The sequence below is a fragment of the Cryobacterium sp. Hh38 genome, from assembly GCF_004403235.1.
Taxonomy (GTDB): domain Bacteria; phylum Actinomycetota; class Actinomycetes; order Actinomycetales; family Microbacteriaceae; genus Cryobacterium; species Cryobacterium levicorallinum.
Genome location: NZ_SOHD01000027.1, coordinates 1 through 227,266 on the forward strand (window position 1 = coordinate 1; position 227,266 = coordinate 227,266).

Below are 227,266 nucleotides of genomic sequence, written 5' to 3' on the forward strand. Positions count from 1 at the left end.
GAAGACGGTCTCGAAGATCTTGGCCGTCACGGTGACCGTTGCTGGCCCGATCCGTGCGGCCCATTCCTCGATCCGGGTTCGGTCCCAGGCCTGGAAGCTGCGGCCCTCGGGCAAGTCCGCATCGTTGGTCCGATACTGGTTGGTCGTCGTGGCCGGCAGCAGCAAATGGCTGGCCAGGCGCTCGTCGCGCCGATAAACCTCCAGCATCGTCTCGGTGACACGAAGGTCCACCAGCGCGCCGATGTGGCTGAAGGGGACGGAGTAGAAATTCTTGGCCCAGACCACGTGGGCGTTGGCGTTGACCTTTCGTTTATAGGACCACGTGCTGATCTCGAACGGTGCCACCGGCAGCGCCTGCAACAGAGGCTTCTCCTCGGTGGTGAACACGCTGAGGCGGGACCCGACGCGTTTCTGGAAGGGCTCCTGGTTGTAGGCATCCATCTGTTCCCGGATTCGCAGGCGCAACTGCGCCAGCGAGGTGAACGTCTCCTTCCTCAAACCGGCGATGACCCAGGTCGCGACATGGGCCACCGTGTTCTCAGTGCTACTTTTGTCGCGCGGGTGCCGCACTCTGCCGGGGAGCACCGCGGCCGAGTAGTGCGCCGCCATCTCCCGGTAAGCATCGTTCAAAACGACCTCCCCTTCCTTCGGGTGGGAGATCACCCCTGTCTTCAGGTTGTCGGGCACTAGGCGTGGGACGCTGCCGCCGAAGAAGGCGAACATGGCAGTGTGGGCACGCAGCCACGACTCCTGCCGCATATCCAGGGTGGCTTCCACGAACGCGTAGCGGCTGAACGGCAGGCACGCGACGAACAAATACACCTTCGACATCTCGCCCGTCGTCGGGTCGAGTAGCTGCATCGTGGGCCCGGACCAATCGACCTCGATACTGCGACCGGCCTTATGGCCGACCCGGGACGTCGCACCCGAAACAGCGGCATGCTCGGCATAGAGGCGGCAGAACCGGTCGTAACTCATCGTCGCCTGCACCATCGCTGCCGCGTCGACATACTCCTGGTGCAACAGCTTCAGCGTCACCCCGACCCGCGCGAGCTCGGTATGGACCCGGCCCCAGTCCGGCTGCGCGAACACACTCTCGTGGACGCCGCGGCCGGGGAACAACGTCGAATACACCACGCCCTCCGACAATTCGGCGACGTCGTCCCAGTCGAGCCCGAGCCGCTCTGCGGCATCGAGCACAGCTCGAATACTGTGCCGGGACATCCCCTGGGCGGACTCGATCGCCCGTCGCGACAAGCCCTGATTACGCAGCTGCAGGATCTGCTTCGCTTTGATCTTCCGTACCATTACCGGTACTCCTTCCACCGTGTGGCGCTCACATGGTGGGAGGAGCTTTTCAGGTGGGGCTCAACCACGCCGGTCGTGGGGCTGAACGATACAAGTCACGCATCTGAACAGTGGGGCTCACTCGCACCACAGGCGGTGCCCACCGAAGCCAATATTCAGCTGCCTCGGAAGATTCCCTCACAATAGGGCAGGAAGGCCCTTCGCGACTGATTAGGCAAGAGTCGACCCGAACAACGGAATGGCGGATCGCGTCAGCTGGCGAGCCGGACGGTCAGCGCGACAGATCTGAGGCCGACCCGACCACGTGTTGAACTTGCCTCTGCTGTGTCACGTGGGAACCCTAACGGTCGCGAATCTCCGCAGCGAGCTGATGATGCACCCGCTGTGAACGCAGGCGAGAAAGTCGCAGGAGCATCCCTCACCCCGGGGTTCCGGCCCTAGTGGTCCGCAGCCCCCAAGCGCTTTACGGGCGACCAATCCGCGGCGGCAGATATTGCTGCTTCACCGATTTACGACCCTCGTCGTCAACGAGAAACGACACGGCAACAACCGTCTCGCGCCGCAAAGGTACTTCGAGGATGGGGTATTCACCCGGCAAAGTGCCGTGCCGAAGCCCCGGTATCGCCCTGACCTCTGCCTGGCGCCCGAGATCGTGGATCCGAAGCCACGCCAGCATCACAGGCGTAGTGTCGGTAGCCCGCACGGCCGGACCGTGCAGATTGAGTTCCATGAGAAGTGACTCAAGCACCCATTCCACCACCATCGCCGCTTGCACGAGAAGGTATTCGTCGATCGGTCGGTTTCCGAAAAGATGCATTCGCGTCTCATCGAGCTCGAGTGGGATGGTTGCAGCCGTGTGCGACCCCCACGTGTTGGCGGCAGTCGCAATGAATCGTCCCCAGGTGAACACCCTGGTACCTGAATCGTCTCGTTCGATCACCAGACAAACACGGTCTCGCCATTCGTGAAATGTGGCTACCTCTGGTGTTCCTTCGGGTAGTTCCCCAAATCCTTCCGGGATGGGAAGCGAGCCTACCGAAAACATTGTGGAAAGTTCGCCGTTGGCCGGTGGGGAGATCACCAGCTTCGGGGACGTGAGATGGAAAGCCTTTACGACGCGGCCAATAACGTCGTCGCCTTTTCCAGTGCAGACCACCGTGCGCAAAATCGCGGCAAGGTCATCACCTGCGCCGATATTGCCCGCAATGAAGTTACTGAGATGCCGGGAAAGTCGGTGGCTCGCTCTCACTAGCCGGTCTTTCAGCTCGTCCTGCGAGAGATTACGATTCGCGGGCGCTTTCATGGGCGGGTGATGGATCGGCTATGTGGCGATTCTTGAGTGCTCATCGAGAAGCTGCCACTGTCCGGCCGCGATCGATAGGCAGCGAGCAGGAGTAAAACGAAGTAGCCGGCGGAACGAGCGTACGTAGCACTCACCCGCCAAAGAGGTTCGAGTCGTGAAGGCGGCGGACAGCGATGGTGAAGCCGAGGATGACGTTGACGATCAGCGACGCGCCGGCAAAGAAAAGGAAGAACGCCGCGACCAGTGAACTGGGCGCGTCGGTCTGATGCCAGTTGCACAAATTGATGTTCGCGACTGGCCACGAGCCAACCGGCCCTAAAATCAGATTCGGTTGTCGTAGGATCCGCCCTGAGATCAGCGCACGAATGAGCAGCTTCGCAACGGCAAGCACGACGACGTTGAAGAGCGTCCACCAGCACAGGACTCGCCGCGGCCCGGGCCAGTCTCGGACACGGAAAGCACCGCTCACAAACAGACCCATAGACTGCCACAACGAAGCTCCCGGACCGGACCAGGTCTCCCAGGACGTGCCCCCAAGTGTCCGTCACAGGTCCATGCTAACGGACCGACTGCGGCTGTGCGGCCGAGGCTTTGTTGCCGTGCGACGTCACGATAGAGGGGCGTTGAACGAGCGTCAGACTGAAGAGGTCCGGCCTACCGCTCGTGAGCTCACGCTGAAGCGTGCCACAAGAGGAACCACCATGGGGCACGTCAACGAGTCAGCTACGCCAGGAGCAGCCCTCTATTCTGATAACCGACACATTGTAGAGAAATATTCATAGCTACGTGGGAGTCAGTTGCTCAGGTATCCCTTGTCGCGGCGGCCTGCGGCAGGGTTCCGGGTACGAAAGTCGCGTCTGACCAGCACAGCAGTGCTGTGCTGCGATACCTGAAGAGGGAGCAATAGATGAAACGATCGCCCATCACCACCGCACTTGAAGTGATCGCCGTCACCGCATTGGTCATCTCGGTAACTACGGACGTCGTCAAGGCCAGAGAGGAATGGCGACTTCGCCTGGGCTCCGCATGGGCAGACCACTGTCATCCACGCCGATTTCGGAGGCAACTTCAGCAACGGATGGATCAAAAGACGAGCCCTGAACTTGCCGACCTGATCTACCAAGGAAATATGGATCAGGCGATCGAACTCGCAAACCAGCTCAACCCGGATGAGATCTATAACCGTATTTTTCGTGACGACGAACGGCACCTTCATGACGAGGCGCCTTGTGATGTTTTCCTTCGCCGCTGGTACCAGACTCTGGAGAGCCCCTACCTACGCGCTGAAGCGGCGGACAATTTTGTGAGCGCCTATACGACGCAACTCGCGCCCGTAGCCAACGGCGAGTACATCGGTGCTTATATGCGTACCGACTCGTTGCGCGAACTCATCACAAAGATCGCCAGCGCGATCCTGGGCCCGGAATTGAAAGACCTGGAAGACACTCCTGAGCACCCGCTCGATGCCGCCTCGGCAGAAAAGTGGCGTGCCGTCGGCCGGATCCTTGCAGATATCGAGCTGCCTCCCGTCGTATCACCAGTCGCTCCTCCGGAGGAAGCAGAGACGAACTGACACAGGTGGCATCCGGTCATCCGACCGCGGGTACCACCCACCCCTGTTTTCCGCCCTTCCGCAGGGGGAACGCTAACCGAGGGCGAACCCGGAACCGGTGAGCGTCCATAAAGGCGCGACGACGGCAGCCACGACAAGCACGATCAAAAGGACTCGTAATGCTTTATCGCGGCGTCTGGGTTGAAGTACCGCGCCGGTGACCAACAGCGCCACAAACAGGGTAACGAGGAAGGCGCTGCCAAGAAGTGCCGGACCCGAGCGTGCATCAGGAGCGCAGCTTGGCGGCGCGGGGTAAATTGCGGGGCAGATGGTGGGTAGCGATTGGGCTACCCAGATCAACAAAGTAGAGACGACGGCGATCACGGCAGCCGGCACCGTCCAGCGCCATAAAGCTCGCGCTTTAGCCTGTTCATCCGGTTTGGTTGTCATGGGCTCAGACGCTGGCCTGTAGTTCGTGAAAGCTGGATAAAGTTCTGCCCGTAAGCCGGACGGCGACCGGGACACCCGAACAGTCGTTCCGCAAGGGGAACGTCTTGCGAGACACAGTGGGATCAGGCAGCAGCCTGTCTCTCCAGGATGCGCATGACGGTTGGTCCGGGATCAGTCGGCCCACGACCGAGGAGATCGCCGAGGTCGGTAGTCGTGCGCGAAAGAAAACCATGTGCCGCACTCGAATAGATTGAAAGCAGCATCGCTGGCTGAAAGGGCAGCAACCCGCTTTGTTCGAGAGCAGCGCGGTGGCTGCCGAGAGAAGCTGGGCGATAGAGCAAGCCAGCCCCCTCGGCGACTTGGCCGGCAGTGATCGCGTGCGACCCGACCAGGTCGTACACACGATTGATATGGCGGTGGGGTGCGACTGCCACGATGGCTGCTGCCTCGGCCAAATCTGCGCGAGTGACCACAGCCACAGAACCCGTTCCAAACGGCGCGGTAATGACGCCGTCACTTGGCGCGAGCAACGACCCAAAAAGCTCGGCATAGAGGCCATTGCGCAAAATAGTCCACCGCAAAGTACTTCCCTGTATTCGCTGCTCGGTCCAGCGATGCGCGAGGGCGAAGCCCAGGTGGTCCCCGTCTGTGGCGACGCTGGTGTAAACCAGGTGCTGCACTCCGTCGCGTTCCGCAGCCGCGACGACGCTTTCATGCCGAGCAATCACCACATCATCTTCGGCATATCCAGCGGAGACCATGACTACCGTGGCGAAACCGGTGAAGTCCAAAGAACCGGGTTCGTCGAAGTCAACGCGTCGTTGCTCGCTGCCCTCGACTGGTCGTCGTGTGCCCGCGACAGCAGGCTGGTTCCCGCCGGCCAGTCGTTCGACGATGGCACGGCCTAACTGGCCGGATGCTCCGGTAACCAAAATCATGTGTCAGTCCCCTCGGTGGTTCTGAACAGTAACTAGACTCATTTTCGGTAACTCACCGGCAGTCCACAAGGAGGCACTTTCATGTCAGACAGGCACATTCAGGTAACCGCATCCCTCGATCCCTGCGGTCTGGACGAGCACCCGGACTGCGGGATCCGCGACGTACTGACCCGGGTGGGCGACAAATGGTCCGTCCTCGTCATTGTCGAACTCGCCTCAGGCATCCGCCGCTTCCGCGAATTACAACGAGGCATCGACGGAATCTCACAACGGATGCTGACCCTGACCGTGCGCCGGCTGGAACGCGACGGCCTCGTCACCCGAACCGTGTACCCCACAGTCCCCGCCCAAGTCACGTACGAGCTGACAGCTCTGGGAAGCAGCCTGACCCACCTCGTCAAACAACTCGCCGAATGGTCACTCGACCACCGCGAAACCATTGGACGTTCCCGAGCCCACTACGACGCCCAACACCCCGACAACGAAATCCACTAAACACGAGCCGCCCGAAAGCCGAACGCTGAGTGGGACCGGCGGCACGACTTCCCGCATTGCCCGCAGCAGGGTGTGCGATGGGTGATGAGCTGCGGTAGCTTGCAGACATCTGTGAAGATCGGGCGTTCGGGTTGGTGTTCAGCAGTGCAACGATTCGCCGCCTGCCGGGAATGTAGTAGGTAATGACTCGCCCGGAAAGGAAAGACGATGAATGGTACCGAACTCGATGACCTGTTCTCGGCCTCGATTGCACCGCTACCAGCCTCCCTTACACGGGAGGCGATTTCACTTGCAGTGGAGACGAAGCCGCCCCGTCTTCGTCGCGGACGGATGCCGCGCCGTCGCTGGATGATTCCAGTGATCGTTGTCGGTTCGCTGACCGCTGGCATGACCGTCTCCACGTACCAGTTGTCCGTCTGGCCATGGGTGACGATGCCCGAAGGGAACACCCGAACGATCCCTATCCCAGTTGACTTTACGACGGAAAGCGGCCACTTCGAGAGCTGCCGTGCCTACGTTGAATTACGCAACTGGAGCGACTCGAACCTCGCCACGCTGAACGACGCAGTCAGAACAACCGACTGGACCGGATTCGGTCAGCAACTCTACGACGAGAGCGCCACCGTCGACGACGATCCCGACGGGGAAAGACGCGTGGGCCAAGCGTTGACGCCGGCACTCTTCGAGTTCACGAAAGCAGCTATCCCCGGCGTCGTGGTGTTCAACGAACCGGGAAAGGGCGTCGGCATCGATGCGGTCGGCATGTCGTGCCGGTTGGATAACCCGTGAGCGCTCGTACGGAGGACAAACGCTCCCGGATAAGCCGGGCCGTCCCCGAGCACGCGCCGGCGCTTCTGGCGTATTTCGCACGGCGAATCGACCCCCCTTACGATGCCGCGGATCTGCTCGCTGAGACCTTACTGATTCTATGGAAACGCGCGAATGGGCTCCCCACCGACGATGACGAGATTCGCCCTTGGATGTTCGGTATCGCCCGTCACGTCCTTCTTCATCATCAGCGCAGCACCGCCAGGCGTAAGGCACTTGCCGACCGACTCCGAAGCCAAATGTCGTTAGTGGAGAGACCAGGCTTCTCCGACTCCTCGACGTTCGACGATCTCCATGATGCGATACGAAAGCTTGACCAGACGGATCGAGACATCATCGGCCTGCACCACTGGGACGGACTATCACTTGTAGAGGTAAGTCGAGTACTTCGAATGAACGAGGGGACCGTGCGAAGCCGCTATCACCGGGCCCGTGAACGACTTCGACACGAACTTGCCGCGACGACAACGATTGTGACGCTCGCCAATCCCTGATTCATGAGCAGCCTCTCAACAGCGACGCTCAGCGGGACCAAATCGCATGAAGCCAATCATGTCGACGTCTGCGCTGAGATGCCCGTAAGCCGAACCCCCTGCGGGACGACAACAAGTAACGTAGTGCGTTGACTTCAGCTGTAGTCGGCGCTGACTGTGTGGGCCATGCCGTCGAGCCGGATCGTGTTGCCGTGCGGGACGATCCACTGCGGTCTGGTGTGTCCGAATGGCACTCCGACACAGATCACGGCTTCTGAGTTATATCGAGCGACTTGCTCGATGATGGTGTCGCGCTGAACTGCGCGCAGTCGCGCGCGCTCGATCGCTAACGGGACGGCTGAATTAAGTTCGCTGACGGGTGGCCGGGCGACGAGAACACCGGCGACGGTGGCCCTGCCCCCGTTGAGTGGACACCTCACAAGAGAGAATGTTCACATGGGAAAGACACGCCGGGAGTTCACTCCTGAGTACAAAGACGAGGCCGTGAAGCTGGTGATCNCGTGATCACCTACCGAGTGTTTTATTGGGATCGATGACTGTATGAGGCCTCCGTGACCCGGGTGAGTCTGGTTCACGATAATCGTGGTGTCGCGGGTTCAATTCCCGCTCCCGCTACACGGTATTCACTAAAATCGCCCCGGACTTCTGCGGAAGTCCGGGGTGTTTCTGACTGGGGGTGGTCGGTCAGTCTTCCCGGTTCCGGCGCCCTGCAGCATGACATGGGCGAGCGGATGTTCACCAGCCGCATTCCTATCGACAGCGCCGGTGTGCACGTGACTGACCGGCACGTGTTCGCCCCACGCCCGATGATCGGGTGCATCGGAACGGCGCCCGCTGAGGGAATGAACTCCACGATCATTCCCTCCTCTGCTCAGGGTGGAAACATGGACGTCACCGACTGCGGCCCCGGTTCGATCGTCTACCTGCACGTCATGGTCGAGGGTGTCTACCTGTCGATCGGCGACATTCACGCGTTCATGGCGGAGGGAGGATCTTCATTCATCGCGATTGAGGCTGAGGGCATCGCGGTTGTGAGTGTCGAACTGCGAAAGGGCATGAACCTGCGGGCGCCGCGGGTTCAAACCCTCATCGAGTGGGTGTTCGTCGGTCTCGGTGACCCCGTGCAAGAGCGCATCACGCGCGGCTACGAGGACGTGTTTTACTTTCTCGTGAGCGACCACGGGTGGGATGACGGCGACGCCGTCGCGGTCATGAGCGCCGTCGGGCACTCCCGGCTCGGCGGACCGACCGGCTCCGGCACAGTAGTGCATTACTCATTTGCCGCCCGGCGGTGGATACTGGGCGGCACGAGGCTCGCAGCGGCCGCATCGGCAAGTGAGGAGCCACCGAGGTGTTATCGATTCAAAAAGTGGAGCAGGGTTCGACGTTGCGGGACCGTATCGCGCAGTCGCTCGCGGCCGCGATCAACACCGGTGAACTCGCTCCCGGAACCCTGGTGACCGTGCCGACCCTGGCCATCCGCTTCGAGGTGTCGGCCACCCCAGTTCGGGAGGCAATGCTGGATCTGGAACAACGAGGATTCGTGACCTCGGTGCGCAACAAGGGTTTTCGGGTGACGCAGATGAGCGACAAAGACCTGCGCGACGTCATCGAGTTGCGCCAGCTGCTCGAGGCTCCCACGATGGGCGCCCTCGCAGGAACACTCGATGCTGAGACGCTCACGCGCTGGCGCGGCGTGGCTGAACAGATCTCTGAGTATGCGCGGCAGAAGGACCTGGCCGGATTTCTCGCCGCTGATCGGCAGTTTCATCTCGGGTTGTTGGCCTTGCACGGCAGCGCCCGGTTGGTCGAAATGGTCAGCGAACTGCGCGCGCAAACTCGAATGGTGAGCATCGCCGCGATGATGCAGAGCGACGAGTTGTGGGGCACGGCGCGCGAGCACCACGTCATGCTCGATCTGCTGGCAAGCGGAGAATCCGAGGCGCTGCGTGAGCTCACAGTCAGCCACCTCGGCACCGTGGCCGGGTGGAGCTCGGAACCTGACGGGCCGCACTGAGGCCGGAGTGTGGACGCCGGTGCAACGATCCGCGTGTGTAATATGTCATACAGCACTGGGGTGTTTGGGTGCTTGTTCCAAGCCGTCTTGCGATCAAGGCGTGTAGAACACTTGCTCGGCGCTCTCACAGGAGAGGCACACATGAGAATCTCAAAGAAGAGCACATTGCTGCTCGGCGTCGCCACAGCGATGCTTCTTGCGACATCGGGTTGCAGCGGCGGATTGCTCGCCGCCGACGAAGCCGGCAGCGAAGAGACCGGCACGGTCAAGCTGGCCATGGTCGTTCCCATCTCGGGCAGCAGCGCCCCGACCGGCGAATACATGGCCAATGCGGCGCAGCTCGCCGTGGACGAAATCAACGAGGCAGGCGGCGTCCTGGACGGTCGCCAACTCGAGCTGCTCGTCGAAGACGAAGCCTGCGACGCCCAGCAGGGCGTGGCGAGCGCCAACAAGGCCGTCTCGGCCGGCGCCGTCGTTTCGGTCGGCGGCTACTGCTCCGGCGCAACACTGCCGCAGCTGCCGATTTTCGAAGAGGCCAACGTGCCCATGATCATTCCGGCGGCCAACTCGCAGGACCTCGTCAACCAGGGCCTCAAAAACGTTTTCCTTGTCAACGGCACGGGCAATCAGCAGTCCACTGCCGCTCTCGAGTACATGTTGAAGACCGGCGTCGCCTCCGTCGCCCTCGTCGACGACAACGACAGCTACTCGGCGGACATCACCGCGGAGACCGCCCGCCTGATCGAGGAAGACGGCACAGTGACGCTCGCCCTGGGCACCTCGGTCACTCCCGGTGAGAGCGACTATTCCGCCGCCGTGCGCGACATCATGAATGCCGCCCCGGACCTCGTCTACTGGACCGGCTACTACCAGGAGGGCGGTCTCATTATCAACCAGCTGCGCAATTCTGGCTTCGAAGGCGACATAATGGTGGCCGACGGCAGCGTCGACGGCTCCATCTCGGAAATCGCTGGGGCCGGTGCCGAAGGCGTACTCGCCACAATGACCCAGACCCCCGACACCCTCGAGGGTGGCGGCGATTGGATCGCCAGCTACGAAGAGGCTTTCGGCAGCGCTCCCGGACCGTTCTCGCTGCAGTCCTATGACGCGGTTCGCGTTGCGGCGCATGCCATCGACGAGGCTGGCTCGACCGACGGCGACGCGATCATCGCGGCGCTCGAGGCCATCGACGGGTTTGAGATGTTCTCCGGCCCGCTCACCTTCACGGCCGATCACACCCTGTCGAACGGTGGATTCATCATCCTGTCCATTCAGGATGGCGCCTTCGCCCTCGAGGATGACCTGTCCTGATCCTGTAGTTCTGATCATTGGGTCCGGACTCTGGTCTTGAACGCAAGATCCTGACCCCTGAAGCGGATGCCGCGGCCCACGCCGCGACATCCGCTCCACTGCTTACAGAAAACGGACCAACATGATGCAAATTATCTGGGACGGGTTGTTTGTCGGCTCGTTCTACGCCTTGATCGCGCTGGGCTACAGCATGGTCTACGGCATCATTAAACTTCTCAACTTCGCCCACGGTGACATCTATATGCTCGGTGCCTTCATCGGCTTCGTCATGCTGGCCTCCGTCGGAGGCCTTCCCGGGGCGCTGAGCATCGGTGCCCTCCTCGTCGTGCTGCTGCTGAGCATGCTGCTCACCGGCGGTGCCGGCGTTCTGATCGAACGGTTCGCCTACCGCCCCCTGCGCAATGCCCCACGATTAGCCGTGCTGATCACGGCCGTCGGCGTTTCGTTCACCCTGCAGTACGGCGTGAGCGCCATCGCCGGGCCGAACCCGCGCAGCTACCCGGTGCGCCTCGAAGGCGACGTGTTCGACGTGCTCGGCGCTCGCGTCTCGCTGCCCCAGGTGCTGCTCATGGCCATCGCCGCGATCTTGATGATCGCGCTCAATACCTATATTCAGAAAACATCGACTGGTCGCGCCATGCGCTCGATCTCGCTCGATATGAAGGGTTCCCTGTTGATGGGAATCAACGTCAACTCGGTCATCACCCGTACGTTCTTTATCGGGTCGGCCCTGGCCGGGGCCGCTGGAGTCATGGCCGGTGCCTACTACGGAAAAATCGACTTCATGATGGGGTTCCTGATCGGCCTCAAGGCGTTCACCGCGGCCGTGATTGGCGGCATCGGCAATATTCAGGGGGCCATGCTCGGCGGCCTGGTATTGGGCCTGATCGAAGCCTTCGGCGCCTCGGTGTTCGGCGGCGAGTGGCGTGACGTTTTCGCCTTCGTGGTGCTGATCCTCTTCCTCACTTTGCGTCCGACCGGAATTCTCGGCGAACGGGTTACGGAGCGTGTCTAGCATGAGTGGAACAACTTTTAAGAGCCAGGCCCCCCGTCGCACCGGCCCTGTCGCCGCCTGGGTGTCCGGACTGTTCGAGAGCAAGTACCTGGGCTGGATCGCCCTGGCCGCTGCCCTGCTCGCCCCGCTGCTCACCGCATCGCCGTACTCGCTCAATGTGATGACGACGGCGGCGATCTTCGTGATGCTCGCAGCTGGCCTCAATATCGTCGTCGGCTACTGCGGCCTGCTCGACCTCGGCTATATCGCGTTCATGGCCGTCGGCGCCTACACGGCCGGCATCTTTGCCAAGGCCTTCGAACTGCCCCTGATCTTCACCATCCCAGCGGTGTTGGTCATGACCATTCTGGCCGGACTCATCATCGGAGCGCCGACACTGCGTCTGCGCAGCGACTACCTGGCCATTGTCACGCTCGGCTTTGGCGAAATCACCCGCATCACGGCCAACAATCTCACCATCACGGGCGGGCCATCCGGTATCTTCGGCATTCCCAAGCTGCTGGCCTTCGGTGATTTCAGCCTGCACAGTCCCGCCGTGTTCTACTACGTGACCATCCTGATTGTGGCGTTCTTCGTGCTGGCCTCGGCCCGGCTGGGCAAGTCCCGGCTTGGACGGGCCTGGCGGTTCGTGCGCGAAGACGAGGATGCCGCCGAAGCGATGGGCATTCACACCTACAAGGTGAAGCTCATGGCGTACATTTTCGGGGCCATCTGGGGCGGCTTCGCGGGCGTGCTGTTCGCCTCGCACCTCTCGGCGATCTCCCCGAAGAGCTTCGTTTTTTTGCAGTCGGCCCTCGTGCTGATGGCCGTCGTGCTGGGCGGCATGGGCAACATGCGCGGGGTCGTTGTCGGCGCCCTCGTCATCACCCTGTTGCCCGAACTGCTGCGCGACCTCTCGGAATACCGCTATCTGGCCTTTGGTCTGCTGCTCGTGGTCGCGATGGTGTTTCGACCCAAGGGCCTATGGCCGGCTCGCGGCCATGAAGAGGAACGCGGGAACAAGAACGAGCCGCCACAAACCGCGGTCGACGCCGCGGTCGCGAGAGGGGAAAGCCGATGAGCGTCGTACTCGGGGTCAACGACCTGCAGATCGCCTTCGGCGGCGTCAAGGCCGTCGACGGCCTCACCTTCGACGTGCACGAGAAGGAGATCATCGCGGTGATCGGTCCGAACGGGGCCGGCAAGACCAGCGCGTTCAACTGCATCACCGGCTTCTACAAGCCGACCGGCGGTTCCGTCGTGATGGACGGCACCGACATCACCGGAAAACGACCGGCCGACATCGCCGCGGTCGGTGTCGCGCGCACGTTCCAGAACCTGCGCCTGTTCAACGACTTGACCGTACTCGACAATGTGCGCGCCGGCATGCACCTGAACAGAGGCCAGAGCTGGGCGGATGCTATTTTCCACACTCCCCGGTTCAAACGCAGCGAGGCCGCCTACACGGAAGAAGCGCACTACTGGCTCGACTTCGTGAACTTCGAGGGCCCGCGCGGGGTGCCGATCGGCAACCTCTCCTATGGGCAACAGAAACAGGTCGAGATTTCCCGGGCCCTGGCCCGAAAATCCAAGCTGCTACTGCTCGACGAGCCGGCCGCCGGCCTCAACTACACGGAGAAGCAGAAGCTGCTCGAACTGTGCCGCCGCATCCGCGATCTCGGTACCTCGATCGTGCTGATCGAGCACGACATGGGACTGGTTATGGAGCTGTCGGAACGCATCGTGGTGATGAACTTTGGGCGCGAGATCGCCGAGGGAACACCGGCCGAGGTCAAAGCGAACCCCGCCGTGATCGAGGCCTACCTCGGCAAGGACGAGGAGGTGCAGATCGATGGCAATGCTTGAATTCGACACCGTCGAGGTCTATTACGGCAAGGTACAGGCGTTGCGCGGGCTGAGTCTGCACGTTGACGAGGGCGAGATCGTGGCCCTGCTTGGCAACAACGGCGCCGGCAAAACGACGACGCTCTCGACCGCGTCGGCTCTGGTGAAAGCCAGCTCGGGGCACCTGACCTTCAACGGCAGCGACATCAGCCGGGCCAATCCCTGGGATGTCGTGTCTGCCGGGCTCATCCACGTGCCCGAAGGGCGGCGCATCTTCAGCACACTCTCGGTGCTGGAGAACCTGCAGCTGGGCGGCTACCTGGTCAAGGACCGGAGCCTCGTCGCCGCGCGGATTGAGCACGTGTTCGAGCTGCTCCCGCTGCTGTTCGAACGCAGAACGCAGCAGGGTGGCACGCTCTCCGGCGGAGAGCAGCAGATGCTTGCCATCGGTCGCGGGCTCATTGCCGGCCCGAAGATGCTCATGCTGGACGAGCCCTCAATGGGTCTCGCGCCGCTGATCGTCAACCAGGTGATGGACGTCATCAAGGAGATTCGCGCCCAGGGCACGACCGTGCTCCTGGTCGAGCAGAACGCGCGCGCCGCGCTGCGGGTCACCGACCGCGCCTATGTCATCGAAAGCGGAGTCACCACGGTCGAGGGTCAGGCCGCCGACCTGCTTAACGATCCCCGCATCATCGACGCGTACCTCGGCGCGTAGTGACGGTGGGCTCGATCTGAGCACGACGAGCCAATGCGGCAAGGACGCGGATGCCGCGTGCGGTATCCGCGTCTGAGCCTCATTCGGGGGTACGATCGGGGCAATCGGGAATTACCCGCGCATGAAGGGAAAGGTCGGATCATGAATCCGCTTCTAATTATTGTGGCCATCGTTGCGGTCGTGCTGCTCATTACCGGTGGCTTGGTGCAGTCTCTGCAGTTTCTCCTCTGGGTCGGTATCGTGCTCGCGATCCTGGCGGTGATCATGTTCCTGATGCGGTCGATGTCGGGGCGCAAGGGTGCCTGACCAGCAGGATGGACGACAGCCGGCAGCAGGATACTGACTCCTTCTGTCGGCTGTTTTTGTGTGACGCCCCGGGGATTCAGACCAGTGGGGCCAGAAAGGTCAGGGTCGAGCCGTCGCCCTCGATGATCGGTCCGAGCGCGCGGTTGAACTCGGCGCCATAGGCGGCGGCGCGGTGGGCGTGGAACGCGGCGAGGTCGCGGTATTCCTCATAGACGAAGAACGCCGCCGGATTGGTTTCCAGCTGGTGCGGGTCGAAGCGGACGCAACCGGCTTCCCGGCGCACGTGCGCGGTGAGCTCGCGCAGCAAATGAGCGACTTCCGCTTCATGACCGGGCAGGGCTGTGAACTCGGCGTAGAGGGCGATCACGGCACCGCTCATGCCGCGCTCGCTTCGGTTACTGTCGTCGCGGCATCCGTTGTGAGAATCATGGGTGTAACTTTCCAGGGGGTTAGCGGTGTGAGCGGCCCGGACCTGCCTCGGCCGCCACTCAATCAATCAGGGCAGAACTTTTACTATAGAGTCAAGGCACGCAAAATCACGGTGGATTGCCCCTGACAATCGGTGCGACCACCTCCCTGCGCGCTCGCCGTCTGCGGCGTGCGACAAGATTGGACCTCGTGCCTGGACTGAACGCTCCCACCCGTGTCGTCGTCGTTGGCGACGCGCTGATCGACGTGCTGCGTGATTCGGAGGCGAGCCGCGAGTTTGCCGGGGGCGCCGCGCTCAATGTGGCGGTCGGGCTGGCCGTGCTCGGCGTGCCCACGACTCTGATCGCGATGGTCGGTGAGGATGCCGATGGCGCCGTGATCCGGGCGTTTTTGGAACAGCATGGGGTGCAACTGATCGCAACACCTGGCCCGCTCGGATCGTCCCGGGCGGTTTCGGACCGCACCGACGGCGAACCTCGTTACTTCTTCAACGACGCCGCGAAAGCGCGCCGCATCGAGTTCAGGGCTGCCGAGCGGGCCGCGCTCGACGCCGCCGAACTGGTCGTCGTGAGCTGTTTTCCGTTCGACGATACCGATCAGACCGAGGCGTTCGCGGCCTGTGTGAGCGACCCGGAGCAGCGCCTCGTGATCGACCCCAATCCCCGCGCCGGCATGCTGCGCGACGGGCCGCGGTTTGTACGCAACTTCGAGGCACTCGCTGCTCGCAGCCTGCTCGTGAAGGTGGGCGACGAAGACGCCGACCTGCTCTACGACAGCAGCCTCAAGGAGCTGCGGACCCGCCTGGTTGACGCCGGGGCGGGTACCGTGCTCGCGACGGCCGGGCGCCTCGGCGCGTCGGTGGGCGTCGGCCAACATGAGCTGGTCAGTGTGCCGATCGCTGAGCTTGACGGCCCGATCGTCGACACGATGGGTGCCGGGGACGCGACGCTCGCGGCATCCGTCTGCACCATCGTTCACAGCGGTGTGCCACAGGATGCCGCCGGCTGGCAGGCGCTGCTGACCGACGCCATGCTCACCGCCGCGGCGACCTGCCGGCAGGAGGGCGCCCTGCTCCGACGCCCGTGACCTCCGGCAGAGCGGATGCTGCGACGGGCTGCTCGTCGGGCGCCGAGCCGCGCTTACGCCTCGGTGCTTGTTTCAGGCGCGCTCGTCTCAGGCGCGCTCGTTTCGGTGCTCGTCTCAGGAACCGGATCAGTGAACTTCAGCCGGGTGCGAATCGCGTCGCGGGCCTGCTGGGCCGCGCGGCGCACCTCCTTGTCGGGGTCGCGCAGGCGCACCTCGATCGTGGCAATGTTGGCGGTGGTGCCCTGGTCGGCGAGGGCGTGCAGGGCGGCGGCGCGCACGCGGGGGTGCTCGTCGGTCGTGAGACGCACGAGCTTGGGCACGACCTGCAGTCCGCGCAGCAGCACGACTTTGGCGCACATTTCGCGCACCCGCCAGGCCTGGTTGTTGAGTCCGACGACGATGTACGGCGCCGCCTGCTCGCCCCAGACGTGCAGCAGAGCGCGGGCGCCCCACAGCTCGGGCCAGTACAGGGCCGGAGCACCTTCAAGGATGCCGAGGGCGTGGCGCCCGCCGGCGTAGAGCAGAAAGTCTTTTCCGGCGTTCTTGGCGCGCAGCAGGGCCACGGAGTTGTCGATGACGACGCTCTCGCCGTAATGCGCGACGGCGGCGCGAATGCGTTCCTCGGTCGGACTGTCGATCGGAAGGTCGGGGTGCGGAGTCAATTTGTTTTGCATAGCCCTCTAACGCTACCTCCCCGGCGCGCCCTGAGCCATCGAAACCGCTCCCTGACGGCGATCTACCGGCGAATCGTGCGGAACCGGCGTCGGTGGTGGGCGGTCCTCGTCGACAAGCACAGGATTCCGCGGGCGGACTTCTGTCGGCTCGCGGCGTTGTGCGCTACGACGCCGGTTCGGGGCAAAGGTCGAGCTCGAAGCCGGAAGCGTGCTCGTAGATGCCGTAGTTGCCGATCTCGGTGAAGCCGAGGCTGCGGTAGAGGGCGAGCGCTTCGGGCTGGGCGTAGCCGGTTTCCAGGCGCATCCGCTCATAGCCGAGACCGCGCGCCAGGATCGCGAGTTCGCGCAGAATTGTTTTCGCGTGGCCCTGGCGGCGAAAGGAGGGGTTGGTCCACATGCGCTTGACCTCGGCGGTCGTGGCGTTGAACCGGTGCAGGCCGCCGCCGGCGACGGTCGTGTCGCCGTCGACCAGCACAAGGAAGCCGCCGAAGGGGGGATCAAACTCGGTGCCGTCGACGTCGTGCACGGAATCGCCCGTGCCGTATCGGGTTTCATATTCACGGTGCAGGTCAAGCAGAAGGGGGGCAACCTCGGGATCACCGAGGCGCACGGATACGCATTTCACGGTTATAAGTGTGCGCCCTGGCGAGGCGTGCTCGTGACCGGCCGCGGGAGTGTACTTAGTAGACTCAACGGGTGTCAGTGAACCCAGAGTTGCAGGGGCGGGTCTTTCCGCCGGTCGCACCGTATCTTGTCGGCCGCGAAAAGGTGCGCGAATTCTCCCGCGCCGTGTTCGCGACCAACCCGATCAACCACGATCCCGAAGCGGCCCGCGCGGCCGGCCACGCCGACGTCGTCGCCCCGCCCACGTTCGCTGTGGTCCTGCAGGAGGCCACCCTGGCCCAGCTTTTGGCCGAACCGGATGGCGGCATCGACTTCACCCGGGTCGTGCACGGCGATCAGCGCTTCAGCTACACCCGACCGATCGTGGCCGGCGATGAGCTCACGGCGACCCTCGCGGTCACGAGCATCAAGTCGCTGGGCGGTCATTCGATGGTGACGGCCGAGTCCACCATCGTCGATGCGACCGGCGACCACGTTGTGACCGCCACCTCCACCCTCGTCGTCAGGGGAGACGAATGATCCCCGCCTCATCTATCAGGTCAGTGGCCGACCTCGAGGTCGGCAGCGTCGTCGCCGAGGCGAGTTTCTCGCTGACGCGCGATTCACTCGTGCATTACGCCGGGGCATCCGGCGATTTCAACCCCATTCATTACCGCGACGATGTGGCGCAATCGGTGGGTCTGGCGGGCGTGCTCGCCCACGGCATGCTCACCATGGGTCTGGCCGTGCAGCCCGTCGTCGACTGGGCTGGCGACCCGGCCCGCGTCGTCGATTATCAGGTGCGATTCACCCGTCCGGTCTTCGTTGACGCCACCGTCGGCGCCGTCGTGATGGTGGTCGCCAAGGTCGGCGCGCTCGATGTCGAGGCGAGTGTGGCCCGTATCGACCTGACCGTGACCTTTAACGGCGCGACCGTTCTCGGCAAGGCGCAGGCGCGCGTCAACCTGGCCTGAACCCATGATTGAACCCGTTGCCCTGAGCACGCTCACCACATTTCGTGTCGGCGGCCCGCCCGCAGCACGGGTGGCACCGGTCACCGAGCAGGACCTCATCAACGAAACCCTCGTTGTTTGGGGCATGGACGAAAACTGGCTGCTGCTCGGTGGCGGATCCAACACCGTCGTCGCCGACGACGGCTTCGACGGCATCGTCATTCACGTGGTGACCCGTGGCATCCAGGTGCTCGATGATTCCAGCGAAGCGGATGCCACTGGCGCCGGTCCCGCAGACCGCGTGCGGCTGCGCGTGCAGGCCGGCGAGCCCTGGGACGAGCTGGTCGCCTATGCCGTCCAGCACGGCTGGGCCGGTATTGAGGCGCTCTCCGGCATTCCTGGATCGTGTGGTGCCGCGCCGGTGCAGAACATCGGTGCCTACGGGCAGGAAATCTCGGACAGCCTCGTCGCGATTGACTTTCTCTCCTATGAAACCGGCGAGGTCGAACGCCTCGAACGGGCCGAGCTCGGCCTCGGCTACCGCACCTCGGTGCTCAAACAGGGCTTGCGCGGAGTCGTCCTGGCGATCGAACTGGAGTTGCACGATACCGCCGCCGAGGCATCCGTTTTGGGCAGTACGCTCGGTCAGCCGCTGAAATATGCCCAACTCGCCGGTGCGCTCGGGGTGCAGCTCGGCGATCGCGTGCCGCTGCAGACCGTGCGCGACACGGTGCTGGCCCTGCGGGCCGGCAAGGGTATGGTGCTCGACCCGAGCGACCCCGACACGTACAGCGCCGGATCCTTTTTCACTAACCCGATCGTGACCGAGGCGATTGCGCGTTCCCTGCCGGCATCGGCGCCCCAGTGGCCGATGACGACGGAGCTGCCGGATCGAGTTATTCCCATTGAGGAATATATGGGTGTCGGGCCGATTCCCGGCGCGGAACCGGTACGCCTGGTCAAGCTCAGTGCTGCCTGGCTGATCGAGCAGTCCGGCGTTTCCCGCGGGTTCCGGCTGCCCGGGTCGAAGGCGGCCGTGTCGAGCAAACACACCCTCGCCTTGACGAACACGGGCGGCGCGACCGCCGAAGAGGTGGCCCAACTGGCCCGCTACGTGCTCGGCCGGGTGCAGGCCGAATTCGGCGTGAATCTGCAGCCTGAACCGGTTCTGGTCGGCCTGACGCTCTAGCTTCGAGTCGACCAGGGGCGGCCGCCCCTTCTTCCACCGAGCCGTGAGTTTGAGCCCATTCTGCGCGAAAAACGGGCTCAAACTCACGGCTGGGTGACGTGAACTCACGGCTCGGTGAGGTGAGGGCGCCTTACGCGGCCGGTCAGTCGGCGCGACGCGCTGCGGCCGCGATGCCGGCCACGACGAGGCCCAGCCCGACCGCGATCACGCCGCCGAGGAGCCACAGCGTGGGATCCGGCGGCACCGGAAGCAGGGTGAACACGACCATGTAAGTCGCGAACGCCAGCAGCAGAATGCCCCAGAGGATCGTGCCGAAGCGGGGGCGCAAGCGGGGAGCGGATGGTGTCTCCTCGCCAGCCGGCGCGGCCTGGTTCGGGCTGAAGAAGCTCGGCGTCGGGTCGGACTCCGGTGCGGGGCTGGCCGCGGCGGCGATCGGCGCGGTCGGGTTTGCTTCGGTGGCGGGCGCGTCGGCTGCCGGCGAATTTGCGGCGAAGACCTCGGTCGGTGCGTCAGAGTGGTCGGATCCGGAGTTCGCGGGAGAAAGTGGAGTGGTCATTGTGAGGTCCTAGTTGTTGGAGGAATCGAGCGTGACGACGCCGGCGATGGTCCAGATGCGCAGCAGCGGGCCGTCGCTGCGGCTGCTCGCGTTGAAGGTGCGCTGATCGGAGGCGAATACTCCGGTGCGCTCGCCGTTCTCCGCGTTCACCGCCCGACCCGAGTACTCCACGCCGCCGACCAGTGCGTGCGTTTCGACGCGCACCGGGGCATCCGTGGGGAGTTGAATATTGGTGACGCCGGCCACGAGCCAAACGTCGAAGATGCGATCCTCGTCGTCGAGCCCCGGGTTGTCGAAATCACTCAGGTCGAGCGTGGACTCCCCTGCAACCATGACGTAGCTCGTCGACGGGTCAACGGCGGCGTCATTGGCGATGAGCGGCCAGACGGTGTCGCCGATGGCGGCGAATTGGGTGCCCTGCGGAAACACGCCGAGCACGACCAAGGTGGCCGCGGCCAGAAAGGCGAACCCGCCCATGGCGCCGTCGGTGCGACCGCGGATTCCGGCGGTCACGATGCCGAGCGCGAGCACTCCGAGGGTGAAGGCAACGCCGAGCAAAATTGCATCCTGCGACCAGACGCCGGTCGAGTACACACCGGCGGCAACCGCGCCCGTGGCCAGGGCCAGGCCCAGCACGATGGCGCTGTAGCCGGCGCCGGGACGGCGGGCACGCACCCGGGCACGGTGTGCAGCCTGGCGGGCGCGGTTCTGTTCCTGCCAGTCCCGATTCTGCTGCGAGCGGATGTTTCGGGCCGAGTCCGATGCGTACGGGTTGGCCGGCGGATAGGTTGCACCGACCGGGGCTGCGCCGGTGACGAACGGGTTCTGGGTCGAAGTCGGCGTGGCCGCGAAGGCGACGGTCGGGGCGGTTGCCGTTGCGGTGCTCGGGGCGCTGCTCTGGTCGGTTTCGGTGGACGTGCTGGTCGCTGTCGGCGGCGGGGCCGGGGCATCCGTTTGCGCGCTGTAGCCGGTGCCGGACGGCGGTTTCGGATCGTAGACACTGCCCGGGCCGAACGGGCCGGCCGGGGGAGCGAACGGGCCGAACCCGGGGCCAGTACTGCCGGGTTTCCTGGCGCGGCGCACCAGATACACGATCAGCCAGACGATGCCGGTCAGAACGGCCAGGCCCCAGCCGAAGGAGAAGATGCCGTTGAGCCAGTCGGGGACGGCCCAGAATCCGGTCGGGCCGTTCCACCACAAGCCGCGGAACAGCGGCACGACCGTGACCAGGAGCAGCGCTCCGATGGCGATCATGGCGGGCTGGAAGCGGCCGCGGAGGGCCTCTTCGGCGTAGATGCGGCCGGCGCCGCGCGGCATGAGCGCCCAGCCCACTGCGTAGGCGAAAACGACGGGGCCGCCGAGGATGGCGATCACGACGGCGATGCCGCGCACAATCAGTGGGTCGAGCCCGGTGCGGGCGGCGATGCCACCGCAGACGCCGGCGATCCAGCGGTCGCCGTCACGGTTGAGTCCACTTCCGCGAATCCAGTCGAAGAATCGGGTGATTTGGTCGGGGTGAGGTGTTTGGGCCCTCGGTGCGTCGGTCATGATTCGAGTCTGGCAGCGCGCCCAAACCGCGGCCATGGGGGATGACCCTGATTGAACCCTGATTGATTCTGCGCGGGTTCCGTCGTGTCGGTGGGGCGTGCTTGGATAAACACGTGAGAACAGAACGGATGACTCGGCCCCGGCTGCGCCTCGTGGGCGGCGTGTGCGCGGGGTTCGCCGAGCACACAGGTTTTCCGGTGGTCACCGTTCGTTTGCTGACCGTGCTGCTGAGCCTCTGCGGCGGTTTCGGCGTGCTGCTCTATGCGTGGCTCTGGGGCACGGTTCCGTCGGGCGGGGTGGCCGCCGACCCGCTGCCCAAGTCGAGCCTAGCCCGCTCAAGTCGCGTCTCGTCGACGTCACCCCGCGGCCTGGCGCCCCTGGCCAGCTCCGCCGCGGTTCCCGGTGTCGTGTCGCCCTATGTTGTGTCGCCCTATGCTATTTCACCCGGTGCCGTGTCACCCGGCGGCTCCCGGTTCGCCAGTCCCGTTGCGCCCGCCGTTAAAACGGATGCCGACTCCGCGCGCGCCGCGCCCGTCACCGAAATCCTGCTCGGGCTCGCCCTGCTGGCCGCCGGCGGTGCCCTCGTAGCGAGCCGCCTCGGCGCCGACATTCCGCTCGCCGTGGTGGTTCCCGCGATTGTCGTACTCGCCGGAACCGCGCTGGCCTGGCGCCAGTTCGCTGACATTCGCAGTGGTGCGGCGCAGCAATCCTCGGCGTTGCTCGTGCGCATTCTCGGGGCGCTCGTGCTGGTCGCCGTCGGCATTCTGCTATTTTTCGTGACCGGCACCAACCCGAACGCGTGGACGGTTATTTTGGCGGCGGCATCCGTTTTGCTGGGAGTGGCAGTGGTCACCGCTCCGTGGCTGCTGCGCCTGTGGAGCGACCTCGCCGACGAACGCGCCGCGCGGGCGCGAGAGGCCGAGCGGGCCGACATTGCCGCGCACCTGCACGACTCCGTGCTGCAGACTCTCGCGCTCATTCAGCAGAAGGCTGGCCCGCACAGTGACGTCGCGCGGCTCGCTCGGGCTCAGGAACGCGAACTGCGCGAGTGGCTGTTCACCGGAACTCGCGGCGGCAGCGGCGAACCGGCGACCGACCTTGCCACCGCGCTGCGCCGCATCGCGGGCGAGATCGAAGAGGACTTCGCAGTGCATTTCGAGGTGGTGACGGTCGGAGTGGGTATGGGCGTGGGGTCGGCCGGCAGCTCCGACTCGCCGTCTGACGACACCCGAGAAGCACTCGCCGCCGCCGCCCGTGAGGCCATGCTCAATGCGGCCCGGCATGCCGGCGGAGCGGTGTCGGTGTATCTCGAGACCGGCGCCCGGGGCGTTCAACTCAGCGTGACCGACCGCGGGCCAGGCTTTCGGGTTGACCAGATTTCCAAAGATCGGCTCGGCGTGCGCGAATCCATTCTCGGGCGGATGCGCCGGGCTGGTGGCAACGCCGCCGTGCGCCCGGGCCCCGGCGGCACCGGAGCCGAGATTCTGCTGACCCTGCCCGCTGCGGCCGCCACGCAGGCGAATGATGAGCAGCACACCGAAACGAGCGTGCGATGACCAACCATGACCCGAGCCAAAGCGGCCCTGCGGCCACAACGTCGGCCGCGGCATCCGCTGGCCTGCCCGTACTCATCGTCGACGATCACTCCATCTTCCGTTCGGGGCTGCGCGCCGAGCTCGACGCGAACATCGTCGTGCTTGGTGAGGCGGCGACGGTCGACGCCGCGATCGCGAGCGTGATCGAACTTCAGCCGCGAGTCGTGCTGCTCGACGTGCACCTGCCCGGCGGCCGCGGCGGGGGCGGCACCGAAGTCATTCGCGAGGCGGCGCCGCGCGCCCCGCACACCCTGTTTCTGGCGCTCAGCGTGTCGGATGCCGCCGACGACGTGGTGAGCGTCATTCGGGCCGGTGCCCGCGGCTACATCACCAAGAGCGCCTCCGGGGCCGAGGTCTCCGAGGCCGCCCGCCGCGTCGCCGAGGGTGATGCCGTGTTCTCGCCGCGCCTGGCCGGGTTCGTGCTCGACGCCTTCGGCGCCGTCGCCGGCGAGACCGCCGAAACCACGGAGGAACTCGACCGGCTCTCCGCCCGCGAGACCGAGGTGATGCGCCTCATCGCCCGCGGCTACAGCTACAAAGAAGTCGCGAGCACCCTCTTCATCGCCGCCAAGACCGTGGAAACCCACGTGTCGGCGGTACTGCGCAAATTGCAACTGTCCAGCCGCCACGAACTGACCGCCTGGGCGCTCGCGCGCAAACTGCTTTAGCGCCCGGGCCTCAGGCCAGGCTCACGCGTCGCGTCGAATCCAACGAAACGTCACCCGGCTCAGCACGAGCCCCAGCACCAGCCAGACGCCGAGGGCGCCGGCCACCCAGGGCAAATCCCAGGTGCCGCTCTGCTCGGCAGCAGCGAAGCTTTCCGGAAGGAAGACAGAACGCATGCCCTGCGCCATCCATTTGAGCGGAAAAATGCTCGCCAGGTTCTGCATCCACTCGGGCAGCGTCGTGAACTGCAGGTAGACGCCCGAGATGAACTGCAGCACGAGCACTACGGGAGCCACAACGGCCGTGGCGCTGCGCCCCGACCGAGGCACCGCCGACAGCGCGATGCCGAGAAACGCGCTCGTGATCACGCCGAACACAAACACCCAGGCGAAGGTTGCCCACTTCTCCGGTTCGCTCGGCAGCGCGATATCGAGCACCAGCCGCGCCACGAGAAGTAGGAGGCCGGCCTGAAGAATTGCGGTGACGAACACCTGTCCGATCTTGCCGAGGAAATAGCTCAGTGGGGACAGCGGGGTGCCGCCCAGGCGTTTGAGGGTGCCGTCGCTTTTCTCGCCGGCGATATCGACGGCGAGGTTCTGCACACCGGAGAGAAGCATGCCGGCGGCGAGCATTCCCGGCAGGTAGTAGGCGCCCACGCTGACGCCGCCGGTACCGTCGGGATTGGCACCGATATTTCCGGAGGAGCTGAACGCGGCGGTGAAAATGCCAAGCATGATGAAGGGGAAAAAGAACGTGAACAACAGGGTGTCGGGGGAGCGAAAGTACAGGCGTGTTTCATAGCCGATGCGGGACAGGCTGAGCGCGAGCGTGCTCGGAGCTGTGTGCTGCGGGCGGGTGCTCATTATCGTGGCGCTCATGCTCGCACGTCCTTGTCGGTGAGCCGGCTTGGATCGGGCCGAGCCTCAGGGGCGGACGTGGCAGCTTCGTTCCCGGCGGCCGTCGCTTCGTGACCGCGCACGAGGGACAGGTACACGTCTTCGAGGCTTGGTCGGATCACCTCAAGACCTTCGAGTTCGGCGCCCTTGCCGCTGGCGACTAGGTCCGCCACGACCTGCGCCGGGCGGCTCGTGCGCTCCTCGCGCACCAATCCGTTGCCGTCACGCCAGCGCACGACCGGAACGCGGGCATCCGCTCCGCCGATTGTGTCGAGCGGGCCGATGTCGATGAGCCGGCCACCGACGATGATTCCGGCACGGTCGCCGAGTTGCGCGGCCTCGTCGAGGTAGTGGGTTGTCAGCAGGATGGTGGTGCCTTCCGCCTTGAGTCCGCGAATCAGGTTCCAAAACTGATGCCGGGCCTCGGGGTCGAAGCCTGTGGTCGGTTCGTCGAGAAACAGCAGCTCGGGGCGTCCGATAATGCCGAGGGCAACATCCACTCGGCGGCGCTGCCCGCCGGAAAGCTTGCTGATGCGGGTTTTCGCCTTCTCGCGCAGACCCGCCGCGTCGATGACCTCGTCGACGTCGCGGGGATGGGGATAGAACCCGGCGAAGTGGCGCAGCTGCTCGGTCACGGTCGCATTGCCGCTCTCGTTGCTGGTCTGCAGCACAATGCCGATGCGGGCCTTCCAATCCAAGCCGCCGTGGTGCGGATCAATGCCAAGCACGCTCACCTCACCGCCGGAACGATCACGGTAGCCCTCGAGAATCTCGATCGTCGTGCTCTTGCCGGCGCCATTCGGGCCGAGCAGGGCGAAGGTTTCCCCGGCCTCGATCGAGAAGCTCACGCCGCGCACGGCCTCGACACTGCCATACGATTTCTGCAGGTCGCGCACCTGCACGACCGGGGGTGTGGCTGTCATGGATTCATGATCTCACTTCCGCGCCCCCGTACCTCCTCCGATGGTTGTCTCCCTCATCCATCAGTCGACGGATGCCGTACTAGGCGAACAGCCGCTGCAGGCGCTGGATTCCCTCGAGGAGGGCATCGTCGCCGAGCGCGTAGGACATGCGCAGGAACCCGCTCGGTCCGAAGGCCTCACCGGGAACGACCGCCACCTCGGCCTGATCGAGGATGAGGTCGGCCAGTTCGAGCGAGGACGTCGGTGTAGCTCCGCCCCACGAGCGGCCGAGCAGGCCGGTGACGTCGGGGTAGACGTAGAAGGCGCCCTGCGGGGTGGGGGTAACCACACCGGGGATCTTGTTCAGCTCGGCGACGATGAGCTTGCGGCGGCGATCGAAGGCAACGCGCATACCCTCAGCGGCCTCCTGGGGGCCGTTCAGCGCAGCGATGCCGGCGCGCTGCGAGATGTTCGACACGTTCGAGGAGAGATGCGACTGCAGGTTCGCCGCGGCCTTGATAGCGTCAGCGGGGCCAACCATCCAGCCCAGGCGCCAGCCGGTCATGGCGTAGGTCTTGGCGACCCCGTTAACCAGAATGGTGCGGTCGGCCAAGGCCGGAACAGCTTCGACGATCGAGACGGCACGCACGCCGTCATAGGTGAGGTTCTGGTAGATCTCGTCGGAGATGACCCAGAGCCCGTTGTCCTCGGCCCACTGACCGATGGCTCGGGTTTGCTCCGGGGAGTAGACCGCGCCGGTGGGGTTCGACGGTGAGACGAACAACAGCACTTTGCTGCGCGGGGTGCGCGCGGCCTCAAGCTGTTCGACGGTCACCAGGTAGCCCTGGTCGCTGCCGGCGAATACGTCGATCTGCACGCCACCGGCCAGGCGGATGGCCTCGGGGTAGGTGGTCCAGTACGGAGTCGGCACAATGACCTCGTCGCCCGGATCGAGCAGGGTGGCGAAGGCCTGATAGACGGCCTGCTTGCCTCCGTTGGTCACCACGACCTGGCTCGGCGATACCGCGAGTCCGCTGTCGCGCAGAGTTTTGGCGGCAATGGCCTCGCGCAAATCGGGAAGTCCGGCTGCCGGGGTGTAGCGGTAGTTCTTCGGGTCACGCACGGCGACCAAAGCGGCCTCGACGATGTGCTCGGGCGTCAGAAAGTCGGGTTCCCCCGCCGCGAAGCTGATCACCGGCCGTCCGGCCGCCTGTAACGCCTTGGCCTTGCCGTCGACCTTGAGGGTCGCCGACTCCGCGATCGAGCCGATGCGGGTAGAAATTCGCTTGAGTTCGTGAGCCACACGTTGAGTTTAGCTATCCCCTCCCGGGAGTCGGTCAGTGGGAGCACTCTTGGTCGGCCGATCCGCTCCTTCTGAGGTCCTGACGGGGCCGCGGTGCTGCTCGACCGTCGTTTCGGCGGGGCGGCGTGTGGCCTCGTAGCGAGATCTCTCGCCGAGCTAGCTAGAGTGAGAAAATGCTTACGCGCCTGGTTCAAATCTCCCGACCGGTGCTGTGGGTGAACACCATCGGCACGACCGTCATCGGAATGTGGCTCCTCGGCGATTTATGGCGCTGGGACGTGCTGCCCCTCCTACTCTGGGTGACCCTGCCGTTCAACCTGCTGATCTACGGCGTGAACGACATCTTCGACCAAGAAACGGATGCCCAGAACGCCCGCAAGGGTGGACACGAGGGTGCTCGAATCCTCGGCTCGGAGACCCGCCCGATCGTGCTCGGCGTCCTCCTGACCAACGTGCCCTTCCTAGTCTTTTTTCTGGTCACGCTGCCGCCTGCAGCGCTGGCCTGGATCGCGGCGTACTCGGTCATCTTTGTCTTCTACTCGATGCCCCCGCTGCGCTTCAAAGCTCGGCGCTACTTGGATTCGCTGAGTAACGCCGCGTATGCCTTTCCGCTGGTGTTCGTGCCGCTCGCCGTCGGTGAGCAGCCGATCTGGTCGGCGGCGATCGGGCTGATGGCCTGGAGCGTCGCCAAACACACCTACGACGCGGTGCAGGACATCGACGAGGACCGCGCTGCGCGTATTCACACCACTGCGGTGCATCTCGGCGCGCGCGGCGCCACGGTGTGGAGCGCCATCTGGTGGGCGCTGTCCACCGTCGGTTTCGCCCTCATCAACTGGCCGGTAGCGCTGGTGAACGCGCTCATCGCCGGCTGGCTGGTGTGGTCGTTGGGGCGTGACCCAACACCCGCCACGGCGCACAGACTTTATCGGTACTCAATCATCTTCCCCTACGTTGCTGGTTCCGTCGCCGGAGCCCAGGTCGTGGCCGCCATTCTGTTAGGAACGTATCCATGAAGCGATCCCGCATGCCATCGACTCCCCGGCGCATCGTCGTGCTCGGTGCCGGCATTGGTGGATTGACCGCCGCCGCTCTGCTGGCCCGCGCCGGGCACTCGGTGACCGTGCTGGAAGGATCCGACTGGATCGGAGGAAAGAGCCGACGCCTAGAGATCGACGGGCAGCGCGTGGATACCGGGCCGGCTCTGGTCGCCTTCCCCCCGGTGTGGGAGGAATTGCTTGCCCGTTACGACGCCATCGGCGCCCGGCGGTCCGCTCCCGCCGAGGCCGCGGCGGTCGCCGCGCTGACCCTGAAGAAACTGCCCGAAGTCGGTCGGTATTTCTATGCCGGTGACAGCGTCACCCTGCCGGTGCCGCCGGGGCATCCGTGGCATGCGGCCTGGACCCGGTTCGAACGCGAGCACGGTGGGTTGGGACCCGAAGTCACGAGCATGCTCACCGCCGACCCAGCCAGCCCGGCGTCGCTCCCGGCCGTGCGCCGGGTATTCCGCCTCTACGGCAGACGGCTGACCACACGGGGCTTTCTCGATGGCTTGACCTGGATGCCCGACGGACTGCGTGAGGTCATCGCCATCCACACCCTCAACGCGGGCGTCTCGCCCCGGCAGACCCTCGCGCTGTATGCGAGCATGCCGGCCATCATGGCCACCGATGGCGTCTGGGTCCCCGAAGGCGGAGTCAATGAACTTCCGCTGGCGCTGCATCGGCTGGCACTCCACGCGGGCGCACAGGTGCACACGGGCGAGCCCGTCACGGCTGTGCGCAACGGACTCGTGTCGACGACTTCGGCGACCTACCCGGCAGACGTGATCGTGAGCGGGCTTGACCGGGGCGTGCTCGACGAGCTCCTTGGACGGCCGAAAGCGCGACCGCGGTCGCTGTCCTGCTCCGGAGTGGCCGTCTACGCGTCACTCGCAGCGCCGCTGCCCGCAGGGACGGCCACCCATTCTGTGGTGCTGCCCGACGACCCGGCCGCGCTGCACCGCAGCCTGGACGCCGGCGTCGCTCCAGAGCAGACCATGGCGTTCCTGAACTATTACCGCCCGAACGAGATCTATCCCAACGATCGGCCGACGGTAGCCGTGCTCCTCACCGCGCCTGCCGACGGCCGACATTACGATCTCGACACTCCCTGGGTCGCCGACGAGATGGCCCGGGTCAGCTCCGCAGTGGGACTGGACCGGCCCATCACCGAGCTGTTCCGAGACCACGTCGTGCTCGACCCGCGCTACTTCGCCGGCTGGGGCTCCGCGGGGGGTGCGCTGTATGGCGCGACCAATCCACTTTGGCAGAGCGGCCCATTCCACCGACCCGGGTATACCAGCCGGGCGCACCCGTGGCTCTGGCGGGTGGGCGCCTCGGTACACCCCGGTGGCGGCATCCCGGCCGTGCTCGGGGGAGCCATGACCGCGATGCACAAGCTGATCGGCCGGCTGGACGGTCACTGACCCGTCGCCGGCCGCAATCCCGCCGACCGCGAGAGTGTGCCAAGCTAGCACTGAAACAAGGATCGTACTTCGGCGCGAACTCGTCTCAGCTTTACAGTGGCCGGTCCGTGACCTAGACTGGTTCAAGGTAGTGGAATTCTGCCATGCTTTTCTGCGCCTTTTTCTGAGTGGTAAATCGCCGGAGAACGTAGAACTGCAGGGTGAATTTACTTCCATAGGGTGGTGGCTCAATTGGTAGAGCAGCGGTCTCCAAAACCGCAGGTTGCAGGTTCGAGTCCTGTCCGCCCTGCACATCGGTGGTTAGTCCGCCGACCATGAGAGGTGTAAACAGGTGGCCCGAAAAGTTGTCGACGAACCCGGTGAGGAAATCGTCGCGAACGCACGAATGGCACGCGAGTCAAGTCGCGGACCTTTCGCTCGGCTGTCCCTGTTTATCAAGCAGGTCTTTGCAGAACTGCGCAAGGTGGTCACTCCGACTCGTAAAGAGCTGCTGAGCTACACCGGCGTCGTGCTCGTCTTCGTTGTCATCATGATGGGCATCGTGTCGCTCCTGGACTGGGTGTTCGGCCTCGCCGTTCTCTACGTCTTCGGAACGCCGGGATAACTCCCGCCACCGGCATCCGCTTTGATCGGACCGCCAAGCATTACTGGCACCCGTGCCCATACACACTTGAACACGTAGAACAAATAAGGATTGAGATTTAGTGACTGAGACGAAGCACGACGATGTCGACTGGGCCACTGCCGCTGAGCAGTCCTCCGAGGACGACGAAGCGCAAGAGGGCAACACCCTCGCGGCCGACGAAGACTCCGTAGAGGCCGCAGAGCAGGTTGCCCTGCACGTCATCGACGAGAACAACGACGTTGAGGTCAACCTCGACGCCGCTCTCGATGCCCTGGCCGAGTCCGCCGATCCCGAAGCTGACGCCATTGTCGACGGCGCCCTCGACATTGATTCCGCCGAAGAGGCCGACGCCTCCGTCGAAGCCGTCGAAGATGAAGGCAAGCTTGTCAACGCCGAAGATGCAGAAGACGACGCCGAGATCGACCCCTACGAAGCTTTCCGCAAGGAGCTGCGCTTTCTGCCGGGTAAGTGGTACGTCATTCACTCCTACGCCGGTTTCGAGCGTCGCGTGAAGTCGAACATTGAGAACCGCAAGCAGTCGATGGCGATGGAAGATTTCATCTACCAGTGCGAAGTTCCCATGGAAGATGTCGTCGAGATCAAGAATGGCCAGCGCAAGATGGTCACCCGTGTGCGCATCCCGGGCTACGTGCTCGTGCGCATGGACCTCGACGAAGACAGCTGGTCGGTTGTTCGCCACACCCCCGGTGTGACCGGCTTCGTCGGCAACGCCCACAACCCCACGCCGCTGCGCTTCGAAGAGGCCTTCGGCATGCTCAAGGGACTCGTCGAAATCGTCGAAGCCCCGACCAAAGCTGGGGGCGCCCCCGGAAAGTCGGCGCAGCGCGTCATCGCTGCTGAGGTCGACTACGAAATCGGCGAGACCATCACGATCAAGGAAGGCTCGTTCGCGGGCCTGCCAGGTTCGATCAGCGAGATCAAGCCGGAGAGCGGCAAGCTCATCGTGCTCGTTTCCCTGTTCGAGCGTGAGACGCCGGTCGAGCTCAGCTTCGACCAGGTCACCAAGCTCTAACCAGCACCTCTTACCGGCAGAACGGATGACCCGCGCGGGTCATCCACGCTAGGTTCCCAAACCACCGGGGCCCATCCGGGCCACCGGGAGAGCAGTCCTTCGGGGCAGCTCGCACATCAATACGAAGGACAACACAATGGCACCGAAGAAGAAGGTTACCGGTCTGATCAAGCTTCAGATCAAGGCCGGCGCAGCCAACCCCGCACCGCCCATCGGGCCGGCACTGGGTCAGCACGGCGTTAACATCATGGAGTTCTGCAAGGCCTACAACGCAGCGACCGAAGCCCAGCGCGGCAACGTCATCCCCGTTGAGATCACCGTCTATGACGACCGTTCGTTCACCTTCATCCTGAAGACCCCGCCCGCAGCGGAGCTCATCAAGAAGGCTGCCGGCGTCGCCAAGGGCAGCGGAACCCCGCACACCGTCAAGGTTGCCAACCTCACGCAGGCTCAGGTTCGCGAGATCGCTGAAGCGAAGATGGTTGACCTCAACGCCAACGACATCGACGCCGCCGCGAAGATCATCGCCGGAACCGCCCGTTCCATGGGCATCACGGTCAGCGCCTAGCACCAACAACTGCGCGAACACCCCCTCGCTTCTGCGCCACACGGCGCGTGAGCACCCTAAGCAATTAGTGGAAGAGCCTGCCAGGCTCGCACCACACTCTGAAGTACATACAGGAGATTTCACATGGCAACCAAGTCAAAGGCGTACCGCGCCTCCGCCGCGAAAATCGGCGAAGACAACTTCTACACGCCCGTCGAAGCCGTCACCCTCGCCAAGGAGACCGGCTCCGCGAAGTTCAACTCCACGGTTGAGGTCGCCCTCCGCCTCGGAGTCGACCCGCGCAAGGCCGACCAGATGGTTCGTGGAACCGTCATCCTCCCGCACGGCACCGGCCGCACCGCCCGCGTCATCGTCTTCGCAACCGGCCCCGCCGCCGAAGCCGCTATCGCAGCCGGCGCCGACGAGGTCGGTGGCGACGAGCTTATCGAGAAGGTAGCCGCTGGTTACACCTCGTTCGACTCCGCCGTCTCGACCCCCGAGCTCATGGGTAAGGTCGGTCGTCTCGGAAAGGTTCTCGGCCCGCGTGGCCTCATGCCGAACCCGAAGACCGGAACAGTGACGCCCGACGTCGCCAAGGCCGTGTCCGACATCAAGGGTGGAAAGATCGAATTCCGCGTCGACAAGCACTCCAACGTGCACTTCGTCGTTGGCAAGGCATCCTTCTCCGCCGAGCAGCTCAACGAGAACATCTCCGCAGCGCTCGAAGAGATTGTTCGCCTCAAGCCGAGCTCGTCCAAGGGCCGTTACATCACGAAGGGCGTCGTCTCGACCACCTTCGGTCCTGGCATCCAGCTCGATGTCAACAGCATCTAAGCATCCGCTTCACTGAAGCAGGGCCCGTCTTCGGACGGGCCCTGCTTCATTTAAACGGATGATGATGGCCGGGTTGGTTCTCCGTGGGTCGCGCTGGCAGGGAGCACTTGCTCCTCAGCTCCTCAGCTCCTCAGCTCCTCAGCTCCTCAGCTCAACACTCGACACCCCGCGAGCAACCCGCCGCCATCGCTTGTCTCGGCCGTGCCCAGTCGGGTACGCGCTCCGGTAGCTGTGGCGTAGCGCGCAGCCGTAGGGGGCGCGCGCATCCGCTGAGAAGCTGCCGCAGCGGACGGGTCAGCCGATGCGAATCATCTTTTTGTTGACGAATTCGTCGGCACCGAAACGGCCCAGTTCGCGCCCCGAGCCGGAACGTTTGACGCCACCGAAGGGCAGCTCGGCACCGTCGGCGCCGACCAAATTGATGAAGACCATGCCAGCCTCAATGCCGTCGGCCACGCGCAGTGCCTGCTCTGGGTCGGTCGTGAAGACGTAGGAACCCAGGCCAAACGGAGTGTTGTTGGCCAATGCTAGTGCTGCGGCCTCGTCGGGGACGCTGAAGATCTGTGCGACCGGGCCGAAGAATTCTTCGTGGAAGGCATCGGACCCGGGCAACACGTCGGTGAGCACGGTTGCGGCGAAGAAGTTGCCCTCAGCGGTTCCGCCCGTGACGAGGGTGGCACCCTGAGCCACCGCGCGCGCAACCTGCTCGGTCAGAGTCTCGGTGGCCTTTTTCGAGGAAAGCGGCCCGAGTCCGGTACCGTCTTTGGTCGGGTCGCCCAGCTCGACGGCATTGATTGCCGCCGTGAACTTTTCGAGGAAGGGCTGGTATAGCTCCTCGATGACGATGAAGCGCTTGGCAGCATTGCAGGCCTGGCCATTGTTGTCGATGCGAGCAGCCACGGCGGCACCGACGGTCTCATCCAGGTCGTCGGTGGACAGCAGGATGAACGGGTCGGAGCCGCCGAGCTCGAGCACGACCTTCTTCAAGTTGCGTCCGGCCAGCTCAGCAATCGCCGCTCCGGCGCGTTCCGAACCGGTGAGCGAGACACCCTGCAGGCGCTTGTCGGCGATGACCGTGGCGATCTGATCATGGGAAGCGTAGAGGTTGGTGTAAGCACCCTCGGGGAAACCGGCGTCGAGCATGATCTGCGCGATCGCGGCGGCCGATTCTGGGCACTGCTCGGCGTGCTTGAGCAGGATGGTGTTGCCGATGATCAGGTTTGGTCCGGCGAACCGGGCAACCTGGTAGTAAGGAAAGTTCCACGGCATGATTCCGAGCAGCACGCCGAGTGAGCTGCGACGCATAAGCGCCGAACCTTCGCCGGCGAGCAGGGTGATGGCTTCGTCTTTCAGCAGGTCCGTCGCGTTGTCGGCGTAATAGGCGTAAATATCGGCGCTGAAGTCGACCTCGCCGAGGGCCTGCTCCATGGGCTTACCCATTTCGCGCACGATGATCTCGGCAAGCTCCTGGCGGCGCTCGCGGTGCAGTTCGGCCACGCGGCGGATGAGCGCTGCGCGATCATCGACGCTGACGGAGCGCGACCAGGTGTGGGCGTCGTCTGCGGCGGTGATCGCGGTGGTGAGGTCGGCATCCGAGATTGTGTCGTAGGTCTTGACTGTCGCCCCGTTGGCCGGGTTGATGACTGCGTAGCTGGTCATAGGCTTATCCTTCACTGGTCAGGCACCAAATACCGGCGCCGATGCAAACTCTGGTTTGTCAAAGATATAGCAGCGGATGATTAAAGACGACGCAGCCGCAGAAGCTACAGCGCGGGGCTCCCTGGCCACTGATTCTGCTCCGCATGCAGCAGTTCGCGGGTATGCGGATGCTTTGGCGAGCCGAAGAGTTCGGCGACCGAGGCATATTCCACGATTGTGCCGGAACGAACAACGGCGACCCGCTGGCAGGTTAGCGCCGCCACGCTGATCGAGCGCGTGACCATGATCATCGTCAGCCCGTTGTCGCGCTGCAACATCCGCAGCAGGTCCAGAATGTCTGAGCTGTCTGACGCGTCCAGGGCGTCTGTGGGGTTATCAGCCACGACGAGGTCGGGCTTGCTCGCGAGTGAAGCGGCAATATGTACGCGCTGGGCGACCACGTGCGACAGCTGGTGCGGGTAGGACATGAACGTGTCCTCCGGGCGCTCGACCCCAGCCTGATCCAGCAGGGCCAGCGAACGCTCATAGGCGGCCGTCTTGGCCAGGCCGAGGTAACGCAGCGGTGCGGTCAGCTTCGTTCCGACGGTCACTCCGTGGTCGAGACTGCCGAGTGGATCGCGCGGCAGGTAGGCGATCCTTGCGTCCCGCGGCCGGTCGCGCGGTCGCGGGGGCAGACCAACCAGTTCCCCGCCGTTGAACAGAATCGACCCGGAACGGATGACCGCCGGAGCCGGCAGCAGACCGGCGATGCACTGGGCGATCTCGAGGGCGCCGGAATTGGCGTCGCCGACCAGCCCGATCACTTCGCCGCGGGTTATAGAAAGTGAGATGCCATTGACCAGCAGCGGTGCGTCCGGGCGGGCTCCCGCAGCAACGCGCAGTCCGCGCACGTCCAGCACGGCCGCCGAGCGAAACCAGTGCGACGGCAGCGGAACCGTGGTCTCCGCGGTCGGTGCAGTCGGCGCGGCGGGATCGAGCGACTCGTCCGGCGGCGTGAGTGCCGACTCGGCCGAGGGGATTCCTGCCCGCACGGCGAGATTGATCCGACGAAGAACGGCGCGAGCATCAGTCATGGTCAGCTCGCATTTCAGTAGGGCGAGAGCAGGGACTGAAACGTGGAACTGACGCTCACAACCGAAACTCTCTGGTGCATAGGGCTGTGAGCGTGTGCCCGACTCGACAGCACCCTCACGTCTACCCAATGCTAGCTAATACCGGTGCCAACAACGTACCGGTTTGTTTTTCTTTTTTTGAGCGGATGCTCACACCCCAGTAATCTTCCAGTTAGACCCAGTGAATCCTCCGCCGCCGGGTCATCGTGGTGCTCAGTGCGGCGAGTGGGCCTCGAGAAACTGGTAGACCTCAGTCTGGTCGACGCCGGGAAATGTTCCGGTGGGCAGTGCGGCGAGCAGGCTGGTCGGCGTGCGCGCGGCTGGCCAGGATTGCCCGGCCCAGCGGTCGGCCAGGTTGTCGGGCGCCCGGCGGCAGCACGACTCGTCCGGGCAGAGCGACACGGCGCGGTTTGACGTTTCACGCCCGCGAAACCACTTCACGTGGGCGAAGGGAACGCCCACACTCACCGAGTATTCGCCCTCCTTGGCCTTCTCGACGCGTGAGGTACACCAGAAGCTTCCGGCTGGCATGTCGGTGTACTGGTACCAGGCGCTGAAGCGATCGGCAACGTCGAATACGGTGCGGGCGGTCCAGCTGCGGCAAACCGTGGTGCCCTCGACCGCGCCGAGCGCATCGCTGGGAAAGCGCACATTGTCGTTCTCGTAGGCCTTGATGATGGTGCCCGACTCGTGCACCTTCATGAAGTGCACCGGAATTTCGAGCCGGGCGGTGGCGAGGTTGGTGAAGCGATGTGCGGCCATTTCGTAGGAGACGGCGAAGGCGTCGCGCAGGTCTTCCATCGAGATGCGCCGCAGGGTCTTCGCTTCGGTCAGCATGCGAACGGCATCACGCTCCGGCAGCAGAATGGCGGCGGTGAGATAGTTCGTCTCCACCCGCTGACGCAGAAATTCTGCATAATTTCTCGGTTCCTCGTGTGCGCATAGTTCGCTGGCGAAGGCCTGCACGATCGGGGAGCGGGAATCCCGAGAGGCCGAGCGGTTCGTCGGCAGGTAAATCCGCCCGTTGCGTTTGTCCGTGACCGACCGGGTGGAGTGCGGCAGATCGTTCACGTAGTGCAGTGAGAAGCCCAGATGGGTGGCCATGTCGGCGACGAGCTGCTGCGATACCGGGCCGCCGGAATGCCCCACCGCGGTGAGAATTTCGAGGGCCTGGGCCTCAAGCTCGGGAAAATAATTGTCCTGCTGCCGCATGATCTGGCGCAGGGCCGAGTTGGCCCGCCGGGCTTCCTCCGGGGTCGCGGCTCGTTCCCGGTTGAGCCGGTCGATCTCGTTGTGCAGGCTCAGAATGGTGTGCAGCGTTTCGTCGCTCTGCCCCTTGCTCACACGGATGCGGGGGAGGCCCAACGCCTGAAACACCGGGCCGCGCTGGGCGCGTTCGACCGAGATTTCCAGTGCGGCTCGCTCGGAGGGGGCATCCGTTCGCATCAATTCATCAACGGTCGTGCCGAGGGCGAGGGCGATCGTGCGCAGCATGGACAGGCGCGGTTCGCGCTTGCCGTTCTCCATCATCGACACCTGCGACGGCGCGCGGTCGATGGCGGCGGCGAGGGTGTCGAGCGTCATGCGGCGGGCGGTACGCAGCTCGCGGATGCGCCGCCCGAGGGTGAGAGCGTCGAGCTCGGGTTCATCGACGGCGAGGGATGACAGGGCGGCGAGGGCTTCAGCGGGAACCATTCACACAGTGTCACACGATTCAAAAGTTTCCACAATCAGAAGAACAGGGTTTCTTCTGCCGGTATATTTTGGTTTTGTAGCGTGCAGACCCGGCAGAGTATGAACACAGGCCAGTAACGACGATTTGAACACTGAACGCATCCACCCTCGCGCTCATCGGTTCGACCGAAGCAGAACCGTTCCACCACCATTCAGCCTGAGATCGGGCGCACCGCAATTCGGGTTCGCCCCCTGTCGGTTTCACCTACTTTCGCAAGGAGCCAGACCATGAACACCCCAAACCCGACCATTGATCAGACGGTCACCTCCGCGCCGATCAAGACCGACAAGGTGAAGACCACGACCGGCAGCTTCGCCACCATCCGCCCGCACCTCGAGGTGACCGGCCCGCTCGCAGACCGCTACGACGAGATCCTCACGCCGGACGCCCTCGAATTTCTCGCCGAGCTGCACGAGCATTTTGCCGGCACTCGGCACGACCTGCTCGCTGCCCGGCTGCAGACTCGAGTGGATGCCGCGAATGGTCGCGACCCCAAATTTCTAAGCGTTACCGAGAGCATCCGCTTGGATTCAACCTGGAGCGTTGCAGGAGCCGGACCCGGTCTGGAAGACCGCCGCGTGGAGATCACTGGTCCGACCGACCGCAAGATGGCCATCAACGCGCTCAACTCGAGCGCCAAGGTGTGGCTCGCCGACCAGGAAGACGCCACCAGCCCGACCTGGACCAACGTCATCGAGGGCCAGCTGACCCTGTTCGACCAGGTGCGCGGCCAGCTGAGCTACACGAGCCCCGAGGGCAAAAAATACGAGATCACGAACAAGACCACGCCGACCATCGTGATGCGCCCACGTGGCTGGCATTTGGTCGAGAAGCACGTGACCTTCGTTGATGCAGCCAACCGTCGCATGAAGTCCTCGGGCAGCCTGATCGACTTCGGCCTGTACTTCTTCCACAACGCCAAGAAGCTCATCGAGAACGGCACCGGCCCGTACTTCTACCTCGCCAAGCTGGAGAGCCACAAGGAAGCCCGCCTGTGGAATGACATCTTCACCTATGCCGAAGAGCGTCTCGGAATCCCGTACGGCACCGTGCGTGCCACCGTGCTGATCGAGACGATTCAGGCCGGCTTCGAGATGGACGAGATCCTCTACGAGCTGCGCGACCACTGCGCCGGGCTGAACGCCGGCCGCTGGGACTACATCTTCAGCATCATCAAGACGTTTCGGGCTCGTGGCAGTCGCTTCGTCTTTCCTGACCGCAAGCAGATCACCATGACGGTGCCGTTCATGCGGGCCTACACGGAGCTGCTCGTGGCCACCTGCCACCGCCGCGGAGCTTTCGCCATCGGCGGCATGAGCGCGTTCATCCCGAACCGTCGCGACACGGCCGTCACCGAGCAGGCGCTCGCCCAGGTCGCCGCCGACAAGAAGCGTGAGGCCACCGACGGCTTCGACGGTTCCTGGGTGGCGCACCCCGACCTGATCCCGACCGCGCAGGCCGAGTTCGACAAGGTGCTCGGCGACCGGCCGAACCAGGTCGAGCGCACCCGCCCCGAGGTGAGTGTGACGGCGGCCCAGCTACTCGACGTCGCCTCGGTCGGCGGTCAGATCACCGAGGCCGGCGTGCGCGGCAACGTGCTCATAGCGCTCCGCTACATCGAGTCCTGGCTGCGCGGCGTTGGTGCTGCGGCAATCGACAACCTGATGGAAGACGCCGCTACCGCGGAGATCTCCCGCTCGCAGCTCTGGCAGTGGATCCACGAGAACTCGGTCACCGCCGAGGGTCGCCGAATCGACTCCGACTGGGTCGAAGAGGTGCTCGACGAGATCGTGGACGGCCTCGAGCGCACCCCCACCGACCGCTTCGACGACGCCCTCACCGTGCTGCGCACGTCGGCGCTCGAGCCCGAGTTCCCGACCTTCTTGACGGTCGGAGCGTACGCCCGCTTCTTATAACTCATTCGGCGTTCGCGAAAGCGGGCAAATGGATGCTTCACCCCGGCATCATCACAGGGGTGAAGCATCCGTTTGCCCGTTTTTTCGTTTTGGGCCAACCCGTGTTCCATCCCTCACTTGGGGGCGTGAGTACCCAATGGGGGGATACCTGAGTTTTTTTTCAACTCTAAGGCTCTGGTTGGGAATAGTGAAAACATTTCATTATTTCACACTAAAAACCGAAAATTGAAAGGCACAATTGTGAACAGAATGATCAAGGGCTTTATCGCCGGCGCTGCTGTTGTCGCTCTTCTCCTCGGCGGCTCGGGAACCTTCGCGCTCTGGAATGACACCGCGGCGGTCGCCGGTGCGGACATCACGGCTGGCACACTGACGGTCGAAGCGGGGGAAGGCGTCTGGACAGACCAGACGGAGGCCGCCATTAATATTGCGGACTACCGCATCGTTCCGGGTGACACCCTCACCTACCAGACGCTACTCGACGTGGAAGCTCTCGGTGACAACATCAAGGCGCTGCTGTCTGTCGACAAGGGTCAGCTCACTGCGAACAGCGACTCTGCCGAAGACAAGGCGCTCGAGAAGATTCTCAAGGAGTACACCGACGTGTCCGCAGTGGAAGAGTCTCGCCACGAGGGTCCTGCCGGCCCGGCCCCCGTTCGGGGCGACCAGTCAATTGATTTCGAACTCCTGCAAGGTTCCGTTCAATACCAGGTGATCGTCACGATCAAATTCCCGGCCGAATACGAAGACGACGACGCTGCGAAGACCGGATCGGTCGACCTGTCCGAGCTCGGGGTCAAGCTGACGCAGCATCTTTAATAACTCCTCGGCAGGCCAGCGAGCGGAGAGTCGCGTGAAATTTACATTCGAACGCGCGACTCTCCCCGTTGGCCGTGTCGCTTGGTCTGCCCAGGAGCAGGCTGATTCGGCCTTTGAACGGATGTCGCCGATCCTGTCCTAAACGTCGGCGCAAGACGCTACGGGGTCCATCTCTTCTCGTTTCCCTCGACTTTTGTAAAGGAAGAACTTCATGAACAGGATCCTCACGGGATCAATAGCAGGTGCGGCCGGTATCGTACTTCTCCTCGGCGGGGCCAGGACGTTCGCGCTGTGGAATGACACCGTGGCAATCGCCGGTGCGACCATCACGGCTGGAACGCTGACGGTCGAGGCGGAGGAAGGTACCTGGGCCGATCAGGACGACGACGCGATCACCAGCATCGACGAATACCTCATTGTTCCGCGTGACACCCTCACCTACGAGTCCGTGCTTAACGTGGACGCGCAGGGCGATAATATCCAGGCGCAAATTGTCATCGACCATGGCTCGATCATTTCCGACGACGTGGAAGCGAACCTGGCGCTGGAAGAGCTCCTCACAAAAGCCACCACGATCGAGGTGGTTGAAGGCGGAGGGGTTGGCGCCAGTGTTGGCGTTGGTCGCACGGGGTTCGACCTGACTGCTGGCGAGCATGAGCTTCTCGTAACCGTCACGATCGCATTCCCAGAAGACGCCGCGGATGACGACGATGCGAAGACCGGGGCGGTTTACCTGTCCGGCCTCGCGGTGATCCTTTCGCAGACGTTGTAACTGCCCCTGTGCCCAGAATGGAGAGTCGCGTGAAGAGTGCAGCTTTGAGCGCGACTCTCCTGGCCGATCAGTATCCGCTGCCCAAACCGGCCAGAAAGGCCGCTGGTCTGTGGCGTCAGATCAGGTTTGCCCTGAGTCTGGCCGTGTTGCTGCTCGTTATCGCGCTCGCCGTGGTGCTGATCGTGATCCCAAAGTTCACCGGATCGATCCCACTGACCGTACTCATCAGCTCGATGGAGCCGGGCCTTCCGCCCGGCACGTTGATCATCGTTCGGCCGGTTGAAGTGGATGCCCTGGTGCTGGGTGATGTCATCACCTACCAAATGGAGACCGGAAAACGCGGCGTCATCAGCCACCGCATCATCGCCATCAATACCTCGGCGGGTGAGCGCACGTTCGTCACGAAGGGTGACAACAACGGGGCGGCCGATGCTGACGCCGTGCTCGAAGCGCAGGTGCAAGGGCAGCTCTGGTACTCCGTTCCGCTGATTGGGTATGTCAACAGTGCGGTCAATGGTTCCAATCGGGCCTGGCTCATTCCGGTGGCCGCTTCATTGCTCTTCGCCTACGCGGGCTACGTGATCCTGGTCGGCGTCGTGGCCGGCGTGCGCAAGCGCCGACGAGGTAAACGACTGGGCGGGACACCGATCGATTCTCCTGCCGCCGATTCTGGCGTGAAGGTCGACGAACGAGGCTAAAAGATCCGTTGCGTACTCGGTTTCGATGCCGCCGTCAGCAGGCCTTCCATCCCCCAGATTGGGGGGAGAGCGGCACCCAATGGGGGGCATACACGAGCATTGCTCACCCCTAACGTTTTGGATGGGAATAGTGAAAACATCTCATTGTTCTCTCCAAACCTGACTATTTGAGATGAGACTGACGTGAAACTTATGTTAAAACGCAATAAAGCAATCATTGGGGCCGGGGGCGTCGCTGTTGCGTTGACCATGGCGCTCGCAGCATTGGGGCCGACCGGTGCGTACTTCAGCGACACCGAACAGGGCAGCATTGATGGAACGAAGGGCTCGATTAAGATCGCAGGCGTCGACAGCCTCGACTTGCACTTCACCAATATGCTCCCCGGTGAGATGCAGACTGTCTCGGAACGTTACGTGAACAACGGCCTGAGTCCCCAGGATGTCTGGGTCGTCTTCAATAACGCCGAGGCGCTACACGCGTTGAATGACGAAGGCACCTTCATGGAATTCCATCTTTCAGCTAACGGCACAGCGCTGTTTGATTCGGCGAACTTGAACGACAATGGCGATGGTGTTCCCGGATGTGCTGGATTTGACCCGGCAGGCTGCTGGCCCCTCGAGCGAGCGTACAAGCTTCAAGAAAACCTTGCGCCCGGGTCAATTGGAAAAGTTTCCTTCAGCGCTATGATCGCTGCCAAAGCTGTAGGCCAGTCTGAGGTCGGCGGCGGCGATTGGCTTCCGTACCCGGTCAAGCAGCAAAACGGAGCCCCTGTTACGCCCACAGATGCGGGGCTGCCGTACCAGATCGTCGCAACACAAGTTGGGCAGGAACCCGGCCACTAAGGCTTGATGAAACGGCTCGGATGTCGCTGTCGGGTAGCGACGTCCGGGCCATTCACCATTCCAATTCGAGCGTGAAAGGCGTACCGTGAAGAGACTCAAAGGCACCGTGATTCTGCTGCTCGTGCTCGCCGCCGTCCTCACTCCGGTGGCTCTCGTGGCCACGGGCGCCCTGCCCTACCGGGCCTACGTCGTACGCACCGGATCAATGTCGCCCACCATTTTGCCGGCCAGCGTCGTGCTTGTTGAGGCCGACCAGTACGAAGTCGGCCAGGTCATCGCCTTTCGACGCGCCGACGATCGCACCACCCACCGACTCGTGGCCATCAACGACGATGGCACCCTGACCACCAAGGGCGATGCGAACGACACGATCGACCCCTTCACTGTGCCGGCTGCCGATGTCATCGGCGGAGTGATCGCCTTCGTTCCCCGCCTCGGCTATCTCGTGGTCTACCTGCAAAACCCGCTCGCCCTCGGCTCCCTCATTATGTGCGTTCTGAGCATGTGGTACGTCGGGTCATCCGAACAGAAACCCCAACAGAAGCCCGAAAAGAAACCGTCCAAGGATTCCAGGGGCATCGCGGCCGTTCGGGTCGCCTAGCTTGCCGACTGGGCTTTCACCTTGTCGTAGGCGGCGAGGGCGGCGCGGCGGGTTTCGCCGAGGTCTACCAGGGGCGCCGGGTAGGCATCCGTGCCGTATTCGGGCACGTTGGCGCGGATGTACTGCTGGTGCGGGTCGAACTTGGCCGCCTGCAGTTCGGGATTGAAGATGCGAAAGTAGGGCGCGGCATCCGCTCCGGAGCCGGCTACCCACTGCCAGCCGAAGGGGTTGCTGGCGGCATCGGCATCGACGAGGGTGTCCCAGAACCAGCGCTCGCCCACCCGCCAGTCGACCAACATATTCTTGATCAGGAATGAAGCGGTGACCATGCGTACCCGGTTGTGCATACTTCCGGTTCGCCAGAGCTCGCGCATGCCGGCATCGACCAGGGCGAAGCCGGTGCGGCCTTGTTGCCACGCGGTCACGGCTTCGTGGTCGAGCTCGGGCCACGGGAAGGCGTCGAAGGCGGGCCGCAGGTTCTTGGTCGCGAGCTCGGGGGCGTGAAACAGCACGTGGTAAGCGAACTCCCGCCAGCCGACCTCGGTGAGAAACCGGGTCGCACTCGCGAGCGCCGGCCCGGAGAGTGAGCGTTGCGCCTCCTGGGTGGCCGCCCAGACCTGGTGCGGGCTGATCTCCCCCCACCGCAGGTACGGCGACAGACGCGACGTCGCGTTCTGGGCCGGTTCGTCACGTTCGGCCCCATAGCGGGGGAGTGATTCGGCCAGAAAGCGCCCAAGCATTTGCTGAGCGGATGTCTCGCCCGGCTGCCACGCCGCGCGCAGCCCGTCGGCCCAGTCGGGCGCGCTCGGCTCGAGGCCCCAGTCGTCGAGGCTGTCGGTGGCGAGGCTGCCCGACCACCCGGAGACGGTGTCGGGGGAGGGGTAGGGCGCGCGCGGCGGCGGACCGGCCTGGCAGGCACGCCAGAACGGCGTGAACACCGAGTAGGAGCCGCCCTGACCGGTTTGGATGGTCCACGGTTCGAACAAGAGTGAACCCGCGAAGCTGTGGGCATCGACGCCGTCGGCGCGCAGCTCGGCCTTGATCGCGGTATCGATCATGCGTTCTGCGGAGCCGTAGCGGCGATTCCAGAAGACGGCAGCGGCATCCGTTTCACGGGCGATTTCGGTGATGATCGGTGCGGCCGGGCCGCGGCGCAGAATTAGCCCGCCGCCGAGCGCCTCGAGCGTTGCACCGAGCGATCTGAGACTCTGGTGGAGCCACCAACGGGCGGCGCCGCCGAGCGTGCGCACTCCGGGGGACTCGTCGTCGAACACATACACGGCCACGATCGGCCGGTGTCGGGCGAGGGCTGCGTGCAGCGCCGGGTGGTCGCCGACGCGCAGGTCGTCGCGAAACCAGACGACCGAGGGGCCGACGTGCTCGTTGGACTCTGCCGGGGTATGGGGAAGTGAAGTCATGGGCTCTCCTCGTGAGAACTCCAGTGTGTACCCTGCCGCGGATGAGACCAATTCGGAGGTAGAACGGTTCGTCGCGCCAGCGTCGGCCGAGGTTCGACCAACGGAGCCACACGTCGAAACGTCGGTATATCTGCGGAAAATAGAGCTAAACGGCGTAAATCTTTGTGCGTACAGACCAAATCGTTGCCATTTGCGCAAAAACTCAATTCCCCATTCTGGGGGTTGGAGCAGGACAGACAAATTTGTCTGTCCCATCTAGTGTGTGAATCGCGGATGGAGCTACAGCCGCAGAAAACACCACCGGACTGTAGCAAATTCATGGCCCAATACCCAGGGTTGTGGACGACCGGCCGCATCACCGTCGCGCTTACCCCGCGGCGATCACGTAGCGGGCTTCTTGCCGTTGCTCCACGCCTGCCGCTTGCTGGCCTGCGACCACCCGAAGTTTTCAGACCAGTACCCGAAGGGCCTCACCATGAACAAGCTCACCAAAGGCGCGATTGCCGGCGCCGCCGGTCTCACCCTCCTGCTCGGCGGTGGCACGACTTTTGCGCTATGGAACTCCTCGGCCGTGGTGGCCGGCGGCACGATCGAAGCTGGCAACCTGGTTGTTTCTCCCAGCGCCATCGACGGCGTTGAAGTTGCCGGTGTTTGGACGGACCAGAACGATGTAGTCCTGAACCTCGAAACATTCGCGGCCTCGCCCGGCGATGTGCTGGTCTATACCAAGAAAATGCACGTCCTGGCCGAGGGGGACAACCTCGTCGCCGAGCTGACGCTCGATGCGGGCTCCATCAACGCCACCACGCCGGGTTACAAAGCCGACGACGCACTGGCCGCCTACCTCATTGGGACCGCAGTTTTGACAGTGACGCCCGATGGCGGCATCAAGGATAACTTCTCCCAGACTGAGCGTTCAGTGACCACCGGCCCGACGGATTACACCATCACACCCGGAGCGGGAATCGTCGAGGAAGACGTCACCGTCGAGGTCACGATCACCTTCCCGAACGGCGCGCTGGGCGCTGAGAACACCATGAGGCTCGGTTCGGTCACCCTCAAGGACGTGGCGGTCAACCTGACCCAGATCTAACCGATCGGTGCGCGGGTGCCCACCAACGATGGGCACCCGGAAACGACCAGCAGGCAGCATCCACTTTTGATTTGCGAAAGCCGGTGATCTCTTGAAAATATTTCTGTTCGCGAGTGCGGCGATTCTCGGTGCGACCCTGCTGGCCACTGCGGCCGTGGGCGGAACCTATGCCCTGTTGAACTCGAGCGCTTCGGCCGGCCCGGCAGTCACGATTCAGGCCGGATCCGCCGAGCTCAGCATCACGTCAGACCTCGAGATGTCGAATACCCCGCTGTATCCCGGAGCAAGCAACGTCGGCACGGTCGACGTGCGCAACGACGGCACGGTGTCGCTCTCCCTTCGCCTCGCCGGCCTGACGCCGCCGACCGTTTCGACGCTATTCTCGGAGGCCCTGATCGTCGGGGTGAGCGCCGTTTCGACGGTGCAGGAGTGCACGTCAAACCTCACTCCCACCATTGCCGGCACCTTCGCCGACCCGCCGGCTGAGGAGCTCGGCCTCACGCTGGCTCCCGGATCCAGCGCGCTTCTGTGCGTCTCAGTGAGGCTGTCAGCGGATACCCCGAGCGGCAGCCAATCCCAGACCGCGACGAGCTTTGGACTCCTGATTGACGGACGGTAGGTCTAGCCCATGACATCGAACCGTCGTCGTTCTCTGCGGCTGCGCAGCCGGTCTGGGCGTCCGGCGCGCTGGCCCGCCGCACGATCTGCCGTGGCAATTGCGAGCCTGGTCTTTTTGACCTTTGCCGGCACCGGCGTTGCCCAGGCCGTCTGGACCGCCGCGGCGGTCAACCCCACAGCATCCGCTGTCTCGGGCGCCGTGACCATCAGCCAGGACGGGTTCGCCGCGCTCGCGACCGACTACACGTCCCATCTGCTCACGGCGACGAAGCCGGTCACCCTGACCAACGGCGCCGTGCCTGCCGCCTACGACCTGACAGTCAGTTCGGCCGCCGCGACCGCGTTTTCCGCTGCGGTCAACGTGCGCGCCTGGTCGATCGCGGCAACCGGCAGCTGCCCCATGACGCCCCCGACCGGAACAGTGAGCACCCCCCTGGCGACGGGAGTCACTCTGAGCGGCGACCTGGCGGCGAGGGCTTCGGTGCGCTACTGCGTGCAGACGTCGATCGCCAACACCACCGCCGGCACCATGGTCAGCACCTCCCTAACGGCGCAACTGGAATTGCAAGCGCGAACGGGCAACTGGATGTCACCCATCTCGCTCGTCACCGCCGCGCAATCTGTCACCAACACCGCGCCACGCGATCTGGCGGCGGTCAGGAAGACGCACAGCTCCATCTCCTTGACCTGGGCCGCTGCCCAGGACAGAACCGTGACGCGCTACGAGGTCTGGCGAAACGGCACGCGGGTTGCAAACGTACAAAGCGTCACAACCTTCACCGACACCGGCCTGACGGCGAACACGCGCTACACCTACCTGATTTACGCCGTCGATGCGAACGGCAATCACCTGGCCGCCTCGAACGAGCTCGCCGTGTCTACGAACAAGCAGCCACCGGCCCCTGGCGTGTGGTACCACGTCGTCACCGCCGCCGGGACCTGTGTCGATGCGGCCGCCCCGCAACAAAAGGGACGAGTGCTGGCGACGAAGGAGTGCTCGACCGCCTCAACCTCACGGTTCAGCTTCGTTGCGGACAGAAACGGTTCCGAGTATGAAATCGTCGCCGCTGACGAGAACCTGGTGTGGACTGCGGAAGGCACGTCTCCGCTGTCGCTCAGCACGCAGAGTGGCCCAGCAGACAAAGCCAAGCAACGTTTCACGCTCGCCCCGATCAGCTTGGGCAGTGCCACCTTTCAGATTCGCAGCGTGAAGGACGACACGAAGTGCCTTGAGTCAGGCAACACGCTCACCTTGAAGACGTGCGACACCACGGTACCCATCCAGGAAAACCAGCTATTCACCCTCGACGAGGTGACTTCATGACCGGATTCCTGATCCGTGCCCGGATCGCAGCGACCGTGGGCGCCGTGTTCTTGCTGACCGTGAGTGGGACCGCCGCCCCGGCCCTGGCGGCGTCGGGCGCCGAGTCCGCTCCCGACGTCTTGGTCAGCAGCGATGGCGAACATTTTGCCAGCAGCCTGCCCGTCGGACTGTTCGGATCACACGGCCTGCTGATTCCGCATGGTTCGATGCAATCGAGCCTGTGGATTCAGAACCCGAGCGACCGGCCCGCGAACGTGCGGGTGAGCCTGCGGGAGCCGGGCGGAGCATCCGCTAATCGAACGGTCTCTGACCTTCGGGAATACCTCATCCTGACCGTCGAAGACGCCGCGGCGCAGACGGTGACCACCGTTCCGCAGCTGGCCGACGCGGGCTGCGCGGTACTCGCGCCCGAGCAGCCGCTCGCGGCCGGTGACACCCTGCGGGTCGAGCTCACGATCGAGATGATGAACGTGAACGGACTGACCGCTCAAAACGCGCGCGCGGACCTCGGCGTTCTCGTTGCGCTGCGCGATGCCGAGGCTGGACCCTTCGCGGCATCGGCCTGCGACGACGATGGCGTGCTCATTCCGGCCATCGCCGAACCGTCAGTACCCCAGCGGGCGGATGCTCTGTCGCGCACCGGCGTCAACCTGCCCGTTCCGGCCATTATCGGCGGCGGCCTGCTGCTCGGCCTGGGCGTGCTGCTGGTCACCCGGCGGCGCCGTGACCGGCGTGAACCGTGACGCAGCCGGCTGACGCACCGATCGCGCCGACCGATACGCCCGCTCCCAGCCTCTGGCGTTTTCTGGGGATCGCGCTTAGCGCTGCCGTGCTACTGCTCGTCATCGGGCTCGGACTGGTGCTCGTGGTCATTCCCAAGGCGACCGGTGCGACCCCGCTGACCGTGCTGACCAGCTCGATGGAGCCGGGACTTTCGCCCGGCACTGTCGTCATCGTGCGCCCGGTCGACGCCAACGCGCTGCACATTGGAGACGTCGTTACGTATCAAATGGTGTCCGGCGACGCCAAGGTCGTGACGCACCGCATCCTCTCGATCGTTTCGAACTCAGAAGGACCGCGTTCCTTCATCGTGCAGGGCGACAACAACAGTGCGCCCGACGACGACTCCGTGCTGGCCGAGCAGATTCAAGGTCGGCTCTGGTACGCGGTACCCTTCGTCGGCTACGTCAACAACGTGATCACCGGGGCAAACCGGACCGGGATCATCCCCGTGGTGACCGTGGCCCTGTTCGGCTATGCCTGCTTCATGGTCGTGGGAGGCCTGCTCGACCGCCGAAAAACCCGCAAACGGGGAGCGGATGCCGACGACCCGGCCCTCGGGTTACGAGACGCGGAGCACGATCTTGCCGCGGGTGTGACCCTCTTCGAGCAGTCGGTGCGCGGCGGCACCGTCGGCGAGTTCGAACACGGAGTCGACGTGCACGCGCACGGTTCCGCTGGAGAGTAGGGCCGAGATCTCGTCGAGCGTGCGCGCGTCGGGGGACACCTTGAAACCGGTCGCGCGGCGGCCGACGGCGGCGGCATCCGCTGCCATGGTCGGCCAGCTGCCGGTCGGTGCGTTCACGAGCAGGCCGCCGGGGCGCAGGGCCGCGAGCGAGCGGGTGCCGGTGTTGTCGTGCACGTTGCCGATGAGGTCGATGACCGAGTCAAGATCGTGGACCACATCCTCGAAGCGGGTCGTGCTGTAGTCGATGACCTCGTCGGCGCCGAGCTCGCGCAGAAAGTCGAGGTTGCGGGTCGACGCCGTCGCGGTCACGTGCGCTCCCAGCACCCGGGCAAACTGCACCGCGAAGTGACCGACGCCGCCGCTGCCGGCGTGCACCAGCATCCGCTGCCCGGGAGCTGCCCCGGCCAACTTGACCATGCCCCAGGCGGTCAACGCCGCGATCGGAACGGCGGCCGCTTCGGCGTGGCTGAGCCTGGCCGGTTTGTGCGTGACGCTCATGCTCGAGACCGAGACATACTCGGCGAAGCTGCCGCTGGTGCGCGGCACGCGGCCCATGCCGTAGACCGCGTCGCCGGGCTGCAGCGGCGAGGCCTCGAACGCGGCGCGCACGACGATTCCGCTGAAGTCGTTGCCGAGAATGGTCGGGTAGCTCTGGATCGCGGCCGCGACGCCCTTGCCCGCACGGGTCTTGGCGTCGATCGGGTTGAGGCCGGCGGCGACGACCTTGATGAGCACCTCGTCGGAAATCTGGCGGGGCAGCGGCCGTTCGGCCAGGTGCAACACCTCGGGGGCGCCGGTCTCGTCGATGATGAGGGCGCGCATGGTCTCCGGCAGTTCGTATTCAGTAGCCATGCTCCCCATTCTGCTGCATCGCACCCACCCCATCACGTTCCGGGCCCGGAAAGCGGGCCCATGATCTATCGTGGGCCCGCGGAGCGGGCCCGGGCCCGGTCCAAACATATGGAGTTGCTCGCTCCCGGATGCGCGATGACGGGTGCGCCTGAGGGATGCGCGGTGAGGACCCCTCACCGCGCAGGCCCCGCCAAACGGACCGCTAGCGGCGGGTCTGCTCGTCGAGGTTGTCGATCAGGGCGTTGGCGAGGCCGACCAGTATGGCGATCTGGTCTTCGTCGCGTTCGATCCAGCGACATTCGGGCACCGGGGCCACCGGCACGAAGCCCCGGTGCTCTTCCCAGACCAGCAGCGTGCGGTCGGCGCCGAGCACATATTGCTGCCACCACACCTGCCGCATATAACTGCGCGGAATGCTGCGCCACGGCTTGCTCGTGGTCTTGATCTCGGCCAGGTGCAGATCGCCATTGGCCGCCACGCCGACTCCGTCGGGTGTAGCCAGATGCCGTGGGTGCGCGAGCGACCGGAACAGGTTCGTGCTCGGCTCGATGCCGTAGTTCTCCAGCACCCAGGCGGCGATGACCGGTTCCCGGGCCCGCCCGTGGTCGGTGTAGCTGTTGCCGGTGAAGCTCGTGCCGTGCATTTTGTCGTGGGCCGCGTTCAGAATGGATTTCGGAGTCGACAGTTTCGCGACATCCGTTGCGGTGATTCCCTGGTTGCGCGCCCGCAGCCAGGCCACCCGGTCGGTCGAGTCAGCGACGATGCGCAGCGTGTGCGGTGCCGGCAGCAGAGCGGATGCTGCAAGGTGCGTTGAAGGCTGGTCCAGATCGAAGAGGGACAGCGTTGAATTCGGCACCCCTCTATTGTGTGCCCGCGCGCCCGGTCGGCGCGCCACCGCCACGGAGTGCCGCTCGTTTGCTGCCGCGCACGCTGCGGCCGCTCGCCGCGCCGCGTTGCACCCGACACGCCCCGCTCGGCAGCCCCGAAACTCTGAGAATCGTTATCGCGAAGTGATCTGAGTTCGCTAGCGTGAGTGCACGGCAACCAACCGGGGGGAATACTATGTCGCACCGCGCACGCACAGCTGGAGGCGCAGTCGCGATCACGCTCGCCATTTTTCTCAGCGGATGCGCCGGCCTCCCCGGCTTCCCCGCCGCGACCGACGCTCCGATCGCGCACCTCGTCGAAGGGGTCGACTGCCAGGCGCCCAACCTCAATCACGACATCGCCGTGCAGGAGGGTGTTCCGACCCAAACCGACCTGACCGCCGAGCACCCCGCCGCGCCGGATCCGGAACGGGTTCCGACCGACTTCAACCCCGTCGCCGCCTATCGCTGCACCTTTTTCGGCAGCCTCGACGACGCGCAGGGCCGCTGGTCGGCCGTGCAGGTCGAGACCCTCGAGGGCGACTTCGGCGCGCTGCTGTCGGCGCTCGCCGAACCCAGCGACCAGGCGGGCCCCAACCAGGCCTGCACCGCCGACATGGAGCTGGTGCCGGAACTCTGGCTCGAAAACACCGACGGTGACGCACTTCGCGCCGCCTGGCCGCGCACCTCCTGCGGCAAAACCAAGCCGGAGACCCACACCGCTCTCGACGAGCTCGAGCTGACCGACACGACCCTGCTTCCGCTCATGTTGCAGGTCACGCGAGAGGCGCTCGACGCCAATTGCGCGATGAGCACCGGCACGCCCGAGCAGTCGCTGCTCTTTGGCGGTATGGGCCTGCAGACCTTTCCGGATGGCATGAGCGACGGTGCTGAACCGACCACGATTCCGGCGCCGCCGGCCGAGGCTCCGTCCCTCGCCGGCGTCGACGGCGCGAGCGTCTGCGTCTACACGGTCGATCTGCAGCAAGACCCCGGCCTCAGCGAGCTCAACTCCGTCGAGGGGATCGATGACCTCGCTCTCGGCGCAATGATGAACCTGCAGTTCGGCACCTTTGCCGGCGCGAGCACCCTTGAAGCGGATGCTGCGGTGCTCCTCGCCGCCGCAGCATCCGCTTCGCAGGCGCCCGAGTGCAGCACCGACCCGACCCGGTTTGCGGTGCTCTGGCCGGAGCGCGCAGGCACCCGGCTCGACACGTCGATTCAGGTCGAACTCGACGGCTGCCAGAGGCTGTTCCTGCCCGGCAGCCACGCGCTCGTGCCCGCGCCGGAACTGCTCAACATCCTGCAATAAACCGCGAGCGCGCTCAGTCAATCGACGCGCGAAGCGGCGGGGCCGCCGTTCGATGCGTGTGCAGCCGTCCGGCGCGGTCGAGAAAGTACAGACCACCCCGAACGATGTTGATCTCCCCACTCAGCGGCGGGGTATTCGCGAGCTCAGAGAAGCCGGTGCGGTCGAGCACCCCGAGCTTGCTCGTGCCGTAGGCCTTGGCATAGAGCACCCCGTTGTAGGCGGCCAGCCCGGTGAATCGCCCGCTCGATGCGAGGCTGAAGGTTGACCGCGCCCAGACATAGACGTGACGGCGCGTGCGAATATATAGCGCCTCATCAAGGGCGGCGAACTCGAACGGCCCGTCGGCGGGAACACCGTCCAGCCGGGTAAACGATGACCCGCGGTAGCTCGAGATGGCGCACACCTCTGAGTCATGGTGAACGATATAGAGTTCCTGACCAAACACCGTCAGGGCGAGAATGTCGATCGGGGATCCGGCTACTGGAACCAGTTCACGGCCGTTGACGTACCAGAGGCCGGACTGTAAGCGAAAGTACGCTCGTCCGCGAAAGCTGGTCAGGAGCAGTTGCGAGGCCTCGGTTGTGGCGATGAAGGTGAACCGGCCGTTGCGATAGCGATGAATCGACGTGAGACCCGGATGCCGGTCGGACTCGGCCGTCAGATACAGGTCGGTGCCCACGGCGACGATGCGCGTGATTCCTGCCGGGGCCTGAGGCACGGTGGCCAGGCTCGAACCGTCGAAGCAGAACAGCGCATCTCGTCCGTAGACCAGAAAGTAGGTCTTTCCGCCGACGTCGGTCAGATTGTGAGCATCGGCCGGGGCTTGGTCGACGAGTGCAGCAGGGCTCGAAGGTAGTGCTCGGCGGCGGAGCAGGGCTGTCAAGGTCATGGCCGGTTCCCCCGTGTCGCACCTCGTGTCTGATTGATCATGCTCGCCCCACCTCAGGATTTACGGCAGAATTCGGGACGAAACCCAAGGATTGCCCCAGCACGCGGCAAATTCGCACGCCCGGGCAAGGCTGCTCACAGTGAGGGCTAGGGCAACGCATAGTCGACTCATAGAAAAGTAGCGATACTTACTACTATGAGCACACGTGAGAGCACGCACACCGGCCACGGCCCCCGACTGACCAAGGCCGACGGCAGTGCCATTCGCGTACTCGTCGTCGACGACGAACCGACGCTCACTGATCTGCTCTCGATGGCCCTGCGCTATGAGGGCTGGGAGGTGCGCACCGCCGGCGAAGGCCGCCAAGCACTCAGCATCGCCCGCGAATTCCGCCCCGACGCTATCGTTCTCGACATCATGCTGCCCGACATCGACGGCCTGCAGGTGCTGCAGCGGGTGCGCGCCGACGGCTACGAGACACCGGTGCTGTTTCTGACCGCCAAGGATTCCCTCGACGACCGCATCATTGGCCTCACCGCCGGCGGCGACGACTACGTCACCAAACCGTTCAGCCTCGAGGAGGTCGTCGCCCGGCTGCGCGGTCTCATCCGCCGCTCCACCCTCGCCGTGGCGGACTCGACCGACCCGCGCATTACCGTCGGCGACCTCACCCTCAATGAGGACAGCTACGAGGTGTTTCGCGACGGCGACGCCATCGAACTGACCGCGACCGAGTTCGAACTGCTGCGCTTTCTCATGCGCAATCCGCGCCGGGTGCTCAGCAAAGCCCAGATTCTCGACCGGGTCTGGAGCTACGACTTCGGCGGCAAATCCAGCGTCGTCGAAATCTACATCTCGTACCTGCGCAAGAAGGTCGATGTCGGCCACGAGCCGATGATCCACACGGTGCGTGGCGCCGGTTACATGCTCAAAACTGCTTCATGACTGAGCGGATGCCCCGTCGCCGCGGCCGCACCCGCTCGCCCTGGACCCTGCAGCGCCGCCTCGTGCTCACCGTCGTCGGGCTGCTCGCGGTCGTGAGCATCACGATCGGCATAGTGAGCGTCGTCATTCTGCGCGCTTCCCTGGTCGACCGGCTAGACCTACAGCTCGCCTCGGCCGCTGACCGTTCCGGGGCCGCGCTCGGCGGCGTCGGCGACAACGACGGCGACCGTCTCGGCGACCTGCCCGGCAACCCCTACTTCGGCACTCCGACGGCCGACAGCATTCTCAGCGGCCCGGCCCAGCCGCCCGGACTGCTCGCCCTCGTCTACGACGGAACCAGCATCACGACCGGCTACACCGACGACGAGAGCGGACGAATCGAGGCGCTCACGTCGGAGCAGGTGCAGATCCTCGCCGACCACGTCAACCAATCGACGCCGGTCACGGTGCACCTCGGCGGCGAACTCGGCGAGTACCGGGTGCAGGCCGAAACGTCCCGCACCGGCACGCTCTATCTGGTCGGCCTTCCGCTTTCCGGAGTTGCTGCCACGGCCGCCCAACTGGCCCTGATCGTTGGCCTTGTTTCGCTCGTCGGACTCGTGATCGTCGCCATCATCGCCGCCTGGGTGGTGCGGCTGGCCCTGCGCCCACTGCAGAGGGTCACCGCGACCGCCACCCGGGTCGCGCAGCTGCCGCTGGACCGCGGCGAGGTCTCGCTCGATGATCGGGTTCCGGCCGGCGACACCGATCCGCGCACCGAGGTCGGCCGGGTCGGCGCCGCCCTCAACCGCATGCTCGACCACGTCGACCTCGCCCTGGAGGCTCGGCAGGCGAGCGAACGCAAGGTGCGCCAGTTCGTCGCCGACGCGAGCCACGAACTGCGCACCCCGCTGGCATCCATTCGCGGGTATTCCGAACTCACCCGCCGCAGCGGCCAGGAGCTGCCGCCCGACGCCATGCACGCGCTCGGTCGCATCGAGTCGGAGTCGGTGCGCATGACCGGGCTGGTCGAGGACCTGCTGTTGTTGGCCCGCCTCGACGAGGGCCGTGAACTCGAACTGGAGCCGGTGGACCTCACCATGCTGCTCGTCGACGCCGTCAGCGACGCGCACGCCGCCGGCCCCGATCACGGCTGGAACGTCGAGCTGCCCGAAGAACCGATCGAGGCGACCGGCGACGAACCGCGCCTGCGTCAGGTCATCGCCAACCTGCTCGCTAACGCCCGGATCCACACGGATGCCGGCAGCAGCGTGGTCATCGCGCTCACCGCCATCGGCGACCAGGCCGTCATCACGGTCACCGACAACGGTCCGGGCATTCCCGATGCCCTCAAAAACACCCTGTTCGAACGGTTCGCCCGCGGCGACAGCTCACGCTTTCGCGGAACCGGCAGCACCGGCCTGGGCCTCGCCATCGTGGCAGCGGTCGTCGCTGCGCACCACGGCGAAGTCAGTGTCGAGAGCGCTCCCGGTCGCACCCAGTTTCGGGTGGCGCTTCCGCTCGTCGCGGCCTAGTCGGCTTCGTTCAGCCGCTCCAGCAGAACGGCGAACTGGTCGAGCTCGGCGGTCGTCCAGGTGCTGAGGCGTCGGTGAACGAGAGCGGTGCGCTCGCGGCGCACCTTGGCCAGCTTCGCCTCGGCGAGCGGGGTGAGCGCCAGAAACCGCGCGCGACCGTCGAGCGGATCGACCCGGGTTCCGACGAGGTCCAGCCCACAGAGCAGCCTGGCCTGGCGGCTGATCATGCTCCGATCCACCGCGAGCACCTCGGCGACGACTCCGGCGTGGGTTTCACCCCGTCGAGCGAGCACGCGCAGCACAGCCAGCCCGAACGGCTCCAGGGCCGGGTCGATGCTGGCCGCGGTCGACCGGGTGCTGGCCCGGATTCCCGAGGCGAGCAGGGCCATTTGTGCCTCAACCCGGGCGAGTTCGGGGCTCTCACCATCCACAAATGTCGGTGCGACCGTGTCACTCATCGCGTGTTGTCCTGGTCTTGTCGCTCGCGGGCTGCACGATACGAATCGACTGGGTATCGTGGGCGCGCCCCACCGGCAGCAGGCCAGCGGACGCCGCGCTCACGTCGATCACGATGTCCTCCACGGTTTCCGTCTCGCGCAGCCGGGTCGATTCCGGCGCCGGAGTCGACTCTACGGTGGCCGAGCGCACCCGATCGATGCCGGTCTCCGTGCCGAGCGGATGATTGGGCAGCAGCGACACCATGAGGAGGGTCACGAGAACCAGCGGTGCGCTGACCAGGAAGATCAGGCCGACGCCGGAGCCGTAGGCCGTTTCCACGATGATGCGCAGCACGTCGGGCAGCAGATTGACCTGCGGGATGACACCGTCGCCCAGCAGTCGACCCGCATCCGCTTGATTGGCGGGGCTGAGATTGCCGACGCGGCTGCTGATCTGCGTGGCGACGACACTGCCCAGAATCGACCCCATCACCGAGACACCGACCGCGCCGCCGAGGCTGCGGAAGAAGGTGACCGAGCTGGTGGCGACGCCGAGGTGTCGCACCTCAATGGTGTTCTGCACGACCAGAACAAGGTTCTGCATGACCATGCCCAGGCCGGCTCCGAGGGTAAACATATAGACGCCGACGAAGACGAGGCTGGTGTACACATCGAGCGTGCCGAGCAGGGTGGTGCCGACGAGCATGAGCACGGAGCCGGAGACCATGATCGATTTCCAGGTGCCGCGCCGACTGATCACGGTTCCGAACAGCGTCGACGAGATGAGTAGGCCGCCCATCATGGGAATGGTGAGCAGGCCGGACTCGGTTGGCGTCGCGCCGCGGGCGAGCTGCATGTACTGGCTGAGAAAGACGGAGGTTCCGAACAGGGAGACGCCGACCGCGAGGCTCGCGACCGTCGCGAAGGTAAAGGTGCGATTGCGAAACAGGCTGAGCGGAATAATCGGCTCCGTGGCGCGCATCTCGACGATGACGGCCGCTACGAGCAGCAGGACGGCACCGATTGCCATGACCCACGAGGTCATCGACAGCCACTCAAACTGCGAACCGGCCAGGGTCACCCAGATCAGCAGCAGGGAGATGCCGCTCGTGATGAGCGCGGCGCCCAGATAATCCATGCGTACGACCCGCTTCGGCCGTGCCGGCAGGTGCAGGGTGCGCTGCAGCAGCACGATGGCGACGATTGCCACCGGCAGGGCGATGAAGAAGTTCCAGCGCCAGCCGAAGGCATCCGTTACGACGCCGCCGAGCAGCGGGCCGCCGATGGTGCCGAGGGCCATGACCGCGCCGAACAGGCCGGCATAGCGGCCGCGCTCGCGGGGGCTGATGATGTCGGCCATGATGATCTGGCTGAGGGCGACCAGACCGCCGGCGCCGAGGCCCTGCAGCACCCGGAACGCGATGAGGGTGCCCGCGTCCGGCGAGAAACCGGCGAGGGCGCTACCGATCACGAAGACGGCGAGGGCCAGCTGAATGAGCAGCTTGCGGTTGAACAGGTCGGCAACCTTGCCCCAGATGGGCGTGCTCACCGTCGTAGCGAGCAGCGTCGCCGTGACGACCCAGGTATAGGCCGACTGCGAGCCCTTGAGGTCACTGAGAATGAGCGGCAGCGACGTGCTCACGACGGTGTTCGCCAGAATCGACACGAACATGCCCAGCAGCAGGCCCGACAGGGCTTCGAGCACCTGGCGGTGGGTCATCGAACCGTCGGGGGCCGGCTCCCGAGCGGTTCGACTGGCGCGGGCCATGCGACTCCTTAAGTGGTTGACAGATATCAACAATAGGCAGGTAGTGGATGCATGTCAACCATTTCGCGTCGGCAGACGCGACACTGGCCGGTAAGTGGATGCTGATTTGCGCGCGCCCGCAACCTGCCGTAGGGTGAACTTTAGCCACAGACCGCCGGTTGCTGCGCTATGTCGAAAGACAGAAGTGCAGACGAAGGTTCATTCACGTGAACGGCCCGCGCAGGTGTTCGAAGTTCAGTTACAATCTTTTGGATTGTTCCCCAAGCTCCGGCGCCCTGCGCTGGAGCTTTTTTCATGTCTGCGCCCCGGGCTACCCGGCACATGATTATTAATGAGGAGCACCATGGCGAACAAGGAAGCAACGGTCGCCGAGCTTACGGAGAAATTCCAGAGCTCGACCGCCGTTCTGCTCACCGAGTACCGCGGTCTCACTGTTGCGCAGCTCAAGAGCCTGCGTAAGTCCATCAGTGAGGACGCCACGTACGCCGTGGTAAAGAACACGCTCACCAAGATTGCGGCCAACAATGCCGGCATCACCTCGTTCGACGAGGAACTTGTCGGTCCGTCCGCTATCGCCTTCGTGCACGGAGACCCCGTCGCCGTCGCGAAGACCCTGCGTGCCTTTACCAAGGCAAACCCTCTCCTGGTGGTAAAGGGCGGTTACTTTGACGGTAACCCGCTCACCGCAGCGGAGGTTGGCAAGCTTGCCGACCTCGAGTCCCGCGAGGTGCTGCTGGCCAAGCTGGCCGGCGCCTTCAAGGCATCGCTGTTCGGAGCCGCTTATCTCTTCCAGGCGCCGCTGTCGAAGGCTGTTCGCACCATCGACGCGCTGCGTGAGAAGCAGGAGTCCGCGAACTAGGCACCTGCCTGGTTCACGGTTCACGAATTTTTAAGAAACTAATAGGAGTACATCATGGCAAAGCTTTCCACTGAAGACCTGCTTGAGCAGTTCAAGGGCCTGACCCTCATCGAGCTCTCCGAGTTCGTCAAGGCGTTCGAGGAGACCTTCGAGGTCACCGCAGCCGCTCCCGTCGCCGCTGCCGGAGCCGCTGGCCCCGCCGCTGCTGCTGAAGAGGTCGAAGAGCAGACCGCGTTCGACGTCATCCTTGACGCCGTTGGCGACAAGAAGATCCAGGTCATCAAGGTTGTGCGCGAGCTCACCAGCCTGGGCCTCGGCGAGGCCAAGGCTGTTGTCGATGGCGCGCCGAAGGCCGTCCTCGAGGGCGTTGCCAAGGATGCTGCCGAGAAGGCCAAGGCTTCCCTCGAAGAGGCCGGCGCAACCGTTACCCTCAAGTAATCAACGCCCCATAGGGGCTCTGATTGAGGCGTAGCCGACCAGTTTTCGGACTGATCAGCGTGCAAGGGGCGTCGTTTCCGAAAGGAGACGGCGCCCCTTTGTCGTACCCCAGCGGGCCTGATGAGCGTTACCCACAGCGGATGCCGCGCTCGCGCAGGTGTGTTGTCAGGAACCCGAGACGGTCGGTTGACGTGGCGCGCTCGTGCTCGAACGAATAACGAGGTTCGTCTGGAGCACGGTGGACGCGTCATCGTGCCCACCAAGCGTTGGGTTCTCAAACTCGGCCAGCAGCGAAGCAACCGCGAGCTGGCCCTGCCGACGCGGATGCTGCTCCAGTGTTGTGAGACGAAACATTGTGGAATATGGATGCCCGTCGATTCCGATCACGCTGAGCTCTGCTGGCACCTGGATACCCAATTCCCGAGCCGCGACAATGAGTCCAATCGCGATCTCGTCGCTCGCCGCGAAGATCGCGGTCGGTCGCTGCCGTGGGTCGCCCAGGAGGGCCAGACCGCGCTCATGGCCGCCGGGAACGGTGAATTCAGAGGTATGAAGGCACCCTTGCACCGGTAAACCCGCCTCCGTCATGGCCGCCTCGAAGCCGCCGTAGCGGTTTCTGTGCACGTGAAAATCCATCTCATTGACCCGGCTGCCGCCGACGTGCACGATGTCGCGATGCCCGAGGCTGAGCAGGTGCTCTGTGGCCAGCCTGGCGGCGGCAACGTCGTCGATGGAAATGGTGGGCACGCCGCGAATAGCGCCGCCGATCCCGACCAGCGGGCGCCCCAGACGATGTAGATGATTGACCTCGGCGTCGCTCAGGGCAACGCCCACCGAGACAATGCCGTCGAAACGCTTGCGGGCCAGAAAGAACTCAAAGACGCGCTCGCGTTCGGGAGAGGCCAGGGGCAGGTTGTACAGGGTCATGTCATAGCCCTGCTCGAGCAGTGCCTCTTCCACGCCTTCCAGCACCTCGGCGAAGAACCAACGGTTAATAAAAGGAATGATCACCCCGACGCTCTTGGTTCGGCCGGTCACCAGGCTGGCGGCGTTTTGTGACGCAACGTAACCGAGCTGCCTGGCCGCGTCGACAACCTTCTGGCGGGTCTCGGCCGAGACGTAGCCCCGGCCGCTCAGTGCCCGGCTGGCAGTGGCCTTGGCCACATCGGCGAGGCGCGCGACATCGGCAATTGAACTCATCTGGTCTCCGTCTTTGGCGACTGGTTCTCAGACACGATAGCGCGGGTTGGCGCATCATGGAACCGGTTCCATGATAACCCCTGATTCTCTGCTGATGTTCCGCCACACATGGAGGGTTCCCAGCGGCAGGTTTTGGATCTTTGCCATTTTGTTATCTTCGCAGGGTTGCTATCGCTGATCGGGTGACGTAATTTATGGTGTGGAACCGGTTCCCGAGTTGTGGCAGAAATAGCTTATTCTGGGCCGGTGCCACTAGTCCGGAGCCACCCGCCCTGGCGGAATCTCAGCACCACCACTCGACCAAGCACCACTCAATGAGGAGAAACAAGATGCGGTCTTCCCTGCACCGTCGAATTACAGCACCGCTCGCCCTGGCGGCGATCGCGGGTCTGGCCCTAAGCGCTTGCTCCGGCGGCCCGGGAGCTACCACCAATGAGGCTGGCGCCGAGGGCGACGGCGTTGTCACCATCTATGGCACGATCGCCGACACCGAGGCCAAGCTGCTCGAAGAGTCCTGGGCCGGCTGGGCAGCAGACAACAACATCGACATTCAGTACGAATCGTCGAAGGAGTTCGAGTCGCAGATCTCCATTCGCGCCCAGGGTGGCAATGCCCCCGATATCGCGATTTTCCCGCAGCCCGGCCTCATGAAGGACCTGGCCTCCCGCGACTTCCTGAAGCCCGCCCCGGCGGCCGTCGAGGCGAACGCCGACGAGAACTGGTCGGCCGACTGGAAGGCCTACGGCACGGTCGACGACGTCTTCTACGGCGCCCCCCTCATGGCGAGCGTCAAGGGTTTTGTCTGGTACTCGCCGGCGAAGTTTGCGGAGTGGGGCGTTGAAGTGCCCACGACGTGGGACGAGCTGCTCGCCGTTACCCAGACCATCCAGGAAAAGACCGGCGCGGCCCCATGGTGCGCGGGCTTCGGCTCTGGCGACGCCACCGGCTGGCCGGGAACCGACTGGGTCGAAGACCTGGTGCTGCGCGAGGCCGGAGCCGAGACCTACGACAAGTGGGTCGCCAACGAGATTCCCTTCACCGACCCGGCCATCGCGTCGGCCTTCGACTCGGTGGGCGAAATTTTGCTCAACCCGGCCTTTGTCAATGCCACCTACGGCGACGTTGCATCGATCAACAGCACCCCCTTCGGTGACGTTGCCATCCCGGTCTCTGACGGAACCTGTGCGATGACCCACCAGGCATCGTTCTTTGATGGTTTCATCACGGATGCCGGTGGCGAGGTCGGTCCCGATGCTGACGTCTGGGCTTTCATCACCCCGTCCGTTGAGGCGGGCGGCCAGGCTGTTACCGGTGGTGGCGAAATCGTCGGTGCATTCTCCGACGATGCCGACACGCAGGCAGTTCTGGAGTACCTTTCCAGCGCCGACTGGGCCAACAGCCGGGTGGGCCTGGGCGGTGTGATCAGCGCCAACAAGGGACTCGATGCCAGCAAGGCGACGAGCCCCATCCTGCAGGAAGCGATCAAGATCCTGCAGGACCCGGACACCACTTTCCGTTTCGATGGCTCCGACCTGATGCCGGGTGCCGTGGGAGCCGGAACGTTCTGGAAGGGAATGGTGAGCTGGATCAACGGCACGCCGACCAGCGAGGTGCTCACCAGCATCGAAGCGGGTTGGCCGTCGAGCTAGCCTGAAACAGTCAACACTCAGGCATGAAACGGTGTGCCGCCCGCCTTCAGAAACGGGCGGCACACCGTGCGTGACAGGCGTACGTTGCGTATACGTTTTCACCGGTTGTCGAGCGAATACCAGGGTTCACTGCCGTACTCGAAAGGTTTCAGATGTCCGCATTCTTCTCCTGGCTGGCGCAATTACCAGCGCTGGCACAAGTTCCGATCGTCATTCTGGCTTTCGGTGTCGTTGTCGGTGCCATCTTGTTCTTTGTAGAGGTTGCCCCCCGCTCTGGCCGCATCTACACGGCCATTCGTCTCGCCGTCTGCGTTCTGGCACCCCTGATTATTCTGCTGGTGGCCAACTCCTACACCTGGGCCATCATCGGTGCCGGTGTGTTGGGCCTCGGCTTCTTCTATATCGACTATCGATCGCGCAAGGGCGCTGGGTACCTATTTCAGCTGGTTGGTTTTCTCGCTCCCGCCATGCTCCTGCTGGCCATCGGCCTGGTCATTCCGACGATTCAAACCACCGTGCAGGCCTTCATGAGCGCTCGCGGTGACCGGTTCGTCGGCCTGGAGAACTTCGTCTGGATCTTCACCCAGCCCGAAAACGTGCGCATCGTGCTCAACACGATCGTCTGGGTGCTCATCGTCCCGACCGTCTCGACCATTGCCGGCCTCGCCTACGCGGTATTCATCGACAAGAGCCGCGGTGAAAAATACTTCAAAATTCTGGTCTTTATGCCGATGGCTATTTCGCTGGTGGGGGCATCCATTATCTGGCGTTTCGTCTACACGGCCCGCCCGGCCGATCAGGAGCAGATCGGCCTGCTCAATCAGATCGTGGTGTTGTTTGGCGGCCAGCCGGTCGACTTTCTCTCCTTCTCTCCGTTCAATACCCTGTTCTTGATCGTGATTCTGATCTGGGTGCAGACCGGATTCGCGATGGTCGTGCTCTCGGCCGCCATTAAAGGCGTACCGACCGAGCAGATGGAGGCCGCCGAACTCGACGGAACCAACGCTTGGCAGCAGTTCGTGAACGTGACCGTTCCGGGCATCCGCGGCGCCCTCGTCGTAGTTCTGACGACAATTTCTATTATTTCGCTCAAGGTCTTCGACATTGTGCGCACCACGACGGCCGGCAATAACGAGACCAGCGTCGTGGCCAACGAAATGTATACCCAGTTCAAGAACTTCGAGCAGGGCCGCTCCGCCGCCTTCGCTCTGGTGCTCTTCCTGCTGGTGCTTCCGATCGTTGTGTATAACGCCCGCCAGATTAAGAAGCAGAGGGAAATCCGATGAGCGCGGTCATTCCGGTAGACGCCACCACTAAGCGCCGCAGTGCCCGGAGCACGGAAGCAACGATCGCCCGCAAGACCAAGAAGCGGTTGACCAGCCGCGGAGCGACCATCGGGGCGCTTATCATCGCGGTGCTCTGGTCTATCCCTACCTTGGGCCTGCTGGTGTCGTCATTCCGGCCGGCGCAGGAAGTGCGCACCACCGGCTGGTGGACCATCTTCACCAACACCGGGGTCACCTTCGACAACTACATCACTGCTCTGGCCGCCGGCAATAGCCAGATCAATCTGGCCGGGTCGTTCATTAACTCGATCGCAATCACTCTCCCGGCCACGCTCATCCCGTTGATGATTGCCAGCCTTGCGGCCTACGCCTTTGCCTGGATCGATTTTCGCGGCAAGAACGTGATGTTCATCGGAGTCTTCGCCCTGCAAATCGTGCCGATTCAGATGGCGCTCGTTCCGTTGTTGCAGTTCTTCTCCGGCGGCACGCTCTTCGGCTACCCGGTGGTCGCGGCGCTCAACCCGGGCAGCGGCTACTCGCAGGTCTGGATCGCGCACACCATGTTTGCCCTGCCGCTGGCCATCTATCTGCTGCACAACTTCGTCTCGGAGATACCGGCCGAAGTCATTGAAGCCGCTCGGGTTGATGGCGCTGGCCACGGGCAGATCTTCTTCCGCATCGTGTTGCCCCTGACCATGCCGGCCATCGCCTCGATCGCCATCTTCCAGTTTCTGTGGGTCTGGAACGACCTGCTGGTGGCGCTAATCTTCGCCGACGGCGCGGTTGCCCCGATGACCAAGCTGCTCGCCGAACTCTCCGGCGCCCGCGGCCAGGACTGGCATCTGCTCACGGCCGGTGCGTTCCTGTCTATTCTGGTGCCGCTGATCGTGTTCTTCTCCCTGCAACGCTTCTTTGTGCGGGGCCTTCTGGCCGGGTCTACCAAGGGGTAGGTGGGCCTGCAGATCTCCGGTGAATGGTTACCGGGGCCGACCCCGACGGGGTGGCCCTCGGTCGTTATGCCCAGCGCAAGGCGTTGGCGTTGAGGGAGTTGTCGACGACGAGGCTGATGGTGCCGGCGACGTAACGGTCGACTGACCACTCCAGAGGTAGGCCGTCGCGGCTGAAGCTAACGCGCTTGTGCATGAGCAGCGGGGACCCGCGGCGCACATTGAGCAGCCGCGCGTCTTCCGCCCCTGCGGGGCAGGCGGAAAACTGGTGCTCTGCGCGGGAGAAAGTGATGTTGGCCGTCGCCGCGAGCCAGGCAGTCACCGACGGGCAGTCGGACGAAATCTGCTCCACCTCGGCGCCGACCGAGTCCCGGTAGCGGGTGCGCTCCACCATGATGGCGCTGCCGTCAAGCAGGCGTACCCGCACAACGCAGAACACGCGAGCGGCTGTCGGTAGCCGAAGTTCCTCGCGGTCGAGCGGCGAAGCGTCCTGCCACACCCCCGAGATGACGTGGCCGGCTGGAACGCGCCCGCGCGACGACGCCCATTGGGCAAAACTTCGAAATTCTTCGAACGTGGCGGCTGGCCGCGGCTCGCCGACGACGGTGCGCCGACTGCCACGACGGGAGGCCAGGACCCCCTCGGTTTCGAGTTCGCCCAGCGCCTGCCGGATGGTACCGGGAGCAACGTCGAATTCTTCCGAGAGCTCACGTTCGCTGGGAAGCTGACTTCCGCGCTCATAGAAGCCCCGCGTAATTGCGCCTCGAACGGCTTCTGCAATGTCGTGATACCGCGCCACGCCCAACCTCACTCTGTACGGCCGCGCTCTGAGCGCCCAACCTGGATCACTGTCCAAAGTATTGCGTCACCGCAACGTGCGACGACCGCACCGGACTCACGCACTGGGGGTTCACCGAGCGTTTACCTACTCGTCACTCAATTTACCCTTCCCGGCCCAACTTCTCTAGTGAACTTCGAACGTCAAAGATCAAAGTTCACTAGAGAAGTTGGGTGAGCGATGATCTTTTGTCTCGGGAGTCTCCGTCGGTGACCCACCGGTACACGATCATTCTGGCTGAAGAGGATATCAATGAACACGTCGCACCGCCGTTACCTGCCCGCAATCCTGCTTGTCGGCGCGATTGGCCTGTCTGGTTGTGCTAGCACCTCCACTGACGCTGCCGCGGACGCAGGCTGGGCCGCCGCGACATCGGTCGAAGCCGGTGGGGGGCTGGACAGCCTTGTCAGTGCTGCGCAGGCTGAAGGAACCCTGAACGTCATGGGACTGTATCCGGACTGGGCAAACTATGGGGTGTTGGTCGAGGAATTCACGGCGACCTACGGCATTGAAGTCGACAACGACACCTCGGCCGGTTCCAGCCAGGACCAGATCAATGCCATCAAGAATCGCATTGGCCAGAGCCGGTCCCTCGACTACCTCGACACCGGAGTTTCCTTTGCCAACAGTGCCAGTGCGGAGGGGCTCCTGGCTGAGTATCGTCCTGCCACGGTTGCTGACATTGACCCGGCACTGACGGACACCGACGGTCGGTGGACGAACCAATACGGCGGTTACGTCACCATCGGGTGTGACGCGGCGGCGGTGGCGGTGTGTCCCACATCTTTCGCCGAACTCAACGATTCACAGTACGCCGGCAAAGTCGCTCTCACCGGAAACCCTGCCCAGGGCGAATCCGGCTTCAACGCGGTTTGGGCCGCAGCGATGGCGATGGGCGGCAGTCTCGACGACATCCAGCCGGGCATCGACTTCATGGCGGAGTTGTCGGCGAGCGGCATCCTCATTCCCGTCGAGGCCAACGCTGGAACGCTGGAAACCGGTGAAACCCCCATCATTATCAACTGGGACTACCTGAATTTGGCAGCCGCCGATGACACTGCCGCAGCTGGTGTCGATTTTAAAGTTGCCATCCCGACGGACGGCACTATGGCGTCTTACTACGCCGCGTCGATCAATGCAGACGCCCCGCACCCCGCTGCGGCACGCCTCTGGATCGAGTTCATGTACTCCGACGAGGGCCAGAATATCCTGCTCAATGGCTACACCCGACCCGTGCGTTTTGACGCACTGGTCGAATCCGGTGCTGTCGACACGGCTGCGGCCGATAGGCTCCCTACCGTCTCGAACGGCTTCGAGTTTCCGTCCGAAGCCCAGCGCAGCGCCGCCAACCTGCTCCTGGCTGAGAAGTGGGACGCAGCGGTCGCCTCGTGACGCTCACGGTGGCTAGGAGCGACGCTCCCTCCGGCACTGATTCGGTCGATCGGGCAACGGATCTCGTTCATTCGTCGCCCGCTCGGCCCGAGCGCCGAGGCGACTCCTCGTTCATGGGACTGATCCCTTTCCTAGTCTTCATCGCATTTTTTCTGGGCGTGCCGGTCTGCGGCATCGTGCTGTCGGCGTTTCGAGTCGCCGACGTCAACGACCCGGGAATCTACGTGCCCAGCCTGGCCAACTTTGTGGCCAGTTTCCGGGGGGCGTCCTGGGAGGCAATGCAGAACAGCCTGCAGATTAGCCTGATAGCCGCACTGACCGGCGGCATTATCGGTCTGGCCCTCGCGCAGGCCATTCTCACTACGCGCTCCAAGAAACTCACCGCCGTGGTCACCGTACTCACGAGCGTGCTGGCCAATTCCGGAGGCGTTCCGCTCGCGTTCTCCTTCATCGCGGCGGTCGGGAACGCCGGCATCATGACGGGGCTCCTGTCACTGACGGACCTGGGTTTCACCCTCTACAGCAGCGGCGGACTCATTCTGATGTATCAGTATTTTCTGATACCGACCATGGTCATGGTTGTTTTGCCCACCCTGGCCGGCCTGCGCTTGGAGTGGAAGGAGGCGGCAGCCTCCGTCGGGGCAACCAGCTGGCACTTCTGGAAGAAGGTCGGCTTGCCGATCGCCACTCCGGCGGTTCTGGCCGGATTTGTCCTGCTCTTTGGCGCGTCGTTCGCGACCCACGCCTCGGCCGCGGCCCTGATCGGAGGCGGTGGAGTACCCCTCATTACCCTCCGCATCGACAGTGGACTGGCCGGTGGCAACTTGGCCGGACAGGAGAATGTGGCGATGGCACTGGGTGTCAACATGATCATCGTGGCCCTGCTGGTCTTACTCGTCTACATGCCGCTGCAGAAACGGAGTCTGAGATGGTTCCAATGAAGCAGCCGACGCGTGCGGCGCGCGGCATCCGTATCGTGGCGCCGGGGCTCAGCTGGGCCTTGATCATCTTGGTGGCGCTCTACATTGCGGTGCCGATGCTCTGCGCTTTAGCCTTCAGCATCTACGTGCCCACCATCGGATTCACCTTTGAGCCGTATCTGGAATCGGTGCGTGACCCCGGATTTTTCGGTGCGCTTTCGCTGACGCTGCTCATAACCGTTCTGACCGTTTTCGGGCTACTGGCCATTATGGTTCCGACCATGGTGTATCTCCACCTCAAGGCGCCCCGGTGGCGCCCCATTATTGAGATCGTCTGCACGATCCCCCTCGTCGTACCGTCAATCGCTCTAGCGGCCGGATTAGTCACCGTGCTGCGCAGCATGGCCAGTTTCGGTCGCGGTTCCGTGCCGGCTCAGATCAGCCAGCTGCTGCAAAACCCCGACCTGCCTATCGTTCTGATCGGCAGCTACATCGTCTTAACCCTGCCATTCGTATTTCGATCGCTCGATGCTGGTCTGCGCACCATTGATCTGCGTACCCTCGTCGAGAGCGCACATTCACTCGGGGCGAGCGGCGCCACAGTGCTCTGGCGGGTCATCCTGCCCAACATTAAAGGGCCGGTAATCTTCTGTGTCTTCTTCTGTATCGCACTGTGCCTGGGTGAATTCACGATGGCGGTGACGCTTGGCTATCGAACTCTGCCAGTTTGGCTCACCCAAATTGCCGGATCCAATTTTCGCGCGTCCATTTCCATGTCCCTCCTCATTAACGCACTCACCTGGGCACTGTTGATCGCCATGACCGTACTCGCCGGACGGGCAGCTCCCGCGCGCGCCCTGGCCTTGAAAGGACACCAATCGTGACGCTTACAGCAACAATCGCTCACCCCCGAAGTGCAACGGGGGCGCGTATCGAGTACACCTCGGTGAGCAAGAAATTTGGTGATACTACCGTGCTCACTGGCCTTGACCTCACTGTCGAACCCGGGGAATTTGTTGCACTGCTCGGCCCTTCTGGCTGCGGAAAAACAACAGCGCTGCGAATTCTTGCCGGGTTCGAGACCGCGTCGAGCGGTACTCTCACGGTGGACGGGCGCGATGTATTGCAGGTTGCGGCCCACCGTCGCGGCATTGGCATGGTGTTTCAGTCGTACAGTCTGTTTCCCAACCTCAGTGTGGCCGACAACGTATCGTTCGGACTCGTCGTGCGACGCGAAGGCAAGGCCAAGCGGGTAGCGAAACTGACCTCTTTGCTTGAGCTGGTCGGGCTGCCCGGTTTCGCAGATCGGTTTCCGGCTCAACTTTCCGGCGGACAACAACAGCGCGTCGCGCTCGCACGAGCGCTCGCCGTTGAGCCTCGGGTGCTGCTCTTGGATGAACCCCTGTCGGCTCTGGATGCCAGGGTGCGCGCCTCACTTCGGGAGGAGATTCGCAACCTGCAACTCCGGCTCGGGATCACAATGCTCTTTGTCACCCATGACCAGGATGAAGCGCTAGCGATGGCCGATCGGGTGGCGGTCATGCGGGGCGGTGGAATCGAACAGATTGACCAGCCGGGGGTTCTCTACGACCAACCGAGCACTGATTTCGTTGCTCGCTTCGTTGGTACGACGAACCAGCTCGCCGTCGCCCGCGGCGCGGCCGTCCCCGAGCTCTGGACGCCCCACCGTGATGGCGATCGTGATTTGCTTTATGTGCGGCCCGAATTGCTCATGCTGGAGGCGTCCGAGCGCGGATCTGCCCACATCATTTCCCACGTTTACCGCGGTGCGACGACTCGCATCACGGCCAAGATCGAGGGTGACATTAGTCACGGAAGTTCCGAGATCAAGGTCGACGTTCCCTCGGCTAGCGCAGCCAAATTAGCGATCGGCCTGAGAGTTCGGGTTCGACTTACGGGGCGCCCGGCGCTTCGGATGGAGGCATAAATGCAAGCCCAATTTCTTAACACCAGCATTGACGTGAGCGCGAGCTTGCTGCCGGGCGCAGCATCTGCGATTATTTTTGACTGCGACGGACTACTCGCGGACACCGAGGACCTCTGGTTGCGTGCCGTGGCTGCGTGCGCGAACGAGCGCGGCACAACCCTGACCGACCTGGCCGGTTTTCGTGGTGGCGCAATAGACGACGTGGCCGTGCAGCTCGTGACGATCCTCGCCGCTGCCGGGCTTCCGACCCCCTCGGTAAACAAATTGGAGGTGTCGCTGTCCGAAGAATTTCAATCCCTCATCGCCCAGGAGGCGACCGCGATGCCGGGAGCTGTGGCCCTGGTGAGTGAACTCGCGTCACGATTCCCCGTCGCGGTCGCGTCAAACAGTCCGCGTGCGCTGCTCGACCAGATTCTGGAACGTATCGGTGTGCGGGACTTGATCACGTGTTCCGTCGCCCGGGATGAGGTGTCGGCGGGCAAACCCGCTCCCGAGCTGTACGTGGCTGCCCTCCGCAAACTGCACGAACTCGATCCATTGGTAACCGCCGAGACAGCCGTCGCCTTTGAAGACTCGGCGGTGGGGGCGTTGGCTGCTATGAGTGCCGGCCTGCTCGTTGTCGGCGTCAACGCTGACCCGAAAGTGGTCCTCAACTGCCACGTGCGGCACACCACTCTGCTCGAAGAAGAACTCGTCGATTGGACCCGTATCTTGGAACGGGAGAAGCCCGCGCAGGTCGGGCCGTACACTTTCGTCGGGGGCTCCTTCGACGCGGCGACGTCGACTTTGACCGTGCAGTGCCAATATCCGGCCGAACAAACGGCGCGGGTGCAGGTTTATGCCCAGAGTGACTGTCTGTGGAACGAGCTGCCGGCAGGTCTACCCGTGGCATCGGCATCCGTGCCCAACAATAGGGAATCACTTTCAATAGATCTGGCCCACCTGCCCGACGGGACCTATCGTTTTCTGCTGGTGACGGATGGTTTAGTACCGGAATGGAATGGGCGGACCGGTGAATTCACCGTGCGGACAACCGTGCCAGTGGCGCAGTCCGCAGCTCCTCAGACAGCGGCGCCCGCTACGTTCACTCCGGAATCGCCGGAGCGGGGTGTGACCGCCATGACCTGGAATCTCTGGTTTGGCGGATGCCACTCCAACGACGGCCACGCCAAGCAGGTCGCGTACCTTCGGGAATCTTCCCACTCGATCGTGGCCCTGCAGGAGTCATTCGGGGATCATGGCCGTCGGTTGGCGGCGGCGATGGGGTGGAATATTGCGCAACAGGGTCATGACACCGCGGTGATAAGTCCGTATCCACTGTCGCTTCATCAGACCGAGACCGATCCCTTCGCAACCTGTGCCACCGTTTTCACACCGACCGGCGCCGTCACGGTGTGGTCAGCGCACCTGTGGCACTCGGACTACGGCCCCTATACGGCCGATGATGCGCGCATTCCTGCGCGCTATACCCTCGCCAGCCGGGGCGAACGCCGACGCACAGGCGAGCTCGCGAAAATCTTGTCTGAACAGGGCCGGCTCGAGCGCGAGGGCGTTGTGTCTGCACAGGATTCCATTCTCATCATGGGTGATTTCAACGTGCCCTCGCATCTGGACTGGAAGCCGGGACACCGCGCCAATACTGTCGAGTGGCCCACTTCACGCATGCTCGAGGTCGCGGGGTACGCCGATGCATTTCGAGTCGTTCATCCGAATGTTGGTGTCGCGCCCGGGCACACCTGGTCGCCGATCATCCCATCCGATGAGGAACCTCGGGACCGGATTGACTTCATCTTTAGCCGGGGCGCGCGCGCCTTAGCGGCCTATACCGTAGCCGGTGAGGCAGAGAGCGAGGCACCCCCAAAGCGCCGCATCGGTGAAAACCGCCAAGTTGGCCTGGGTGAGAGCGTTCTAGGCCACCACCTTGAGAATGCGTGGCCGACCGATCACGCAGCTGTCGTGGCCCGGTTGCACTGGAATTGACGGAGGTTCCTGGGCCGAGTCGGGACATCCGCCTCGCGGCGTGGTGTGCGCTGCTTTGCTGCCGACCGAAAAAAAGTAGTCCACAGCTGCGTTTAGAGTAAGTGCATGAGTGGAATGCACGGGGCCCCTGGCCACGGCCCGCGGCAGCAGGCGGGCGTGGAGCGCCCCCGCAAGCGAGTCAGTGGAGCGGATACCGCGGCGCAGCGCGCCGAGAACGCGCTCGCCCCGCGCATCCCGCACCTGCTCGCCCGCATCACCGATCTGTTTGCGCCGCACCGCAACACACTCATCGTCACGGTCGTACTCGTTCTGATCAGCGCAGCCCTCTCGGTCGTGCCGCCGCTCCTCACCCAGCGGGCCTTCGACGACGGCCTCTTTCCGCCCGGCGACACCCCGAACCTCTCGGTGCTTGGCGTTCTCGTGGCGCTCATGCTCGTTGTTTTTCTGGTCAACGCGCTGCTCGGCGTCTGGCAAACCTGGCTCACCGCGAGCGTCGGCAACAAGGTGATGGGCGCCCTGCGGGTGCGCCTGTTCACGCACCTGCAGGCTATGGAACTGAGCTTCTTCACCAAGACCAAGACCGGCGTGATTCAGTCGCGGCTGCAAAACGATGTCGGCGGTGTCGCGACGGTGCTGACCAACACGATTTCCAGCATCCTGGGCAACACGGTCACGGTTATCGCGGCGTTCGTGGCGATGCTGCTGCTCAACTGGCAGTTGACCATCGTGGCGGTCGTGCTGATGCCGGTTCTGGTGTTCGCCCAGCGCCGGGTCGGGCAGGTGCGGGCGCGCATCGCCGGAAAGACCCAGGAATCGCTCTCGGACATGACCGCGATCACCCAGGAGACACTGAGCGTGTCGGGAATTCTGCTCTCCAAGAGCTTCACCCGGCAGCAGAACGAGATCGATCGGTATGCGCAGGAGAACCGCAACCAGGTGCGGCTGCAGGTGAGCCAGCAGATGAGCGGCCAGTGGTTCTTCGCCACCGTGAGCGTGTTCCTGTCGGCGATTCCCGCGATCGTCTACCTCGTGGCCGGTGCGCTCGTGTTCAACGGAACCACCGAGATCACCCCCGGTACGATCGTGGCCTTCACGACCGTGCAGTCCCGGCTGATCTTTCCGCTGCTCGGACTCATGCGGGTCGCCCTCGACCTGCAAACCTCGTCAGCACTGTTTGCGCGCATCTTTGAATACCTCGACCTGAAGCCGGCGATCAGCGACAAGCCCGACGCGGTGCTCGTGCCGACGGCCGGCACCGATCGGGGCCGGGTCGAGTTCGACCGGGTACGGTTCGCCTACCCGGATGCCGGCGGCGACGCCCGCCCGACCCTCGACGACGTGTCCCTGACAATCGAGCCGGGCCAGTTCGCGGCCTTTGTCGGGCCGTCCGGCGCCGGCAAAACCACGGTTTCCTACCTTATTCCGCGCTTTTACGAGGTCTCGGCCGGCCGGGTGATGTTCTCCGGGGTCGACGTGCGGGACCTGCAGCAGGAGTCACTCGTATCGCACATCGGCATCGTCAGCCAGGAAACCTACCTGTTTCACGCGACTATCGCCGAGAACCTGCGTTACGCGAAACCCGAGGCAACGGATGCCGAGCTGGTCACCGCAGCGCGCGCCGCCAACATCCACGACACGATCGACTCCTTTCCGGCGAAGTACGACACCATGGTGGGGGAGCGCGGCTACCGGCTGTCCGGCGGCGAGAAACAGCGCATCGCTATTGCCCGGGTGCTGCTGAAGGACCCGCCGGTACTCATTCTTGACGAGGCCACGAGCGCGCTCGACTCCATCTCGGAGAGCGTCGTGCAGGCCGCACTCGACACGGCCAGTCACGGCCGCACGACCATCGCGATCGCCCACCGCCTGTCGACGATCGTCGACGCCGACGTGATCTTCGTCGTCGACGCCGGCCGCATCGTCGAGCGTGGCACCCATGCCGAACTGCTGGCCCGAGGCGCCGTCTACGCGTCTCTCTACGCCCGCCAAATCACGTCGAGCCCCACCTCCTAAACTTCCCGGGCCCAGGCCGGGGAAGGGGGCCCATGATAGATCATGGGCCCGGTTCCCGAGGGTGGGCCCGGTTCCCGAGGGTGGGCCCGGTTCCCGAGGGTGGGCCCGGTTCGCGCGACACCACACACCCCTGTTCACTTTCGCGTCGACGGGGCAACGTTTCCTGTTTACCTTCGGGCAATGTGCTGGTCACCCGCATTTTGGAAGATCGGTGTGCTCCACATTGGGGCTTACCCATCGCCCAAATAGCAGACGGACAGTAATGAAAAAAACTCGACTCCTTGCCGCCACAGCCGTAGCATCAGTCGCGATCCTGGCCTTAGCCGGATGCGTGCAGAGCAGCGCCGCAACATCGCTGGACACCGATGGGTCGGCCGATCAGGCCCTCACGGTACTCATCAGTGGCGGTGAAAACATCCAGGCGCTGTGGGAAGACCACCTCATTCCCGCCTTCGAAGAGGAGAACCCCGGTTACACCGTCGCGGTCAACCTCGATCTGCACGGCGAGCACGATGCCCAGACGATGGCCAAGCTGACGAGTGCCACGGAGCAGGAAAAGGACCCGGGCTTCGACCTCGTTGACGGCGGATTCGTGCCCATGGCCGCCGAGGCCGGACTGCTGACGCCGATGACCGCGGACGAAATTCCTGCCTTCAATGACATTCCGGGTGACGTCGTCGAGGCCGGTGGTGCCGGCGGGATCGCCTACCGCGGCTCCGTCGTTCTGCTGGCATACGACACCGCCACCATCCCGACACCGCCGAAGACCCTCGACGAGCTGCTGGCATGGATTGAGGCGAACCCGGGCGAATTCACCTACAACTCCCCGAAGTCCGGCGGATCCGGCTCGGCCTTCGTCGCGACGGTCCTCGACAAGTACGTTTCTGAGGATGCCCGCGCAAAAATGACCGTCGGCTACGAGAAGGAACTGGAAAGCGAGTGGACCGAAGGGTTCGAAACACTCCGCAGCCTGAACCCGTACATCTACCAGAATGGTTTCTACCCCAACGGCAACCAGCAGACGCTGGACCTGCTGGCGAGCGGTGAAATCTCGATGGCGCCGGTCTGGTCCGACATGTTCATCTCCGGCAAGAAGAACGGCGCGATTGGCGAGTCCGTGAACTACACGCAGATCGCCGACCCGTCCTTCACCGGAAGCGCAGCCTACCTCGGCGTTCCGGCTGCCAGCCCCCGCCAGGAGGGTGCGCTCAAGCTCGCCAACTTCGTCCTGACCCCCGACGCTCAGGAAATGATCGTGAACGAGATCGCCGGCTTCCCGGCAATCAGCCTCGACCTGCTTTCGGCCGACATCCAGAACGAGTTCGAGGATGCCGATACCGGCAACCTGCGCAAGGGCTACTTCTCTCAGATGGGCAGTGACTTGAGCAACCTGTGGGATCAGGAAGTTCCGGGACAGTGACTCTCGCCCCGACCCGGGGCTCAAAGCGACGCGCCATAGCCACCCCGGCTGTGGCGCGTCGCCCGTTGGGCTTCTTCCTTGCCCTTCCCCCGATCATTTTGATTCTGCTGTTCGTGGGATTCCCGATCGTCCTGGCATTTGCGTTCAGCATCGGCCTGACCGGTGGCCTGAACCACGTGATCGCCTCGATCGGCCTGAACGTGCACGAAGCCGAGAATTGGTGGGGAACACCGGCGGCCTATATCGAGGTGCTCTCGAACTCCCGCATCCTGCGCGACCTCTCGGTCACCGTCGGCGTGACAGCGCTCAGCACGGTCATCGTCATTTTTCTGGCTCTGGGCATCGGGCTGTTCCTCAAGCTCCGTGACGGACGGATGGCCCGGCTGCTGTCCGGTCTGGCGATCATCCCGCTGTTCATCCCGGTGGTCATCGCCTCCTGGGCAATCGTCACGTTCTACTCCGGTGACGGCTTCGTGCGCAGCGTCTTTGCGCAGTTCGGTGTCGAGGCACCGGTGTGGGCCTTCACCATGGTCGCCGTGGTGATCGGATCTGTGTGGACCTCGCTGCCGTTCGCGGTACTCATGATCACCTCCGGCCTGCAGGCCATTCCCAACGCCATGATCGAAGCGGCGCGGGACGCCGGTGCCGGGTTTCTGCGCATTGTCGTATCCATTCTCATTCCCATGGCCTTCGTACCGATCCTGATTGCGGTCACGTTCACCGCGATCGGCGTGGTCGGCTCCTTCACGGTGCCGTACTTCACCGGGCCCAATGCGCCCAACATGCTCGGCGTGAGCATGTCCAACTATTTCTCGGCCTTCAACCAGCCGCAGCAATCCGTCGTGATGGCCTTCATTGTCTTTGTGATCGCATCCGGTATCGCTGCAGCGTATGTCTGGGCCAACTTTCGATCAGCAAAGGATCAGGGAAAAGTCTGATGACGATGATCACCAAGCGCGCGCGCCAGGACGCAGCGCGGCTCAACTTCAGCGGTCCGCTCAGCGGGCTCTTTTTCGTCCTCATGGTCGTTTTCATTCTCGGCCCGCTGGCCTGGCTGGGCATTCGAGCATTTGCCGAATCCTGGACCTTCCCCAACCTCGGCCCGGACGGCTGGACCCTGCGCTGGTGGAGCGTGGTACTCGGCGACGAAACGCTCGGCCGTGCGGTGCAGAATTCGCTCGCGCTCGCCGCGTTGACCGTGCTGGTGTCGGCCTGCATCTGTCTGCCGGCCGCGTATGCTTTCGCGCGCTACGAATTCTGGGGTCGGCGAACCTTTCTGATCGGGCTGTTCGCCCTCAACGCCTTCCCGAAAATGGGTCTGTACGTCACCATCGCCTCGCTGTTTTACGCGTTCAACCTAATGAGCACCGTGCTGGGCGTGTTGATAGTGCACGTTTTGGGAACCGTAGTGTTCATGACCTGGATTCCTGCGGCGGCCTTCGCCGCGGTACCACGCAGTCTCGAGGAAGCGGCGCGCGATGCCGGGGCCTCGAAGCTGCGAGTGTTTCTCAGCGTGACCTTTCCCCTGGCCCTGCCCGGAATTTTGGTGGCCGCGGTGATGTCGTTCCTGGCGTCGTTCGACGAGGCGCAGGGTACCTATCTCATTGGCGCACCCGACATTATGACCATGCCAACGCAGATGTACACCCTCGTGCTCAACTACCCGAATCAGGTGGCGGCTGTGTTCTCCATTCTGCTAGCCATCCCCTCGGTCGCCCTGCTGCTGGCGGCGCACAAACACATCGTCGGCGGCACGCTCGCCGAGGGATTCCAAATCAAATAGCTCCGCTCCGGCAATCGCAAGAAGTGTAGAGAAGACCATGACTTTGATCGAAGAAATACATTCCACGACACACACACACCGTGAAACGGATGCCGGCGGCTCGCGCGGTCTGCGCGTGCGCGGCCTCCACAAGGTGCTCGGCGGTCGCACCATCATCGACAATCTCGACCTGACCGTGCAGGACGGGGAGCTGGTCTCCCTGCTTGGCCCCTCCGGCTGTGGAAAAACCACGACCCTGCGCATGATCGCCGGATTCCTCGCGCCCGACGCCGGCTCGATCCAGGTGCACGACCGCGAGGTGTCCGCCTTCGGTGCCGAGAAACGGCCCAGTGCCATGGTGTTTCAGAACTATGCGCTGTGGCCGCACATGACGGTCGTGAAGAACGTTGGCTTCCCCCTCAAACTGCGTCGACTCGGCAAAAAGGAGATCGAGCAGCGAGTGGATGCTGCCCTCGCGCTGGTCAACCTGCTGCACCACAAAAACTCACGGCCGGCCCGAATCTCCGGGGGTGAGCAGCAGCGCGTTGCCCTGGCGCGCGCCCTGGTGCAGGAGCCGGAGCTGCTGTTGCTGGACGAACCGCTCAGCAACCTGGACGCGAAGCTGCGGGTGAAAGTGCGTGAGGACATCCGTGAAATTCAGCAGCGCCTGGGCATCACGACGCTGATCGTGACGCACGACCAGGAGGAGGCGATGTCGATGTCCGATCGAATCGCCGTGATGAACGCCGGAAAGATTGAGCAGTTCAGCCGGCCGGCCGAGCTGTATTCCCGGCCGGAAACCGAATTCGTCGCCACCTTTATCGGCAGCCTGAACCGGATCGAAGGTTCGCTGGTCAACGGCGCCGTCGTGCCCGGTGACGACGTCATCGGCATTCGCCCGGAAGACGTGGTGTTCACCCTGCACGCATCATTCGATGCACGCCCGGCCGTCGTCGAGCGCGTCGTGCCCCACGGGCATTTTCACGAAATCTACCTGAAGCGCGATGACGCCACTCTTCGCGCCTTCGCCTCCGGGCTGCCACCGGCGCCCGGCGATCGCGGTCACGCCGCCATCCAGAAGGCGCTTACCTTTCGGCAGGGCCGGCTCATCACGGCCGCCGGGGTGGCGGCATGAGCGCGCCCAGCGCGGCCGCCCAGCGGGTCGCCGCTGTCACCGCTCACCGCGGGGATTCCCAGAATTTTCGGGAGAATACCCTCGCAGCGATTCGATCGGCGATTGCGGCGGGGGCGGACTACGTCGAGGTCGATGTTCGGGTCACCCGTGACGGCCAGGTGGTGTTGCTGCACGATGCGAGCCTCCTTCGGTTGTGGGGCTTCGACGCCGCCATCTCGGACCTGACCTACGCGCAGGTCGCTCTGTTGGGCGGCGACGATCTTCGTGTCCCGTTGTTGCGAGACGCGCTGAAGCTGTTCGAAGATTCCCCCGCCCTGCTGCTTATCGACATGGACGAGGAAGCGCCGGCCGCGCAGGCTTTTGACGTAGTGCGAGAAAGCGGCCTGGACGTCGCGTGGTGTGGAAGTTTGGCCGGGATGCGGCGCATCCGTTCTCTGGATGCTGCGGCTAGCATCTGGCTGCCGTGGGACCGGCGCGAGGCGCCACCGCTCGAGTTGATCGATGAGCTCCGGCCGGATTTTGTGAACGCGGAGTATGTCGTGCTCAGCCGAAAGCTCGTGGACGACATTCATGCCCTGGGCTTGCGGGTCGCCTGCTGGACGGTCGATAGCGCCGCGATCATGCGGTGGGTGCTCGCGCTGGGCGTGGATTCCGTGACCTCCAATCGGTTGGCTCTGCTCGCCGAGACCGTGCGCGAGGCCGTCGGGCCTGAGCCGGCGGCTTTCTCTGCGGTTTCGGCGTTCTCGGCGGACGAGCTGCGCGAGGCCAGTGCGATTGCCCGGGAACTCGCGATCTGGGCGCAGGACTATAGCCGATCCGCCGACAAGGGAACAATTTCGACCAAGGCGAACCCCGGCGACCTCGTGACCGAGGTGGACGTTGCCGTCGAGGCACATGTTCGCGCGCGGATTGCTGCCAAATTTCCCGGCCACAACTTCGTCGGCGAAGAGATGGGCGGCGAGGCGCAGGCCGGCGTGCCGTGCTGGTACCTCGACCCGGTCGACGGCACGACAAACTACGCCAACCTGATCCCGTGGACGTCGTTTTCACTCGCCCTGGCGGTGGATCACGTTCCCTACGTCGCCGTCGTGTCCGAACCCTGGCGCGGCGACCTGTTCGAAGCGGTGGCCGGGCAGGGCGCCCGGCTCAATGGCGCTGCCCTGGCGCTGCCCCGAGCCGGCGAGGGACCGCTGTCGCTGGCCGGACGGGTCGTACACACGGAACTCGCCGGGCACCTGCCGTGGCCGGGCATGATCGAACTCCTGACCGCGCTGGGCGAGCGGTTCAGCATCATGAGGGTGATGGGCTCAGCCACGCTGACCGTCGTGGGAATCGCCGCCGGACGGGGAGCCGCCTCGGTGATCGGCCAGTTCAGCGCCGTCGACCATCTGGCCGGCACCCTGATCGTGCAGGAGGCCGGTGGCGTCGTGCTTGACGAAGACGGGATTCCGAACGCGTTTCCTCGGCGCGGCGGCATCGTGGTGGCCGCCCCCGAGGCCGCGACGGAAGTGTATGGCCTGTGGCGCGCCGCCGTGCGCGCGAGCTGATGCCCGCACTCGACGCACTCGACGGTCTCGACCGGCAGACGCCCTGGCACCTGGTCGACCGGTTACCGCTCGACTTTGCCACCTTCCACCCGCAGGGGCTGGCCTTCGCCGCGGGACTCACCTTTCTGTCTTCGGTGGAGATTCAGGCCGAAACCCGTGGAGTGGGTCACGTGTTCATCATCGACGAGCGCGGAGCGCTGCAGCGGGATGTGATCGTGGGCGACGGCGAGATGTACCACCCGGGCGGCATCGACTTCGACGGCAGTTCGGTATGGGTGTCGGTGGCGCAGTACCGCCCGGGCGGCCAGAGCATGATTATGACGATCGACCCGGCGTCCGGCGAGGTTCGGGAGCGCTTTCGGGTCGCCGACCACGTGAGCTGGGTCGTCTGCGACCGGGTGAATGGCCTCGTGCACGGCGCCAGCTGGGGCTCACGGTTCTTCTACACCTGGACTGTTGCTGGGGCGTTGGTCGCGTATTGGCCGAATCCGAGCGGGTTCATCGACTACCAGGACTGCCGCTTTCTCGGTGAGGGTCTCATCGCCGCGAGCGGAATCGCGGTGCTGAGCGGGGCATCCGGAGCTTTTGAGCTGGGCGGGTTGGCACTCATCGATACCGCACAGCGCACGATCGCTCGGGAATTTCCGATCGGCCTGTACTCGACGGCCGGGCACACGGTCACTCGAAACCCGTTCTCGATCTCGCTCGACTCGGGCTGCGTGACGATGCGGGTGGCCCCCGACGACGACGACGAAGGCAACGGCACCGAAATTCTGACCTATTGCGCCATCCCCTGACGCCATCGTGCACGGGGCCCGGACCCGGAACGTGGGCCCAGTTCATAGGCTGGGCCCCGGTTCACAGGGTGGGCCCGGCGCCTGTCGCGCACCGGGGAGGGCTACGAACGGTCGGCGAGCATCCCGGTCATCAGATCGATTTCGGACTCCTGGCTCAGCACGACCGAGGTCGCAAACGACTGCACGGTCGCGTTGGTGCTGCGGTCCAGCACCGCCTCGGCCATCTCGATCGCACCCCGGTGGTGAGCGATCATGATGGCGAGAAACTGGCGTTCAGCTTCGACCCCGGAGGCCGCGGTGAGCGCGGCAATTTCGGCGGCGGTCGCGAGCCCGGGCATCGGCTCCCCGGCGACGTGCACGGCGTCGGAACCGGCCGTGTGCGGTCCGTCGTGGGTCTCGCCGGAGAGGCCGGGTCGGGTCATCCAGGTCATCGACGGCTCCGGGGCGAATTGCGGCAGCCCCCACACGGCGAGCCAGCCCGACATCTGCCCGCTCTGCTTGGCCTGCGTCGTGGCGATGTCGTAGGCGAGCAGCCGCACCGGTTCATCATCGGTCCGATCGCGGATGATCAGGGCGAGTTCGACCCCCTGGTTGTGGTGCTCCTGCATATCCCGCGCGAAGCCGGCCTCGGCGCTCGTCGTCTCGGGCGTCGCGTCGACGATCGTGCTCAATCTCCCGATTGAGAAGGCCACGGCTCCGACTACGAGCGCCGTCACCAGAACGGATGCCGCGATCGCACGAATCAGGGTGCGGCGCGGTCGCGACGGTGGGGCATCCGCTGGTCGCGCAGGCATTATGGGCTGCACGCTGTCCCGCGCTCTAGGAAACCTTGCCGGGGGCGTCGATTGCGCCCGAGCAGGAGGCGCCGTCTTCGGGCACGTTCGTGCTCTTCCAGAATTCGGTGAAGAATTCACCGATGCGCGCGTCGTCTGCGCTGTCGACCTGCAGCTGGGCATTCCAACCGCTCAGCACGATCGGTGCGGGAATTCCCTCGAAGGGCGACAACACGACGTAGCTGGAGGGCAGCGCCGTCTTGAGCAGGTCGAGCTCGGCGTCAGCGATCGCCGGGTCATAGGTAACCCAGATTGCGCCGTGCTCGAGGGAGTGCACCGCGTTCTCGCTCGGAACCGCCTGATCGTACACGCCGCAATTGAGCCAGGCCGGGGCGTGTTCGCCACCGGCGGGCGGCGTCTGCTCGTAGGTCACCGCCGTTTCGACGTGTCCGGCCGTGTTAGTGAAGGTCTCCACGCCGTCGATCGTCGACGCATCGCCGGCGCCGCCGCCCGCGTAGTTCGCCGCTTTCGGGGCGAGCGCAAAAGTGGCCACCAGGAGGGCGATGATAGCGACCGCGGCGACCGACCCACCAATGATGCCGATCCGTCGGTTGCGCTTGCTGCGCTTCTGCTGGCGGTGATATTCCTCCAGCTTCTTCGCGCGCTTCGCAGCACGCTCTTCCTTGATCGACGCTTTATTGACTGGGGATCCGGGCTGGGGGGTCACGACGGCCTCTCTGTGGGAACTACTTCCAATCGAACGTACCAGTCGCCCCTGCAGCTTCCCTCTGATCTCGCTCTCACAGACATTTCTCAGGCTGGTCGCCAGGTCTCGCCGCCCGTTAGAGTAGATGCGTGCCCGTTCACTCGTCGTGTTGCTGCTGTCGCTAGCCGACCCTCCACGAACGCGCCCGGCCACCGCCCGGAACGCGCCGCGCCGGTGCAACCCGAGGCCGCGCCTGCCCACTCGCGTGCGGCTCGACAGAAGGAATTCCCATGAAAATCGCTAACACCATTCTCGACCTCATCGGTGACACGCCGCTGGTCAAACTCCACAAGGTCACCGCGGGATTGACCGCGACGGTGCTGGTGAAGCTGGAATATCTCAACCCGGGCGGCTCGGCGAAGGACCGCATCGCGGTGCGCATTATCGACGCCGCCGAGCGCGATGGATTCTTGAAACCCGGCGGTACGATCGTCGAACCCACCTCCGGCAACACCGGGGTGGGCCTGGCCCTGGTGGCGCAGCAGCGCGGCTACAAGTGCGTGTTCGTATTGCCGGACAAGGTCGGCGAGGACAAACGCAACGTCCTCACGGCATACGGCGCCGAGATCGTGGTGACGCCGACATCCGTTTCACCGGAGGACCCCGAATCGTATTACAGCGTCTCGGACCGGCTGGCCAGGGACATTCCGGGTGCTTTCAAGCCCAACCAATACTTCAACCCGAACGGCCCGCTCAGTCACTACGAGACCACCGGCCCCGAGATCTGGCGCGACACCGACGGCACGGTCACGCACTTCGTCGCCGGAGTCGGCACCGGCGGCACCATCACCGGAACCGGCCGCTACCTACGGGAGGTGTCAAACGACGCCGTGCGCATCATCGGAGCGGACCCTGAAGGTTCGGTCTACTCCGGCGGCACCGGCCGGCCCTACCTGGTCGAGGGTGTTGGTGAGGACTTTTGGCCGGGCGCCTACGATCCCGCCGTCGTGCACGAGGTCATCGCCGTCTCCGACGCCGACTCCTTCGCGATGACCCGGCGGCTCGCGCTCGAAGAGGGAATTTTGGTCGGCGGCTCGAGCGGAATGGCCGTCGTTGTCGCCCTACGTGCAGCCGAAAAGCTCGGACCCGACGACACCATCGTGGTCCTGCTGCCCGACGGCGGTCGCGGTTATCTCGGCAAGATCTTCAACGATAAGTGGATGCGCAGCTACGGTTTCAGCGCAGCCCCCGCCGGTCACACGGTCGCCAATTTGCTCGAATCGAAGACCGGGCGACTGCCGGCTCTGGTCTATGTGCACCCGAGCGACACCGTGCGTGACGCCATCGAAACCATGACCAGCCAGGGTGTGTCGCAGCTGCTCGTGCTGAGCGCCAAGCCGCCCGTCGTCATGGGGGAGGTGCTTGGCTCGGTCGATGAGCGAGCTCTGATGGACCGGGTCTTCTCCGGCGACGCGCAGCTCACCGACCGGATCGGGGCGATCGTGGGCGTGCCGCTGCCGCTGATCGGCGTCAACGAGCCCGTCGCTGCCGCCCGCGCCGCCTTCGCCACTCACGACGCGCTGCTCGTGACCGACGGCGGCAAACCACTCGGCGTCATCACCCGGCACGACCTGCTCAGCTACCTGAGCGTCTGATCATTTCTACACAGGGAGCACCCATGGCTAACAAGTTCGACACGATCGCCATCCACGCCGGTCAGGAATTCGACCCGACGACCGGCGCCGTCATTCCGCCGATCTACCAGACTTCCACCTACGTGCAGGAGAGCATCGGCAACCTGCGCGGCGGTTACGAGTACAGCCGCGGCGGCAACCCCACCCGCACCGTGCTCGAATCCCTGCTCGCCGCGTTGGAAGGCGGCAAGCACGGCCTGTCGTTCGCGAGTGGTCTAGCCGCGGAAGACACCATTTTGCGTGCCATCCTCAAGCCGGGCGACCACGTGGTGCTCGGCAACGACGTCTACGGAGGAACCCACCGGCTCATCAACCAGGTGCACGGAGCCTGGGGCGTGCTCAACACGACCGTTGAGATGAGCGACCTTGCGGCGGTTGAGGCGGCCATCCGCCCCGAAACCAAAATCCTCTGGGTGGAGACGCCGAGCAACCCGCTGATGAAGATCAGCGACATCGCGGCACTGTCCGAGATCGCGCACCGGCATGGTGTCATCGCGATCGTCGACAACACGTTTGCGTCGCCGGCCCTGCAGCATCCGCTTGCCTTCGGCGCTGACGTCGTCGTACACTCGACCACGAAATATCTTGGCGGCCACTCTGATGTGCTCGGCGGCGCGCTCATCATCAACGATGACGAGCTGCACGAGAAGGCCAAGTTTCTGCAGTTCGCGGCCGGGCCGGTGTCGGCCCCGCTCGACTCCTGGTTGACCGTCCGCGGCATCAAGACGCTCTCGGTGCGCATGGAACGGCACTGCAAGAATGCTCAGGCCATCGCCGATTTTCTCGACGGCCACCCAGCCATCGAGCAGGTCTACTACCCGGGGCTGCCCGGCCATCCGGGGCACGAGCTGGCCAAGAAGCAGATGTCCGGCTTCGGCGGCATGATCTCCATCGCGTTTGCCGGTGGCGCCGCGGCCGCACGCCAGTTCGCCGAGTCGATGCACCTGTTCCAGTTGGCCGAATCGCTTGGCGGCGTGGAGTCGCTCGTGAACTACCCCTCGGAAATGACGCACGCCTCGGTGCGCGGGACCGAGCTCGAGGTGCCCGACAATATCATTCGCCTCTCGGTCGGAATCGAAGACGTCGAGGACCTCATCGCCGACCTGGAGGGTGCGCTGCCCGGGGCCTGATCTGGACCGACGCGTTTGTTGCGGGCCCAGGTCAGGAAAGCGGGCCCATGATCGATCACGGGCCCGTTTTCCGGGCCCGGGCCCGGAAAGACTTGCGGGGTATCGCGCGTGCGGGCCCAGCATATGAACGTGGGCCCAGTTTCTAAGCTGGGCCCCGTCCGATGCAGAGAGTAGGGTCAGGGCTCGCGGGAGAAAGCGGAGGCCCGGTGCACCTGATCGGGAGTTGGGCGGATGCCGGTGTAGAGAAAGAACTGCTCCTCGGCCTGCAGCGCGACGACCTCGGCTCCCGTGATGACCGGCTTGCCGAGCGCTTGGGCCGCCAGAATGAGCGGAGTTTCGGCGGGGGTGGCTACAACGTCGAAGACCAGGCGTGCCCCCGCTATCGTTTCGGGCAGAAATGACGTTTCAGCGGATGCCGCGCCTCCGGTCATACCTACCGGCGTGACGTTGACGATGAGGTCGGCGGTGAGCGGGCCGACCTCGGGTGCCCAGTCGTAACCGTAGAGTGCGGCCAGCGCCCGGCCGGTGCCCTCGTTGCGCGCCACGATCGTGCCCTGGGCGAACCCGGCATCGTGCAGGGCCGCTGCGACGGCCTTGGCCATGCCGCCGCTGCCGCGCAGAATGACCGAATAGTTCCGCGGCACGGCGTGCTCGGCGAGCAGACGCTGCACTGCGGAATAGTCGGTGTTGTACGCCGTGAGGTGCCCCGCGTTGTTGACGATCGTGTTGACCGAGTCGATGGCCGACGCCGAGGCATCCATTTCATCGATGAAAGCGATGACGTCTTCTTTGTAGGGCATCGACACGGCGCAACCGCGGATGCCTAATCCGCGCACGCCGGCGATCGCATTCGCCAGATCAACCGGGGCGAAGGCCTTGTAAATGTAGTTCAGGCCGAATTCTTCGTAGAGATAGTTGTGAAACCGGGTGCCCAGGTTGCTCGGGCGGGCCGCGAGTGAGATGCACAGGGTCATGTCTTTGTTGAGAATGGGCATAACTCCAGTGTGCCGTGCTTTGCGACACGAGCCGGGCCGGGCGAATGTGACAGTCACATTGTGACCGTCACAATGTGACCGTTACAATGTGACCGTTACAATGTGACCGTTACAATGTGACCGTTACAATGTGACTGTCACATTGCGGTCTGTGCCTGCATAATGTAACCGCGGGCCAATTTGTGACCGTGCACATGACTTCGGGGGTGACCGTGTCGGACGACTCAACGAAAGAGCGTGCGCCGAGCATCCGCGACGTCGCGCGCCTCGCCGGGGTCTCCCACCAGACCGTATCGCGCGTACTCAACAATCACGCCAGCATCCGCGATTCCACCAAAGCCCGGGTGCTCGCGGTCATCGAAGAACTGCAATACCGGCCCAATCGGGCCGCCCGCGCACTCTCGCGCGGACGATCCCGCACGATCGGTGTGCTGTCCGCGTCGAGCGCCGAATACGGCCCGGCGAGCAGCATCGCCGCGATCCAGGACGCGGCGCGGGACGCCGGATACTTTGTGAACACGGCGAACCTCAATCGTGGGGAGCCCGGGTCCATCGCGGCGGCCGTCGACCACCTGATGTCCCAATCCGTGGAGGGGATCGTGGTGATCGCACCGCAGGTGCAGGTGTTCAATGCCCTCAAGCTACTGTCGATCGATGTGCCGTTCGTGACGCTGCAGTCCTCCGGGAACGTGGACGCCAACGCCCTCACCGTGGACCAGATCGCCGGTGCACGACTGGCCACTCGGCACCTCATCGACCTCGGACACCGTGACATCTATCATCTCGCCGGGCCGCAGGACTGGATCGAGGCCGAGGCTCGTATGCACGGCTTCCTGGAGGAGATGGGGGCCAGGGAAGTTCCGACCACGGCGCCGATCCTCGGCGACTGGACTGCGCAATTCGGCTATCACGCCGGGCGCGAGCTGCTGCACGTGCGGGACTTCACTGCAATCTTCTCGTCCAACGACCAGATGGCCCTTGGCCTCATGCACGCGATCCGGGAAGCCGGGCTCGAGGTGCCCCGCGACGTGAGCATCGTGGGCTTCGACGACATCCCGGAGGCGGCTCACTTTTGGCCACCGCTCACGACGGTGCGCCAGGACTTCGCCGAGCTCGGCCGGCGCTGCGTCGCGCTGCTGCTGGCCAACATCGCGGGCACCACTGCGGAAAACCAGGGCGCCATCATGCCGGAGCTCATCGTTCGCGGCTCGACCGCGCGCCCGGCATTCTGAGGTTCGGCCTGCGGGTCGATCGATCCTTTGTAGCGATTTCGATCGGCGGTATGCGCGATTTCGAGCGTTATTCAAACGAGACAAAGTCGCTGTTGACACAGTGTGTCCCAATGCCGCTAACATAAACACACAGCAATGTGACCGATCACATTCGGTCGGAACATGCAGATCGAGTCAAGCGATTGCCCTGTCACCACACCCGAACCACTCGCGGTATCGTCCGCGCTCAGACCTGACATAGGAGTCGATTCCGTGAGTACAACCGATGCGATCTCCTGTACCGAGTCCCTGACCTCGGTCGACGGCGGGACGCGCGCGTTGAGCGTGGCCAATCCGAGTCGGGCCGTTATGGTGCGCGCTGCCGGCGGCCGTCCGGCCGCGGCCACGGACCGCGCCAGGCTGGTGTTCGCATGAGCACCTACGGCCCCCAGATCGAGGTCGCGATCGCCCGCGTTCGCGCTGAAATCACCCGCCTGCACGCGGAGCTGTTTCGCAACGGGCTCGTGGTCTGGACCGGCGGCAATGTCTCTGGCCGGGTGCCGGGCGCCGACCTGTTCGTTATCAAGCCCAGCGGGGTCGACTATGCCGACCTGGCACCGGAGAACATGATTCTCTGTGACCTCGACGCAAATGTCATCCCCGGCACGCCGGGCGCCGACCGCTCGCCGTCGAGTGACACCGCAGCACACGCCTACGTCTACCGGAACATGCCTGATGTCGGCGGTGTTGTGCACACGCACTCCACCTACGCCACGGCCTGGGCCGCCCGCAATGAAGCCATCCCGTGCGTTATCACGGCCATGGCCGACGAATTCGGCGGCCCGATCCCGGTCGGACCTTTCGCCATTATCGGCGACGATTCGATCGGCCGCGGCATCGTGGAGACTCTCACCGGCCACCGTTCTCGTGCCGTCTTGATGGCGAACCACGGGCCCTTCACGATCGGCAAGGACGCCCGCGATGCTGTGAAGGCCGCGGTCATGGTGGAGGACGTTGCCCGCACGGTTCAGCTTGCCCGCGTGGGCGGTGAACTCGTCCCGATCCCACAGGAATCTATCGATTCCCTGTTCGCCCGCTACCAGAATGTCTACGGACAAGCACCGCAGGGGGCGTTGCAGTGATGGCAGCCGACCGCACCACCGTAACGTCGTCTGCCGGCGGCACCGAGGTGCTCCACGATTTCGCCGAGATCGCTCGCACCGAGCTTCTCGTGATCGATAAAACCACCACCCTGCGCGATTTCACCCGCGAAGTGCGTTGGAATCAGGCCTACTACCGACTGGCACAAGGCCTGTACCTGCTCCACAATCCTGCAATTTCACATCAATGACGATAAACAGAATGAAAGGTAACACAGTGAAAAAGAACGTATTCTTCGCAGTCGTGGCCGCGGGTGCCCTCGCGGTATCGATGGCAGCCTGCTCATCCGGCGCCACATCCACCGGCACCGACGGAGGTGGCGACAAGGGACTGATCGGCGTTGCCATGCCGACCAAGAGCTCCGAGCGTTGGATCGCCGACGGTAACGCCGTCAAGAGCCAGCTCGAGGAACAGGGCTTCACCGTCGACCTCCAGTACGCCGAGGACGATATCCCCATGCAGGTCTCGCAGATTGAGAACATGATCACCAAGGGTGCCGAAGCCCTGATCGTGGCCTCGATCGACGGCACGACGCTCACGAGCGTGTTGCAGGACGCCGCTGACGCGGACATTCCCGTCATCGCATATGACCGACTCATCCGCGATACCGAAAACGTCGACTACTACGCCTCCTTCGACAACTTCAAGGTCGGACAGCAGCAGGCCTGGTCGGTCCTGAACGGACTCGGACTTGCCGAACTCGACGGAACGCCCATCGAGGGCGCGCCTGCCGGTCCGTTCAACCTTGAGCTCTTCGCCGGTTCGCTCGATGACAACAACGCGTTCTTCTTCTTCAACGGTGCAATGGATGCCTTCCAGCCGCTGATCGACGACGGCGTCCTCGTGGTCAAGAGCAACCAGACCGACATTGAGCAGGTCGCTACCCTCCGCTGGGCCGGAGAAGAAGCACAGGCTCGCATGGAGGACCTCCTCACCGCGCAGTACTCGGACGGCACCGTGGTCAACGCCATCCTGTCGCCATACGACGGCATCTCTCGTGGCATCATCTCTGCCCTCGAGGGCTCTGGCTACTCCGTCGGCGACGGCTGGCCCATCATCTCCGGCCAGGACGCCGAGATCGACTCGGTCAAGGCGATCAACTCGGGTGAGCAGTACGGCACCATCTTCAAGGACACGCGCGAGCTCGCATCCGTCGCCGTGAACATGGCCGTCGCCCTGCTGAATGGCGAGACCCCCGAGACCAACAACTCGGAGGACTACGACAACGGTGTGAAGACCGTTCCGTCGTTCCTGCTCGACTCGACGATCGTGGTCAAGGACAACATCCCGGCCGTGCTGATTGATTCGGGCTACTGGACAGAAGCAGAAATCAACGGCTAGGTTTCGCTGCCCCTGTTTAGCCCGTGCCCAACGGTCGGTGGGGTAGTTTTACCCCACCGGCCGTTGTGCCCCCCACATTTTTACCGGTCGCCGAAATCGCCCGGGTTCTGACCATGCAATAGAGGAATAAAGAAGGTGCTCACGTGACTACGAACATCCTTGAGATGCGCGGCATCACCAAGACGTTTCCCGGAGTAAAGGCGCTCTCTGACGTGACACTCGACGTCAGTCGCGGGGAGGTCCACGCCATCTGCGGCGAGAACGGTGCCGGAAAGTCAACCCTGATGAAGGTGCTCAGCGGCGTCTACCCGCACGGCACCTACACCGGCGACATCGTCTTCGAAGACGAAATCGTTGAGTTCAAGAGCATCAGCGATTCCGAGGCCAAGGGAATCGTGATCATTCACCAGGAGCTCGCGCTCAGTCCGTACCTCTCTATTGCCGAGAACATCTTTCTGAACAACGAACAGCGTGGCGCCTTCGGTCTCATTGACTGGAACAAGACCAACTCTGAGGCTGCCAAGCTTCTTGCCCGGGTGGGGCTGCGCGAAAATCCAACGACGCGGATCATGGACATCGGCGTCGGCAAGCAGCAGCTCGTCGAGATTGCTAAGGCGCTCTCGAAACGGGTGAAATTGCTGATCCTGGATGAGCCAACGGCGGCCCTCAACGATGACGACTCCGACCATTTGCTCGATCTCATCCTGCACCTCAAGGGTCAGGGCATCACGTCGATCATCATCAGCCACAAGCTCAACGAGATCAAGAAAGTCTCCGACGCGGTCACGATCATCCGTGACGGCCGGGCCATTGAAACCATCGCCAAGCTCGACGTCACCGAAGAACGCATCATCAAAGACATGGTCGGTCGTGACCTCGAGCACCGCTACCCGGATCACACTCCCGACATTGGGGAAGAGATCCTTCGGGTTGAGGACTGGACCGCTTTTCACCCGCAAGACGTGACGCGCATGATCGTTGACCACGTCAACCTCAGCGTACGTGCCGGTGAGATTGTGGGAATCGCCGGCCTCATGGGGGCTGGCCGCACGGAATTCGCAATGAGCCTGTTTGGGCGTTCCTACGGGAGCCGCATCACCGGCAAGGTATTCAAGCACGGCACTGAGATCAAGACCCGCACCGTGACCGAAGCCATCGACAACGGCATCGCCTACGCCACTGAGGACCGCAAGACCTACGGCCTGAACCTGATCGAAGACATTAAGCGCAACGTCTCTATGGCGGCGCTGCATCGGCTGGTACGCAAGGGCCTCGTGAATGACAACGAGGAGTATCAGGTCGCCAACGAATACCGCGCGAGCATGAATATCAAGGCTCCGAACGTGCTCGTCAAGACCGGCAAACTTTCTGGTGGCAACCAGCAGAAGGTGGTGCTGTCGAAGTGGATCTACTCCAACCCCGACGTTTTGATTCTTGACGAGCCCACCCGCGGGATCGACGTGGGGGCCAAATACGAAATTTACACAATCATCAACAAACTTGCCGCGGCCGGTAAGGGCGTTATTGTCATCTCTTCGGAGCTGCCGGAACTGCTCGGCATTTGCGATCGCATTTATACCCTGGCTGAGGGTGCCATCACCGGGGAATTCCCGATTGAGACCGCCACGCCGGAGACCCTCATTAAGCACATGACCATGGAAAAGGCCCGCTAGCGCCGGCGCTAGCGGAAAAGGAGAACCCCAATGAGTGATCAAGAGACCACGCCGGCCACGGGAGGCCTGGTCAACCCGAGTGAGAACAAAGCCACGTCTTGGCTGAGTCACGTTTTGGCCGACCTGGGCAAGAACGGTATTTTCATTGCCCTCGTTCTGGTGGTGGTGCTGTTTGCGGTTCTGACCGACGGCATTCTTTTACGCCCGCAAAATATCTCCAACTTGATCGTGCAGAACGGCTACATTCTCGTTCTCGCCATTGGAATGGTGATGGTGATCGTTGCGGGCCACATCGACCTGTCGGTGGGATCGGTGGCCGCTTTCGTCGGCGCATGTTCCGGTGTCTTCGCCGTGCAGTGGGGCCTGCCGTGGTGGCTGGCCATCATTATGTCGCTCGGCATCGGCGCTCTTGTTGGCGTGTGGCAGGGCTTCTGGATTGCCTATGTGGGAATCCCGGCGTTCATCGTGACCCTGGCGGGCATGCTCATCTTTCGCGGCCTGGCGCTCGTTGTGCTCGGAAATACGAACATCGGCTCCTTCCCGGCCGAGTACCGTGCGCTCGGCAACGGCTTTCTCACCGACGTGTTCGGCGAGTTCGACCTCGACCCGCTCACCCTCGGAGTCGGACTGATCGCCGTGATTGCTCTGATTGTGCAGCAGGTGCGCACGCGCCTGGGACGGTCCAAGTACGGCCAAGAGGTCGAGCCCCTGGTGTGGTTCGTGACCAAGCTCATCCTGATCACCGCGGCAGTTGGCTTCTTCGCCTACGCGCTCGCGAGCTATAAGGGCATCCCGGTCACCCTGATCGTGCTCGCCGTGCTCGTGCTCATCTATGGTGTTGTGATGAACCGGACGGTGTTCGGCCGCCACATCTACGCGATCGGCGGCAACCGCCACGCAGCCGAACTCTCCGGCATCAAGAACCGCAAGGTCGACTTCTACCTGTTCGTGAACATGGGTATTCTCGCCGCCCTGGCGGGCCTCATCTTCACCGCCAGGCTTAATCTCGCCGGCCCGAAGGCCGGTGATGGCTTCGAACTCGAGGCCATTTCGGCAGCGTTCATCGGTGGTGCGGCCGTGCAGGGTGGCATCGGTACGGTCGGCGGCGCCATCATTGGCGGTCTGATCATTGGTGTGCTCAACAACGGTATGTCGATTCTCGGCATTGGCATCGAGTGGCAGCAGGCAGTCAAAGGCCTCGTGCTGCTTCTCGCTGTGGCTTTTGACGTGTACAACAAGCGCCGGTCGGGCGGTCACTGACCGTTCTTGCGTTAGCACTACCCACCCGAAGGCCGGAATGCGTGAGCGTTCCGGCCTTTTGTGTGCCGTGCGCGCTCGGTGTGGGGACCGGCCGCGACACGCCGTCGGACATTCCACAGGCAAAATATAGTCAGGGCAAGGCCCTGTGGATAACTGTCCGGGGTTCCGCGGAATTCGGGCGGTCTGGGGCCGGTCGGCGGTGTGCGGCTTGTGGAATGTCGGTGGATAACTACATAAATGTAATTACCGCATGTAGTGGCTCTGTTCTTCTTTGATCACTAGATGTAGTATTGAGACTCTAGCCAGGCAGTATTGCCAGGCGAAAACTTGCTCACTTTACACTGCGATTTCCGACGAATTCCGGCTCGAAGTCGAAGTTTTTTATAGAACATACTTGCGAAGTATCACGAGCAGAATTAGACTGAATCAGCCAAGAAGAGAGGCCATAATCATGGCAATCACCGTTTACACGAAGCCCTCCTGCGTGCAGTGCACGGCGACTTACCGTGCTCTCGACAACAAGGGCATCGAGTACGAGGTGCGCGATCTCTCGGTCGACGAGAACGCTCTCGACGCGGTCAAGGCCCTTGGTTACCTGCAGGCGCCCGTCGTCATTACCGACGAAGAGCACTGGAGCGGCTTTCGCCCGGACAAGATCAACGCGCTCGCCGCTCGCCTCGCGTAGTTCAGATCGCACCCTCGCGCCAACACCCACAAACTCAGGATTGACTCGCACGGATGACTGACATGGTGTACTTTTCCAGCACCTCGGGCAACACCCATCGGTTTGTCGAAAAACTGGGCCGGTCGGCCGCACGCATTCCGCTCCACGCCCGCGACGAGCCGCTCGTCGTCCAGGCTCCGTTCGTGCTGTGCGTGCCCACCTATGGTGGGGGCCGTGACGGCGGGGCTGTCCCCAAGCAGGTCATCAAGTTTTTGAACAACGAGACCAACCGGTCCTTGATTCGCGGCGTCATCGGCGCCGGCAACATGAATTTCGGTACGGCCTATTGCCTGGCCGGCGACATCATCGCCGCCAAGTGCAAGGTGCCGCACCTGTATCGCTTTGAAGTATTTGGAACACCGGATGATGTACGCATCGTTCACGACGGATTGGAAGAATTTTGGAAACAACAGCCGTGAAAGTCACACCAGTGGATGCGCCGAGCATGGATTACCACTCGCTCAACGCCATGCTCAACCTGTACGGGCCGAACGGGGAGATCCAGTTCGACAAGGACCAGGAAGCCGCGCGGGAGTTCTTTCTGCAGCACGTCAACCAGAACACGGTGTTCTTCCACTCGCTGCGCGAGCGCCTCGACTACCTGGTCGAGAAGGAATACTACGAGCAGGCCGTGCTCGACCAGTACTCGTTCGAGTTCATCACGAGCCTGAACGACCTCGCCTACTCCAAGAAGTTCCGCTTCCAGAGCTTCCTCGGCGCATTCAAGTACTACACCTCGTACACGCTGAAGACTTTCGACGGCAAGCGTTATCTCGAGCGTTTCGAAGACCGCGTCGTCATGACGGCGCTGGGTCTCGCATCCGGTGATGAGAAGCTTGCCGTCGAACTGGTCGAAGAAATCATCGCCGGCCGTTTTCAGCCCGCGACGCCGACCTTTTTGAACTCGGGCAAGGCCCAGCGCGGCGAGCTCGTCTCCTGCTTCCTGCTGCGAATCGAAGACAACATGGAGTCGATCAGCCGCGGCATCAACTCCTCGCTGCAGCTGTCAAAGCGCGGCGGCGGCGTGGCGCTGCTACTCAGCAATATCCGTGAGGCCGGCGCCCCGATCAAGCAGATCGAGAACCAGTCCAGCGGCATCATCCCCGTGATGAAGCTGCTCGAAGACTCCTTCAGCTACGCCAACCAGCTCGGTGCCCGGCAGGGAGCCGGAGCCGTCTACCTGCAGGCGCACCACCCCGACATCATGCGTTTTCTCGATACCAAGCGGGAGAACGCCGACGAGAAGATTCGCATCAAGACGCTCTCGCTCGGTGTCGTCATTCCTGACATCACCTTTGAGCTCGCCAAGAATGACGAGTGGATGTACCTCTTCTCGCCCTACGACGTGGAAAAGGTCTACGGCGTGCCCTTCGCCGATATCTCGGTGACCGAGAAATACCACGAGATGGTCGACAACCCCCGCATCAAGAAGTCGAAGATGAAGGCGCGCGAGTTCTTCCAGACCCTCGCCGAGATTCAGTTCGAGTCCGGCTACCCGTACATCATGTTTGAAGACACGGTGAACAAGGCCAACCCGATCGACGGTCGCATCAACATGTCGAACCTCTGCTCCGAGATTCTGCAGGTGAACACCCCGACCACGTACAACGAGGACCTCTCGTACAACGAGATCGGCAAGGACATCTCCTGCAACCTCGGGTCGATGAACATCGCCCTGGCGATGGACTCCGGCAACCTCGGGCGCACCGTCAACGCCGCCATTCGTGGCCTGAACGCGGTGTCCGAGCAGAGCCACATCAGCTCGGTTCGCTCCATCGAAGACGGTAACGACCGTTCGCACGCCATCGGCCTCGGCCAGATGAACCTGCACGGCTACCTCGCCCGTGAGCGCATCTACTACGGCAGTGAAGAGAGCATCGACTTCACCAACATCTACTTCTACACGGTGTTGTTCCACGCGCTGCGCGCCTCGAACGCCCTCGCCATCGAGCGCGGTCGCACCTTCGAGGGCTTCGAAAACAGCACCTATGCCTCCGGTGCGTTCTTCGACAAGTACACCGACCAGGTCTGGGAGCCGACGACTGACCGCGGCGCCGAGCTGTTCACCCAGGCCGGAGTGTCGATTCCGACGCAGGCGGACTGGGCCGAGCTGAAGGCATCCGTTGTCGAGCACGGTATTTACAACCAGAACCTGCAGGCCGTGCCGCCGACCGGATCGATCTCGTACATCAACAACTCGACCGCGTCGATTCACCCGATCGCGGCCAAGATCGAGATTCGCAAGGAAGGCAAGCTGGGCCGCGTCTACTACCCGGCGCCGTTCATGACGAACGACAACCTGGAGTTCTACCAAGACGCCTATGAGATCGGCTACGAGAAGGTCATCGATGTCTACGCCGCGGCGACCCAGCACGTTGACCAGGGCCTCTCGCTGACGCTGTTCTTCAAGGACACCGCGACGACCCGCGACATCAACCGCGCGCAGATCTACGCATGGAAAAAGGGCATCAAGACGATCTACTACATCCGTCTGCGCCAGATGGCCCTCGAAGGCACGGAAATTGAGGGTTGCGTCTCGTGCGCGCTTTAATCTGGCGCATCGAATGATGGATTAAAATCGCTGGTCGAGCTTGCCCCGACCGCCATCGAAATACCGTGGCGGTCGGGGCAAGCTCGACCAGCGGTTGGCTGGGTTTCGCATACCGGCGCCGACGAGTAACGACCCAAGCAATACCCAATAAGCAGTATCCGAAGAGGACCTCCCATGATTGACAAGCTCAAGCTGGTGTCGCACGTTGACGCGATCAACTGGAACAAGATCGAAGACGATAAAGACGTCGACGTCTGGAACCGCCTGACCAATAACTTCTGGCTGCCGGAGAAGGTTCCGCTCAGCAACGACATCCAGTCGTGGAACCAGCTGACGCCGGTGGAGCAGCAGCTCACAATGCGCGTCTTTGCGGGGCTGACCCTGCTCGACACGATCCAAGGCACAGTGGGCGCTGTCTCGCTCATCCCCGATGCGATCACCCCGCACGAAGAAGCCGTCTACACGAACATCGCCTTCATGGAGTCGGTGCACGCCAAGAGCTACTCCTCGATCTTCTCAACGCTGGCCTCCACCAAGGAGATCGACGAAGCTTTTCGCTGGTCGACCGAGAACGAGAACCTGCAGCGCAAGGCCTCGATCGTCATGGATTACTACCAGGGCGACGACCCGCTCAAGCGCAAGGTCGCCTCGGTGCTGCTCGAGTCGTTCCTGTTCTACTCGGGCTTCTACCTGCCGATGTATTTCTCCAGCCGCGCCCGCCTGACCAACACGGCCGACCTCATCCGTTTGATCATTCGTGACGAAGCCGTGCACGGCTACTACATCGGCTACAAGTTTCAGAAGGGGCTCGAAAAAGAGACGCAGGCGCGTCGCGACGAGATCAAGGATTACACCTTCAATCTCGTGTTCGAGCTGTACGAGAACGAGGTGCAGTACACGCAGGACCTCTATGACGAGGTCGGCCTGACCGAAGACGTCAAGAAGTTTCTGCACTACAACGCCAATAAGGCGCTGATGAACCTCGGCTACGAGGCGATCTTCCCGAAGGACGTCTGCGACGTGAACCCGGCGATTCTCTCCGCGCTCTCACCCAACGGCGACGAGAACCACGACTTCTTCAGCGGGTCGGGTTCGTCGTACGTGATCGGCAAGGCCGTGGTTACCGAAGACGACGACTGGGACTTCTAACCACACACACGACCTCGGGGAATGCTATGCGCTCATAGCTGTTCGGAGCCGGTTGATGAAGCGGATGCCACAGCTCGCGCCGCGTCGGCTGCGCGAAACTCCTCGGGCGTGGCGAAGAAAATTGCTGGCCGCTCTGGTGTGCCGGCCGGCGTGCCGATCGTCGTGGTCCTGGCCTGAGCCTGCCAGAACGCGGGCGATATCGGTGGCAACGAGCACTGGTGTGATCGCTTCACTGGGGACTAACGTGAGGGCGTGCCCGCTGTTGTGCTCGACGCCCGGAGCGCTCACGCCGCCGGCGTGCAGCGCCTACTGCAGAGCTATCGCGCCGTCCCGGTGGCGACCCCGATTCGATTGGCCAAGTCCACCTCGAATCTGTTTCGGACCCGGACCAAAGCCCGGGGCGTAGGGCTCGACCCGTCCGGACTGACCGGCGTCATTGCTGTTGATACGGAGGCGCGAACGGCCGACGTGGCCGGCATGTGCACCTACGAAAACCTCGTTGCCGAGACGCTGCGCTACGGGTTGGCGCCGCTGGTCGTGCCGCAGTTGAAGACCATCACCCTCGGCGGCGCGGTCACCGGCCTCGGCATCGAGTCGACATCGTTCCGCAACGGCCTGCCCCACGAATCCGTGCTGGAACTGGACATCCTCACCGGCGCCGGAGAAGTGCTCACCGCATCGCGCCGCGAGAACCCCGAGCTGTACCATGCCTTCCCCAACTCCTACGGCACTCTGGGCTACGCGGTACGGCTGCGCATTGAACTCGAACCTGTCCAGCCCTTCGTCGCTCTCACGCACGTGCGGTTCCACGCGCTCGTCGACCTGGTCGCGGCGATCAACGGCATCCTGCTGACCGGCAGCCTCGACGGTGTCGCCGTCGATTATCTCGACGGTGTCGTGTTCAGCGCCGACGAAAGCTACCTCTGCGTGGGCCGGCAGACCAGCGAGCCCGGCCCCGTCAGTGACTACACCGGCCAACAGATCTACTACCGCTCCATCCGACACGAGCGCGGTGTGACAACCGACCGCCTCACGATTCACGACTACCTCTGGCGCTGGGACACCGACTGGTTCTGGTGCTCCGAGGCGTTCGGCGCGCAGCATCCGTTTATTCGCCGGTGCTGGCCCGGGCGTTACCGGCGCAGCAGCTTTTACGGAACCCTGATGAGGCTCGAACGGCGGTTTCAGATCGGCGACCTCCTCGAGAAACTGCACGGCCGGCCGCCCCGCGAGCGAGTGGTGCAAGACGTTGAGGTGCCTCTGGAGCGGTGCGCGGAATTTCTGGACTGGTTCCTCGACACGGTGCCGATTGCACCGATCTGGCTGTGCCCGCTGCGCTTGCAGGGCGATGACCGCTGGCAGCTCTACCCGATGCGACCCCGGCAGAGCTACGTCAACGTCGGGTTCTGGTCGACGGTGCCGGTCGGGTCGATCGAGGGGGAGGCCAACCGGCGCATCGAACGCAAGGTCCGCGAGCTTGACGGGCACAAGTCGCTGTACTCCGACTCGTTCTATTCCCGTGAAGACTTCGACGAACTCTACGGCGGGCAAGCCTACCGGGCCGCGAAAAAACGCTACGACCCCGATTCACGTCTCCTCGACCTCTATGCCAAGGCGGTGCAACGACAATGACGACGTTCAAAGATCGTAAAACGGATGCTTCGGCCGGCACGTTCACCATCGCGCAGGTCCTGGAGATTCTGGCCGGCGGACGCCTTCCGGTGCGGTTCACCGCCTACGACGGGAGTTCGGCCGGACCCCCGGACGCCCCGCTCGGGCTGGACCTGTTGACGCCGCGCGGCACCCACTATCTCGCCACGGGCCGTGGCGACCTCGGACTGGCCCGCGCCTATATCGCCGGCGACCTCGACCTCCGCGGGGTGCACCCTGGGGACCCGTACGAACTGCTCAAGGCACTTTCCGAGAGTCTGGTTTTCACCCGGCCACCGGCGCGGCTGATGGTGGACATCATCCGCTCTATTGGAATCAGGCAGCTGCGCCCGATAGAGCCGCCGCCGGAGGAGGCGGAACCCCGCTGGCGCCGCGTTGCGGGAGGGCTACGACACAGCAAGACTCGTGACGCCGACGCGATCCACCACCACTACGACGTCTCGAACAGGTTCTACGAGTGGGTGCTTGGGTCGTCGATGACCTACACCTGCGCCTGCTACCCGAGCGGCGACGCCTCCCTGGACGAGGCGCAGGAGAACAAATACCGACTCGTGTTTGAGAAGCTGCGGCTGAGGTCGGGCGACCGGCTACTCGACGTCGGGTGCGGTTGGGGCGGCATGGTGCGCTACGCCGCCCGGCGCGGTGTGCGCGCCACCGGAGTCACGCTCTCGATCGAGCAGACCGCGTGGGCGCAGCGGGCCGTCGCCGAGGACGGCCTGAGCGATCTGGCGGAGGTTCGCTTCGGCGACTACCGCGACGTCACGGAAACCGGCTTTGATGCGATATCGTCCATCGGGCTGCTTGAGCACATCGGCGTGCGCAAATATTCGTCGTACTTCCGCTTTCTGCAGGACAGGCTGCGCCCCGGCGGCTTGCTGCTCAATCACTGCATCACCCGGCCGGAGAATCAGACCGAACCGGCGACTCGCGGGTTCATCGATCGTTATGTCTTCCCCGATGGGGAGCTCACCGGCTCGGGCCGGATCATTAGCGAAGCGCAGGATACAGGCCTCGAGGTGCTGCACGAGGAAAACCTGCGCCAGCACTACGCGCTCACTCTGCGCGACTGGGGCGCCAACCTGGTCGAGCATTGGGACGAGGCCGTCGCGGAGGTCGGGCTGCCCACCGCGAAAGTGTGGGGGCTGTACATGGCGGGTTCGAGGCTCGGCTTCGAGCGCAATGGGATCCAGTTGCACCAGGTGCTGATGACCAAGCCCCACGAGGGTGGCGCGGCCGGGGATCTGCCGTTGCGGCCGTGGTGGACGCCGTAGCAGCAGCCGAGCTCAGTACCAGTTGGACTCCTCGGAGTGTGTCCAGGCGCCACAGGGGGTGCCGTAGCGGGAAGCGATGTAGCCTAGGCCCCAGGTGATCTGGGTGGCGGGGTTCGTTTGCCAGTCGTCGCCCGCGGTCTGCATCTTGCTCCCAGGAAGCGACTGGGGAATTCCGTAGGCGCCGCTGGACGCGTTGTAGGCGCTCACCCGCCAGCCCGACTCCCGTTGCCAGAGCTGAACCAGGCAGGTGAATTCGGCGGTGCCCCAGCCCCGGGCGGCGACCTGGGTGGCGGCGATCGCCTGCGCGCCGCTGCGATCGATCACGGCTCCGGCGGGCGGTACGGGCAACGACGCGGGTGATCCGGATGACGCGGACGCCTCAGCCGCCGCGATGGCCGCAGCCTGGCGCTGCTGTTCGAGATACTGCTGATGGGCGGCCACGCCGTTTCGATACTGCCGCTCCACGTCGGCGGATGAGTTCTTCAGTGACGCGAGCTGGGCATAGAGCACCTCGCTTGCGGACTGCTTTACGACAACCTCCGCGTCGGCTGCCTGCTGGGCCGCGCGCGCAGCCGTCAGCCCGGCCAATGCTGCGGCCTGCAATCGGTCGCGCTCCGTGGTCATCGCTTCGGCTTGCGCGCTGAGCGCCTCGGCCGAGTTGCGTTCGGCATCAGCCTCCGCGGTGAGCCGCCCCGCCTGCTCCGTGAGTCGCTCCATCGTGCCGAGCCGAAACAGCAGGTCGTCGGAGTGCGTGCTGTCGAAGAAGGCGCCCAGACTCAAATCGGTGCCTGCGGCTCGGTAAAGCTGGGCCCCCAACGCGCCCAGTCGGGTGCTGCTGTCGACAGAGCGAGCGGATGCGGCATCCGCTTGAACGGAGAGCACCGTCTGCTGGGCTGCGGCTGCGCTGTAATCCGCCTGTGTTTGTTCATGGGCGGCGCCGAGCGCTACGGCGTCGTCGGCGAGGGTGGCGGTGCGGGTCTGCAACTCGTCGAGCGCGAGTTCGATCGCGGCTACCTCGGCGAGAGTGGCGGCGACGCTGCTCTTGGCGGCTTCCACCTGCTCCCAGGTCGGGTAATCGGCGGCGGCGGCGGAACTCGTGGTGACGCTGCCGGCCGCGATGGCGGCGGCGGTCACGAGGCAGAGAAACATGCCCGGTTGTTTCATGGAACTTAGTCCTCACCCCGTAGACGGTGAGTTTAGCCGCCCGACCCGGGAAAACCGGTGGGTGGGTAAATCCGCGCGGACGGCGACGGTCACAACGGATGCTCCCGGCTCTGCCTGCAGGTTCGCGCCGCACGTCGTCGACCGGGCCGAGTCGAGCCTTTAGGGGAAGGTTTGACGAGCTTTTCGGGGCACGTTTGACGAGGTTTTAGGGGAAGGTTCAACGGGGCTTGAGGGGCACGTTTACCGCTTGCCGGGATTAGGCGGGGTCCCAAGGTAGGGGCTGATCAGACGGAACCGGGGCGAGGGGAATCACCACCACCGGACGATGCTGACGGTGCGCCAACTGGGCCGCCACCGAACCGTTGATGAACTCCTGCAGGCTGGCCCGCAAGGTCGCCTCCCTAGTTCCGACCACGATCATCGCGGCACTCAGCGTGTCTGCCAACTCGCCGAGGGCCCCGGCCGGATTGCCGGCCAGGGCCCGGGTGCTCCAGGTGAGCCTGCATCCGTCGAGAAGCACGGCCAGGTGCGCCGCGAGATCCGGGTCGAATCTCGCCTCCGCACGTTCGGGCGAGTCCGCAGTGAATGGCAGACTCGTCATCGTTCCGTCGCCCAGGTCGTAGACCCGGTACTGGCCGGCGTCGACGGATGCGCACACCAGCTCCGCGTTGAAGCGCGCCGCGAATATGGCCGCCTGCACGACGACGGTATCCGCTTGGCCGGGCACTACCCCAACAATCACGCACGCGCTCATGCTGTACTCCTTTACTCAAGGGCCCGCAGACGAACCGGAACGCCTGCCGAACAGCGGGTCACCGTCAGCATGGCAGACCCCGCCCCGATTTGCCGTTTGGCGGATACAGAGATTTTCGTCCAGCGACGAGCAGGACTTCAGGCGTTCGGTACGGTGGATTTTTCAGTTCGGCCTCCGAACAAATCGACCAGGGCGAAGGCCAGGGCAACGGCGATGAGTGCCAACGCGACCAGGATGCCGCTGAAGAAGCCGTCACGAAACACCTGCACGCGATCAGGCTGGCTCGCCTCCGCGTACAACATCGCGTAGAAGGTCGAGATTATGGCCGCGACTCCGATCGCGGTTCCCACTCGCTGACCGACCTGGGCCATCGACCCGGCGACACCGCCCTGAGTGACCGGAACGTCGCTCAGGGTGAGCGTCTGATTCGGCGAAATGACGAGGCCACCGCCGGCGCCGGTCATAGTCATGGCTGCGGCGATGAGCCACGGAGCGAGGTTCACCGAGGCGAACAGTCCCGCAAGCAGAACGAGCACAAAGCCGATCATGACCGTGACCAGGCCGGCGGCGACGAGTTGGCGGCCCCAGCGAAAGACCAGGCGACCGCCGATCCACGACGTAACGGCGGAGGCGAGAGCAAATGAGATGCTGACCATTCCGGCGAAGACGGGTTCCAGCCCGAGGCCCTGCTGCAAAAAGAGGGTGACCAGCAGAAAGTACGGTGGAATCGCCGCAAAATATGCCGTCGAAATCAGTATCCCGTTGCGATAGGACGCCGTGCGAAAGAGCGAGAAATCTATAACGGGTGACTTGCCGATCTGCTGGTATCGCCGTTCCCACCAGAAGAATGCGGCACCGGACAGGCCGAAGACAATGAGCCAGAACCAACGGTTGTGGTCATCCGTTGGCGAACCGGTCGTCAGCACGAACGGGAGCATGAGGCCGAGGGTGGCAATTCCGAGCAAGAGGATGCCGACCAGGTCCAGTCCGGTCTGCTCCCGTGCATGACTCTGACGTTTCGGAAGCACGCGCATCGCGAAAAAGAGCGCCAGCAGGCTCAACGGCACGTTCATCCAAAACGACAGACGCCATCCGTTCTCTGGGCCGCCCACGGCGATCAGGAGGCCACCCAGCGTCGGCCCGAAGGCCGTCGAAATTCCAATGACCGCGCCAAACAAGCCGAATGCGTGCCCTCGTGCCGCGCCCTGGTAGAGCTGCTGGATCAGCCCGAGTACCTGCGGCATCTGGATTCCCGCAGCGATTCCCTGCACGATGCGCGCTACTATCAGGAACTCGATCGTGGGCGCGATCGCGCACAGGATGCTCGCGACCGTAAATGAACTGAGACCCACGATGAACATGAGTCGCCGGGAATGAATGTCGCCCAGCCGACCGGACGGTACCAGCGCAAGCCCGAAAGCGAGGGCGTAACCAGCGACGATCAGCTGGAGTTCGGTGGTACCGCCGCCGAGCGACTGTTCGATGGCGGGCAGGCCAACATTGATCTTGGACAGGTCGAGAATGGTGAGCGATGCAACTCCGACGCAGACCCAGAAGGCTTGCCGCTTCAGCCGGTCGGCATGTTCGGAGCTCGGATGGGGTGTATTCGGCATGTTCCACTCACTCTAAAGCCGGGGTGCGGAGCCGGCATCGTCTGGGGCGCGTGACAGCACCCTGTCGGGGCCTGACCGTGACGAAGGTTACCGAATTCTGGGCGGTATTTTGAGGGCCACTCTGCCGCGAACTTTGTCCTTCTCGGCCTGTCAGAACAGGGTGTTGGGTTCACCCACGGGGCCGCCTGGCCGGGGGGGTCGAGTCCTCGGCGGTTGGAGCAGCGGTGGTAGGCTTCGCCGCCGTAGTCGCGTTGAGCCCCGTGGCTACGTAGACGACCATTGGGCCGCGGCGAGGGCTATCTGGGGCAAAATCGATGAGCTTTCGAGTCCTCAGGCGTGTCAGCCGATTCCGTGCGGTGACGACATCGCAGTCAAGATAGTTGCGGACGTCCTCGTTCGAAATGCGATCGTGACGTTTGAGGTGGCGGATGAGTTTTTCATCGTCGGCGTCGATGCTATCTGTGCGGTACGTCAGTGCCGAACGCAGACCAGCGATCGTGCGCGATGAGAGTAGGTAGTTCGGGTGCGCCCGTCGCGTTGTGCTCTTCGTGGGTTGGATGAGCTCGGCAGTATGCATCCGGATTAGGATTCTCTGCGTGTCATTCGGGTTTCGCTGGAGCCTTGTCGAAACTGTGTCAGCGTTCACTGACCGGTTGTGCCTCAGCGCGGTTAGGACAGTGAGTACGTCGACATCAGTTGCGAGGGCGTCTGGCATTGCGGAGCTTCTCAGAAATCGCGCGAAAGCCTCATCACCGGCGCCGCCAATGAGCGCCACTCGGAACCGAGGCCCGTCTTCGAAGGCGGGTGGCTCTTTACCCAGGAGGGCGACGGATCGGAAAATCCGGTCGAAACCGAGTCCGCTCATTTCTGCCAATCGAAGCCTGGCCATGTGCCCGGCTAGTTTGGGGTTTCGTGGTGACGCGGCATCATGCAAGAGGCGGTCGACGCGGAGGGATGGCAGGAGGCCGCCTGGGCTCGTGACGACCAGCTCCTCGGGGCTGTGGATGATCTCGACGACGCCAGTGGCCTCCCAGTCTCGGTGCGCGAAGGCATTGGCAATAACCTCGCGAAGTGCGTCTCTCGGGTAGTCGACGAGTTCGATTTGTTCGGCGCCGACACGAATAAACTGGCTGCGCGCAAGTGAGCCAACAGTCGTGAGGAGTTGGTCGAGCAGTAGCACTAACGGCAAAGACGTGTCGTCTCGTCGCATCAGAATTCGGGGGTCGCCTCCCAAACTGGGGCGCGATTGCACGCTGACTCCCCATTGAAAGATTGTCTTCAGGGCCTCGGGATTTCCGTAAAGCAGCACTGCGGCACGATTCGGTCCCCCGTTCGCAGTCGCGAGTTCGGTCGCCTTGGCGAAGGCGGGGAAGTCTGAGAGGGCGATTGACGCTAACTCGTCATTGCCATTCAGTGAGAGGAGCTGGGCGCCTCTCTCGATGGCTGCCCGGGACAGTTGACTCCACTCTATGCTTGCTGGTTCGGCGGACCAGTCGCGCCCTTGTCGAATGGCTCTGAGGCCACGGAGCTGCTCGCCTTCGAGGGCGACGCAGCGGTCGTTGAGGCGGATCTTGTAGACGCCCTCCGTTGTGCTGTAGACGTCGCTCCCGTCCGGGACGCCCAGCACCAGGATGCTCTTGCCGTCCACAATTAGTGTGTGGGGGTGAACCGTGATCGACGGGCTTGTGCGGGCGTGCATGTTGTTGACGATGTCATTGATGAGCCATTTTGTGGTGTCGACTCCGACGATTGCTTCAGATCGCGTCGCTGCTTTATCCTTCACGCCGATGATGAGAATGCCGCCATTTTGCGCATTGGCGAAACAGACGACGGATTCGGCGAGGTCCTTGAGGAATTTTTCGGGAGCCCGTCGGTCACCGCTCGGTGGGGTCTGCTTGAAGTCAAGCCTTGTGCCCTCGAGCGAATCAGCGTCCCAGCCGTCCCCAATCTCGGCCAATGCTGACTCAGCTTCCTCGCGTACTGTCATAGCCAAATGATAACAGGTATGATACGACCGCACTAGGTATCTCGTGTCATACTCGAATCATTTGTGAGGTGCCGCCTATGGCCCTCAGCCTGCGCGGCGGGTGAGTCGTAGCCGCGGATCAGGTGCCACCGCGGAGGGCAGTAATCGGCTCGATGTTGGAGGCGCGCACGGCGGGATAGGCGCCCGCGGCGAGGCCGACGACCGTTCCGAGCAGGGCGGCCCCGATCGCGACGAACGGGTCGAGAATCGGGGTCCAGCCCTGCAGCAATGAGACGGCGACGACCGCGAAGACCCCGAGGGCCGAGCCGATCAACCCGCCGAGCAGGCCGATCACGGCCGACTCTACGATGAATTGCCGGGCAATGTCGCGCCCGGTCGCGCCGAGCGCCCGGCGCAGGCCGATCTCGCCGACCCGCTCCATTACCGAGAGCAGGGTGACGTTAGCGATGCCGAGGCCGCCGGCGAGCAGCGCAAGAATGCCGAGGGTGAGAAAGACGATGTTGATGTCGGCCTGAATGTTGTCCTGCAGCGATGACGCCGCGGCGGGCGCCTGCACCGTGAAATTCTCCGGAGCGCTCGGGTCCAGTGCGATCGGCGCCTGTCGCGATACCAGAGTGCCGGCACCGACCTGAATTTGCACGTGCAGTTCGGCCGGGGCGGTCAGGCCGAACTGCACGCGGGCAGTGTTCAGCGGCACGATGACGGCGTCGAGCAGGTTGGCACGACGTTCGACGCCGTCGATGATGCCGATGACGGTGTACGACACCTCGCCGATGAGGATCGACGGCTGGCTGTCGACCCGGTTGACGCCGAGCGTTTCGGCGGCCCGCTCCCCGAGCACGGCCACCCGGTCGCCGCGCTCGTCGTGGCCGGCGTCGAAGAAGCGTCCGGTGACGACCTGCCCGCGCACCGCGGCGAGCAGTCCAGATGAGGCGGCGATGACGGCGGGGCTCAGTGTTTGCGCGGCCGAAGGATCATTGACCGGAACGGATGTCACGGCCTGGCCGGCAACATCGACATCCGCCACGAGACCCGCGCGTTCTACCCCGGCCAGCCGATCGACCCGCTCCGGGGCATCCCAGGGGAGCCGGCCGGTCGCTTGTTCGGTGCCGCTCGAATTGCGGGTCGAGGCCGGCTCGATCATGATCTGGGTCGCCGAGACCGCGTCGAACTGGTTGGAGATCTGCCCGGCGGCGGTCTGCGCGAATCCGATGGTGACCACGAGGGAGGCGATGCCGAGCACGGTACCGAGGGTGGTCATGACGAGCCGGCTGGGCCGGGCGCCGACGCCGTAGCTTGCCTCGACCAGCAGGTCCTGCACCGAGAACCGGTCGGTCCGGTGAATAACCGGCACGATGTTGGGTGGGCCGGAGAGCGCGGCGACCTGTTTGTCGGTGGTGGCTGGGTGAGCGGATGCTGCGGCGGAGGATTCAGTGGCGGCCGATTCTGCACCGGCTGGCATTGCGACGGCTCTGGGCGCTGAGGCCGTCAGCTCAGCGGCATCGTCGTTCAGCGAGTCAGAGCCACCGCGGGGCGCAGGCACCGCCTCGTCGACCGCGGCGGTGCCTGCGGAACGGCGGCGCAGCATCCGCTTAAAGGAGAACGTCATGACAGCTCGCTCAAGCGACCGTCGGTGATGCGCACGCGGCGGCCGGCCCGATCGCTGACAGCTTGGTCGTGGGTGATGACGATGAGGGTGAGGCCGTCGGCGTGCAGCTCTTCGAACAGGTCCATCACCTCGCTGCCGGTGGTTTCGTCGAGGTTTCCGGTGGGTTCGTCGGCGAGCAGCAGCTCGGGCGACGCGACCACGGCGCGCGCGACGGCGACCCGCTGGCGCTCGCCGCCGGAGAGGGTGCCGGGCAGAAAGTTGAGGCGATGATTGAGGCCCACCCGGTCGAGGGCTGCTCGGGCCCGGTCTTCGCGCTCGCCGCGCGGAACTCCGCTGTACAGGGTGGCGAGCAGTACGTTGTCGAGCACGGTGCGGTGTGGCAGCAGGTGGAAGGCCTGAAAGACGAAGCCGATGGTGCCGCCGCGCACGATGGCGCGCTGCTTTTCGTCGAGCAGGCTGGTAGAGGTGCCGTCGAGGTGGTACTCGCCGACGCTCGGCCGGTCGAGCAGGCCGAGCAGGTTGAGCATGGTGGACTTGCCGGATCCGCTTGGTCCGACGATCGACAGGTAGTCGCCGCGTTCAACCCGCAGGTTGACCGATTTGAGCGCCTGCACCTCGGGCGGGCCGGGAAACGACCTCGTGACGTTGACCAGTTCGACGACCGGGGCCGCGATCACCGGCCCACCACGACGAGGTCCCCGACCGCCAGCGAGCCGTCGACGGCGGTGATCTCGACGAATCCTTCGGCGGCGAGCCCGGTGGTGACCTCGACCAGCACGGTTTCCGCGCCCTCGCCGGGGTCGAATTCGACCCGGGATTCGCCGCCGGGACCGGCGGTGAGCGCGGCGAGCGGAACGGCGAGCACCTCGCCCTCGGTCGAACTGACCGGGATGCGCACGCGCACGTTACTGCCCTGCACGGCCTGGATCTGCTCGTCGGTGAGCGCGTCGGGGGCGAACAATACGGTGAAGCGGCCGCTAGCTGGTGCACTACTTGTTGCTGCACCGCTGGCCGGTTCGGCTGGCAGGATCGAGGTGATCGTGGCGCCCTGGTCGCCGTCGGGCATGGCGAGAATGGCCGGGGCCCCGACTTCAAGCAGGGCGGCGTCGCTGGCGGTCGCCGATCCGGAGATGACCAGGGTCGCGCCCGAAACCCGCATGACCGGTCCGGTGATGCTCGATCCGCGTTTCACGCTGATCTCGTCGACCCGGCGGGGCAGTCCCGGCAGGTAGAGCACTTCGCCGGCGGGCAGGTAGGCCAGCGCACCGTCGCGCGCGTCGCTCAGGGTCTCCCCGGCGCGGGTCAGCTCGGCCTTGGCCGCGGTAACGGCGGCCGTCTCCGCGCTCGAGTCCCGCGGGGCTAGGGCCTGGACTCGGCGCGCGACGGCAAGGGTGACGGCCTCGGCGGCATCCGCTATCTCATTAGGGGTGCCGTCGGCCCGGGCAGAAGCGAGCGCCCGCTCGGCGCTGCGCACAAGGTTGCCCTGCTCGACCACGTCGACGTTGGACGCCGCGCCCTGAGCGGTGGCGAGTGCGTTATTGGCGCTGTCAACGGATGCCTGCGCGCTCGAGACGCCGGCTTCGGCGCCGCTCACCGCGCTGGCGACCTCGGAGCCGCCGGTGGGGGCCGGGTAGCCGACCTTGGCGTAGAGCGCGGTGACCGCGCTCGCGGTCTGGGCGTCGAACACGTCGGAGTCCAGCGCACCGGCATCGATTCCGGCCACGCTCAAACCCTGCTTGAGCTGCAGCACGTCGGGGCCGGACACTCCGACCCGCAGGGTGCGGTAGACCGGCAGGTCGCCCGGCAACACGATCACCGGGCGGCCGGTGACCTCGAGCGCGATCGACGCGGTGTCGAAGATTGCGGCGACCTCGGGCACCTGCCCGGTGACGATGGGCGGCCCGGCGAGTTCGCCGGTTTCGATGCTCACTTCGACTGAGTCGGCGTAGGTCGCGTCGCCGCGCATGGTGACGTCGTTGGCGAGCGTGCGGTTTTCTATGGGAACGGTGATGAGTCCGGCGGCGGGAGCATCGGCATCCGCTGCCGCCTGCCCGGGCGAGACGATCAGCTGGCCGAGTCCGAGGCCGGCCACGAGAGCGACGATGGCGACGGTGGCCATGACCCAGATCACCCGGTTGCCGACGAACAGGCGGCGCCAGCCCTGGCTGCGCGAGTGGGGTTTCGGCGCGACCGATTCGGCGGCGGGCGCCAACTCGTCGGGCGCACTCGTTCGTCGACCGAACCGGCGCGACACCTACTTGCCTTGCTCGGTGTCTGCGATGAGCGCGTCCAGCTCGGACTTGTGATCAATGATGAACTGCTCTTCGAGGTCATACTGCACACTCATCGAGGCGTCGGTGTAGTCAATCTTTTCGGCGCAGGTGAAGTCGGCCATGGCGACGGCGCGTTCCTTGTCCCGCATCTCGGCGAGCACCGTCTCATCGGGGCCCGCGCCGGTTTGGTTTTCGTAGAGCTCACTCTGCGCGGTCGAAATCGACTCCTGCGCGTCCGCCTTCTTGGTGAAGGTTGCATAGCCGGCGTCGGCCATGCACGCTGCCCACTCGGAATCGAGCTTCACGAGCGTGGGGGAGGACTGGGCTGCTTCGTACATGGCGCTCATCGCTTCATAGAGGGCTGCATGTTCGTCCTGTGAGGGCTGGTCGCCGTTGATCTCGTGACTGGCGAAACCTTGGCAGCCCGACGTCTCCCAGTTGTACTCGTAAGAACCGTCCTCGCCCATCTCTTCCTCGGTGGGCGGCGCGCCATAGAGCACCTCGTAGTACGCGGCTTGCTCGCCCTCGGAGAGGCTCGTGACGTAGTCCTGGTTCGGGTCGACGAACTCTTGGCTCTGCTCCTGCTGCTCGGCGATCTGCTCTGGCGATTGACTCATGCCGTAACCGTTTTCGGCGACCCACTTCTCGGTGCCATATTCTTCGCCGTCGTCGGCGCTCATCATGCCGCTGTACTGCGAGTTGTCGACCGGAACGTAGTCGAAGCCCTCGTCAGCCATGCAGGTCGCAGTCAGTTCTTCCTGCTCGTTCTGCTGCGCCAACATGGAGTCTTAGTCGTAGCCCTCGTTCATCACCGACATGTACTTGGTCAGCGGGCTCTCGGCCGGGTCGAGCTTGGCTCCCGCCTGGTCAGAGCTGCACCCAGCGAGCGTCAATGAGAGCAGTGTAGTAGCGGCGATGGCCGTGAGCAGCGAGCGTTGGCGCATGAATTTCCCCTTTTAATACGATGGCGACGATGCCCGTTTCCCCATAAGGTACCGCATTGCTGTGGCCGATTGGGGGTGAACGCCGCTTTGCAGCAGTACAAGAACCATACCGCTCGGTCTGTTTTGTACGCAAAGTCAGGGAAGGGATGGCGAGCGGCGTACGGAGTGCAGGCTGGGCCAGCTGCGGGCGAACGGATGCTGCGGTGCGGGCGGGTGCGGCGGCATCCGTTTGCGCAACGTGGGTTTTCGGGCGCAGCCGACCTCGAGCGTTTGGGAGCTACCCCGCGGGGGCCGCCGGGTCATCGCCGCGGGTCCACGCGATGGCAATGAGCCGGCGCAGCACGTCGAGGGTCTTGCCGTCGTCGTGGCGGCGGGCGGGCGTTACCGCGTCGAGGAAATCCTCGACGGAGGATACGGTCGATTGCGTCTTGTTTGCGGCCATGGCCTCAGTTTTGCGCGTGCGGGCCTCTTCTGCTGCCGGGCCGAAACTCGACTCGTCGATCCCGGCGCGTGCGCCACACAGCCGCGGCATGCTTCGGGCGGATATGGTGGGCAGCAAGGAGTCGCCTCCCGGTTACACGTGATTGGAAACAGCACCATGGCCCAAAATCCCAAACAGAGCAACAAGGTTGCCCGAGCGGCAAGCTCAGGCATGCGGAACGCACGGTTCAGCGCTGAAGCGGATACCGCCGCGGCAAGAGCCCGCGCCCTGAGGGCCAGCCACCTGGAGAAAAAGAAGCCCGGCAAGTAGCTTTGCGGGTCAGCTGCTGCCGCGCAGGTAGGCCAGCTGCGCGCGAACGGATGCCTCGGCGGCGAACCGCACCGCGGCATCCGTTTGGGCGTAGACCACGTCGGTGACCTGAGCCGTGCTCGCATCGTCGCCAAGCTCTCGCAGGGCGGCACGCACCTGGTCGAGACGGTCGCGCCGGTGGGCGAGGTAGGTGTCGCAGCTGGCGGCGAGGTTGGGCAGCACCGGGCCGTGGGCCGGCAGCACAATGGCCGGGCCGAGCGCGCGCAGACGTTCGAGTGAGGCGAGGTAGTCGGCGAGGGTGCCGTCGATGATGGAGGTTCCGCGGCCGAGAATGGTGTCGCCGGTGAGCACCGAGCCGGTCGGGCCGTCGTCCGGCAGGTGCAGGCAGACGGAATCGTCGGTGTGCCCGGGGGTGTGCACGATGTGGATGCTGGTGCCGCCAGCGTCGATCAGTTCACCGTCGGCGAGGGGGTCGCCGCCCAGGCAATACGCCGGATCGAACGCCCGCACCGGGACTCCGGTCAGTTCGGCGAACCGTGCGCTCGCGGCTGTGTGGTCGGCGTGCCGATGGGTCACGAGCACTAGTGTGACCCGCCCAGTCGCGGCGAGGGCAGCGAGGTGGCCATCGTCGAGGGGACCGGGGTCAACCACGACGATGTCGGTCGTGCCGGGCGCGGCAATGATGTACGAATTGGTGCCGTCGAGGGTCATCGGCCCCGCGTTCGGAGCGAGCAGGCTGCGGGTGAATGGGCTCGTGCGCTGCGGTTGTGCGTCGTGGTCGGGCATAGCTCGCAGCTTAGTGTCGGTGTCGGTGTCGGTGCCGATGTCGGGGGTCGGCGTTAGGGTGGGGGAACCCGATCGATGAGGACGACGCGATGACGCGAGATGCACAGACCGGCCCGGTTCCGATCGGGGATGGTGCGAGCCCAGCTGCGCCTCTCGGGGTGGCCGCGACGGTGGTGTTGCTGCGTGACGGTGCCGAGGGGCCCGAGGTGTTGCTGCTCGAACGTCCGCGCCATCGCGGGTCGTTTGCCGGTGCCTGGGTGTTTCCCGGTGGTGGCGTTGATCCGGAGGACCGATTACTAACGGATGCCGCGGATGTCGCGGCGTCGGGTGGCAGCGGAGCGACCGCCGCCGAGGGTACCGAGGCTATGATCGTCGGCGCGGATGCTGGTGATTCTGCTGACTCGGACGACCCTATCGCCCCGGCGGCAGCCGAGGCCGTCGAACAGCTCGCCGCCCGCCGGGCCGCCGTGCGCGAGGTGCGGGAGGAGACCGGGCTCGAGGTGTCGCCGGATGCGCTCGTCTCGACCGCGCTGTGGATTCCGCCCCCGATCGCGCCGAAGCGCATGCGCACCTGGTTTTACCTCACGGCGGCACCGGCCGGCATCATTGTGCTCGCCGAAGATGAGGTCATCGACTACGCCTGGCTTCGACCCGCGATCGCGCTGGAGCGGCACGCATCCGCTGTGATGACGCTCGTGGCACCGACCTGGGTGACGCTGCACGGGCTGCAGGGGTTCGAGTCGGTGGCCGCGATCGTGGCGCATTTCACCGGGCGTGGGTTGGCGCACTACGAGACCCGACTCGGAGCGAGCGAGCGTGGGCAAGTGCTGTTCTGGGCGGGCGATGTGGCCTACGACGACCAGGCCCACATCGAGCAGGAAGGGGGCCGGCATCGGCTGGAGATCGGCCAGGTCCCGTGGGTGTACACGGCGAGCGATCGGGCGTAACGCCTCAGCCGCTCGTCTGGCTGCTCGATTTAGCGCTTGCTGAACGGAACGCTCGGACGCCCGGGTAAGGCGCCCGGGTCAGGCGGCCGGGCCGACGGGGATCAGCGACGGCACGCGGCAGTTCTGGCCGCCGACGAAGTTCAAGCACTCGTCGAACATGAGTGAGAACGGTTCGAACGTGGATTCACCAAACCAGTCACTGAAGAACAGCCAGAAATTGAGGTTGCCGTAGGTCGAGCAGGCATCGCCCTCGTCACCAGCGTTTTGCACGGCCACCGGGTTGGGCTGGTAAGGCGTGTAGTTGTACAGGTTAGCCGTGGCCTGGTTTTCGATGGCGACTGGGGTTGAACCGCACTCGGCGTTGGGGTTGAAACCCACGTCGACCGTGCCGATCTTGAAGGCCCGGTCGGGTTCCTGGGTGTACTGCCGAAACTGCCAGGCCGCGTTGTAGACCTGGTTGAAGAATCCGAAGTACTGGGCGTCGCAGTCGGCGGTGTCCGGGCAGCCGTAGCCGGTGGCGCGCAGGTAGCCCGATTCGCTCGGCCGGGTCAGCAGGGACTGCTCTTTTTGCAGCAGCACCAGCAGCACCTCGGGGCTGATCGTGCAGGCCGCCGCGATCTTCGCGATAATGCGGGCGGCGGTCTCGTTCGCGCCGCCGGTATAGGGCAGGCAGTGCCCGGCGCCCTTGGCCGGTTGGCTGGTCGTCGTCTCGCGGTACTCCCAGAGGCACGGCACGCCGTCACTCGGGGCGCAGGAGCGGTCTTCGAGAAAATCCTGGATCTCGCTCTCGGTGAGGGCATCCGGGTTGAAGAAGTTGTAGTCGCTGATGATGAGGCCGGGGTCGAACGGAGCGGGTTCCGTCACCGCGGTCGACAGCGGGGCTGCGGTAACCGGTGGCGTCGGAGAGGTGACCAGGGTCACCAGCAGCCCCAGCAGAGTTACGCCGGTCGCCAAAATGCGCAGTCGGCGAGGGGGCAGCGCAAATGTGCTCATACCAAAACCCTAACCGCGGGCGGCCAGCTCGAGGCACTCATGACGGAAGCGGGCACTCGTTCCCAGGGGTGCCAGCGTCTCGAACGAGTGCCGCGAGGCGCTGCCCAGTGCGGGTCAGGCCGTCGGGGCCGGGATGACCACCATGGGCGACTGGATGTTCAGCACGATCGAGTGACTCACGGAGCCGAGCAGCAATTTCGACAGGCCTGTGAAGCCGTGGTCGCCGACGACCAGCAGAGCAGCCCCGCGGGCTGCGTCGAGCAGCACCGACTGGGCCGGGCCGCGCACCAGCGACGGACGGATGCGCACCATCGGGTAGCGGGCGGCGACGATACGCAGCGACTCGTCCAGGATGCGCCGGTGCGAGGTCTCCAGGGTCTCCAGAAACCGGGCGTCAGGTTCGGTCGTGTCGCGCCAGACCAGCGGTTCCTGCCAGGCATGGATCGCGATGAGGTCTTCGCCGGAACGCTCGGCTTCGGCCGCCGCGAATTCGATGGCGGCGTTGGAAGCAGCCGAACCGTCGACGCCGACCACAATGCCGGTGTGCCCGGTGTTGAACGGCACAGCGCTGTCGCCCTCCGGAATGATCGCGACGGGGCCGTTGGCCGAACCGGCCAGGCGTGCCCCCATCGACCATTCGTAGCGCAGGGTCGACCCGCGGCGACGGTGGGTTCCGACGACGACGAGGGTGTCCGTTCCGCTCAGCGCGCGCAGTTCGGAGATCGGGTCTCCGGAGAGCAATTCGGAGTGCACCGTCAGCGCCGGATACTTCGCGCTGACCCGCTCCGCATCATCGCAGAGTACCTCGTGGGCGCGTGCTGTCGTGGACTCCAACGCGAAATAGTCCGCCGACGACACCGTGCGATCGAGCACCTGCACCAGCGTGAGGTCCCCGCCGGTTGCACGGGCCAGCGACCAGTTCAGGGCCGCTCGGGCCGGCTCCGTTCCGTCCCAGGCAACCACCATCTTGGCGGTAGTGAGCGTGTCAGTCATGAGCCCAACCCTTTCTGCGGTGCTGGGCCGCGAGTGAATGCTCGGGTGACCGTCGCCGACTTCTACTTTTCAGGTTAGCCACGGCGATCATCCCCAAGTAGGGCCGAAAGTCACGAGATTAGCGACGACATCCGCTCAGCACGGTACGCAACGCCGGTAGATTTCGGGACACACCGCGATTGGGGCGCAGCCAGATCGGGCAGGGAGTCGAACCATTCCTGCACGCCTCTGCCGGCGGCATCCGCTTCAAGATGGAGGGTGCGCTGGGGCGTGACGGCGGCATCGATCGCGCCCTGTCGGGTGCTTGGCCGGCTCAGGCCGTGTAGGTGGGTCGGGCCGCCGACCGGGAGCAGGTCGACCTGGCTGAGGTCCACCACGGTGTTCCGGACGGCCGGAACGAGAATGACCTCGGCCGGGGCCAGGCCACGCCCGATCGCCTCCGCGACGAGACGGGTGTTGCCGTACATCGATTCGTAGACGATCAGGGCGCGCATGAAACCTCCCGGGGAAACGTTGTTAGCGGGTGATTACGACCTTGAGGGCCTTGGTTTCGGCGGCGCGAGCAAAGGTGTCGTAGGCCTCGAGGAACTGGTCGAAGTTGAAGTGGTGCGTGGCCAGTTTCTCCGCCGGCAGCTTTTTGCTCGCGACGAGCTTGAGCAGCATCTTCGTGGTGTTGGCGTTGACCAGCCCCATGCTGATGTTGATGTTCTGAATCCAGAGGTTCTCCAGGTGCAGGTCGACCGGCTTTCCGTGCACGCCGACGTTGGCGACGTTGCCGCCCGGGCGCACGATTTCGGTGGCCATGGTGAAGGTCTGCGGAATGCCGACGGCCTCGATGGCCACGTCGACGCCGGCGCCGTCGGTGAGAGCCAGAACCTGCTCCTTCCAGTCGGCGGCACCGGAAACGACCGTGTCCGTCGCGCCGAAGTTGCGGGCCCGCTCGAGGCGGTTCTCGTCGAGGTCGATCGCGATGATGGTCGCGGCGCCGTACAGGCCCGCGGTCGCGATGGCGGCGAGGCCGACCGGGCCGGCACCGATCACGGCGACGACATCGCCGGGCTTGACCCGGCCGTACTGCACGCCGATCTCGAAACCGGTCGGCAGGATGTCGCTGAGCATAACGCCCTGGTCGTCGCTGACGCCTTCCGGCAGCTTGTGCAGGGAATTGTCGGCGTAGGGAACGCGCACGAACTCGGCCTGGGTGCCGTCGATGAGGTGGCCGAAGACCCAGCCGATACCGGAGGCACCCTCATCGCCGAGGCAGTGCGAGTAGAGCCCGTTGCTGCAGTTGCTGCAGTGGCCGCAGCTCTTGATGCAGGAGATAATGACCCGGTCGCCGACCTTCAGGTTGCTGACGGCTGAACCGACCTCGGTGATTGTGCCGACGCCCTCATGGCCGAGGATGCGGCCGACCGTGACGGCGGGAACGTCTCCCTTGAGAATGTGCAGGTCGGTGCCGCAGATGGTGGTGGTGTCCACGCGCACGATCGCATCGGTCGGGCTGTGCAGCGTCGGATCCGGAACGTCGGTCCAGCTCTTCAGGCCGGGGCCGCCATAGACGAGTGCCTTCACGGGGTATCTCCTTTGGTTCGTGGGCGGGCAAACGACCCGTCAGAGCCACGGTACTTCTGGAGCTCCTGCGCCCAACAGGGCCGAAAGTCCCCTTGGGAAAAACCCACCTAATCGGGACTTCCGGCCCTTCTATTATTCTGCGCGCACTGGGAGGATGAGGCGTAGGTGGTGCACTGCATCGCTGTGACCTGAGCTATCAGAAGAGGTAGAGCAATGAACCGGATGATTGTGGTTGGCATTGATGATTCTGCCGCCGGCGAGACCGCCCTCGCGTGGGCCATGCAGCGAGCCGAGAACGTGAAGAGCCCGGTGACCCTCATGCACACCGTGTACGAAACCTGGCTGGCCGATGGCTACGGCTACTACGATTCCATTCTCGACGCCGAGAAGAAGCTGCTCACCGACGCCGGCGCTCGCGCCGCGGCCCTGGCCCCCACCGTCACCACCCACACCGAGTTGCGAACCGGCAGCGCGCCGCGCGTACTCAGCGAGTTGTCCAAGGAAGCCGAGCTCATCGTGGTCGGCACTGATCGAAAGGGCCGGGTCCAGGGCGAACTGTTCGGCAGCGTGAGCCTGCAGATTGCCGCGCTCTCCACCTGCCCCGTCGCCGTCATCCCCTCGCTGCCCGAAATTGAGCGCTCGGGCGTGTACGTCGGCGTGGATGGCTCAGCCGATTCCGTGGCGGCCGTCGCGTTCGCCGCCGCCGAGGCCGACCGCACTGGCCAAGAGCTCTACGCCCTGTACGCGGTGCACCTGCCGAACCGTCGCGTGTTGCGCAGCATCCCGGCAGACGCCGTGACCGAGCGCATGGAAGAGGAACGCATTGTGCTTGCCGAGGCCGTCGCCGGCCTCAGCGCTCGATACCCCGACCTCGTGGTTCACCAGGTTCTCGAGACCGACGAATCGCCCGCCCGGGCGTTGGTGTCCGCCGCCGTGCGCGCCCAATTACTCGTCGTAGGTAGCCGCGGCCGCGGGTCGCTGACCCGTCTGCTGATGGGATCGGTCAGCCACGAGGTGCTACTGCACATCAGCTGCCCGACGATTGTGACGAGAACAACCCACAAGTAAGGTCACCTCCCACCAAACCGTGCCAAGGTGAGAGCACAGATCGCTGACTGGGTGGGGGGGAACACGGTGTCGGATCAGAGTATCGCCGAATTGGCGCTCACCCAGGACCGCATGCGTGGCCTGCTCGACGCCGTCGTGTCGGTTGCTGAGGACCTCAGCCTCGAAGCGGTGCTCGAGCGTGTGGTGACCGCGGCCTGCCAGCTCGTGCAGGCCCGGTACGGTGCCCTCGGAGTGATCGGCAGCGGTCCCGTCCTGAGCCACTTCGTCACCGTCGGTTTCGATGAGGAAACCGTTCACCGGATCGGGGCGCTGCCGACCGGCCACGGCGTCCTCGGTCTGCTCATTCGCGAACCGCGCCCGATCCGGCTGCACGATCTGCACGAGCACGCCGACTCCTTCGGGTTTCCGGCCCATCACCCGCCGATGAAGTCGTTCCTCGGCGTTCCGGTTCGGGTGCGCGACACGGTGTTCGGCAATCTCTACCTCACCGAAAAAGAAGGCGGCGGCGACTTCACCGACGAAGATCAGGAACTGGCCGTCGCGCTCGCCGCGGCCGCCGGCGTGACGATCGAGAACGCCCGTCTCTACGACGAGGCCCGCCGCCGCAGCCGCTGGTTGGAGGCGGTCGCGGCGATGGGCCGCGACCTGCTGCGCCCGGACGACGGTGACGAGAACAACGGCCTCGATCTGGTGGCGCAGCGCGTCCTCGTCGCTTCCGGTGCCGAGCTGGCCGTGATCGGGTTTCCCACCGACGACAGCCTGTACTGTGCGGCCGCTGCCGGCGTGGACGCCTCGGCCGAAGTCGCCGCCCGCCTGGTCGGCGGCACGGTACTGCTGCGCCCCGGCACGCTCGACGAACTGCACGGCACCGGTGCGTCCTCAGCCCTCGGCAATCCGCCTATTCTGAGACAGGATGTAGCGTGCCCGGCCTCCGCGGCGCAGTGGTCGCTCCTGGGTCCCACACTGGTGGCCGCACTGGGGCCGGCCGGCGACGGGCAGGGCGTGATTCTGCTGTCGCGAGCACCGGCATCCGCTGCCTATAGCCTCACCGATGTGGAGATGAGCGCGGTGTTCGGCACCCAGGTATCGCTCGCGCTCGAGCTGGCCACGGTGCACCGGATGCGCGAGGAGCAGGCGGTGCTCGGCGACCGCGACCGGATCGCGCGCGACCTGCACGACCTCGTCATTCAGCGGCTGTTCGCCGCCGGGCTGAGCATGCAGAGCCTGCGCCGGTTCACGAACGATCCGGTTGCGCTGGACCGCATCAACGCGGTGACGACCGAACTCGATGAGACCATTCGTGAACTGCGTGACACGATCTATTCCCTGCGCGGAATGGCTCAGGACACCGGCACGCTGAGCAGTCGCATTCTCGCCGTGATCAAGGAGGGCGCGCAGGGTCTGCCGTTCGCACCGCGCATCCGCCTATCCGGGCCGATTGACGGACCGCTCGCCGATGACCTCAGCGGCAGCCTGCTCGCTGTGATCTCGGAGGGGCTGAGCAATGCTGCTCGCCACGCGCAGGCGACCAGCATTGACATTTCGGTGGACGCCCAGGACGAGCGGATCAAGCTCGTCATCGCCGACAACGGCATCGGTTTCAGTAAGCCGGCGCGGCGCAGCGGCCTGGACAACCTCAAGGAACGCGCGGCGCTGCTCGACGGTAAATTCTCGGTGCGCAGCACCCTCGGCGAGGGAACCCGGCTGCGCTGGTCTGTGCCGGTGCCGGAAATTACAGTCGGTGTTCGTCTCCACGTTTCGCAACGAACACGGCAGCCTGGGTTCGGCGCTGAAAGTCCAGCTTCGCGAGCATCGACGACACGTAGTTCTTGACGGTCTTCTCCGCCAAAAACATGGTCTGGCCGATTTCGCGATTGGTCAGCCCCGCGCCGATGAGGTCGAGCACCTTGCGCTCCTGCGCGGTGAGCGTGGCGAGCCGGGCATCCTGGGGGTCGGCCAGGCCGGCGATGATGCCCGCCTTGATCGCCGGGTCGAAGAGGGATTCGCCCGCCGCCGCGCGCCGAATCTTGCCGAGCAGGTCGGTGCTGCGAATCTCCTTGAGCAGATAGCCGGCCGCGCCAGCCAGAACCGCACCGCGCAGCGCCTGCTCGTCGTCGTAACTGGTGAGAATGAGGCACTGCTGGGCTTCGTCGACCGAACGCACGTCCCGGCAGACCTCGATGCCGGTGCCGTCGGGCAGGCGGGCATCGAGAATGGCCACGTCGGGACGCAGCTCGAGAATGAGCGGGGTTGCCTCGGCGGCCAGGCCGCAGTCGGCCACGACCTCGAATCCTTCGCCCTCGAGCAGCTCGCGCAGTCCGCGCCGAACCAGCTCGTGATCGTCGAGAATGAAGACCCGTACGGGAGCGGCCGTGGCGGCATTGCTGTTCATGGGGGTCCCTCTTCAATCGGCACGGATGCTGTCGGCACGGATGCTGGCCGGTGCGTATTGCTGACTGTTAAGTGTCGCGCCGGGCTGCACCCGGGGACTAGGGCCAAAGGTCCGGTCCTTTAGGAACGGACCAGACGTGCGATGGCGGCGGAAGCCTCGCGGAGCTTGGCCTCGGCTTCGGCGCCGCCAGCGACAGCGGCGTGCAGCACGCAGTGATTCAGGTGATCGTCGAGCAAGCCGAGTGCGACCGATTCGAGGGCGCTCGTCATGGCGGAGATCTGGGTGAGGATATCGATGCAGTACTTGTCGTCGGTGACCATTCCCTGCAGCCCGCGGGCCTGACCTTCGATGCGGCGCAGACGCTTGAGGTAGGCATCCTTGTTGGAGATGTAGCCGTGCGGCCCGTCGTGGGTCGACTCTGACTCGTTCATACGGATATCCTCTGCGTCGTCGTTAGTGTCCCAGTGTACCCCCTCGGGGTATAGTAGTGCTCTGAGTACCCCCAAGGGGTATGCTCGAATGAGACCTCTTCGCGGGGAAACAGAAAGGTTCTGACCATGAACAGCACGACCACCGCCTACGGCGTTGACGGAATGACCTGCGGTCACTGCGTCGCGAGCGTGACCGAAGAGATTGCAGCTCTCGAAGGGGCTGAGAACGTCACCGTGGAACTGGTTAAGGGTGGCACCTCGCAGGTGACCGTCACGAGCGCCGCCCCGCTCGACCGTGCTCTGGTTGCCGCAGCCGTTGAGGAGGCGGGCTACCAGCTGGTGTCCGCGGCCTGATGTTGGATGGTCAACAGGTAGACCTCCTCGTCGGTGGGATGACCTGCACCTCGTGCGCTGCCCGCATCGAGAAGAAGCTCAACCGGATGCCCGGGGTCGCCGCCACGGTCAATTACGCCACCGAAAAGGCTAGCGTTTTCGTGCCGGCCGGCACGAGCGTCGACGACGCCATCAAGACGATTGAAGCCACCGGCTACACGGCCGTGCGGCCCGCAGCCGCCCCCGTGGCGGACACCGGCGACCCCGAGCTGGCCACCCTGCGCCAGCGCCTGCTCGTCTCGGCCGCGCTGACCGTGCCGGTTGCCGCCCTGTCGATGATTCCGGTGTTGCAGTTCACGAACTGGCAATGGCTGGCCCTGACCCTCGCCGCGCCGGTCGCCATCTGGGGAGCCTGGCCGTTCCACCGCGCCGCCTGGGTGAACGCCCGCCATGGCGCCGCGACCATGGACACCCTGGTCAGCGTCGGCGTGCTCGCTGCCCTCGGCTGGTCGCTCTATGCCCTGTTCTTCGGCATGGCCGGGATGGCCGGCATGACCATGAGCTTCACCTTCTCGGCCACCCCGGGAGGTGGTGCCGATGAGATCTATCTCGAGGTGGCATCCGCTGTCACGGTGTTCATTCTGGCCGGGCGCTACGCGGAGGCGCGGGCCAAACGCAACTCCGGGGCGGCGCTGCAGGCGCTGCTCGAACTCGGCGCGAAGGAAACCACGCTGCTGAAGGATGGCGTCGAGAGCCGGATCAGCACCGCGCTGCTCGTGGTCGGCGACGAGTTTGTGGTGCGGCCGGGGGAGAAGATCGCGACCGACGGCCTGATCGTGGACGGTTCGAGTGCGATTGACGCGAGCCTGCTCACCGGCGAATCGGTGCCGATCGAAGTCGGACCGGGCGACAACGTTGTGGGGGCAACCCTGAATTCCGGCGGGCGCCTCGTGGTACGGGCCGTCCGGGTCGGCGCTGACACCGAGCTGGCCCATATCGGCCGACTGGTGGAGCAGGCGCAGACCGGCAAGGCCGAGGTGCAGCGTCTGGCGGACCGGGTCTCCGCCGTGTTCGTGCCGATCGTGATCGGGCTCGCCCTGGCGACCCTGGCCGGCTGGCTGCTGGTCGGCGCCGGCGCGACGATGGCGTTCACCGCGGCCGTCGCGACGCTCATCATCGCCTGCCCGTGTGCCCTCGGGCTCGCCACACCGACCGCGCTGCTCGTGGGAACCGGACGCGGCGCGCAACTGGGCATTCTGATCAAGGGGCCGCAGGTTCTGGAATCCACCCGCCGGGTCGACACCATTGTTCTCGATAAGACCGGCACGATCACGACCGGGCGTATGACGCTGTCGAGCGTTGTGCCACACGAGTGCGGCTCTGTCGATGAGTTGCTGGCTCTGGCGGGGGCGGCGGAAAGCGGGTCGGAGCATCCGATCGCCCGCGCCATCACGGCGGGCGCGGTGTCGAAGCTCGGCCCTTTGTTGCCGTCGTCGGCGTTTCTGTCGGAGCAGGGGCTCGGGGTGCAGGCCGAGGTAGACGGCCGCCTGGTGCTGGTCGGCCGGCCCGCGTGGCTGGTTGAGCGGTGGGGGCTTAGGGTGCCGATTGAGCTGCAGGCCGTGCTGGGCACCGCCGAGGGGCTCGGCAAGACCGCCGTCATGGTGGCCTGGGAGGGCCAGGTGCGCGGCGTGCTGACCGTCGCCGACACAGTGAAGCCGACGAGCGCTGGGGCGGTCGAGCGCTTTCGGGCGCTCGGGCTGACGCCGATGCTGGTCACCGGCGACAATCTCGCGGCGGCGCAGAATGTCGCCGCCTCGGTCGGCATTACCGACGTGACCGCCGGCGTGCTGCCCGCCGACAAGGCCCGGGTGATTGCGCGGTTGCAGGCGGAGGGGCACGTGGTGGCGATGGTCGGTGACGGCGTGAATGACGCCGTCGCCCTGGCGACCGCTGACCTCGGCATTGCGATGGGCTCGGGCACCGATGTCGCGATCGAGGCGAGTGACCTCACGCTCATGCGCAGTGATCTGCTCGCCGCAGCGGACGCCATCCGCTTGTCTCGGCGCACCCTCACGACGATCAAGGCGAACCTGTTCTGGGCCTTTGCCTACAACGTCGCTGCGATTCCGCTCGCGATGGCCGGGCTGCTGAATCCGCTGATCGCCGGCGCTGCGATGGCCCTGTCCTCGGTGTTCGTGGTGACCAACAGTCTGCGGTTGCGCGGCTTCCGCGCGTTGCCGGTCGCCTGAGTATTTCCTTCCGGACCTCCTGTGTTTCCGGGTTCGGGCTTTCGGGTTTCTTGTTTCCGGGCCCGGGTCCGGTCGCTGGGCCCATGATGGATCATGGGCCCGCTTCCGCAAGGTGGGCCCGGGCGAGCGGATGCCGCCGCCGCGCCCGCGGGCTTGTGCCCTCGATACCCTCTAGGGTTTAATTTGAATGGAGGCAAACGTGAAAATCATCATTGTGGGCGGCGTCGCCGGCGGAATGTCGGCGGCTACCAGATTGCGCAGGCTCGACGAGAGCGCCGAGATCATCGTGTTCGAGCGCGGACACTACGTCTCGTTCGCGAACTGCGGCCTGCCGTATTTCGTCGGGGGAATCATCCGTAAGCGCAGTGACCTGCTGCTGCAGACCCCCGAATCTCTCGGAAGTCGTTTCGCGCTCGACGTGCGCATCGACACCGAGGTCGTGCAGATCGACCGCGTCGAACAGACCGTTTCGGTGCGCAATCTGCTCACCGGCGAAGAAAGCCTCGAGAGCTACGACCGCCTCGTGCTCGCCGCCGGCGCCTCGGCGCGTTCCGGCGCGACCGACAGCACCATTCCCACCCATACGCTGCGCACGGTCGATGACGTCGACCACATTACCGCGGTGCTCGCGGGCGTCGAAACGGCATCCGCTGTGGTCATCGGCGGCGGATTCATCGGCCTCGAAGCCATCGAAAACCTCGTGCACCGCGGGGTGCAGGTGACCCTCGTACAGCGCGGCAGCCAGATCTTCACCCCCCTCGACCCCGAAATGGCAGCGCCCGTGCTCGACCGGCTGCGCGAACGCGGCGTCGACGTGCGCCTGGGCACCGTCGTCGCTGGAGCGTCGGGGCAGAGCGTCGCTCTCAGCGACGGAACGACCGTACCCGCCGACCTCGTGATCGACGCGAGCGGCGTGCGCCCCGACGTGACCCTCGCCGAGCAGGCGGGCCTGCGGATCGGCGAGAGCGGCGGCGTCTGGGTCGACGGCACCCAGGCCACCAACGATCCACTCATCTTCGCGGTCGGCGACGGCGTCGAGAAAACGGATGCCGTCGACGGCGCAGGCACGCTCGTCACCATGGCCGGCCTCGCGAACCGCCACGGCCGCTCCGTCGCCGACAGCATCGCCGGCACGCCCGAGCAGGCTGAGCCGGCCGTCGGCGCCGGAATCGTCGCCATCTTCGGCCTCACCGTGGCCACCGTCGGCTGGAACGAGAAGCGCTTGATCGCCGCTGGGCGCGCCCACCGCATCGCACACACGCACCCCGCCAACCACGCCGGCTACTTTCCGGGCGCGGAAGGGATGTCGATCAAGCTGCTCATCGATGCCGCGACCGATGCAATTCTCGGCGCGCAGATCGTGGGCGGTGCGGGGGTGGACAAGCGCATCGACGTGCTCGCGGTCGCGATGGCGGCCGGGCTGACGGCATCCGCTTTGACGCGTCTGGAACTCGCCTACGCGCCGCAGTATGCCTCGGCAAAAGACCCGATCAACCAGCTTGGGTATGTCGCCGACAACCTCGCGCAGGGAACGAGCGTGAACCTGCAGTGGCACGAGCTGGAAGCGGCGCGCGCGGCCGGCGCTGTGCTCGTGGACGTGCGGTCGGCGGGCGAATTTGCCGCCGGAAGCATTCCGGGCGCGCTCAACGTGTCACTCGACGAGTTGCGAGCCCGACTCGCTGACCTTCCGCCGGTGCCGCTGATCGTGCACTGCCAGGTCGGTCAGCGCGGCCACACCGCCGCGCGCATTCTCACCCAGCACGGATTCGACGTGCGCAACCTCGACGGCGGCTACCGCACCTGGCTGGCCGGAACCGTCACTTCACCCATTTTGGAAAGAGCCCTCGCATGAAAGAAATCACCGTCACCGAGCTGTCCGCGCTCACCGAACCCGTTGTCATCGACGTGCGCGAACCGTGGGAGTACGAAGCCGCCCACGTTCCTGGCGTGATCCACATTCCGATGGGCGAGGTCGTCGGGCGAATCGGCGAGATTCCAGCGGATGTTCCGGTGCACGTCATCTGCGCCCTCGGCGGACGCAGCGCGCAGGTGGCGGAGTATCTGGCCGCGCACGGCCACGACGCCGTGAACATTGCCGGCGGCACCACCGCCTGGCAGCAGGCCGGTCTGGCGACCGAGCAGGGGGCCTGAGATGGACGACGTGCGCGCCGCCGAGCAGAAGAAGATCCTGAACCGGTTGCGCCGGGCGCAGGGGCAGCTGACCGCGGTCATCGCCGCGGTCGAGGGCGGCGGCAATTGCCGCGACGTCGTGACCCAACTGGCTGCCGTGTCGAGTGCCCTCGACAAGGCCGGCTTCGTCATCGTGTCGACCGCGATGCGCGACTGCATCGCGAACCCCGACAGCGAGAACTCGCTGACGGTCCCCGAGCTTGAGAAGTTGTTCCTGACGCTCGCGTAGGGCGTGCGGGCGGGGCACGGGCGGCGGGGCGCGGCATCCGCTCGCCGGGCCCACCCTCTGACTCCGGGCCCAGTCTATAAACTTGGCCCGGGGACAGGGCCCGGGCCAAGTCCGCAAAGAGCGCGGCACTCAGATGGCGGGGGTCACTCCGAGACCGGCCAGCATCTCCGTGACGTTCGCCCGGATCTGGTCGCGGATGCGCCGCACCTCCTCGATCGGCTGGCCGGCCGGATCGACGAGCTCCCAATCGACGTAGCGTTTGCCAGGGTAGATCGGGCAGGCATCGCCGCAGCCCATGGTGATCACGACGTCCGCCGCCTGCACCACGTCGTCGGTGAGCGGCTTCGGAAATGACTCGTCGAGCGACAGGCCGAGTTCGGCCATGACCGCGACCATGGTCGGGTTCAGCTCGGGCAGGGGCATCGATCCGGCCGAACGCACGTGCACGGCACCGCCCGACAGGGAATTGGTGAACACAGCGGCCATCTGCGAGCGGCCGGCATTCTGCTCGCAGACGAACAAAACTTCGGGCACCGGGCGCTCGATCGCACCCTTGGCCTGGCCCAGTGCATTCAGGCGTTCGCGAGCAAAGCGTGCCGTGCGGGTCGTCAAATGAGCCTTCACGCTCGACGTGCGCAGCAGCCCGGTATAGGACTCGAGCACGTAACGTTCGACGGTCTCGGCGGCGAAGATGCCGTGAAACTGCTCGGCGAGCTCACCGGCGAGACGCTTGAGCGACTCTTCCGGGTAGGTCAGGCCGGGAAGCATGCCTAAGCCTCGACCGGCAGAATCTCGGCGAGCAGCGCCTCGATGCGCGCCTTGATCTCATCGCGAATGGGGCGCACGCTTTCGATGCCCTGGCCGGCCGGATCGTCCAGCTTCCAGTCCTCGTAACGCTTGCCTGGAAAGATCGGGCAGGCGTCGCCGCAGCCCATTGTGATGACGACGTCGGACTGCTTGACGGCCTCGGTCGTGAGGATCTTCGGCACGTTGCCGGCGATGTCGATGCCCTCTTCGGCCATCGCGGCGATCGCGACCGGGTTGATCTGATCCTTCGGCTCCGAGCCGGCCGAGAGTACCTCGACGCGGCCCTGCGACAGTGCGGTCAGAAAGCCAGCGGCCATCTGCGAGCGTCCGGCGTTGTGTACGCAGACAAACAGTACGGAGGGTTTCATTTCTAAGTTCCTTCAGTTAGACGAGGGTACGAGTGGATGCTGCGACCGGCGCAGAGTCGGCCGCCGGCATCCGTTCGGGAAAGAGTCGCGGTTTCAGCCAGAGCGCGACGTAAACGAGCGCGACGAGCGCCGGCACTTCGATCAGCGGGCCGACGATGCCGGCGAGGGCCTGGCCGCTGAGGGCGCCGAAGGTTCCGATCGCGACGGCGATCGCAAGCTCGAAGTTGTTGCCGGCGGCGGTGAAAGCCAGCGTCGTGGTGCGTTCGTAGCTCAGGCGCAGCAGGCGCCCGGTGAGGAAACCGGCGAGGAACATCATCGCGAAGTAGACCAGCATCGGCAGTGCGATGCGGGCCACGTCGCCGGGGTGGTCGATGACCTGCTGGCCCTGCAGGGCGAACAGCATGACGATCGTGAACAGCAGTCCCCAGAGCGCGAACGGGCCGACCCGGGGTAGAAAGCGAGCCTCGTACCAGTCGCGGCCGCGGCGGGCCTCGCCGATGCGGCGAGACAAATACCCGGCCAGCAGTGGAATTCCGAGGAACACCAGCACGCTCGCGGTGATCGCCCAGATCGAGAACTCGGCGCTCGTGGTGGGCAGGCCGAGCCAGGCCGGCAGGACCTGCAGGTAAAACCAGCCGAGGGCACCGAACGCGACGACCTGGAATACCGAGTTCACGGCCACGAGAAATGCCGCGGCTTCGCGGTCGCCGCAGGCGAGGTCGTTCCAGATCAGCACCATGGCGATGCAGCGGGCGAGGCCGACGATGATCAGTCCGGTGCGATATTCGGGCAGGTCGGGCAGAAAGATCCAGGCCAGGGCGAACATGAGCGCTGGACCGACCAGCCAGTTCAGCAGCAGAGAAGAGATCAGCAGGCGCTTGTCGGAGGCAACGGAACGGGCATCCGTGTAACGCACCTTGGCGAGCACCGGGTACATCATGATCAGTAACCCGATGGCGATCGGCACGCTGATCGAGCCGATCGTGAACGCGTGCAGCAGATCGCCGACGGCCGGAACGAACACGGCGAGCAGCAGGCCGAGGCCCATGGCGGCGAGGATCCAGACCGGCAACAGCCGGTCCATCGCGCCGAGTCGGGTGGGGGCAGGTGCCGTAATACTCACGAATCTCCAAGTCTTGACGACAGCGATTCGCGGTAACATTGATCGTTGTCGATGTCCACGCTAGATCAATACATTGACCAATGTCAATCTAAGGAGGATCTGTTCAGATGACGTTTACCCGGACCCTGCCCCTGACCGACATTTCTCAAGCGGATGCCTGCTCCTCCCCGCTGGCGCGCGCAGCCATCGCCCCGGACCACGCAGACTCCCTGGCCCGCTCGCTCAAGGCCCTCGCCGACCCCGCCCGACTGCGCATCATCTCGATCGTGGCTGCCCACGCCGACGCCGAGGCCTGCGTCTGCGACCTCACCGACCAGCTCACGCTGAGCCAGCCAACCATCTCGCACCACCTGAAGGTGCTCGTCGACGCAGGTTTTCTCAGTCGGGCCAAGCGGGGAACCTGGTCGTATTACAGCCTGGTACCCGGCTCGCTCGACTCCGTCGCGGGCGTGCTGGCCGCCGTCTGAGGTCGGCCGCCTGATCGCGTCCGGGACCTGAGCCGTCCTGTCAGGCCGCCGTTCGTGCTGATGGCCGGCGCCGGGGCATCCGTTTGTGTCGCGTGTCGTTTTTCGAATTGTTCGGTCTGTTCTGGCCCTATGCGCTCGGCGCAATTGCTGGCAAGCTGGCGCGAGGGGAGAGGAGCCATCCGTGAGCACCTATGTGATCGTCGGCGTGATTCCGGGCCAGCCCGACGCCGTTGTGCTGGAGGCCGCTGCCTTTGCTGCCCGGTTTCAGGCCGAGCTGGTCTGCGCCACGGTCGATGCCGGCCGATATTTCGTGGATGAGTTCGCCGATGGAGGCGTTATCTCCCTGCCGATCGACCCCGACCTTGACGACACCGATGACGACGGATTCAGCGTGGCCTTCCGCGCTCACCTGACGACTCTGCTCGATGGCAGCAACCTGGTCTGGTCTACCCGGGCGGTGGCGGGCGATCCGGCCCGTGCCCTCGCCCACCTCGCCGACGCGCTCGACGCCGCGATGATCGTGGTCGGTACCCGCGAATCCGGCGTGCGGGCCAGCGTGCAGGAATTCTTCGGCGGCTCCGTGGCCGTACACCTCGCCCACCGGCAGCACCGGCCGGTCGTCGTAGTTCCGCTCGCCCCGGTAGCCTTCCGCGACGAGCTGCCGTGGGAGTCGGAGCGGTAGCCGTCCAGCCGCGCGGGTATTTCGCGCCGCAGCGATTACGTGCCGCAGTCGCCACGTGCCGGAGGCCTACCCGGGCGCAGACGTGTATTCTGGCCTCGGCGATGGATCCCGCCGGAGCATCCGCTCAAACTGCCCGCGCTGATGGTTCCTACTCATTGCGACGGAATCACACCGGGCAGGACACCATCGACGAAATCACGCCGCGCGCCGCGCATCTGCGCTGGCGCTACCTCGGCCTGGTGTTTCTCGGCGGAACGGCGGGCACCGCCCTGCGCGAAGCGCTCTCGCTCGTGCTTCCTGACGGTCGCCTGCCGCTGACCACGCTCGGAATTAACCTACTCGGTGCCCTGTTGCTTGGCCTCCTGCTCGAGGCCCTCGTGCGCAGCGGACACGATGCCGGTGGCCGCCGCAGCCTGCGACTCCTGCTCGGCACCGGTCTGCTCGGCGGTTTCACGACCTACAGCGCGCTCGCGACCGACAGTGCACTGCTCCTGCACGGCGGCGAGGTCGGCCTCGCGCTCACCTATGCTCTCGGCACCGTGCTGCTTGGCGGCGTGGCCACCGGGCTCGGCATCGTGCTCGGCGCCGCTCTGCACCGGCATCCGGGGGCGAACGGATGACCCCGCTCCTGTTCCTGGGGATCGCCTGCGCCGGCGGCGTGGGCGCGGCCGCCCGGTTCTACCTCGACGGCCTCTTGCGCTCCCGCCTCGGCGGGGCGTTTCCGTTCGGCACGACCATTATCAACGTGAGCGGCTCGCTGCTGCTCGGCCTCGCCACCGGCCTCGCCCTGAACCACCTGCTCGCGCCAGAGTGGAGCCTCGTGATCGGCGTCGGTCTGCTCGGAGGCTACACGACGTTCAGCACGGCGAGTTTCGAGACCGTGCGACTGGCCCAGCAACGGCGGTATCTGGCCGCGCTGGCCAACGGGATCGGCATGCTCGTCGCATCCGTTGGCGGCGCAGCACTCGGTCTCTGGGCGGGGCTGGCGCTCGGCTGACTCTGACTCTGCCTCTGCCTCTGACTCTGACTCTGACTCTGCCTCGGGCGCCCGCGAGGCCGGGCCCATGTTGCGAACGGGGGCCCACGATCGATCATGGTCCCGCTTTCCGGGCCCGGGCCCGGGCCCGGAAAAGATGGGGCCTGAAATGGGAGCCCGCGGAATGGGGTGCGTGCGCCGCCGCGAGGTGCTAACTTTGGCACCTCACCAGAGATGACCAGCGTTCAGGGGGCTGAAGGTATCGGCCCGCGGCCGGGTCACCCGTCGGACTCCTCGAAGTAGAGGTGGGCGTGCAGGCGGCAGCCGGGGTTGAATTCGGCCGCGCAGTGCGGGCAGCGCTCGACCTGGCGATACTCGGTGATGCTGAGCTCGCGGTGGCAGGCCCCGCACAGAATCGCGAGCTCCGACCACTCGGACTGTGGCCACCGCCGGGCCGCATGCGGAACGGGTTCGCCCCGTACAGCCTCGTCGTGGCACTGGTAGCAAGGGTAGTAGCGCCGGCAGCAGGCGAACCTGATCGCCACGATGTCCAGTTCAGAGTGAAAGTGGATGCAGCGGGTCGCCGAATCGAGAACCGCCCCGAACACGGGCGGCGCGGCATCCGTTTTCGCGGATGCTACGCCGGCATCCGGCGGTGGAGCTGCGCTCGCCCTGTTGGCGGGGTTGGCGCTGGGCTGAGAACGTCGGGCCCAGGTTGCGGAGCCGGGCCCATGATCGATCGTGGGCCCGCTTTCCGGGCCCGGGCCCGGTCGATGAATCGGGCCGAACATGCTATTCGCCCGACTCGGCATCAGCGGACGCCTGCTCAGTGACGAAGGCTTCGAAAGTGGCGGCATCGCTGTTGGAGCCCGAGTACTTCACGCCATTCACCAGCACCGTCGGGGTTCCCTCGATTGCATCAATGTCGGAGTTGGGAATCGGTCCCTCGAGCGCACGTTGCGTCGAGGCGTCGACCCAGTCGGAGTAGGTCTGATCGGCGATGCAGCTGGCGACCTCGCTGGAGGTCACCCCGGACCCCTCAACCAGGCTGGTCAGCTCGGCATTGGTCAAGCCGGTCGTGTCCTCGGCGGGCTGATCGGCGAACATGGCCGCGTTGAAATCGAGAAAGTTGTCGGGAGCATAGTTGGCCACGCAGGCAGCCGCGTTTGCGGCGCGGGTGGCGTACTCGGTGCCCGACGACAACCGATCGAGAATTGAGATCGGGTGAACCTCGACCGTGGCATTTCCGGCGGTGACCCACTCGGTAATCTGCTCGCCATTGGTGGCCTCGAAATCGCCGCAGATCGGGCACAGGTAGTCGATGTACATCACGATGTTGGCCGTCTCGACAAGCGCGCTCTGGTCGGTGGCGATCGGGTCGGCATCCGCTTCTAGAGCTGCTGTCGCGGCGGCGGAAACCGTCGTTCCGTCGCTACCGAGCAGGATGCCGTCGCTGGCCATGTTGGCCGGGCTCGCCGCTGCCGGGGCGGTGACGTTGTTCACGATGACCACGGCGACGATGGCGACCACGGCGAGCAGGCCGATACCGATGCCTCCGCGCAGAAAGAGTCGACGGCGTTGGTCCCGCTTGACCTGCTCGGCGCGCATGAGGCGGGCGGTTTCGCGGGCGTCTTCGCGGCGGTCTTTCTTGGGCGGGCGGGCCTGGCCGGAAGTGCTCATGCGGAAGTTCACCATTCGTTTGTAGCTGCTGTTGCCTAAAACGTTAGCGGCCCTGCCTAACGGTCTGGTTCCGGGAGCCTGTGAGGCGACTGTGAGAGCCGAGCTTAACGCGTGGGCACCTACTGGGTGAAGGCCGCATCGAACGAGGTGCTCGGCTGCGCAAAACCGAAGCTCATCAGGAAAGCGAGTGCCTCCGGCGCGCCCTGCAGGCGGTCCATGCGTCTTCGTACTCCACCGAGAGGGGGCCGTCGTAGCCGATCGCGGTCAGCGCACAAAAGCTGTCCTCCCACGGCACATCACCGCGGCCCGTCGAGACGAAATCCCAGCCGCGTCGCGGGTCTCCCCACGGCAGATGAGACGAGAGGATGCCGTTGCGCCCGCCACCCATCCGCATCTTCGTATCCTTGCAATCCACGTGGTAGATGCGGTCCTGGAAGTCGCTGATGAACGCGACCGGATTGATCTGCTGCCACATGAGATGGCTGGGATCCCCTTTCAGGCCGAACGCCGGGCGGTCGCGTTCAGACTCGCGTTCGCGCCGAGGTATCCGGGGAGTAGTGCCTATCCATCGACGAGTTCAGTTTGCCTGGCTTTCACCGCCGAAAACATCGCCAAGACCAACGCGTCCGCCGACATGAAATTTGGGTCGTCCAACGATGTCGAAACGGCTTGACACCTCTGAGAAACAAGCAGCGACGAGATGCCATCTCTGATGGGTAAAACGAGAGTCTTTATGAGTCGTGTTTTACTTGATCAACACCGTATTTTTAGATTTTCCATGCGTCAAAACCCGAACCCGACCGATGGGTGGATGCTCGTGCAACTGCATTCAGTCGAGCTCGGCGATCATCTCATCCACGGCGGCCGCACCCAAGCGCTCGCTGAGCACCATGAGCCCGGCTCCTCGGATGCCCGCATCGGGACCACCCCGAGCGGGCACGATGTTGAGGTGCTGATTGGCTAGGGGAATCGATCGCCGGTACACCACTTCACGCACGCCTGCGATGATCTCCTGCACGTTTATACCCAGCTGTCCCCCAATGACGACGACAGACGGGTTCAGGACGCTGACGCACATCGCCGTGACCTCGCCGATCGCTCGCCCCGCCGCGCGCGCAGCGGCAATCGCTGTGGGGTCGCCCATTCTGATGCGGCCGGTGACGTCACCGGGCCCGATAATCGCGACCCCATCCCGACTCAGGTACGCCGCTATTGCCGGGGCGCTGGCCGTCGCCTCAAGGTCACGATCGTTGGCCGTTCCGGGCACCAGTACATGTCCAATGTCGCCTGCTGAGCCCCGGGAACCTCGCTGCAGTACTCCGCCCAGGATGATGCCCGCGCCAATTCCCGTGGACACCTTAATGAAGACCAAATCGTCGACCGCGGGCCACTGGGTCGCTTGCTCGCCGAGTGCGAGCAGGTTCACGTCGTTGTCGACCAGGACCGTGGCCATCAGGCGCTGGCGCACAAAAGCGGGGATGTCAAAGCCGTCCCAGCCCGGCATGATCGGGGGGCGGATGGGCCGGCCCGTCGAATGTTCTACGGGGCCTGGCACCCCCACGCCAATCCCCAACAGATCCCGTTGCTGATGACCACTAGCGACGAGTAGGCGCTCCGCGGTGTCGACGGCCCATGTGAGAATCTCGGTCGGTCCGTCGGCGATGTCAAGCACCCGGCTCTCCTGATAAAGCACGCGGCCGGAAAGGTCGAGAACGCCCACCGCACCGCGGGTAGCGCCAAGGTCGATTCCTATGCAGACCCTCGAGGTCTGGTCGAACATCAAGCGCGCGGCGGGGCGCCCGCCTGACGATGATGCCAGGCCTTTCGGAGCCACCAAGCCGATCGCCGTGAGCCCAGCCAGCCTGTTCACCACGCTGGTTCTCGCCAACCCGGTCTCGTCGACAAGCTCGGATCGCGTTCGCGGTCGGCCGTCGCGGAACAGCTGAAAGAGGTCGCCGGCACCGGATGAAAACATAGTCTCGTATCCCAAATCATGAAAAGACCAATGAGTAAAAAGAACACTACCGGACCGAACGAGTGCCCAAAAAAACTGTCTATTGACATTTTAATGTCATAAGTGCTACTTTCAACCCAGCAAGGACAAACTACAAGGAGGTAGAAGTGATGAAGTTCGCCTACGAGGCCAACGCGTGGGGCGGCGTGGTCGGTACGCCCGGCGCAGTGACTGATCTGGGATCGGGTTTCTATGTGACGCCGGGAGACGTGCATCAAACCGTCCAGGCGATCGCTGCAGCCGGCTACTCCGGAATCGAGTTGTTCGACGGCAACCTCCTTCCCTTCGAAGAATCGATCGACGACTTCGTATCTATCGTGCAAGCCAATGGCCTTGAAATCGCTGGCGTCTACACTGGTGGACACTTTATCTACCCTGATGCCCAGGAAGACGAGCTCGTCCGCTTCGATCGTTCGATTCGACTAGCCGCGTTCGCGGGTGCGCGCCACTATGTAGTCGGCGGCGGCGCAGTGCGGTCCACCGGCCCTAGGGCGCAGGACTATGAGGTAGCTGGTGCCTTCCTGGATATTATCGCCGAGCGCGCTCGCGCGGCCGGCCTCATTCCCAGCTATCACCCTCACCTCGGAAGCATCGCCCAAGCACCGGACCAAATCGACGCTCTCTTCGGCGCCACCTCCATCGGTCTTTGTGCCGACGTTGCGCACATCGCCGCAGGCGGCGGTGATCCCGTAGCCGTAATCCAGAAGTACAGCGACCGTCTGGCGTACGTGCACCTGAAAGACCTCGATCAGAAGACCAACGCCTTCCTGCCGCTGGGCGCGGGCGACCTGGACCTCACCGCCATCTTTGCTGCGGTCATCGACGCGGGCTATCAAGACTGGATCACCGTTGAGCTCGACGGATACGAGGGTGACAACGATGAAGCTGCCAGGAAAAGTCTTACATTTCTGCAGAACCTAACGCTTACCGACCCCGCACGATCCTAAGCACGACCAAGTAGTTACTCATAGCAAAGGAGCATGGAGAATGAAAGTTTCAACAACGCTTGTCGCCGCAGTTGCGGCCGCGGGTCTATTCGCGTTGACGGGGTGCACCCCGTCTGCGCAATCCACCGCAACCGAGGTTGCACCCGAGGTCACCGCTCAGATTGATGCGGCCCTCGCGGACATCACCGGCAAGGTTTTCAGCATCGGCCCCAACGGCGAAGAGCCCGCCTCGGTCGACACCACGACTGTAACCGACGAGCAGGCAACCGAGATCGCGGGTATGGGCCTCACCGCCGCGATTGTGATGCACTACGGTGGAAACGACTGGGCGAACGCCCAAATCGCCGGCCTGAACGCGGAATTCGACCGTCTCGGCATCGAAGTCATCGCAACCACGGATGCTAACTTCAACCCGGCCACGCAAGTCGCCAACATCGAGACGGTTCTGGCGCAGGACCCCGATATCATCGTGTCCATTCCCACCGATCCTGTGGCAACGGCTAGTGCCTACCGCAAGGCCAGTGAACAGGGCGTCAAACTAGTTTTTATGGACAATGTGCCCCAGGGCTTCGTCGCCGGTGAAGATTATGTCTCGATGGTGTCAGCCGACAACTACGGTAACGGGGTCACCTCGGCATACCTCCTCGCCCGCTCCCTCGGTGGCCAAGGAACGATCGGCGTGATCTATCACGAGGCCGACTTCTTCGTCACCCAGCAGCGATACGCTGGCTTCACGAAAACGATCACCGACGAGTTCCCCGATATTGAAATCATTCAGGAGCAAGGAATCGCCGGGCCTGACTTCGCCGGCGATGCCCAAGGCGTGGCCAACGCCATGCTCACCAAAAACCCCGACCTCGACGGTATTTGGGCTGTTTGGGACGTGCCAGCGGAGGGCGTGATGGCCGCTGCCCGAGAGACCGGTCGCACCGACATCAAGATCGCCACCGAAGACCTCGGCACGAACGTGGCGATCGCTCTGGCGAAGAATCAGATGATCGTTGGCCTCGGAGCCCAGCTTCCCTATGACCAGGGAATCGCCGAGGCCGACCTCGCCGCGCTCAGTATGCTCGGTCTGGAGGTTCCGGCCTACGTCGCGCTGAGCTCGCTGCCCGTCGACCACAAGAACGTTCTTGAGGCTTGGGAGACCGTTTACCACTCGGCTCCGCCGGCTGCCATCAAGGATGCCTACGTCGACTAATAACCGATGATCGACTCGTGGGGCGGCCGAAAACGGTCGCCCCACGAGAACTTTTGAAAATTGATGATCAACAGAACTGTCGAGCCCCGGTGGCTCAGGAAAGGTAGTCATGCAAGAGATTAATATCGCCATGATTGGTGGCGGATTTATGGGTAAAGCCCATTCCCTCGCCTACGCGGCGATGCCCATGTTCTTCTGGCCGTCTCCGGCGCGCCCAATCAAGAAGATCATCGTCGATGTGACCGACGATCTTGCTCGCACTGCCGCCGAGCGGTACTCGTGGGACGGTTATTCGTCATCGTGGCGCGACGTCGTCAACGATCCCGGGATCGATGTAATCGATATCGCCACCCCGAATAATCTGCACGCCGAGATCGCAATCGCCGCTGCCGAGGCCGGCAAACACATCATTTGTGAAAAGCCTCTGGCCCCGACGGCCGGCGAAGCCCGCCGCATGTACGAGGCGGCCCAGAAGGCCGGCGTTGTTACAGCAGTTGCCTTCAACTACCGCCGCACCCCGGCTGTAGCGCTCGCTAAGAAGTACATCGACGAGGGCGCTATTGGCACCATTCTGAACTTTCGCGGTACCTATTTGCAGGATTGGAGCGCAGATCCGAACTCGCCGCTCAGCTGGCGTTTCCAGAAAGACATCGCCGGCTCGGGCGCCGTGGGTGACATCGGCTCGCACGTGGTTGACTTGGCCCGCTATCTGGTCGGCGAGATTTCCGAAGTTACCTCGCTGGTCTCGAACTTTATCCCCGACCGTCCGCTCCAGTCTGGTGGTTTTGACGCCCTCGGCGGTTCCTCCACGTCTGACGGCCCGCGTGGCGCGGTCGACGTCGACGACGAGGCAATGTCGTTGATCAAGTTTCGCAATGGCGCGGTCGGCTCCCTTGAGGCAACGCGCAACGCCTGGGGCCGCAACAACTACATCACCTTCGAAATTCATGGAACCGAAGGCTCTATTTTCTTCAATTACGAGAACCGTGACGAGCTCCAGGTAGCGTTCAAGAATGACCGCGCCGATCGTCGAGGCTTTCGCACGGTATATACCGGCCCGAACACGCCATATGGTGAGTCGCTCTGGCCTATCCCTGCGCTGGGTATCGGTTACAGCGAAACGAAGATCATCGAAGCCCACGACTTCCTCAAGGCAGTCGCTGAAGGTGGAACTGTCGAACCCAACTTCGCCGACGGCTACCAAGCCGCGCTCGTCGACGACGCCATTCTTGAATCCGGCCGAACCGGTGAGTGGGTGCGGGTTCCGGATGTGACCGACCCGAACGCCACCGATGTCTGAGACTGCTGGCGCCCCTCCAGCGGTAAGAATGCGAGGCATCGTCAAGAGCTTCGGCCCGGTCGAAGTCCTGAAATCCGTTGACATGGACATCGTGGCCGGTGAGGTGCACGCTCTCGCCGGAGAGAACGGCGCGGGCAAGTCCACCCTAATGAAGGTCCTGCAAGGCGTTCATCCGATTACCTCTGGCACTATCGAGGTCGGGGGACAGCCGGTCGTCATCCGAACCACCGCCGATGCCGAGCGGGCCGGCATCGGCATGGTCTTTCAGGAATTCAGCCTCATCCCCTCGATGACGGTAGCGCAGAACATCTTTCTCAACCGCGAGATCCGCGGTAAAGCCGGACTGGTTGATGACCGTATGGCGGAGAAGGCGGCGCGCGAAATCTTTGACGGTTTGGGTGTAAAGATCGACCCCAAGGCGCGGGTGGAGACGCTGGGCACCGCGTACTGGCAGCTGGTGGAGATCGCTAAGGCTTTGGCCAAGAATGCCAGCGTCCTGGTAATGGACGAACCCACGGCCAGTCTCGCCAAACACGAGGTTGAGAACCTCTTCGAACTTATCGACAAGCTCAAGACCCGTGGCATCGCCATCGTCTATATCTCCCATCGGATGGACGAGATCCGCAGGGTCGCCGACCGCATCACGGTTTTGCGGGACGGCCGCGTCGTGCTCGCAGCCGGCGTCGCGCAACTGACCGCAGCCGAGATCATCGAAGCGATCATCGGCCGGAGGCTCGCCTCTGACCTGGTATATCGCGACCGACACCTGCTGGCCGATGCTCCCATTGTGCTCGAAGCCACCGACATTGGGAGCAGTCGCGTACTCAAATCAGTCAGCCTCACGATCCGTGCTGGAGAGATCGTCGGTCTCGCCGGGCTGATGGGCAGCGGACGCACCGAGTTCGCTCGCGTGGTCGCCGGAATGGACCGTCCGACTCAAGGAACGCTGAGTATCGATGGCACACTCGTTCGCTTTAGTACCCCGATGGCGGCTCAGCAGGCGGGTATCGCGCTCATTCCTGAGGACCGTCGCGAACAGGGGCTGGTGCTTGAGCACTCCGTCTCGGAGAATCTCGCCCTTCCCGTGCTTGACCGCGTGAAGTCAGGCGTCTTCCTTTCCATGACCAAGTTGCGCGAGCTGACCAATCAGCTCGTCAACCGCTTCGACGTCAAGGTCGCCGACCCCTATGCGCCGGTCAGTCTGCTGTCAGGCGGCAACCAGCAGAAGGTAGTCGTGGCGAAGTGGATCAACACAGGCCCTCGCATATTAGTGATGGACGAGCCTACCTCCGGTGTCGACATTGGCACGAAGACGGAAATCCTCGACATCGTGCGTGAATTTGCATCGCAGGGCAATGCGGTGCTGTTCATCTCATCCGAATTACCAGAACTCCTCGCGGTCGCCGACCGCATCGTCGTGTTCCGCGACGGACGCTCCGACCGCGAACTCGACCGCGACGACGTCGCGAGCGAGGAACAGCTTCAACTCATAATCCAAGGAGAGGCAGCATGAGCAGCCCCACAACGGCCACCAGGCCATCCCTCATCTCCCAAGCTGTTAGTCGGTTCGACTGGCGTAGCAACGTTATTTACATCGCGTTCGTGGTCGTGTTCATCCTGTTCGCCATCTTCCTTAGCAACGACGGATTCCTCTCCGCCAACAACATGCTGAACATCGTGCGGCAGACGGCAACAATTTCGATAATGGCTGTCGCAATGACCTTCGTGATCGCCACTGCCGAAATCGACCTCAGCGTCGGCTCGATCGCCGGTCTCGCCTCCGTCGTCACCGCCATGGCGACGACCCAGTGGGGGCTCGTTCCCGGCATCGTCGCGGGACTACTCTCCGGGGCCATTATCGGCGCGATCAACGGCGGACTCGTTGCCTTGCTGAAGGTCCCGTCCTTCCTCGTTACGCTTGGGATGCTCGGCCTCGCGGCCGGGCTCGCGCAGTGGATCACCGCCTCGGCACCCCAGCCCATCAGCGACACCTTGTATGTGCAGATCTTCGGCGGCGGTGATTTCGGCCCTGTACCCGGGCTCCTCGTCTGGACGGTCGTGGCCGTGGCGGTCGGATGGATTGCAATGAACCGAACAAGTTTCGGACGCCGTGTGTTGGCGACCGGCGGTAATCCCACCGCAGCCGCGTACACCGGAATCCGCACCGCACGGATTAAATTCACCGTACTGCTTCTTTCAGGTATCGCCGCTGCTATCGCAGGGATGCTTTACGCGGGCCGGCTCGAATCAGGCCGCTTCCAATGGGGCCAAGGTGACGAGCTCACAGTCATCGCCGCAGTAATTCTCGGCGGTACAAGCCTTTTCGGAGGCCGGGGGGCGATCATCGGTACGCTCGTCGGGTCGCTCTTCATGGGTCTCATTAACAACGGCCTCATCCTCGCCGGGCTCGACGTCGCCCAACAGTCGGTCGTGCGTGGCGCGATCATCATCGCAGCGGTCGCCTTATCGAGGAAAAAGTGACGACCCGACCGCTCCGGAGCGGCATTATCGGAACCGGCTTTATGGGACGGGTGCACACACACGCTGTGCGTTCAGTAGGCGGCGTCGTCGTCGCCTACGCCGGCCGCGATGCCGACCGAACACGACTAGCCGCTGACGAAGAGAACGTGCCGCTGGCTCTCACACCAGAAGAGTTGATCGCCCATCCGGATGTCGATCTGGTACACATCTGCACTCCAAACGCGCAGCACGTTCCACTAGCCCTGGCCGCAATTGCCTCGGGCAAACACGTCATCTGTGAGAAACCACTAGCCCTCACCGCCGACGACGCCCTACGGCTCCAGCGCGCCGCCGATGATGCCGGAGTCGTAAACGCCGTGCCCTTCGTCTACCGCTTCTATCCGACGGTTCGCGAAGCAAAGGCCCGAATCGCCGATTCTGGCGAACGCATCTGGCTCGCGCACGGTCACTACCTACAAGACTGGCTCTCCGATCAGTCGAGCTACAACTGGCGGGTGATGGACGCGGGATCCCGTGCCTTCGCCGACATCGGTGTGCACTGGTGCGACCTTTTCGAGTTCACTACCGGTCACCGCATACAAAAATTGCTCGCGCAGAGCTCGCGGCTACATGACACTCGCCTGTCCGAGGCGGGCGAGGTCGCCGTCGCCACAGAAGACGGAGTGACCATGATGTTCCATACAGATCACGGCGCCACAGGCTCTGTCGTAATCTCCCAAGCCAGCCCCGGACGTAAAAATCAGCTGTGGATGTCGCTCGATGGCGAACACCGCTCCTATGCCTTCGACCAAGAAAATCCAAACGGTCTGTGGATCGGGTCGACCTCAGGAATCTCAATCATTCCGAAGGGCCTTGAGACGGTGAACCACGCTGCCACCGCGCCCTACGTCACAGTGCCCTCCGGGCATCCGCAGGGCTATCAAGATTGCTTCGGTCTATTCATGAAGGATGTGCATTCCGTGATCGAGGGCAAAGTCGTCCATGGACTTCCCACCTTTGCCGATGGAGTGCGTGCCGCCCAGCTGACGAATGCAGTCATCGAGTCATCGAAATCGGGTAATTGGGTCGAGGTCGTACCAACTCGTCAGTCGACCTCGAGGGCGGCATGAGCCAGCCGACGCACCCCGTCACCTTGTTCACGGGCCAATGGGCAGACCTCCCCTTCGAAGAGGTAGCGCGCCTGGCCGCCTCGTGGGGCTATGACGGTCTTGAGATCGCCGCGTCGGGCGACCACCTCGACCTACAACGAGCCGATGAAGATGCCGCGTACCTCGCATCCCGGCTCGAGATTTTAGACCGCCACGGCCTGAAGGTCTTTGCCATCTCGAACCACCTCGCAGGGCAGGCCGTCTGCGATGCTCCCATCGACTTTCGCCATCAGGCGATCCTGCGCCCCTATGTGTGGGGAGACGGAGAGGCTGAAGGTGTGCGGCAGCGGGCAGCCGAGGACATGAAACGTGCCGCGCGCGTCGCGCGCAAGCTCGGGGTAGACACGGTTGTGGGATTTACTGGTTCATCGATCTGGCCGTACGTTGCCATGTTCCCGCCAGTGCCGCCGTCGGTCATTGAGGCCGGCTACGATGACTTCGCCGCACGATGGAATCCAATCCTCGACATCTTCGACGACGAGGGCGTTCGATTCGCGCACGAAGTACATCCCGGTGAGATCGCCTACGACTACTGGACAAGCGTGCGCACTCTTGAGGCGATCGGCCATCGCCCGGCGTTCGGCTTCAACTGGGATCCGAGTCACATGATGTGGCAAAACATCGATCCTGTCGGATTCATCTGGGACTTTCAAGACCGGATTTACCACGTGGACTGCAAGGACACCCGACTGCGCCCAACCAACGGCCGTGCCGGCGTTCTGGGTTCCCACCTCGCGTGGGGCGACCCACGACGCGGCTGGGATTTCGTATCGACAGGACACGGCGATGTGCCATGGGAAGACGCATTCCGAGCCCTGGAGGCGATCGGCTACAGCGGACCCATCTCGATCGAGTGGGAGGATGCAGGAATGGACCGGCTCCACGGTGCGGCTGAGGCAATCGAGTTCGTTCGTTCTAAGCTGTGGACACGGCCGACCGACTCATTCGACGCGGCGTTCACAAACCAATGACGACGCCAGCGGAGTCGGCGTTCGTTGTTTTTGCTCAAATTCGGGTGTGTGAAGCGAAGCTCGAACGGTTTCTCACGCATCTTCTAAGGCTTGCCGAGCGGTCCCTCGCCGATGAGACCGGCTGTTTGCAGTACGACGTAATCGAACTCGATCGCGCGACCCGGCTGTTTGGCGTCTACGAGGTCTACCGTGACGCCGAGGCCTATAACGTACACCGGACATCCGTTCACTTCCACGAGTGGGAGGTTGTGGCCGAAGGCGTTATAGAAGAGAGTGGCCTCGATGTGCAAACCGGTCGGCTGGTGCGCACAAGCTCCGCCCGGACCGGTGCCCCGTGTCGGAAGTCCCCTGTGGAAGTCGTTTAAGGGATTCGAGGATTTGATCTGCGGGTTCTGGTCCAGATGCATGGTTTGGGGGGCGTCGTTCCACGCTTTCACTCAGTTACTGTATCGGCCTTGAGCGCTCGGGAGCTGCGGTGATCTGAACGTCAGAGGAGGTCTACGCATCGTGGTGTCCAGCGACATGGACGCGGTCGGGTGCTCGAGGACGCCAGGAGGGTCATCCAGCACATACTCGCACCTGATGCGATCGTCCGGCGCCTGAGCGAGCTGGCTCGATCCCCTCCAGAAATCGGCGACCGGCATCCGAGCAGGGCGAGGCACCGCTCATACGTGCGCCGGGGAGTGGATGCGCGCTGGCTGGGGGAAATTGAGCAGTTGAAACGGTCGTCGTTGCGCACCGGCTATTCAGTGGTCGGCGCCTACGGTCCCGCTTGAGGAGCGTTCAGAGGAATGAGGCCGCGGCGTGCGCGGCGTACTGCGCGCGAATGACCGTCTGAAAGTCGGGCGCCGGCTCGGCCGCAATGGCCGCAGCCCAGGTCGGCCGGGTGCCGGTCAGAGCCCAGGCCGCCTGCACTGCCCCGCCGTCGGCGACATACTCGCCCGGCGCCGGTACCACGACCGGAGCGGCGAACACCTGGGCGGCGATGGCGCGCACGGCCGGGTTCTGCGCCGCCCCGCCGATCAGCAGAATGCGCCCGACGGCAACGCCCAGCGCCTGCACGGCGTCGAGGCCGTCGGCCAGTCCGCACAACATGCCCTCGATCGCGGCGCGTGCCAGGTTCGGCCGGGTCGTTGACGCGAGAGTCATTCCGAAAACGGATGCCGTCGCCTCCGGCAGGTTCGGCGTGCGTTCCCCGGCGAAGTAAGGCTGCAGCACGAGGCCGCCTGCTCCCGGCTCGGCTTCGAGGGCGAGGCGCCCCAACTCGTCGTAGTCGACGCCGAGCAGCGCTGCGATGGAGTCGAGAACGCGGGCGGCATTGAGGGTCGCGACCAGGGGCAGGAAGTCTGCGGAAGCGGAGGCGAACCCGGCGACCGAGCCGGAGGCATCCGTTGTGGGCTGATCAGTGACGGCGAACACGGTGCCGCTCGTGCCGATCGAGACGATGACATCGCCGGCGCTCGCGCCGAGGCCGAGGGCGGCACCCGCATTGTCGCCGGCACCCGCGGCAACCACGATGCCCGCTGGGAGCCAGGCGTGGTTGCTGCTGTCGACGAGTCGCGCGGTAACGCCGGCCTGGTCGGCGGCATCCAGCACGCGGGGGAGCACGGCGGCGTGGCCGAGGGCGAGTTCGAACAGGTCAAGGTCGTAGTCGCCGGTGCTCGGCGACCAATACGCTGTGCCGCTCGCGTCGGAACGGTCGGTGGTGAGCTCGGTCAGCACGGGGCCGAGGGGATTTTCGGCGGCCGGGCCATCGGCGACGACGGATATCGCGGCCGGGCCGAAGCCGCGCAGACGCCAGGTGAGCCAGTCGTGCGGCAGGGCTACGGCGGCGACCCGGGCCGCGTTGGCCGGTTCGGCGTCCTGCAACCAGCGGAGTTTGGTCGCGGTGAAGGACGCGACCGGAACGACTCCGGTGCGGGCGGCGTACTCGGCGGCGCCTACTTCGCGCAGCAGGTCGAGGGCGGCCGGGGCGCTGCGGGTGTCATTCCAGAGCAGCGCCGGGCGAATGACTTCGCCGTCGATGTCGAGCACGACCATGCCGTGCTGCTGCGCCCCGATCGAGATGGCGGCGACGTCGTCGAGCCCGCCGGCGTCAGCGACGGCCTCCTGCAGGGCGTCCCACCAGGCGGCGGGGTCGACCTCGGTGCCTTCGGGGTGGCTGGCCCGACCGGACCGCACCAGCGCTCCGGTATCGGCGTCACGAATGACGACCTTGCAACTCTGTGTCGACGAATCGACTCCGGCAACCAGTGTCATGACATGTCCGTTCGTAGGTCAGGTGCGCATAACTCCTGCAATCTGTGCGGCCGCCCAGTGACTTTGGCGTAAAGACGTGGGTGTCGGTGCGGGCGGCAGATAATTTGCAGGAGTTATGCGCGGTGGTGGGTGGCTAAATCAGGAAACCGGGGGTGCTGGTTGGCACCCGACCTCGATTTTACGGGGCACATAGTGGCGATGGCGGCCGACCCCCTGAATTAGCCCCCGCCGGGCAGGGGCAGGGGCTAGCGGGCGCCGAGCAGGTGTTCGAGGGCGAGCTGCTGCAGGTGCACGAAGCCGAAGCCCTTGCCGCCGAAGTACGCGTCGGTGTCGAAGTCTTCGTAGGAGCCGCGGTCGGCCAGCAGGTCGTCGTAGCTCTCGCCGGCGGCGAGGGTGTTGTTCGACAGGTCAGGCACCTTCGACGCGGCGAGGGCCGCCTGCACCTCGGGGTCGGCGCGGAAGGCGGCGGCGCGCTGTTTGAGCAGCAGGTAGGTGCGCATGTTGGCGGCGGCCGAGGTCCACACTCCGGCGACGTCTTCCGTGCGTGAAGGCTTGTAGTCGAAGTGGCGGGGCCCGGTGTAGGTCTGGCCACCGTTAGGGCCACCGTTTTCGAGCAGGTCGACGAGGGCGAACGCGTTCTGCAGGTCGCCGTGCCCGAAGACCAGGTCCTGGTCGTACTTGATGCCGCGTTGACCGTTCAGGTCGATGTGGAACAGCTTGCCCTGGTACAGCGCCTGGGCGATGCCGGCAGCGAAGTTGAGGCCGGCCATCTGCTCGTGCCCGACTTCGGGGTTCACGCCGACCATTTCGGGCCGCTCAAGCGTTTCGATGAAGGCCATCGCGTGGCCGACGGTCGGCAGCAGAATATCGCCGCGGGGTTCGTTGGGCTTGGGCTCAATGGCAAAGCGGATGTCGTAGCCCTTGTCGGTGACGTAGTCGCCGAGCATGTTCACAGCTTCGCGGTAGCGGTTGAGCGCCGAACGGATGTCCTTGGCCGAGTCATACTCGGCGCCCTCGCGGCCGCCCCACATGACGAACGTCTGGGCGCCGAGCTCGGCGGCGAGGTCGATATTGCGCAAAACCTTGCGCAGGGCGAACCGGCGCACGGCCCGGTCGTTCGAGGTGAACCCGCCGTCTTTGAACACCGGAGCGCTGAACAGGTTGGTGGTGACCATCGGCACGACCAGGCCGGTGTCGGCGAGGGCCTGCTTGAGGCGGTCGATCTGCAACTGGCGGGCGGCATCCGTTGAACCGAAGTCGAACAGGTCATCATCGTGAAAGGTGAGGCCGTAGGCGCCGAGCTCGGCCAGGTTAGTGACGGCGTCGACCACGTCTAGCTTGGGCCGGGTCGGGCCGCCGAACGGGTCACTGCCGTTGTAACCGACGGTCCACAGGCCGAAGGAGAACTTGTCGTCGCGGGTGGGGGTCAGGCTCACGGTCATGTCACTCTTTCCATTTCAGCTGCATTGATGATTTGTTGATTACTCAAACATATATGAGAAGCGAGCGCAATCGTGCGTGAATTTGCGAAGCCGAGCATCCTCGCCCTGTCGATCGTCTCGGTCAATACACGGGCATGGTGTATAGCAGCGTTTTCACCAATTCAAGAATCTTTTGGAGCAGCGGGAATTGAGTCCTGGACATCGGTCAACCCTGCAATGGGTCGGTTCAGATTCGGGTATTCCGTGCTGTTGCGCAAGTCGCCGCATACAGTCGAGTTCATCGAGGACAGGTCCAAGCGGCGGATGGGGCTGGGCGCGGGTGGATTCGTAGAGTGTGAGGTGGGCCCCGGCCCTCTTGGCTCGGAGCCCCTGGTTGGCCAGTTCCGCAGCGAGCGACTTGGGTGCTGCGTCGTAAGCGAGCTGGAAGGCGCCGGGTGCGTCGTGGTGCATGGCGAACTCCGCGGTGGCCAGGTGCGCCTCTGCCTGGTCGATCATGAGGTCTGAGAGCTCTCGATTTGGTGCCACCCGATCCAGTCGGCGCTCCGCAATCAGGCGATCAACTACGCTCCGTCCTTGTTCCCAACGAACGATCATGAGTTGGTTCCTCCGATCTTCAAATCGACGAGGGGTCGCCTGGAGTGTGCTCACGAAGGGCGAATCCCCCGTTTCCCAATCATTCACAGACAGACGCACTTTATGTGAAAGTAAACACGTCGTTCCTTGTCCACGGGTTCAACGCGCTACACGTGATCCCGCCAGCTGTGCTCGGGGGCGAAGCCGAGCATCCGCTTCGCCTTGTCGATCGACAGCAAGGTCTCGTGTTCGCCGACCTCTTTCGTGACGGAAACGTTTGGAAAGACCTCGGCTGCCAGGCTTGCACTCGACCGACTCATCACGGTGTCGGCGGCCGCGATGATGAACGTCTCGAAGCCCGGCTGGGCCTGCTCGAGTGCCCGCAGCACGGCCTGGGCGCCGTCGCGACCGTCGATGTAACCCCAGAGGTTCCACTTGCGCAGGGTGGCGTCGGCGTCGTAGTCGGGGAAGGCCGCGTAGTCGCCTTCGTCCATGACGTTGGAGAAGCGTAACGCGGTGATGCTGAGCAGCGGATCCCAGCGCACGAGCTGAATGGCCATCTGCTCTTCGAGGTGCTTGACCAGCGAATACGTGCTCTCCGGGCGGGCCGGGTACGCCTCATCGACGGGAATGTACGGCGGGTCGATATCGAAGGGCAGACCCAGGGTGGTCTCGCTCGAGGCATACACGATGCGCTTGATGCCCGCCCGCCGCGCGGCCTGGAACACGTTGTAGGTCGCGAGCATATTGTTATGAAAGGTGGCCACGTCGGGCAAAATGCCCGGGGCCAGAATGGCGCCGAGGTGCACGAGCGCGTCGAACCCGTCGGTGCGGTCGTCGATGCCGAACATCACGTCACTCACCTGGCCGTAGTCGGTCAGGTCGATCTGGGTGAATCCGGCGCCGCGCACTCCCGACTGATCGAGGTTGGTGACGGTGTGGCCCTCGCTGGTCAGGCGCGCGACGACGCTGCGTCCGAGCTTGCCACTGCCGCCGGTAACGGCGATTCTCATTAAGTACGCCTTTTTTTAATAGCGGATGCCGCTGGCTTACGCTTCGCGCTGCTCCGGCGAGACGGTCTTGCGCGGGTCGAACTCGGCCAGGTCGCGCACGGCGGCGTCGATTTGTGTGAGCACCTCAGAGTCGAGCTGCACTCCGGCGGCCTTCACATTGTCGGCGACCTGCTCGGGGCGGGAAGCGCCCATGATGGCGGAGGCGACGTTCTTATTCGCGAGCACCCAGGCGAGCGCGAGCTGAGCCATGGTGAGCCCGAGGTCATCGGCGATCGGGCGCAGCTTCTGCACGGCCGTGAGAACCTCGGTGCTCATCCAGCGCTGGATCATATTGGCGCCACCCTTGGCATCCGTTGCCCGGCTGCCTTCAAGGAGCGCCTGCCCCGGCAGATACTTGCCGGTAAGCACGCCCTGCGCAACCGGGGACCAGACGATCTGGGAGACGCCGAGTTCCTCGGCGGCCGGAACCACCTCGGATTCGATCACACGCCAGAGCATCGAATACTGCGGCTGGTTGGAGATGAGCTGAATATTCAGGTCGGTAGCAAGCTTGTGGCCGGCGCGTAGCTGCTCGGCGTTCCACTCGCTCACCCCGATATAGAGGGCCTTGCCCTGGCGCACGACGTCGGCGAAGGCCTGCATGGTCTCTTCGAGCGGGGTCTCCACGTCGTAGCGATGCGCCTGGTAGAGGTCGACGTAGTCGGTCTGCAGCCGGGTTAGTGAGCCGTCGATCGACTCGAGGATGTGCTTGCGGGAGAGTCCGACGTCGTTGTGGCCCTTGGGGCCGGTCGGGCCGAAAACCTTGGTGAAAATCTCGAGAGATTGGCGGCGTTCGCCCTTGAGCGCGTTGCCGAGCACCTGCTCTGCCATGGTGTTGGCGTACACGTCTGCGGTGTCGAAGGAACTGATTCCCGCGTCGAGGGCCGCGCGCACGCACGCCGTCGCGGTGTCGTTTTCGATCTGAGAACCGTGGGTCAGCCAATTGCCGTAGGTGATTTCTGAAACTTTTAATCCGCTGTTGCCGAGATAACGAAACTCCATGACGTCCCTGTCTGGCACCCGTGTCCGTCAGCGCCGTCGATGATTTGTTGACTCTGGCAACGTATCACCCCACGATGTCCATCCGGAGCGGTAACCTGAATTCTGATCGAAAAATGAGAGTCGAGAGCAGTGGACGCCATGCAGGGCACCAACCATGACGATCTGCGTCGCCGCAACCTGTCGATCATTCTGCGCCTGGTGCACCGGAGCGGGGCAGCATCGCGCGCCCAGCTCACCCGACTGACCGGCCTGAACCGGTCGACCATCGGCGCCCTGGTTGCCGAACTCGTCGAGCGCGGGTTGGTTGAGGAACGCACGCCCGACCCGACCAAACTGGCCGGTAGGCCGAGTCCGATCGTCGCGGCGAGCGACCGCGTGGTGGCCCTCGCGGTGAACCCCGAGATCGACGCGATTACCGTGGGAGTGGTCGCTCTGAGCGGCGTCGTGCACCGCCGCATCCGCTTCGCAACGTCGTCGTCGCCGACGGCCGCCGAGGCCGTTGCGATCACCGCCGGCATCATCGACGATCTGCGAAATGACCTGAGCGAATATTCCATAATCGGAATAGGCATTGCTGTGCCCGGTTTGGTGCGTGCGTTCGACGGGCTGGTGCGCCACGCCCCACACCTCGGCTGGGTCGACGAGCCGCTCGGCGACCTCCTCGCGGCGGCAACGGGCCTGCCCGTCGTCGCGGCCAACGACGCGAGCCTCGGCGTCACCGCCGAACGCTACTTTGGTGCCGGGCAGGGTATGACCGACTTGATCTACCTCAACGGCGGATCGAGCGGAATCGGTGGCGGCCTCGTCGTCGGGGGCGTCGCGGCCGGCGGTCGAGCGGGCTACGCCGGAGAATTCGGGCACATCCGGGTCAGCGCGAGCGGGCAGAAAGACTCGGCGGGCATCGCGGGCACCCTCGAAGCGGAGGTGACCCGCGACGCTCTGCTCGAGGTGCTGGGCCTGCGCGCGAGCGAAACGGATGCCGACACCCTCGAACGCGCGCTGCTCGCCTCCGATTCCGCGGCGGTGCACGCCGAGGTCGCCCGGCAGCTCGACTTTCTGGCCGTAGCCCTGGCTGGCGCGGTGAACGTGCTCAACCCGCAGGTGATCGTGCTCGGCGGCTTTCTCGCCGCGCTGCACGCAGCCGACCCCGACCGGCTCAGCCGCGCGGTCGCCGCTCTGTCACTCGGGACAGCGTTCGACGGGGTGCAGATCGCGCCCGCGCTGCTCGGCTCGAATCTGCTGTTGATCGGGGCGGCCGAACTGGCCTTCGAGGCGCTGCTGCTCGACCCGCAGCTGGATCGGGGGAATACTTTCGCGCTCCCCGCGCTTAGCGCAAGGGTGGCCGTGTCGCCCGCCAGCCATCCTCACTAAACCAACCAAGGACATCCGCTACGTGATTACCGCCAGCATCCCCGTCATCAGTGCCGCGCAACTTTCCTCGACTGCCGTGCACCCCGGGGACAAGCTGAGCCGGCGACAGCGCATCGTCTACATTCTCATTCTGGGAGCCCTCACCGCCCTGGGCCCGTTCACGATCGACCTCTATCTGCCGGCCTTCCCGACACTCGAGAGCGAATTCGGTGTCTTGCCGTCGGTCATTCAGCTCACCCTGACTGGAACCATGATCGGTTTCGGGTTCGGGCAGCTCGTTGTGGGTCCGTGGAGCGACAAGGTGGGCCGCCGGCTGCCGCTCATGCTGGCGACCGGCGTGCACATCCTCGCCTGCGTCGGTGCTGCGATGTCGAACGACATTATTGTGCTCGCGGGGTTCCGCGTGCTGCAGGGCTTTGGCGCTGCGGCCGGTGCGGTCGTGGCGATGGCCATGGTGCGCGACCTGTTCGGCGGCAAGCCGCTCGTGCGTATGCTCTCCCGGCTGGCCCTGGTCAGCGGCCTCGCGCCGGTGCTTGCGCCGGTCATCGGTTCGCAGCTTCTGCTCGTGATGAACTGGCGCGGCATCTTTTGGGTGCTCGCCGCCTACGGCGTCATCGTGATTCTGGCCGTCGCGTTCTGGATCGTGGAGACGCTGCCCGAGAGTGAACGCAACGTGAAGGGGCACAACACCCTGGCGCAGCGCTACAAGGCGGTGCTGAGCGACCGCACCTTCGTCGGCGTCGCGATCATCGGGGCGATGACCTTCACCGGGCTGTTCTCCTACCTCTCGGCGTCGCCGTTTCTCTTTCAGGATGTCTACCGGTTCAGTCCGCAGGAATATGGCCTGCTCTTTGCCGTGAACTCGCTCGGTGTCGTCACCGGTGTGCAGTTGAGCTCGCGGCTGATGCACCGATTCAACATTGGGCCGCAGTGGATTTTGTCGGTCTCTACCGTTGTGCTGCTGCTCACCGCCGGGGCGATCGTGCTCCTGGACTTTGCTGGCATGGGACTGTGGGGCACTCTGGTTCCGCTGTGGTTCTTCATCGCCGCCTGCGGCTTCACTTTGCCGAGCGTTCAGGTCATTGCCCTCAACGCGCACGGGCATGAGGCCGGAACCGCGGCGTCGCTGCTTGGCGCGGCGAACTTCGGTGTGGCCGGCCTGATCTCGCCGATTGTGGGACTGCTGGGAGTGGGAACGTCGATACCGATGGCATCCGTTATGGGAGTCGCCGCGGTGGTGTCGCTGCTCTCCCTGTGGCTAATCGTGCGCCCGCGCAGCGTTCCGGCGCTCGAGCGCTGACTTTCTCCGGAGCTTCTCCACAGGAGATAGTTTCGATTCGTTATCCACTGATAATGAGTTTTTCTCGAGGTTTCGGGGGAGCGGTGGGAGAATTGGGGTATGCACAACCTCGCTGATGAGCTTCGCCGGGCGGCCGATCGGGTCGCCGCTCTCGGCGATTGCAGCGCAGCGTTTGATGCTTTGGGTGAGGCCGATGTGCTGGCCGGGCAGCGGTCACTGGCTGAGGCCCGGCGATTGCTCGACGTGTTTGCGGCGTGGATGGCCGGTACGGTCGCGCGCCGGTCCCGGCCCGAGCTGGGAAGCGAGGGTTTGGCTGCGCGGCAGGGGTTCGCGACGCCGGTGGCGATGGTGCAACACGTCAACGGCTCCAGTCGGGGGGAGGCAGAGAAGCTGGTCGCCTCGGGCATTTTGATCGGTGAAACGGATGCTGCCGAAAAGTTGGCCGCGGAAGGCGATGATGACGGTGCGGATGGCATCGGCACGGGTGACGTCGATGCCGGTGGACTGGCGGGCCGGCCGGTAGTGCCGTGGCAGGCGCCGATCGTGCATGCCGTTGCCGCCGGCACCCTCACGGTGGACCAGGCCGACGCGCTGCGCCGAGGTTTGGGCGAGATCGATCTGGCCGTGTCCGCCGATATTTTGCGCGCCGCGCTCACGGAGCTGGTGCCGGAGGTGATCGGGCTCAACGTTGAGCTGATATTCCGCCGGGCGCGCCGGTTGCGGGACCAGCTCGACGAGGCTGGCATTCGGGCTCGGGAGAAGCAGGCCCGCGACGATACCAAGTTCAAGCTGTTTCGCCGCCAGGACGGCATGGTCGTGCTCAGCGGGCTGTTCGCCCCCGAACAGGGCGAGTACTGGCTCAGTGCCTACGACTGTGTCACCAGCCCGCGCCAGCGCGGAGGCGTGCGCTTCGTAGATCCGGAGCAGGAGGCCTGGGCGGACCGGGTACGGAACGACCCGCGTACCGTGGACCAGATCGCCGCGGACTCCTTCACCGCGCTGCTCAAGACCGGCACCGACGCAGACCCCACCAAAATGTATGGCGGACGCCAGCCGGCGGTGCGGATCATCGTCACCCAGGCCGACCTTCAGCGTGCCGGACTCGTGCCGGCCGACGTCGCTGAAGCCCGGGACGAGATCACCGGGCAATCCGGTCAGAGCGAGCAGAGCGGCCTGAGCGAGCAGAGCGGCCTGAGCGGGCAGACCGGGCAGACCGGGCAGACCGGGCAGACCGGGCAGACCGGGCAGACCGGGCAGACCGGGCAGACCGGGCAGAGCGAGCAGGCAGGGCGGAGCGGCCTGAGCGAGCAGACCGGGCAGCGCGGGCGGGTGGGGCATGGATTCCTTGAGGGCAACCCCGCCCCGATCTCCCTCGAAACGGTGCAACGGTTTCTCTGCAACACCGGCCAGCTGCGGCTGTTGGTAGACGAGGCGGGGCATCCGCTGAAATTGGGCCGCACCATGCGAACTTTCAGTGAGGCGCAGCGCGTGGCCATGGGCGTACGTGACGGCGGCTGCATGTTTCCGGGCTGCGACATGCCACCCTCCCGAACGGAGGCGCACCACGCCGACCAGTGGGTGCGCGACACCGGCGCGACCGACATCGACCTGGGACTGTTGCTCTGCGGCCCCTGCCACCGCCGACTTCACCAGGAAGGCTGGCGGGTGATTGGCGAGCCGGGGGAGTTCTGGCTGCAACCACCCGCGAGCATCGACCCGACGCAGACGCTGATTCCGCTGGCCAGTAAGAGCCCGCTCATGCTCGAACTCAAGCGGAAGCAGGACGCCGAAGCCAACTGAATCCAGCAACGCGGATCAGGGACCGCGCCGCGGTGCGAATTGTTGGGTCTGAGCGGGTGTGGACCAGGCTGACGTGACCAGGTTGCCGGGACCAGGCTCTGCGGGCGCACCTTACGGTCGTGGGTCCATGATCTAACCTGGGCCCACGTTCCGGGCCCGGTGCAAGTGCGGGGGCATGCATCGGGGGTACACATTCGGGGAGAGCGGATGGTGCGGGTTCGGCCCGTCGGGGAACGCGCCCAAAATTTGCGGGAGCACGCGGGCGGGGCCCACCTTACGGTCGCGGGCCTATGATCTGACCTCGGCTCACGTTCCGGGCCCGGGCCCGTGCCCGGGCCCGGTGCAGGTGCGGGGGCACACATTCAGGGGAGCGGATGGCGCGGGTCCGGCCCGCCGATGGCCCAACCCGAAGCGGCTGTTCTACGATGGCGGGATGACGAACCCGAAGTCTCCGGAGCGTGCCGCCGACCCCGCAGCGCGCCGCATCTCCCGCCGCTGGCCTGTGATCAGCGGGATAGCTGCCGTCGCATTGGCCGCCCTGCTTGGCCTGGTCGTCGTCGTGCGTGCCAACGGACTCGCCCTCGAGGTCGACACCGAGTGGATGGGCGAGGTGATCGAACACCGCTCTCCGATCTGGGAGGTTCCGTCGCTGTTCATGAACGCCCTCGGTGGCGGTCTGTTCGGCGTGCTGATCGTGCCGATCGTCATCACCGTGGTCGTCGTGTTCATCAAACGTCCGTGGGCGGCCGGCTACTATCTCGTGGCGACCGTGGTCAGTGCCGGCGCTGTGCAAGTCCTGAAGCAGGTCTTTGGCCGGGCCCGGCCAGAAGACATGCTGGTCACGTCCGATTTTGGCTCCTTTCCGTCTGGCCACGTCGCCAATGCGGCGACCATGGCGGTGTGTCTCGCCATCATCTTTCCGCGGTTGTGGGTGGCCCTGGCCGGTGCCGCGTACACGATCGTCATGCTGCTCAGCCGTACCTACCTCGGTGTGCACTGGCTGACCGACACCATCGGCGGGCTATTGATCGGTGCCGGAGTTGCAATTGTGCTGTGGGCTCCGGTCGCCGCGAAGCTCGATGGCGAGCGCGCACTCGCCGCCCGGCTGCGGCTTGAACGAGACCGAAAGAAGGCAGCGCAATCGTGACTCGAGTGACCCCGGTGCGCAATGGCGACGTCTCGTTCTGGTGGAACCAGCTCGGCCAGCCAGCGCCGCGGCCCACCCTGCCCGGGTCGACCCGCGCCGACGTCGTCATTGTCGGCGCCGGCTATACCGGACTGTGGACCGCGTACTACCTTAAGAAGGCGGCGCCGCAGCTACGCATTGTGGTGCTCGAAGCCCGCTTCGCCGGGTTCGGCGCCTCCGGACGCAACGGCGGCTGGCTCACCAACTCGATCACCGGTGGCCGCGACCAGTACCTGAAGCACCACGGCCGCCCGGCGGTTGAAAACTTTCAGGCCGCGATGAACGACACGGTCGACGAGGTCATCCGCGTGGCCGCAGCGGAGAGCATCGACGCCGGCATCGTCAAGGGCGGCGAATTCACCGTCGCCTACGATGCCCCGCAGCAGCACCGCCTCGAAGCTGCCGCCCGGGCCGAACAGACCTGGGCGCACACCGACGTCGAGGTGCTCTCGCGGGCCCAGGCACAAAACCGCATCAACGTGGCGGGAATGACCGGGGGTATGTGGCATCCGCACTGCGCCCGCATCAATCCGGCGGAGCTCGTGGCCGGACTGGCCCGCAAGGTCGTTTCGCTCGGCGTTGAGCTCTACGAGAACACCCCGGTGAGCGAAATCGCGGCAAACCAGGCGGTGACCGAACACGGTACCGTCGACGCCGCGTTCGTTGTGCGTGCGACCGAGGGCTTCACGGCCACGCTCAAGGGGCTGCATCGCACCTGGCTTCCCATGAATTCGTCGCTGATCGCGACCGAGCCGCTCGACGCATCCGTTTGGGAAAAGATTGGCTGGTCGGGTCAGGAAACCCTGGGGGATATGGCGCACGCCTACATGTACGCGCAGCGCACGAGCGACGACCGCATCGCCATCGGCGGGCGCGGGGTTCCCTACCGATTCGGTTCGAAAACGGATACCGACGGCCAGACCCCGCAAGCCACCATCGACGCCCTCCGCGCGATTCTGGTGCGCTTCTTCCCGGCGACGAAGGACGCGGGCATCGATCATGCGTGGTCGGGCGTGCTCGGTGTACCCAGGGATTGGGCCGCGACCGTCGGTCTCGACCCGCAGACCGGACTGGCCTGGGCCGGCGGCTATGTGGGCACCGGGGTGGCGACCACGAACCTGGCCGGCCGTACCCTGACCGACCTCATTCTCGGCCGGAGCAGTTCGCTCACCGAACTGCCGTGGGTGAACCATCGGGTGCGCCAGTGGGAGCCGGAACCGCTGCGCTGGCTCGCGGTCACGGCGCTCTATCGGGCTTACTCGCTCGCCGACCGCACCGAGCTGACCGGCCGCCGCACGACGTCACCGCTCGCGCGGGTGGCCGATGTGGTGTCGGGGCGCGGGCACTAGCCGTTCAGCCGTTCAGTCGTTCAGTCGGGCTGCGTGTCGCGCCAGGCGGCGCACCAGCTGAGGCCGCAGCTGGCCGAGTTCGGCCACGGTCAGCGGGTCGGGTGGGCGCAGCACAGCGACACCGAGCTGGTCGATCGCGCTCTCAATCGTGGACCGCGACCAGATTTGGCCACTCAGGTGCACGAGCACATCACCGGCAGCATCAAGCAAATACAGGTGCGGCAGGCAATCGGCCGTCCCGCTCTGATAGAGCTCGACCAGCACCACGCTGCCGATATCGGCGGTGGCGACGTGCGTTTCGCGACCGAGCAGACTCCGAACCGATAGTCGGTCGGGGGTGACGCGCAGGGTCATTTTGCTGACTCCGAGCCCGAAGATCACACCAAGGGCGGTGAACCCGCATTGGATTTCGAGCACAAACGGCCAGGTCTGGCGAGGAATGGACAGCCAGTACAACACGAGAAAGAGCGGGATGAACAGGGCGAGCGCCGCGATGATCGCGTGCGAAATGATGCGCTCCCGCGGTCGCAGCACACGTATTTGCGCCGGTTCTACCTCATCACTTATCGTCATTGTCGATCCCCCAGGTTGAGTATTGCGCACTTGTTGTCGGAGTCGCCGACCGAAGTTGGGGGCTAGACGAAGCCCGTCAAACCGACTACAAATAACTGCCGCACAATCGAGGCCGGCACGTTCCTGTACGGGGCCCAGGCTCGGAATGCGGGCCCAGTTTAGAAACTGGGCCCGGGTTCACAAAGTGGGCCCGGGGAGCCGGGTCCGCCCACGCTTCAGGCCCGGGGAGCCTGACGCCCCACAGTCCTGCCCGTCCGAGCCAGCGCGGACTCCCAGCGTAGAGTTGGCTCTGTGCACTCACGGGCCGTCCGCGAACGCGGCAACACATCGAAGCGCTACCGCCTGCACCCGGCGCAAGTCGTCGTCACCGGTTTTGCCCTGACCATCCTGGTTGGCACCGCGCTGCTCATGCTGCCGAACGCGCGGGTCGGGCCGGGCGGGGCGTCCTTCATGGAGGCGCTGTTCACCGCCACGAGCGCCGTCTGCGTCACCGGTCTGACCGTCGTCGATACGGCGGTCTACTGGACGCCGTTCGGCCAGATCGTGATTCTTGGGCTGATCCAGATCGGCGGTTTCGGTATTATGTCGTTCGCCTCGGTGGTCGGTTTGGCGATCGCCCGTAAACTCTCGCTGCGCTCGCGCATCACGGCCGCCGCCGAAACCAAGAGTGTCGGTCTCGAAGACGTCAAGGGACTCGTGCTCGGTGTTGTGCGCATCTCGCTGGTCATCGAGCTGACCGTCGCGATCATGCTGGCCGTGCGCTTCATGGTCGGCTACGGCGAACCTGTCGGCCGGGCCGTCTGGTTGGGAGTGTTCCACTCCGTGTCGAGCTTCAATAACGCCGGCTTTGCCCTGTTCAGCGACAACCTGATGGGTTTTTCAACGGATGCCTGGATCTGCCTGCCGATCAGCGCCGCCGTCATCCTGGGTGGGTTGGGGTTTCCGGTGATCGTTCAGTTGCGGCGGCAGCTGCGGCATCCTCGATCAAAGAGTGCCTGGTCGATTCGCACCTGGACCATGAACACCCGCGTCGTCGTGGCCGGCACGATCGCATTGCTCAGTCTGGGAACGGTATATATCACCGCCGTTGAATGGTCGAATCCGAATACGCTCGGGCCGCTCGATTGGCCCGGCAAGTTGCTGACCGGTTTCTTTCAGTCCGTGCAGACCCGCACCGCGGGTTTCAACAGCATCGACATTGGCCAGATGGATTCGGCGAGCCTGCTCGGAATGGACGTGCTCATGCTGATCGGTGGTGGCCCGGCCGGAACCGCCGGTGGCATCAAGATCACGACCTTCGCCGTCTTGTTCTTCATCGTCTGGACGGAGGTGCGCGGCGAGGTTGCCGTCAACGTTTTTGGCAAGCGGCTCTCCCGGGCGGTGCACCGGGAGGCGATCACGATCGCCCTGCTCGCGGTCGGCGTGATCATCGCCGCGACCGTGGCCCTCATGCTCATGACGGATATCTCAATGGACGCGTTGTTGTTCGAGGCGATCAGCGCCTTCGCGACCGTGGGATTGTCCACCGGAATCACTGCCGGGCTGCCCTGGGAGGGGCAGATCATTCTTATCCTGCTCATGTTCGTCGGCCGTCTCGGTCCGATCACCATCGGCTCTGCTATCGCCCTGCGCGAACGGAACACCACCTATGAACTCCCCAAGGAAAGGCCGATCATTGGCTAAATATTCGCTGTTCGGGCATCGTGACCCGGCCCGCCTGGCCGAAGCCGAATCGGTCGTCGTCATTGGCCTCGGCCGGTTCGGCAGCTCCCTGGCCCTCGAACTCATGAAGAGCGGCACCGAGGTACTCGGCATCGACGGTGACGAAGAGATCGTGCAGGCGCACAACCGGCTGCTCACGCACGTGGTGCGCGCCGACTCGACCAAGGAGGCAACGCTGCGCGAGCTCTCGGTGCCCGACTTCTCGAGCGTGGTGGTGGCTATCGGCGGTGACATTCAGGCGAACATTCTGACCGCGTCCCTGCTGCTCAAGCTCGGCATTCCGAACATCTGGGCCAAGGCTGTCAGTGACCCGCACGGGGAAATTCTTACCCAACTCGGCGTCAATCACGTTATCTACCCCGAAAAAGACATGGGCCAGCGGGTCGCGCACCTCGTGCGCGGTGCCATGCAGGACTACATCGAGATCGGTGAGAACTTCGCGCTCGTGAAAACGGCGCCGCCGCGCGCGCTGATCGGGGTTCCGCTCGGCGAGGCGAAGGTGCGCGCCCGCTACGGTGTGACCGTGACGGCGTTTCATCGGCCTGGCGTGGGCTGGAGCTACACCTCGCTCGACACGGTGATCGAAGATGGCGACATCATTCTGATCGCCGGGGAGTCGGCGCGGGTCGAAAAGTACAGCCTGATGCGATGAGCGATCCCTTCGCTTTTCTAGCGGATGCCCCGCTCGGCACCCGGGTCGTCGTGCGCACGCGAATCCCCGGTGGCTATGCGGACGCGCTCGGGTTTTTGCGCAGCCGCAGCGCGGCATCCGTTTCGGTGGAAACCAAGCGCGGACTGGTGACTCTCGCGATGGCCGACGTCGTCGCCGCGAAAGAGGTACCGCCGGCGCCCGAGCAGCGCCGGCGGCGAACGCCTGCCCGGCCGTAGCGCCAGTCGCGAAGGCCGTGACGCCGGAGCCAGGGCCGCGCCTGCGGCGTCGGCCGATTGCTCGGCTGGCGCGGGAGTTACGCTAATGCGCGGGAGTTCTGGCGGCGCTGGGAGTTGAGGGAGTGGGCATCCGTGGGGCTGGGCTGCGCTGCGCGGGACCTGCGTCAGTGTGCGGGGGTTTCGCCTCCCGCGCAGCTGCGCAACTCCCGCGCGCCGCAAAGATCTTGCCGAGTTCCCCATCGACCAAGGGAAGCGACCTCCAGCCCGGACCATTCGGGCTAGAGGACGATGCGCAGCGGCTCCTCGAGCAGCTGGGTCAGGTCGCGCAGGAACGCGGCCGCGACGGCACCGTCGAGCACTCGGTGGTCGACGGTCAGGGTGATCTTGACCATGGGCACGCTGACGAGTTGGCCATCGCGCACCTGGGGGACCTCGGTGGCCGCGCCGATCGCCAGAATTCCGGCCTCCGGCGGGTTGAGTACGGCGGTGAACGAGTCGATGCCGAACATGCCGAGGTTGCTGATGGTGAAGGTTCCACCAGACATCTGCGCCAGGGACAGGCTGCCCGTACGGGCGAGCCCGGCCAGGGCGCGCGTCTCGGTGGCGATGGCGGCGAGCGACTTCTGGTCGGCGTCGGCCACCACTGGAACGAGCAGTCCGTCGTCGGTCGCGACGGCCACGCCGACGTTCACGTGGTTGTGCCGCAGAATGACTCCATCGCCCCAGGATGCATTCACCTCGGGGTGCGCGCGCAGCACTACGGCGCAGGCGCGCACGAACAGGTCGTTTAGGCTGACCTTGCTGCCGACCGTCTCGAGCGAAGCGTTGACGTCGGTGCGGAACGCGACGAGACGTTCCACGTTAACGACGCTCGTCAGGAAGAAGTGCGGCACGGCCTGGCTCTCGGTGAGCCGGCGGGCCGTAACGGCGCGAATGCGGCTGACCGGCACGGTGACCGAGTCGGCCGAAACGGCGGTCGGGGCTGCCGCAGCGGCTACCGGCTCCGGAACGGATGCGGCGGATGCCTGAGCCAGGATCGCCGTGTCAACGTCGGTGCGGGTGATACGGCCCTGCGGCCCGGTGCCCGCGATCGTGTGCAGGTCGATTCCATGCTCGCGGCCGATCTTGCGGGCCAGCGGCGAGGTACGGAGCTCGCCGGTCGGCGTCGGCGTCGCGGCCGGAGCCTCCGGTGCGGTGGGAGCGGTCGGAGCCACCGCGACGGGAGCCGGGGCTGATGCGGCGGGCAGTGCAGCCGGAGCTGCGGCATCCGCTGCCGGGGCAGTGGTCGCAACCGGGGCAGTGGTCGCAACTGGAGCAGCCGTCGCAACCGGCGCAGCGGGTGTCGCGCCATCCGTGACGATATTGCTGCCGTCACCGATGCGGGCGACCGGGGCGCCGATCGGCACCAGGGTGCCGGCGACTACGAGCAGCTGCTCGAGGACGCCGTTGTCGAAGGCCTCAAGGTCCATCGTGGCTTTGTCGGTTTCGATCTCGGCGAGCACGTCGCCCTTGTGAATCTCGTCGCCGACCTGCTTCATCCAGCGGCTGAGCTCCCCCTCCTCCATGGTGTCGGAGAGGCGGGGCATGATGACGTCGGGCATGGCCGGCTCCTACTTGTCGTTCGCGGTAGTTGAGATATTGAGTACTTCGCGCACGACCTTGGCGAGGTCGGCGGCATTGGGCAGCGCGGCCTTCTCGAGGGCCTTGGCGTAGGGCAACGGAACCTCGGCGGCGGCGACGCGGCGCACAGGGGCGTCGAGAAAGTCGAACACACCCTCGCCGATGGTCGCCGAGATCTCAGCGCCGATGCCGTAGCTGAGCCAGTCGTCTTCGAAGACGACGGCATGGCCGGTCTTCTTCACCGAGGCGCAGATGGTGTCGCGGTCCAGCGGGCGCAGGCTGCGCAGGTCGACGACCTCGATTGACAGGCCCTCGGCTTCGAGCTGATGGGCCACCTCGAGGGCGGTCGTGGTGCCGCGCGAGTAGCTCACGATGGTGAGGTCGGTGCCGGTTTTGACGACGGCGGCCTTGCCGATCTCGGCGACCTGTTCGCCGTCGGGAACCTCGCCCTTGGCGCTGTACAGCGAGAGGTTCTCCAGAAAGATCACCGGGTCGTCATCGCGAATCGCCGCGGTCAGCAGCGCTTTCGCGTCGGCCGGGGTCGACGGGGCGACAACCTTGAGCCCGGGAATGTGCGCGTACCAGACCTCGAGGTTCTGCGAATGGGTCGCGGCGAGCTGCTGGCCACCACCTCCGGGCATGCGAATGACCAGCGGAATGGAGACCTGGCCGGCGAACATCGAGCGCATTTTGGCGGCGTGGTTCACGATCTGGTCGATCGCGATGAGGCTGAAGTTGATGGTCATGATTTCGACCACGGGACGCATGCCGAGCATCGCGGCGCCGAGGGCTGCGCCCACGAACCCCTCCTCGGCGATGGGGGCGTCGAGCACCCGGTCGGGGCCGAAGTCTTCGAGCAGTCCGGCGGTGATCTTGTAGGACCCCTCGAACACCCCGATCTCTTCGCCGACCAGAAAGACCTTCTCGTCGCGTTCGAGCTCGGCGCGCAGGGTCTCATTGAGTGCCTGGCGGTAGGTGATCGTGCGGGTTGTTGCTACTTCGGTAGTCATCACAGTGCGTCCATAACGGGTTCTCCGGGCAAAGCGGATGGCGCATTCGCCACCGGGGTTGCGTATACATACTTGAACAGGTCGGCGACGACGGGCTCGGGGCTCTCGTCGGCGAACACGACCGCCTCGGAAACGCGCACGTCGGCGGCCTCGTCGATGGCGGCGGCATCCGCTTCGCTGAGCACGCCGGAGGCGATCAGCTCGGTGCGAAAGCTCGGCACCGGGTCGGACTGTTGGGCGATCGTGGTGTCTTCGGGCGAGCGGTAGCGGGCCGGGTCGACCACGGAGTGGCCGCGCAACCGGTAGCACATGACCTCGAGCAGCACCGGCTGGCGCGACTCTCGGGCCTGCTTGAGGGCGTCCCGGGCGGCATCGCGCACGGCGAGAACGTCATCCCCGTCGACCCGGATACCGGGCATGCGGTACGACGCGCCGCGCTTGTACAGATCGGGTTCAGCTGATGCCTTCTCCACCGTCGTTCCCATGCCGAGGCCGTTGTTGACGATCACGTAGACGATCGGAAGCTTCCAAAGCCCGGCGAGGTTGAGCGATTCGTGGAACGCACCGATGTTGGTGGTGCCGTCGCCAAGCAGACACATCACGGCGGCAGCGTCGGGGCCGGCCGCTTCTTGATATTTCAGGGCGAGCGCGGCGCCGGTGGCCGGGGGAATCTGCCCGCCGACGATGCCGTAGCCGCCGAGCAGGCGCGCCTCGTCGTCGAACAGGTGCATCGAGCCGCCGCGTCCGCCGGAGACGCCGGTGACCTTGCCGAACAGCTCGGCCATCACACGCTCGGGCGCGAGGCCGCGCATCAGGGCGTAGCCGTGGTCGCGGTAGCCGGTGAACAGGTAGTCGCGGGACTCGATGGCGGCCATCAGACCGACGACTGTTGCTTCTTCGCCGAGGTTCAGGTGGCAGTAGCCACCGATTTTGGCGCGAGCGTACATCTCACTGGAGCGCAGCTCGAAGGCCCGCACCAGCGACATCCGTTCGTAGTAGTCACGGAGGGTTTCGGCGGGTTCACCACCAGCGGACTCGACTACTGCTTTCGGTCGCGTGCGGGCTTTTGCCGCCATGTGGTCCCACTTCCTGCGTATTTCGTTCATTAAGACTATTACTTTGCGTTGAATGATTTGCTTCCCAGCAGGTCAGTCGGAGAATCTGCGGCGGGAGGGAGAGAAAGTGACTGTTTCTGCTGCCACCCACTGCAGCTGATTCACGCGTGGGAGGTCATAATGGAGTCATGGCCGCCCAACCTCCGAGTTACAAAACGCTCGCCAGTCTGAGCCGCATGAACCTGCTCTACCAGCTGCAAAGTCGCGGAACGATGACCGTGAACGACCTCGCCGAAGCCGCTGGCCTGCACCCCAACACCGCCCGCGAACACCTCGATCGCCTGATCAATGACGGTTTCGTCACCTGTGCGCCCGAGCCGCGCGACAGCAAGGGTCGCCCGAAGATGCTCTATAGCGCCGCCGGCGGGGTCAGTACCGAACTCGGTTCGATTCGCGCCCGCAAGATCGAGGCCGCGCAGGAGCGTGCCGAGCAGTTGAGACGGCTGCTGCTGCTGCTTCCTGCAGGCCAGCCCGCCTTGGCCGGCTGCACCGGCCCCGCAGCCCGGCGTCAGCTCGATGCCCTCGACGACCACCTGGATCAGGCCGGCTTCGACGCGAGCGTCGCCGCCAACGGTGAACAGGTCAACCTGCACGACTGCCCGTACTCGGAGATGATCAAGGATCACCCCGAGGTCTGCGGCGTGCACTACCGGTTGATTCAAGGAGTGCTGGAGCAGGCCGACGGCCCCCTTCGCGCAGTCGGCCTGAACCTCATCAACGCCCCGCACCTCTGCGTGATCGACGTCGCTCCCCTTCCCGCTGAACGCGAGAGCGCAAAAAGTGCCCGATTGGACACCTCAAACGGGCACTTTTTGCGCTCTCGCGAACCGAGGTAAAACATTATTACCGGCACTTTGCGGTTGTTGACCTCGAAGGCAGCGGCTTAGCTCGTTCTGAGGGGGAATAGCGCTTCGGCATTCCCCGGCAGGCAAGGGGCAGCCGTGAAAACACGCACAACCAGTACCACCAGCAAGCCCGGTACCGACGGCCCGGTCGCCGATTCGCTGCTCAAACTCGGTCGCTTTCTGCGCAGCTCAGAAACCAGCGAGGACCTGCGCAGCGTGTTCAAGACCGGCGGCCGCACCGCCGACGCGTTCTACCGTGACCGCTGGACCCACGACAAAGAGGTGCGCAGCACCCACGGCGTGAACTGCACCGGCAGCTGCTCCTGGAAGGTGTACGTCAAGGACGGCATTATCACCTGGGAAACCCAGCAGACCGACTATCCGAGTGTTGGCCCCGATTCACCCGAATACGAGCCCCGAGGCTGCCCCCGCGGCGCCGCGTTCAGCTGGTACACCTACTCGCCCACCCGGGTGCGGTACCCCTACGTTCGCGGCGTACTGCTGAACCTTTTCCGCGAAGCGAAGGCCCGCCTCGGTGACCCCGTGCTGGCCTGGGCTGAGATCACCGGCAACCCCGAAACTGCCCGCCAGTATAAAAGCGCCCGCGGCCAGGGTGGCTTGGTTCGCGCCACCTGGGACGAAGCCGCCGAGATCGTCGCCGCCGCCCACGTGCACACCATCAAGCAGTACGGGCCCGACCGGGTGGTCGGCTTCAGTCCGATTCCGGCCATGTCGATCGTGTCGCAGGGCGTCGGCAACCGCTTCATCTCACTGCTCGGCGGCACCATGCTCTCGTTCTACGACTGGTACGCCGACCTCCCCGTCGCCAGCCCGCAGGTGTTCGGCGACCAGACCGACGTGCCCGAATCGGCCGACTGGTGGAACTCCAGCTACCTCATCATGTGGGGCTCCAACGTTCCCGTCACCCGCACCCCCGACGCGCACTTCATGGTCGAGGCCCGCTACCGCGGCCAGAAGGTCATCACAGTCTCGCCCGACTACGCCGACAACTCCAAGTTCGCCGACGAGTGGCTCGCCGTGCACCCCGGAACCGACGGTGCCCTCGCCCTGGCCATGGGCCACGTCGTGCTCAAGGAATTCCTGGTCGACCGCCGCACCCCGCGCTTCGCCCGGTACCTGAAGAAGTTCAGCGACTCGGCGTACCTGATCGCGCTCACTCCGCGCCAGGATGCCTGGGTTCCCGGCAAGTTTCTGACGGCCGACGCGCTGCCTGGCACCGACGCATCCGTTTCAAGTGCAGCCTTCAAGACGGTCATGCTCGACGAGAACGGTGAGGCCTTCGTGCCGAACGGGTCGATCGGGCACCGGTTCAGCGAGGCCGACAAGGGTAAATGGAACCTCGACCTCGAGGGTCGAGACCCACTCCTTTCCATAGCGGATGCCCCCGACTACGACGGTCGCTCTGTCGCGATCGACCTGCCCCGCTTCGACGGAACGCCCGATGTTGACAGCCCCGCCGGGCAGCAGGAGGCCCAGCAGCACGCAGGCGCCGCCGGCATCGTGCGCCGCGGCGTGCCCGTGCGCGAGGTCGCCGGTGTGCTCGTGACGACCGTGTTCGACCTGCTGCTCGCTCAGTACGGCGTCGGCCGCGACGGCCTGCCAGGCGTTTGGCCCACCGGCTACGACGACGCCTCCAGCCCAGGAACTCCAGCCTGGCAGGAGGAGATCACCTCGGTGCCGTGGCAGGCCGCGGCGCGCATCGGCCGCGAATTCGCGCAGAACGCCGAGGACTCCGAGGGCCGGTCGATGATTCTGATGGGCGCCGGCACCAACCACTGGTTCCACTCCGACACCATCTACCGTGCCTTTCTCGCGCTCACCACCATGACCGGCTGCCAGGGCGTGAATGGCGGCGGCTGGGCCCACTATGTCGGCCAGGAAAAGGTGCGTCCGCTCACGGGATACGGCCAGTACGCTTTCGGACTGGACTGGGTGCGCCCGCCGCGCCAGATGATCGGCACCGGCTTCTTCTACCTCGCCACCGACCAGTGGCGCTACGACGGCCTGAGCGCCGACACTCTCGCGAGCCCGCTCGGCGCCGGGATATTCAAGGGACGCACCACCGCGGACACCATGGTCGAATCGGCCAAGCGCGGCTGGATGCCCAGCTACCCCACCTTCAACCGCAACTCGCTCGACCTGGTCGACGACGCGGCCGCCGCTGGCCAAGAACCGGCCGAGTACGTCGTCGATTCGTTGAAGGACGGCTCGCTCGTGTTCTCCTGCGAAGACCCGGACGCGCCCGAGAACTTTCCGCGGGTGCTCGTGGTGTGGCGGGCCAACGTGCTCGGCTCCTCGGGCAAGGGCAATGAGTATTTTCTCAAGCACCTGCTCGGGGCACCGTCCGCGGTGCGTGCCGTGGAATCGATGCCGGCGCGCCGCCCGCAGACCATGAAATGGCATGAGAGCGCGCCGGAAGGCAAGCTCGACCTGCTGGTCACGAGCGATTTCCGCATGACGTCGACCACGATCTACAGTGACGTGGTCTTGCCGCCGGCCACCTGGTATGAGAAGAACGATCTCTCGACGACGGATATGCATCCGTTTATTCACTCGTTCAACCCCGCGATCGCGCCGCCGTGGCAGGCCAAGACCGACTTCGACATCTTTCACGTGCTCGCCGCCAAGATCTCCGAAATGTCCGTCACGCACCTCGGCGTGCGCAATGACCTGGTCGCAGCGCCTCTGCAACACGACACCCCCGACGGCATGGCCACCCCGCACGGCACCGTGTTGAACGATCAGCCGCTCATCCCCGGCGTCACCATGCCGAAGCTCGTCGTGGTGGAACGCGACTACCCGGCGTTCGCCGCGCAGCTTGGCGCGCTCGGGCCGCTCACCGAAAAGCTCGGCATGGTCACCAAGGGAGTGAAATTCAACCCCGACGTCGAGGTCGCCTACCTCGGCAAGAAAAACGGGCTCGTTCCCAGTGGCCCCGCCGCCGGCCGCCCGCGCCTGTCGACCGCTATTCACGCTTGCGAAATGGTGCTCGCGCTCTCGGGCACGACCAACGGCCGCCTCGGCACGCAGGGTTTTCGGCAGCTCGAGGAACGCACCGGTGTCAAGCTCGCCCAGCTGGCCAGCGACAACGAGGGTCGACGTTTTTCCTATCCGGATGTCCAGGGTGCGCCGATCCCGGTGCTCACCTCCCCGGAATGGTCCGGTTCAGAGCACGGTGGTCGCCGCTACAGCGCCTTCACCATCAACGTCGAGCACTTGAAGCCCTGGCACACTCTCACCGGTCGTCAACACTTCTACCTCGACCACGACTGGATGATTGAACTGGGCGAGCAACTGCCGATCTTTCGGCCGCCGCTGGACATGTACCGCCTGTTCGACGACTCGATCGTCGGCGCCACGAGTAAGACCCCGACCGGTCACGCCGAGGTAGCCGTGCGCTACCTGACGCCGCACTCAAAGTGGTCGATCCACTCCGAATACCAAGACAACCTGCTCATGCTCTCGCTCTCCCGCGGCGGTCCGACCATCTGGATGAGCCCGCAAGACGCCGACAAGATCGGCGTGATCGACAACGAGTGGATCGAGTCCTACAACCGCAACGGCGTCGTCGTGGCCCGCGCGGTCGTGTCGCACCGCATGCCGGAGGGCACGGTGTACATGTATCACGCGAAGGACCGCACCATCAACGTGCCGGTCGCCGAAACCAGCGGTATGCGCGGCGGCACCAACAACTCGCTCACCCGCATTTTGCTGAAACCCAGCCATCTGATCGGCGGCTATGCCCAGCTGTCCTTCGCCTTCAACTACCTCGGCCCGACCGGGAACCAACGCGACGAGGTCACCGTGATTCGTCGCCGCAGCCAGAAAGTGGATTACTAATGCGTGTCATGGCCCAGATGTCGATGATCATGAACCTCGACAAGTGCATCGGGTGTCACACCTGCTCGGTCACCTGCAAGCAGGTGTGGACCAACCGCACCGGCGTGGAATACGCCTGGTTCAACAACGTTGAGACGCGGCCAGGTCTCGGCTACCCGCGCGAGTACGAAAACCAGGACAAGTGGAAGGGCGGCTGGGTGCTGGGTAAGCGCGGCCGGCTGCGGCTCAAGGCCGGCGGACGGCTGAAGAAACTTTCGCAGATCTTCAACAACCCCAACCTGCCGCAGATCGACGACTACTACGAGCCGTGGACCTACGACTACGACATGCTCACCACCGCTCCGGCCGGCACCCAAAGCCCGGTCGCCCGCCCGAAGTCGCTACTGACCGGCCAGGACATCGACATCAAATGGTCGGGCAACTGGGACGACGACCTCGGCGGCTCGCAGGAGACCGCGAGCTCGGACCCGATTCTCGCAACGATGAGCGAGAAGGTGAAGATGGAGTTCGAAGAGACCTTCATGTTCTACCTGCCGCGCATCTGCGAGCACTGCCTGAACCCCGCCTGCGTGGCCGCCTGCCCCTCTGGCGCCATGTACAAGCGTGAAGAAGACGGCATCGTGCTTGTGGACGAAGACGGATGCCGTGGCTGGCGCATGTGCGTCTCCGCCTGCCCCTATAAAAAGGTGTACTTTAACCACAAAACGGGCAAGGCCGAAAAGTGCACGCTCTGCTATCCGTTGATCGAGCAGGGCAAGCCCACCATCTGCTCCGAAACCTGTGTCGGACGTCTGCGTTATCTTGGCCTCATGCTGTACGACGCTGATGCCGTACTTGCAGCAGCCTCGATCGAAAACGATCACGACCTGCTTGACGCCCAGCGTGCCTGCTTTCTCGACCCGTTCGACCCCGAGGTCATCGCCGCAGCCAAGGCGGACGGCATGGCCGACGACTGGATCGAAGCCGCCCAGAACAGCCCCATCTACAAGCTCATCTCCGAGTACGAGATTGCCCTGCCGCTGCACCCGGAATACCGCACCATGCCCATGGTCTGGTACATCCCGCCGCTCTCCCCGGTGGTCGACGTCGTGAGCAACTCCGGCAGCGACGGCGAAGACGCGCGCACCCTGTTCGCCGCGATCGACAAGCTGCGCATCCCGGTGGAATACCTCGCCGGGCTGTTCTCGGCTGGCGATGTCGTTCCGGTCGAGCTGTCGCTGCGCAAACTCGCCGCGATGCGCGCCTATATGCGGGGCATCAACCTCGGTAACGAGCCAGACGAGCGCATCCCGAACGCTGTCGGCATGACCGGCGAGACCATCACGGCCATGTACCGGCTGCTCGCGATCGCCAAGTATGAAGACCGTTACGTCATTCCGAAGGCGCACGTCGAGACCGCGCGGGAGCTCGACGAGCTCGGCTGCTCACTCTCCAATGACGGCGGCCCCGGGATGGGCGGCCCGCGCGAGCACGCCGGCCCGCACAATGGCGGCGACGCCGGCCCCGCGGGCCCGTACGGCAATACCCCCGGCATGCCGCTGAACGCGACCGTTGACAACTACAACCAGATGGTCGGCGACTCGCCGCTCATCAAGACCCGCCCGGTGACCCCTGGCCGGGTCAACCTGCTCAACTGGAATGGTGGCGGGGTGCCGAAGGGCATGTTCCCGCCCAAAGCGGATACCGGGAGCGCGGCATGAGCGCCGCCACCCGCCTTCCTGCGGCACTCGCTGCGCGGGTGAATTTTGGCTTTCGGGCGCCGAAGGTGGCCCCGCGGTTCATGGCCGCAGTGCCGCTCACGCCCGAGCACGGCGTTATCGCGCACATGGCGGCGTCGATTCTGCTGGATTACCCCACGCCCCAGCGGCAGCGGCAGTTTTCGCTGGTGCGTTCAGGCGTTATTCAACTGCCCGACCCGCTGCGGGAGGCGTTCGACGCGTTCTTCACGGCGATCGACGGCTGGAGCGAGCAGGAGCTCGCCACCCATTTCACCGCGATCTTCGATCTGAAGCGCAAATGCTGCCCGTACCTCACCTACTTCGCGGCCGGCGATACCCGTCGGCGCGGCATGGCGCTGGTGCGTTTTCTCGAGGCGTATCGGGCGGCCGGCTGGCAGGTTGACGCCGACGAACTGCCGGATTACCTGCCGATGGTGCTGGAGTTCTCGGCGCTGTCGGACTCACCGATCGCGCAGGAGTTGCTCTCAGCGCACCGCGACGGCATCGAGGTGCTGCGTACGGCGCTGGAGAAATTCGACAGCCCGTACGCGCACCTGGCGCGCGCCGTGTCGCTGTCGTTGCCCGAGATTGACGACGAAACCCGCGAACGCTACCTGGACCTCGTCAACGAGGGACCGCCGAGCGAGACGGTCGGCATGACCTACCTCGGCAATTTGAAGCCGTTTTCCGCGCACGCGAATGAGGCCAGATAGAAATGGGTAATGACAGTATGACCGCCTGGGATTACCTGCTCTGGGTCGCCTTTCCCTACGCCGCCTCCGGCGTGTTCGTGGTCGGGCACCTGCTGCGCTACCGCTACGACCAGTTCGGCTGGACGTCGCGATCGAGCCAGACCTACGAGAACCGACTGTTGCGCTGGGGCTCGCCGATGTTCCACTACGGCATGCTCACGGTGATCGGCGGGCACGTCGTCGGCCTGTTCATCCCGAAGCCGTGGCTCGAGTTCTTCGGGGTGACCGAGCATATCTATCATCTCGGGGCGACCTGGCTGGGAACATTCGCGGCCGTACTCACGGTGGCTGGCCTCGCCATTTTGATCTACCGGCGACGCCTGACTAAGCGGGTGCTGCTCGTCACGACGGTCATGGACAAGGTCATGTACGTGTTCCTGGCCAGCACGATCTTGTGTGGCACCACGGCGACGGTGCTGTACCAAATCTTTGGCGGCGGCTACGACTATCGTGGGTCGATTTCGCCGTGGATCCGCTCGCTGTATGGCTTTCAGCCCGATCCCTCGCTCATGAGCGACGTGCCGTTCTTTTTTCAACTGCACGTGCTCACCGCGACGACGCTGTTTCTGCTCTGGCCGTTCACCCGTCTGGTGCACGTGTTCTCGGCGCCGCTCGGCTACCTCGTTCGCCCTTACGTGGTTTACCGTTCGCGCGATGACCCCCGCGGTGCCGGGGCGCGCCCGCCGCGTCGCGGGTGGGAGAAGAGCGAGCGCCCGCTCGAACGCTCACGGAAGTAGGCTGCTTTCATGGTGCGCATCAAGAGGGCCTATGACGAGGCATCCGCTGATGACGGATGCCGGGTGCTGGTTGATCGACTCTGGCCGCGCGGTGTTTCTAAGGAACGCGCCGAGCTCGATGAGTGGCTGAAAGACGTGGCGCCGTCGCCGAAGCTGCGCACCTGGTGGAAGCACGACCCGGAGCGAATGGATGAGTTCGCGCTGCGTTATCGCGCCGAACTCGACTCTGTGGCCGCGACCCAGGTGGCGGTCGCGGCGTTGCGCGCGCTCGTCGCCGAGGGTGTCACAACCCTGGTCTACGGAGCCAAGGACCCGCACGTGAACCACGCTCGAGTGCTCGCGGAGTACCTCGCGGAGTAACCGACGTATCGCCACAATGTGCCGAAGCGGAATAGTGCGCCGCCATTTGGGCTTGCAGCTAGAGCCGCCCACACGCGAACACTCGCCTCGACGAGTACTGGCCGGCCCGGGGAACGGGGCAGTCGAGCGTGCGCGGTACCACGAATGGCAACAGAAAGTGTCGTACTAGTGACTTCAGCAGATCGCGTCAGCACCAGCAGAATCCCCAAATGGGTACGCTCCTTCGGCGTTCAGATCATCGCCGCACTCATTATTGGCCTGGGCCTTGGGCTGCTCGCCAAATACACCGGTAGCACCGAAGAGAGCCCGACCGGTCTCGGCGCCACGCTGAAAATCATCGGATCGAGCTACGTCTCGCTGCTGCAGGCGGCCGTCGTACCACTCATCTTTACAGCCGTGGTCAGCTCCATCGCCAATCTGCGCCAGGTATCCAACGCGGCGAAGCTGGCCTGGAACACCCTGCTCTGGTTCGCCATTACCGCGTTGATCGCCGTTGTGATCGGTATCGGCCTGGGCGTTCTGATCAAACCGGGTGCCGGAACCGGCATAGCCGAGGCCGGCGAGTACTCCGGCCGAACCGGCGATTGGTGGGCCTTTTTGACCGGGTTGTTCCCGAAGAACTTCCTTGGTCTGGGCGCGAGCACCAGCGTCGTTGACGGCACCGCGACCACCAACATCAGCTTCAACGTATTGCAGATTTTGGTCATCGCCATCGTGGTGGGAATCGCGGCGTTGAAGGTGGGCAAGCTGGCCGAACCCTTCCTCAACCTGAACGCATCCGCTCTGGCGGTTATTCAGAAAGTGCTCTGGTGGATCATTCGAATCGCGCCGCTCGGCACGATCGGCCTGATCGGTAATGCCGTCGCGGTCTACGGCTGGGACACCATGGGGTCGCTCGGAAAGTTCGCGGTCACCATCTACATCGGCCTGGTACTCGTATTGTTCGTCGTCTACCCGGTGCTGATCAAATCGCACGGGCTGTCCGTGAGGCAGTACTTCTCCGGCGTGTGGCCGGCGGTGCAGCTCGGGTTCGTGTCGCGCTCCTCCATCGGCACCCTGCCGTTGACCCAGCGCGTGACCGAGCGCAGCCTCGGTGTACCCCGCGCCTACGCATCCTTCGCCGTTCCGCTCGGAGCCACGACCAAAATGGATGGCTGCGCGGCGATCTATCCGGCCGTCGCTGCCATTTTCGTGGCCCAGTTCTTCGGCATTCAGCTGGACCTCACCCAGTATCTGCTGATCGTGCTCGTCTCCGTGCTGGGGAGCGCAGCGACCGCCGGGACCACGGGCGCCGTCGTCATGCTGACGCTGACCCTGTCCACGCTGGGACTGCCGCTGGCCGGGGTGGGCCTGCTGCTGGCCATCGACCCGATCATCGACATGGGTCGCACCGCTGTCAACGTCGCAGGTCAGGCGCTCGTGCCCACGATTGTGGCCAAGCGCCAGGGAATCCTGGACGAGACGCTCTACAACGCACCGCGCACCGCGCAGCCGTTCACGGACGACGCCGCCGCGGAGTCGGCGCCGAGCGAGCTGGCCGACACGCGGGCCTAGCCCACTCGCGCTGCTCGTTGATCGAGGAGCGAGCGATCGCGATCATGCGTGGGTCTCGACCGCTCGTTCCTCGCGTCTCGACCGACTGGTGGCCTCGACCAGCGAAGCCTAGACCTGGTCGAGGGGGATGGATTCGTCGGCGAGGCGAGCGGGATCGACCGGCTCGCCCCGACGAATCAGAGCCTGAACGGTGTCATTGACGTCCCAGACGTTGACGTTCATGCCCGCGACGACGCGGCCGGTCTGCTGCCAGAACACGATGAACTCGCGGGAATCCCGGTTGCCGCGGTAGACCAGCTCGGCGCCGTCGGTCAATATGCCGAATCCGGAATACTCCATGCCGAGGTCGAACTGGTCGGTATAGAAGTAGGGAATGGCATCGAACGAAACGCTCTGGCCGAGCATCGCTCGGGCCGCGGCCGGACCGCCGTTCAGGGCATTCGCCCAGTGCTCGCTGCGCAGCCGCTGTTTGATGAGCGGATGCTCCGCGTTGGCCACATCGCCCGCCGCGAACACGTGGGGATCGCTGGTTTCCAGGCTCGCGGAGACCAGAATTCCATTGTCGACTGCGAGCCCGGCCTTTTCGGCGAGTTCGACGTTCGGAACGGCACCGATGCCCACCAGAACGAGGTCGGCCGGCACGGTTTCGCCGCCGGCCAGGAGCACTCCGGTGACCCGGCCATCCGTTCCGACCAGGCTTTTTACGGTCACGGAGCGACGGATGACCACGCCGTTGCGCTCGTGCAGGCTCGCGAACAGGTCGCCGAGCTCGTCGCCAAGCGCCGCAGCAAGCGGGACGGCGCCACGTTCCAGGATAGTGACCTCGTTGCCGAGGGTGCGGGCGGTTGCGGCGACCTCCATGCCGATCCAACCGGATCCCACGACTACGAGTCGCTTGCCGCCGTCAGCCAGAACGGAGTGCAGCAGGTCGGAGTGGTCGAGGGTGCGCAGGTAGTGCACTCCGCCGAGGTTTGCACCCGGCACAGTCAGGCGTCGCGGCCGGGAGCCCGTGGTCAGGAGCAGCCGGTCGTAGCTCAGCTGCGCGCCGTCGTCGTTGTCGAGGAGGTGCGCGCTGAGGTCGAGGCTCACCGCCCGGGTGCCGGAATGCAGCTGCACCTCATGGTCGGGGTACCAGCTCGCACTCTGCACAAAGACGGAGTCGCGTTCGGCCGTGCCGGCCAGGTAGTCCTTCGACAGCGGCGGGCGAATGTACGGACGGTGTTCCTCGGCTCCGATCAGGTCAATCTGTCCGTCGAAGCCTTCTTCGCGCAAGGCTCGGGCAGCGCTCGCCCCCGCGAGGGACGCCCCTACAATCACAAAATTCTGCTGGTCGGCCATGTGTGGTCCTTCCTCGGGGGTGTGCTCTGACTGTACGAGGGTTTGGCGGTTTGGTCGAGGTGCGGCTGTGCCGGCTGCGTGCGCTACGCGGGACTTGCGCCAGTGCGCGGGAGTTCGGGACTGGCCAAAACTCCAGCGCCACGCGTCGCGCTGGAGTTGCGCCAGTGCGTGGGTGTTGCGCCTCCCGCGCAGCGGTGCATCCCCCGCGCGATCGCTCGAGACCGCCATCGCCCAACGGTGGCTGCCCGCGGGGCGGCGGGACGGCATCCGTTTAAAAGAGGATGCCAGGTTTCAGCTCGGCGCGACCAGGGTGTCGCAGCGCCAGCAGGTGGCGGGCAGCTCGCCCGGAACGAATGCACCGCAGTCCGGGCAGACCTGTTCGAGCCAGCAGGCTGGGTCGCCACCGATCGGGTTGCCGCCGATTGCTGCATCGTCGACCGAGTCAGCGTCATCGTGTGTGGTCATCGTTTCAGTATGGCCCTGGGCCGGGAAAGACCCGAAGCCCCCCGCTGGAGGAGGAGGGGGCTCCGGGTGGGAGTCGAGCGTCAGCTCGGGTTGGGCGCGCCGGGACGCGCGTAGTAGAACCAGGCGAGGCCCGTGCAGAGCACGCAGAATACCGTGCAGCCGATGAAAAAAGTGGTCGGGCTCATGGCCGTGAGGGCCATTCCGACGATGAATGGGCCGAAGGCGGCGATCGCGGCGGTCCAGCCGATCGCGCCGCCGGCCTGGCGCTTGGGGAAGATCATCGGCATCTGCTTGAACGTTCCGGCGTTGGCGAGGCCGGAGAAGAAGAAGATGATGATCATGCCGGTGAGAAAGCCCTTGAACTCGTCGACGCTGGTCGGGGTGAGGAAGAACACCGTGACCAGGGTGCCGACGGCCATGCCGGCGCCGCCGATGAAGGTGAAGATGGCGCCGCCGAACCGGTCGCAGAGCGGGCCACACGCTGCACGCACGAGGGCGCCGACGACCGGGCCGATGAAGGCGAAGGCGAGCGGGTTGGGTGCATCGGGGAAGTCGCCGTAGACGTTGAGGATGATGAGGCCCATTTGGGCCGCCAGGCCGCTGAACGCGCCGAAACTCATGAGGTAGATGAGCGTCATGATCCAGGTGTGCTTGACCGTGAAGATGTCCATCTGCTGCCGAAAGTTAGCTTTGATCGGCACTTTACGTAGAAAAATGAGAGCGAGGGCGACCGCGAGCAGCACCCAGGGGATGAGCACGAGGCCGCCGTTGTGCAGCCAGACCAGTTCGCCGTTCGAGTCACTCTCCGGGGTCAGCACCGCGGTGCCGAGCAGGCCGAAGCCGACGACCCAGGGGGTGAGCAGCTGGATCAGTCCGATGCCGAAGTTGCCGAGCCCCGCCTGCAGGCCGAGGGCCGTTCCGGCGAGGCGCTTGGGAAAGAAATAGCTGGTCGAAGCCATGAAACCGGAGAAGCTGCCGCCGCCGATACCGGCTGCGAAGGAGAGCGCGAGCAGCACCCAGTACGGCGTCGATACGTCGCGGGCGACCAGGGTCCAGCCGATCATCGGCAGCAGAAGGAGCGCACTGGAAAGGGCGACGAGGATGCGGGTGCCGAGAATCGGCGGCAGGAACATGAAGACGAGGCGCAGCAGGCCACCGGCCAGGCCGGGCAGCGCGACGAGCCAGTACAGCTGGCTGGTGCTCAGGTCGAAGCCGATGTCGTTCAGCCGCGGAGCGATCGCGCTGACCAGGTACCAGGCCGCGAAACCGAGGGTCATGCTGAACGTGGTGATCCACAGGGTGCGCCAGGCGAGGTGTGAATCCCAGGTCTCTTCGTTTTCCGGATCCCAGTTCGAGAGGTCCGGCTTCAGCGTGGACGTGACGCGTGGTGGTGAGACGGTTGACATGGTTTCCTCGGCTGGTTGGTCGGGCAGCAGGCCCGCTTAGTAGCCAGCTTGTTCGCTTGCCGGTGCCGACGCGTCGCAGAAACGCCGTGAAAAATGATTCGGAGCGAAGCGGATGTCGGCGGCCCGGTGCGATCGCGTCCGAGGTCGCACCCCTCCGGTGATCGAGTTTGCCGTCGACCAAGGTGATTGAGTCGGGGGTCGCCGGCATCCGCTTCTCGCTGTGGCGCGGCTGGAGGCGGTCTGTGGTCCGTCCCCTCCGTTGATCGAGCTTGCCGAGATCGCCATCGACCAACGTGACCGGGTCTGGGGTCGCCGGCATCCGATTCTCCCCGGGCGGGCCGCGGTACTCTAGAACGGTGAAAACTCAGCTCAAACTTGGGGCCGAACTCGGGGCCGTCGTGATCACCGTGTCTGATCGCTGTTCGCGCGGCGAACGCGAAGACAGGTCCGGCCCGGCCGTCGTCGATGCGCTCGGCGAGGTCGGCATTCCGTGCGGGCCGCCCCGGGTCGTCCCCGACGGAATTGAAAGTGTGGCTGGCTCTATTTCGGCGGCGCTCGCTGACGGCTCCCGCCTGGTCGTGACGACCGGTGGCACCGGCGTATCGGCGCGCGACCTGACGCCCGAGGGCACGGCGACGGTGCTGCACACGATTCTTCCGGGCATTTCCGAGCGGATGCGCGCGATCAGCGTCGCGACGATTCCCACCGCGGTGCTGTCCCGCGGCATAGCCGGCATCGCCGATTCGGCTGGCAACAACGGAGCCCTGGTGGTGAACCTGCCGGGTTCAGTTGGCGCGGTGCGGGACGGTGTGGCCATACTCGCGCCGCTCGTGCGGCACATCATCGACCAGCTCGACGGAGGCGACCACTGATGGGGGCACGTGCATCGGACGCGGATTTCTCGGCCGCGGGTTCTTCGGGTGTGGGCCGCGCATCGCTCGGCTTCGCCCGTGTAACCGAGTCGCTGCTCGACGTCACCGAGCACGTTTCGGCCGTTTCGGGCGTTTCCCACGGTGCCGTGGTGACGTTCATCGGACAGGTGCGGGACCACGATCCCGATGCGCTCGGGCGCGTCACGGGCCTGGACTATAGCGCGCATCCCGACGCGGGGCGCATTATCGGTGAGATTGCCGAGCGGGTGTTGACGCAGCATCCGCTGGTCGTATTGGCGGTCAGTCATCGCATCGGACACCTTGAGGTCGGCGACCTCGCCCTCGTGGCTGCGGTCGCGAGCGCCCACCGCGGCGACGCCTTTGCGGCCTGCGAAGCCCTCGTCGAGGCCGTCAAGGCAGAGGTCCCGATCTGGAAGAAGCAATACGAGGTCGACGGAACGCACTCCTGGGTCGGTTTGTAGCCTCGCCGACAGCGCTACTTCGCGGGTACCGTTCAGAATCGCGGAGATCGCTGTTTCGGCGGCTGATCGGGGCCGTTGGGCGAAATTCTCCGCAGTTATGCGGGGAGCCCCTGGTACTTAGCCGCCGGCGAAGGGCGGGAGGACGTCAACGGTGTCGGTCGGCGCGAGCGCAACGGTGTCATCGGCGGCGCGGGCGCCGTTCACCAGCAGCGAGCAGAGGCCGAGCACGCGCACGAACTCGCTGCCGTAGCGTTCGCCGAGTTCGGCGCGCAGCTCGCCGATCGTGCCGGCATCGAGCGTGGCCGTTTCGGTCTGGGCGGCTTCGGCCGCTCCGGCGAAGAACCGCAGGGTCGCCATCACAGTTTTTCGGGAGTCCAGTCGAGGGCGAGTTCGCTCGCGGCGGCGCAGGCGGCCTCAATTGAGGCACCGGTACCCCCATTCTTCGCGGCTGCGAGGCCGATCAGAAAGGTGCTGAGTGGTGCAGCCGGCCGGGCCACATTGTGGGCCACGTCGCGGGCCACGTCGAGCAGGTCGCCGACCGGCACGTCGGCCGGATCGAGCTGGAGCCGGTCGGCGAGGGCGGTCAGCCAGTCGTCGAGCGCTTCGGGAGGCAGCGGTGCTGAACTCATTCTGGTCACTCCTCGGGTCGTGCGTCGGGTACACCGGTCAAACGCGCGGTGCTGCTCTCAACATCCTGCCACGTGTCGACGTCGACCCCGGTTTCGGATTCGTCCATCAGCCCTATGAGCTTCAGCCCCGACAGTAGGTTCCGCATGCTGGCGCCGTTGACGCGATCGCCGAGGCGGTCCACGGCCGCGCGCAGGGCGGGCGCCCGGTAGATTCCGGCGAGCCACTGGGCGTGGCCGGTGTAATCGGTGAGGTGCACACCGTCGGCCTGTTCACCGATATCCTCCAGAGCGGATGCCGCGGCGACCAGCAGGCGCGCAGCATCCGCTCCCCACGGAAGATCGCAGGCGAGCACGAGCAGCCAGGTGGCGGGCGCGTCAACGTTCGCTTCGACCTTGGTCCCGCCGTGTGCCTCGCAGTGTACTTCGACGTGTGCTGCGCCGTGCGCCTCGAGCGCGGCGAGGCCGGCCGCGATTCCGGCTACCGGGCCGCCGAACGGTGGGTCTTCGAGTGCCCAGATCAGTGCGGACGGCATGGCGGTAGCGGCGGCGGGCGTTGCGGCTGCGGGGGTTAGTGCCGTGGCCGTGGGCGACGCGAGATTGGGATCGGGTGCGGGTGCAGGTGCACCTGTCGAGGGTGCGGGGTGCGCGGCGAGCGGAGGCGTGTCGGCGGCGGGCACCGCTGCGGGCGGGCCGACAACGACGGTGTGCCGGGCGACCGGTCGGGCGTCGAGCACCCTGGAGAGCAGGGTGCGCCCGGCCACCTCGACTGCGGGTTTGAGCGCGCCGCCGAGGCGGCTGCCACGCCCGCCCGCGAGCACGATGAGGTCGATGGTGAGTGCCGGAAGTGGGCTCATGAGGCGTGCCCTGGGCACGACCGCGCCCGATATGGGTGCGCGCTACGGTAACCGGCGTAGCGGCTACCCGTATCGGGCGCGGTCACGGGAGGGAGCATCCGCTTAGCCTTGGCTGCGCAGCCAGTCGCCGGACTTGCCACCACTCTTGGAGAGCAGACGCACGTTCTCGATCGTGACGGACTTGTCGAGGCCCTTGACCATATCGACGATGGCGAGAGCCGCGACCGAGACGGCGGTGAACGCCTCCATCTCGACGCCGGTGCGGTCTGCGGTGCGCACGGTCGCGGTGATGCTCACCCGGTCATCCTCGACGATCAGGTCGACGACGGCGCCGTGCACGCCGATGACGTGGGCGAGGGGGAGCAGGTCGGCGGTCTTCTTGGCGCCCTGGATTCCGGCGATGCGGGCCACGGCGAGCACATCGCCCTTGGGAGCCGTGCCGTCGCGGAGCGCCGCGATCACCGTGGCACCGCAGCGCACGAAGCCCGCCGCGGTGGCACTGCGAACGGTCGGAACTTTGTTGGTGACGTCGACCATGCGGGCTTGTCCGGCCGAGTCGAGGTGGGTGAACGGCTGGGTGGGCACTGTCGCGTCGGGAATATCGGTGGTGTGCGTCATGATGACAGCATGACAGTGATGAGGTCGCCGCCGCGAACGTGAGTCGTGTCTTCGGACACGATGGCAAGACCAGTTGCCTGCGCCAGCCCGGCGACGAGGTGCGAACCCGACCCGCCGCGGGAGGCCGGGCGCACCTCGATGTGGGTTCCGTCTCGGGTTCCGTCGGTGTCGGTGTCAGTCCCGGTCTCGGTTCCAGAATCGGTACGGTGCGTGACGATGACGGGCATGTACTGGGCGCGTCCGGGTGGGGAATTCCAGCCGTCGGCGACGGTCGCCGTGATGGTGCGGCGGTGCAGCTCCGGGTGCCCGAGCAGGCGGCGCAGCGCGGGGCGCACGAACACTTCGAACGACACGTAGGCGCTGACCGGGTTGCCGGGCAGGGCGAAGATGAGCGGTCCGGGCACGTTTTCGGTAGCGGGCCAGCGTCCGAACCCCTGGGGCTTGCCGGGTTGCATCTTCACCGGTCCGAAGTGCACGGTGCCGAGGGGTTGTAGTACGGCTTTGACCACGTCGTACGCTCCGACACTGACGCCGCCGGAGAGCACGATCACGTCGACCGTTCCGGCCAGGTCGGTGAGCAACGCGCGCAACGTGTCGTCGTCGTCGGGCACGGCGCCCACCCGAATGGCAACGCCGCCGGCTTCGGTGACGGCCGCCGCCAGCAGAAAGGAATTGGAGTCGGGAATCTGACCGCGCCGGGTCGGGCTGCCGGGGGTGACGAGTTCGCTGCCGGTGGAGATGACCGCGACGCGCGGCGCCGGGTGCACCAGCACAGAGCTGGTTCCGGCGCTCGCCGCTGCGGCGACCCGGGTCGGCCAGAGCACGCTTCCCGCGCCCAGCACGCGGTCCCCGGCGTGGGCGTCTTCGCCGGCGCGGCGCACGTGCGCTGCGGCCGTGGGAGCGCGCACGATGGTGACCCGGTCGGTGCCCTGGTCGGTGTCTTCGATCGGAACGACGGCATCCGCTCCGTCGGGAATCGGCGCGCCCGTCATAATGCGCGCGACTTGCCCGGGCATCAGGTGTGGGTTCTCGGCGGTGCCGGCGGCCAGGTCGGCGACGACGGGCAGGTTGATCGGGTTCTGCGCCGAGGCGCCGAGCAGATCGGCGCGGATAACGGCGTAGCCGTCCATCGCGGAGTTGTCGAACGGAGGAGTATCGGTCGCTGACAGCACGTCCTCGGCGAGCACCAGGCCGCGCGCGGCGTCGAGCGGCACGCGCACCGGCACCAGCGGCTTCAGGTCGGCCAGAATCACCGCCAGTTGTTCGGCGACGGTGCGAGCGGATGCGGCCGGCGCGCAGGCATCCGCTCTGTCGGAATGCGTGTGGTCGCGATGAGCGGCGTGCGCGCCTTCAGCCTGCGCAGGTCGAACCAAGAATTCGTTTGGCACGGCCGTCGCGCCGGGCAGATTCGTCTCGGTCATCGGCTAGTTGTGGCTGTCGGGCTGGCGGGCGCTGCCCTGTTATCCGGAGCCGACGCGTGGCGCCCGGTCGGAGTCGGCTCGAGGGACGGCCAGCGGCTGCCGATGCCGGGCGCGCGTCCGGCCGTGACGAGGTCGTCCCAGGCCACGATCCCGCCGGTGAGCACGGAGACGTCGGTGAATCCGGCCTCGCGGAGCGCGGCAGCAGCGCGCGCGGCTCGCCCCCCGGCGTGGCAGTGCACGATCAGCGGAGTCTCCACCGGGAGGGCGGCCCGGCCGGTATCGGAGAGTACCCCGTCGGTGAGGAGCTCGCCGAGCGGCAGTAGTCGGGCCGTCGGAATGGAACTCTCGGCATTCTCGTTCGGCTCGCGCACGTCCAGCACGAGAAAGTTGTCGTTTCCGGCGCGTTGGGCCTCGAGACGTTCCACGAGTTCGGCACCCGAAACCTCGGCGGTATTCTCTGCGGCGACGCGGGCGGTTTCGGCCGCGAGCTCGGCCGCGACCTCGGCAGCGGTCGGCTCGGCGGCGATGCCGGTTCCGACCAATGGAATCTCGCTGAATCGGCCGGACAGGGCATCGATCACGAGCACCCGGCCGATCAGCGGGGAGCCGATTCCGGTGATGAGTTTGATGGTTTCGGTCGCCATGAGCGATCCGACCTGGCCGCAGAGAGCGCCGAGCACGCCGGCATCGGCGCAGTTGGGCACTTCACCGTCGGCCGGCGGTGTCGGAAACAGATCGCGCAGGTGCACTCCGGTGACGCCTGAGCTCGCCGGCGGCGTGGCCCAGAACACCGAAAGCTGGGCATCGAATCGCAAAACGGATGCCCACACCAGCGGCAGTCCGAGCCGCGCGCAGGTGTCGTTCACGAGGAACCGGGTCGGAAAGTTGTCGGTGCCGTCGATGACCACGTCGTAGCCGCCCAGGATCTCGGCGGCGTTATTCGCGACCAGACGCTCGGCGTGCCGAACGACGGTGGTCTCCGGGGCGATCTCGGCGATACGCTCGGCGGCGCTGTCTACCTTGGGGCGACCGACATCCGCTTGACCGTGAACGATCTGGCGCTGGAGGTTGCTCGGTTCCACGTCGTCGCCATCGACGATACCGATGGTGCCGACGCCCGCTGCCGCGAGGTAGAGCAGCGCGGGGGAGCCGAGCCCGCCGGCGCCGAGCACGAGAACCCGAGCGTTGGCGAGGCGGCGCTGGCCGAGTTCGTTGAGCTGGGGGAGGCGGCGCTGGCGAGCGGTCCGCACGGATTCGGATGCGCTGAGGCGGTCAACGGGCTCAACGAGGGGAGGAATGGCCATGGCTTAACGCTAGGCGTTGCGCGGCCCCTCGGCCACCCATCCCGCGCGCTCTCCTCTGCCTTCCCATCCGTCCAGCGTGATGTCACGAACCCCATCCGTCCCGGGTCGCCGGCGCCTAACTCCTGCAATTTCTCGCTCCCGGCAGTGCGATGCCCGTATTTACGGGGGATTGGCCGACCGCCGCGATCAATTTGCAGGAGTTATGCCCCGGTGGTCGGGCTCACTCGGTGGCTTCCTGAATTAGCCACGGCCGATCGCGAAGACAGGGCCCCAGACAGCGGGTCAAAACCGCAGATACGGTGCTATCGTGCAATTCATGACGCAATATCGGATCAGTGAGGCCGCCGAGCTGCTCGGCGTTAGTGACGACACCGTGCGCCGCTGGGTCGACGGTGGCCGTCTCGTGGCGGATGCCGATGCATCCGGTCGCCTCGCGGTTGACGGAGCGGCGCTCGCCGCCTTCGCCGTCGACCAGGCGAGCACCCCGGCAGACCCGTCGAGCGTGGGCCGCAGCGCCCGCAACCGCTTCGTCGGCATCGTCACGGCCATCACCATGGACACGGTCATGGCTCAGGTCGAGCTGCAGTGTGGCCCGCACCGCGTCGTCTCGCTCATGTCGAGCGAGGCCGTGCGCGAACTCGGGCTCGAGGTAGGGTCGCTCAGCGTTGCCGTGATCAAGGCCACCAATGTGATCGTCGAAACTCCGGGACGGATGCCGTGACCCGCCTCCCCCAGGCCCTCGCCGTTCTGGCCGTGCTCGCCCTGGCCCTCACCGGTTGTGCACTCTCGACCGCCACAGATACCGGGGCAACCGACTCGGCTGCCGCGGGCACTGATCTCGAGTCCCAAACTCTGAGTGTTTATGCCGCCGCGTCGCTCACCGGCGCCTTCGACGAACTCGCGACACTGCTCGAGCAGCAGAATCCGGCCGTCGATGTGCAGCTCACCTACGACGGATCTTCCACCCTCGCCACCCAGATCGCCGCCGGCGCCCCGGCCGACGTGTTCGCGAGCGCCGACCAGAAGAACCTGCAGCCGCTGACCGACGACGGGCTCGTCGGCCCGGCCACCGTGTTCGCCGGCAACACCCTGCGCATCGCGGTCACACCGGGCAACCCGCTGCAGATCGACACCCTCGAAGATCTGGCCCGCCCCGGCGTGATCACCGTGCTGTGCGCGGCGCAGGTGCCGTGCGGTGCGGCAGCCGCTGCCCTGCTCGCCAACGCCGGTGTCACTCTCACGCCCGCCAGCGAGGAACAGAATGTGACGGCCGTCGTTACCAAAATCGCCGGCGGCGAAGCGGATGCCGGCCTCGTCTACGCGACGGATGTCGCCGCCAACCCCGGCCGCATCGACGGCCGGACCCCGGCCGGAGCCGACGCGGTCATCGGGCACTATCCGATCGCGGTCGTGGCGGGCAGCGCGCACGCCGAGGCGGCCCAAGCTTTCGTTGACCTCGTGCTCTCGCCGGCGGGGCAGTCCGTGCTCGCCGCTCACGGATTTCTCGCCCCGTGAGCGTTTCATGCCGACCGGGCCTGGGCCCGGAAACCGGGCCCAGGATAGAACATGGGCCCACCGACCGGGCCCGGGCCCGGAACGGGAGAAACCTCCCGCGGCACATCGCAGGCTGCGACGAAACGGCAACCGTTCGCGGATACGGGATCGCCCGCCTGGGCCCACCTTATGCAACCCGGCCCATGATCGAACATGGGCCCGCTTTCCGGGCCCGGGACCGGAAAGCAATGCTCAGACACGTCACGCCCTCTGGCCCGAGCACCGGGCACGGTCGCGCATGATTCCGCGCCTGCTCTACCTGCCCGCGAGCATCGGCCTCGCCCTGCTCGTGCTGCCGCTCGCCGGCCTGCTGTTCAAGGTCGACTGGCCCCGCCTCCCCTCCCTGCTCCTCTCGCCGGAAGCCCTGCAGCCGCTGGGGCTCTCGCTCGCGACGGCATCCGTTTCGACGCTGCTCTGCCTGCTGTTCGGCGTGCCGCTCGCCGTCGTTATCGCCCGGTCGCGGCCGCGGGTAGCCGGTCTGCTGCGCGCACTCGTGACCGTGCCGCTCGTGCTGCCGCCACTGGTCGGCGGCATCGCGCTGCTCTCCCTGCTCGGACGCGGCGGCGTGCTCGGCAGCACCCTCGAACTGGTCGGGCTGCGCATTCCGTTCACGACCGCGGCCGTCGTCCTCGCGCAGACCTTCGTGGCCCTGCCGTTTCTCGTGATCGCCGTCGAGGGCGCGCTGCGCACCGCCGGCACCCGCTACGAGAGGGTCGCCGCGACCCTCGGCGCCCATCGCGGCACCGTCTTCGCCCGCATTACGCTGCCGCTTGTCGGCCCCGGACTACTGGCCGGCACCGTTTTGAGCTTCGCCCGCGCCCTCGGCGAATTTGGCGCGACCGCCCTATTCGCCGGCAACCAGGCCGGAGTCACCCGCACCATGCCGCTCGCCATCTACACGGCCTTCAACGGCTCGGGCGTCACGACCGACCAGGCCGTCGCCCTGTCGCTGCTGCTGATCGCGGTCGCCGTGATCATTCTCGTGCTGGTCGGAACCCGCCGAGCGAGCGTACTGTCGTGACCGCCGCCCTCTGCCAGGACGCCGCCACCGCAGTTCTCGCTGCGAACCTGCAGCTCACCCGAGGCTCGTTCACCCTCGATGTGCAACTCACGCTCGCGCCCGGCGAGGTGCTGGCCCTGCTCGGCCCGAACGGCTCGGGCAAATCGACGGTGCTCGATCTGCTCGCCGGACTCGCCACCCCCGACACCGGAACCGTCACCCTCGATGGTGTGACCCTCACCGCGTCCGGCCGGCTCGTGGCCCCCGAAAATCGCACTATCGGCCTGCTCGGACAAGAGCCCTTGCTCTTTCCTCACCTGAGCGCCCGGGCCAACGTGGCCTTCGCGTTCCGGGTCGGCGGAGCGCGACTGAAGACCGCCGAGGCTCGGGTGCAGGCCGACCGCTGGCTCGATCGGGTCGGGCTGGCCGGCCTCGGCAGCAGCTTGCCGGGCGCCCTCTCCGGCGGGCAGCAGCAGCGCGTCGCCCTCGCCCGAGCCCTCGCGGCCGGCCCGCGAGTGCTCCTGCTCGACGAGCCGATGGCTGCCCTCGACGCGGAAACAGCACCGTTCATCCGGCAACTCATCCGCGAGCAGCTTAGCGAAACGGGCACGAGCGCCATCATCGTCACCCACGACATCGTCGACGCCGTCGTGCTCGCCCACCGCGTCGCCGTGCTGCACCACGGCGCGCTCATCGACGAAGGCACGACCGCAGCGGTACTCGCGGCCCCGCAAAACCCCTTCGTTGCGGCGCTCGCCGGCGTCAATCTCGTGGTGGGCACCGCGCAGAACGGCGGGGTCGTCGCCCCAGACGGACGCACGTTCTGGGTGCGCCCAGCGGATGCCGCAGCCCTGTCGCCCACAACTCCCGCCTCTGCAACCCCCGGCGCAGAAGCCGCCGCGGCCGTCTTTCGCCCGGCATCCGTTGTCGTGCACACGGTACAGCCCCGTCACGCGAGCCCCCGCAACGTCTGGTCGGCCCGGGTCACCGGCATTGAGCCGGGCACCGGCGGGGTGCGCCTGCGCACGAGCGGCGACCCCGAGATCATCGCAGAACTCACCCCCGCCGCGGTTGCCGACCTCGGCCTGCAGGTGGGCTTGACGGTCTGGCTTTCGGTCAAGGCCACCGATGTGAGTGCCTACCGTCGCTAACGTTACATTCCGGACACCGGGGCGGCGATCAACGAGGAGAAAAAGAGTCGGTCACTGCTCCTAGGTATTTCAAGATGATGTGCCAAGGAGCGTCAACGTTGACGTGGCGACCATCCAAGGACCGGGGGCCCTCACTGTGTTCAAGAGAAGCTGATCGGGGCCGCGCCGATCGCTCCTTTGTCGTCATTTTCCCTCGGCGGTGAAGGCAAGAGCACGACGAGCGCCAACCTGGACATCGCCCTGTCTGACGCGGAAGCTCGCGTTCTGCTCGTCGACGCCAACCTGCGTCGCCCGAAGATCGCCGAATACATGAACGTCGAGGGCGTTGTCGGCTTCACCAATGTTTGCCAGCGAAGCGGATGCGACGGCATCTTGCCACCCACCGCCCCAGCCCCGCCCGGATGCACCTGTCTGGCCACCCTCACCGTTTTCGGGCAGTATCCGCCTTTTATCCCGCCACCCATGTGAAATCACTGCTGTCTCGCACGCACAAAACAGGAGCGAGTCGAACCGACTCCACGGCGTCTCCGTTCAGCACGCCGAGGAGCAACTTCACGGCGACCCGGCCGATGTCGAGCATCGGTGATCGCACCGACGACAGCGCGATGGGCAGTTGCGCGGCCAGCGACGTGTCATTGAATCCGACAATTGCCAGATCGCGGCCCACGTGCAATCCGTGAGAATTTGCCGCGCCCATGGCGCCGATGGCCGCGAAGTCGTTGACCGCGAAGATCGCACTGGGGCGAGGATGTGTGCCTCGCAGAATGCTATCCGCTGCGGTGTGCCCGCCCGTTGTGTCGAAGCGCGACCACACGATGGCGCCCTCGGGGATCGTTCCGCCGAGCGAGCGAAACCGGGAGACGAAGCCGTGCGTGCGATCGACTGCAGTACTGGCGTAGGGTTCACCAGCGATGATGGAAACATCGCGGTGGCCCTGGTCCCACAGGTGCTGCGCCACCAGAGCTCCGCCAAGGGTGTCATCGCAGGTTGCTGACGCAAAACCGGCAATGGCGCGGTTCATGAGCACGAAAGGCACCTTGCGTTCGGTGAGCTCGTCGAGAATATTGCCGTCAAGGTGCGCGTCACCGATGATGAGGCCGTCTACTCGCCGAGACAGCATGATTTCCATCTTGCGCCGCTGTATCAATGTATCGTCGCGAGAGTTCATGACGAATGTGGAGTAGTTGGCGTCGTCGGCTGCCTCGTCGATTCCTTCGTACATAACCGCAAGCACGAGGTCGGAAAGACGCGGAACGATAACTCCGAGAAGATGCGTGCGCCGCGTGCGCAGACTCGTAGCTTGGGGGTCGGGGGAGTAGCCCACCTTCTTGGCGAGGTCACGCACACGTTGGGCCGTGACCGGCGCGGCGGCGCCGCGTGCCGTGTCAGCTTTCCCGTGCAGGATCCGTGACACGGTCGACGGGTGTAGGCCGAGTTCGGCGGCCAGATCTTTCAGGGTGACGGACCCCGGTCTGATGCCTGTCATTTCGCTGTCTCCAGTTTCCGTTATCCGAGAAAGCCGGATGCGAAGCTTGACTTGCTTGTGGATCTCATTCTATAGTTTTACCACCTCACTACCCAAACGATTGGGTAGTGAACGTTACGTACCCGCAATGACGCGTGCAGTCGGCCGAAACATTGGGTATTTACTCTTGCATCAAGAAACCCAATCGTTTGGGTACCGACCTCCGGAGAAAATAATGACAGATCGTGCCGGCACCCACGTGGTGTTGCTGGCGACCGGTGGAACCATCTCGTCGCGCGCCCGCTCTGCGGAAGGTGGCGCCGCGGTTGCCGCCGACGCCGGTGCAGAAGTTCTCGGCGGTCTGGCCACAGCCCCGGCCTACCCCGTGCGGGTCGTCGACGTCGCCTGTGAGGGATCCTACCTGCTCACTCTCGTTGACATGATCGCGATCTGCGCGCAGATCAAGATTGCCCTCGCCGACCCATCGGTGCGGGGGGTCGTCGTCACGCACGGCACTGACACGATGGAAGAGACCGCCTACCTGGCCGACCTCACCCACGACCACGTAAGCCCGGTCGTCTTCACCGGGGCGCAGAAATCCGCCGACGCCGCCGACCCCGACGGTCCCGGCAACCTCGCCGATGCCATCGCGGTCGCTGGATCACCCGCGGCAGCAGGCCTCGGCGTGTTGATCGTTTTCGCCGGCGAGATATTCCCCGCCCGCGGCGTGCGCAAAGCACAGACCTTCGCACTCCATGCCTTCACCAACCCCGACTTTGGCTCGGCCGGTTCCCTGACCGCCACCGGTGACGTCGTAATCACCCGCCAGGACCAGCGGATGCCCCCGCTCCCGCTCCCGCCCCTCCCGCCCCGCCAGGCCAGACGCGTCGACGTGGTGTCTGCCTATCCGGGGGCGGACGGGATCTTGCTGCAGGCATCCGTGGCTGCCGGGGCCAGCGGAATCGTGTTGCAAGCGACGGGAAGCGGCAACGGCAACCCCGCCCTGTGCGTCGCCGTCGCCGCCGCCGCCGCGGCCGGCACCGTCGTGGTGACGAGCACCCGGGTGAGTGCCGGCCCGGTCATCCCGGTCTATGGCGCCGGCGGAGGACGAGACCTCGTCGCGGCCGGTGCCATCCCCACTGGCCTGCTGCGGCCCTCACAATCGCTGATTTTGCTCAGCCTTCTGCTGCAGCTCGATCGCAACCGTGACGAGATCGCCGCCGCGTTTGCCCTGTACGGGGCAGCCATCACCGAGTCCGACCAAATTTGTTAGTGCAACGAAAGGCACAGATATGAAAAAAGATATCCAGATTGCATTTGGAGTAGACGTCGACGCTGTCGCAGGCATGCTCGGTTCCTACGGCGGCGAAGATTCCCCGTGCGACATCTCCCGCGGCATGTTCAGCGGCGAGGTCGGTGGGCCGCGTCTTATTCGCCTGTTCGACAAGTACGACTTGCCCGCTACCTGGTTCGTTCCAGGGCACTCCATCGAGACCTTTCCCGAGCTCACCCGCATGATCGTTGCCGCGGGCCACGAGATGGGCGTGCACGGCTACTCCCACGAGAACCCGATCGCGATGACCCGCGAACAGGAGACCACGATCCTGGACCGATCCATCGAACTGATCGAAAACGTCTCCGGACGCCGCCCCACTGGGTATGTCGCCCCTTGGTGGGAATTCTCGTCGGTGACGAACGAAATTCTTCTCGAACGGGGCATCAAGTACGACCACTCGCTCATGCACAAGGACTTCGAGCCGTACTACGTGCGCGTCGGTGACAGCTGGAAAAAGATCGACTACGCCCAGAACGCTCAAACCTGGATGGAGCCGCTCGTGCGCGGCACCGAGACTGACCTGGTCGAGATTCCCGCCAACTGGTACCTCGATGACCTGCCCCCCATGATGTTCATCAAGGCCGCCCCCAACTCGCACGGTTTCGTGAACCCACGCGATATCGAACAGATGTGGAAAGACCAGTTCGACTGGGTCTACCGCGAAATGGATCAGGCCGTCTTCACGATGACGATCCACCCCGACGTCTCCGGACGCCCGCAAGTGCTCCTCATGCTCGAGCGCCTCATCGAGCATTTCAACTCCCACGAAGGCGTCAGCTGGAACACCTTCGACCAGATTGCAGATTCGTTCCTCGCCCGTTCCCCCCGAAAGGTTCCCTCCGTATGAAACTGAAATCTCCCACCCTCGATCTCACGGCGGCGACCGTCAACGAGAAACGTCGCTTTCCCGCCTTCACCGTGAAGCAGACCCGCACCGCCACGATTCTGGCGCTGTTGGCCTGGACCGTTGCCGTCTTCGACTACGGACTGTTCGGCACGCTTCTGCCCGCCATGCAGGAATCCTTCGGCTGGACCGCGCCGGAAGCCTACGCGATCAACACCTGGATCGCCGTGGGCACCGCGATCGTCTGCTTCGGCGTCGGTCCGGTCATCGACCGCCTCGGACGACGCAAGGGCATGATGGTCACCGTCGGTGGCACGGCCATCGTCTCCGGCCTCACCGCCATCATCCCCACCGGAATGGCCTTCCTCAGCAGTGGGTTGCTCGTGATCGTTCGATCATTTGGCGGTCTGGGCTTCTCCGAGCAGGCCGTCAACGCGACCTACATGAACGAGGTCTACCAGGTCACCGAAGACGAGAAGAAGCGCAAGCGCCCGGGCCTGAGCTACTCCTTTATTCAGGGCGGCTGGCCGCTCGGCTTTCTGCTCGCCAGTGCGCTCGCCCTGGCTTTTCTTCCGACCTTCGGCTGGCGTGCACTGTATTTGATGGCCACCATCCCCGCAGCGCTCATCGTATGGGCCATCGCACGCAAGCTCAAAGAAACTCCTCAGTTCGAGCTGCACAGTGAACTCACCCGACTCGAGAAGGCCGGGCGCACCGAAGAAGCCCACCTGCTCGCCGGGTCGTACGGCGTCGAGCACTCCTCGACCGCACCACTCAAGCTCATCTGGGAGCCGAAGCTGCGCCGTAACACGATCGTGTTCTCGCTCGCCTGGATCTTCAACTTCATGGGCATCATGATCTTCAGCATTCTGGGAAGCTCCGTTCTTAAGAACGCCAAGGGTATTGAACTCTCCGATGCCTTCTGGATGCTCATCATCATCAACGCCCTGGCCTACTTCGGCTACGTGTTCCACGGGTGGCTCGGCGACAAGATCGGCCGCAAGCGCACCATCATCAGCGGCTGGATCCTCGCATCGGTCGCCTTCACCATCATGTTGAGTCCCCTCGCGAACAGCCCCGTGACCATCGTTGCGAGCTTTGGTGCTGGCCTTTTCTTTCTGGTGGGCCCGTACGCAGCTATTCAGTACTTCATGGCCGAGTGCTACCCGGTGAGCTGCCGCGCCACCGGCACCGCGTTCATCGGCGCGATGAGCCAGCCCGGCATCGTCCTCGGCGGCGCGCTATTCACCGCCGTCGCCGCCGGAGCCAACACGGGAACCGCCGCGCTCTGGGTCGGCGCCCTGGGCACCCTCATCTCGGGTGTGCTCATGATCGCCGCCAAACCCATGGCAGAAGCTCCCCTCGCTATCGCACCGGAAAACGAGCTGAAAACCCAGCGTGCCTGAACCCCGCGTCGCAATAATTACCGGAGCCGCCAGCGGTATCGGCCGGGCCCTCGCCGTGCACTACGCCGGCGAGGGGGTGCGCAGCATCATCGGTACCTTCCCGGGCGACCCGCACGACCCGCAGGAAACACTGCGGCTGGTGCGCGCCGTCGGTGGCGAAGCCGTCGTGCACGAAGTTGACGTGCGAAGCACGGCATCCGTTGACGCTTTCGCCCAACGAGCGGTAGACGAATACGGCCGCCTCGACTACGCCGTCGCCAACGCGGGCATTCTGCGTCATTCATCCCTCGCCGACATGACGGATGCCCGGTGGACCGACATGCTCGATGTCGACCTCACTGGTGTCCTGCGCACACTGCGTGCCGGAGCCGAACGCATGACCGAGGGCGGCGCCATGGTGGCGGTGTCCTCGATCGCCGGCGCGGTCTACGGGTGGGAGGGCCATGCCCACTACGCGGCGGCGAAAGCCGGCGTGCTCGGTTTGATTCGCAGTGTGGCTGTTGAACTGGGGCCGCAGGGCATCCGGGCCAATGCGGTCATTCCCGGTCTCATCGAAACTCCGCAGTCACTCGACCCGGTAAATTCGCTGGGACCGGACGGCCTCGCACGAGCCGGCAAGGACATCCCCTGGGGTCGGGTGGGTACGCCGGCAGAAGTGGCCAGTGTTATCGCGTTTCTCACTTCTTCGCAGGCCGGGTACGTCACCGGGCAGTCCCTCATCGTTGATGGCGGACTCACCGTGAAAATGCGCGCATAGATATGGAACAGAAATGACCCCGCACCATCGCGCGTCCACCGGCCGCGGAGTCGTCGTCACCGGCGGCAGTAGTGGAATCGGGCGGGCGATCGCCGAAGCGTTTGTCGCCAACGGTGACCGCGTGGTCATACTCGATCGCGCGGGCACCGACATTGACGCGATCAACGTTGACGTGTCGCAGGAAGACAGCGTGCGCACGGCCTTCGCGACCGCTCGCCAACGGCTTGGCACCATTGACGTTCTGGTGAACAGTGCCGGTCTGCTCACCGAGTCACCACTGCAAAACATGACACTCGCCATGTGGAACGAGACTCTCTCGGTCGACCTCACCGGGGTGTTCCTGTGCTGCCGGGAGGTGGTGGGGGAGATGCGCCAACAGAAATGGGGCCGCATCATCAATATCGCTTCCCAGCTCGCCATCAAGGGCGGCACCGGCCTGAGCCACTATTCGGCGGCCAAGGCCGGGGTCGTGGCGCTGACTAAATCGCTGGCGCTCGAAGTTGCCAGCGACAACGTGCTCGTCAACAGCATCGCTCCCGGCCCGATCGAGACCCCGCTCGTGCAGGGGATCTCCGAAGATTGGAAGATTGCCAAGCGCGCCGAATTGCCGCTTCGGCGTTTCGGCGTTGCGGCCGAAGTCGCCCCCACGGCGCTGCTGCTTGCGAGTGAGCCCGGAGGAAACCTCTATGTAGGGCAGACCCTCGGGCCCAACTCCGGCGACGTGATGCAGTAACTCGGGCCGTCAGGTCAGTCAGGAAAAAAAATGTGCGGAGCATGCGGCACGACGGTCTACCCTGACCCGGTGATGGGCAACGAACACACCCTCAGAAATCGCATTCTGGTGGCGCAAACGGTGTCCGCCGTGTGTGCCGGCGTGCCCGGCGCACCCCGCATCGCGGCGCTCGCCGCTGGATGGTCGGTGACCAGCGCCACCGGCTCGATCTCGTTGTGCCACACCGTTGCTGACATCTGGCGTGCGCTCCCCGTCCGAAGTGCGTCGGTGCTGCAGCACGCGCTCGAGGTGAGGGCGCTCACCGAAGGGTCCGTGGGCCTTTCGGCGCGCGTCGTTGCCCTCGGGCTCGACCTGACGCGGCAGCGCTTGCTCGTTGGCTCGCCTCGCTGATCGACGTTGCGACTAGCCTGAGCAACGCACCAGCCGCCGCGAGGGCGACCCGCCCATCGCCGACGAGTGCGAGCTGCCCCTCGCTGGGCCACGCAAACCCGCGCCGCCCTCCTGATCTCCGGGCAGACGGCCCGAATAATAGGGCGGGGCGTTGTTTCTCACGTGAGCCCGAGGCACGAAGCTTTAGGCTTGCGCCACGCAAACTGGTGTCGTCGGAGGTGGCAACAACCCGCGGTTCAGCGGATGCGTATGAGTCCCGGCGGGATCGCGGAATAGCGCGGGGGTACGGTGGCAGAACGACTAAGGAGAGCCATGACCCCGTCCGAACTGCTCATCGAAGAGTTTTCCCGTATCCAGGGATACGTAGGTGCGACCCTGAAAAACACGACCGTCGCCACCCTCACGTATCGAGCGGATGCCGACGCCAACACGATCGCCTGGCTCATCTGGCACCTGTCCCGCGTGCAGGACGACCACTTCGCCGACCTCGCAGGCACCGCGCAGGTGTACACCGGGCAGGGCTGGGCTGAACGATTCGACCTTCCGTTCGGGCCGACGGCCACCGGCTATGGCCACACCTCGGCCGATGTCGCGGCCGTTCGCGCCGACGCTGAACTGCTTGTCGGCTACTACGACGCCGTGCACACCGCGACCGTGGCGTACCTGGGCACCCTCGTCGAGGCCGATCTCGACCGGGTCATCGACGAATCCTGGACCCCCGCCGTCACCGTCGGCGTGCGCCTCGCGAGTGTGCTCTCTGACGACCTGCAGCACGCCGGCCAGGCAGCCTTCGTGCGCGGTCTCGCCGACCGCGCTGACGCCTGACCTGTTCGTCATCCAACACGCTGCAGTGGATCTTTGGCGGAGAATGGGGGATTCGAACCCTGCGAGTGGGGTTTGTGCGTCACCCAACACGCTGTACTACAAGTCTGGCGGAGAATGGGGGATTCGAACCCCCGAGGGCTTTCACCCAACACGCTTTCCAAGCGTGCGCCATAGGCCACTAGGCGAATTCTCCTGGCCGCCGTTCAATAAAGCAACGGCACCACAGAATCTTACCTGTTTCCAGCGGATGCTGCCGCCACCCTCGGTTGGTGCAGTCTCGTCGCGTGCCCTAAACTGAGGGTCGGCTCCTCGCGTGGCGCCACCCAGGCCAATTCCCCCAGGACGGAAACGTAGCAAGGGTAACCGGGCTCTGGCGGGTGCGCGAGGAGTCTTTTTCATACCCAACGCGCAAGGGTACCCGGGGCTGTGCCCCTGTTCCGAGGTGCGCGAGGCGTCTTTTTCATACCCAACGCGCAAGGGTACCCGGGGCTGTGCCCCTGTTCCGAGGTGCGCGAGGAGTCCTTTTTGGCCCCACCAGCATCCGCTTTCGCGTAATGAGCGTGAAATCCGCGTGAACGCTCGCGGGTCGGGACCTTTGGCCCTGCGCTGTGCCGCCACGGATCAATAGGATTAAGGCAGCGCGGCTATGTCGCCGCACCACACTGCGGAGGACCAATGAGCCACGATTCCGGCACCATGCCCTGGCCTACACGCGCGCCGAAACCGCTCAGTGCAGCGGCGTTGGATAGCATCGACGCCTGGTGGCGGGCCGCGAACTACCTCGCCGTCGGCCAGATCTACCTGCTCGGCAACGCCCTGCTCACCGAGCCGCTCACCCGCGATCACGTGAAGCCGCGCCTGCTCGGCCACTGGGGCACCACGCCCGGCCTCAACTTTCTCTACGCACACCTGAACCGCGCGATCGCCGAACGCAGCCAGAGCACCATCTACATCACCGGCCCCGGCCACGGCGGCCCCGGCATGGTCGCCAACGCCTACCTCGACGGCACCTACACCGAGGTCTACGCCGACATTGAGCAGAACACCGCCGGCGTGCAGAAACTGTTTCGCCAGTTCTCCTTCCCCGGCGGCATCCCCAGCCACGCCTCGCCCGAGCTGCCCGGATCCATCCACGAGGGCGGCGAACTCGGCTACGCCCTGAGCCACGCCTACGGTGCCGCGTTTGACAATCCGAACCTGCTCGTGGCCGCGGTGATCGGGGACGGCGAGGCCGAAACCGGCCCGCTCGCCACCAGCTGGCACTCCAACAAATTCATCGACCCGCTGCAGGACGGCGTCGTGCTGCCCATTTTGCACCTCAACGGGTACAAAATCGCCAACCCCACCGTGCTCGCCCGCATCCCCGAAGACGAGCTGCAGGACCTCATGCGCGGCTACGGTCACACTCCATATCTGGTGAGCGGCGGCTTCGACGGCGAAGACCCGATGCTCGTGCACGCCCGCATGGCCGAGACCCTCGACCTGGTGCTCAACCAGATCGCCGAGATCAAGGCCGCAGCCGCTCAGGCCGCCACCAACAACGAGGATTTCGCCCGCCCACGCTGGCCCATGATCATCCTCCGCACCCCCAAGGGCTGGACCTGCCCCGCCCGTATCGACGGCGTTCAGGTTGAGAACACCTGGCGCGCCCACCAAGTTCCGCTGGCAAACGCCCGCGACACCCCGGCGCACACGGCCCTGCTCGAACAGTGGATGCTGTCCTACCGCCCCGCAGATCTGTTCGACCAAGACGGTGCTCCCGTGAAACAGATCACTGACCTCGCCCCACAAGGCGACCTGCGCATGAGCGCCAACCCGATCGCCAACGGCGGAGTGCTGCGCCGCGACCTGCACCTGCCCGACTTCCGTGATTTCGCCGTGGACGTGCCGCAGCCGGGTGCAACGCGGAATGAGGCGACGCGCGTGCTGGGCGGCTACCTGGCCGAGGTCATCCGCTTGAACCCGGATAACTTTCGCATCTTCGGACCCGACGAAACCGCCTCGAACCGGCTCGCCCCGCCGGTCTACGAGGTCACCGACAAGCAGTGGAACGCCGAGATCCGGCCCGGCGACACCAACCTCGCCCGGGCCGGCCGCGTGATGGAGATGCTGAGCGAACACCAGTGCCAGGGCTGGCTCGAGGGCTACCTGCTCACCGGGCGGCACGGGCTGTTCAACTGCTACGAGGCGTTCATTCACATTGTGGATTCGATGTTCAACCAGCACGCCAAGTGGCTCAAGGTGACGGCCGAGATCCCGTGGCGGGCGCCGATCGCGAGCCTCAACTACCTGCTCAGCTCGCACGTCTGGCGGCAGGATCACAACGGGTTCAGCCACCAGGACCCCGGTTTCATCGACCACGTCGTCAACAAGAGCGCCGACGTGGTGCGGGTTTACCTGCCCTTCGACGCCAATACCCTGCTCAGTACCTACGACCACTGCCTGCGCAGCGTCAATTATGTGAACGTCGTCGTGGCGGGCAAGCAGCCGGCGCCGAACCTGCTCACCATGGACGAGGCCGTCGCGCACTGCACCCGCGGACTTGGCATCTTCGACTGGGCTGGCACCGAACTTGCCGGTCAGGAGCCGGATGTCGTGCTCGCCGCCGCCGGTGACGTGCCGACGCTCGAGGTGCTCGCCGCCGCCGAGATTCTGCGCGAGAACCTGCCCGAGCTCAAGGTGCGGGTCGTGAACGTCGTCGACCTCATGCGGCTGCAGTCGGCGGAGGACCACCCGCACGGCCTGAGCGACAGCGCCTTCGACGCCGTCTTCACGCCCGACAAGCCGATCATTTTCGCCTATCACGGGTATCCGTGGCTGATCCATCGGCTCACCTACAAGCGTCACGGCCACGACAACCTGCATGCCCGCGGCTACAAAGAGAACGGCACCACGACGACCCCGTTCGACATGGTCATGCTCAACGACCTCGATCGATATCACCTCGTCATGGACGTCATCGACCGCACCCCCGGCCTCGCCGCCCGCGCCGGCCTGCTCCGGCAGCGGATGCAGGACGCCCGCCTGGCCGCGCGCCAATACACCCGAGACCACGGCGAAGACGTTCCCGCCATCACCGACTGGTCCTGGTCTTCCCAAGCGGATGCCGCTCCCCGCGCCGCCTCGACCGGCAGCGACAATGTCTAACCCAGCACTGCTCCGGCCCCCACCCGCGCGCGGGACGCCACCTGTCGTTGGTCGAGCTTGACGACCGCCATCGCCCAGCGCTGGCCGTCTGCGGAACCCCGCCATCCGCGCAGGCTAACTCAACTCAACCGCAATCGACCCACCCAAACTCGGTATAGCGTGGGTCACGACTTACCTCTATGATCTCGCCGACGCACTCCCACTCCGAATAAGCTTGAATGGACACCGTGGCTCGAAGCATCTATATCACCAGCGCAGAAGGCAATACCGGCAAGTCGACGATCGCCCTCGGCGTGCTCGACACACTCACCCACCTCGTGGAGCGGGTGGGTGTGTTCCGCCCGGTCGCCCGCACTGCGACCGAGCCCGACTACGTCGTCGAGCTTCTCCTCCGGCACCTGCAGGCGAACGCCGGCCCCGGCGCTGCCGCCGGACAAACCTACGAGCAGAGCATCGGTGTCAGTTACGACGACGTCAACACCGATCCAGACGCCGCCCTGGCCCGCATCGTTGCGCGGTACAAAGCGGTCGAGGTCAACTGCGACACGGTCGTCGTCATCGGCAGTGATTACACCGACGTCGGCAGCCCCACTGAACTCGCCTTCAACGCGCGCATCGCGGCCAATCTCGGCGCCCCCGTGCTGCTCGTGCTCGGTGGCCGAGTCGGCCCGGGCGAGGGCGAACGCCTCGGTCAGAGCGACGCCCGCTCGTCCGTGGACATCGCCCAGCAGACCGACGTGGCGCTGGCGGAATTGCGCGACGAACACGCATCCGTTTTGGCGATCATCATCAATCGGGCCGACGAGAACGCGCTGCCGGCCATTATTGACGCGGTGCGAGTCACCACCAATGCCCAGCCGGCGCGGTCCGGCGGCGCTTTCGGCGTGCCGATCTGGGCCATTCCCGAAGACCCGTACCTCGTCGCACCGAGCATGCAGAGCATCATGGAGGCCACCGAGGGCACCCTGATCAAGGGCGACCCTGCCCTGCTGGCCCGTGAGGCGCTCGGCGTCGTCGTGGCCGCAATGTCGATGGTCAACGTGCTGCCGCGCCTGATTCAGGGCGCCGTCGTCGTTGTGCCGGGCGACCGCGAAGACGTGCTGCTGGCCGTGCTGCTGGCCAACGCCTCCGCAACCTTCCCGTCGATCGCCGGCATCGTGCTCAATGGCGGCTTCGAGCTGCCCGAGGCGATCCAACGGTTGATGGAAGGCCTCGCCCCCTCGCTCCCGATCATCAGAACCTCACTCGGCTCGTACGACACGACTATGCGCATAACGCGCGCCCGTGGACGCCTCGCCGCCGACTCCCAGCGCAAGCACGACACCGCGCTGGCGTTGTTCGAGACTCACGTCGATGCATCCGCTTTGCTGGACCGGCTCGATGTGAGCCGCGCGGAGGTCGTCACGCCGCTCATGTTCGAGTACGCGCTGCTCGAACGCGCGCGCCAGAACCGTCAGCACATCGTGCTGCCCGAGGGTGAGGATGACCGCGTGCTGCGCGCCGCCGCGACCCTGCTGGCCCGCGACGTGGTCGAGCTGACCATCCTCGGTGAGGAATTCGAGGTGCGATCTCGGGCGATCGGCCTCGGCCTCGACATTTCCAAGGCCCACGTCGTCAGCCCGTACGACGATCTGCTGCGAATTAAGTTCGCCCACGAATATATGCAGTTGCGAGCACATAAGGGAATTTCGCTCGACCAGGCCAATGAAACCGTCACCGATGTGAGCTATTTCGGCACGATGATGGTGCAGCTGGGCCTCGCCGACGGCATGGTGTCTGGCGCGACGCACACCACAGCGCACACCATTCGGCCGAGCTTCGAGATCATCAAGACCCAGGTCGGCGTCGGCGTGGTGTCGAGCGTGTTCCTCATGGCGCTCGCCGATCGCGTGCTGGTCTACGGCGACTGCGCCGTCATTCCGGTACCGACGGCCGAGCAGCTGGCCGACATCGCCATCTCTGCCGCGGCGACGGCCGTGCAGTTCGGCATCGAGCCGCGCATCGCGATGCTGTCCTACTCCACCGGAACTTCCGGCGAGGGCGCCGACGTCGAAAAGGTGCGCTCCGCGACCGCCCTCGTGCGTGAGCGCCGACCCGATCTGCTGGTCGAGGGTCCGATTCAATACGATGCAGCAGCGGATGCCGCGGTCGCGGCCACCAAGATGCCCGGTTCCAACGTGGCTGGCCGCGCCACGGTGTTCATCTTTCCGGATCTCAACACCGGCAACAACACCTACAAGGCGGTGCAGCGCAGCGCGGGAGCCGTCGCGATCGGACCGGTGCTGCAGGGTCTGCGCAAGGCGATCAACGACCTGTCGCGCGGAGCCCTCGTGCAGGACATCGTCAACACCGTGGCGATCACCGCCATCCAGGCGGCCGGACTGACGGATGCCGCCGCCCTGGCGGCCGTAGTGGATGCGACGCCGGCTGGAGCCATTCGATGACCGCTGTTTTGGTCGTTAACTCGGGGTCGAGCTCCTTCAAATATCAGCTGATCGAGATGGACACCGAGACCACCCTCGCGAGCGGTTTGGTCGAACGTATCGGCGAGCTCATGGGGCACTCGTCCCATACGGTAACCGGCATAGACGACGCCGACGGCGCCAAGACCTGGCGTGAACTGCCCATTCCCGACCACACGGCGGGCTTCGCTGTCATGCTCGAGGCCTTTCACTCGCACGGCCCCTCGCTCGCCACCCATGCGCCGGTCGCGGTCGGCCACCGGGTCGTGCACGGAGGGGCTCGTTTTCACGAGCCGACCCTCGTCACACCGCAGGTGGAACGCGACATCGACGAGCTCTCCGGGCTCGCGCCGCTGCACAACCCGGGCGCGCTGCAGGGCATCGTGGCCGCTGAGATCGCTTTTCCCTCGGTGTCGCACGTGGCCATCTTTGACACGGCCTTTCACCAGACCCTCCCGCCCGAGGCGTTCACCTACGCGATCAACGTGGACCTGGCCGAGCGGTTCCGTATTCGTCGCTACGGGTTTCACGGTACGAGCCACAGCTTCGTCTCACGTGCCGCCGCGGAATTCGTCGAGCGTCCGCTGGCTGACCTGAACCAGATTGTGCTGCACCTCGGCAACGGCGCATCGGTGTGTGCGGTGCGCGGCGGCCGATCGGTGGAGACGAGCATGGGCATGACCCCGCTCGAGGGTCTCGTCATGGGCACCCGTTCGGGCGACATCGACCCGGGCGTGCTGTTTCACCTGCACCGTCGAGCCGGTCTCGACATGGACGAGCTCGACACCCTGCTGAACCGCGGAAGCGGGCTGATCGGCCTCACCGGTCGCGGCGACATGCGCGACGTGATCGTGGCGGCGGAGTCCGGTGATGGTCCGTCCCAGCTCGCCATCGACGTCTACGTGCACCGGCTCAAGCACTACGTGGGTGCCTACTTCGCCCAGCTGGGTCGGGTCGACGTGATCACGTTCACGGCGGGAGTCGGCGAGAACGACCCGATGCTGCGAGCGCGCGCGGTCGGTGAACTCGAGGCGTTTGGAATCCGGATCGACCCGGAGCGCAATGCCGCTGCGAATCGAGGTGCGCGGCGCATCTCGGCCGACGACTCTGCGGTCACCGTGCTCGTCATCCCCACCAACGAGGAGCTGGAGATAGCCCGCCAGACCCTCACCACGGTGCGCTAGCTGTACTGAGTCAGGTCACGATCAGCAGAAAGCAGAGAAATGTCACTGCGCTCAGGCCGATTTGACGCTGAACTGAACCTTAGCGCGCGCGATCTTCGCACTTAAGCACGCCCGGTCGCGCACGTCATCCGTGGGTGCGGGGGTCTTGACCTTCAGGCGGACGCCTGCGCGCGGCCGAGTGTCGGTTGCGGCAAGTACCATTAGAGCGTGGTTACCGCCCTGTATCGCCGCTATCGGCCAGAGACCTTTGCCGAGATGATCGGCCAGTCCCAAGTGACTGATCCGCTGATGACGGCGCTCCGCACCAACCGGGTGAATCACGCCTATCTGTTCAGCGGCCCGCGCGGCTGTGGCAAGACCACGAGCGCGCGCATCCTGGCCCGCTGCCTGAACTGCGCCGTGGGCCCCACCGACACTCCGTGCGGCGTCTGCCCGAGCTGCGTTGAGCTCGCCCGCGACGGCGGCGGGTCGCTCGACGTCGTCGAAATCGACGCGGCCAGCCATAACGGTGTCGACGATGCCCGCGATATTCGTGAGCGCGCTATCTTCGCGCCGGCCCGCGACCGTTACAAGATCTTCATCCTCGACGAGGCACACATGGTGACGCCGCAGGGCTTCAACGCGCTGCTGAAGATCGTCGAGGAGCCGCCGGAACACGTGAAGTTCATCTTTGCGACCACCGAACCCGAAAAGGTGATCGGCACCATCCGTTCGCGCACCCATCACTATCCGTTCCGGCTGGTGCCGCCGGGTCCGATGCTCGAATACGTGCAGCAGATGTGTGACGTCGAGAAGATGGTCGTCGCTCCGGGCGTGCTGCCGCTGGTCGTGCGCGCCGGCGGAGGCTCGCCGCGCGACACCCTGTCACTGCTCGACCAGCTCATGGCCGGGGCCGACGGTCAGTCCATTGAGTACGAGCGCGCCGTCGCCCTGCTCGGATACACGAGCGCCTCGCTGCTCGACGAAGCCGTCGACGCCATCGGAGCCCGCGATTCCGCGGCCGCGTTCGACGCCGTCGACCGGGTCATCCAGACCGGGCAAGATCCGCGCCGGTTCGTCGAAGACCTTCTCGAGCGGATGCGAGACCTCATCATCGTCGCGGCCACCAGCGTCGCGGGAGCTGCAGCGGTGCTGCGCGGGGTGCCGCAAGACGAGCTGGAGCGCATGAGCGTGCAGGCATCCGCTTTCGGGCCAGCCGAACTCTCGCGCACCGCCGATATTTTGAACGCCGCCCTCACCGAGATGAGCGGGGCAACCTCGCCGCGCCTGCACCTCGAACTGATGATCGCGCGCGCCCTGATTCCCGCGACCGATGACACAACCCGCGGCGCCCTCGCCCGGGTCGAGCGGCTCGAGCGTCGCATCGGGGTCGACGGGGTCGCTGCGTCGGCGCCCGCGCCCCGGTCGGCCAGTGGCGATCTCGGCAAGCTCGATCAGCGGGTGGGGGACCCGGTCGCGCCCGCGGCGGCACCGCAAGCTGGCGGCGTCGCCGCTCCCGGTGCTCAGTCGCCCTCCGCGCCAGGCTCTGCAACACCTGCCGCCTCCGCTCCCGACGCGACCTCGGCCGCGCGAGCAAACTCCGCGACGCCTCCTGCTCCGCTGGTCCAGCCTGTTGAAACCGCCATCCTGGGAACTCAGGGCGCCTCCGCGGCATCACCTTCCTCCGCGGGGCCCGCGTCATCTTCCGGTTCCGCCCCTTCCGCGGGCGCAGCACCTTCTTCGAGCTCTACGCCGGGCTCCTCGTCTGCCGCTTCCGGCGCGCCAGTAACCTCCGCGGCCTCACCCTCTCCGTTGGTCGAAATCTCGACAGGCTCGATCCAAGGCCTGCCCAACGAGACCGCCATCCCGGGGGCACCGGTCTCCCTGCAGCAGTTGAAAGACGCCTGGCCCGAAATTCTCGAGGCCGTGAAAACGGAAAAAACGACCGCGTGGCTCGTCGTCTACACCGCCCACGTGCTCAGCCTGAACGGTGACGTACTCGCGCTGTCGTTCCCGAGCGTTGCCGACGTTGACAGCTTCAAGCAGCAGAAGGTTCCAGGAATGGGAACGAGCGACTTCCTCCGCACCGCGATCGTCGCCGTGCTCGGCTTGCGCGTCAAGTTCATCGCCCGGGTCGATGCCGGCCGTGAAACGTCCTCGCCGAGCGCATCGTCCGGCGACTCGACGACCGTCGCCGCGGAGCCTGCGCCAGCGGTTCCCGCACCGAAACCGCCGGCAGCTTCCGTGCCGGCAACTTCCGTGCCGGCAGATTCCGGAGCCGACTCTGTGCCGAGCGCATCACCTGGGTCGACTGAGAACGCGGCCGACACAGCAGAATCCGCGCTCACCGATCCAGCCTCGACCGAGGCCGCGCAAGTCCGGTCGCCTGCTTCCGCGCCTGCGACCTCCGCGCCCTCTGCGTCTGCGTCCGGGGCTCCCGCGCCGGCTACTCCCACCGCTGCGCCTGCGGCTGCGGCTACTGCGGCATCCGCGACAGCGCCAGCTTCCACACCAGCAGGTGCCTCGCCCGTCGCCGCCTCGACCAGTGGGTGGGCGACCGTGGCGATTCCCGGCTCGCCCGACGGCCCGGCATTGCCTGCCCTCGTCGACGACACAACGGATGCCCCGGCACCCGCCAGTCCCGCGGCTCCGATATCAGACGTACCCGACGCGGCTTCGGTCTCGGCTTCCTCGTCGTCGTCAACTCCAGTCTCAGCGCCGTCTTCGCTCGCCGGCTCCGCGTCCCCGCGCCGCGACGAGCCGCCATTTGACGATGCGCCCCCGCCATTTGACGTCGACGACGACGCGCCGCCCGAAATGGACGCGCCCGCGGAGGAACGCGTGCCCGACTACGGGGCCGACGCCGAGTCATCCGCTTCGCAGCTGAGCTCGGGGCAGCCAAGCAGTGCAGGGCAGCAGGATTCGCGTCGCTCAGGCCAGCAGAACGCGGCTCACGCTCCCGGCCAGCCGAACGGCCAGCCGAACGGCCAGCGCAACGCTGGCCAGCCGAGCGTTCAGCAAAACCGCGGCCTGCAGTCTGCGCCAGTGCAGCGCCAGCACCCGAACGCATCCGGCCAGCGCGGAGCCGCGAAAGACCCGTCCCGCGCGCCGTCCTTCGCTGAGAAGCAGCGCTATGGTGAGGCCGTGGTACGCGAGATCCTGGGCGCGACCTTCATCGAAGAACAGCCGTACACCGCGGCGCCCCGAACCAGAAACGACCACTAAACCATGTATGAAGGCATCGTTCAAGAGCTGATCGACGAGCTCGGCCAGCTTCCCGGCATCGGACCGAAGTCGGCGCAGCGCATCGCGTTCCACATTCTGCAGACCGAGAAATTCGACGTGACCCGGCTCGCCAACGTGCTGCTCGAGGTGCGCGACAAGGTGCGGTTCTGCGACATTTGCGGCAACGTGTCCGAGCAGCCGACCTGCCTGATCTGCCGCGACCCGCGCCGCAACCCCACTTCGATCTGCGTGGTCGAAGAGGCCAAGGATGTCGTCGCGATCGAACGCACCCGCGAGTTCAAGGGCCTGTACCACGTGCTCGGCGGAGCCATCAGCCCGATCGACGGGGTCGGCCCCGACGACTTGCGTATCCGCCAGCTGATGCAGCGCCTCGCCGACAACACAGTGCAGGAAGTCATTATCGCCACCGACCCGAACCTCGAGGGGGAGGCGACTGCCACCTACCTCTCGCGCCTGTTGACGACGCTCGAGATCAAGGTGACCCGTCTCGCCTCGGGCCTGCCCGTCGGCGGCGACCTCGAATACGCCGACGAGGTCACCCTCGGCCGCGCCTTCGAGGGCCGCCGCGAGGTCACCCACTAGCCACCCGCCGCACCTGCGGCCGCCCCGCGCGGTCTCGTAGTACTTCCCGGGCCCGGGCCCGGGAACCGGGCCCATGCTTGATCATGGGCCCGGTTCCCTATCCTGGGCCCGGCGTCCGTATCCGGACCGCGGTTTCCTAACATTGGGCCCGGCGTCCGTATTCGGGCCCGTCGAGTGATTCGGTGCGGTGACTTCCCCGCGCGGTCTCGTCTTACTTTCCGGGCCCGGGCCCGGGAACTGGGCCCATGCTTGATCATGGGCCCGGTTCCCTATCCTGGGCCCGGCGTCCGGATAGCGCCCTCCCACGCCCCGCCTGCACGCGCACTCCTGAGCGCCCGCCCTGCACGCGTGCCCCTGAATTCGCTGAACGCCGCCGCACAGTGTCACATGGCACCCACCCGTCAGCACCAGCATTTAGGATGGGAACTTGGACGCGGCCCGAACATCGGCCAGCGACACCCCCATCTCAGGAGTCACATGAGCTTGATCGTGCAGAAGTTCGGCGGATCGTCCGTCGCCGATGCCGAAAGTATCAAGAGGGTCGCCAAGCGCATCGTGGACACCCGCAAGGCCGGCAACGAGGTCGTCGTCGCCGTTTCGGCGATGGGAGACAGTACCGACGAGTTGCTCGACCTCGCCCATCAGGTCACGCCGTTGCCCGCCCCGCGCGAGCTCGACATGCTGCTCACCGCGGGCGAACGCATCTCCATGGCGCTGCTCGCGATGGCCATCAAGAGCCTCGGCTACGACGCCCGCTCCTTCACCGGCAGCCAGGCCGGCATGATCACCGACGCGAGCCACGGCTCGGCGCGCATCGTCGACGTCACGCCCGGACGCATCCGCGATGCCCTCGACGAGGGTGCCGTCGCGATCGTCGCCGGCTTCCAGGGCTTCAACCGCGACACCAAAGACATCACCACCCTCGGACGCGGCGGTTCCGACACGACCGCCGTCGCACTGGCCGCCGCCCTCTGCGCCGACATTTGCGAGATTTACACGGATGTCGATGGCGTTTTCACAGCGGATCCGCGCGTCGTTCCCAAAGCTCGAAAACTCGAGCGCGTGACGAGCGAAGAGATGCTCGAACTCGCCGCCGCTGGAGCCAAAGTTTTGTATATTCGCGCTGTGGAATATGCTCGCCGCCATGGGGTCACGCTGCACGTGCGCTCATCCTTCAACAACAACACCGGCACCATCGTCTACAACGCCGCGACCGCGCGAGAAAATGGAGAAATTGTGGAAGAGCCCATCATCGCCGGAATCGCCGCCGACCTGAGCGAAGCGAAGGTCACCGTCGTCGGCGTTCCCGACATTCCCGGCAAGGCCGCCCTGATCTTCAAGATCGTCGCCAAGACCAACGCCAACGTCGACATGATCGTGCAGAACGTGTCGGCCGCGTCGACCGGACTCACCGACATCTCCTTCACCCTGCCCAAGTCGGAGGGCCAGCAGGTGCTCACTGCCCTGACCAACGAGCGCGACCGCATCGGATTCGCTGGCCTGCAGTACGACGACCAGATCGCCAAGCTCGCCCTGGTCGGCGGCGGCATGCGCACCAACACCGGTGTCTCAGCGAAACTGTTCGAGGCACTCTACGAAGCCGGGATCAACATTGAGATGATCTCGACGAGCGAGATCCGCATCTCGGTCGTCACCCGCGCCGACACCATCAACGAAGCCCTCCGCGTGGTACACACCGCGTTCGGGCTCGACGGTGATGCTGAAGCCATCGTGCACGGCGGCTCCGGCCGCTAACAGCCACGCCACGCTGTGAGTTTCGCCCCCGGTTTCGGCCGAAACCGGACACAACTCACACCTCGGCGAGCGGATTCCCCGCCTCACCACCCAGTCCAGCCCCAGCCCGTTCATAACTCCTGCAAATTGTAATCATCGACTTTGACTGCCCTGTAATTGCTCGGGACTGAACCGGCGGGCGACGAAATTGCAGGAGTTATGCGCGAAGTGGGTGAGAACCTCGCATCAACCACCCGCACCACCTCGTCACCCCACCTTTTGGGAGCTAATTCAGGGAATCGACCCGCAGCATCCGCTCTGGGGAGAAAATATCGGCAGGATCGCCGGTGTTTCCTGAATGAGCCACGGGAGACAGCCCCAACGACGTTAGGAAACACACGTGACCACCTCAGTCAGCACTTCTGGAATCAACATCGGCGTCGTCGGAGCCACCGGACAGGTGGGCGCCGTCGTGCGTCGTCTGCTGGAGGAGCGTGACTTTCCGGTGAAGAGCATCCGCTTCTTCGCGTCGGCACGCTCGGCCGGCACCACCCTCACCTTTCGGGGCGAGTCAATCACGGTCGAAGATGCCTCCGTCGCCGACCCGACCGGGCTCGACGTTGCTATCTTCTCGGCCGGGGCCACGCTCTCCAAGGCGCAGGCTCCCCGCTTCGCCGCGGCCGGCGTCACCGTCGTCGACAACTCGTCGGGCTGGCGGATGGACCCAGACGTTCCCCTCGTCGTCAGCGAGGTCAACCCCGAAGCCATCAAGCTCGCCGTCAAGGGCATCATCGCCAACCCGAACTGCACCACCATGGCCGCCATGCCCGTGCTCAAGGTACTGCACGACGAGGCCGGGCTCAAGCGCCTGATCGTCAGCACCTACCAGGCCGTCTCCGGCAGTGGCTTGGCCGGAGCGTTCGAGCTCGCCAGCCAGGTGCGCGTCGCGGCGCAAGACGAGAACCTGTTCCAGCTCGTGCACGACGGCAGCGCCGTAGCCCTGCCCGAGCCCACCATCTACGCCCGGCCGATCGCGTTCGACGTGATTCCGCTCGCCGGCGCCATCGTCGACGACGGCCAGTTCGAGACCGACGAAGAGAAGAAACTGCGCAACGAGAGCCGTAAGATCCTCGGTTTGCCCCAGCTCCTCGTCTCTGGAACCTGCGTGCGCGTACCCGTTTTCACCGGCCACTCGCTCTCGATCAACGTCGAGTTCGCGAAGCCGATCAGCGTCGCCCGCGCCGAGGAACTGCTCAAGACCGCGCCCGGCGTCGAACTGACCGACATCCCCACCCCGCTGCAGGCAGCAGGGCAGGACGCCAGCTTCGTCGGCCGAATCCGTCAGGACGAAGGCGTAGCGGATGGCCGTGGCCTGGCCCTCTTCATCAGCAACGACAACCTGCGCAAGGGTGCGGCGCTGAACGCCGTGCAGATCGCGGAGCTCATCGCTGCCGACCGGCTGGTCGCCCTGGCCTGACCCGGCCAGCCCCGCGACTGCTCCCGTTCGGGGCCCGAAACCCGGGCCCGGTCTAGAAACTGGGCCCAAGTTTATCAGAGACCCCGCCCAACGCGCCAAGCCCCCACCTCCCTCACCGCGCCCCATGCCCCGCTCCGTCCCTCATCCGGGGGCAAGTCGCGTAGGCTTTGACCGTGTGAGTCGAAGAAAGATTTGGGGCATGCCGCAGCGCGTCTCCTTCGGCATGTTCGGCGTCATGGGCCTCGTTTTCTTTCCCCTGTCAATCGTCGCGGTTCTCGCCGATCCGGGCAGCAGAATCGTGCCAGCGCTCATGGGCGTGCTGTGCGTGGCAGCCCTCGAAATCGCCTCGATTCGGGTGGGCAGCGTTGCGCATCGATCGCCGGTCATCGCTCTGCCCGTGCTGGCCGTACCTGCCCTGACCCCCGTTATGCCCGGCCTCGGCATCATCGGTATCGTCATGTTCGGAATCTTCGTTGTGCTCCTGCTGGAAGCGCGCCGTGTGGACGTATCCGCGTACAGCGCGAGCCTGGCCGCAGCCGGCTGCCTGCTCTACCTGCTCATCACCACGGCACTGGATCCCGCGCCTGATCTGCTGGCCGTCGCCGCGGCATCCGTCGGCTATGCCGTCTTCGTGCTGGCCGCCGAAATGGTGCGTATGCGCCTTACCAACGCGCCGGCCGATCGCGGCAGACGGCCGCTGGTCTCGACCGTCAGGCTTTTCCTTGTTCTGATCGGTCTGGCCATCCTCTGCATGGCCTCGGCGTACTGGTCCCAGGTTGGCCTCCCAACACCGGGGGAAGGCCGCACGCCGATTGAAACCGCCGTCGGAACCCTCCTCGGAAGCATCGTCCTGGCCCTCGTGTTCATCGGGTGGCGTACCATGCGGGACATGCGGTGCCGGATCAACGGACTCGTGCTCGGCAGCAACATTCTCAGTGCCACCCGCCAACTTGACACCGCGGACGAGGCCGCCGAGGCCCTCTGCCAAGCCACGGCCAGTGCGGTCGGTGTGCAGTCGGTGGTCGTGCGGGCCGAACCCGCCGAGACCGGAGAAATCGGCGTTGCGGTGAGCTTGTCGGGGCAGCCACAATTTTTGGTTGCCCGCCGTGACATCATGGACGGTGCCTTCACCGGCCTGGACCGTCGAGTATTGAAAGCCCTGGCCTGCACGGCCGAACTCGCCGTGCAGGCCAAACAAAACTTGGTCGGCCTTACCGAACGCGCCAACACCGACTCGCTTACCGGCCTGCCCAATTACGGCGCCTTCCAGGAAGCCCTCGACACGATCAACGGCACCCGTAGTGACTCCGAAGCGATCGCAGTGCTGTTTATCGACCTCGACGCGTTTAAGCGCCTCAACGACACGCACGGTCACCAGGCCGGCGACGAGGCACTTCGGGTCGTTGGCCAGCGCATGCGCCAGGCGGTGCGCCCGCACGATGTGGTCGCCCGCGTTGGCGGCGACGAGTTCGTGATCATTCTCACCCGGCTATCGACTCGTGCCGAGGCATCCGCTCTGGCAGAAATCATCTTGGCGGCCGCGACGCTGCCCATTGCCAACGGCGCCGTAACAATCAATCCCCGGCTCAGCATCGGCTTGGCCTACTCGGCACTGGTCGAAACGGATGTCGCGGAGCTGGTCCGCGACGCTGACCGCAGTATGCTCGCGGTCAAGAAGGCCCGGCGCCGCGGCACCCCCGCCGCTGCGAGCAGTATCCATTTCTCCGCGCACCGATCGTCGCGGTTTAACGCAACCGTTGCGCTGGCCATTGATTCCAATATGCTCGAATTGGCATACCAACCCGTCGTTAGTCTGGTCACCTCCAAGATTTGGGCTTTCGAGGCCCTGCTGCGCTATGTCGACCCGGAATTTGGTGCCATTTCACCCACCGTCCTCGTGGAGAAAGCCAAGAGCATCGGCCGCTTCGACCTGCTCACCCGGCAGGTGGCGCAGAAGGCCATGGCGGCCGCAGCGGAGTTTCGACTGGCCGAACCCGCCATCGTCTGCATGGCCGTTAATGTGGATGCCGAGCAGATAGAGCCCGAACGATTAGGCGGGTTCTTCGAAGACCTAAGCGCGCAATACCCGGAAATCTCGCTCTGTCTCGAATTCAACGAGCGGTCGGCCGTGCGGGTGTCGCCCGAGATTCGTATTCAGGCCAACCGGCTGCGTGACCTCGGCATACTCATCGCCCTAGATGACTACGGCTCCGACGACTCCTCGGTCGATTCGCTCGTGCGCGTGCCGATGGACATTCTCAAGATCGACCGCAGTCTCGTCGACGACCTCGCCGACGTTCGTCAGCGTGAGGTTCTTACCGCTCTGCAAAATTTCGGGGACAAACTCGAATTTTTCATGATCGTCGAAGGCGTCGAAAATGTGCAAATGGCCGATCAGCTGGCCCGGCTCGGCATCCGCAGCGCCCAGGGTTTTCACTTCGGCATTCCGCAGAGCTTCGCCGACACCATCGAACGGCTTGATGAGTTCGGTTCAGAAGCGGTCGTACCCGGCCAGACGCGCCGCAGGACTGCGGTGATTTAGGCATGACGCAACGCCGAGTCTCGCCCAATCGGGCGCAGCGCGAGAGAGTGGCGCGTACTGTCTTTCGCTCCCAACTTTTGCTCGGATCGGCGACGCTGCTGCTCGTCGCAGTTTCGGTGGTGCTTAACCACGAGCTCTTCACCAATGAGCTCTTTTTGTCCGGTGTCCTGATCATTTTTGTGACCACCGCGATCGCTGCGGGAGTCCCATGGCGCAGCGTCAGCAAGAACTGGACCATTATTCTGCCGATCCTCGACGTGATCGGTCTCGTTATCGCGCGGGAGGGAGACCCGCCGCGTGGCTCGGCGTTTCTGCTGGTCTTTCCCATCATCTGGTTGTCTACGCACTTCGGCGGTCGAGGAGCGGTCGGCGGCGTCGTGCTCGCTTCCCTGCTGCTGTGGCTGGCTGGCTGGCTGCGCGCGGAGCCCCTGTTCGGCGATGAGATCACCCGGCTAGCGATCTTGCCGATCGTGCTCGCCTTCGTCGCCGCGACCACCCACACGACCACGCGGCGCGCCAGTGCCCAGCGGGTGCTCCTGACCCAGCAATCCGAGTTGTTCGAGGGCGCGCTGCGTCGCTCTCGCCGTGAGGAGCGCACCCTCGACGCCATCTTTAACACGGTTGATTTCGGCGTGGTCGGGTTCAACCGCGAGTCCAAACCAACCTTCGTGAACCGCGCCCAGCGTGAGATGTTCGCCCGCTTCGGGGTGAAAAACGGCCAGCTGTCGTCGATCGTGGTCTACCACGAAGACCAAATCACGCCGTACTCAGAGCAGGACCGACCGTTCCAGCGGGCTATACGCGGCGAAACGGTCGACCGCGCCATCGTCTGGGTGGGCGAGCAGGGTCAGCAGCAGTCCGCCGTGCTCATCTCCGCCCGGCCCCTGCTCGATGAAAACGAGAATTACGACGGCGGTGTCATGGTTTCGCGGGATGTTACCGCCGAATTGCGGGCGATCAAGGCCCGCGACGATCTGGTGGCATCTGTTTCGCACGAATTGCGCACCCCACTGACCTCGATCATGGGCTATCTCGAACTCGCGCTCGACGATGACAGCCTCGATGGCTCGACCAGGCGCATGCTTGAGGTGGCCTCCAAGAACTCCGATCGGCTCCTGGCGCTCGTTGCCGACCTGCTCACCGCGGCTGCCGGCGGTGAGCAGCAAATTGAGATCGTGGTGGGCCCGTGCGATCTGTCGGTCATCGTTACCGACGCCATCGAATCGCTCCGGCCGCTCGCTGCCGAGCGAAACATTCGTTTCATACTCGGAACGCTGCCCACAATCCATCTGCAAGCGGATGCCTTCCGCCTGCGTCAGGTGATCGACAACCTGTTCTCGAATGCGATCAAGTACAACGCGCAGTTCGGCACGATCACCGTTACCGTGGACGAGTCCGCCTCGGGGGTTGAACTGCGCGTCACCGATACCGGCCGCGGGATGACCCCCGGCGAGCAGGTGAACCTGTTCGATCGGTTCTACCGTGCAGATTCGGTGCGGGGCTCGAGTATCCACGGCACCGGTCTCGGGCTGAACATCAGTCGAGACATTCTCCGGCGGCACGGCGGCGACCTGCGGCTCGAGTCAGTTTCGGGCCAGGGCACCACGGCCATCGCCCTGCTGCCGCGCACGTCATGATCATCAACATCAACACCGAGGAGGTCGGCGCATGGAGCTGGACACGCTGACACTGCTGGTGATTAACGGCGCGGTCGTCGCGCTCTGCGGGGTGTCGTTCATTCTGAACACTGCGTTCCAACAGAACGATCCGGTCGGGCGCATTTGGAGTGTGGCCTTCATCGCGGCGATGGTCGTGATTATTGCGCATGGTTCGTCAGTCAATGGTGAGTTGATCTGGTGGACCAATGTTCTCGCCAACGTAGCTCTGTGTGTAGCGGTCGGGTCGGTGTGGGGAGGCCTGCTCCGGTATAACCGCCGCAGCCGACGCCTGGGGTTCTGGGTGATTGCGGCCGCGTGTGTGTTGGTCTTCGCCGCCATGTTGCTTCACGGAGACGCGGCCGCTCGTTGGGCCGGCGCGGCCGAGCTTTGGATGGCGGTGGGCGTTCTGGCGGCGCTCGGAGCGATTGAAGCGTCGCGCGGTCGGCTGCGCCGCAACCTGAGCGGTAGAGTCCTGGCCCTCGTGCTGTGGGTCACGGCGGTCACGACCGTGACCCGCGCGAGCGTCTTCGCCATAGACGGGGCGACCGGCTCGGTGTTTCAGGGATATTTCAATACCGCCAACGTCACCGCACTGAGCATCTGTCTTGTTATTCCGCTGAGCATTGCCGTGTCGGTGTTGCGCGCGCAACAGGTTCAGGGGAGCGCCGTCGGCGACCTGACCGACGGTATCCACTCGGCGGCCGGAGTGCTGTCGGCGACCGCTTTCAGCCAGGCCGCCACCGATCATCTGGCACGTGCCCAGAACGCCGGTACCGCGCTGGCGCTGATCGGAGCGGACATCGATAACCTGCCAGAGATTAACATTTCCTTCGGTCGCGCCGCCGGCGATGAGGCCATCTCCCGGTTCGCCGGAAAACTCCGTGCGAGCGCGCCGGTGCTGTCAATTATCGGGCATCGGGCCAGCGGCCGTTTTCTGGTGCTCGTCGGTGCCTCGACGCCGGACGAGGCGCGAGCGCTCGCCGAACGCATACGGGCCAAGCTCGTGGACGAGCCCTTGCCGCAGACCTCCCTGATCAGGCTGACCGCAAGTTTCGGTATCGCCGACACCACCCACCACGGCTATGATCTGACGGCCCTCGGCGGCGCGGTGAATGACGCCATCGCGGAGGTGCAAGGCTGCGGTGGCAACGACATTGCCGTGCGCCTGGAGGTCAGATCTTGATCGGATCTTGACCGGAAAAACGCCGAAATTGAACCTAAAACGGTGGGCCATCTGTCAGAGTGGGAGAGTGAGATTCCGCATCAGTGACGCCGTCGGGACACGCGGATGGCCAGCATGAGTCCGCTCGTCGACCCGGCCCCGCTGTACCTTCTGTTCAACCAACTCGGGGGGTGATCGCGTCATCCACAATCGCTTTGTGAACGATTTCATCGCTCTGTGGCGCGCTCGCGCGCAGCGCCTCAGCACGGCCTTGGTCACAGCCGATGTTGTCGAGGCCAACGTCGTGCTCCTGAGCATCCGCTCGAGCAGCAACATGCTCGGTGCGGTGCGCCTGGAGCAGGCGGCGGTGCGGGTGCAGAGCGCGCTCAAGAACAATGATCTGCCGGGCTGTACCCAGCAGCTTCCCGGGCTGAGCGAGGTCGGTACCGAGACCTGTCTGACGCTGTCGCGGCACATCATTCGGGGGTAGGGTCGGGCGCGGCGTTCGCGACCGAAGCTTTCCGGCAGGCAGTTTGGGCTGTGCCGAACCGGCGTTCGGGGGCCACCGCTGCGGCCTCGAGACCGCTACTGCTGCGGGAGATCGCTGGTCTGGGCGGAAGCGAGCCGATAGCCCACGCCGCGCACGGTTTCCAGCCAGCGCGGCGTGGTGCTGCTGTCGCCGAGTTTGCGCCGCAGATTGCCCATGTGCACCTCGATAGCGCGCCGGTCGGCCTCGTTCACCGGGTAAGCGCTCGCGTTGGCCTCCCCGCGCAGCAGTACGGCGAGATCGTTCTTGCTGCGCACCTTCCGTTGAGATTCGAGCAGGGCTCCAAGCAGATCAAACTCGGTGCGGGTCAGGTCGAGCTGCGCGTCGCCGAGCTGCACGAGGCGTTCCGCCGGGTTCAACCGCAGTCCGTTATGGCCGTACCAGCCGTCGACCGTGCCGGTCTCTTCGGTGGGGTCTGGCTGTCCAGGCAAAACGGATGCCTCGGCAAGCGCTTCGCCCGCGGCCACCAATTCACTGGGCGCGGGAGCCGTCTCGGCGGCGGGGCCAACGGCATCCGTTGTAACGGGTTGCCGGGGACGTCGCAGCATCGCTTCAATGCGGGCGCGCAGTTCGCGTGGGCGAAACGGTTTGGTCAGATAGTCGTCGGCGCCGGCGTCGAGCCCCTGCAGCGTGTCGATCTCGTCGTCGCGGGCGGTGAGCATGACGAGGTAGGTCGGGCTGAACGCGCGAATGCGGCGGGCCGTTTCAAAGCCGTCGATGCCGGGCATGCTCACGTCGAGGGTCGTCACGATTGGGTCGTGGGCGCGAACCGCGGCGATGCCGTCGAGACCGTTGCACGTGGGGATCGCCTTAAACCCAGCCTGGGTGAGCACTTCTTCGAGCAGATTGCGAATATCCGCGTCATCTTCGATGATGACCGCGACGCGCCGATCGGCGTTGTCTAAAACCATAGCTTTAGTATCCCCCACGTGAGGGAACTTTTAGGAGCGCAGCTCGCAGGCTCGGCACAATGCCCAGGGTGCCGGCGCGGCCGGGGCACACTTGCAGCGATACACTCGAAAGTGTGAATTCTCAGGGAACTGTCGACGTTGTCCTCATTGGTGGCGGCATCATGAGTGCCACCCTCGGAACGCTCCTCAAGGAGCTGCAGCCCAACTGGCGCATCGAGGTGTACGAGCGTCTCGGTGAACTGGCCCAGGAGAGCTCGAACCCGTGGAACAACGCCGGCACCGGGCATGCCGGGCTGTGCGAACTCAACTACATGCCGCAGGCTGCAGACGGTTCGGTCACCGCCGACAAGGCCGTTGTGATCAACGAGCAGTTCCAGATCAGCCGGCAATTGTGGGCGCACCTTGTTTCTATTGGTGCCCTGCCGGAGCCTGAAAAGTTCATCAATTCCACCCCGCACATGACCTTCGTGCACGGCAAAGCCAATGTGGAGTACTTGCGCAAGCGGCACGCCGTACTTGTCACCGAACCGCTGTTTGCCGGCATGGAGTTCAGCGACAACGTCGAAAAGATCGGCACCTGGACTCCGCTGCTCACCCGCAAGCGTCCGGCTGGCCAGAAGATCGCCGCCACGCGCATCGCGAGCGGCACCGACGTCGACTTCGGCGCCCTCACCCGGTTCATGTTCGACAACCTCGAGAAGCAGGGGGTCAACATGCACATGAACGAGCAGGTCGTCGGCCTCCAGCACAAAGCGGATGGCTCGTGGAATCTCAAACTGCTGCGTCAGGTCGGGCAGACCCGCAGCACCATCAACGCGCGGTTCGTCTTCGTCGGCGCCGGCGGTGGCGCGCTCGCGCTGCTGCAGCAGAGCGGAATCCCTGAAATTCAGGGGTTCGGAGGCTTTCCGATCAGCGGCCAGTTTCTGCGCACGACCAACCCCAAGCTCGTCGCCCAGCACCAGGCCAAGGTGTACGGCAAGGCGGCCAAAGGTGCCCCGCCCATGTCGGTGCCGCACCTCGACACCCGCGTGGTCGATGGCGAAAAGTCGCTGCTGTTCGGTCCGTACGCCGGATTCAGCCCGAAGTTCCTGAAGACCAGCACCTGGTTCGACCTGCCGTTCTCCATTCGCCCGCACAACCTCGGGCCGATGCTCGCGGTCGCGCGTCACAACTTCGACCTGATGAAATACCTGATCGGCGAGGTGTTCGCCTCGCGCAACGCCAAGCTCAAGGCCCTGCGTGAGTTCATTCCCGCTGCTGTTTCCGGCGACTGGGAACTGATCACGGCCGGCCAACGCGTGCAGGTCATGAAGAAGGATGCCAAGCTCGGCGGAGTGCTGCAGTTCGGCACCGAGGTCATCACCTCGTCCGACGGTTCGATCGCCGGACTGCTCGGTGCCTCGCCGGGAGCCTCGACGGCCGCGCCGATCATGGTGGACCTGCTGGCCCGCTGCTTCCCCGACCGCATTGAGGGCTGGAAGCCGCGCATCCGCCAGATGATTCCGAGCTATGGCACCCGCTTGTCCGACGACCCCGCAGCTGCCGCCGCGTCCCTCGCCGCGACGGCCGAGGAGCTGCACCTTAGTAACTAGGCCTCTCATGCGATAGCGCAAAAAGTGCCCGATTGAACCCTTCAATCGGGCACTTTTTGCGCTCTCGCGGTCTGGCAGTTGGGCGTTTCGTGAGAGTCACGTAGGAGGGTGCCGCCAACCCCTTGAAGGAGTGAGTGGGCCGGGGTCTACTTAATATTCCAAAGCGGCCCGGAGGCGGCAAGTGAACCCGAACAATGGCGTTTCGGATGCGGAGAATCTGCGCGTATCGCAACTCGGCATCCTCCAGCTCTCATCCACCGAATGGCTAGTTCGAGATCCCGCACTACCGGACGGCGACCCGGTCGCCCTCATGGGAGCCATCGAACAAATCGGGGGAGTTTACGGAGTGACCAAGCTCGGCGTGCTCAACACGCGCGGGTTCTACTCCTCGTTCGACCGCGCCCGAGCCAGCTTTCTGGTGCCGGGTGCGCCCGAGCCTCCCGCCACATTTGGGCCGACCGAGCCTGTGAGCTCACGCGTCACCGACTAGCGCGCCCGGGAAACCACCCGGCCGGACACCCCCACCGGGACTCCAGCCGGGGCGTGGGCGTCGTGACGGATTTATAGGTCGTGACTGTCGGCATCCGGGGTCGAATTTGCCTTGCGCTCCTCCTTCTTAATGGATGCTTGGGCCTGGTCGAGCAGACCGCTCACCTTGGTCTGGGCGACGGTGGCGGCGTCGCGCGCGATGCCTTCGGCCTGCCAGATGACCTTCTGGGTGCCGGGGTCGCCCCACATTTGGCGGGCCTTCGCGGCGATGCGGTCGTAGGCCTGGTGGCCGGCCTTGGATCCGAGTACGAAGCCGGTCGCGGTGCCGGCGAGAAACAGAAACTTGCCCTTCATGGGGGACTCCTTGGGGTTAGGCGGTTGGTTCGGCGAGGTTGGGGGCTTCTTCAGCGATATCGTGGCCGACCAGATCGGGGTTCGATGGGTTGTCGGCGGGGTCGATATCGTCGAGGTTCGGTTCATTGTCGGCGTTGTCCTGGTCGTCTTCGGTGTCGCTGTCACTGTCAGGATCGGTGTCGCTGTCGGGCTCGACCGGGCTGGCTGTGGCGGCTTCTCCGGCCGTTGAGCCGTCATCGCTCGGTGCGGGGCCGTCGGGACCGGTCTCGGCGCTGGCGACCGGAACGGCCGCTACGGTGTTTACATTAGCCGAGCCGGCATGTTCCTGGGCCGGGCCGTCGGGTCCGTCAGGTCCAACGAGCTGATCGGGGTTTGTGGGAGTATTGGGCGGCTCAGGAACGTCCAGGGGCGGTTCTTCAACGGGGTCAGAGTCGTGGGTCACGGGCATACCTTTCTTATAGACAGCAGCCGGATCAGCTGAGCGGCACTCAAGTTATACCGCGAACGTGCGACATTCTTAAGCGTCGTTTCTCAAACATCCTCACCGAGTACGAGCGTGCGCAGTGCCTTCTCGGCCGAGACGCGTCCGGCCGGGTCGATGGTCTCGCCGGCACGGAACAGATCCAGGATGCGCGGGTCGACGTAGCTCGTGCGTGCGATCGCGGGGGTGTTGCCGAGCACCGCGGCCGCCTGCCGCATCGCTTCGGCAATAGCTCGGGTGTCGGCGCGACGGTTGCGCGACGCCGCCCGCGGTTGCCGTGAAGCGGATGCTGCCGGCACGGCCCCAACGCCGGTCGCCGTCGCGGGGATGGACGTAGTGCCGGGTTTCCTGCCAGCTCCGGCGGTGCCGTCCCTTGCCCCCTTCCCGGCGGTGCTGGCCTTCGCCCTGCTCCCAGTGCTGCCCGATCTTGTCCCCGCATCGCTGCTCGCCTCATCCTCGTGCTTGGTCATGCCAGCCGCCGCCCTCAGATTCTGCGCGAGGCTTTGGGCCAGACTTTGGGCCGCAGCGACCGTGCCCCGCAGGGTGCGAAAATCCTTCGCGCTGAACTCGCCGCCGGTGCGTTCCTTGATGAATTCGTTAATATCGGCGGACGAGAGAGCATTCTCCTCCCCGTCGACCACCCAGGACAGTAGCGGTGCAGCCGGGCGCTCGCGCAGGCGGGCGCGCAGATAGGTCGCGAGGTCAGCATCCGTTATCACGCCTTGAAATTGTTGGCCACTCTTGGCGGGAAAGTCCAGCCGCACCAAGTCTCCCCGCACCGACACGTGCGAGCAGAGCAGGGTGGAGAGCCCGTGGCTACCGTAGTCGTCGGCATAACGCTCGCTGCCGATGCGCAGGGAGGCGAGGTCGAGCATGCGAAATGCCGCGGCGAGGGCCCGCGCGCGCGGCTCGCTGTCCCCGCGCAAATCCCGGGTCACCTGACCACGCACCCGGGGCAGGGAGGCGGCCAGCTCCAACGCGCGCTCAAACTTGAGGCGGTCCTTCTGTTCGCGCCAGGCCGGATGGTAGATGTACTGGCGGCGCCCGGCCGCATCGATGCCAATGGCCTGGATGTGCCCGTTCGGGTGCCGCGAGATCCACACGTCGGTCCAGGCCGGCGGAATCGCGAGGGCGGCGAACCGCTCGCGCAGCTGCTTCTCGGTGACCTTCTGCCCGGCCGGGTCGCGGTAGCTGAAGCCCGTGCCCGCGCGCCGCCGGGAATACCCCGGCCGGGTCGGGTCGCTGCGACGCAGCCGGGTCACGCGGGTACCGTCGGTGTGCGCATGCCGAAACAGTAGTGCGAATCGCCCTCGTCAGCACGAAAGCGGATGCCGCTGCCCGCCCATCGCCTGCCCGTCGCGCTCTCGCTGGGGCCCGCAGTGCTGGCCGAGCTCGCGGCACTCGCGGCACCCCTGCGTAGGGGTGCCGCGTCTCGAACGAGTGCCGCGACGCGAGCCGCGGCATCCGCTTCAGTGCGGTTTTTTCTGGCATCACTTGCACTTTGCTAGAACTTGTGTTCGACTGTATTTATGCGGTGGAGCGGGCAGAAACTACAGACCGAACAGGTCGGCGCCCTTCCCGGACTCGCCCGCCTGAATAATCTCGTACGCAGCGTGCAGACGCCCGAGTTCGCCGGAATCACGTTCCACGAGATCCTGTGCAAGTCGGCGCTCAATCATGTACCCGGTCAGAGCGCGCTGCCGTACGGCTACACGATCAATCCCTATCGCGGATGCTCCCACGCCTGCACCTACTGCTTCGCCAGGCCGACCCACCAGTACCTCGACCTCGACGCCGGCAAAGACTTCGATAGCGAGATCATCGTCAAGGTCAACGTGGCCGAGGTGCTGCGCAAGGAGCTCGGCAAGCCCACTTGGGGGAGGCATCCGGTGGCGCTCGGCACCAACACCGACCCATATCAGCGCGCCGAGGGACGCTACCGACTCATGCCCGGCATCATCGCGGCCCTTGCTGACAGCAAAACCCCCATCTCCATTCTCACCAAGGGCACACTGCTGCGCCGCGACCTGGACCTGCTCGTCGAGGCGAGTGAGCACGTTCCAGTCGATTTGGCCATGTCGATTGCCATCTACGACGATGGACTGCGCGACGACGACCTGCAGCAGTCGGTCGAGCCGGGAACTCCCACGACGAAGGCGCGCCTCGCCACTGTGACCGCGGTGCGCGAACGGGGACTCGACTGCGGCGTCTTTCTCATGCCCATTTTGCCGTTCCTCACCGACACCCGCGCGCACCTCGATGAGGCGCTGCGGCAGGCCAAGGCGGCCGGAGCCACGAGCGTGCTTTATTCCGGCCTCAACCTCAAGCCCGCCGTCAAGGACTGGTACCTGCGCTGGCTCGACCGCGAGCATCCCGAGCTGGTTGCCCGCTACCTCGAGCTCTACGCCGGCGGCCAATACGCGCCCAAGGAGTACCGCACCTGGCTCGCCGCGCGCATCAAGCCGCTCATTCGCGCGCACGGCCTCGAACGCGGCATCGTCGACCCCGCGACCGGCGGCCTCCGCTCCAGCGCTCTCCCGTCTTCCCCAGAACGGATGCCCGCCGCCCGCCGGACGCCCGCCTTCACCCCCGCCCGTTCACCGGGCCCGGGCCCGGGCCCGGGAACCGGGCCCATGATGGATCATGGGCCCGGTTCCCTAAAGTGGGCCCGGAGCACGGAGGCGCCCCGGTCCCTGATCGCCGCCGAACTCCCGATCGACTTGGCCCCGACCCTGTTCTGACCCCATCACTGCCTTCCCCGCACCCAACCCCCACCCACCCACCCCGATGGCATACTTACCTATTGGGGGAAATATGTCTCTAGGGTTACCCGGCCATCTGGTCCAGCGCACGCTCGCACGCGCCATCGCACGGGGCGCGCACTGGTTCGCGCTGACCTGCTTTAGCGCCGCGATCCTGTCAGTCAGTATCCTCGCCCTCAGAACCCCCGAACTCTGGATCACCATCGTGGTTGTGGCCGTCATGGCAGCCCTGCTCATCCTCTTTACCCGGCATCGGCGCATCCCGCTGGCCGTTGCCTATCTGTTCGTTGGTACCCTCGGCGTTTACGTCTTCACCGCCACCGTGCTCGGCGTACCCGACGTATTCCCCGCGTCGAATATGTTCCTCGTCGCCCTGCCGAAGATGGCCCTCGTCATGGTCGGCGGCGCGGGATCCATGGCCCTCGCCGGCGTGCTCTGGAGCACCGCGGCGTTTCTGCTCGCCGAGGCGGCTGCGTTCCTCGCCATCGTCGGCACGACCGTGCCCTACCGGCCCGACCTGTTCACCCTTTCGACCTACCTCGTACTCGTCGGGGTTATGGTGCTCGCCGGAATCGACCGCCGCGCCAGCAACGCCGCCCAACCCGCCATCCACCGCGCGGTGCAGGACGGCGCCAACCGCCAGCTGCGCGATGCCCTCGATACCCGCGCTATCGCTTTGCTCAACGACACGACCGTCTCCCAGCTCGTCGCGCTCTCCCTGGCCGAACCCGGCGCTCTCTCGCCGGCCCTCAAAGCCAGCCTGAGAGACACCCTCACCACCCTGCATGACACCAACTGGCTCGCCGATATCGACGCCCGCACGACCACCTCACCGCAGCCAACCGTCCACGAGCAAGCGCCAACACCAAGCCCGGCCTGGCGCTCCAGCGCCGTCTACACCGCCGTCGAACGCTGCCGTGATCGCGGGCTGAAAGTCGAGGTCACCGGCGACCGTGACGCCCTCGCTCGCCTCGACGCCGGCAGCGACCGCGACGTCGGCCTCGCCGTGCAGCAATGCCTCGTCAACGTCATCCTCCACGCCGGCATCGACTCCGCCGAACTCTCCATTGAGTCTGACCGCACCACTATTTCACTGCTCATAACGGATGCCGGCCGCGGCTTCACGGAATCGGAATCCGCTTCCGACCGGCTCGGTCTACGGCAGTCCGTGCGGCGACGTATCGAGCAGCTCGGCGGATCCGTGCTGATCTGGAGCCGCCCGGGCGCCGGCGCAAGCGTGCGACTGACCGTGCCGGCCGAAACCCCCAGCATCAAACCGAAGCCAACCCTGCCCACCCACCACACGCCGGTCCGGCCCGGCAGCCTCAATGCCACCCCGGCCAATGCCACCCCGGCCAATGCCGCCCCGGCCAATGCCACCCCCGCCCCCCGGTACCCCCGATGACCCGCGCGACCCCCACGCCGCGCCGGCCGCGCGCACCGGCATCCGCTTCACAGCAGCGTCTCGACCCCATCGGTGGCCTGGCTGCCTGGCCGATCGCCCCGGTCGTCGCCCTGATCGTGGTGACCTACGCGATAGCCGCGACCGTGTCGCGTCCGCACGAAATCCAAATTGAGGAGCTCGCGGTCTCGGCCGTCGTCGCGCTCATTATCGCGGCCGCCGTGCTGGTCTGGTCGGCGCGCCCCGACCTGGCCCCGTTCACCCGCACCCGTGCGATCGTCGTCGTGGCCCTCGGACTGGTCGCCCACGTGCTCGCCGCGGCCAGCGCCTGGCAGTACAACGGCATGATCCAGGACGACTTCGCCCCGATCGGACTCGGCCTGCTGCTGCTCGCCCTCGCTCCGTTCCGGCCGTGGAAAGAAATCCTCGCGCTCGGCGGAATCTCAGCGATCATCGTCGGCGCCACCGCCCTCGTGCAAGCGCCCTTTCTCGGCGTGCGAACCCCGCCTGCCCTGTTCGCGATCATCGCCATGACCCAGGTGCTCGCGCCCAGCCTCGCCGCCGCCGCGTTCTCGCGCCAGGTCGTCAATTCCATTCACCGTTGGCAAACGGATGCCCGCCGCGCGATCCGCGGGCGCACCGAGGAGAATCGCGACCTCCTCGCGCACGAGGTCGTCGACCATCGCGTCAAGAACCTCGGTGCAGATGTGCTGCCGTTCTTGGCCGATGTGCTCGAGCGGGACGCGCTCACCGCCGCCGACGTGAAGCGGGCCCGCTCCCTCGCCTTCCAGGTGCGTCGGGTGCTCGTGGCCGAAGTCGACCACACCTGGCTCGACGACCTGATCGAACGTGAACGCGCCGCACTGACCGAGCGCGGCCTCAACCCGCTCTGCGTCATTGCCGACCCCGAGCGCCGAGCGACCGCCTTCGACTCCGACCAGCGTGCCGCCGCCGGCGCTATCCTCGTGGCGCTCTGCACCCTCAAGGGCTTTGATCCGACCAGCCTCGTCGTGCAAATCGACGGGTCCGGCCCCGCCCCCGCCGACACCGCCCAGGTCACCCAGGCCTTCGGTACCCGCGGAGCCCTCCCCGCCCCGGCCACCGACACCACGACCATCGCCATCGTGACCGCCGCCCAAGAGCAAGCCGCCGCGCAAGCCCGCACCCAAGCCCAGGTGCAAGCGCAGCTGAAGCCCCGATCGCGCTCGACCGGTGCACGCGCCGTCGACACCATCACCATTCAGGCCGGAATCTCGCTGCCCCCGTACCAGCGCCGCCGGGCCCTGCGCCCGTACCTCAGCGTGCTCCGCGCCGTCTTCTCCCAGGTGCGCGTGACCAGCCGGCATCCGCTTCTCACGCTAGAATTTGACGCTGACCGCAGCGGCTCAAACTCAACCAAAGGCACCTAAATGGCGAAACTGTACTTTCGATACGGCGCCATGAACAGCGGCAAAAGCACCTCTATGCTGCAAGCGGCATACAACTACGAGGAACGCGGCCACCACGTGCTGCTCGCCAAACCGTCGGTCGACACCAAGGGCGACCGCGGAATTCTCTCCCGTCTCGGCGTGATGCGCGCCGTCGATTTTCTGCTCACCCCGCAAACGGATGCCTACGCCCTGTTCCAGCAGCACCGCGCGCAGGTCTTGAAAGAGTCCGGCCGTGACGTGAGCGCCCTGTTGCTCGACGAGGCCCAGTTTCTCACCGAGACCCAGGTTGACGACCTGCTGCGCATCGCCATTCTCGAGAACGTGCCCGTGCTGGCGTACGGAATCCGCACGGACTTTCAAACCGTCGCCTTCCCGGGAAGCCGCCGTCTGCTCGAAGTAGCCCACAGCCTCGAAGAGCTCAAGACCATCTGCCGCTGCGGACGCAAGGCCGTGTTCAACGGCCGCAAGATCGACGGCGTCTATGTGTTCGACGGCGACCAGGTGGCCATCGATGGCGAAGAGGTCACCTACGAATCGCTCTGCGGAAGCTGCTACCTCGAAGAGAGCCACGGCGTGCTCAATAACCGCAGCCGTCCGGCACCGGAGTAAGTCAGCGCCCTAACGCTGTAGGCACGCGTCGCCGTCACCGTGGCCGCCGGTCGCACACAGAAGATCCAGCTCACCGGTGCCATTGCCGCCCTCATCAGTGTCGGCGCCCCATCTCCCGGGCTCGTGCTGACCATGCTCCCCACCAGCGGACCGGACGCCTACAGCTGCAGCTACGGCTACGGCGATCCCGGCAGAACCGGCCCGCGCCCGCGGCGCGCGCGTCAAGTCCTGACCCACCCGACTTGGTGTGCGCTGACCGGAGGGCTCTCCTCGCACGGTCTGCTTGAATAGGGCCATGCCCTCTCCAGACTCGGCACGGCCTGCATCCGACTCTGACGACCCCGCGCAGCACTCGGCCGATGCAGCCTCCGCTGCTGCGCCCGCCGACGTCCCGGCCAGCACAACCCCCGCCGCAACCCCACCCTCCACGCGCCGCCGCACCATCGTCGGGCTCGTCGTCCTCGGCCTGCTCATCCTCGTCGTGGGGTCCACCGCCTGGGTCGGTATTCGGGGCCTCCAGGCCAGGGACGCCCTCGAAGCCGCCGTTCCGCTCGCGTCGACCATTCAGGACGAAATCCTGGCCGGCGACGGTGAACAAGCGGCTCAAACCGCTGCCGACCTGGCCGCATTCGCGGCAATAGCTCGGTCGCGCACGAGCGACCCGATCTGGCGCGGCTACGAATTTCTGCCGTTTCTCGGACCGAATCTCACGGCCGTGCGTGAACTCGCTGCGGTCGTCGATGATGTCGCCCAGAACGCCGTCACCCCGCTGGCCGGTCTGGCCGGAACCCTCGACCTGAACGCGTTCAAGCCTGTCGACGGATCGATCGCCCTGCAACCCCTGCTCGACGCGCAGCCGTCAGTTGACCAGGCAAACACTGCTCTCGCCCGCGCCGCAGAAGACGTCACCGCGATCGACACCGACAACGTCGTCCCCGTCGTGCGCGACGCCGTCACCCGGCTGCAGACCGTCACCGAGCAGACCGCGAGCAGCCTGGATGCCATGGACCGCGCCGTCACCCTGCTGCCGGCCATGCTCGGCGGGGCCGCTCCCCGCGACTATATCTTGCTGTTTCAGAACCTGGCCGAGCTGCGCGCGACCGGCGGCATCCCTGGCGCTCTTGCCCTGGTGCATACCGATCAGGGCAGCGTCGAACTCACCCAGCAGGCGACCGCTGAGGACTTTGACCCGTTTGCCGCGCCGGTGCTGCCGCTCGGCGACGACACGACCCTCATCTACGGGGAGATCACCGGCGAATACATCCAAAATGTCACCCTCACGCCCAACTTCGCCCAAACCGGAGCCCTCGCCCGCGAAATGTGGCGCCTCCAATTCGGCCTCGAAGCCAACGGCGTGCTGTCGATCGACCCGGTTGCGCTGAGCTACCTGCTCGATGCCACCGGCCCGATCACCCTCGCTACCGGCGACGAACTCACCGCCGACAACGCGGTGTCACTGCTCCTGCACGACGTGTACGCGCGCTATGACGACTTGAAGCAGCAGGACATCTTCTTCGCGGCCGCCGCCGGCGCCGTGTTCGACGCCGTCAAGAGCGGTCGCGCCGACCCGAACAGGCTCATCGCCGCGCTCGCCCGCGCCGGAGCCGAACACCGCGTGCTGGTCTGGAACGCCGACGAGGCCGAACAGGCTGTGCTCGACGACACCACCCTGGCCGGCGGCCGCCCGGTCAGCGACGATTCGACGAATCGGTTCGGTCTCTACATCAACGACCTCTCCGGCGCGAAAATGGACTTCTACCTCGACGTCGAAACCGCCATCGGCCAGCAGACCTGCCGCACCGACCGGCGCCCGCAATACACGCTCGAGGTCACCGTCACCAACACTGCACCAGCGGATGCCGCCACCTCCCTTCCCGTCTACGTCACCGGCCGCGGCATCTCGGGGGTGCCGCTCGGCAACATCAAGACCATGGTCTCGGCCTACGGTGTTCCGGCGATGTACAACCTCGGTGTCACGCGGGACGGCGTCGACGCGGAACATGTTCCCGCGACCGATGCCAGCTATCCGGTGACGTCGCTGGTCTTCGAACTGGCTCCCGGCGAAAGCACCGTTTTGCACTTTGACTGGCTCGGCACCGGGCCGTTCACCGGTGATCTCGCCCTGCGCAGCACCCCGTTAATAACGCTGCACGAAACCGAGAAGCTCGACCTCAGTTGTTAGGGTTCGCCAGGGGGGAGCCGCACCATTGCCACCACCGGGATCCACCTTGATTAGAAAACTTCGTGCCACGCTCGCGCTCGCGAGTATTGCACTGCTCGCTGGTGCGGCCATAGCGCACGCCGCCGGCTATGTAGCAGCCAATCTCATCAGCGTTTCTGTTAACAACACGCCCCGCGGCACGGTCGCGGTCGCCTTCAGTGACGAAGCCTTTGCCACCGGCGAACGGGTCTCGATTGCCGTCTCCGGCGGAGGTTCCGCTACCCTCGCCGCAGTGCGCGCCGCTAGCGTGAACATCGAAAAGTCGGCTACGAGCACCGGTGCCCTCGACCAAAGCGTGACCTTGCCGAGCAACGCAACCGACTCCTAAAGCCGTACAGCAACAGGGCTCCGCTCGGGCACCGCCTCGATCACCGTCCTCGCGCCGCCACCGCCGTCTAGCGGCCGGCTGAGCAGCTCGACCCCCTGATCGCGGGGCGCTGCGCAATCAAGTGTCCTTGCGCAACTGTGCCAAACTACCGAATAGCAGCTTTGTGCCGCAACGGGAGGTGACGCAGTTGGAACTCCGTGACCACATGCGCATCCTGCGCGACAGTTGGATCCTGATTGTGGCGGCGACCTGCCAAGCCGTGTCGGCAGCATCCGTTTTCTCGATTGTGCAGACGCCTACCTCTAGCACTACGTCCAAAGCTGTCGTCTTGACCGAGTCGGGCGGCACCACGAGCGACCTTGTGCAGGGCGCGAAGTTTGCGGTCGCCCGGGTGAAGACGTACGCCCGCTTGGCAACCACGCCGCTGGTTCTGCTGCCCGTCATCGAGAGCCTCGACCTTCGCAGTACAGCGGTCGAGCTGGCCAAGCGCATTGCCGTCTCGGCGCCGCTCGACACGTCGATCAGGGACATCTCGGTAACCGACACCGACCCGGTTCGTGCTGCCGAAATTGCCAATGCCGTCGCGCAGAGCCTCGCGGACGAGGTGAAAAAAGTTGAGCAACCGGACGACCCCACCGCGGCATCGCCCGTGAAACTCCCCCGGGTTCAAGTTGCCACCGTTCCGACTTCGACGGTCTCCCCAAATGTACCGCTCCACTTTGCGTGGGGCGCGCTCGTGGGGCTCGCCCTCAGCGTTGGCCTCGCGGTGCTGCGCGAAACCCTGGACACGCGCATCCGCACCCAGCGTGACGTGGAACAGATCACTGACGTGCCCGTCATCGGCGGAATCCTGTTCCACCCGAAGGCTATCGAGCGCCCCCTCATCGTGCACGTCGATCCGCGCAGTTCGCGGGCGGAATCCTTTCGCACACTGCGCACCAATCTGCAGTACCTCGACGTCGAGCGCGCTGATCGCTCATTTGTGATCACGTCGTCGATTGGTAGTGAGGGCAAGAGTACGACGAGTGCCAATCTGGCTATTTCGCTGGCAGATTCCGGTGCTCGCGTTCTGCTCGTCGACGCGGATCTGCGTCGCCCGCGTGTCGCCGACTACATGAACATCGAGGGCGGCGTGGGCCTCACCGACGTGCTCATCGGTCGCGCCGCGCTCAGTGATGTTATTCAGCCGTGGGGTCGCGGCCAGTTGTTCGTGCTGCTGGCCGGTCACATTCCGCCGAACCCGAGCGAGATGCTCGGATCGTCGCGAATGAAGCAGGTCATCGAAGACTTCAATCGCACCTTTGACGTCGTTATTTTCGATTCCCCACCACTGTTGCCCGTGACGGATGCTGCCATCCTCGCCAAGAGTGTCGGCGTCGCCATTCTCATCGTCGCAGCTGGGCGCACCCAGAAGGCGCAGCTCAAGGGGGCCATCGCCGCCCTGGCCAGTGTTGGCGCGCCATCAACGGCGTCGTCATGACCATGATGCCCACCAAAGCGCCCGGCGCTTACGGATATGGTCAGTACGGCTACGGAAACACCTATGGCGAGATCCCTGTTGAGCCCGTCGCCCCCAATTTACGTCGATCGCGAGCCCGATGACCGCGCCTCGCATCCTCATCGTCTGCACCGGAAACATCTGCCGGTCGCCACTGGGGGAGCAGCTTCTGCGGGAAAACCTGCGCAACGCCGGCATCGACGCCGTGGTCACGAGCGCCGGAACCCACGCCATGACGGGCAGCGCCATGACGCCCGAAGCCGCCGCTCTGTCGACTCAATACGGCGCGTCAAACACCGATCACGTCGCTCGGCAGCTCACCGCGAAGCTCATTGCCGACGCCGACCTCGTGCTCACTGCCACCCGCGATCACCGTCGAGACGTCGTCACCCTGCTGCCCAAAGCCACTCGCTACACCTTCACCCTCAACCAGTTCGCCCGCCTGGTGGCCCCGGCCGATGCCGAAGATTTCGCCGCTGACGCCTCCCGCGCTGACGCCCAAACAGGCCTCGACTTCCCAGCCTTCGTCGCGTCCGTCGCCTCGACCCGCGGACTCCACCCCTCGCCCAACCCTCCAACCCTCGACGACGTCGAAGACCCCTACCGCCAGCCCGCCGCCGTCTATGACCGCGCCGCCGCCGCGATCAACGTATCCGTCACCACGATCACCGCCGCCCTGATCGCGGCAGGAGCCTAATGACCCAGCACCCCCGCCGGCGTCGCATCATCGCCTACTCCGCTATCGGACTCTTCCTGCTCATCGACGCCGTGCTCATCACGAGCGCCCTCACCTCGACCTCGGTTGATGCTGCCGCCGACGCGTCTTCGGAGCCGGCCGCCACGGCATCCGCTTTTCCCGTGCCGAGCGCCACCCCGGCAGCCTCGCCAACGGCCGCGCCCACGGTGATGCCCCTGCCGGCCACCCGCCTGCTCTCTGCGGTGTCGGCCACCGCCGCCTGGCGTGCCAGCACCGGAACCTGCAGGGCCCCGGCCGCACCCGAACTCAGTACCGATTCCGGATCCAGCTGGACCGCCACCGACGCCACCGGCCGCTCCGGAGTCACCGCCCTGCAGTCCATCGCGGCCCAGAGCGAATCGGTCGCCGAGTTCATCGGCCTCGACGACGACTGCGCCCCGCAGTTCGTCAAGACCTTCGTCGCCGGAGACAACTACTCCAGCTACCCCGACGAGCTCGACGATGCGTGGTACGTCGACCCGGCCGACCGCGCCGCCGTGCACGGACCAGACGGCCTGGCCTCGGCGCCGTGCGACGCGGTCGTCGCCCTCGCCGCGAGTCCGGCCGACGCTGACTCCGCCGCCGTTCTCTGCGCCGACTCACGCATCTTCGCCACAACGAATGCGGCCGCCTCCTGGTCAGCGCCCCTGACCGTCCCCGGAGTGCTCACCCTCACCGCGACCGACCGTGGTTACATCGCCTTGGCCGCGGGGGACCCGGCCGCCTCGTCGGCGGACTCCGGCTCGGTCGCGTGCCTCGGCCTTAGCGTCGTCGACGTCGGCGTGCTCGACCCTGCCGCCGAGACCGCTGCACTAAGCGCGAGCACCACTGGCTGCTACGCCCCCGCCGAGCTGGCCGCAAACATTGCGGTCGCATCCGCCGAGGACACCCTCTGGCTCTGGATCGGCGACCTCACCCTGCGCGCCACCGACGCCGGCCAGTCCTGGCTCTAGTTGCCCCGAGTATGCGGCGCCCACTTCTCCACAGTTCCTAGAATCCCCAGCACACCCCTGCCAGCGGGACTAGTCTCACTCCATGGACGACAACGTCTCGTGGCTGTTCGAGAAGCAAGACGTGGAACGTCCGCGCCTCTGCCCGCAGTGCGGGGACGCCATGGAGGTTTCCTGGCACGGTGACGGCTATGACTACGGCTGCACGAATCTCGGCTGTACGCAGCTCTACTTCGGCCCGCCCTATTCCGAGGCCGAGCTGGCCAGCGATGCTCCGCTCGAGCTGAGCCCGCCCAATTGCCCCCGCTGCCTGATGCGCATGGGGGCCGTTTCCGACGGAGAGACCTGGCGATTCGTCTGTCTCCAAAACGGATGCGACGGCATCTGGCCGCCCCGCGACTCCCGTTAGCGCCCTCTCCGGCTGGCCGCCCCGCCCCCGCGCTGGTCGAGGCCAGCGAGGCGGCAACAGTCGTCACGGCATCCGCTTCCATGTCGGAAAGGTAGATCAGAGTGCCGCTCGCGGTCACCGTCAAAGACGCCACCCACGAAACGGCCGAACCGTCACCGACCGTGCCCGACAGCGTGACCGTGTGCTGCCCCGCCGACAGCATCGCCTCGGCAGACCGAGGTCAGGCCATTGAAATCGCTCCGCCGAGCCTCTAAAGTCGCGCGTCGGCTGCAACCGGCTCAACTCACTGCTCGACGGTTCGGGGAAAGGGGTCAGAATACAAAATCTGCCCCGGGGTGGCGCGACCGTGCGGCTCGCCAGAAGAAGTTCAGCGAGCTGGAAGCGCGGAGCCCTAGGCTTCGCCAGGTGGACAGTACAAGAATGCGCT

General features: G+C 64.9%; 215 protein-coding genes, 2 tRNA genes, 1 other RNA gene, 3 pseudogenes and 1 riboswitch (1 of these 222 cut by a window edge). Of the genes and pseudogenes, 146 read left to right on the top strand and 75 right to left on the bottom strand.

Going from position 1 to position 227,266, the window contains the following annotated elements; all coding sequences use genetic code 11:
• The 3 genes from istA to E3T41_RS08460 all read right to left on the bottom strand — a co-directional run.
• Positions 1-1,308, bottom strand: a 1,308-nt coding sequence (istA, locus tag E3T41_RS08450; protein ID WP_134478103.1) for an IS21 family transposase, incomplete at its 3' end; no start/stop codon positions are given.
• A gap of 463 nt (positions 1,309-1,771) precedes the next feature.
• Positions 1,772-2,611 (bottom strand): hypothetical protein, encoded by an 840-nt coding sequence (locus E3T41_RS08455; RefSeq protein ID WP_134478105.1) that lies wholly within the window; start codon positions 2,609-2,611, stop codon positions 1,772-1,774.
• 130 nt (positions 2,612-2,741) lie between these two features.
• A complete protein-coding gene (locus E3T41_RS08460; protein ID WP_134478107.1) occupies positions 2,742-3,080 on the bottom strand; it encodes a hypothetical protein in 339 nt (112 codons plus the stop codon).
• Positions 3,081-3,518: 438 nt separating this feature from the next.
• Here E3T41_RS08460 and E3T41_RS08465 point away from each other — a divergent pair, with 438 nt between their 5' ends.
• A complete protein-coding gene (locus tag E3T41_RS08465; RefSeq protein ID WP_134478109.1) occupies positions 3,519-4,184 on the top strand; it encodes a hypothetical protein in 666 nt (221 codons plus the stop codon).
• Between the two features lie 72 nt (positions 4,185-4,256).
• On the opposite strand, the gene E3T41_RS08470 is transcribed toward E3T41_RS08465, so the two are convergent.
• Together E3T41_RS08470 and E3T41_RS08475 are read right to left on the bottom strand one after the other, a co-directional pair.
• Positions 4,257-4,613 (bottom strand): hypothetical protein, encoded by a 357-nt coding sequence (locus E3T41_RS08470; protein WP_134478111.1) that lies wholly within the window; start codon positions 4,611-4,613, stop codon positions 4,257-4,259.
• Positions 4,614-4,735: 122 nt separating this feature from the next.
• On the bottom strand, positions 4,736-5,551 hold the full coding sequence (locus tag E3T41_RS08475; protein ID WP_134478113.1) for an NmrA family NAD(P)-binding protein: 816 nt from the start codon (positions 5,549-5,551) through the stop codon (positions 4,736-4,738).
• An 81-nt stretch (positions 5,552-5,632) separates the two neighbouring features.
• On the opposite strand from E3T41_RS08475, the gene E3T41_RS08480 reads away from it, so the two are divergent.
• The 3 genes from E3T41_RS08480 (at position 5,633) to E3T41_RS08490 (ending at position 7,368) form a co-directional block, all read left to right on the top strand.
• Positions 5,633-6,046, top strand: a complete 414-nt coding sequence (locus tag E3T41_RS08480) for a helix-turn-helix domain-containing protein (protein WP_134478115.1) — start codon at positions 5,633-5,635, stop codon at positions 6,044-6,046.
• 207 nt (positions 6,047-6,253) lie between these two features.
• Positions 6,254-6,835, top strand: a complete 582-nt coding sequence (locus E3T41_RS08485) for a hypothetical protein (RefSeq protein ID WP_134478116.1) — start codon at positions 6,254-6,256, stop codon at positions 6,833-6,835.
• On the top strand, positions 6,832-7,368 hold the full coding sequence (locus E3T41_RS08490) for an RNA polymerase sigma factor (protein ID WP_134478118.1): 537 nt from the start codon (positions 6,832-6,834) through the stop codon (positions 7,366-7,368). The genes E3T41_RS08485 and E3T41_RS08490 overlap by 4 nt, the downstream gene beginning before the upstream one ends.
• Before the next feature lie 134 nt (positions 7,369-7,502).
• On the opposite strand, the gene E3T41_RS08495 is transcribed toward E3T41_RS08490, so the two are convergent.
• Entirely contained in the window at positions 7,503-7,787 is a 285-nt protein-coding gene (locus E3T41_RS08495) for a hypothetical protein (RefSeq protein ID WP_166791522.1), read from the bottom strand.
• A gap of 312 nt (positions 7,788-8,099) precedes the next feature.
• Here E3T41_RS08495 and E3T41_RS08500 point away from each other — a divergent pair, with 312 nt between their 5' ends.
• The 8 genes from E3T41_RS08500 (at position 8,100) to E3T41_RS17895 (ending at position 14,559) form a co-directional block, all read left to right on the top strand.
• Positions 8,100-8,828, top strand: coding sequence for an acetamidase/formamidase family protein (locus E3T41_RS08500; RefSeq protein WP_241991091.1), 729 nt, complete (start codon positions 8,100-8,102; stop codon positions 8,826-8,828).
• Positions 8,756-9,385: a GntR family transcriptional regulator gene (locus E3T41_RS08505; protein ID WP_166791523.1), complete on the top strand. Its 630-nt coding sequence runs from the start codon at positions 8,756-8,758 to the stop codon at positions 9,383-9,385. The genes E3T41_RS08500 and E3T41_RS08505 overlap by 73 nt, the downstream gene beginning before the upstream one ends.
• Before the next feature lie 141 nt (positions 9,386-9,526).
• Positions 9,527-10,696, top strand: a complete 1,170-nt coding sequence (locus E3T41_RS08510; protein ID WP_198416401.1) for a branched-chain amino acid ABC transporter substrate-binding protein — start codon at positions 9,527-9,529, stop codon at positions 10,694-10,696.
• Positions 10,697-10,817: 121 nt separating this feature from the next.
• Positions 10,818-11,711 carry a branched-chain amino acid ABC transporter permease gene (locus E3T41_RS08515; RefSeq protein WP_092448400.1) on the top strand — a complete coding sequence of 298 codons (894 nt, stop codon included), beginning with the start codon at positions 10,818-10,820 and terminating at the stop codon, positions 11,709-11,711.
• 1 nt (position 11,712) lies between these two features.
• The gene (locus E3T41_RS08520; RefSeq protein WP_092448399.1) at positions 11,713-12,771 is read left to right on the top strand and encodes a branched-chain amino acid ABC transporter permease; all 1,059 of its coding nucleotides are present in this window, start codon (positions 11,713-11,715) and stop codon (positions 12,769-12,771) included.
• Positions 12,768-13,556 (top strand): ABC transporter ATP-binding protein, encoded by a 789-nt coding sequence (locus E3T41_RS08525; RefSeq protein ID WP_092448398.1) that lies wholly within the window; start codon positions 12,768-12,770, stop codon positions 13,554-13,556. Before E3T41_RS08520 ends, E3T41_RS08525 begins: the two co-directional genes overlap by 4 nt.
• A complete protein-coding gene (locus tag E3T41_RS08530; protein WP_198416402.1) occupies positions 13,543-14,253 on the top strand; it encodes an ABC transporter ATP-binding protein in 711 nt (236 codons plus the stop codon). The genes E3T41_RS08525 and E3T41_RS08530 overlap by 14 nt, the downstream gene beginning before the upstream one ends.
• A gap of 141 nt (positions 14,254-14,394) precedes the next feature.
• Positions 14,395-14,559 carry a hypothetical protein gene (locus tag E3T41_RS17895; protein WP_166787509.1) on the top strand — a complete coding sequence of 55 codons (165 nt, stop codon included), beginning with the start codon at positions 14,395-14,397 and terminating at the stop codon, positions 14,557-14,559.
• A 76-nt stretch (positions 14,560-14,635) separates the two neighbouring features.
• On the opposite strand, the gene E3T41_RS08535 is transcribed toward E3T41_RS17895, so the two are convergent.
• Positions 14,636-14,938: a putative quinol monooxygenase gene (locus tag E3T41_RS08535; RefSeq protein ID WP_092448397.1), complete on the bottom strand. Its 303-nt coding sequence runs from the start codon at positions 14,936-14,938 to the stop codon at positions 14,636-14,638.
• A gap of 239 nt (positions 14,939-15,177) precedes the next feature.
• On the opposite strand from E3T41_RS08535, the gene E3T41_RS08540 reads away from it, so the two are divergent.
• The gene (locus E3T41_RS08540; protein ID WP_241991092.1) at positions 15,178-16,074 is read left to right on the top strand and encodes a PfkB family carbohydrate kinase; all 897 of its coding nucleotides are present in this window, start codon (positions 15,178-15,180) and stop codon (positions 16,072-16,074) included.
• 53 nt (positions 16,075-16,127) lie between these two features.
• Here the strand turns inward: E3T41_RS08540 and E3T41_RS08545 are convergent, their stop codons facing one another.
• Positions 16,128-16,748 carry a HEAT repeat domain-containing protein gene (locus E3T41_RS08545; RefSeq protein WP_092448396.1) on the bottom strand — a complete coding sequence of 207 codons (621 nt, stop codon included), beginning with the start codon at positions 16,746-16,748 and terminating at the stop codon, positions 16,128-16,130.
• A 163-nt stretch (positions 16,749-16,911) separates the two neighbouring features.
• Positions 16,912-17,373 carry a GNAT family N-acetyltransferase gene (locus E3T41_RS08550; RefSeq protein WP_166787508.1) on the bottom strand — a complete coding sequence of 154 codons (462 nt, stop codon included), beginning with the start codon at positions 17,371-17,373 and terminating at the stop codon, positions 16,912-16,914.
• 71 nt (positions 17,374-17,444) lie between these two features.
• On the opposite strand from E3T41_RS08550, the gene E3T41_RS08555 reads away from it, so the two are divergent.
• From E3T41_RS08555 to E3T41_RS08565, 3 genes are read left to right on the top strand one after another with little or no spacing between them, the layout of a single operon-like run.
• Complete coding sequence (locus E3T41_RS08555; RefSeq protein WP_092448395.1) at positions 17,445-17,891, top strand: MaoC family dehydratase N-terminal domain-containing protein; 447 nt, start codon at positions 17,445-17,447, stop codon at positions 17,889-17,891.
• On the top strand, positions 17,888-18,325 hold the full coding sequence (locus E3T41_RS08560) for a MaoC family dehydratase (RefSeq protein ID WP_092448394.1): 438 nt from the start codon (positions 17,888-17,890) through the stop codon (positions 18,323-18,325). Before E3T41_RS08555 ends, E3T41_RS08560 begins: the two co-directional genes overlap by 4 nt.
• A 4-nt stretch (positions 18,326-18,329) precedes the next feature.
• Positions 18,330-19,493 carry a UDP-N-acetylmuramate dehydrogenase gene (locus E3T41_RS08565; RefSeq protein ID WP_134478124.1) on the top strand — a complete coding sequence of 388 codons (1,164 nt, stop codon included), beginning with the start codon at positions 18,330-18,332 and terminating at the stop codon, positions 19,491-19,493.
• Positions 19,494-19,635: 142 nt separating this feature from the next.
• On the opposite strand, the gene E3T41_RS08570 is transcribed toward E3T41_RS08565, so the two are convergent.
• Together E3T41_RS08570 and E3T41_RS08575 are read right to left on the bottom strand one after the other, a co-directional pair.
• The gene (locus E3T41_RS08570) at positions 19,636-20,049 is read right to left on the bottom strand and encodes a hypothetical protein (protein ID WP_092448392.1); all 414 of its coding nucleotides are present in this window, start codon (positions 20,047-20,049) and stop codon (positions 19,636-19,638) included.
• 9 nt (positions 20,050-20,058) lie between these two features.
• A complete protein-coding gene (locus E3T41_RS08575; RefSeq protein ID WP_166791524.1) occupies positions 20,059-21,597 on the bottom strand; it encodes a PspC domain-containing protein in 1,539 nt (512 codons plus the stop codon).
• 128 nt (positions 21,598-21,725) lie between these two features.
• Between E3T41_RS08575 and E3T41_RS08580 the strand changes: the two genes are divergently transcribed.
• The gene (locus E3T41_RS08580; protein ID WP_241991093.1) at positions 21,726-23,153 is read left to right on the top strand and encodes an ATP-binding protein; all 1,428 of its coding nucleotides are present in this window, start codon (positions 21,726-21,728) and stop codon (positions 23,151-23,153) included.
• On the top strand, positions 23,150-23,860 hold the full coding sequence (locus E3T41_RS08585; RefSeq protein WP_104132145.1) for a response regulator transcription factor: 711 nt from the start codon (positions 23,150-23,152) through the stop codon (positions 23,858-23,860). The genes E3T41_RS08580 and E3T41_RS08585 overlap by 4 nt, the downstream gene beginning before the upstream one ends.
• Before the next feature lie 21 nt (positions 23,861-23,881).
• On the opposite strand, the gene E3T41_RS08590 is transcribed toward E3T41_RS08585, so the two are convergent.
• The 3 genes from E3T41_RS08590 to E3T41_RS08600 form a co-directional block, all read right to left on the bottom strand.
• A complete protein-coding gene (locus tag E3T41_RS08590) occupies positions 23,882-24,736 on the bottom strand; it encodes an ABC transporter permease (protein ID WP_134478130.1) in 855 nt (284 codons plus the stop codon).
• Entirely contained in the window at positions 24,733-25,677 is a 945-nt protein-coding gene (locus E3T41_RS08595) for an ABC transporter ATP-binding protein (RefSeq protein WP_104132146.1), read from the bottom strand. Before E3T41_RS08595 ends, E3T41_RS08590 begins: the two co-directional genes overlap by 4 nt.
• Positions 25,678-25,756: 79 nt before the next feature.
• Positions 25,757-26,959 carry a pyridoxal phosphate-dependent aminotransferase gene (locus E3T41_RS08600; protein WP_092448387.1) on the bottom strand — a complete coding sequence of 401 codons (1,203 nt, stop codon included), beginning with the start codon at positions 26,957-26,959 and terminating at the stop codon, positions 25,757-25,759.
• Between the two features lie 173 nt (positions 26,960-27,132).
• On the opposite strand from E3T41_RS08600, the gene E3T41_RS08605 reads away from it, so the two are divergent.
• From E3T41_RS08605 to rplA, 7 genes are all read left to right on the top strand, one after another.
• Entirely contained in the window at positions 27,133-27,975 is an 843-nt protein-coding gene (locus E3T41_RS08605; RefSeq protein WP_104132147.1) for a UbiA family prenyltransferase, read from the top strand.
• Positions 27,972-29,426, top strand: coding sequence for an NAD(P)/FAD-dependent oxidoreductase (locus tag E3T41_RS08610; RefSeq protein ID WP_241991094.1), 1,455 nt, complete (start codon positions 27,972-27,974; stop codon positions 29,424-29,426). Before E3T41_RS08605 ends, E3T41_RS08610 begins: the two co-directional genes overlap by 4 nt.
• A gap of 216 nt (positions 29,427-29,642) precedes the next feature.
• A tRNA-Trp gene (locus tag E3T41_RS08615) sits at positions 29,643-29,715 on the top strand.
• A gap of 42 nt (positions 29,716-29,757) precedes the next feature.
• Entirely contained in the window at positions 29,758-30,030 is a 273-nt protein-coding gene (gene secE, locus E3T41_RS08620; RefSeq protein WP_092448385.1) for a preprotein translocase subunit SecE, read from the top strand.
• Between the two features lie 100 nt (positions 30,031-30,130).
• Positions 30,131-31,084: a transcription termination/antitermination protein NusG gene (nusG, locus tag E3T41_RS08625; protein WP_092448384.1), complete on the top strand. Its 954-nt coding sequence runs from the start codon at positions 30,131-30,133 to the stop codon at positions 31,082-31,084.
• Between the two features lie 136 nt (positions 31,085-31,220).
• Positions 31,221-31,652: a 50S ribosomal protein L11 gene (gene rplK, locus E3T41_RS08630; protein ID WP_092106326.1), complete on the top strand. Its 432-nt coding sequence runs from the start codon at positions 31,221-31,223 to the stop codon at positions 31,650-31,652.
• Positions 31,653-31,775: 123 nt separating this feature from the next.
• Positions 31,776-32,465: a 50S ribosomal protein L1 gene (gene rplA, locus E3T41_RS08635; RefSeq protein WP_092448383.1), complete on the top strand. Its 690-nt coding sequence runs from the start codon at positions 31,776-31,778 to the stop codon at positions 32,463-32,465.
• 294 nt (positions 32,466-32,759) lie between these two features.
• Here rplA and E3T41_RS08640 read toward each other — a convergent pair whose 3' ends face one another.
• The 3 genes from E3T41_RS08640 to E3T41_RS08650 all read right to left on the bottom strand — a co-directional run bounded on the left by E3T41_RS08640 (position 32,760) and on the right by E3T41_RS08650 (position 36,931).
• Complete coding sequence (locus tag E3T41_RS08640) at positions 32,760-34,124, bottom strand: NAD-dependent succinate-semialdehyde dehydrogenase (protein ID WP_092448382.1); 1,365 nt, start codon at positions 34,122-34,124, stop codon at positions 32,760-32,762.
• 104 nt (positions 34,125-34,228) lie between these two features.
• A complete protein-coding gene (locus E3T41_RS08645; RefSeq protein WP_092448381.1) occupies positions 34,229-35,197 on the bottom strand; it encodes an ATP-binding cassette domain-containing protein in 969 nt (322 codons plus the stop codon).
• A gap of 252 nt (positions 35,198-35,449) precedes the next feature.
• Positions 35,450-36,931 carry an XRE family transcriptional regulator gene (locus tag E3T41_RS08650; protein ID WP_134478132.1) on the bottom strand — a complete coding sequence of 494 codons (1,482 nt, stop codon included), beginning with the start codon at positions 36,929-36,931 and terminating at the stop codon, positions 35,450-35,452.
• Between the two features lie 267 nt (positions 36,932-37,198).
• Here E3T41_RS08650 and aceB point away from each other — a divergent pair, with 267 nt between their 5' ends.
• From aceB to E3T41_RS08680, 6 genes are all read left to right on the top strand, one after another.
• A complete protein-coding gene (gene aceB, locus E3T41_RS08655; protein WP_092448379.1) occupies positions 37,199-38,887 on the top strand; it encodes a malate synthase A in 1,689 nt (562 codons plus the stop codon).
• Positions 38,888-39,136: 249 nt separating this feature from the next.
• Complete coding sequence (locus E3T41_RS08660; protein WP_241991105.1) at positions 39,137-39,706, top strand: alternate-type signal peptide domain-containing protein; 570 nt, start codon at positions 39,137-39,139, stop codon at positions 39,704-39,706.
• Between the two features lie 211 nt (positions 39,707-39,917).
• Complete coding sequence (locus tag E3T41_RS08665; RefSeq protein ID WP_134478136.1) at positions 39,918-40,478, top strand: alternate-type signal peptide domain-containing protein; 561 nt, start codon at positions 39,918-39,920, stop codon at positions 40,476-40,478.
• 44 nt (positions 40,479-40,522) lie between these two features.
• Entirely contained in the window at positions 40,523-41,176 is a 654-nt protein-coding gene (locus E3T41_RS08670; RefSeq protein ID WP_166791525.1) for a signal peptidase I, read from the top strand.
• Between the two features lie 183 nt (positions 41,177-41,359).
• Positions 41,360-42,019, top strand: coding sequence for a hypothetical protein (locus tag E3T41_RS08675; protein ID WP_134478140.1), 660 nt, complete (start codon positions 41,360-41,362; stop codon positions 42,017-42,019).
• Between the two features lie 85 nt (positions 42,020-42,104).
• Complete coding sequence (locus tag E3T41_RS08680) at positions 42,105-42,620, top strand: signal peptidase I (RefSeq protein WP_134478142.1); 516 nt, start codon at positions 42,105-42,107, stop codon at positions 42,618-42,620.
• Here E3T41_RS08680 and E3T41_RS08685 read toward each other — a convergent pair.
• Entirely contained in the window at positions 42,617-44,038 is a 1,422-nt protein-coding gene (locus E3T41_RS08685; RefSeq protein ID WP_092448373.1) for a deoxyribodipyrimidine photo-lyase, read from the bottom strand. The two genes, E3T41_RS08680 and E3T41_RS08685, sit on opposite strands and share 4 nt — an antisense overlap.
• Positions 44,039-44,513: 475 nt before the next feature.
• Between E3T41_RS08685 and E3T41_RS08690 the strand changes: the two genes are divergently transcribed.
• From E3T41_RS08690 to E3T41_RS18530, 5 genes and pseudogenes are all read left to right on the top strand, one after another.
• On the top strand, positions 44,514-45,131 hold the full coding sequence (locus E3T41_RS08690; RefSeq protein WP_134478144.1) for an alternate-type signal peptide domain-containing protein: 618 nt from the start codon (positions 44,514-44,516) through the stop codon (positions 45,129-45,131).
• Positions 45,132-45,222: 91 nt separating this feature from the next.
• Positions 45,223-45,750, top strand: coding sequence for a hypothetical protein (locus E3T41_RS08695; protein WP_134478146.1), 528 nt, complete (start codon positions 45,223-45,225; stop codon positions 45,748-45,750).
• A gap of 90 nt (positions 45,751-45,840) precedes the next feature.
• Positions 45,841-47,073, top strand: coding sequence for a fibronectin type III domain-containing protein (locus tag E3T41_RS08700; protein WP_166791526.1), 1,233 nt, complete (start codon positions 45,841-45,843; stop codon positions 47,071-47,073).
• Positions 47,070-47,816, top strand: a complete 747-nt coding sequence (locus E3T41_RS08705) for an LPXTG cell wall anchor domain-containing protein (RefSeq protein ID WP_134478149.1) — start codon at positions 47,070-47,072, stop codon at positions 47,814-47,816. Before E3T41_RS08700 ends, E3T41_RS08705 begins: the two co-directional genes overlap by 4 nt.
• 86 nt (positions 47,817-47,902) lie before the next feature.
• A pseudogene (locus E3T41_RS18530) lies at positions 47,903-48,301 on the top strand (signal peptidase I); the annotation flags it as partial.
• 114 nt (positions 48,302-48,415) lie between these two features.
• Here the strand turns inward: E3T41_RS18530 and E3T41_RS08715 are convergent.
• Positions 48,416-49,393, bottom strand: coding sequence for an NADP-dependent oxidoreductase (locus tag E3T41_RS08715; protein WP_241991095.1), 978 nt, complete (start codon positions 49,391-49,393; stop codon positions 48,416-48,418).
• 202 nt (positions 49,394-49,595) lie between these two features.
• Complete coding sequence (locus E3T41_RS08720) at positions 49,596-50,183, bottom strand: YqaJ viral recombinase family protein (protein ID WP_369828660.1); 588 nt, start codon at positions 50,181-50,183, stop codon at positions 49,596-49,598.
• Between the two features lie 272 nt (positions 50,184-50,455).
• Between E3T41_RS08720 and E3T41_RS08725 the strand changes: the two genes are divergently transcribed.
• On the top strand, positions 50,456-51,571 hold the full coding sequence (locus E3T41_RS08725) for a hypothetical protein (RefSeq protein ID WP_134478153.1): 1,116 nt from the start codon (positions 50,456-50,458) through the stop codon (positions 51,569-51,571).
• Positions 51,572-51,584: 13 nt separating this feature from the next.
• Here E3T41_RS08725 and E3T41_RS08730 read toward each other — a convergent pair whose 3' ends face one another.
• Positions 51,585-52,460: a hypothetical protein gene (locus E3T41_RS08730; protein WP_092448365.1), complete on the bottom strand. Its 876-nt coding sequence runs from the start codon at positions 52,458-52,460 to the stop codon at positions 51,585-51,587.
• Between the two features lie 195 nt (positions 52,461-52,655).
• Between E3T41_RS08730 and E3T41_RS08735 the strand changes: the two genes are divergently transcribed.
• Both E3T41_RS08735 and E3T41_RS08740 read left to right on the top strand, forming a co-directional pair.
• Positions 52,656-53,405: a response regulator transcription factor gene (locus tag E3T41_RS08735; protein WP_092448364.1), complete on the top strand. Its 750-nt coding sequence runs from the start codon at positions 52,656-52,658 to the stop codon at positions 53,403-53,405.
• The gene (locus E3T41_RS08740) at positions 53,402-54,919 is read left to right on the top strand and encodes a HAMP domain-containing sensor histidine kinase (RefSeq protein ID WP_104132161.1); all 1,518 of its coding nucleotides are present in this window, start codon (positions 53,402-53,404) and stop codon (positions 54,917-54,919) included. Before E3T41_RS08735 ends, E3T41_RS08740 begins: the two co-directional genes overlap by 4 nt.
• Here the strand turns inward: E3T41_RS08740 and E3T41_RS08745 are convergent.
• Complete coding sequence (locus E3T41_RS08745) at positions 54,916-55,377, bottom strand: MarR family winged helix-turn-helix transcriptional regulator (protein WP_104132162.1); 462 nt, start codon at positions 55,375-55,377, stop codon at positions 54,916-54,918. The two genes, E3T41_RS08740 and E3T41_RS08745, sit on opposite strands and share 4 nt — an antisense overlap.
• Positions 55,370-57,124, bottom strand: a complete 1,755-nt coding sequence (locus E3T41_RS08750) for an MDR family MFS transporter (protein WP_134478155.1) — start codon at positions 57,122-57,124, stop codon at positions 55,370-55,372. Before E3T41_RS08750 ends, E3T41_RS08745 begins: the two co-directional genes overlap by 8 nt.
• 343 nt (positions 57,125-57,467) lie before the next feature.
• On the opposite strand from E3T41_RS08750, the gene rplJ reads away from it, so the two are divergent.
• Together rplJ and rplL are read left to right on the top strand one after the other, a co-directional pair.
• A complete protein-coding gene (rplJ, locus tag E3T41_RS08755) occupies positions 57,468-57,983 on the top strand; it encodes a 50S ribosomal protein L10 (RefSeq protein ID WP_092448362.1) in 516 nt (171 codons plus the stop codon).
• A 54-nt stretch (positions 57,984-58,037) separates the two neighbouring features.
• Entirely contained in the window at positions 58,038-58,421 is a 384-nt protein-coding gene (gene rplL, locus E3T41_RS08760) for a 50S ribosomal protein L7/L12 (RefSeq protein ID WP_092340409.1), read from the top strand.
• A gap of 165 nt (positions 58,422-58,586) precedes the next feature.
• Here rplL and E3T41_RS08765 read toward each other — a convergent pair whose 3' ends face one another.
• On the bottom strand, positions 58,587-59,621 hold the full coding sequence (locus E3T41_RS08765; RefSeq protein WP_092448361.1) for a LacI family DNA-binding transcriptional regulator: 1,035 nt from the start codon (positions 59,619-59,621) through the stop codon (positions 58,587-58,589).
• A 329-nt stretch (positions 59,622-59,950) separates the two neighbouring features.
• Here E3T41_RS08765 and E3T41_RS08770 point away from each other — a divergent pair, with 329 nt between their 5' ends.
• From E3T41_RS08770 to E3T41_RS08780, 3 genes are all read left to right on the top strand, one after another.
• Positions 59,951-61,270, top strand: a complete 1,320-nt coding sequence (locus E3T41_RS08770) for an ABC transporter substrate-binding protein (RefSeq protein ID WP_092448360.1) — start codon at positions 59,951-59,953, stop codon at positions 61,268-61,270.
• Positions 61,271-61,422: 152 nt separating this feature from the next.
• Complete coding sequence (locus E3T41_RS08775; RefSeq protein WP_092448359.1) at positions 61,423-62,556, top strand: carbohydrate ABC transporter permease; 1,134 nt, start codon at positions 61,423-61,425, stop codon at positions 62,554-62,556.
• The gene (locus E3T41_RS08780; RefSeq protein ID WP_092448358.1) at positions 62,553-63,506 is read left to right on the top strand and encodes a carbohydrate ABC transporter permease; all 954 of its coding nucleotides are present in this window, start codon (positions 62,553-62,555) and stop codon (positions 63,504-63,506) included. The genes E3T41_RS08775 and E3T41_RS08780 overlap by 4 nt, the downstream gene beginning before the upstream one ends.
• 64 nt (positions 63,507-63,570) lie before the next feature.
• Here the strand turns inward: E3T41_RS08780 and E3T41_RS08785 are convergent, their stop codons facing one another.
• Complete coding sequence (locus E3T41_RS08785) at positions 63,571-64,302, bottom strand: GntR family transcriptional regulator (RefSeq protein WP_166787504.1); 732 nt, start codon at positions 64,300-64,302, stop codon at positions 63,571-63,573.
• 291 nt (positions 64,303-64,593) lie between these two features.
• On the opposite strand from E3T41_RS08785, the gene E3T41_RS08790 reads away from it, so the two are divergent.
• The 12 genes from E3T41_RS08790 (at position 64,594) to E3T41_RS08845 (ending at position 79,255) form a co-directional block, all read left to right on the top strand.
• Positions 64,594-65,733: an ABC transporter substrate-binding protein gene (locus tag E3T41_RS08790; RefSeq protein WP_134478157.1), complete on the top strand. Its 1,140-nt coding sequence runs from the start codon at positions 64,594-64,596 to the stop codon at positions 65,731-65,733.
• Positions 65,734-65,846: 113 nt separating this feature from the next.
• Entirely contained in the window at positions 65,847-66,674 is an 828-nt protein-coding gene (locus E3T41_RS08795; protein ID WP_134478159.1) for an ABC transporter permease subunit, read from the top strand.
• Entirely contained in the window at positions 66,662-67,537 is an 876-nt protein-coding gene (locus E3T41_RS08800; RefSeq protein WP_134478161.1) for an ABC transporter permease, read from the top strand. The genes E3T41_RS08795 and E3T41_RS08800 overlap by 13 nt, the downstream gene beginning before the upstream one ends.
• Positions 67,534-68,601 (top strand): ABC transporter ATP-binding protein, encoded by a 1,068-nt coding sequence (locus E3T41_RS08805; protein WP_092448353.1) that lies wholly within the window; start codon positions 67,534-67,536, stop codon positions 68,599-68,601. Before E3T41_RS08800 ends, E3T41_RS08805 begins: the two co-directional genes overlap by 4 nt.
• Positions 68,602-70,581, top strand: a complete 1,980-nt coding sequence (locus tag E3T41_RS08810; protein WP_134478163.1) for an HAD family hydrolase — start codon at positions 68,602-68,604, stop codon at positions 70,579-70,581.
• Positions 70,582-70,686: 105 nt separating this feature from the next.
• Entirely contained in the window at positions 70,687-72,594 is a 1,908-nt protein-coding gene (locus tag E3T41_RS08815) for an ABC transporter ATP-binding protein (RefSeq protein ID WP_370257371.1), read from the top strand.
• A gap of 262 nt (positions 72,595-72,856) precedes the next feature.
• Positions 72,857-74,014: an extracellular solute-binding protein gene (locus E3T41_RS08820; RefSeq protein ID WP_092448351.1), complete on the top strand. Its 1,158-nt coding sequence runs from the start codon at positions 72,857-72,859 to the stop codon at positions 74,012-74,014.
• Positions 74,011-74,952 carry an ABC transporter permease gene (locus E3T41_RS08825; protein ID WP_092341797.1) on the top strand — a complete coding sequence of 314 codons (942 nt, stop codon included), beginning with the start codon at positions 74,011-74,013 and terminating at the stop codon, positions 74,950-74,952. Before E3T41_RS08820 ends, E3T41_RS08825 begins: the two co-directional genes overlap by 4 nt.
• The gene (locus tag E3T41_RS08830; RefSeq protein ID WP_241978819.1) at positions 74,952-75,797 is read left to right on the top strand and encodes an ABC transporter permease; all 846 of its coding nucleotides are present in this window, start codon (positions 74,952-74,954) and stop codon (positions 75,795-75,797) included. Before E3T41_RS08825 ends, E3T41_RS08830 begins: the two co-directional genes overlap by 1 nt.
• Positions 75,798-75,834: 37 nt before the next feature.
• Positions 75,835-76,911, top strand: a complete 1,077-nt coding sequence (locus E3T41_RS08835) for an ABC transporter ATP-binding protein (protein WP_134478165.1) — start codon at positions 75,835-75,837, stop codon at positions 76,909-76,911.
• Positions 76,908-78,458, top strand: coding sequence for an inositol monophosphatase family protein (locus E3T41_RS08840; protein ID WP_134478167.1), 1,551 nt, complete (start codon positions 76,908-76,910; stop codon positions 78,456-78,458). The genes E3T41_RS08835 and E3T41_RS08840 overlap by 4 nt, the downstream gene beginning before the upstream one ends.
• Complete coding sequence (locus E3T41_RS08845) at positions 78,458-79,255, top strand: DUF6454 family protein (RefSeq protein ID WP_134478169.1); 798 nt, start codon at positions 78,458-78,460, stop codon at positions 79,253-79,255. Before E3T41_RS08840 ends, E3T41_RS08845 begins: the two co-directional genes overlap by 1 nt.
• 101 nt (positions 79,256-79,356) lie before the next feature.
• On the opposite strand, the gene E3T41_RS08850 is transcribed toward E3T41_RS08845, so the two are convergent.
• Positions 79,357-80,049, bottom strand: coding sequence for a DUF305 domain-containing protein (locus E3T41_RS08850; RefSeq protein WP_104132175.1), 693 nt, complete (start codon positions 80,047-80,049; stop codon positions 79,357-79,359).
• Positions 80,050-80,074: 25 nt separating this feature from the next.
• Positions 80,075-80,755 carry a DUF3105 domain-containing protein gene (locus E3T41_RS08855; protein WP_134478171.1) on the bottom strand — a complete coding sequence of 227 codons (681 nt, stop codon included), beginning with the start codon at positions 80,753-80,755 and terminating at the stop codon, positions 80,075-80,077.
• 269 nt (positions 80,756-81,024) lie between these two features.
• Here E3T41_RS08855 and E3T41_RS08860 point away from each other — a divergent pair, with 269 nt between their 5' ends.
• Both E3T41_RS08860 and E3T41_RS08865 read left to right on the top strand, forming a co-directional pair.
• A complete protein-coding gene (locus E3T41_RS08860; RefSeq protein ID WP_134478173.1) occupies positions 81,025-82,389 on the top strand; it encodes a cystathionine beta-synthase in 1,365 nt (454 codons plus the stop codon).
• Positions 82,390-82,412: 23 nt separating this feature from the next.
• Positions 82,413-83,558 (top strand): cystathionine gamma-synthase, encoded by a 1,146-nt coding sequence (locus E3T41_RS08865; protein ID WP_134478175.1) that lies wholly within the window; start codon positions 82,413-82,415, stop codon positions 83,556-83,558.
• 176 nt (positions 83,559-83,734) lie between these two features.
• Here E3T41_RS08865 and E3T41_RS08870 read toward each other — a convergent pair whose 3' ends face one another.
• The gene (locus tag E3T41_RS08870; RefSeq protein WP_134478177.1) at positions 83,735-84,553 is read right to left on the bottom strand and encodes a shikimate 5-dehydrogenase; all 819 of its coding nucleotides are present in this window, start codon (positions 84,551-84,553) and stop codon (positions 83,735-83,737) included.
• A gap of 194 nt (positions 84,554-84,747) precedes the next feature.
• On the opposite strand from E3T41_RS08870, the gene E3T41_RS08875 reads away from it, so the two are divergent.
• The 13 genes and pseudogenes from E3T41_RS08875 (at position 84,748) to E3T41_RS08930 (ending at position 98,565) form a co-directional block, all read left to right on the top strand.
• Positions 84,748-85,785 carry a LacI family DNA-binding transcriptional regulator gene (locus E3T41_RS08875; RefSeq protein WP_166787513.1) on the top strand — a complete coding sequence of 346 codons (1,038 nt, stop codon included), beginning with the start codon at positions 84,748-84,750 and terminating at the stop codon, positions 85,783-85,785.
• 252 nt (positions 85,786-86,037) lie between these two features.
• Positions 86,038-86,199 carry a hypothetical protein gene (locus E3T41_RS17900; RefSeq protein ID WP_158251609.1) on the top strand — a complete coding sequence of 54 codons (162 nt, stop codon included), beginning with the start codon at positions 86,038-86,040 and terminating at the stop codon, positions 86,197-86,199.
• Positions 86,196-86,906 (top strand): L-ribulose-5-phosphate 4-epimerase, encoded by a 711-nt coding sequence (locus E3T41_RS08880; protein WP_092448342.1) that lies wholly within the window; start codon positions 86,196-86,198, stop codon positions 86,904-86,906. The genes E3T41_RS17900 and E3T41_RS08880 overlap by 4 nt, the downstream gene beginning before the upstream one ends.
• A pseudogene (locus tag E3T41_RS08885) lies at positions 86,855-87,115 on the top strand (hypothetical protein); the annotation flags it as partial. The gene E3T41_RS08880 and the pseudogene E3T41_RS08885, both read left to right, overlap by 52 nt.
• 80 nt (positions 87,116-87,195) lie before the next feature.
• The gene (chvE, locus tag E3T41_RS08890; protein WP_369828661.1) at positions 87,196-88,266 is read left to right on the top strand and encodes a multiple monosaccharide ABC transporter substrate-binding protein; all 1,071 of its coding nucleotides are present in this window, start codon (positions 87,196-87,198) and stop codon (positions 88,264-88,266) included.
• Between the two features lie 143 nt (positions 88,267-88,409).
• The gene (mmsA, locus tag E3T41_RS08895; RefSeq protein WP_092448340.1) at positions 88,410-89,939 is read left to right on the top strand and encodes a multiple monosaccharide ABC transporter ATP-binding protein; all 1,530 of its coding nucleotides are present in this window, start codon (positions 88,410-88,412) and stop codon (positions 89,937-89,939) included.
• 30 nt (positions 89,940-89,969) lie between these two features.
• The gene (gene mmsB / locus E3T41_RS08900; RefSeq protein WP_092448339.1) at positions 89,970-91,199 is read left to right on the top strand and encodes a multiple monosaccharide ABC transporter permease; all 1,230 of its coding nucleotides are present in this window, start codon (positions 89,970-89,972) and stop codon (positions 91,197-91,199) included.
• A 451-nt stretch (positions 91,200-91,650) separates the two neighbouring features.
• Positions 91,651-91,884, top strand: a complete 234-nt coding sequence (nrdH, locus tag E3T41_RS08905; protein WP_092448338.1) for a glutaredoxin-like protein NrdH — start codon at positions 91,651-91,653, stop codon at positions 91,882-91,884.
• 53 nt (positions 91,885-91,937) lie between these two features.
• The gene (gene nrdI / locus E3T41_RS08910; protein WP_092448337.1) at positions 91,938-92,342 is read left to right on the top strand and encodes a class Ib ribonucleoside-diphosphate reductase assembly flavoprotein NrdI; all 405 of its coding nucleotides are present in this window, start codon (positions 91,938-91,940) and stop codon (positions 92,340-92,342) included.
• A 26-nt stretch (positions 92,343-92,368) separates the two neighbouring features.
• Complete coding sequence (gene nrdE / locus E3T41_RS08915) at positions 92,369-94,474, top strand: class 1b ribonucleoside-diphosphate reductase subunit alpha (RefSeq protein WP_104132195.1); 2,106 nt, start codon at positions 92,369-92,371, stop codon at positions 94,472-94,474.
• A 174-nt stretch (positions 94,475-94,648) separates the two neighbouring features.
• Positions 94,649-95,623, top strand: a complete 975-nt coding sequence (gene nrdF / locus E3T41_RS08920; RefSeq protein WP_104132179.1) for a class 1b ribonucleoside-diphosphate reductase subunit beta — start codon at positions 94,649-94,651, stop codon at positions 95,621-95,623.
• Positions 95,624-95,875: 252 nt separating this feature from the next.
• Positions 95,876-97,255: an FAD-binding oxidoreductase gene (locus E3T41_RS08925; RefSeq protein ID WP_134478179.1), complete on the top strand. Its 1,380-nt coding sequence runs from the start codon at positions 95,876-95,878 to the stop codon at positions 97,253-97,255.
• The gene (locus E3T41_RS08930) at positions 97,252-98,565 is read left to right on the top strand and encodes a class I SAM-dependent methyltransferase (protein WP_134478181.1); all 1,314 of its coding nucleotides are present in this window, start codon (positions 97,252-97,254) and stop codon (positions 98,563-98,565) included. The genes E3T41_RS08925 and E3T41_RS08930 overlap by 4 nt, the downstream gene beginning before the upstream one ends.
• A gap of 12 nt (positions 98,566-98,577) precedes the next feature.
• Here E3T41_RS08930 and E3T41_RS08935 read toward each other — a convergent pair whose 3' ends face one another.
• The 11 genes from E3T41_RS08935 to E3T41_RS08980 form a co-directional block, all read right to left on the bottom strand.
• The gene (locus tag E3T41_RS08935) at positions 98,578-99,729 is read right to left on the bottom strand and encodes a hypothetical protein (protein WP_134478183.1); all 1,152 of its coding nucleotides are present in this window, start codon (positions 99,727-99,729) and stop codon (positions 98,578-98,580) included.
• A 256-nt stretch (positions 99,730-99,985) separates the two neighbouring features.
• Complete coding sequence (locus tag E3T41_RS08940; protein ID WP_092448332.1) at positions 99,986-100,483, bottom strand: universal stress protein; 498 nt, start codon at positions 100,481-100,483, stop codon at positions 99,986-99,988.
• 137 nt (positions 100,484-100,620) lie between these two features.
• Entirely contained in the window at positions 100,621-102,096 is a 1,476-nt protein-coding gene (locus E3T41_RS08945; RefSeq protein ID WP_092448331.1) for an MFS transporter, read from the bottom strand.
• Between the two features lie 169 nt (positions 102,097-102,265).
• Positions 102,266-104,083, bottom strand: a complete 1,818-nt coding sequence (locus tag E3T41_RS08950) for an RNA-binding domain-containing protein (RefSeq protein WP_134478185.1) — start codon at positions 104,081-104,083, stop codon at positions 102,266-102,268.
• A gap of 118 nt (positions 104,084-104,201) precedes the next feature.
• Entirely contained in the window at positions 104,202-105,692 is a 1,491-nt protein-coding gene (locus E3T41_RS08955; RefSeq protein ID WP_241991096.1) for an ABC transporter permease, read from the bottom strand.
• Complete coding sequence (locus E3T41_RS08960; RefSeq protein WP_198415554.1) at positions 105,689-106,369, bottom strand: ABC transporter ATP-binding protein; 681 nt, start codon at positions 106,367-106,369, stop codon at positions 105,689-105,691. Before E3T41_RS08960 ends, E3T41_RS08955 begins: the two co-directional genes overlap by 4 nt.
• Positions 106,366-107,946 carry a hypothetical protein gene (locus E3T41_RS08965; protein WP_241991097.1) on the bottom strand — a complete coding sequence of 527 codons (1,581 nt, stop codon included), beginning with the start codon at positions 107,944-107,946 and terminating at the stop codon, positions 106,366-106,368. The genes E3T41_RS08960 and E3T41_RS08965 overlap by 4 nt, the downstream gene beginning before the upstream one ends.
• Positions 107,947-108,747 (bottom strand): hypothetical protein, encoded by an 801-nt coding sequence (locus E3T41_RS08970; RefSeq protein WP_134478187.1) that lies wholly within the window; start codon positions 108,745-108,747, stop codon positions 107,947-107,949.
• Between the two features lie 6 nt (positions 108,748-108,753).
• The gene (locus tag E3T41_RS17905; protein WP_166791527.1) at positions 108,754-108,909 is read right to left on the bottom strand and encodes a hypothetical protein; all 156 of its coding nucleotides are present in this window, start codon (positions 108,907-108,909) and stop codon (positions 108,754-108,756) included.
• 277 nt (positions 108,910-109,186) lie between these two features.
• A complete protein-coding gene (locus E3T41_RS08975; protein WP_134478189.1) occupies positions 109,187-109,468 on the bottom strand; it encodes a hypothetical protein in 282 nt (93 codons plus the stop codon).
• Between the two features lie 201 nt (positions 109,469-109,669).
• Positions 109,670-110,446 carry an MBL fold metallo-hydrolase gene (locus E3T41_RS08980; RefSeq protein ID WP_134478191.1) on the bottom strand — a complete coding sequence of 259 codons (777 nt, stop codon included), beginning with the start codon at positions 110,444-110,446 and terminating at the stop codon, positions 109,670-109,672.
• 89 nt (positions 110,447-110,535) lie between these two features.
• Here E3T41_RS08980 and E3T41_RS17910 point away from each other — a divergent pair, with 89 nt between their 5' ends.
• A complete protein-coding gene (locus E3T41_RS17910) occupies positions 110,536-111,393 on the top strand; it encodes an NUDIX domain-containing protein (protein WP_166787500.1) in 858 nt (285 codons plus the stop codon).
• Between the two features lie 78 nt (positions 111,394-111,471).
• Here E3T41_RS17910 and E3T41_RS08990 read toward each other — a convergent pair whose 3' ends face one another.
• The 4 genes from E3T41_RS08990 to E3T41_RS09005 all read right to left on the bottom strand — a co-directional run bounded on the left by E3T41_RS08990 (position 111,472) and on the right by E3T41_RS09005 (position 114,951).
• On the bottom strand, positions 111,472-112,386 hold the full coding sequence (locus tag E3T41_RS08990) for a hypothetical protein (RefSeq protein ID WP_092448325.1): 915 nt from the start codon (positions 112,384-112,386) through the stop codon (positions 111,472-111,474).
• A gap of 114 nt (positions 112,387-112,500) precedes the next feature.
• A complete protein-coding gene (locus E3T41_RS08995; RefSeq protein ID WP_134478193.1) occupies positions 112,501-113,379 on the bottom strand; it encodes a universal stress protein in 879 nt (292 codons plus the stop codon).
• 110 nt (positions 113,380-113,489) lie between these two features.
• Positions 113,490-113,873: a flavodoxin family protein gene (locus E3T41_RS09000; protein WP_092448323.1), complete on the bottom strand. Its 384-nt coding sequence runs from the start codon at positions 113,871-113,873 to the stop codon at positions 113,490-113,492.
• A gap of 22 nt (positions 113,874-113,895) precedes the next feature.
• A complete protein-coding gene (locus E3T41_RS09005; protein ID WP_092448322.1) occupies positions 113,896-114,951 on the bottom strand; it encodes a zinc-dependent alcohol dehydrogenase family protein in 1,056 nt (351 codons plus the stop codon).
• Positions 114,952-115,164: 213 nt separating this feature from the next.
• On the opposite strand from E3T41_RS09005, the gene E3T41_RS09010 reads away from it, so the two are divergent.
• The gene (locus E3T41_RS09010) at positions 115,165-116,019 is read left to right on the top strand and encodes a universal stress protein (RefSeq protein ID WP_092448321.1); all 855 of its coding nucleotides are present in this window, start codon (positions 115,165-115,167) and stop codon (positions 116,017-116,019) included.
• A gap of 66 nt (positions 116,020-116,085) precedes the next feature.
• Entirely contained in the window at positions 116,086-117,852 is a 1,767-nt protein-coding gene (locus E3T41_RS09015; protein WP_241991098.1) for a GAF domain-containing sensor histidine kinase, read from the top strand.
• On the opposite strand, the gene E3T41_RS09020 is transcribed toward E3T41_RS09015, so the two are convergent.
• Positions 117,752-118,411 carry a response regulator transcription factor gene (locus E3T41_RS09020; RefSeq protein WP_092448320.1) on the bottom strand — a complete coding sequence of 220 codons (660 nt, stop codon included), beginning with the start codon at positions 118,409-118,411 and terminating at the stop codon, positions 117,752-117,754. The two genes, E3T41_RS09015 and E3T41_RS09020, sit on opposite strands and share 101 nt — an antisense overlap.
• A gap of 119 nt (positions 118,412-118,530) precedes the next feature.
• Complete coding sequence (locus tag E3T41_RS09025; protein ID WP_104131557.1) at positions 118,531-118,842, bottom strand: metal-sensitive transcriptional regulator; 312 nt, start codon at positions 118,840-118,842, stop codon at positions 118,531-118,533.
• 126 nt (positions 118,843-118,968) lie between these two features.
• Here E3T41_RS09025 and E3T41_RS09030 point away from each other — a divergent pair, with 126 nt between their 5' ends.
• The 5 genes from E3T41_RS09030 to E3T41_RS09050 all read left to right on the top strand — a co-directional run bounded on the left by E3T41_RS09030 (position 118,969) and on the right by E3T41_RS09050 (position 123,843).
• Positions 118,969-119,196 (top strand): heavy-metal-associated domain-containing protein, encoded by a 228-nt coding sequence (locus E3T41_RS09030; RefSeq protein WP_092448318.1) that lies wholly within the window; start codon positions 118,969-118,971, stop codon positions 119,194-119,196.
• A 38-nt stretch (positions 119,197-119,234) separates the two neighbouring features.
• A complete protein-coding gene (locus E3T41_RS09035; protein WP_233194890.1) occupies positions 119,235-121,424 on the top strand; it encodes a cation-translocating P-type ATPase in 2,190 nt (729 codons plus the stop codon).
• A 199-nt stretch (positions 121,425-121,623) separates the two neighbouring features.
• Positions 121,624-123,276 (top strand): FAD-dependent oxidoreductase, encoded by a 1,653-nt coding sequence (locus E3T41_RS09040; RefSeq protein ID WP_134478195.1) that lies wholly within the window; start codon positions 121,624-121,626, stop codon positions 123,274-123,276.
• Positions 123,273-123,575, top strand: a complete 303-nt coding sequence (locus tag E3T41_RS09045; protein ID WP_104131559.1) for a rhodanese-like domain-containing protein — start codon at positions 123,273-123,275, stop codon at positions 123,573-123,575. Before E3T41_RS09040 ends, E3T41_RS09045 begins: the two co-directional genes overlap by 4 nt.
• Before the next feature lies 1 nt (position 123,576).
• Positions 123,577-123,843, top strand: coding sequence for a metal-sensitive transcriptional regulator (locus E3T41_RS09050; protein WP_092448315.1), 267 nt, complete (start codon positions 123,577-123,579; stop codon positions 123,841-123,843).
• Positions 123,844-123,972: 129 nt separating this feature from the next.
• On the opposite strand, the gene E3T41_RS09055 is transcribed toward E3T41_RS09050, so the two are convergent.
• Genes E3T41_RS09055 through arsB form a run of 3 tightly spaced genes read right to left on the bottom strand, consistent with a single transcriptional unit; the run spans position 123,973 to position 126,102 of the window.
• On the bottom strand, positions 123,973-124,611 hold the full coding sequence (locus E3T41_RS09055; protein WP_092448314.1) for an arsenate reductase ArsC: 639 nt from the start codon (positions 124,609-124,611) through the stop codon (positions 123,973-123,975).
• 2 nt (positions 124,612-124,613) lie between these two features.
• On the bottom strand, positions 124,614-125,018 hold the full coding sequence (locus E3T41_RS09060) for an arsenate reductase ArsC (protein WP_104131561.1): 405 nt from the start codon (positions 125,016-125,018) through the stop codon (positions 124,614-124,616).
• Positions 125,019-125,034: 16 nt separating this feature from the next.
• Entirely contained in the window at positions 125,035-126,102 is a 1,068-nt protein-coding gene (gene arsB, locus E3T41_RS09065) for an ACR3 family arsenite efflux transporter (protein ID WP_198415561.1), read from the bottom strand.
• A gap of 146 nt (positions 126,103-126,248) precedes the next feature.
• Between arsB and E3T41_RS09070 the strand changes: the two genes are divergently transcribed.
• The 4 genes from E3T41_RS09070 to crcB all read left to right on the top strand — a co-directional run bounded on the left by E3T41_RS09070 (position 126,249) and on the right by crcB (position 128,287).
• Complete coding sequence (locus E3T41_RS09070) at positions 126,249-126,608, top strand: helix-turn-helix transcriptional regulator (RefSeq protein ID WP_092448311.1); 360 nt, start codon at positions 126,249-126,251, stop codon at positions 126,606-126,608.
• Positions 126,609-126,789: 181 nt separating this feature from the next.
• The gene (locus tag E3T41_RS09075) at positions 126,790-127,290 is read left to right on the top strand and encodes a universal stress protein (RefSeq protein WP_134478197.1); all 501 of its coding nucleotides are present in this window, start codon (positions 126,790-126,792) and stop codon (positions 127,288-127,290) included.
• A gap of 88 nt (positions 127,291-127,378) precedes the next feature.
• Positions 127,379-127,448, top strand: a riboswitch (Fluoride riboswitch).
• Positions 127,446-127,910, top strand: a complete 465-nt coding sequence (locus E3T41_RS09080) for a CrcB family protein (protein WP_241991099.1) — start codon at positions 127,446-127,448, stop codon at positions 127,908-127,910. (Overlaps the previous riboswitch by 3 nt.)
• Positions 127,907-128,287, top strand: coding sequence for a fluoride efflux transporter CrcB (gene crcB, locus E3T41_RS09085; protein ID WP_134478199.1), 381 nt, complete (start codon positions 127,907-127,909; stop codon positions 128,285-128,287). Before E3T41_RS09080 ends, crcB begins: the two co-directional genes overlap by 4 nt.
• A 257-nt stretch (positions 128,288-128,544) precedes the next feature.
• Here the strand turns inward: crcB and E3T41_RS09090 are convergent, their stop codons facing one another.
• From E3T41_RS09090 to E3T41_RS09105, 4 genes and pseudogenes are all read right to left on the bottom strand, one after another.
• Positions 128,545-129,057 carry a CHY zinc finger protein gene (locus E3T41_RS09090; protein ID WP_104131564.1) on the bottom strand — a complete coding sequence of 171 codons (513 nt, stop codon included), beginning with the start codon at positions 129,055-129,057 and terminating at the stop codon, positions 128,545-128,547.
• Between the two features lies 1 nt (position 129,058).
• Positions 129,059-129,946 carry a thioredoxin domain-containing protein gene (locus E3T41_RS09095; RefSeq protein WP_158251547.1) on the bottom strand — a complete coding sequence of 296 codons (888 nt, stop codon included), beginning with the start codon at positions 129,944-129,946 and terminating at the stop codon, positions 129,059-129,061.
• A gap of 119 nt (positions 129,947-130,065) precedes the next feature.
• Positions 130,066-130,460 (bottom strand): annotated as a pseudogene (locus E3T41_RS09100) (sugar phosphate isomerase/epimerase family protein); the annotation flags it as partial.
• 315 nt (positions 130,461-130,775) lie between these two features.
• The gene (locus E3T41_RS09105; RefSeq protein ID WP_134478201.1) at positions 130,776-131,921 is read right to left on the bottom strand and encodes an ROK family protein; all 1,146 of its coding nucleotides are present in this window, start codon (positions 131,919-131,921) and stop codon (positions 130,776-130,778) included.
• Between the two features lie 149 nt (positions 131,922-132,070).
• Between E3T41_RS09105 and E3T41_RS09110 the strand changes: the two genes are divergently transcribed.
• The 8 genes from E3T41_RS09110 to E3T41_RS09145 all read left to right on the top strand — a co-directional run bounded on the left by E3T41_RS09110 (position 132,071) and on the right by E3T41_RS09145 (position 140,373).
• Positions 132,071-132,907 (top strand): sugar phosphate isomerase/epimerase, encoded by an 837-nt coding sequence (locus tag E3T41_RS09110; RefSeq protein WP_241991107.1) that lies wholly within the window; start codon positions 132,071-132,073, stop codon positions 132,905-132,907.
• 40 nt (positions 132,908-132,947) lie between these two features.
• Positions 132,948-134,108: a substrate-binding domain-containing protein gene (locus tag E3T41_RS09115; RefSeq protein ID WP_092448302.1), complete on the top strand. Its 1,161-nt coding sequence runs from the start codon at positions 132,948-132,950 to the stop codon at positions 134,106-134,108.
• 109 nt (positions 134,109-134,217) lie between these two features.
• Positions 134,218-135,408, top strand: a complete 1,191-nt coding sequence (locus E3T41_RS09120) for a Gfo/Idh/MocA family protein (protein ID WP_092448301.1) — start codon at positions 134,218-134,220, stop codon at positions 135,406-135,408.
• Positions 135,401-136,921: a sugar ABC transporter ATP-binding protein gene (locus E3T41_RS09125; protein WP_198416403.1), complete on the top strand. Its 1,521-nt coding sequence runs from the start codon at positions 135,401-135,403 to the stop codon at positions 136,919-136,921. Before E3T41_RS09120 ends, E3T41_RS09125 begins: the two co-directional genes overlap by 8 nt.
• A complete protein-coding gene (locus tag E3T41_RS09130) occupies positions 136,918-137,889 on the top strand; it encodes an ABC transporter permease (protein WP_092448299.1) in 972 nt (323 codons plus the stop codon). The genes E3T41_RS09125 and E3T41_RS09130 overlap by 4 nt, the downstream gene beginning before the upstream one ends.
• Positions 137,886-138,998, top strand: coding sequence for a Gfo/Idh/MocA family protein (locus tag E3T41_RS09135; protein WP_134478205.1), 1,113 nt, complete (start codon positions 137,886-137,888; stop codon positions 138,996-138,998). Before E3T41_RS09130 ends, E3T41_RS09135 begins: the two co-directional genes overlap by 4 nt.
• Positions 138,995-140,008, top strand: a complete 1,014-nt coding sequence (locus E3T41_RS09140) for a sugar phosphate isomerase/epimerase (protein ID WP_092448297.1) — start codon at positions 138,995-138,997, stop codon at positions 140,006-140,008. The genes E3T41_RS09135 and E3T41_RS09140 overlap by 4 nt, the downstream gene beginning before the upstream one ends.
• On the top strand, positions 140,005-140,373 hold the full coding sequence (locus E3T41_RS09145; RefSeq protein WP_134478207.1) for a putative quinol monooxygenase: 369 nt from the start codon (positions 140,005-140,007) through the stop codon (positions 140,371-140,373). The genes E3T41_RS09140 and E3T41_RS09145 overlap by 4 nt, the downstream gene beginning before the upstream one ends.
• Positions 140,374-140,791: 418 nt before the next feature.
• On the opposite strand, the gene E3T41_RS09150 is transcribed toward E3T41_RS09145, so the two are convergent.
• The 4 genes from E3T41_RS09150 to E3T41_RS09165 form a co-directional block, all read right to left on the bottom strand.
• Positions 140,792-142,267 (bottom strand): xylulokinase, encoded by a 1,476-nt coding sequence (locus E3T41_RS09150; RefSeq protein ID WP_134478209.1) that lies wholly within the window; start codon positions 142,265-142,267, stop codon positions 140,792-140,794.
• 245 nt (positions 142,268-142,512) lie between these two features.
• Positions 142,513-143,709 (bottom strand): xylose isomerase, encoded by a 1,197-nt coding sequence (gene xylA / locus E3T41_RS09155; RefSeq protein WP_134478211.1) that lies wholly within the window; start codon positions 143,707-143,709, stop codon positions 142,513-142,515.
• Between the two features lie 740 nt (positions 143,710-144,449).
• Positions 144,450-145,295 carry an NAD(P)-dependent oxidoreductase gene (locus E3T41_RS09160; RefSeq protein WP_134478213.1) on the bottom strand — a complete coding sequence of 282 codons (846 nt, stop codon included), beginning with the start codon at positions 145,293-145,295 and terminating at the stop codon, positions 144,450-144,452.
• Between the two features lie 36 nt (positions 145,296-145,331).
• Positions 145,332-146,336: an aldo/keto reductase family protein gene (locus E3T41_RS09165; RefSeq protein WP_134478215.1), complete on the bottom strand. Its 1,005-nt coding sequence runs from the start codon at positions 146,334-146,336 to the stop codon at positions 145,332-145,334.
• Positions 146,337-146,474: 138 nt separating this feature from the next.
• On the opposite strand from E3T41_RS09165, the gene E3T41_RS09170 reads away from it, so the two are divergent.
• The 5 genes from E3T41_RS09170 to E3T41_RS09190 all read left to right on the top strand — a co-directional run bounded on the left by E3T41_RS09170 (position 146,475) and on the right by E3T41_RS09190 (position 153,342).
• The gene (locus E3T41_RS09170; RefSeq protein WP_092448461.1) at positions 146,475-147,707 is read left to right on the top strand and encodes an ROK family transcriptional regulator; all 1,233 of its coding nucleotides are present in this window, start codon (positions 146,475-146,477) and stop codon (positions 147,705-147,707) included.
• Positions 147,708-147,729: 22 nt separating this feature from the next.
• Complete coding sequence (locus E3T41_RS09175) at positions 147,730-149,007, top strand: multidrug effflux MFS transporter (RefSeq protein ID WP_241980671.1); 1,278 nt, start codon at positions 147,730-147,732, stop codon at positions 149,005-149,007.
• 99 nt (positions 149,008-149,106) lie between these two features.
• Complete coding sequence (locus E3T41_RS09180; RefSeq protein ID WP_134478217.1) at positions 149,107-150,807, top strand: HNH endonuclease signature motif containing protein; 1,701 nt, start codon at positions 149,107-149,109, stop codon at positions 150,805-150,807.
• Positions 150,808-151,240: 433 nt separating this feature from the next.
• Complete coding sequence (locus E3T41_RS09185) at positions 151,241-151,954, top strand: phosphatase PAP2 family protein (RefSeq protein ID WP_092448289.1); 714 nt, start codon at positions 151,241-151,243, stop codon at positions 151,952-151,954.
• 5 nt (positions 151,955-151,959) lie between these two features.
• Complete coding sequence (locus E3T41_RS09190; protein ID WP_370257422.1) at positions 151,960-153,342, top strand: NAD(P)/FAD-dependent oxidoreductase; 1,383 nt, start codon at positions 151,960-151,962, stop codon at positions 153,340-153,342.
• Positions 153,343-153,354: 12 nt separating this feature from the next.
• Here the strand turns inward: E3T41_RS09190 and E3T41_RS09195 are convergent, their stop codons facing one another.
• Entirely contained in the window at positions 153,355-153,915 is a 561-nt protein-coding gene (locus E3T41_RS09195) for a hypothetical protein (RefSeq protein ID WP_134478219.1), read from the bottom strand.
• Positions 153,916-154,206: 291 nt separating this feature from the next.
• Between E3T41_RS09195 and E3T41_RS09200 the strand changes: the two genes are divergently transcribed.
• Genes E3T41_RS09200 through E3T41_RS09210 form a run of 3 tightly spaced genes read left to right on the top strand, consistent with a single transcriptional unit; the run spans position 154,207 to position 156,525 of the window.
• The gene (locus E3T41_RS09200; RefSeq protein ID WP_134478221.1) at positions 154,207-155,598 is read left to right on the top strand and encodes a TrkH family potassium uptake protein; all 1,392 of its coding nucleotides are present in this window, start codon (positions 154,207-154,209) and stop codon (positions 155,596-155,598) included.
• Positions 155,591-156,289, top strand: coding sequence for a TrkA family potassium uptake protein (locus E3T41_RS09205; protein WP_241978809.1), 699 nt, complete (start codon positions 155,591-155,593; stop codon positions 156,287-156,289). Before E3T41_RS09200 ends, E3T41_RS09205 begins: the two co-directional genes overlap by 8 nt.
• Positions 156,286-156,525 (top strand): ferrous iron transport protein A, encoded by a 240-nt coding sequence (locus E3T41_RS09210; protein WP_134478223.1) that lies wholly within the window; start codon positions 156,286-156,288, stop codon positions 156,523-156,525. The genes E3T41_RS09205 and E3T41_RS09210 overlap by 4 nt, the downstream gene beginning before the upstream one ends.
• A gap of 278 nt (positions 156,526-156,803) precedes the next feature.
• Here the strand turns inward: E3T41_RS09210 and E3T41_RS09215 are convergent, their stop codons facing one another.
• Genes E3T41_RS09215 through pdhA form a run of 3 tightly spaced genes read right to left on the bottom strand, consistent with a single transcriptional unit; the run spans position 156,804 to position 160,231 of the window.
• Positions 156,804-158,126: a dihydrolipoamide acetyltransferase family protein gene (locus tag E3T41_RS09215; RefSeq protein WP_134478225.1), complete on the bottom strand. Its 1,323-nt coding sequence runs from the start codon at positions 158,124-158,126 to the stop codon at positions 156,804-156,806.
• 9 nt (positions 158,127-158,135) lie between these two features.
• Positions 158,136-159,155 (bottom strand): alpha-ketoacid dehydrogenase subunit beta, encoded by a 1,020-nt coding sequence (locus E3T41_RS09220; protein WP_092448284.1) that lies wholly within the window; start codon positions 159,153-159,155, stop codon positions 158,136-158,138.
• Positions 159,155-160,231: a pyruvate dehydrogenase (acetyl-transferring) E1 component subunit alpha gene (pdhA, locus tag E3T41_RS09225; protein ID WP_104131732.1), complete on the bottom strand. Its 1,077-nt coding sequence runs from the start codon at positions 160,229-160,231 to the stop codon at positions 159,155-159,157. The genes E3T41_RS09220 and pdhA overlap by 1 nt, the downstream gene beginning before the upstream one ends.
• Positions 160,232-160,398: 167 nt before the next feature.
• Between pdhA and E3T41_RS09230 the strand changes: the two genes are divergently transcribed.
• From E3T41_RS09230 to E3T41_RS09260, 7 genes are all read left to right on the top strand, one after another.
• Positions 160,399-161,106 (top strand): metalloregulator ArsR/SmtB family transcription factor, encoded by a 708-nt coding sequence (locus tag E3T41_RS09230; RefSeq protein WP_134478227.1) that lies wholly within the window; start codon positions 160,399-160,401, stop codon positions 161,104-161,106.
• Positions 161,107-161,211: 105 nt separating this feature from the next.
• Positions 161,212-164,976, top strand: a complete 3,765-nt coding sequence (locus tag E3T41_RS09235) for a nitrate reductase subunit alpha (protein ID WP_104131733.1) — start codon at positions 161,212-161,214, stop codon at positions 164,974-164,976.
• Positions 164,976-166,676, top strand: a complete 1,701-nt coding sequence (gene narH / locus E3T41_RS09240) for a nitrate reductase subunit beta (protein ID WP_134478229.1) — start codon at positions 164,976-164,978, stop codon at positions 166,674-166,676. Before E3T41_RS09235 ends, narH begins: the two co-directional genes overlap by 1 nt.
• A gap of 80 nt (positions 166,677-166,756) precedes the next feature.
• A complete protein-coding gene (gene narJ, locus E3T41_RS09245) occupies positions 166,757-167,407 on the top strand; it encodes a nitrate reductase molybdenum cofactor assembly chaperone (protein ID WP_134478231.1) in 651 nt (216 codons plus the stop codon).
• Positions 167,408-167,409: 2 nt separating this feature from the next.
• Positions 167,410-168,183 carry a respiratory nitrate reductase subunit gamma gene (gene narI / locus E3T41_RS09250; protein WP_241991101.1) on the top strand — a complete coding sequence of 258 codons (774 nt, stop codon included), beginning with the start codon at positions 167,410-167,412 and terminating at the stop codon, positions 168,181-168,183.
• Positions 168,184-168,192: 9 nt separating this feature from the next.
• The gene (locus tag E3T41_RS09255) at positions 168,193-168,543 is read left to right on the top strand and encodes a DUF488 domain-containing protein (protein ID WP_092448278.1); all 351 of its coding nucleotides are present in this window, start codon (positions 168,193-168,195) and stop codon (positions 168,541-168,543) included.
• Between the two features lie 168 nt (positions 168,544-168,711).
• On the top strand, positions 168,712-170,097 hold the full coding sequence (locus E3T41_RS09260; protein WP_369828625.1) for a dicarboxylate/amino acid:cation symporter: 1,386 nt from the start codon (positions 168,712-168,714) through the stop codon (positions 170,095-170,097).
• 108 nt (positions 170,098-170,205) lie between these two features.
• On the opposite strand, the gene E3T41_RS09265 is transcribed toward E3T41_RS09260, so the two are convergent.
• The 3 genes from E3T41_RS09265 to E3T41_RS09270 all read right to left on the bottom strand — a co-directional run bounded on the left by E3T41_RS09265 (position 170,206) and on the right by E3T41_RS09270 (position 173,306).
• The gene (locus tag E3T41_RS09265; RefSeq protein WP_092448276.1) at positions 170,206-171,435 is read right to left on the bottom strand and encodes an NAD(P)/FAD-dependent oxidoreductase; all 1,230 of its coding nucleotides are present in this window, start codon (positions 171,433-171,435) and stop codon (positions 170,206-170,208) included.
• Between the two features lie 291 nt (positions 171,436-171,726).
• Entirely contained in the window at positions 171,727-171,900 is a 174-nt protein-coding gene (locus E3T41_RS17915) for a hypothetical protein (RefSeq protein ID WP_166791528.1), read from the bottom strand.
• Positions 171,901-171,980: 80 nt separating this feature from the next.
• Positions 171,981-173,306 carry an MFS transporter gene (locus E3T41_RS09270; RefSeq protein ID WP_134478235.1) on the bottom strand — a complete coding sequence of 442 codons (1,326 nt, stop codon included), beginning with the start codon at positions 173,304-173,306 and terminating at the stop codon, positions 171,981-171,983.
• A gap of 356 nt (positions 173,307-173,662) precedes the next feature.
• On the opposite strand from E3T41_RS09270, the gene E3T41_RS09275 reads away from it, so the two are divergent.
• Positions 173,663-174,178 (top strand): molybdenum cofactor biosynthesis protein B, encoded by a 516-nt coding sequence (locus E3T41_RS09275; protein WP_134478237.1) that lies wholly within the window; start codon positions 173,663-173,665, stop codon positions 174,176-174,178.
• The gene (locus E3T41_RS09280) at positions 174,178-174,660 is read left to right on the top strand and encodes a molybdenum cofactor biosynthesis protein MoaE (protein ID WP_104131739.1); all 483 of its coding nucleotides are present in this window, start codon (positions 174,178-174,180) and stop codon (positions 174,658-174,660) included. Before E3T41_RS09275 ends, E3T41_RS09280 begins: the two co-directional genes overlap by 1 nt.
• A gap of 117 nt (positions 174,661-174,777) precedes the next feature.
• Here the strand turns inward: E3T41_RS09280 and E3T41_RS09285 are convergent, their stop codons facing one another.
• The 6 genes from E3T41_RS09285 to E3T41_RS09310 all read right to left on the bottom strand — a co-directional run bounded on the left by E3T41_RS09285 (position 174,778) and on the right by E3T41_RS09310 (position 179,486).
• Positions 174,778-175,017: a MoaD/ThiS family protein gene (locus E3T41_RS09285; protein WP_092448272.1), complete on the bottom strand. Its 240-nt coding sequence runs from the start codon at positions 175,015-175,017 to the stop codon at positions 174,778-174,780.
• The gene (locus E3T41_RS09290; protein WP_092448271.1) at positions 175,017-175,289 is read right to left on the bottom strand and encodes a DUF6457 domain-containing protein; all 273 of its coding nucleotides are present in this window, start codon (positions 175,287-175,289) and stop codon (positions 175,017-175,019) included. Before E3T41_RS09290 ends, E3T41_RS09285 begins: the two co-directional genes overlap by 1 nt.
• 5 nt (positions 175,290-175,294) lie before the next feature.
• On the bottom strand, positions 175,295-176,143 hold the full coding sequence (locus E3T41_RS09295) for a molybdenum cofactor guanylyltransferase (protein WP_134478239.1): 849 nt from the start codon (positions 176,141-176,143) through the stop codon (positions 175,295-175,297).
• Between the two features lie 102 nt (positions 176,144-176,245).
• Entirely contained in the window at positions 176,246-176,761 is a 516-nt protein-coding gene (gene moaC / locus E3T41_RS09300) for a cyclic pyranopterin monophosphate synthase MoaC (protein WP_092448269.1), read from the bottom strand.
• Positions 176,758-178,182, bottom strand: coding sequence for a gephyrin-like molybdotransferase Glp (gene glp, locus E3T41_RS09305; protein WP_134478241.1), 1,425 nt, complete (start codon positions 178,180-178,182; stop codon positions 176,758-176,760). Before glp ends, moaC begins: the two co-directional genes overlap by 4 nt.
• On the bottom strand, positions 178,179-179,486 hold the full coding sequence (locus E3T41_RS09310; protein ID WP_092448267.1) for a ThiF family adenylyltransferase: 1,308 nt from the start codon (positions 179,484-179,486) through the stop codon (positions 178,179-178,181). Before E3T41_RS09310 ends, glp begins: the two co-directional genes overlap by 4 nt.
• A gap of 316 nt (positions 179,487-179,802) precedes the next feature.
• Here E3T41_RS09310 and E3T41_RS09315 point away from each other — a divergent pair, with 316 nt between their 5' ends.
• The 5 genes from E3T41_RS09315 (at position 179,803) to E3T41_RS09335 (ending at position 183,659) form a co-directional block, all read left to right on the top strand.
• On the top strand, positions 179,803-180,207 hold the full coding sequence (locus E3T41_RS09315; protein ID WP_092448266.1) for a molybdopterin-binding protein: 405 nt from the start codon (positions 179,803-179,805) through the stop codon (positions 180,205-180,207).
• The gene (gene modA / locus E3T41_RS09320) at positions 180,204-181,001 is read left to right on the top strand and encodes a molybdate ABC transporter substrate-binding protein (protein WP_134478243.1); all 798 of its coding nucleotides are present in this window, start codon (positions 180,204-180,206) and stop codon (positions 180,999-181,001) included. The genes E3T41_RS09315 and modA overlap by 4 nt, the downstream gene beginning before the upstream one ends.
• A gap of 277 nt (positions 181,002-181,278) precedes the next feature.
• Positions 181,279-182,061 (top strand): ABC transporter permease, encoded by a 783-nt coding sequence (locus E3T41_RS09325; protein ID WP_092448264.1) that lies wholly within the window; start codon positions 181,279-181,281, stop codon positions 182,059-182,061.
• Complete coding sequence (locus E3T41_RS09330; RefSeq protein WP_134478245.1) at positions 182,058-183,191, top strand: sulfate/molybdate ABC transporter ATP-binding protein; 1,134 nt, start codon at positions 182,058-182,060, stop codon at positions 183,189-183,191. The genes E3T41_RS09325 and E3T41_RS09330 overlap by 4 nt, the downstream gene beginning before the upstream one ends.
• A gap of 177 nt (positions 183,192-183,368) precedes the next feature.
• The gene (locus E3T41_RS09335; RefSeq protein ID WP_233194968.1) at positions 183,369-183,659 is read left to right on the top strand and encodes a hypothetical protein; all 291 of its coding nucleotides are present in this window, start codon (positions 183,369-183,371) and stop codon (positions 183,657-183,659) included.
• On the opposite strand, the gene E3T41_RS09340 is transcribed toward E3T41_RS09335, so the two are convergent.
• Complete coding sequence (locus E3T41_RS09340; RefSeq protein WP_092448261.1) at positions 183,640-184,677, bottom strand: LacI family DNA-binding transcriptional regulator; 1,038 nt, start codon at positions 184,675-184,677, stop codon at positions 183,640-183,642. The genes E3T41_RS09335 and E3T41_RS09340 overlap by 20 nt on opposite strands.
• Before the next feature lie 214 nt (positions 184,678-184,891).
• Between E3T41_RS09340 and E3T41_RS09345 the strand changes: the two genes are divergently transcribed.
• The 7 genes from E3T41_RS09345 (at position 184,892) to E3T41_RS09375 (ending at position 190,947) form a co-directional block, all read left to right on the top strand.
• Entirely contained in the window at positions 184,892-185,929 is a 1,038-nt protein-coding gene (locus E3T41_RS09345) for an asparaginase (RefSeq protein WP_134478249.1), read from the top strand.
• 19 nt (positions 185,930-185,948) lie between these two features.
• On the top strand, positions 185,949-186,839 hold the full coding sequence (locus E3T41_RS09350) for a polysaccharide deacetylase (protein ID WP_092448260.1): 891 nt from the start codon (positions 185,949-185,951) through the stop codon (positions 186,837-186,839).
• Positions 186,836-188,242: an MFS transporter gene (locus E3T41_RS09355; protein ID WP_092448259.1), complete on the top strand. Its 1,407-nt coding sequence runs from the start codon at positions 186,836-186,838 to the stop codon at positions 188,240-188,242. The genes E3T41_RS09350 and E3T41_RS09355 overlap by 4 nt, the downstream gene beginning before the upstream one ends.
• Positions 188,235-188,999, top strand: coding sequence for an SDR family NAD(P)-dependent oxidoreductase (locus tag E3T41_RS09360; RefSeq protein ID WP_104131743.1), 765 nt, complete (start codon positions 188,235-188,237; stop codon positions 188,997-188,999). The genes E3T41_RS09355 and E3T41_RS09360 overlap by 8 nt, the downstream gene beginning before the upstream one ends.
• Before the next feature lie 13 nt (positions 189,000-189,012).
• The gene (locus tag E3T41_RS09365; protein ID WP_092448257.1) at positions 189,013-189,732 is read left to right on the top strand and encodes an SDR family NAD(P)-dependent oxidoreductase; all 720 of its coding nucleotides are present in this window, start codon (positions 189,013-189,015) and stop codon (positions 189,730-189,732) included.
• A 30-nt stretch (positions 189,733-189,762) separates the two neighbouring features.
• On the top strand, positions 189,763-190,122 hold the full coding sequence (locus E3T41_RS09370) for a hypothetical protein (protein WP_134478251.1): 360 nt from the start codon (positions 189,763-189,765) through the stop codon (positions 190,120-190,122).
• A 312-nt stretch (positions 190,123-190,434) separates the two neighbouring features.
• Positions 190,435-190,947 carry a DinB family protein gene (locus tag E3T41_RS09375; protein WP_134478253.1) on the top strand — a complete coding sequence of 171 codons (513 nt, stop codon included), beginning with the start codon at positions 190,435-190,437 and terminating at the stop codon, positions 190,945-190,947.
• Positions 190,948-191,052: 105 nt separating this feature from the next.
• Here the strand turns inward: E3T41_RS09375 and E3T41_RS09380 are convergent.
• A tRNA-Ser gene (locus E3T41_RS09380) sits at positions 191,053-191,140 on the bottom strand.
• 107 nt (positions 191,141-191,247) lie between these two features.
• Between E3T41_RS09380 and ffs the strand changes: the two genes are divergently transcribed.
• From ffs to E3T41_RS09440, 12 genes are all read left to right on the top strand, one after another.
• Positions 191,248-191,344, top strand: an RNA gene (gene ffs / locus E3T41_RS09385) — signal recognition particle sRNA small type.
• Between the two features lie 299 nt (positions 191,345-191,643).
• Positions 191,644-194,094 carry a phosphoketolase gene (locus E3T41_RS09390; RefSeq protein ID WP_241991108.1) on the top strand — a complete coding sequence of 817 codons (2,451 nt, stop codon included), beginning with the start codon at positions 191,644-191,646 and terminating at the stop codon, positions 194,092-194,094.
• 227 nt (positions 194,095-194,321) lie between these two features.
• A complete protein-coding gene (gene pta / locus E3T41_RS09395; protein WP_092448455.1) occupies positions 194,322-196,538 on the top strand; it encodes a phosphate acetyltransferase in 2,217 nt (738 codons plus the stop codon).
• Positions 196,535-197,740: an acetate/propionate family kinase gene (locus tag E3T41_RS09400; RefSeq protein ID WP_092448253.1), complete on the top strand. Its 1,206-nt coding sequence runs from the start codon at positions 196,535-196,537 to the stop codon at positions 197,738-197,740. The genes pta and E3T41_RS09400 overlap by 4 nt, the downstream gene beginning before the upstream one ends.
• Positions 197,741-197,947: 207 nt before the next feature.
• Positions 197,948-200,944, top strand: coding sequence for a DNA polymerase III subunit gamma and tau (locus tag E3T41_RS09405; protein WP_241991102.1), 2,997 nt, complete (start codon positions 197,948-197,950; stop codon positions 200,942-200,944).
• A 3-nt stretch (positions 200,945-200,947) separates the two neighbouring features.
• Positions 200,948-201,547 carry a recombination mediator RecR gene (recR, locus tag E3T41_RS09410; protein ID WP_092448250.1) on the top strand — a complete coding sequence of 200 codons (600 nt, stop codon included), beginning with the start codon at positions 200,948-200,950 and terminating at the stop codon, positions 201,545-201,547.
• A gap of 477 nt (positions 201,548-202,024) precedes the next feature.
• Entirely contained in the window at positions 202,025-203,302 is a 1,278-nt protein-coding gene (locus E3T41_RS09415; protein WP_104131746.1) for an aspartate kinase, read from the top strand.
• A gap of 379 nt (positions 203,303-203,681) precedes the next feature.
• Positions 203,682-204,758: an aspartate-semialdehyde dehydrogenase gene (locus E3T41_RS09420; protein ID WP_134478257.1), complete on the top strand. Its 1,077-nt coding sequence runs from the start codon at positions 203,682-203,684 to the stop codon at positions 204,756-204,758.
• 199 nt (positions 204,759-204,957) lie between these two features.
• Positions 204,958-207,300, top strand: a complete 2,343-nt coding sequence (locus tag E3T41_RS09425) for an EAL domain-containing protein (protein ID WP_166791529.1) — start codon at positions 204,958-204,960, stop codon at positions 207,298-207,300.
• Between the two features lie 2 nt (positions 207,301-207,302).
• Entirely contained in the window at positions 207,303-208,937 is a 1,635-nt protein-coding gene (locus E3T41_RS09430; RefSeq protein ID WP_134478261.1) for a cell wall metabolism sensor histidine kinase WalK, read from the top strand.
• 31 nt (positions 208,938-208,968) lie between these two features.
• A complete protein-coding gene (locus E3T41_RS09435; protein WP_134478263.1) occupies positions 208,969-210,141 on the top strand; it encodes a GGDEF domain-containing protein in 1,173 nt (390 codons plus the stop codon).
• A 196-nt stretch (positions 210,142-210,337) separates the two neighbouring features.
• Positions 210,338-210,610: a hypothetical protein gene (locus E3T41_RS09440; protein WP_134478265.1), complete on the top strand. Its 273-nt coding sequence runs from the start codon at positions 210,338-210,340 to the stop codon at positions 210,608-210,610.
• 95 nt (positions 210,611-210,705) lie between these two features.
• Here E3T41_RS09440 and E3T41_RS09445 read toward each other — a convergent pair whose 3' ends face one another.
• Positions 210,706-211,578 (bottom strand): response regulator transcription factor, encoded by an 873-nt coding sequence (locus E3T41_RS09445; protein ID WP_134478267.1) that lies wholly within the window; start codon positions 211,576-211,578, stop codon positions 210,706-210,708.
• A gap of 113 nt (positions 211,579-211,691) precedes the next feature.
• Between E3T41_RS09445 and E3T41_RS09450 the strand changes: the two genes are divergently transcribed.
• Both E3T41_RS09450 and E3T41_RS09455 read left to right on the top strand, forming a co-directional pair.
• On the top strand, positions 211,692-213,170 hold the full coding sequence (locus E3T41_RS09450) for a malate:quinone oxidoreductase (RefSeq protein ID WP_092448239.1): 1,479 nt from the start codon (positions 211,692-211,694) through the stop codon (positions 213,168-213,170).
• Positions 213,171-213,351: 181 nt separating this feature from the next.
• Positions 213,352-213,660, top strand: a complete 309-nt coding sequence (locus E3T41_RS09455; RefSeq protein WP_134478271.1) for a hypothetical protein — start codon at positions 213,352-213,354, stop codon at positions 213,658-213,660.
• Between the two features lie 71 nt (positions 213,661-213,731).
• On the opposite strand, the gene E3T41_RS09460 is transcribed toward E3T41_RS09455, so the two are convergent.
• The 3 genes from E3T41_RS09460 to E3T41_RS09470 all read right to left on the bottom strand — a co-directional run bounded on the left by E3T41_RS09460 (position 213,732) and on the right by E3T41_RS09470 (position 215,756).
• The gene (locus E3T41_RS09460; RefSeq protein ID WP_134478273.1) at positions 213,732-214,013 is read right to left on the bottom strand and encodes a hypothetical protein; all 282 of its coding nucleotides are present in this window, start codon (positions 214,011-214,013) and stop codon (positions 213,732-213,734) included.
• A 16-nt stretch (positions 214,014-214,029) separates the two neighbouring features.
• Positions 214,030-214,455, bottom strand: a complete 426-nt coding sequence (locus E3T41_RS09465; RefSeq protein WP_134478275.1) for a hypothetical protein — start codon at positions 214,453-214,455, stop codon at positions 214,030-214,032.
• Positions 214,456-214,544: 89 nt separating this feature from the next.
• Positions 214,545-215,756: a DNA topoisomerase IB gene (locus E3T41_RS09470; RefSeq protein WP_134478277.1), complete on the bottom strand. Its 1,212-nt coding sequence runs from the start codon at positions 215,754-215,756 to the stop codon at positions 214,545-214,547.
• A gap of 267 nt (positions 215,757-216,023) precedes the next feature.
• Here E3T41_RS09470 and E3T41_RS09475 point away from each other — a divergent pair, with 267 nt between their 5' ends.
• The 12 genes from E3T41_RS09475 to E3T41_RS09525 all read left to right on the top strand — a co-directional run.
• On the top strand, positions 216,024-217,235 hold the full coding sequence (locus tag E3T41_RS09475) for an Rv2578c family radical SAM protein (protein ID WP_134478279.1): 1,212 nt from the start codon (positions 216,024-216,026) through the stop codon (positions 217,233-217,235).
• Between the two features lie 73 nt (positions 217,236-217,308).
• Complete coding sequence (locus E3T41_RS09480; protein ID WP_134478281.1) at positions 217,309-218,661, top strand: sensor histidine kinase; 1,353 nt, start codon at positions 217,309-217,311, stop codon at positions 218,659-218,661.
• Positions 218,658-220,067 (top strand): hypothetical protein, encoded by a 1,410-nt coding sequence (locus tag E3T41_RS09485; protein WP_134478283.1) that lies wholly within the window; start codon positions 218,658-218,660, stop codon positions 220,065-220,067. Before E3T41_RS09480 ends, E3T41_RS09485 begins: the two co-directional genes overlap by 4 nt.
• Positions 220,068-220,697, top strand: coding sequence for a thymidine kinase (locus E3T41_RS09490; protein ID WP_134469690.1), 630 nt, complete (start codon positions 220,068-220,070; stop codon positions 220,695-220,697). It begins immediately after the preceding gene.
• Positions 220,698-220,992: 295 nt separating this feature from the next.
• Positions 220,993-222,879 carry a DUF4012 domain-containing protein gene (locus E3T41_RS09495; RefSeq protein ID WP_134478285.1) on the top strand — a complete coding sequence of 629 codons (1,887 nt, stop codon included), beginning with the start codon at positions 220,993-220,995 and terminating at the stop codon, positions 222,877-222,879.
• A 46-nt stretch (positions 222,880-222,925) separates the two neighbouring features.
• Complete coding sequence (locus E3T41_RS09500) at positions 222,926-223,246, top strand: hypothetical protein (RefSeq protein ID WP_134478287.1); 321 nt, start codon at positions 222,926-222,928, stop codon at positions 223,244-223,246.
• 187 nt (positions 223,247-223,433) lie between these two features.
• Positions 223,434-224,726 carry a polysaccharide biosynthesis tyrosine autokinase gene (locus tag E3T41_RS09505; RefSeq protein ID WP_241991103.1) on the top strand — a complete coding sequence of 431 codons (1,293 nt, stop codon included), beginning with the start codon at positions 223,434-223,436 and terminating at the stop codon, positions 224,724-224,726.
• Positions 224,727-224,844: 118 nt separating this feature from the next.
• The gene (locus E3T41_RS18830) at positions 224,845-225,441 is read left to right on the top strand and encodes a low molecular weight phosphatase family protein (RefSeq protein ID WP_134471479.1); all 597 of its coding nucleotides are present in this window, start codon (positions 224,845-224,847) and stop codon (positions 225,439-225,441) included.
• Positions 225,441-226,433, top strand: a complete 993-nt coding sequence (locus E3T41_RS09515) for a hypothetical protein (protein WP_134478289.1) — start codon at positions 225,441-225,443, stop codon at positions 226,431-226,433. The genes E3T41_RS18830 and E3T41_RS09515 overlap by 1 nt, the downstream gene beginning before the upstream one ends.
• An 82-nt stretch (positions 226,434-226,515) precedes the next feature.
• Entirely contained in the window at positions 226,516-226,839 is a 324-nt protein-coding gene (locus tag E3T41_RS09520) for a hypothetical protein (protein ID WP_092448221.1), read from the top strand.
• A 101-nt stretch (positions 226,840-226,940) separates the two neighbouring features.
• On the top strand, positions 226,941-227,093 hold the full coding sequence (locus E3T41_RS17920) for a hypothetical protein (RefSeq protein ID WP_166791530.1): 153 nt from the start codon (positions 226,941-226,943) through the stop codon (positions 227,091-227,093).
• Between the two features lie 151 nt (positions 227,094-227,244).
• Positions 227,245-227,266, top strand: partial view of an acyltransferase family protein gene (locus E3T41_RS09525; protein WP_134478291.1) — the start only. The gene runs 971 nt beyond the window's last position; the window shows 22 of its 993 coding nt (coding positions 1-22); it begins with the start codon at positions 227,245-227,247; its stop codon lies off the right edge, out of view.

What these genes read in the sequence shown, in the direction of transcription:
- E3T41_RS08455 (WP_134478105.1), bottom strand. Translation starts at nt 2,611, where the DNA reads ATGAAAGCGCCCGCGAATCGTAATCTCTCGCAGGACGAGCTGAAAGAC.
- E3T41_RS08465 (WP_134478109.1), top strand. Translation starts at nt 3,519, where the DNA reads ATGAAACGATCGCCCATCACCACCGCACTTGAAGTGATCGCCGTCACC.
- E3T41_RS08470 (WP_134478111.1), bottom strand. Translation starts at nt 4,613, where the DNA reads ATGACAACCAAACCGGATGAACAGGCTAAAGCGCGAGCTTTATGGCGC.
- E3T41_RS08475 (WP_134478113.1), bottom strand. Translation starts at nt 5,551, where the DNA reads ATGATTTTGGTTACCGGAGCATCCGGCCAGTTAGGCCGTGCCATCGTC.
- E3T41_RS08480 (WP_134478115.1), top strand. Translation starts at nt 5,633, where the DNA reads ATGTCAGACAGGCACATTCAGGTAACCGCATCCCTCGATCCCTGCGGT.
- E3T41_RS08485 (WP_134478116.1), top strand. Translation starts at nt 6,254, where the DNA reads ATGAATGGTACCGAACTCGATGACCTGTTCTCGGCCTCGATTGCACCG.
- E3T41_RS08500 (WP_241991091.1), top strand. Translation starts at nt 8,100, where the DNA reads ATGTTCACCAGCCGCATTCCTATCGACAGCGCCGGTGTGCACGTGACT.
- E3T41_RS08510 (WP_198416401.1), top strand. Translation starts at nt 9,527, where the DNA reads ATGAGAATCTCAAAGAAGAGCACATTGCTGCTCGGCGTCGCCACAGCG.
- E3T41_RS08515 (WP_092448400.1), top strand. Translation starts at nt 10,818, where the DNA reads ATGATGCAAATTATCTGGGACGGGTTGTTTGTCGGCTCGTTCTACGCC.
- E3T41_RS08520 (WP_092448399.1), top strand. Translation starts at nt 11,713, where the DNA reads ATGAGTGGAACAACTTTTAAGAGCCAGGCCCCCCGTCGCACCGGCCCT.
- E3T41_RS08525 (WP_092448398.1), top strand. Translation starts at nt 12,768, where the DNA reads ATGAGCGTCGTACTCGGGGTCAACGACCTGCAGATCGCCTTCGGCGGC.
- E3T41_RS08530 (WP_198416402.1), top strand. Translation starts at nt 13,543, where the DNA reads ATGGCAATGCTTGAATTCGACACCGTCGAGGTCTATTACGGCAAGGTA.
- E3T41_RS17895 (WP_166787509.1), top strand. Translation starts at nt 14,395, where the DNA reads ATGAATCCGCTTCTAATTATTGTGGCCATCGTTGCGGTCGTGCTGCTC.
- E3T41_RS08535 (WP_092448397.1), bottom strand. Translation starts at nt 14,938, where the DNA reads ATGAGCGGTGCCGTGATCGCCCTCTACGCCGAGTTCACAGCCCTGCCC.
- E3T41_RS08545 (WP_092448396.1), bottom strand. Translation starts at nt 16,748, where the DNA reads ATGCAAAACAAATTGACTCCGCACCCCGACCTTCCGATCGACAGTCCG.
- E3T41_RS08560 (WP_092448394.1), top strand. Translation starts at nt 17,888, where the DNA reads ATGATCCCCGCCTCATCTATCAGGTCAGTGGCCGACCTCGAGGTCGGC.
- E3T41_RS08565 (WP_134478124.1), top strand. Translation starts at nt 18,330, where the DNA reads ATGATTGAACCCGTTGCCCTGAGCACGCTCACCACATTTCGTGTCGGC.
- E3T41_RS08570 (WP_092448392.1), bottom strand. Translation starts at nt 20,049, where the DNA reads ATGACCACTCCACTTTCTCCCGCGAACTCCGGATCCGACCACTCTGAC.
- E3T41_RS08575 (WP_166791524.1), bottom strand. Translation starts at nt 21,597, where the DNA reads ATGACCGACGCACCGAGGGCCCAAACACCTCACCCCGACCAAATCACC.
- E3T41_RS08580 (WP_241991093.1), top strand. Translation starts at nt 21,726, where the DNA reads ATGACTCGGCCCCGGCTGCGCCTCGTGGGCGGCGTGTGCGCGGGGTTC.
- E3T41_RS08585 (WP_104132145.1), top strand. Translation starts at nt 23,150, where the DNA reads ATGACCAACCATGACCCGAGCCAAAGCGGCCCTGCGGCCACAACGTCG.
- E3T41_RS08590 (WP_134478130.1), bottom strand. Translation starts at nt 24,736, where the DNA reads ATGAGCGCCACGATAATGAGCACCCGCCCGCAGCACACAGCTCCGAGC.
- E3T41_RS08595 (WP_104132146.1), bottom strand. Translation starts at nt 25,677, where the DNA reads ATGACAGCCACACCCCCGGTCGTGCAGGTGCGCGACCTGCAGAAATCG.
- E3T41_RS08605 (WP_104132147.1), top strand. Translation starts at nt 27,133, where the DNA reads ATGCTTACGCGCCTGGTTCAAATCTCCCGACCGGTGCTGTGGGTGAAC.
- E3T41_RS08610 (WP_241991094.1), top strand. Translation starts at nt 27,972, where the DNA reads ATGAAGCGATCCCGCATGCCATCGACTCCCCGGCGCATCGTCGTGCTC.
- rplK (WP_092106326.1), top strand. Translation starts at nt 31,221, where the DNA reads ATGGCACCGAAGAAGAAGGTTACCGGTCTGATCAAGCTTCAGATCAAG.
- rplA (WP_092448383.1), top strand. Translation starts at nt 31,776, where the DNA reads ATGGCAACCAAGTCAAAGGCGTACCGCGCCTCCGCCGCGAAAATCGGC.
- E3T41_RS08640 (WP_092448382.1), bottom strand. Translation starts at nt 34,124, where the DNA reads ATGACCAGCTACGCAGTCATCAACCCGGCCAACGGGGCGACAGTCAAG.
- E3T41_RS08645 (WP_092448381.1), bottom strand. Translation starts at nt 35,197, where the DNA reads ATGACTGATGCTCGCGCCGTTCTTCGTCGGATCAATCTCGCCGTGCGG.
- E3T41_RS08650 (WP_134478132.1), bottom strand. Translation starts at nt 36,931, where the DNA reads ATGGTTCCCGCTGAAGCCCTCGCCGCCCTGTCATCCCTCGCCGTCGAT.
- aceB (WP_092448379.1), top strand. Translation starts at nt 37,199, where the DNA reads ATGAACACCCCAAACCCGACCATTGATCAGACGGTCACCTCCGCGCCG.
- E3T41_RS08660 (WP_241991105.1), top strand. Translation starts at nt 39,137, where the DNA reads ATGATCAAGGGCTTTATCGCCGGCGCTGCTGTTGTCGCTCTTCTCCTC.
- E3T41_RS08665 (WP_134478136.1), top strand. Translation starts at nt 39,918, where the DNA reads ATGAACAGGATCCTCACGGGATCAATAGCAGGTGCGGCCGGTATCGTA.
- E3T41_RS08685 (WP_092448373.1), bottom strand. Translation starts at nt 44,038, where the DNA reads ATGACTTCACTTCCCCATACCCCGGCAGAGTCCAACGAGCACGTCGGC.
- E3T41_RS08690 (WP_134478144.1), top strand. Translation starts at nt 44,514, where the DNA reads ATGAACAAGCTCACCAAAGGCGCGATTGCCGGCGCCGCCGGTCTCACC.
- E3T41_RS08705 (WP_134478149.1), top strand. Translation starts at nt 47,070, where the DNA reads ATGACCGGATTCCTGATCCGTGCCCGGATCGCAGCGACCGTGGGCGCC.
- E3T41_RS08715 (WP_241991095.1), bottom strand. Translation starts at nt 49,393, where the DNA reads ATGGCTACTGAATACGAACTGCCGGAGACCATGCGCGCCCTCATCATC.
- E3T41_RS08725 (WP_134478153.1), top strand. Translation starts at nt 50,456, where the DNA reads ATGTCGCACCGCGCACGCACAGCTGGAGGCGCAGTCGCGATCACGCTC.
- E3T41_RS08730 (WP_092448365.1), bottom strand. Translation starts at nt 52,460, where the DNA reads ATGACCTTGACAGCCCTGCTCCGCCGCCGAGCACTACCTTCGAGCCCT.
- E3T41_RS08735 (WP_092448364.1), top strand. Translation starts at nt 52,656, where the DNA reads ATGAGCACACGTGAGAGCACGCACACCGGCCACGGCCCCCGACTGACC.
- E3T41_RS08740 (WP_104132161.1), top strand. Translation starts at nt 53,402, where the DNA reads ATGACTGAGCGGATGCCCCGTCGCCGCGGCCGCACCCGCTCGCCCTGG.
- E3T41_RS08745 (WP_104132162.1), bottom strand. Translation starts at nt 55,377, where the DNA reads ATGAGTGACACGGTCGCACCGACATTTGTGGATGGTGAGAGCCCCGAA.
- E3T41_RS08750 (WP_134478155.1), bottom strand. Translation starts at nt 57,124, where the DNA reads ATGGCCCGCGCCAGTCGAACCGCTCGGGAGCCGGCCCCCGACGGTTCG.
- rplJ (WP_092448362.1), top strand. Translation starts at nt 57,468, where the DNA reads ATGGCGAACAAGGAAGCAACGGTCGCCGAGCTTACGGAGAAATTCCAG.
- rplL (WP_092340409.1), top strand. Translation starts at nt 58,038, where the DNA reads ATGGCAAAGCTTTCCACTGAAGACCTGCTTGAGCAGTTCAAGGGCCTG.
- E3T41_RS08765 (WP_092448361.1), bottom strand. Translation starts at nt 59,621, where the DNA reads ATGAGTTCAATTGCCGATGTCGCGCGCCTCGCCGATGTGGCCAAGGCC.
- E3T41_RS08770 (WP_092448360.1), top strand. Translation starts at nt 59,951, where the DNA reads ATGCGGTCTTCCCTGCACCGTCGAATTACAGCACCGCTCGCCCTGGCG.
- E3T41_RS08775 (WP_092448359.1), top strand. Translation starts at nt 61,423, where the DNA reads ATGTCCGCATTCTTCTCCTGGCTGGCGCAATTACCAGCGCTGGCACAA.
- E3T41_RS08780 (WP_092448358.1), top strand. Translation starts at nt 62,553, where the DNA reads ATGAGCGCGGTCATTCCGGTAGACGCCACCACTAAGCGCCGCAGTGCC.
- E3T41_RS08790 (WP_134478157.1), top strand. Translation starts at nt 64,594, where the DNA reads ATGAACACGTCGCACCGCCGTTACCTGCCCGCAATCCTGCTTGTCGGC.
- E3T41_RS08795 (WP_134478159.1), top strand. Translation starts at nt 65,847, where the DNA reads ATGGGACTGATCCCTTTCCTAGTCTTCATCGCATTTTTTCTGGGCGTG.
- E3T41_RS08800 (WP_134478161.1), top strand. Translation starts at nt 66,662, where the DNA reads ATGGTTCCAATGAAGCAGCCGACGCGTGCGGCGCGCGGCATCCGTATC.
- E3T41_RS08810 (WP_134478163.1), top strand. Translation starts at nt 68,602, where the DNA reads ATGCAAGCCCAATTTCTTAACACCAGCATTGACGTGAGCGCGAGCTTG.
- E3T41_RS08815 (WP_370257371.1), top strand. Translation starts at nt 70,687, where the DNA reads ATGAGTGGAATGCACGGGGCCCCTGGCCACGGCCCGCGGCAGCAGGCG.
- E3T41_RS08820 (WP_092448351.1), top strand. Translation starts at nt 72,857, where the DNA reads ATGAAAAAAACTCGACTCCTTGCCGCCACAGCCGTAGCATCAGTCGCG.
- E3T41_RS08830 (WP_241978819.1), top strand. Translation starts at nt 74,952, where the DNA reads ATGACGATGATCACCAAGCGCGCGCGCCAGGACGCAGCGCGGCTCAAC.
- E3T41_RS08835 (WP_134478165.1), top strand. Translation starts at nt 75,835, where the DNA reads ATGACTTTGATCGAAGAAATACATTCCACGACACACACACACCGTGAA.
- E3T41_RS08840 (WP_134478167.1), top strand. Translation starts at nt 76,908, where the DNA reads ATGAGCGCGCCCAGCGCGGCCGCCCAGCGGGTCGCCGCTGTCACCGCT.
- E3T41_RS08845 (WP_134478169.1), top strand. Translation starts at nt 78,458, where the DNA reads ATGCCCGCACTCGACGCACTCGACGGTCTCGACCGGCAGACGCCCTGG.
- E3T41_RS08850 (WP_104132175.1), bottom strand. Translation starts at nt 80,049, where the DNA reads ATGCCTGCGCGACCAGCGGATGCCCCACCGTCGCGACCGCGCCGCACC.
- E3T41_RS08860 (WP_134478173.1), top strand. Translation starts at nt 81,025, where the DNA reads ATGAAAATCGCTAACACCATTCTCGACCTCATCGGTGACACGCCGCTG.
- E3T41_RS08865 (WP_134478175.1), top strand. Translation starts at nt 82,413, where the DNA reads ATGGCTAACAAGTTCGACACGATCGCCATCCACGCCGGTCAGGAATTC.
- E3T41_RS08870 (WP_134478177.1), bottom strand. Translation starts at nt 84,553, where the DNA reads ATGCCCATTCTCAACAAAGACATGACCCTGTGCATCTCACTCGCGGCC.
- E3T41_RS08875 (WP_166787513.1), top strand. Translation starts at nt 84,748, where the DNA reads ATGACTTCGGGGGTGACCGTGTCGGACGACTCAACGAAAGAGCGTGCG.
- E3T41_RS08880 (WP_092448342.1), top strand. Translation starts at nt 86,196, where the DNA reads ATGAGCACCTACGGCCCCCAGATCGAGGTCGCGATCGCCCGCGTTCGC.
- chvE (WP_369828661.1), top strand. Translation starts at nt 87,196, where the DNA reads ATGGCAGCCTGCTCATCCGGCGCCACATCCACCGGCACCGACGGAGGT.
- mmsB (WP_092448339.1), top strand. Translation starts at nt 89,970, where the DNA reads ATGAGTGATCAAGAGACCACGCCGGCCACGGGAGGCCTGGTCAACCCG.
- nrdH (WP_092448338.1), top strand. Translation starts at nt 91,651, where the DNA reads ATGGCAATCACCGTTTACACGAAGCCCTCCTGCGTGCAGTGCACGGCG.
- nrdI (WP_092448337.1), top strand. Translation starts at nt 91,938, where the DNA reads ATGACTGACATGGTGTACTTTTCCAGCACCTCGGGCAACACCCATCGG.
- nrdE (WP_104132195.1), top strand. Translation starts at nt 92,369, where the DNA reads ATGGATTACCACTCGCTCAACGCCATGCTCAACCTGTACGGGCCGAAC.
- nrdF (WP_104132179.1), top strand. Translation starts at nt 94,649, where the DNA reads ATGATTGACAAGCTCAAGCTGGTGTCGCACGTTGACGCGATCAACTGG.
- E3T41_RS08930 (WP_134478181.1), top strand. Translation starts at nt 97,252, where the DNA reads ATGACGACGTTCAAAGATCGTAAAACGGATGCTTCGGCCGGCACGTTC.
- E3T41_RS08935 (WP_134478183.1), bottom strand. Translation starts at nt 99,729, where the DNA reads ATGAAACAACCGGGCATGTTTCTCTGCCTCGTGACCGCCGCCGCCATC.
- E3T41_RS08940 (WP_092448332.1), bottom strand. Translation starts at nt 100,483, where the DNA reads ATGAGCGCGTGCGTGATTGTTGGGGTAGTGCCCGGCCAAGCGGATACC.
- E3T41_RS08945 (WP_092448331.1), bottom strand. Translation starts at nt 102,096, where the DNA reads ATGCCGAATACACCCCATCCGAGCTCCGAACATGCCGACCGGCTGAAG.
- E3T41_RS08950 (WP_134478185.1), bottom strand. Translation starts at nt 104,083, where the DNA reads ATGACAGTACGCGAGGAAGCTGAGTCAGCATTGGCCGAGATTGGGGAC.
- E3T41_RS08955 (WP_241991096.1), bottom strand. Translation starts at nt 105,692, where the DNA reads ATGACGTTCTCCTTTAAGCGGATGCTGCGCCGCCGTTCCGCAGGCACC.
- E3T41_RS08970 (WP_134478187.1), bottom strand. Translation starts at nt 108,747, where the DNA reads ATGTTGGCGCAGCAGAACGAGCAGGAAGAACTGACTGCGACCTGCATG.
- E3T41_RS17905 (WP_166791527.1), bottom strand. Translation starts at nt 108,909, where the DNA reads ATGCGCCAACGCTCGCTGCTCACGGCCATCGCCGCTACTACACTGCTC.
- E3T41_RS08980 (WP_134478191.1), bottom strand. Translation starts at nt 110,446, where the DNA reads ATGCCCGACCACGACGCACAACCGCAGCGCACGAGCCCATTCACCCGC.
- E3T41_RS17910 (WP_166787500.1), top strand. Translation starts at nt 110,536, where the DNA reads ATGACGCGAGATGCACAGACCGGCCCGGTTCCGATCGGGGATGGTGCG.
- E3T41_RS08990 (WP_092448325.1), bottom strand. Translation starts at nt 112,386, where the DNA reads ATGAGCACATTTGCGCTGCCCCCTCGCCGACTGCGCATTTTGGCGACC.
- E3T41_RS08995 (WP_134478193.1), bottom strand. Translation starts at nt 113,379, where the DNA reads ATGACTGACACGCTCACTACCGCCAAGATGGTGGTTGCCTGGGACGGA.
- E3T41_RS09000 (WP_092448323.1), bottom strand. Translation starts at nt 113,873, where the DNA reads ATGCGCGCCCTGATCGTCTACGAATCGATGTACGGCAACACCCGTCTC.
- E3T41_RS09010 (WP_092448321.1), top strand. Translation starts at nt 115,165, where the DNA reads ATGAACCGGATGATTGTGGTTGGCATTGATGATTCTGCCGCCGGCGAG.
- E3T41_RS09020 (WP_092448320.1), bottom strand. Translation starts at nt 118,411, where the DNA reads ATGAACAGCAATGCCGCCACGGCCGCTCCCGTACGGGTCTTCATTCTC.
- E3T41_RS09025 (WP_104131557.1), bottom strand. Translation starts at nt 118,842, where the DNA reads ATGAACGAGTCAGAGTCGACCCACGACGGGCCGCACGGCTACATCTCC.
- E3T41_RS09030 (WP_092448318.1), top strand. Translation starts at nt 118,969, where the DNA reads ATGAACAGCACGACCACCGCCTACGGCGTTGACGGAATGACCTGCGGT.
- E3T41_RS09035 (WP_233194890.1), top strand. Translation starts at nt 119,235, where the DNA reads ATGACCTGCACCTCGTGCGCTGCCCGCATCGAGAAGAAGCTCAACCGG.
- E3T41_RS09045 (WP_104131559.1), top strand. Translation starts at nt 123,273, where the DNA reads ATGAAAGAAATCACCGTCACCGAGCTGTCCGCGCTCACCGAACCCGTT.
- E3T41_RS09050 (WP_092448315.1), top strand. Translation starts at nt 123,577, where the DNA reads ATGGACGACGTGCGCGCCGCCGAGCAGAAGAAGATCCTGAACCGGTTG.
- E3T41_RS09055 (WP_092448314.1), bottom strand. Translation starts at nt 124,611, where the DNA reads ATGCTTCCCGGCCTGACCTACCCGGAAGAGTCGCTCAAGCGTCTCGCC.
- E3T41_RS09060 (WP_104131561.1), bottom strand. Translation starts at nt 125,018, where the DNA reads ATGAAACCCTCCGTACTGTTTGTCTGCGTACACAACGCCGGACGCTCG.
- arsB (WP_198415561.1), bottom strand. Translation starts at nt 126,102, where the DNA reads ATGGACCGGCTGTTGCCGGTCTGGATCCTCGCCGCCATGGGCCTCGGC.
- E3T41_RS09070 (WP_092448311.1), top strand. Translation starts at nt 126,249, where the DNA reads ATGACGTTTACCCGGACCCTGCCCCTGACCGACATTTCTCAAGCGGAT.
- crcB (WP_134478199.1), top strand. Translation starts at nt 127,907, where the DNA reads ATGACCCCGCTCCTGTTCCTGGGGATCGCCTGCGCCGGCGGCGTGGGC.
- E3T41_RS09090 (WP_104131564.1), bottom strand. Translation starts at nt 129,057, where the DNA reads ATGTTCGGCCCGATTCATCGACCGGGCCCGGGCCCGGAAAGCGGGCCC.
- E3T41_RS09095 (WP_158251547.1), bottom strand. Translation starts at nt 129,946, where the DNA reads ATGAGCACTTCCGGCCAGGCCCGCCCGCCCAAGAAAGACCGCCGCGAA.
- E3T41_RS09105 (WP_134478201.1), bottom strand. Translation starts at nt 131,921, where the DNA reads ATGTTTTCATCCGGTGCCGGCGACCTCTTTCAGCTGTTCCGCGACGGC.
- E3T41_RS09110 (WP_241991107.1), top strand. Translation starts at nt 132,071, where the DNA reads ATGAAGTTCGCCTACGAGGCCAACGCGTGGGGCGGCGTGGTCGGTACG.
- E3T41_RS09115 (WP_092448302.1), top strand. Translation starts at nt 132,948, where the DNA reads ATGAAAGTTTCAACAACGCTTGTCGCCGCAGTTGCGGCCGCGGGTCTA.
- E3T41_RS09120 (WP_092448301.1), top strand. Translation starts at nt 134,218, where the DNA reads ATGCAAGAGATTAATATCGCCATGATTGGTGGCGGATTTATGGGTAAA.
- E3T41_RS09125 (WP_198416403.1), top strand. Translation starts at nt 135,401, where the DNA reads ATGTCTGAGACTGCTGGCGCCCCTCCAGCGGTAAGAATGCGAGGCATC.
- E3T41_RS09130 (WP_092448299.1), top strand. Translation starts at nt 136,918, where the DNA reads ATGAGCAGCCCCACAACGGCCACCAGGCCATCCCTCATCTCCCAAGCT.
- E3T41_RS09140 (WP_092448297.1), top strand. Translation starts at nt 138,995, where the DNA reads ATGAGCCAGCCGACGCACCCCGTCACCTTGTTCACGGGCCAATGGGCA.
- E3T41_RS09145 (WP_134478207.1), top strand. Translation starts at nt 140,005, where the DNA reads ATGACGACGCCAGCGGAGTCGGCGTTCGTTGTTTTTGCTCAAATTCGG.
- E3T41_RS09150 (WP_134478209.1), bottom strand. Translation starts at nt 142,267, where the DNA reads ATGACACTGGTTGCCGGAGTCGATTCGTCGACACAGAGTTGCAAGGTC.
- xylA (WP_134478211.1), bottom strand. Translation starts at nt 143,709, where the DNA reads ATGACCGTGAGCCTGACCCCCACCCGCGACGACAAGTTCTCCTTCGGC.
- E3T41_RS09160 (WP_134478213.1), bottom strand. Translation starts at nt 145,295, where the DNA reads ATGAGAATCGCCGTTACCGGCGGCAGTGGCAAGCTCGGACGCAGCGTC.
- E3T41_RS09165 (WP_134478215.1), bottom strand. Translation starts at nt 146,336, where the DNA reads ATGGAGTTTCGTTATCTCGGCAACAGCGGATTAAAAGTTTCAGAAATC.
- E3T41_RS09170 (WP_092448461.1), top strand. Translation starts at nt 146,475, where the DNA reads ATGCAGGGCACCAACCATGACGATCTGCGTCGCCGCAACCTGTCGATC.
- E3T41_RS09180 (WP_134478217.1), top strand. Translation starts at nt 149,107, where the DNA reads ATGCACAACCTCGCTGATGAGCTTCGCCGGGCGGCCGATCGGGTCGCC.
- E3T41_RS09185 (WP_092448289.1), top strand. Translation starts at nt 151,241, where the DNA reads ATGACGAACCCGAAGTCTCCGGAGCGTGCCGCCGACCCCGCAGCGCGC.
- E3T41_RS09195 (WP_134478219.1), bottom strand. Translation starts at nt 153,915, where the DNA reads ATGACGATAAGTGATGAGGTAGAACCGGCGCAAATACGTGTGCTGCGA.
- E3T41_RS09210 (WP_134478223.1), top strand. Translation starts at nt 156,286, where the DNA reads ATGAGCGATCCCTTCGCTTTTCTAGCGGATGCCCCGCTCGGCACCCGG.
- E3T41_RS09215 (WP_134478225.1), bottom strand. Translation starts at nt 158,126, where the DNA reads ATGCCCGACGTCATCATGCCCCGCCTCTCCGACACCATGGAGGAGGGG.
- E3T41_RS09220 (WP_092448284.1), bottom strand. Translation starts at nt 159,155, where the DNA reads ATGACTACCGAAGTAGCAACAACCCGCACGATCACCTACCGCCAGGCA.
- pdhA (WP_104131732.1), bottom strand. Translation starts at nt 160,231, where the DNA reads ATGGCGGCAAAAGCCCGCACGCGACCGAAAGCAGTAGTCGAGTCCGCT.
- E3T41_RS09230 (WP_134478227.1), top strand. Translation starts at nt 160,399, where the DNA reads ATGGCCGCCCAACCTCCGAGTTACAAAACGCTCGCCAGTCTGAGCCGC.
- narH (WP_134478229.1), top strand. Translation starts at nt 164,976, where the DNA reads ATGCGTGTCATGGCCCAGATGTCGATGATCATGAACCTCGACAAGTGC.
- narJ (WP_134478231.1), top strand. Translation starts at nt 166,757, where the DNA reads ATGGCCGCAGTGCCGCTCACGCCCGAGCACGGCGTTATCGCGCACATG.
- narI (WP_241991101.1), top strand. Translation starts at nt 167,410, where the DNA reads ATGGGTAATGACAGTATGACCGCCTGGGATTACCTGCTCTGGGTCGCC.
- E3T41_RS09255 (WP_092448278.1), top strand. Translation starts at nt 168,193, where the DNA reads ATGGTGCGCATCAAGAGGGCCTATGACGAGGCATCCGCTGATGACGGA.
- E3T41_RS09265 (WP_092448276.1), bottom strand. Translation starts at nt 171,435, where the DNA reads ATGGCCGACCAGCAGAATTTTGTGATTGTAGGGGCGTCCCTCGCGGGG.
- E3T41_RS17915 (WP_166791528.1), bottom strand. Translation starts at nt 171,900, where the DNA reads ATGACCACACACGATGACGCTGACTCGGTCGACGATGCAGCAATCGGC.
- E3T41_RS09270 (WP_134478235.1), bottom strand. Translation starts at nt 173,306, where the DNA reads ATGTCAACCGTCTCACCACCACGCGTCACGTCCACGCTGAAGCCGGAC.
- E3T41_RS09280 (WP_104131739.1), top strand. Translation starts at nt 174,178, where the DNA reads ATGGGGGCACGTGCATCGGACGCGGATTTCTCGGCCGCGGGTTCTTCG.
- E3T41_RS09285 (WP_092448272.1), bottom strand. Translation starts at nt 175,017, where the DNA reads ATGGCGACCCTGCGGTTCTTCGCCGGAGCGGCCGAAGCCGCCCAGACC.
- E3T41_RS09290 (WP_092448271.1), bottom strand. Translation starts at nt 175,289, where the DNA reads ATGAGTTCAGCACCGCTGCCTCCCGAAGCGCTCGACGACTGGCTGACC.
- E3T41_RS09295 (WP_134478239.1), bottom strand. Translation starts at nt 176,143, where the DNA reads ATGAGCCCACTTCCGGCACTCACCATCGACCTCATCGTGCTCGCGGGC.
- moaC (WP_092448269.1), bottom strand. Translation starts at nt 176,761, where the DNA reads ATGACGCACACCACCGATATTCCCGACGCGACAGTGCCCACCCAGCCG.
- glp (WP_134478241.1), bottom strand. Translation starts at nt 178,182, where the DNA reads ATGACCGAGACGAATCTGCCCGGCGCGACGGCCGTGCCAAACGAATTC.
- E3T41_RS09310 (WP_092448267.1), bottom strand. Translation starts at nt 179,486, where the DNA reads ATGGCCATTCCTCCCCTCGTTGAGCCCGTTGACCGCCTCAGCGCATCC.
- E3T41_RS09315 (WP_092448266.1), top strand. Translation starts at nt 179,803, where the DNA reads ATGACGCAATATCGGATCAGTGAGGCCGCCGAGCTGCTCGGCGTTAGT.
- E3T41_RS09325 (WP_092448264.1), top strand. Translation starts at nt 181,279, where the DNA reads ATGATTCCGCGCCTGCTCTACCTGCCCGCGAGCATCGGCCTCGCCCTG.
- E3T41_RS09340 (WP_092448261.1), bottom strand. Translation starts at nt 184,677, where the DNA reads ATGACAGGCATCAGACCGGGGTCCGTCACCCTGAAAGATCTGGCCGCC.
- E3T41_RS09345 (WP_134478249.1), top strand. Translation starts at nt 184,892, where the DNA reads ATGACAGATCGTGCCGGCACCCACGTGGTGTTGCTGGCGACCGGTGGA.
- E3T41_RS09350 (WP_092448260.1), top strand. Translation starts at nt 185,949, where the DNA reads ATGAAAAAAGATATCCAGATTGCATTTGGAGTAGACGTCGACGCTGTC.
- E3T41_RS09355 (WP_092448259.1), top strand. Translation starts at nt 186,836, where the DNA reads ATGAAACTGAAATCTCCCACCCTCGATCTCACGGCGGCGACCGTCAAC.
- E3T41_RS09365 (WP_092448257.1), top strand. Translation starts at nt 189,013, where the DNA reads ATGACCCCGCACCATCGCGCGTCCACCGGCCGCGGAGTCGTCGTCACC.
- E3T41_RS09370 (WP_134478251.1), top strand. Translation starts at nt 189,763, where the DNA reads ATGTGCGGAGCATGCGGCACGACGGTCTACCCTGACCCGGTGATGGGC.
- E3T41_RS09375 (WP_134478253.1), top strand. Translation starts at nt 190,435, where the DNA reads ATGACCCCGTCCGAACTGCTCATCGAAGAGTTTTCCCGTATCCAGGGA.
- E3T41_RS09390 (WP_241991108.1), top strand. Translation starts at nt 191,644, where the DNA reads ATGCCCTGGCCTACACGCGCGCCGAAACCGCTCAGTGCAGCGGCGTTG.
- E3T41_RS09400 (WP_092448253.1), top strand. Translation starts at nt 196,535, where the DNA reads ATGACCGCTGTTTTGGTCGTTAACTCGGGGTCGAGCTCCTTCAAATAT.
- recR (WP_092448250.1), top strand. Translation starts at nt 200,948, where the DNA reads ATGTATGAAGGCATCGTTCAAGAGCTGATCGACGAGCTCGGCCAGCTT.
- E3T41_RS09415 (WP_104131746.1), top strand. Translation starts at nt 202,025, where the DNA reads ATGAGCTTGATCGTGCAGAAGTTCGGCGGATCGTCCGTCGCCGATGCC.
- E3T41_RS09425 (WP_166791529.1), top strand. Translation starts at nt 204,958, where the DNA reads ATGCCGCAGCGCGTCTCCTTCGGCATGTTCGGCGTCATGGGCCTCGTT.
- E3T41_RS09430 (WP_134478261.1), top strand. Translation starts at nt 207,303, where the DNA reads ATGACGCAACGCCGAGTCTCGCCCAATCGGGCGCAGCGCGAGAGAGTG.
- E3T41_RS09435 (WP_134478263.1), top strand. Translation starts at nt 208,969, where the DNA reads ATGGAGCTGGACACGCTGACACTGCTGGTGATTAACGGCGCGGTCGTC.
- E3T41_RS09445 (WP_134478267.1), bottom strand. Translation starts at nt 211,578, where the DNA reads ATGGTTTTAGACAACGCCGATCGGCGCGTCGCGGTCATCATCGAAGAT.
- E3T41_RS09460 (WP_134478273.1), bottom strand. Translation starts at nt 214,013, where the DNA reads ATGAAGGGCAAGTTTCTGTTTCTCGCCGGCACCGCGACCGGCTTCGTA.
- E3T41_RS09475 (WP_134478279.1), top strand. Translation starts at nt 216,024, where the DNA reads ATGCGGTGGAGCGGGCAGAAACTACAGACCGAACAGGTCGGCGCCCTT.
- E3T41_RS09480 (WP_134478281.1), top strand. Translation starts at nt 217,309, where the DNA reads ATGTCTCTAGGGTTACCCGGCCATCTGGTCCAGCGCACGCTCGCACGC.
- E3T41_RS09485 (WP_134478283.1), top strand. Translation starts at nt 218,658, where the DNA reads ATGACCCGCGCGACCCCCACGCCGCGCCGGCCGCGCGCACCGGCATCC.
- E3T41_RS09490 (WP_134469690.1), top strand. Translation starts at nt 220,068, where the DNA reads ATGGCGAAACTGTACTTTCGATACGGCGCCATGAACAGCGGCAAAAGC.
- E3T41_RS09495 (WP_134478285.1), top strand. Translation starts at nt 220,993, where the DNA reads ATGCCCTCTCCAGACTCGGCACGGCCTGCATCCGACTCTGACGACCCC.
- E3T41_RS18830 (WP_134471479.1), top strand. Translation starts at nt 224,845, where the DNA reads ATGACCGCGCCTCGCATCCTCATCGTCTGCACCGGAAACATCTGCCGG.
- E3T41_RS09515 (WP_134478289.1), top strand. Translation starts at nt 225,441, where the DNA reads ATGACCCAGCACCCCCGCCGGCGTCGCATCATCGCCTACTCCGCTATC.
- E3T41_RS09520 (WP_092448221.1), top strand. Translation starts at nt 226,516, where the DNA reads ATGGACGACAACGTCTCGTGGCTGTTCGAGAAGCAAGACGTGGAACGT.